Genomic DNA, 226504 nt, shown 5'->3' on the forward strand with positions numbered 1-226504 from the left:
GGTGGATCACGAGGGCCTCCTGCACTCGGCGGTAGATGTCGCAATCCACACCGAGCCAGAAGGCCCTCGCCTCTTTCAAGGACCACTCAAGGCATGTCGCCTGTCACCAACGTCCCGGGACAGCACACCTAGCCCGGAACAGCTCGGCGATTTCGGCCTCGTCATGCGCCGTGCGCGGCCGGTCGCCGTGACCGGGCGCGTCGATGACGGCGACGTGGAAGCCGCAGCCGGTCACGAGAAGGCGAGCGCGGCCGGACATCGCCGGGTGCTTCTTGTGGTTGCCGCCGCCGTGGGCCATGAGCACCGCTCCAGCTGGCGCATTGGCCACGAACCCGAACGTTCGCCGGGGGGCTGGGGGCAGGCGCCGGACCGCCGGTACGCTGGCGGCCGATGCCGGAAAGCCGCCAACCCTCCCCGCCCTCCGCAGCGCCCGTGACGCCACCGGCGGAGATGCCTCGTGCCGCGGCCTGGCTCCCGCACGGCTACCACCTCGACGCCCACTCCCACACCCACGGCCAGCTGGTGTACGCCGCCGCCGGAGCCTTCACCACCACGACCGAACGCGGGACCTGGATCGCCCCGGCGAACCGGGTGACGTGGACGCCGCCAGGATTCGACCACTCCCATCGCTTTCACGGCCGAACCGACGCGCGGCGCACATCGTCCCCCCGATGAGCGCGAAGGGGATCAACCTCGCCCTCCACGACACCCACGTGTTCGCCCGCGCCGTCATCCGTCGGATCCGGGAGAGCGATGCGACCCTGCTCGACGAGTACTCGCGGACCTGTCTGCGCCACATCTGGAACTACCAGGCATTCGCGGTCTGGATCACCGAGATGATGCACAACGCCGGAGACGCCTCCTACGAAGGGGAGTTCCGCAGGCGGATCGCCCGAGCGGAACTGGAGCGCGCGTTCACCTCGCCGACGGCGAAGCGCCTGTTCGGCGAGCTCACCGCGGGCGTGAACTAGGGTCCGTCATTGAACTAGGGTCCGTCTTCAAGCGGATCTCGCCCGGAGCAGGAGTGATACGAGCATGACCGCTGCTTCGTAGGAGGTGGCGGTCGTCTCGCATCGGGTGGCGATGCCGCGTCGCCGCACCCGGCGGTCTGCCACCCGAGGCCGTCCGGTGACGGCCAGCGGTATCAGCGGGGCGAGCAACTCTCCCTCGTGGTCAGTGAGTTCATGGCGATGAATCAACCGACCGCGATCCGCCCACTCGATGATCTTCGAAGGCGGAACCTGACGGAAATCTCGGGATACCTCCCACCATATGCGCCACTTCAGCGACTTGAGCGTGGAACCCTTTCGCGGTGCGATCCCTCCTATATGAGGCGCAGGTGTACGCATGTACGCATATCTGCATGCGGACTCACGCACACCATGAGTCATGCACGGCCTGAACCTGACGAACATCAACCTGTGCCGCCCAGGCGGCACTTGGGATACGAAAGGTCTGCTGGATGAAGATTCGCCGCGCCCTGACGGCCGCCGCAGCGGCTGCCGTGATAGGGCCCGCCACCGTACTGGCCGCGCCCGCCGCAGCGTTCGCATCGGAGCCGGTGTCCGAGGCCGGTCCCCGCACGCCCGCCTCTCCCGACTCCCCCCATGCCGCAACACCGGCGGACCGGCCAGCGGATTCCGCAACGAGCGGCGGCGGAACGAGTAAACCGGACGAGCCGCGGCGCCCGGGCGAAGCCACTGGCGGTGGCTCGGCATCCCAGGACCGTGACGGGGCCGCCCGACCCGCCCCAGGGAAACCGCGGAAAGCCACCGGGACCTCTCAGGGGACCACCGGCGCGGGTGGTGCCACCGGCGGAGGCAAGGACGCCGGTGATTCCGAAGGTGCGGATCAGTCCTGCGCGTTCGAGTCCGACCAGTTACACGCGGCCGTCCACGGGCTGCCGCCGAAGCTGACTGCCGGCGGCGCCTGGACCCCCTTCTCCATGACGCTCACCAACACCACCGGCAAGCCTTTGGAAAAGGTCCAGCCCTTCCTGCTCGTGTCCTCGGCCGAAGATGTCGACCGGCCGTACTGGGAGCTGGAGACCGAGTACCGCGACGCCAAGACGGGGCGGTGGAAGACCTTCCACGACGCGGAGCCCGACGACCTGTTCGGCTTCTTCGCCGTCGGTCCGCGCAGCACCATCACGCTCCAACTGCGCACCCGCGTGGTCAAGGACGCCAAGCCCGGCGCCGGGTACGCGCTCGCTGCCGGCGACTACCGCAACCGCGACGGCTCCTGTGGCTCGGCCAAGGAAGCCTGGTACGACTTCACCATCCTCCCCGCAAGCGCGAAGCCGACGCAGCCCTCGACCACCAAGCCGGGTGAGCCGGGCAAGCCGGGTGGCACGGCCGATCCCAGCCAGAGCGCCTCGCCCGGCGGCGGTACGGGCGGTTCCGACTCCACCGGTGGCCTCAGCCCGCAGGGCGGCGCCCACCTCGCCGCGACCGGCTCCTCCTCCGCGCTCCCGGCGATCGCGCTCGCCGGCGGAGCCGCGATGGTGGTCGGCGCGGGTGCGGTCATCGGCGTGCGCCGCCGGAAGGGCGCGGTCGGTCCGGGCGCCACGGACGTCACCGCGTAAGCCCCACCACTCCTCCAAGCACCTTTTAACCCAAGGATCCACGGCCGCAGAACCCAATGACACGGGAAACAAAGGCTCCAAGGGTCCGAAGAATCAGAAAAGAGATCTTCATGAAACTGCGCCGCGCCCTGTCGATCTCGGCCGCGACGGCCGCCCTGCTCCCCGTGGCGGTGGCCGCCGCGCCCGCCTCCCAGGCGGCCCCTGCCGCGGAACTCCCGAAGTGCTCCGACCTCGACACCGGGGTGTACCACAACACCTTAGTGGGCCGCTCGTTCGGCATACCCAAGTCGATCGCTCTCGGTACTCAGTGGACGACCTACACGGCCACGCTCACCAACGCCTCGACTAAGGAGCTGAAGTCGTTCGAACTCAGCGCCAAGCTGGGCAGTTATGTCTACAACGAGGGCGAGCGCGACCTGAGCCCGTACGGCGATCTGCAGTACTGGGACACCTCGCAGCGCGCCTGGAAGACGCTGCGCCAGGCAGATGGGAAAGCCCGCGGCACCATCCCCGCCCCGAAGACGCTGAAGCCCCGCGAGTCCGTCCACGCGCAGCTGCGGTTCAGGGTGGGTAAAGACCTGCCCCTGGACCACGCGTACGACGCGTTCACCGGCCTCACCGGCTCCTTCGTCGACCGTTACCGCGACACGGACTGCACGGCTGACGTCGACGAGGTCGGCGGTTTCTACCCCCGCAAGGGCTGAAACCTGTGAGGAGGGCTGCCGCCGTCGCGGCCCGACGGCGGCAGCCCCCGCCTCCACGAGCTCCGCGACCACGCGTTCGCGGACCAGCTCCGCGGCCGTCTGGACTTGCATCAGGGCCAGGGACTGGGCGAGGCCGCGACCCTGACCACGGCCCTGGACGTCATTGCGCGTGGATCGCCTCGCGCATCGAGTCGGCGTACTCCGGCGCGAACGCGTCGAGGAGGTGCGGGTCGATGTCCGGAGAGTAGATGACCACAAGCTTGTGTGAGTCGTTCCCTCCGGCTGCCATCGCCTGGTCCTCCACCACCCAGACGTCGGTGGAGTCCATGTCACTGTCCACCAGGTACGCGAGGTCCCGGGTCCCGGGCTGTGCCCCCTTGCTCGACATCGCCTCGTGGACGGCCTTCTTGCACGTCTCGGTTCTGAACAGCCCGCTCAGCCGTGCGTCCGACTGCGGCCCGACGGCGACGCGCAGCTCGGGGGGCTCCAGGGAGACCAGCATGTGAATGGCCTTGTTCTCCCGCATCGCCCCGTGGGTTCCGGTCGAGATGCCGTTCCAGGCACCCTTCACCGGCCACCGGACGCGGCCGTCCTCATCCACATGGCCCGCGCTGCAGTCGAGGGTCGCCTCATGCACCTCGGCCTCGGCGTTCTCCTCCGCTGTCTGGCAGTCCGGGCACAGATACCCGATCGCGTATCCCTCGTCGAAGACGGCGTTCCATCCGTCTCCCCCACCGCGCATGGGCCGCTTGCAGCGGTCACAGACGATGTCCGCTACCTCTTCCACTTCTTCCGGTTCCGGATGGCGCGTGCGCCGTTTGCGCTTGATCGCATCCCACATGGTGTCCTCACCGCCTGTGGACGTGTGCCGTTGTCGCTTCGGGCCACGTACAGCACGCCCGCTCGCACGCGCACAACGGCCGCAGGGCGTCACGCTCAGCCACGCGAGGCTACGCACGGCCGCATGAAGCCACGCACAACCGTATGGAGCGCATGCGGGCACGCCCTCCGCCGCTGCATTCGCGGCCGTTCCTTCGGCTTCGAGTGCCGCTCCCCCGCCACACGGTCCAGGATAGTTCCGCGCCCCGTCGCCCGATGCACCTGCGCTTCCCGGTCATCCTGCGTCCATGCAGGTCAGAGAGATGCCGATCTTGCCCTGTGCGTGCCGGTGAGCCCCAGGAATGCGGTCGGAGTGCGCAACACCACGGATCGGAGTCGTGATCTTCCCCGTTGGGGCCCGTCGGTGGGCGGCGTCAGCGCGCTGGTGCCGGCGCGGCTTGTTCCCGCGAAGTGAGGGATTCGACAAGCCAGCAATGCGTGATCCCCAGGTTGGGTCGCTGAGCGGCCGAGATCGTGGCGACGTGCTGCCAATACCGTCGAAAGAGGGGGATGATGCCGTGCAGCTGCGCAGCCATGAAGGTGCGGAATCCGGGGGTGTCGTCCTCGCCACGGAGGCGGGCGCAGGCTCGGGAGAAGTAGTCCAGCACCTCTCCGGGCTGCGGTGGCAGGCCGTCGGCGACCGCGTCGGCGGCGAGCTCGCAGGTATCGAGGAGTTTTGAGTACAGCGACGCCTTGTCGCGCACGCTGGGGCAGGCCCAGTAGACGGGGAAGTCCTGGTGCCTGATGAGTGTGTGCAGTTCGGCGTAGGCCAGGACCACTTCCGCGGTGGGGTTCTCCGGAAGTTCCGGAACGGCCTGCGCGGTGATGGCATCGACAAGGCGCGCCGGCACGGAGGCGGGAAGCGTCTGTCTCCATGCCCCTGCGAGCCGGTCTTGGGATTCCGGCAGACGCTGAACGCGGGACAGCACCTCCAGACGGCGGAGCCGCTCCTGTGCGGAGCAGTCGTCCAGTGCCTCCAGGGTGGCCTGGCGCCAGTGGAGTTCGGTCAATCGGCTCCGCACCAGGCCCATCTCGTCGGCGATGAGGTCGCCGAGGCTGCGTTCGCCGGAAGCCAGCTGGGTGATGGTGGAGATCGGGGTGTCCAGCGCGCGCAGCCGCTGGACCAGGTGCAGTTGTTCCAGCGCCTCCGGCCGGTAGCGGCGGTGGCCTCCAGCGCTTCGCTCAGCGACGGGCAACAGGCCCACGTCGGAGTAGTACCGGACCGTCTTCACCGGCAGCCCGGTGCGGGCCGCCAGTTGCCCAATGGTCCATGTGTCCTCGCTCACAGCTACTTGAACCTCCAGTGCACGGGAGCTCTTAGCGTACGAAGTGCCGGTCGGGCACGAGCCAACATAACCGGCCAAAAGATCACCCAACTCACGTGTCTCACCTGAGAACTGACCAGAGGGGAACATCTCATGCGTATACGTCACATCGTCGCCGCGGGTGCCGCCGCGACCGCACTCTCGCTCGGCGCCGTTCTGCCGGCCTTCGCCGACGGTCACGCCTCGGTCGCCGCCGACCAGGCGGCCGCCGCGAAGCGGAAGGTCCAGATCTTCCAGGACGCCAAGTACAAGAACAGGAACACGACCTTCACCGAGAACATGCGAAACCTGAAGAAGGACGGCTGGAACGACACCATCAGCTCCGCCAAGAACAAGGGCAACCGCACGGTCACCTTCTACCAGCACAAGAACTACGAGGGCGCCCGCTTCTCCCTGGCACCGGGCGAGAAGGAGCCGCACTTCGGTGACCACCCCCACATGAGCGACGCGACGAGCTCCATCAAGTTCAGCTGACAGCGGGTTCCGTCAGCAACGAACTGCTGACGGGTGGGGTGCGGCTACGGGGGCCGCACCCCTCCCCCCGACCTCCCACCACACCCCGCTCAACGCGCACCGCATGACGAGAGGCAACCATGTCGCCCTCCCGCGCCCGGGCCACCACCGCGCTCGCACTGCTGCTCCTGGCCACCACCGCATGCACCGCCACGGAGCACCAGTCCATGCCCGCCTCGCACCCACTGCCCGTGTCCCAGCAGGCCAGGCAGCTCCGGCTGCCACTGGACGCCTATGCATCGACCGTGGCCGAGACCCACGCCGTGGAAGACGCACAGGACTTACTCATGCGCCGGTGCATGAACGACCAGGGCATGGAGTGGAAGACCCTGCCCTCGGTGGACGCCCAGGACAGCGAGCCGCCGAACGTCCGACGATACGGAGCCGACGAGGCGGAAGCCGTCCGCTACGGATACCACCCGCACCCCGACCCACCGTCGGTGGTACGACGCAACCGGGCCTGGGACGAGCGCGAGGCTCTCCCCGCCGAGGTGCAGCGCGCCGCCTACGGGACCTCCGGCAAGGGCGGCTGCCTCAAGACAGCCCGGCATCAACTCGTCGGCGACACCCCTCCACCCGACTACCACGCCTTCAACCAACTGACCGGCACCGCCCTGGAAACCTCCCGGCGGACCTCCGAAGTACGCGACGCCCTGCGCGCCTGGCACGCATGCATGGCGAAGGCGGGCTTCGACTACCCGGACCCCTTTGCAGCCGCCGGCAGCGAGCGCTGGGAGACGACCGAGCCCACAGCGACCGAACGCGCCACCGCCCGCAGAGACGTGGCCTGCCAGAAGTCGGCGAAGCTGGTGACGGTGTGGGCAGCGGCCGAGACCCGCATCCAACACCGCCTGATCCAGCAGCACACCGACCGCCTGCACGAGGCGAAGGCCCGCAAGGACCGCTGGCTGGCAGCCGCCCGCCGCGTCCTGAAGCGTGAGGGCGGCTGAGGCAGGGAACCAAGTCCGGCCCGCGGCATCCCCGCCGCCCGCGGGCCCACACCATCACCCACCTGAAAAACCTCGCACGACAGACACCGGAAGAGGTACATCATGCGTATCAGCCACTTAGCCGCGGGCGCCGTCGCCGCTGCACTCGCGCTCGGCAGCTCCCTGCCGGCCTTCGCCGACAGCTCCCAGGAGGCCGGCGGCCCGCTCAAGCCCCGCGAGGCGAAGGTCAAGCTCTACGAGCAGCCCAACTTCAAGGGTAGGTACGGGGTCATCACCCGCAGCATGGCAAATCTGCGGGCCAACGGCTGGGACCACAGCGGCTCCGCCACGAACCCGGGCAAGCGCACGGTCACCTTCTACCAGCACACCGGATACAACGGCGCCCGCTTCTCCCTGGCACCGGGCGAGAAGGAGCCCCACTTCGGCAATCACCCCCACATGAGCGACGGACCAGGCTCCCTCCACTTCCGCTGACAGCGAGCGGCTGACGGGCGGGGCGGACTACGGTCTGTCCGATGGGTCAGGGTCGGAACGGCCACGGCGTCTGGTGCACCGCGTGCGCTGCGCGAACTCCGTCTCGACACCCTCATTCGTTGCTTGGCAGCCGAGCTGCATCACAAGGCGCCGGAGCGTCCCGATGGCGGAGCTGTCGGGACGCTCCGGCAACGCCCGAGGTGCCGTGACTGGGGGCACCTCCCAGCGTTGGCTGGGCGGGGCGTCGCGGGCCTGGCCATGGCCCATCGGACAGACCCTAGAGTCCGAAGGCGTCGGCCAGGGTGTCGATCTGCGCGGTGAGCAAGGTAGATGCCTGGTGCCCCATCCCGGCGTAGTGGCCGGACACCTCCAGGCCGACCGTGCCGTGCAGCTGCGACCAGGCCAGCACCGTACCGGCGAGGGCGATGCCCGTCGCCTTGCCGTGCGGCGGCAGACCGGTGTGCTGCGCCACCCAGTCGGCGACGCCGTCGTCCTTGCGTGCCCATGCGTCCATCTCGGCGACGGCCGGCCGTAGCGCCTCGGCGGGCGCACCGGCGGCGAACACCTTCAGGAACGGCCCCAGGACGGCCCGCGCGCGCTGGAGCGTGTCGGACGGAGCCGTGTAACCGGGGAGCGGCGTTCCCTGGATCAGGAGATAGCGGTGCGGCTGCGCGACGGCCCAGCTCCGGTAGGCGCCGGCGAGGGCGTGCAGGGTGGACCGCGCGTCCTCGGCGGGGCCACTGTCGGCCTGTGCGATGGCCTGCGCCACATCGTCGTAGGCGTCCCGGATCAGCTCGCCCAGTAGGTCGTCCCGGCCCGCGAAGTAGCGGTAGAGGGCCGGCCCGGACAGCCCCATGTCCTTGGCGATCCGGGTGAGCGCGACGGCCTGGACGCCGCCCTCGGCGAGCTGCTGCAGCGCGGCCGCCTTGATTTCCGCACGGTTCTGCTCGCGGTAGCGCGCCCGGGGGCTTCGTACCTCGCCGGCCATGGTCTCCTCCTGCGTTGCGGGGCAGCGGACGGCATGTGTGAGCGGTCCTCGCTCATCGTAACCATCACTTCAGTTGCGATGGCCGATCGCAAGAGTTATGGTCTCTAACATACGTGAGGACGTGAAGCAGTGTTCCGCTCCACCGCTCTCGCCCACCGCTGATCCGCTCCACCCGCCATCCCGGAAAGAAGGAATCGCCATGTCTGTTGCTGCACGCCGTCTCCACGCCGTTCTGGGTGCCGGCCCGGCCGGCACCACGCTCGCCGCCGAGCTCGCCCGCCAGGGCAAGGCCGTACGACTGGTGAGCCGCTCGATGCCGGACGGCGCCCCTGACGGCGTGCAGCGCCGTGCCGCCGATGTGAGCACGTACGACGGAGCGCGGGCCGCCGTCGAGGGCGCCGATGTCGTGTACCACTGCGTGAACGTCGCCTATCACCAGCAGACCGAGGTCATGCCCCGGGTCCAGCAGGCTGTGCTGAGTGCCGTCGAGGCCACCGGGGCCCGGCTGGTCGTCCTGGACACGCTGTACCCGTACGGCCCGACGCACGGGGAGGTGATGACGGAGGACACTCCCTGGCGGGCGACAAGCCGTAAGGGAGTGATGCGGGCGCAGCTGGACGAGGCATATCTCGCCGCTCACCGCGCGGGGCGGGTCCGTGTCGTCCTCGGCCGGTCGGCCGACTTCGTCGGTCCCGGCGTGCTCAACTCGACGCTCGGCGGCGCGGTGTTCCCGCCCGCACTGACCGGCGGCGAGGTGCTGGCGCTGGGCGACATCGACCTCCCGCACAGCTACACGGGCATCCAGGACGTGGCGAAGGGCCTGGCCGCCCTCGGCGAAGACCCGGAAGGCGACGGCCGGGTGTGGCATCTGCCCACCGCGCCCGCCCGTACCACCCGGGAGATCCACTCGATGATCGAGGAGCGGGTGGGCGGCCCGCTGCGACGGGTGGTGCTCACCGAACCCCGTCCCTTCGGGCCGTTCGACGCGACCTTCATGGACGAGTACGCGGAGATGTTCTACCAGCACACCGAGGCGCAGATCGTGGACTCCTCGGCGTTCGAGCGGTCCTTCGGCCTCCGTCCGACGCCGCTGGATGCGACGCTCGACGCCACACTCGGCTGGTTCCGCACGCTGATCGCCGGCGCGCGGAACTGACCTGCCGCACCGGCCGGTGACGCCCCGGACCGACCGTGCGGCACGGCGGGTTGAGCGCGGTAGTCGAAGCCGGTGGGCCGGCAGCGGTGCCGCCGGCCCACCGGGTCTTCCTTCCCGAGGTGATGCCGTGTGACTCCGAAGCGAACCACGCCTGCGGCGCCTTCGGCCGGGGTCGTGGCGTACCGCTCGAAGCCAGCCGGTGTCGTCGGGCAGGGGCGTTCACGGGCGGTCGGTGGCCGGCCGGGGCGGACCGGCGACGCCGACGCACGCCTCGTTGCTCTCAACCCCCTTCGACCACTGGGTACTTCGGAACTACTCGTCCGGTGTCGTGACCGGGAACGTTCACCGGTCACCGGGTTGGTCACCATCCCCTCGATCGCCGTGGAGATCTGGAGCTGGGGCAGCCCGGCCTGCTCGGCGCTTGGTCCTCCTGAGGTCCTCCCCCGGGGTGCCGCCCTCCCCCGAGCGACGGAGGAGGTCCGTCGTAGCGGAGGACGCACCGTTGCCATGTCCAGGACCAGCATGGACGGCATGACGACAGCGAATGCCCACCCCTCCTCCGTCGCACCCGCACCTGCCTGGGCTCGTCGCGCCGCCCACGCCATCGCGCTGTGCGCGCTCCCGTCCGGTCTGTGGCGCATCGCCATGGCATCCGGTGTCTACGTGGGCTACAGCGAGCAGGTGCTGCGCGACGTCTTCGCCATCCCGGGCTGGGGCATCGCCTACGTCGTCGGCCTCTCCGTCCTCGCCGAACTGGCCGCGCTATTCCCGCTGTTGCTCGTCAGCGACCGGCGGCAGCCACTGCGTCCCCGGACCCTCGCCACCCTGTCGTGGACCGCCTCGGGCCTCCTGGTCCTGGTGGCACTGTGGCAACTCGGGGTCGCTGTCACCGTCGAGAGCCGGACGTACATGACCAGCGATACCGCATACACCGTGTGGGCCTGCGCTTTTGCCCCGCTGATCGCCATCCCTGCCCTGATGACCGCGGTGACCTGGTCGTACGCGAAGCGGCTCCGGGCACGGGGACAGGCATAGCCTCTGGGCCCGGTCAGGTGGCGGGCAGCGGTCGGTTCCCATGCGGGTTCAGGCGGTCGGTGAGGAAGGCGAGGATCTCGTCGCGGGCGCGGACCGTGGGGTGGCCGGCCTCGTCGACAAGGTGAGCGGTGACGACACTGTGCGGCGTGCCGACCAGGTCGGCGAAGAAGGGCGGCGGGGCCGGGTTGGCGGCGCTGTCCGGGAGGACGCGCCCGTCGAAGGCGTCGCCGAGCAGCGCCCGGTAGGCGGCGAAACGCTGCCCCGTGCACCAGCGGTCGCCCTCGAAGCGGTAGGCGAGGACGGTGAGTCCGTCGCGGTCGAGCCGGTCCCGCACCGCGCGCGCGTCCGCCGCGTCGAGTTCGAGTCCCCCGGGGTCGTCGAGCGGCAGCGACGGATGGTTGACCACCGACGCGATCACCACTGGCTCCAGGGCCATGGTGAGGGCGAAGTTGCCGGTGAAGCACAGGCCGATCGCACCCACCCCCGGCCCACCGCACGCGGTGTGGGCCTGGCGCGCCAGGCCGCGCAGCCAGACCGTCACCGGGCTGGTGCCGCCCCCGGCGAAGGCGCGGAACTCCGCGCTGACACAAGCGCGGCGGACGACCTCCCGGCCGCCCTCGACCGTGGGGAAGGCGCCGTCCGTCCCGAACAGGGAGGGCACATGGACGGTGAAGCCCGCGTCCCGCACCCAGCGCGCGAGCCGCAGGACGTCGGGACTGATGCCCGGCATCTCGGGCAGCACCACGACCGCGGGCCCGGCCCCGGCCACGTACACCGTCTTCTCCACCCCCTCCACGGCCATGCTCCGGCGGGTGAAGTCGGTGATCGGATCGTCGTCGCTCATGGGGCCACCCTCGCCCCGGGGCCGGCCCCCGGGTGAGGGGCGGGATCGCCAAGGCCAGGGGTAATCTCGCCACACGTGAGGGAGGCGAGCGGTACGCCGTCGGCGACCGGGGGCCGGGGACACCAGGGGGTTCGGGAGCGATGGCAGAGGCGGCACGCCAGGCGGAGGACGGTGCGGGTCCGGACGCCGGACCGGGTGCGCTGCGGGTCGGGGTCCTGGCGTACCCGGACTGCTTCGCGTCCGAAGTGTTCGGCGTCCCCGACCTGTTGACGATGGCCGGGCATGTCGCCGGACCGGACGCGCCCCGCTACCGGGTGTCGGTCGTCTCGCCCCGCCGCCGGGTCATCGCCTCGGGCGGCGCGAGCCTGGAGGTGCGTCCCTTGCGCGAGGTCGACGTCCTCGTGGTCCCGGGCTTCGAACTGCACCCGGACACGGACCTCGACGCCCGGCTCGCCCGGCTCGCCCCCGAGATCGCGGCGATCCGCGCGCAGGCCGCCGCCGGCACCGCCGTCATCTCCCTCTGCGTCGGCGCGTTCCTGCTCGCCGAGGCCGGGCTCCTCGACCGGCGCCGGGCCACCACCTCCTGGCTGCACGCCGACGAACTGACCAGGCGCTGCCCGACCGCCGACGTGCGACCCGAGCACCTGGTCGTCACCGACACGGGGGTGACGACCACGGCCGCCTTCAGCGCCATGTACGACTTCGCGCTGGACCTGATCCGCCGACACAACGGAGCCCGGGTCGCCCGCACCACCGCACGGTTGGCGCTCGTCGACGACGCGCGGACCTCCCAGACCCCGTACGTCGACCCGCGGCTCCTCCCCCAGCCCGGCCGGGAGTTCTCCCAGCAGGTCATGCGGCGGCTCGACCAGAACCTCGCCGAGCGGTACGACCTCGCCGCGCTCGCGGACGCCTTCCGGGTCAGCACCCGCACACTGCTGCGCCGCTTCGCCGAAGAGACCGGACGCAGCCCGCTGGCCCACCTACAGGCCTCCCGCGTCCGCCGCGCCCGCCATCTTCTGGAGACCACCGACCGCACCGTCGCCGCCGTCGCCGCGGCCGTCGGCTACCAGGACCCCGGTACCTTCGCCGCCCTCTTCGCCCGCCACACCGGCCACCGCCCGAGCACCTACCGGGCCGCCTTCCGCCGCATGGCCCGGGCGGCAGGCCCGGACGGCGGCGGTGGGGAGGAACCACCCGCAGCACGAGATGCCGGTCAGTTGTGGAAGGCGGCCGTGCCGTTCGGTGATCCCAGTCCCGTCGGGCCGTCATAGCCCTCTTGTGCCGTGCAGAAGTAGGCCGGCGAGCAGGTGCCGTTGTTGCCTGCGGTCACGTCGTTGAGCGCGTCGGGGTGGGCGTACGGGTAGGACGCCGGGTTGGACCCGGCGGCCGGGGTACCCGAGTCCGCGTAGACACCGGCTATGACCGGGGTGGCCGCGCTGGTCCCGCCGTAGACGCCCCAGCCGCCTTTCTGGTAACTGTCGTAGACCGCGACGCCGTGCGCCGGGTCGGCCACGGCCGAGACGTCGGCGGTCATGCGCTTGGAACAGCCCGAGTCCGTCTGCCAGGACGGCTTGGACTCGTACGCCGAGCAGCCCGAGCCGGTGCCCTCGCCGGCCTTGCTGTTCCAGACGGTCTCGTTCCAGCCTCGTGCGTTGGACGCCCTGAGCAGCGAGGTGCCGCCAACCGACGTCACGTACGGGGAACTGGAGGGGTAGCCCACTCCCCAGGAGTAGTTCCAGTCGCCGCTGCCTGCGACCACCGCGACACCTGGATGGTTGTAGTACTGCTGGTCGTAGCTCGGGTCGGAGGAGGACTCCCTGAAGATGTAGCTGTTGGAAACGTACTTGGCTCCCATGGTGACGGCACGGTTGACCGCGGTGCCCATCGCCGCCATGGTCCCGCCGGACGCCTCGACGAAGAGGATCTTCGCTCTCGGGGCGACGGCGGAGACCAGGTCCAGGTCCAGTGAGTCCTCGGCGCCCTGATTGGCGCTGGCCCTGGAGGGCAGGGGCGAAGTGTTGCCGGAGGAGTTCACCTTCTTGAAGCAGCCGTTGGCCGTGGTGCAGGCGGGCAGCCCGTACTGCTTGCGGTAAGTCGCCAGATCGCTCTCGGCGTTCGGGTCGTCGTAGGCGTCGATCACCGCGATGGTCTGGCCCGCACCGCCGTCGGCGGGCAGCTTGTAAGCACTCTGGAGGTCCGTGGGGCCGTAGCCGGACGGCATTGCGCTGGAGGTGGTGCCGAATGCGGAGACGCGCTCGGCCGGGTGGTCGACCTGCAGGACGTCACAGGACGCTGCCGTCGTGCTGGGTGCGGCGCACAGCTGATGCCAGGTCAGCGCTGCGGAACCGGTGTGGATGGGAGCGGCACCGGCCCTTCCTGCCAGGGCGAGAGCCGTGATCGTCAGGGCGCCGGCCGTCACGGCGGACAGGATGATCCGGGGGCGTTTGAGGGTGTGCCGACGCATGGGCATGGGTTGTTCCTCTCGGTGAGCGAGCAGGGCTTGCCAGGTGCATGACAGTTGCTTGAACCACGGCCGCCGTCGCCGTCGTGACGCACCCCCGCGGAGGGGATTGCGTACCTCGTCAGACGCGGCCCCGGGCGAGACGGGCCGGCTCACCCGCCCACGAGCGGGAGCCTCTTGATCAGGTCAGACGCCGGCCGTCTTCTTGATCCACGAACGGTGCGCGGCGATCTGCGCATACGACTTCGTGGTGTCGTCACCGCGGCTGTCGAGTCCCCCCTCGACGCCGTTGTACAGCGCGGGACCGCCCGAATCCCCCTTGGCGGAGAGGTCCGGCCCCTTGACCAGGCACAGCGCCGGCCCGCCTTGCGCATCCGTGCAGTTGGTGCCGTTGACCTTCATGTGCCCCGACTTCAGACGGTCGGAGTGACTGCCGCCCTGTGTGGTGTCACCCCAGCCCCATATCTGCACGGTCGAACCGACGGGCGGGTTGCCGGTCCCCACGGCCAGGTACGTGGTGTGGATCGAGGTGGACAGATGCAGGCGAAGCAGGTCGCCCTTGGTGCTCGGGTCGGTGTACTTCTTGTCGACTTCGCCCTTGGTGCCGCTCTTCAGTTGGGGGTCGCGGACGTAGACGAACTCGTTGTCACCGGAGCAGTGACCGGCCGTCAGCACCCATTGCGGAGCGGTGATTGCTCCGGAGCAGATCCCTCCGTGGCCGTCCTTGGTGTAGTGGACGTCGGCCGACCACGGCGCACTGTCGAACTGACCGCCGATGATGGCGGGTCGTGCGGCCTGTGTGGACGCGGCGGGGCGGCCTGGTGCGCCGAGGCGACGTGCCCGCCGACCGTCAGACTCAACGTGAGAGCAGCCGCAGCGCCGAGGGGCACAGCGATTTTGCGCATGGGGAACCTTCCGGGGAGGTGAGGGGGGTGAAGCGGGACCGGGCACGGAGCGGACCAAGGCACAAGAGAGCTGGAGGACGGCGCACGTCAGCTCCTGAAGAGGCCACTCTTGAACCCCGGACCGTCCGGGACACACATGGTGTACTCCCGTACGGGCCCGTGTGGTGACGAGGCGCCGCCAATGGCAGCGAAGGGCGCGGGCTCCGCTCGGCCCGGTGCACCGCCGCGACAGGTGGACGGGTAAGGCCAATGGGGGCCGTTGACGTGCTGCAGCACGCCGGTGAAGCGCAGGCGGCACAGCGGCAGGCTCTCCCTGTTGGGCAACTCGGGCGCCAGCTCCGCAGGGCCTCCCGCCCGGCCGCGGTCAGGTGAACGACCCGGCGCCGGCGGCCGTGCTCCTCGGCGTCCTCGCGCGACAGGCCCAGATCCGTCAGCCGGGGCGGGTCGCGGTAGAGCTGGGCAGGCGGGATCGATCAGTGGTGACCGACGGAGGACTCGGCCCTGACCTTCGGCCCGTATGGCGTCATCGGCCCGTGCCTGGCGAGCAGACCGAGCACGATCAGCCGGGACGGCGCCAGGTCCTTGATCACACTGTCCGCCCGCTCCCCCGCCTCACCGGCACTCCATCATTCAATTGACACCGTATCAGTGTGACCATTAGCGTCAGACATGCCGAACCATATCAATGAGACCGTGGAGTGTCCGCGATGCATCTGCACCCCGAGATAGCCGAAGTCCTCGACCGCGTCCCGCCGTTCGACCCGCTCGCCGACCCGGCCGCCACCCGCGCCTACTTGCGCGAACTGCTCGCCGCCAAGCCCCCGGCGGACGACGCCCGCATCGCCGTCGACCACCTCGTCCTCCCGGGCCCGGCCGGCGACATCACCGTGCGGATCTACCGGCCGACCGGGGCGCCGGACGGCCCGCGCCCCGGCGTCCTGTACTTCCACGGCGGCGCCTTCATCTCCGGCGACCTCGACACCGGCGACGGAAACTGCCGCGATCTGTGCCTGGCCGCAGAAGCGGTCGTCGTCTCCGTCGGCTACCGCCTCGCCCCCGAACACCCCTACCCCGCGGCCTTCGACGACTGCTACGCGGCTCTCCTCTGGACCGCCGCCAACGCCGAGCACCTCGGCTTGGACCCCGCCCGCCTCGCCGTCGCAGGCCGCTCCGCCGGAGGCGCGCTCGCGGCCGCCGTCGCCCTGGCCGCCCGTGACCGCGGCGGCCCGCGCCTCGCCTTCCAACTCCTGCTCGTCCCGGCCCTCGACGACCGCTGTGCCCTGCCCTCGGTCGACGGGTGCGCCGACGACCGGATCGTCGACGGCCGCGTCGTCCGCGGCATGTGGCCGATGTACCTGGGCTCCGCCACCGCGGACCCGTACGCCGCCCCGGCGCGCGCCGAGGACCTCACCGGCCTGCCGTCGACCTACATCGAGATCTGCCAGGCCGACGCGCTGCGCGACGAGGCGATCGATTACGGACGCCGCCTCATGACCGCCGGCGTCCACACCGAACTCCACGTCGTCCCAGGCGCGTTCCATCTCTTCGAGGGCTACGCCCCCACCTCCCGCCTGGCCCACCGTGCCACCACCACCTGGACGTCAGCCATCGCCTCGGCTCTGGCCTGAGCCAGGCAGCTTCGGATGTGGTGACCGTCGGCGGGTCCCGGGCGGAACGGCGGGCTCTCGGCTACGCCGGAGGAGTGGCGAACGTCAGTCGTGGCTTCCGGGAGGAGGTGCCTGAGCGGCGCGGTGGTTCGGGGAGAGCGCCGGCCGGGCAGGACTGTCCGGGGCCTTCGGGTCGCCGGTCGAGACCGGCACATTGACGCCAATGGCCTGGTCATGACGAATCAAGCCGCCGCAACCCTCCACAACCATGTTCCCTCCCTGCTGAGTTGACACACGGTGCGCGGCTCGCCTCGAAGGTCAATCGGGCCCGAGCATCCCGGGCATGGTGCATGGAACGGCATCTCCTCACAATGGGCGGCGGTGCCCTCCTTCTTGCGCGGCGTGTCCGGGCTGTTGTGCCGGTTGCGCCGCGCCAGGGCAGGGCGGCCGGGGGTCAGCACTGGATGACGTGAAGGGCCAGACCTGCACGGGAGGTTTCCTTGTAGTCGGCGCTCATGTCGGCGCCGGTCTCGCGCATGGTGGTGATGGCCGTGTCCAGCGAGACGATGTGCTGCCCGTTGCCCTTGACGGCCATCCGGGCCGCGGTGACTGCCTTGACGGCCGCGACGGCGTTGCGTTCGATGCAGGGGATCTGCACCAGGCCGCCTACCGGGTCGCAGGTCATGCCGAGGTGGTGTTCCAGCGCGATCTCCGCGGCGTTCTCCACCTGCCCTGCCGTGCCTCCCAGTCTTTCTGCGAGTCCTGCGGCTGCCATGGCGCAGGCCGAGCCCACCTCGCCCTGGCAGCCGACCTCCGCGCCGGAGAGGGAGGCGTTCTCCTTGATGAGGCTGCCGATGGCGGCCGCGGTGAGCAGGAACCGGACGATGCCCTCGTCGTCGGCTCCGGGGACGCCCTCGCAGTAGTAGTGCAGGACGGCGGGTAGGACACCGGCGGCTCCGTTGGTGGGGGCCGTCACGACCCGGCCGCCGGCGGCGTTCTCCTCGTTGACGGCCAGGGCGTGGAGCGCGACGCGGTCCATGACGCGCAGCGGGTCCTCGCCGGAGACCCCGTGTTCCAGTGATCGGCGCAGTGCCGGGGCGCGGCGCCGGACGTTCAGGCCGCCGGGCAGGGTGCCTTCGGTCTCGCAGCCTCGGCGTACGCAGTCGCGCATGACGTCCCAGACGGCCAGCAGGCCGGATCGGACTTGTTCCGCAGGGCGCCAGGCCGTCTCGTTGGCGAGCATGACATCGCTGATCCGGTGGTCCCCGGCCTGTGCGAGGAGTTCCTCACCGGATCCGAAGGGGTGGGGCACGCTCCGGCCGCCGGCGGCGCTGACGGGTTGCTCGCCGTGGAGAAAGCCGCCCCCCACCGAGTAGTAGGTCTGCGTGTGGAGGATCAGCCCGGCGTTGTCGCAGGCGGTGAAGGTCAAGGCGTTGGGGTGCCGCGGCAGGGCGCGGGCGTGCAGCACGAGTTCGTAGTCCGCCGGACGGACGCCCAGCAGAGGGATTCGCCGGTCCTCGGTCAGGCGGCGGACTCGTTCGTCGGCGGTCCGAACGTCGACGGTCGCCGGTTCCTCGCCCAACAGTCCCAGGAGGACCGCCTTGTCGGTGCCGTGGCCCGATCCGGTCGCGCTGAGCGATCCGTACAGCTCGATACGCACGGACTCGACCCGGTTCAGAAGTGCCGCCCCGGCCAGGGCGGTGGCGAAGAGGCGGGCCGCGCGCATCGGTGCCACGGTGTGCGAGCTGGAAGGGCCTATACCGACGCTGAAAAGATCGAAAGCGCTGATCACTGGGCTTCCTGGGCGGTGGTGCCGAGAGCCGCGGGGGACTCCGCGTCGGGGATGAGGAGTCGGGGGGCTCCGGTGCCGTCGGCGAGGACCTGCCACACGTCGGAGTGGCTCTGTCCCCGGGGGATGGCATAGGCGACGGTGTGCGTGTCGATCCAGGCGGGTTGGTCGTCCGCGCTCCGGGTCTCGGCGAGTGGGGTGACCCGCCGGGTGGCCAGGTCCAGGACCGACAGGCGCCAGCCGCGGGCGGGGTCGCCGCCGCGGGCGGACTTGAAGGCGATGCGGGTGCCGTCGGGGGACAGCGAGGGGCACTCCACGTTGTCCCTGAGGGCCTTCAGGCGGTGGGTGGCCACGTCGCCGAGGACCAGGTAGCGGTGACCTCCGGTGGACATGGTCGCGTAGAAGTGGCGGTCGTCGGCGGTGAAGGTGACACCCCAGAAGTTGAGGTCCCGGGCCCGGTAGGGCTTGCCGTCCACGGTCACCGCCCAGTCCTCCAGGGTGGGGATCAGCTTCTGGGAGCGGGTGTCGAGGATGCCGGCGCGGGTGGAGAAGCGTCCGCCGTTGTACGAGTCGCCGGTGACGAAGACGGTCCAGGCCACCATCCGACCACTGGGTGAGACCCTGGCCCGGTTGGGCACCCCGACCAGGGGGAGCTCTTTGACCGGCTTCAGGTCTGAGTCGAGAACGGCGAGCTGGTAGGTCGTCAGCCCGGGATCCAGGCGCAGACACAGTCCCGTGCCGCCGGCCGCGTACACCCTGGCGCATGACAGGGACGAGACGGTGCGCTTCCCGGCGGGGTCGCCCGCCGACACGGAGACCAGGCGGCCCATGCTGTCCGGGGCGGTGCTGCGCGCCACCAGACGGGGTCCCGGGGCGAGCGAGATCCGGCCGGGCGCTGCTTGCGCGGACGATCCGGCCCCTCTGGCAATCACGAGGGACAGCACCGTTACGACGGCCAGCGCGGTGACGGCGGCGATCTGGACTGTGATGCGGATGGTGCGGCTGGTCACGCGGCGGCCTCCTGCGGGGTGCGGCCTGCCAGGACGGCGGCCGTGACGGTGACGGCCAGGACCGCGGCGATGGCTGCGGCCGCGGTTGCCGCGGTGGTGCCCCATGTCGTCCAGGCGAGCCCGAAGGCGGCGGAGGAGACGAAGTAGGCAAGGGCTTGGACGGTCTGGACGCAGGCCAGGCCGGTGGTGCGCAGGTCGGCCGGCAGCAGGGGGCCGGCCAGAGCCATCAGGACGCCGTCCGTGGCGGCGTAGAAGGCGCCGTAGCAGCAGAGCACGGCGATGATCACGGGGGTGCCTGGCAGCGCGCTGCCCAGCAGCAGATAGACCGCCACGAGCGCGCCGTAGCCGGTGAGCAGCACGGTGCGGCGGCCGTGCCGGTCCGCGAATGCCCCGAGCGGAGCGGCGAGGAGCAGGTAGACGAGATTGGTACCCACCGCCATGAGCGGGAACCAGCCGGTTGATACGGCCCCGCGGCGCAACAGCAGCAGGTAGACGAAGCCGTCACCGACGGTGGCCAGCCCCAGCAGTCCGGCAGCGTAGAGCAGGCGGCGGACGGGGGCGGCGCGCAGCAGCCGGGCGGCGGCCCGCAGGCTGACGGAAGTGGCAGCGGGCCGCTCGTCGCGACGGTCGCGGGCGAATACGGCCAGCGCCAGCAGTCCGACAGCGGCGACGCAGAAGCTGGTGACGAACAGCGCGTTGAAGGCCGCCGGGCTGGTCGTCCCGACGGCCGCCAGTACGCCGAGCGCGGCCGGCGGCCCCGCGAAGGCACCCATGCTGTCCATGGCCCGGTGGACACCGAACGCCCGACCCAGCACCGGTTCGGAAACCGACAGGGTGATGAGCGCGTCACGTGGTGCGCTGCGCAGCCCCTTACCGGCGCGGTCGGTGACGATGACCGCACCGAGCGCGGGGATCGAGGACCCGGCGACCACCAGGCCCAGCTTGGCCAGGGCGGAGATGCCGTAGCCGACCGCAGCGACCGTCTTGCGCCTGCGGAAGCGGTCGGCGACATACCCTCCGACCAGCCGCAGCAAGGCGGTCGCGCCGGTGTAGAGGCCGTCCATCAGGCCATAGGCGGCCGGGCTCAGCTGCAGCGTGAGGACGAAGTACAGCGGCAGGACGGCGGTGACCATTTCCGCGGAGACGTCGGTGAGCAGACTCACCGTCCCGAGCGCCAGGACATTGGTGCCGACTGCGGCGGCAGTTGCGCGCGGACCCCGGCGCGTGCCGTCCCTTCTGGATCGGTCGATGGTGGACAGGTACACGGCGCGTCGCCTCCTCGGCGGCGGTGGGAAAAAGACGGCGCTGGAGGCCGGACCGCAGGGAACCGGTTCCGGCCTCCAGCCGATCGGGGTGGTACCGGTCAGCCCTGGTTGATGGTGACCAGGCGTAGGGCCGCTACCTCCCGAGGCGGACAGTTGCAGCGGATCCGCCTGGGGTGTTGCTCCGGCCGCTGGGATCATCGACGGTCGGTGCGGCGGAGGAGGAGGTCCAGGCGTCGGTGATGGGCGACTTGCCCGACGCGTTGCCGAGGGCGGGCAGGCCGTACATGTCCTCGATGGTGCGCAGGACGTTGAAGTGGTTGATCTGGGTGCTCGACTGGTAGCCGGCCTTGACATGAGCGCCGGCGAAGACGGTGTAGATCTGATTGACGGACGTGAAGTTGTCCTCGTCGAAGGTGGCGATCAGCAGGCTGTTGTGGGTTTTGGCCCACTGGACGTACCCGTCGAGCTTGTTCTTGATCCAGGTGTCGCCGGTGCCCACCGAGCAGTCGTGCATGTCGTTGCACATGTCGGGGATGGCGAACGAGACCGTGGGCAGCTTGCTGTAGTCGCTGGGGAACGAGGAGAACGGCACGTTGTACGCGGAGCCGCTGACGGTGGGGAAGTCCACCCAGGGTGCGTGCTTGCGCCGGTAGTTGCCGCTGCTGCAGCCGGTGTATCCGGCGCTGGGCAGTCCCTCGGAGTAGCCCTTGAAGGTACGGCCGGCGTTCAGCAGCTGCTGTCCGAGGTTTCCGGCCGTGAACGATTTGGGGCAGTCGTCGTTGGTGACACCCTGCTGGGAGCCGGAGAACAGCGAGATGTAGTTCGGCTGACTGGGGTGGGTGACGCCGAAAGCGTTGGTGAACAGCGTCCCCTGGGAGGCGAGGGAGTTGAGGTAGGGGGCGCTCGAACCCCCCTTGATGGTCGAGTAGTTCTTGTTCTCGAACATCACGATGACCACGTGGTCGAACTGCGGGACGGCCGAGGCGACGGGATCCGCCGCGAGGTTCGTGCGGGCGGGTTGCGGGGACGGCGAGAGCATGCCGGCTCCGGTCAGGAGGGCGAGGGCCGAGGTCCCGGCCAGGGCTGCGGTTCGCAAGCGGCGCATGGGTGCTGACCTCCTCATGAAGGGTTGAAGGAGTAGGAGACGAGTGGTGCCGCACCGCCGCCGGTCCGCTCAGCGTCACAGCGGCGGAGTCCGATGGGCGCTAGCCCTGGGTGGTGGTGAGGTCGTCGAGCCGGGCTTCGAAGAGGCTGGCGCCGCCGGTGTAGAGCAGCCGGTTCGGGGTGTTGGCACCCGCGCTCGCTATGTTGCCGGTCGTGGCGCTGTTGATCAGTGCGGCCTGGACGCCGGCGGGGGCGGCGGTGGGGTGGGCGGCGAGCCACAGGGCGGCGGCGCCGGTGACGTGTGGCGCCGCCATGGAGGTGCCTGAGATGGTGTTGCTGGCCGTGTCGCTGGTGTTCCAGGCGGACGTGATGGACGTGCCGGGCGCGAACAGGTCCGTGCAGGCACCGTAGTTGGAGCTGGAGCGCCGGGTGTCGCTGGAGTCGGAGTTGTTCACCACGATCGCGTCGGCGATGTCCCCCGGAGAGTTCTTGCAGGCGTCTGTGCCGCCGTTGCCGGAGGAGACGACCCAGGTGATGCCGGAAGCGATGGACTTCTTGATCGCCGTGTCCTCGCTGCTGCTCACCGGACCGTTGATGCTCATGTTGACCACGGCAGGCTTGGCTGCGTGAGCGGTGATCCAGTCCGCGGCGGCGATGATCGCTGAAGTACTCGCTCTGTCATTGCAATCCGTCACGCGGACGGCAACGAGTTTGACGCCCTTGGCCACGCCGTAGTCCTTGCCGCCCACCGTCCCGGCCACATGCGTGCCGTGGCCCAGGCAGTCCTGCCCGTTGCGGCCGTCCCCCACCTCGTCCACACCGATGCCGGCCCGGCCCTGGAACTGCGTGTGTGTGGTGCGCAGGCCGCTGTCGACGAGGTAGGCGGTGACGTTGCTCGCCGTGGTCCCGTAGGTGTAGCCGTGGTCGAGGGGAAGGCTGTGCTGGTCGATGCGGTCGAGGCCCCAGGACGGCGGGTCGTTCTGGGTGGTGGAGCTGTGCTGCACCGCGTCCTGCTCCACGTAGGCCACGGCCGGGTCGGCGGCGGTCAGGCGCGCCTCCCCTGCGGTCATCTCGGCCGCATACCCGTGCAGCACTGTGCCGTAGGTGTGGCGGACTTTCCCACCGTGGGCTCGGGTGAGCCGGGTGGCCTCGGCCCGTGCCGAGGCCGCGGGCCCGGCGGTGTCCTTGAGGACCACGATGTACCGGTCGGCGAGAGCTCCAGCCACGGGCCGTACCCCGCCTCCGGGAGAGGGCGCCGGGGCGGCATGGGAGGGCTGCGCGGTGAGCGCGGTGAGGGCGGCTGCCGCAAGAGCGGCCAGGACGGGTCTGCGGGCACGTGGGCGCACGTCGGCTCCAGAGAAGGACGGAGGCTGGGTCCCGGCGGTGGTCCGGGTCCGCCCTGGTGTACTCCCCTGCGCGCCGCCGTGGTGGCGACCTGTTGCCAGCGGCCGAAAGGAGACAAGCGAGTCAGCAGAGTTCGGAATGCTTCACCGCGGGCAGCCGGTGCGGATCTCCTCGTCCAGGACCTGTTCGGAACCAGCCGGTCCGTGCCACCATCTCGACCGGAACCACAGCATCCGGACCGGCTGAATTCTGCCCCGCCTCCACGCAGCCGCGTCCGCCTCGGTGTGAAGGGATCCCCCATGAGCGACAACGACCTGACGGCGCATCTGCGCTGTCTCGGACTGGCGGACGGGGAGGCCGGACTCTACCTGGCCATGCTCCGCAGCGGCCGCACCGTCACAGCCGAGTTGGCCGAGCACCTCGGCTGGAAGCCCGATGAGGTCGAACAATCCCTCGCCCGCCTGGTCGAAGTCGGTCTGGTCGCAGCCTGCGCGCCGGACCGGTCGGAAGCCGTTCCGGTGGACCCCACCATCGCGCTCGACCACCTGTCCCACAGCAGGACGGCGGAATTACGCAAGGCCCAGACCTCCGCGGCCAACGCCTACCGCGACTACCGGCGCTCGGTGTCCCCACAGGCCACCGACGACCTCGTCGAGGTGATCACCGGCGCCCAGATCATCGACCGGATCCGGCATGCCGAGAAGACGGTGGAATCACAGGTCCTTCGCTTCGACTCCCCGCCGTACCACATCCCCGCCAGTGCCAACCCGACCGAGCTGGAAAACCTGCAACGCGGCGTCGAGTACCGGGTCGTCTACTCCAAGTCCGCCGTTCAGAACCACGCTTACTACCTCGCCAACATCCATCCCTGTATCGCCGCCGGCGAGCATGCCCGGGTGCTGCCCACCGTCCCGGTCAAGCTCACCGTCTTCGACCGGCGGCTGGCCATCGTCTCGATGTCCTTCGTCGAGGCCGAGGTCAACGACTCCCTGCTCCTGGTTCGCCCCTCAAGCCTGCTGTCTGCGCTCACCGGGCTCTTCGAGACCTCCTGGCGCTCGGCGTTCCCCATGCACTTCAGCAACCGCGTCCCGCCTGCGCTGCGCCCGATCCATGTCCGGGTCCTGGAACTGCTCGGCGCCGGCGTCACGGACGAAACCATCGCGGAGCTGCTCGGCATCAGCCGCCGCACGCTGTCCCGCAACCTCGAGCAGCTCAACCAGCGAGCCGGCACCGTCACCCGGTTCCAACTCGCCCTGTACGCGGTTCGCAACGGATGGATCTGAATACCCGATGCTCGCCCCGAGGCACTGAAAAAGCGTCCGCGCGCTGGTACGGGGATCCTCGCGCAGTAGCGGCGGATGCGGTCGATGACCTGGTCTGTGGTCGTGGCTCATAGGTAGAGGTCGCTTCCTACTGGCACCGCGTCTCCGCCTCCGGTCACCGGGACTGGTCGCCCCGAGCATGTTCGGCGCGAGTGACCGGACGCAGCCCGCGGACGGCCAGGACGATCAGCAGGCCGAAGGCTGCGAGCGCGGTGAGCGTGCGCATGGTGTTGAACAACTCCCAGCGCCCCAGGATCTCCGCGTGCTCGGCCGGGGCTGAGGTAACCGCCCATCGCTTGATCTGTCCGTTGATCGGCACATTGCCGAACCGGGTTATCAGGAAGGAAGCGAGGGTCAGCAGACTTGCCGCACCCGCGGTCAGACGGAAGCGGCCGCCGCCTGCCAGGACGGCGAGGGTCAGGGAACTGAGGAACGCCGTGCCCATCGCCGCCTGCATGGTGATGCCGTTCATCTTCATCAGTTCGGCATGGAACGACAGTCGCATGCCGAGCGGTACGGCATGGAAGGTGGGGACGAGATTGGCCGCGCCGTAGCCGAACGCGCCGGCGAGGAGGCCGGTGGAGAGCAGGGCAATTCCGTGGACGATTCTGATGCGCATGTTCGTCGACTCCAGTGCGTTGGCCCTTGGGGCGTCAGGGTGCCGGGGCTGCCACCAGCGAGGGGTTTGGCGGCATCTCGATGAATTCGAGGGTGGCGGGGTATCCGCCATAAGTCCAAGATCTTGATCTTCTGGCATCCAGAAGCGTTCGTTATGGCCCTCGGCACCTTCGATACGTCGGACTCGTCCGGTCAGCAACAGGCGCTGCGGGCGGTGGCGTGATCACCACCAAGCGCCCCGCCCTTGCCTTGAGTTCCTGCCGGGAGGCTGCGCTTCATGAGCAGGACAGGACGAGGAACCGCCCGCGGTGGGGGGCAGGTCGGGGTTCTCCGGGGCGCCGGCCGTAGTCGGCCAGGAGATACGCGACGACGGCGAGTTCGTCGAAGAAGCGGCGGGCTTCAGCTCCGTGGGCATGGCCGGCTTCGAGGAGGCAGAGGACCTCGTCGGAGCGGCGGTTGCCTATGTAGTGGCGCTGACGGCTGCAGTCTCGACGAAGGGCAACGATCGCCGCCCTTGGTCGAGGTGGCCCTTGGGCGGGACCTCAGGCTCGCAGCGTGACAGGGGCGGGCGGGCCGCGGTGCGGGCGGCTCGCAAGGCACCAAGTGTGAGGCCATGGCCATGAGTTCATGTCATGATCACGGACGGGCTCATTCCTCTCCGACAGGACTCATGGCATGCGAACCATCAGCGTCATCACCGCCGTACACGACGGCGGCCACCACTTCATCGGTGACACCTACGAGTCCCTGCGCGAACAAAAGCTTCCGGATGACTGGCAATGGGAGTGGTGCGTGCAAGAGGACGGCACCTCGGGTATCCCTGCGAACAGCCTGCCCAGTGACCCGAGGATCACCTACAGGACAGGGATGCGGGCGCGCATCGCGGTGACACGCACCCATGCCCTTGCGCGCTCCACGGGAGACCTGATCCGGACGTTGGACGCAGATGACGTACTACTGCCGGGTGCGCTGGAGCGGGACATCGAGACCCTGGAACGCGTGCCGTGGTGCGTGTCCGCATGCATCGACCTCCACAAGGACGGGAGCACGGCACCAGGTCCGTGCGACCCTCCGGGTGGCCCCGTGGAGCCCGCCCGCTTCTATCACGAGGTGCTGGAGCAGCGTCTGTCCGTTCAGGCGACCACATTCGCCGCACACCGTCCCCTTGTGATGGCGCTCGGCGGCTGGCAGGCACTGTCCGGAGCCGAGACAGTGGCTCTGCTCCTGGCCGCGGAGGCCGTGGCACCCGGTGAGTTCATAGCAGAGCCGAGCGTCCTTTACCGCAAGCATCCCCACCAGACGACCGCATCCCATCACTACTGGGAACCGACCGAAGCCGCCACCCGGATCGACGCACTCGTGCAACGCGCCAGCGCCCTGCGGGAGTCAGGTTGGACGTGGGGGTAGGTACGCCGACACCGTCCCGCCCCTCGGATGGGCGACCACAGGCGACGATCGATTTCACAGCCAAGCACATCTGCGCCAGCTTCGAGCGGTCGTAGGTTCCCTAGGTCGGCGTACGGCCGCGATGGGGGCGATGATGCTGGGCGGCGACGCCAAGGGCCGCCGGTACGTGGCCGAGGGGGCGTCATGTTCCGCCTTCGTCGACCAGTGATGACGTCAGCATCCGGCCCAGAACTCCTCGAATCGTCATGAGTCTTGAAGACACCTGCTGATGCGACCGAGTCGCGTCGACAGCTCACGACAGGGCCGTCACACGGCCCCAAGATCACTTGACCTTGCCCCAGGGGGAAGGACAACAGTGTCGCCACGGATCACCGAGCGGCCGGCGGTGTGCGCTCGCCGGCCAGGCAGGACGAAGAGGGGGAGTTTTCGTGACCGCGACCTGCGTCATTCTCGATATCGGCGGCGTGTTGGAGATCACGCCGGAAACAGGGCGGGTGCAACGGTGGGAAGAGCGGCTGGAGCTGCCGCCGGGCACAGTGCATGAGCGGATGCGCGACGTGTGGCAAGCCGGACGCGTCGGGAGCATCAGCGAACGAGAGGTGCACGAGCAGGTGGCAGCACGCCTGGGGCTCGACGCGCCCCAGGCCGGAGCCTTCATGGCTGATCTCTGGACGGAATACCTGGGGACGCCGAACGAGGAACTCATCGCTTATGTCCGAGGGCTACGGGGAAACTGCAGGCTGGGCATCCTGAGCAACAGCTTCGTCGGTGCCCGGGAGAGGGAGACGGCGCTGTACCACTTCGACGAACTGGTCGAGCAGATCGTCTACTCGCACGAGATCGGCATCGAGAAGCCGGACCCACGCGCCTTCGAGGCCGCATGCGCCAGCCTGGAGGCGCAGCCGGAAAGCTGTCTCTTCATCGACGACGTCGCAGCCAACGTCGAGGCCGCCCAAGCAGCGGGCATGCAGGCACATCTATTCGAGGACAATGCCCGAACGATCGCGCGCATCGCGGCTCATCTGGACTCAGGTCCCCGGGTTGCCGGGCATGTCCTGCTCGGATGACGTCGAACTGGAAGCAGTCGCCTGGGGTGGCTGGCAATCGGCTACTTCACAGGACATGCACTCCTCACTCCACCCCGAGGCCGCCTCCGTGGTCGGCCGCGAGGCCGCCCCGACCTCCTGATGTGCCGGGCGACGGCGGTAGTCGTCGATGGTCACGGAGTTGTGGAGACGTGCGCTCTTGGTGGTGAGGCGAACGAGGGCGCGGCTGGGGCCCGCGGGCAGGGCGGAGATCAGGCGGGCGCCCTGGGCCAGTCCCCACACGCCGAGGCGGGACGTGGGGATCAGGGTCTTCGCCGCGCTCAGCGCGACCGCGCGGCTGCCGCGTACGTGCTCCGCCATCACCCGCTCATAGGCGGGGAAGGCGCGCTCGTGGTCGCCGCCCGCCCGTGCCAGCTCTCCGGCGAGGACGTACGCGCCGACGACGGCCAGGCTGGTGCTGCCGCCGACGGCCGGACCGGGGCAGTAGCCCGCGTCGCCGACGAGCGTCACCCTCCCCCGCGACCAGGTGTCCATGCGGAGCTGGGTGATCGAGTCGAAGTAGAACGCCGGGGTGTGGTCGAGCTCGTCCAGCCAGCGGTCCACCTGGGCGTGCATGCCGGCGAAGGCACCGCGCAGCAGCTCCTTGTGCCGGGGCACGTCACGGTGGTGGTAGTCGATCTCGCGCTCGCTGCGGAACAGGAACAACGCCCGCGCCTCGCCGAGGTGCCGCGCGCCGTACATGCCGGCAGTGCGGCCGACGCCGACGTGCATGAGGAGCTCGCCGTCGAGGTCGGAGCTGTTGGGCAGGGTCAGCACCCCGAAGTAGGCCCCGATGAAGGCGTTGAGGCGGGAGTCCTCGCCGAAGACGAGGCGACGCACGTTGGAGTGCAGCCCGTCAGCCCCGACGACCAGGTCGAAGCGGCGCGGCGCGGCGTTTTCGAACCGCACCTCGCCGTCGGGCGAGATCGCGGTGATCGAGTCGCCGAAGACGTACTCGACGTCGTCGTGTGCGGCGTCGTGGTAGATCTCGCTCAGGTCGTCGCGCATGATCTCGACGTGCCGGTCGGAGGTGGCGCTGAAGATCTTGGAGAGGTCCGCCCGGACGGGACGCCGTGAGCCCTCCCGGTAGACGGTCATTCGGTGCGTGCCGGTGGCCCGCTCCTCGATACGCGGGAGCACGCCCATCTTCTCCGAGATGTTCATGGCCGGCCGAAACAGATCGACCGCGTGACCGCCAGTCCTGCGCAGAGCCGGCGCGCGCTCGACGACGGTGACGGAGAAGCCGTGCCTGGTGAGCCAGTAGGCCAGCACCGGACCGGCGACGCCGGCGCCGGAGACGAGAATCCGCATGGCACCCCTCCTTTTCTCGGCCGACCCGTACGGCGTGGAGCGCCTCGCGTATGGATCGCCGTCAGAAACAGTCATGGGCCCAGGATCTCCGCCGGTACGAGCCGGTGGATTGGACGAATGTTCCCCTGGGTCCCCGTGTGCAGCACGAACAAGGCCCCCGCAGACACGCACGATCGTTCAGCGGCAATGGCCGGGTTCCTGGTGCGTCGCTGCCGGACAGGCACCAACGGCCCGGCGGCGCTTCCGAATTGGCCGGCCCCCGTAGCTGGGGCGTCTGCCGGTGAGGTCGGGACAGGCGGCGGGAGATGAGAGTGGACGCGCATGGGATGTGCGCCTCGGCGTGCGAGCTTGAGCACGGGACCGAGGTGGCCGTGTGAGGCAGCTCACGTCCGGGGACTGCATAGCGGGACGTGGGTCAGTGCCTTTGTAGGGGTGTAGGCAAGTGATCGAGGCGAGGGACAGCGTTGATGAGGCAGTTGCGGGCCGATGCGTTCGACCGGTTCGTCACGGCTCGTTGGTCGGCACTGCTTCACCTGGCGCATCTGCTCACCGGTGGAGATCGGCATCGGGCCGAGGACCTGCTACAGGAGGCGCTGGTCAAGCTGTGGTTTGCGTGGCCGAGGGTGGCCGAGCAGGCGCCAGAGGCGTATGTGCGCCGGGTGCTGGCACGTGCGGCGGCTCGCTCGGCGCGACGTCGCTGGTGGGGCGAGCGTCCGGTGGAACGGTTGCCGGAGCTTCCCGAGGTCGGCGATGTGGCCGCTGCCGTGGAGGAACGGACACGGTTGGAGGCCGCGCTGGCAATGCTGCCGGTGCGGCAGCGCGCCGCGGTGGTGCTGCGCTACTACCAGGACCTGTCCGAGGTGCAGGTCGCCGAGGCGCTGGGGTGTCCGGTGGGCACCGCCAGGTCCCTCACGTCACGGGGCGTAACGCGGTTGCGGCAGTTCCTCGGTGACGCCATCGAGCCGGTGCAGTGAAAGGAGACATCATGGAAGACTTCGAACACGAACTCGCGCGGATGATGCGCGACACCCAGGCAAACACCCCCTTTGAGGACCAGCACCGGCAGCGGCTGCAAGCGGGCGTCCGTGCCCGTCGACGTGCTCGGACGGTCTGGATGGCCACCGGCTCGGCGCTGACGATCGCCGGGCTCGGCGTCGGTCTGGAAGTCCTGCCGAGCGCTTCCGCTCAAGGCGGGCCCACCGTTCCTCATCACCAACCCACCTCCACGACCGCGCCGGTTCCCCTCCCGACCCGCACCTGCACGACCGTGCCGGTCCCGATTCCGACCCACACCTCAACGACCGTGCCGGTCCCGATCCCCACCCGCACCTGCACGACAGCCCCAACCCCGATCCCGACCCACACCTCAACGACCAAGTAGCGCTGCCAGGGTTCGGGCCATGACGGTTGAGGAGCGGACGTTCATGGCAGGAAGATGACCAAGACCAAGGCGCCGGGGATCTTGGCGCGGCGGGCATCGACCCGCTGGCGGAGCAGCCTGACGCCAAACTGACAGCGCGCGCCCGGGATGGAGGAGAGGGAACGGGAGTGCCGTCAGTACGCGGAAGTGCCGTAAGTACTCTCCGCAGATCCACGAGCCGCATCGGTGATACCCGCGTACCCGTCGCTTCGGTTGCCCACGCCGTGACCAGGCCACCCGGGCTGAGCGGGCAGGTCACTCCCCGCACCAACTTGCCGTCGACATCCACATGCTGGGACCTACGGCAGCAACTATCTGACGGAACACGATCACCAGAATCTGCACATCAGCAACAGCGACGCTGCCACGGTGCCTGTTGGCTCCACCGCGATCGCGCGGAGCCGTTCAACTCACAGGCAGCCAGCCACTGAGATGGTCCCGCTGACGAAGGCGCGACCGACAGATCGCCATGCGACGGCGCTACCAAAGGCGCACCCAGCGCCGTGAGCTCCACGACTGCACGTCAGTCCTGACTGCACTGAGCAACCTGCTCCTGGCCAGTCACGATAGCTGTCTGCAACGGGGATATTGAGGCGCGTCCAGAGCGGCAGAAGTCATGGGTGATCAGCCCGCGAAGACAACCCTGCTCGACCCGAATTCTTTCCCATGCGCCTTACGTGACCGATCGCTTCCGGCACCGAATGACCGCACCCCGGCTAGCCGTCGTCAACGGGTGCTCCGACCACCGAGTGGCAGCGACGCGGCGGGCAAGGACGGCCGGGAATCAGTGCAATTGCCTATCAACTTGCGAGACTAAGGACGATTTGAAAAGTGCCTACCGTATTCGTCAGGGTCTTCAAAACGCCCGACCTTCGCAAAAAGATACTCTTCACGTTGGGAATCTTGCTTCTCTATCGGTTGGGGCAGAACGTTCCGGTCCCTGGGGTGGATTATCGAAGCGTTACACGGTGCATCGAGCACGGTGACGGAAACGGCGGCCTCTTCGGCCTGATCAACACGTTCAGCGGTGGTGCGCTACTGGAGCTCACCATCTTCGCCCTGGGGATCACGCCGTACATCACGGCCAGCATCATCCTTCAACTGCTGACGGTGGTCATTCCCCGTCTGGAGGCGCTGAAGAAGGAGGGCCAGGCGGGCACCGCGAAGATCACCCAGTACACCCGGTACCTGACGCTGGGCCTCGCGGTGCTGCAGGGCGCCGCCCTGGTGGCCAAAGCCCAAAGCGGTGGGCTCTTCCCCACCTGCCCGGTCCGCTCCCAGATCGTCCCGGACACCTCGATCTTCCAGACCTCCGTCATGGTCATCACCATGACCGCCGGCACCGCCGTGGTGATGTGGATCGGAGAGCTGATCACCGACCGCGGCATCGGCAACGGCATGTCAATCCTGATGTTCACCTCACTCGCCGCCAGCTTCCCGGCCAACCTGTGGGGGATCAAGACGTCGGGTAAAATCCTGGGCGGCTGGGGCGAGTTCGCCATCGTGATCGCGGTCGGCCTCTGCATGGTTTGCCTCGTGGTCTTCGTCGAGCAGGCGCAGCGCCGGATCCCGGTCCAGTACACAAAACGAATGATCGGCCGCCGTTCCTACGGCGGTACTTCGACCTACATCCCGCTGAAGGTGAACCAGGCGGGTGTCATTCCCGTCATCTTCGCCTCATCAGTGCTCTCCATCCCCAGTCTGATCGATTTCGGCGGTAACTCGGCATCGGAATGGTCCCAGTGGATCGCCACCAATGTCGCCAGAGGCGACCAACCGATCCATCTCATACTTTACTTCCTGCTGATCGTTTTCTTCGCGTTCTTCTACGTCGCCATCTCCTTCACCCCCAAAGAAATTGCCGACAACATGAAGAAGCATGGCGGGTTCATCCCCGGCATCCGGGCCGGCCGGCCCACGGCTGACTACCTGAGCTACGTGCTCAACCGCATCACCTGGCCAGGAGCGCTCTACCTGGGGCTGATCGCCCTTGTGCCCACAGCGGCGCTGGTGCTGTTCAACGGCAGCAATTTCCCGTTCGGCGGCACGAGCATCCTCATCATCGTGAGCGTCGGATTGGACACCGTGAAACAGATCGAGAGTCAGCTCCAGCAGCGCAACTACGAAGGGTTCCTGCGCTGACGCGCATCGTCCTGGCCACGATGACCGCGTAGCCAGGACGAACAGTCACGGAATGCCGACTTTTCCTCGCTCTTGCCGACCCGGTCATGTGCTCTGTCGCGAGGTCCCCTGCCGCGTCATGTCATGCCCCCTGACCCGGCGCGCTGGAACTCCGGGTGCTGGTGCGACGATGCTGGGATGCGCGAGATCAATGAGCTGATCAACGTCGGGGATCCCGCCTGGCCGCTCCTCCTTGAGGAGCTGTCCGGCAGCGACGTACCAGTTGAGGTGCTGCCCGGCGATGTCGAGACAGGCCGTTCCTCTCTGCTGCAACTACAGGTCTCTGCCCGGTCAAATCTGGGCGGCATCGTACTGAATTGCGGTGGCCTGCTCGTGGACGACGGATGGCTCCGGGTCTTCGGAAGCCCGAGTGGTGCCGACGCCGAAGGACTGCCCAGCCTGGCCGAGATCAACGCGATGCCTTCGACATTCGATCCGGCATGGCGGCCGGGTGCAGGTCTTGTGGTTGCGCACGATGTGCTGGGCGGGGTCTTCGCCCTCAACGGGAGCGATCCCGGTGAGGCCGGTCGACCCGGCGCGCCGGGAGAAATCCTCTACTTCGCCCCCGACGCCCTTGGCTGGGAGGCCCTGGGCGCCGGCCACTCGGCATGGCTGTCCTGGATTCTCTCCGGAGGGCATCAGGAGTTCTACAAGGGCCTGCGCTGGAACGACTGGCGCGACGAAGTCACCGTGCTGAACGGCCGGCAGGGACTGTCGTTCTTCCCGCCGTTGTGGTCGGCCGAGGCTCGCCGGGATCTGTCAGCGACCAGCCGTCGTGCGGTGCCCATGGCGGAACTCCTGGGCCTGAGTCGCGACGCGTGCCTTCAGTTCGACGGCGCCGACCCGGGGTTCCTCGGAGCCGCATGAACCGGCTTACCCACCCGGACACCGGTAGCAGTTGAGGGTTCCGGCTTTCTCCATGTCGATGCCCAGGCGGGCGGCGTGCTCGACGAGGTACTGGCGGCAGCCGCCGGCTACCCAGGCATTGCGGACCGAGGGATGATCGGTCGCCCACCATTCGGAAACCGAAACGCACCGCATGAAGAGGACAGCATGACGACGTTAACCACACCTCTGTGCCGGCAACTGGGCATCGAGGTGCCTGTAGTACAGGCACCCATCGGATCCGCGGTCACCACCGAGCTGGTGGCTGCGGTGGCCAACGCGGGAGGGCTCGGCACCCTTGCTCTGACCTGGGTCACCGCCGAGGAGGCGGTGCGCCGGATCCGGCAGGTTCGACGCATGACACCAAGGCCCTTCGCGGCGAACCTGGTTCTCGACTTCCCGGTCGACGAGCTTCTCGACGCCTGCCTGGCGGAAAGCGTGCCGGTCATCTCGACGTTCTGGGGAGATCCCTCGGCCGTCGCCGAACGCATTCACTCGGCCGGTGCCCTGCACCTCCACACGGTCGGTTCCGTCGCCGAGGCCGAACGCGCCGTCGCCGCGGGCGTCGACGTGATCGTGGCCCAAGGGTGTGAAGCGGGCGGCCACATCCGCGGGGAGGTCACCACGATGGCGCTCGTACCCGCGGTCGTGGACGCCGTGCACCCGGTGCCCGTCATCGCAGCCGGCGGCATCGCCGACGGACGAGGCCTCGCCGCCGCACTGGCCCTCGGGGCCCAGGCCGGATGGCTGGGCACCCGATTCCTGACGGCATCCGAGGCGGCCACGCACGAGGTCTACCGTCAAGCCGTGATCCAGGCGGCGCCGCAGGACGCGGTGCACACGCGGTGCTTCGACGGCGGCTGGCCCGACGCCCCGCATCGTGCGCTGCGCAACTCCACGCTCCGTGCCTGGGAGGCCGCGGACCGTCCGGCCGCGCCGAACCGCCCCGGCGAAGGCGCCGTGGTGGCCCGGAGCGCCGACGGACGGGCCTGGTCGCGTTACGACGACATGGTCCCCATGCCCGGCATGTCGGGTGACGTGGAGGCTCTCGCCCTCTACGCGGGCCAGAGCGCCGGGCTCGTCCATGACGTCGCCCCGGCGGGCCGCATCGTGGCGGACATCGCCGCGGATGCCGCGGCCCTCATGAGGCAGACGCGGACCCCCTGACACCGTCGGCACCCGCACACCACATCGCTACAGCGGTGAGCCACGCTGCGAGATCGCCGCGTGGCTCACCCGTCCTCTGAACGGACCGGCGACGAGCCCGAACGCCCGCCACCGGCGCGTACCACCGGACGGGACCTGCTAGTGCAGCGTCTTCAGCGCCGCCGCGTCGTAGGGCTTCAGCGCCTCGAACCGGTTGTCCAGCACCTTCGCCGCCCACTCCGGGTCCTGGAGGAGGGCGCGGCCGACGGCGACCATGTCGAACTCGTCGCGCTCCAGCCGGTCGAGGAGGTTGTCGATGCCCCGGACCGGGGCGCCCTGTCCCGCGAAGGAGCGGAGGAAGTCACCGTCGAGGCCGACCGAGCCGACGGTGATGGTGGGCCGTCCGGTGAGCTTCTTGCTCCAGCCCGCCAGGTTCAGGTCCGAGCCGTCGAACTCCGGGAGCCAGTAGCGACGGGTGGAGGCGTGGAAGGCGTCGACGCCGGCCGCGGCCAGCGGGGTCAGGATCGCTTCCAGCTCCTCGGGGGTCTCGGCGAGGCGGGCGGTGTAGTCCTGCTGCTTCCACTGCGAGTAGCGGAAGATGACCGGGAACTCGGCGGACACCCGCTCGCGGACCGCGGCGACGATCTCCGCGGCGAACTTGGTACGGGCCACCGGGTCGCCGCCGTACGCGTCCGTACGGCGATTCGTGCCCGCCCAGAGGAACTGGTCGACGAGGTAGCCGTGGGCGCCGTGGATCTCCACGCCGTCGAAGCCGATGCGCTCGGCGTCCGCGGCGGCCTGCGCAAACGCGGCGACGACGTCGTCCAGATCCTGCTGGGTCATCGCCCTGCCGGTGGGCTCGGCGCCCGCGGTGACCAGGCCGGACGGACCGACGGCCGGAGCGTCGGCGAAGGGCGGCTCGCCCTGATTCCGGACCATGCCGATGTGCCACAACTGCGGCACGATCGTGCCACCCGCCTCATGCACGGCTTCGACGACCTTCGTCCAGCCCGCCAGCTGCTGCTCCCCATGGAACCGCGGCACCCGATCGCTCTGTCCCGCCGACTCGTGGCCGACGTAGGTCCCCTCGGTGACGATCAGCCCCACACCCGCGGCGGCGCGGCGGGCGTAGTACGACCGCACATCGTCACCGGGGACGCCGTCCGGGGAGAACATGCGCGTCATCGGCGCCATCGCGATGCGGTTCGGGACGGTCAGGCCGTTCAGCGTGACGGGCCGGGACAGGATCTCGGCCGCGCGGGAGGCGGCGGACGCGGTGTCGGTCACGGGGACTCCTTCTGGGTACCAGGTGGTATGTGCACATGCACTCAATGCATCGCAGGCGTCAACCCTCACCCCCGGCGACGGCATTCCGCCCGCCCGGCCGCCCGCCCTGTGATTCCGGCCACGTGCCCGAGACAGACCTCCGGATGCGGTACCGCCGTGCGCGGGGTTCCGGCTCCACCACGACGGGGGTTCCAGGTGCCGCCACGCGAGAGCCCGCCCCTACCGCGAGTCGATGCGCGGCTGCCTCGATCAGCGCACCCGGTTTCCTCTCCGGCCGACTTCCACCGCCGAGGCCCGCACCAACGACGCATGCCCATGGCGTCCTTGTCGGTTTCGTGCTTCGGTCCACCGGAGCATCCCCGAGGACAAGAGGGAGCCCCCACGCATGCGACGTTCACGGCGCAGCCGCACCTTGCTCCTCCCGGCCCTGCTGGCCGGCGCGATGGCGGCCACGGCCGGCGCCCACGCCCCCGCCGCACCCCCTGCCGGTGCGCAGGCATCGACAGTCAGCGATACGTTGCCGACGCCCACGCGCCAGGCCGGGGCCGTCGACCTCGCCCACTGGATGGAGCAGCTACGCCCGCAGATCGGCACACGGCCGCTGAACCGCATCGCCATGCCCGGCAGCCACGACGCCGGCAGTTGGAGCATCCACGACGGCTCCGGGCTCTGCCGAAGTGGCGACACCTACGACGTCTCTCGTGTCTGGCCGGGCCTGGCCGCGAGCATGGCCCATACCCAGAGCCGCCCGATCGTCGACCAACTCGACGCGGGAGCACGCTACATAGACCTGCGACTGTGCTATCAGGACGGCCAGTGGTACACCTACCACGGCGGTCTGCTGGGCGGCGCGTTCTTCGACGGCCCGTCCGGCACGGGCGAGGCCGCATCCCTCGCCCGTTGGATCACCGGTCACCCCTCCGAGGTCGTCATCCTCGGCGTCCGTGTCACCGCGGACGCGGCAGAGCTGCCCGCCGCCCGCGAAGACGCCATGAGACGCCTCAAGGCACTCCTGCCGGGCCGCACGGCTCCGTACGGTGCGCCCGGCACGGGCGGCCGCACCCCCACGTCGCCCTACGAAGCGTTCCTGTCCGCGGGGACGAACACGGTGCTCGTCGACACCAGCGGCGCCGTGCACGACCCCCAGGTCTGGCCGGCCGGGACCGCGTCGGACCGTGGCAGCTACGGATATCCCAACCCGCAGTGGACGGACTACCTCGAAGCCCTCTTCCGTCCCGACGTGGCGAAGGAGAAGCTGCCCTGAGCCCCGGAGCCGGCGACCTCACGAGCACGCGGGAGCGGCCGGCGGGAACCGTCGGTGCTCCCGCGTCAGGCCGTACGGCCCGCATCCGGGTGCGCAAGGGCTTCCGTCAGCCGTTCCAGGCGGTCGGCGAAGGCGGCGGCCTCGCCCGGCGGCCAGGTCGCCAGCTCCTCGGCCAGGAAGGATTCCATCCCCGCGCGCAGCGCCGCGACCGTCCGCTCACCGTCGGCGGTGAGGACGAGCTGGGTGGCGCGGGCGTCGGAGGGGTCGGGGCGGCGGGCGATCAGCCCCGCCTCCTGCAGTCGGGTCGCGTAGCGGGTGGTGACGGTGCGATCCATGCCGATCGCCTCGGCGAGCCTGGTGGCGGTGACGGGCCCCACGCGGTCCAGCCCGGACAGCACCGGGTAGGTCGTGGCGTCCACGCCCGCCACTCCAGAGGTCAGCCGGCTGTAGAGCCCGGCACGGGTGGCTCGCATGGTCAGCGCACCGATGGCGGCGGCCACGCGTGCGGCGGAGGTGCTGTCACGGGTCGTTTTGCTCACCCCTCGATGATACGTGCAAAAAACACGGAGTCCTGCTACCGTCATAAGCGTGCAGAAAGCACGTGCTTCCCACACGTAAGGAGAACTGCCATGTCGCAGCAGCACCAGCCGGCCGTCCGCCCCGAGGACGTCCTGCCCGAGGGAATCGACTCGACCGCGATCAACGGCCGCACCGTCCGCAAGGGATCGGTGGCCGCCTTCGTCGCCAACGCCATCCGCCTCGACGAACTCGTCGAGGGCACCCCCGAGCACGAGGCCCTCGTCACACAGATGCGGGAACTCGCCCCCGCCCTCCGCACCATCGGCCTCCTCGACGTCTTCCACCCCCGCTCCCCCCTCGTGGAAGAGATCCTCGCCGACGCCGCATAGGTCAGCCCGACACACCGGCCAGGGCACGGCCGAGCACCGCGTCGAACCGGTCGCGGGACATGCGGTTGGGCGCCGCCTCGGCAGGCAGAGAGCGGGACGGCACCCGCGTCGAGGATCGAGGCGGCCCGTCGCCTGGCAAGGTGAACAGTTCCCTCCCTTCGCTTCACGCCCACCAGCTCGTCCTGGCTGAACCTGGTGGAGCGGTGGTTTCGCCGAGCTCACGCAGAAGAGACTCAGGCGCGGTGTTCACCGCCGCTCCGGCCAGGCACTCGAACGCGACGTCCGCGACCGGCTCACAGAAAATGTCTGAGGCGGCCACGGTTCGTGTGCGCCCGGCGGGCATGGGCACCGGTGTTGAGGCGCCGGGGAGGAAAGGAAAGTTGCGGATGACTGTGCGTATTCACTTCACTGTGGAGGACCTTGCCAGGACGCACGTTGCTGAGCGCCCTGATCCACTGTGGGAGGCGTTGCTCAGTCAATTTCTCCTGCGAAGTAACAGCCCCGTACCGGGCTTTGCTCGGTGGCGAAGGCAGACGCTGTCCCAGCTGAACCGTCCGGCTCGAGCTTTGCTCGCCCTGGCACCGCCCCATGGCTACAGCCCCGACTTCCTCACCCCTGCCGCCTCAGCCCTTGGCCTGGAGGAAGGCCTGCAGAGCCTGGCGACCACCCCGCGCGACCGCTTCGAGGCCGACCTCGGTCGCTTCACGCGGCTGTACCACGCCCCCTTATGGATACGGGAGCTGACGCCACGGCAGCTGCCCCGCATCGCAGACGCGGTGCGCGACTATTACACCGCGGCCATCCGCCCCTACGAATCCCAGATTCGCACCCACTTGGAGGTCGACCGCCGGCTACGGACCATAGCCGTACAGAGTGGCGGCACGCGAGGCCTGCTGGACGGCTTGCATCCGAACGTGCGCTGGAAGCATCCCGTGCTGGAAGTCCGCTCGCACTACGTGGATCGGGAGGTTCATCTGGGTGGGCGGGGGCTGCGGCTGATCCCCTCGTTCTTCTGCTCGCACGGCCCCATGATGCTCCGTGACCCGCAGCTTCCGCCGGTCCTGCTCTACCCCGTCCAGCGCAGCCTGACGTGGCAGGGCGCCGGCACCGGAAAGGACAACGATGTACGGGACGATGCGAAGGGTGCGTGTGCGGCTCTGCTGGGCACCACGCGCGCGGCGGCTCTTGAGGCAATCGCCGCTGGTGACTGCACCACAACGGAGCTTGCTCGCCGGCTGAAGATCTCTGCGGCCACTGCTACCCACCACACCGCGATACTGCGCGACGCGGGACTCATCTCTTCTCAACGCACCGGCGGTAGCGTTCACCACACCCTCAGGCCCTTGGGGGAAGCGCTACTGCAGAATCGATAGCCGCACCAACGTGAGGCAGTCTCACCGCATGCCGCCCACTGCTCGCCGGCTACCGCGACCGGGACCACCACCCCGCTGCGCGTCCACGGGACGCCGTAACCGTAGCCGTAGCCGTGGTTTACCCGACTGTTCCCGCTGCTCGTCGAAGGATCCGTCACCGCCCCCGCCGCACCGCCACGTCGATGAAACCACCGATTCTTGAACGGAGCGGAAGGTGACCGGCCTTGGTGCCGGATGGCAGGCGTAGGCGCGGCCGCCCGGGACGTACACCGGATTCAGTCGGAGCAGCAGCCGCTGTTCGTGTCCGTGGTGTCGAGGCGGCAGAAGCACGACGCCTCGACGGGGACGTCCGCGAGTGCGGTGGCCATGGTGAGTTGCTGGGCGACGATGCGGGCCTCTCCCGTCCTGCCGAGCCGCACCAGGCATTCGTGAAAGCCGTGCAGAGCCCAGACGTTTCCTGGATGCTGCGAGGACCGGGGCAGGGTGCTGTCGAGTCCGAGGTCCGCCCGGTAGACGGCCTCGGCCTCTTCGACCCGGCCCTGTTCCAACAGGAGCGCCCCATAGGCGTGGCGGGTCGGCTGCATCCAGCCCCACGGTTCGTCATAGGGCAGGTTGTCGTCGAGCTCGATGGAGCGCTCCAGGGAGGAAAACGCCAAGTCGTACGCGCCCCTGCGGTATTCGAGCTCGCCGTCGAGCATGGCGGCGGCGATCGCCAGGATGTCCCGGCAGGTGTTGTTGAACAGCATCCGCGTCTCGGGAACCCGTCCGGCCGCCTGGCGGAACAGCGCTCGTTCGGCCTCGGCCTCGGCGGTCGCCCCCCTGGCGGAGTACGCCACTGCGCGCGCGTAGTGCAGCATCGCCGTGGTGACGCAGTACAGCTTCGGGTCGGAGGGCATCGGCAGCGCGAGGATGTCTGCCCATCGTCCGAAGCGGATCAGCACATGGACCCGCATGGCGAGGAAGCCCTCCAGCCAGTCGGCCATGGGTGGGCTCTCCACGCGCAGCAGTTCCTCGGGGATGGCCGCCTCCAGTTGCGCGGCCGTCTCCAGTGCTGTCCTGGACTGGCCGAGGAACATCGCGCCGTAGATCTTGAAGTGGTAGTTGTGCGAGCGGTACAGCGTGTAGAAATTCATCGCGCCGGCTCGGCGCAGGTACTTCTCGTCGGCCCTGATCGCCTCGCTGTTGCCCGACACGACCCGTCGGTAGTCCCCGCACAGCACGTCCAGATGTGAGGGCATGTGGTGCAGGTGGCCCGCGTCCGGGACCAGTCCCCGCAGTCGGTCGGCGATCGACAGAGCCTTCTCCGGCGTCGGCGACATCTCCATCAGGTGGATGTACATGTGCAGTACGCCCGGATGGTCGATGCCGGTCTCGGTCAGCAACGCACGGTCGAGGACGGCCTTCGCCTCCAGCGTGCGCGCGCCGACTGCGGGCTCGCCCGTGCGCAGGTCCCACAGCTGCCACGGGGTGAGGTTCATCAACGCGTCCGCGTAGAGGGTGGCGACGTCCAGGTCGTCAGGAGCGAGTTCGTATACGGCGCGCATGGCCTCGGCATAGGGCTCGTTCCAGACGGAACAGTCCGTCGCGGGGTGCGAGTCCGGGTAGCGCTCGCGCAGTGCCTCAATGAGCGCGCGCTCGGTCGGGGTGGCCCCGTCGCACACTGTGTGGGCCTGTTCGACGGCGGTGTGCGCCTGTTCCACCGAGCGCTGCAGATCGGCGTCGTCGAAGAACTCCCAGGGCTTGTTGTAGTTGGGGCCCAGGGCGAACGCAATGCCCCAGTACGCCATGGCGCAGCCGGGATCCGCTGCCGCCGCCGCTTCGAAGCAGGTGACGGCTGCTTCGTGGTTGAAGGCGTAGCTCCATGCGAGGCCACGGTCGAACCAGCGCTGGGCTTCCGGCGAAGGTGTCGATACGGTCCGGGTGACGGTCCCGAGGTCGAAGTAGTCCATGGGATCTCCTGCAGAGGGATGTGACTCGACGACAGTCGGCGCCCCGGGCACAGGTGCCGATCGAGGCTTCGCGGCTGACCTCCGCGTTCGACGAACAGGGCAAGCCCACACCGGTCTCTTCCTGCTGACAGCCGGCGCAGACAGTCACCTCCAGCCTCATTTCCGTGATCCACGGCGGCCCCGGACGAGCCCGGGTGCCCCGGACGGGCGCAGGCCGCTGCGCTGTCTCGACGAGGTCCGCCGGCTCCTGGCGGGTCACTCCCGGGAAGCTCATTTCGACTGTAACCCGGGGGTGACCAGCGCCTCGATACTGTTCGCATGGCACGCCGAGGAACGACACCAGGGCGCAATCGGCCGTCGGCTCCGGTGGGAATCTTCGTAGGTCGACAGCCCGGTCGGCCAGGTCCGCCCATCGGCCAGTCGGCCAGTCGGCCAGGTCAAGCACCCCTTGCGGGCGACCAGCGGCAATACCCGCAACAGGGAACCTCCAAGGCTTCGCGTTGCGCGCCGCTGGGTCCTCACCCCCTCCCTTCCCATGAACTTCGACGGCGCACACTCAAGGATCGGTGACACGGGACAGATCGTTGTGACTGATCGTTGTGACTGATCATTGTGACTGATCGTTGTGACTGATGGTTGTGACTGATCCTTTTGCGACTGAGCACCTCAGCAATCCTGCGGTCGGCGGACCTCGCCCGTGCCCAGTGCGATCACGGCCCGAGGCCGCATGGGCCCCTCGCCGCGTCGGGAGAGCACAACCACCTCCTCGACCGCCGCCGACAGCACGCCGAGCCGGGCAGCACATTCGCCAGCCAAGCGCTTCGGGTCCTGGGTGCGACCGAGGGACAAATGCGGGGTGAAGCGGCCGGCGCGCCCGTGGCACAGTGGGAACCGCAACCCCAGCTCCCGGTGGAGACGGGCCCACGGCGCCGGATCCGCCGCAGCCGGATCGAGCCACAACGTCGCGTAGTGCCGGTGCCGGAAATACCGCACTCCGGCCAGACGCGCCGTGAACGCCGTGCTCTGCGCCGCCCCGGCGGAGAGCAGCGGCACGGCCCGCGCGAACGCTTCCTCCGGCACGAAGCCGAATAGCAGATTCACATGCGGCGGCCACCGCCGTACCTGCGGATCGTGCTCCCAGCGGATGTCCTGAATCACCGGCCACAGCTTCCGCGGCGGCAGCCACGCCACCGCCGTCCGGGCCGTCGGCGCCACCTCGAGCGCATCTACCGGCTCGGCCCCGCCGAAAACCGGATTCCCGTTCACATGGCCATGGTCCCAAATCGGGCTCGGAAAACCATCCAGAGCCTCTCCGACCCCCACCGCGTGCCAAGGCATGTCGCCTGTCACCAACGTGCCGGGACAGCGCACCTAAGCGGGCCGGGCGAAGCGTTCTTTGAGGGCATCCAGGCCGGTGGCGTAGATGGTGTCGCCGAAGTGTTTCTCGACCTCGGGGACGAGCTCGTCGGCGGCCTCGTACGTCGCGGCCCAGCGGATCTCGGCGCCCGTCTCGTGCGGGTGCACGGACAGCGTGGAGACGTAGTCGAAGACGGGGACGGCGGATTCATGGATGGTGTACCGGAGCATCCGGCGCGAGTCGTCCTTCTCCAGGAGCCGTTCCCGGATGACTACTTGGCCGTTGACGGAGAACGCCTGTACCGCCCCGGGCGTCTCGGGATCGGCATCGTCCTCGATCACCGACGGCGGCAGCAGAGGGTGCCAGTCGGCAAGGCCGCCGAACGTGCCGATGATCTGCCAGACGGCATCGGGGGCGGCGGTGACGACGGCGGTACGGGTGAGCGTGTGCACGGAGGGGCCTCCGGTGACTGCGATTTCCGATGACTGAGGACTGCGCGTTTCGTGGACTGAGTTTGCAAGGTCTGTGGTTGCGAGGACTGTGGTTGTGAGGACTGTGGGTTGCGAGGACTGTGAGTCGGCTCTGATCGGCCGTTTGCCTGGACGACTCACCATGTGCCGTCGCCGCGCAGTACGGCGTCGGCGCCGCCGTCGATGAAGATGACCTGGCCGGTGACCAGTTCGTTCTCCGGCGAGGTGAGCCAGGTCAGGAGGGGAGCGATCTGGTCCGGCTGGGCGTGGCCATGGAGCGGCATGGGGACGGTCTCGTCGACGATCTTGCGCACATCGGGGCTGGCCAGCATGGGTTCGGTCATGGGGGTGATGACCGTGCCGGGGGCGATGGCGTTGAGGGGGATCCCGGCGCCGGCCCAGTCTGCGGCCACGGCGGTGCGGCGTATCCACCGGGCGATGGCGGCCTTGGTCGAGCCGTAGATCGCATAGCCCTCTCCCCGGTCGACCGCTGCCTGGGCGGCGGCCAAGGCCGCATCCTCGTCACCGGCGAGCGCCGCGTCGGCGATGGCCGTGTCGTGAGGGTGGATGGAGGCGACCGAGGCGATGACGACCGCGCGCGGGTCCGTACCGGCGGCCAGCAAGGGGCGCAGCCCTTCCAAGGTGGCGACCGCGCCGAAGTAGTTGACGCTGACGGCGCGCGGTTCGAAACCGGCGAGGCCGGCGCCCGCGATGACGGCGTCGAGCCGTCCGCCGCTCAACTCGCTTGCCCGCTCGATCAGATGGGCCCTGCCATCCTGGGTGGCGAGGTCCGCGACGATGTCGGAGTCCTTGAGGTCAGCACCGATGACCGTGTTCCCCTGCTCCTTGAGTCGGATGGCGGTGGCCTTGCCGATGCCGGAGGCGGCTCCGGTGATGAGGTAAGTGCGGGGCATGGTGGGCTCCTTCGCTGACGCCGTACGTTCACCGGTCACTGATCACCGCGCGTCGGCCGGTGGCCGTACGCCGCCGGTCTGCCATCACCGATCGGCAATCGCCGTTCGCCGCGCGGCCCCACCCGCACGCAGGACGCAGGCACGCACGCACGCAGGCACGCAGGCACGCACGCACGCACGCACGCAGGGATAGCGCGACAGCGCAGGCATAGCGGACGAATCGATCATTGATCGATCGGCTGCTGATCGACTGCCGATCAGTTGCTGATCAGTCGCTGATCAACATACGCATTTTTGGCGCAGCGTGCCAATAATTCTCTGTGAGAATGAAGGCCGAGGTCCGGTGAAGCACGGCGAGGAGCACACAATGGCGGCAGCGCGCGGCCGTCCGTCCCTGACGGAACATCGGCGCCTTCAGACTCGGCTGGAGATCGCGGAGGCCGCCGCGGCCCTGTTCGCCGAGCGCGGCTATGACACGACGACGGTCGAGGACATCGCCTCGGCCGCGGGCATCTCCCTGCGCACCTTCTACCGCTACTGCTCGACGAAGGAGGACGCCCTCACCCCCCTCTTCGCCTCCAGCGTCGGCCAGCTCGTGGATGTCCTCGCGGAACATCCGGTCGATGAACCGCTCAGCGCCGCCATCGAGGCGTCCTTCGGGACGGCGATGGCCGAGCGGCGCCTGGAGGACGCCGCGCGGGCCCGTCGGCTGGTCCGGGTCTTGGGGAGTGTCCCCGTCCTGAAGATGCGCTGGCTCGCGGCGGGGCGGGAGATGCAGGAACGGCTCGCGCCCGCGCTGGCGTCCCGCGCGGACGCCCCGGTCGACAGTCTCGAAGTGCGTCTGCTGACCACCGCGGTGCTGGATGCGTTCACCGTCACCATGGAGTACTGGGCCTGGCAGGACGAGCCCGAAGAACTCGTGGATCTGATGCGCCGGGCGCTGGCGTTTCTGCGGCTCGACGAGCTCCAGGCGAAGCCCGAGCCATCCGCCGACGAGTAGTCCGCAGGCCCACCAGTGCCTGGCCGGTGACCAGGGTCGGGCCCGTGTCGCTTGGCACGGCACCTCTCCCCCACGCCTGAACGGCCCCGGGACCCCTTGCCGAGGACACCGGCCGGCCGGCGATGCGCGCGGCTCCCGGATCACCGCCAGCAGGTACGGCGGCGCTGCGTGCCCAAGGGCGGCTCGTCATGCACGAGCCGCCCTCCGCCGCCCCCTTGCCCTTGTTGTTCCAGAGGCTGGCACCACGGGCGCGTGCCGGACAAGGCAAGCGGTCACCGCGGCGTTCTACTTTCGTTCACTCACAGAAAGTTCACGTCACCCGTGCGGCGGTAAGCTCCGACGGATGAGCAATACGCGTAAGACCAGGAGTAGTTGCTCACGGCCTTCCCGAACACGTACTTGCCGTTGTCGCATTTGGCCCAGGCTTGGTACGGCCCTCCCCCACAGGCGACACCCTGCGTCCGGGAATCGTGCCAGAACACACAGTCCGCCTTCACGTGCTTGGTACTCGTTTCCCGCGTGCTGTGGCTCGTCGCCGGCGTCGCTTGCATAGCGGTGGCGCTCGGGGCGATGCCCAGCCCTCCTGCCACTGCCGCGCCGGCGGCCGCCAGGACGACGCTGCGTCGGATGTTCACGAGGATCTCCTCCTGTGTGGGTTGGCGAGGGCGGCCCGGGATGGGCCGCCCTGCCCGGCTTGCCTCACCGAGACTGGCGGCCAGTCACCCTCGGTGGCCACCAGCCGCGGGCGATTGGACCGTTCGTGAGCCGGGCCCCCCGCCGACCTGCTGGGACAGCGCCACGCATGAAGCGGTGGTGGGACACGGCGGAAGCAGTGGGTGAGCTGAGCGACAAGATCAACGCCCTCGTGCGCGCCCGCCGTGACCCGCCCGCTGAGGGTTCGAGCACCCGACGTCCCTTTGGCGTGTGCTGCGCCGCGTCCTGCGCACGGCACGGGGTATCGCGCACGTCAGACCAGCGCGGCTGCGATCACGTCCACGGCCCGGCTGCCGCTCGCCTCGATGTCAACCCAGCGGATCTCCGGCAGGGGCATGGGCGCCGCCTCCTTCACCCGCTGCAGGGCGCGGACGAAGCGCCGGTCCTCGGAGAGGAAGACGTCGCAGTCCGGCAGATAACAGGCCAACTGGTTGTCGCGGCCCGAGCTCTTGGTGACCTTGTGCTCGAGCAACGCGACGCCGGAGGCCCAGCGCAGCCAGTTGCGCGGCATCCGTGCTTCGTCGACGTCCGTGAGCCAGAAACGGGTGAAGTCCTCCGGGTCCCGCAGCACGCGGTCGAGGTGCAGATACGGCGCGAGCCAGTCCCCGTACGTGGTGTCGTGCCCTGCCCACGTCTTGAGGTCGTGCCGGTCGAGGGCGTGCCGGAACACGTCCCGCCCCTCGACGCGCCATCCGGCGGCGTGAGTTCCGCGCCGCCAGCCCGCAAGGTAGGAGTCCGGGGCCTCCTCGGTGGCCAGGTAGGTCACCTTGGCCAGGTCCTCCGCATGCCATTCGGCCTCGCGCATCGCGAGACTGTTGCTCTTCAGGACGCCGAAAACATGGTCCTCGACCGCGTCCGTGAGGAGCGGCTGGCGGGCCGCGAGCGGAGTGCTGTCCCGTGCCGCCTCCCGCCAGATCCTGCGCGTCCAGAACTCCCGCAGGGCGGCGGGCCGTCCGGGCTGGGGAAGCTGGCGCACCCACCGCGGGCGCGTGCGCCGCGCCTCCGCCACCAACTCCGCGCATTCGAGGTCGGCTTCGGTGTGCAGCCGCACCCAGTGTCGCGAAGTCATCGCATTGATGATGCGGTCCCGCTTCTCCCTATCCTTGGTGCGCAGGACCTCGAGCAGCGTGGCCGGTGGCGTCCGTACGGACCACCGGCTGCCTCGGGCCAGGGATTCGAGTCGCGACTGCTGAACTCCGCGCCGTTGCTGGAGGTTGGGACTCTCCAGTCGGCACGCCGCACGTGAGACCGGCACGCCGTCGAGGGCGTAGCGGCGGAAGCGGGTGTAGACGGTCTGCCATGCTCCCTCCGGGGGCCGCGGACTAGCCACCCGTCCGAGCCGCCGTGCTCGGACGAGCCGAGCGTCGGTGACGATGGTGCGGTGCGAGGGCGGATGCCACTTGTGCCCGGGATACAGGGATCGACTGTCGACTGGAGACCGATGACCTGGGCGGACTGGATCGGCCGAGACGAGTGGCCATCGCTCATGTTGCGCGCTCCAGCCCTGATTCGAAACACACGTGTTGCCCGGTCGTGGCCGCCCCGTACCAGTCCGCGAAGTGAACGCTCACCCCGCGACCAGCAAAACTGCCGCACCAGAGCGACGTCCCCGGACCGGTCCATCACATTCCAGACCGGAACGCAGTGGGTCCACCTGCCGGAGAGGTATGGCAACTGGCGAGGCGTCTACAACCGGCTGCGGATGTGGGCCCTGGACGACACCTGGGAGCGGGTCTTCACCGCGCTGGTGGCCCAGGCCGATGCCGACGAAGACCTGACCTGGGCGGCGTCGGCCGAAGAGCCGGCCGATCACGCCATCGGCCGGTCCCGCGGCGGGCTGCGCACGAAGATCCAACTGGCTGCGGACGCCGATGGCCGCCTCTTGCCTTCGTTCTCACTGCCGGGCAAGCCGGTGACGCACCCGCCTTCACCGAGGTGATAGCCCGTTTGCGTGTCCCCCGCCGCCGTGCGTCGGCCCACAGAGGTCGGGCGCCTTCGGACGCTGTCACTCCGTCGGCGGTTGCCGGACCGCTTCGCCCCGCGAAACGTTGCCTGTGCGAAGCGTAGGCGGTGGGGAGCACCGGGCAGGCGATCACGATGCCGTCCGGCTGCTTCCAGGCAACGGCCTTGTAGTAGCCGACCGCGCAATCAGTGAGCTGCCGTACGGCGAGGCTTCCGTACGGGCAGCCGATCGAGGGATGGAGACAGCGATGAGCATGCCCCTGACCGAGGCGGCAATCGAAGCGAGGTACCAGAGTTCGTTCGGCCGGGCTGCGGGCTATCTGCCGCGGGACCGCAAGGCGGTCGACGCGTGGCAGGTGGAGTTGGTGCAGAGGGCCAGGGCGCAGTTGGCGGGGCAGCACGTCAAGCCCGTCCAGGAACTGGCGGATCTGCTCGACCGGGAGACGGATCTCCGGGACCGCGTGACGCGGACGATCGAAGGGGCCCTGAAACTGCATCCTGGTGGAGTCAGGAACATCGACGAAATGCTGACCTGTCTTGACGAGATCACGCAGACCGCGCCCCACTACCGTCTGGATCCCAGGCAGCGCATCTACTTCCCGATGTCGGCCCTGTTCTGCTACATGATGGCCGTCAAGGACGACGGCTGGGAGCTCTTCCGTGATCAGAGGTTCAATGACGCCCTGCGGAAGATCCTCAAGGCATGGTGCGTCTTTCTGGACAGCGAGGAGAGCCGCTACGTCCTGTACGACGGCCCCGACGGCTGGCTGAGTCAGGCGGCGTATGAGGACTTCAAGCTCTACGAGTTCGAGGTCGATCCGGACGCCCCCTACGGCGGATTCGCGTCCTACAACGCCTTCTTCCACCGGCCCATCAAGCCTGAGTTCCGCCCCAACGGAGCACTGCACGATCTGCGGGCGGTCGTCTCTCCGAACGACGGCTCGGTGGTCATGGCGTATGCGAACGTCCAGAAGGACGCCGACATCCTCGACATCAAGCACCAGCGGTACTCGCTGCGGAAGTTGCTCAGCAAATACAGCGGCATCGACAGTTTCGTGGGCGGTACCGTCTTCCAGTCGTTCCTCTCGGGGGCGAACTATCACCGGTGGCACGCTCCCGTCGACGGCGTGATCGAGTACAAAGAGACGGTTGAGGGGTTGATGTTCAGCGAGCTGTATTCGAAGCAGGTCGACCCGACCGCCGGTACGCTCTCCCAGGGCTACCAGGCCAACGTCAACACGAGGGGGATCGTGGTCATCAAGAGCACGTCCCCCGACATCGGCAAGGTCTGTGTCATTCCCGTCGGGATCACCGAGATCTCCTCGGTCACCATCACAGCTGAGGTGGGCCAGCGGGTCACCCGGGGGGACGAGATCGGGTACTTCAGCTACGGCGGGTCGAGCATGTGCCTGGTTTTCGAGCCGAACAAGGTCGACTTCACCGTTCCCACTGGGGTTCCCGGCACCGTCACCGACGACGGCGCGCCCATCTTCGTCAATTCGACGATTGCGCGGGCAAAATGATCAGTTGAACGGCGGCAGTCCGGTGTCGCCCTGCTCGGCGACGGGCTTCGCGGGCGTCGACGTGAAGGACAACGATGGCACGTCCGCCCCTGTCCGCCGTGGCGGTGAGCAGCCCCGCATCACCGACCTCAAGCCCGGTGACACCGCCACCTTCAGCATCTCGTACAAGGTCGACTTCAGTGGCGACAGCCTCGCGTCCCCGACCAACATCATCGTGACGCCGCCGAACGAGACCCACAGCGTGTCCCTGAAGTGGCCCGCGGAGGCACTGAAGCTGGCCGGCCCGTACGACGACAAGATCCAGGTCGATCCCGTCGGCACAGCCCTGAGTACGCGACTCAGGGCTGTCCCATAATTGGTCTACGGGATGCCTGTTGGCCAGCCCGTTTCCCTGTCACCCGGCGAGGGTGAGGTTGTGGAGGCGGGCGATGCCGAGCATGGCGTGGCGGACGCCGTCACCCTTGAGTCGGCAGTCGGCTTCTCCGCCGGCGGCCAGTCGGTGGCGAGCTGTCTGGCCGCCTTGATGACGGTCGATGATCGTGCGGCTGAGGTTGTGCGATCACAAGGTACGCAGGAAGCCTTCGAGGGCCTTGTTGAAGATTTCCGGGCGTTCCATGTTGGGGTAGTGGGCGGTCCCATCGATCGAGATCGCGTGGCCGTCGGCGACGGTGCGGATGAGGCGTTCGGCCATGCCGAGGTGGTCGGGTGAGTCCAGGGCACCGTTGATGGCCAGCACGGGAACGTCGATCTTGGCGGCACGGTTCCAGGTGTCATGGACGGGGATGCGCAGGTCGGGTTCGTCGGGGGTGTGCTTGGACAGCGTGCTGCGGGTCATCTCACGAAGGCGGCCGACGACCTCGGGGTCGAGATCGTCGAGGGTGCGGTGCGGGCCCGGGGCGAAGCGGGTGAATGCCTCGACGGCGGTGTTCAGGTCACCGGCGGCCATCGCCGATTGCCAGGCGGTCCAGGTTCGGGTGGTCCAGGGGTCGGTGAAGTACGGCTCACTGGTCCCGACGCCGATGACGACCGCGGCACGGACCAGTTCCGGGTACTCCAGCGCGGTGTCGACCGCGATGCTCCCTCCCATGGAGACGCCCACCAGGATCGCGGGGCCGGTATCCAGATGCCGTAGCAGCGCGGCGAGGTCATCGGTGTGCCGGAACGGTTCGCTGGCGTTGGCGGACCGGCCGTGGCCGCGGGCATCGGGCGCGATGACGCGGTACCGCGCGGCGAGGGCCGGTATCTGGTCGTCCCACATGCGGTGGTCCAGGAAGCCGCCGTGCAGCAGGACGAGGGGTTGGCCGGCGCCGGCGTCGAGCCAGAACAGATCATCCATGACAACCAAGGTGTCATTCTTCAGATGGAATGGCAACTAAGGTGTCATCACGATGGCGTGAATGAGACAACGAGTGACCTGGCGTCAGAAGAGCTGACCGACCGGCTCACCGAGGTGTTCGAGCTGGTGGGCCCGCTGTACCGGCGCACCCAGCGCAAGGTGTGACAGGACGCGTCCGTCGAGGGGCTGTCGGCCTTTCCGGCCCCTCAGCTCGTGCCCGAGTGCTGACCAGGTGAGAGGAGCCGATGCCGTCTCGATGATGGTGCCGTTGAAGGTGAGCCGGTCGACGATGGCGCGCAAAGACGAGGGGCAGTGGAGGTCTCCGTCCATCCGCCGAACGACTCGGTGGAGGCGATGGCGACGCCGTTCTTTCCCTCCCGATTCTTTCCCTCCCGATCGATCACGCGCCTGGAACGGCACGTCGGGGCCGTGGCGGTCCGGATCCATGTGTGGGGTCATGTGTTGGGTCGGGACGAGACGCCGTGCACTTGGGGTTGGTCGCCACGGATGCTCGCAGGCTCGCGCAGACCGTGGAGCGCGCGCCGCTCAGGCATCTCGCAGTGTCACGGTGGCGATCTCCAGGAAGTCGCGCAGCAGCCTCTCGCGCCGGTCCACGGAAACGGCCAGGCAGGTCTCGATCGCTGGGGCGTCTGTGACGGGGAGGTGGATGAGGTCGGGGCGGGAGTAGGACCGCGCGACGCTCAGCGGGATGAGGGCGATGCCGTGCCCGGAGGCGATGAGCTCGAACTTTTCTTCAAGCGACGATGTCCGCCGGTTCGGTACGTCGAGCATCCGCTCGCCGTCGAGGTCTGCGGAGGTGAGCTCCGGGCGACTCGCCAGGGGGTGCGTCACGGGCATGCAGGCGACCCTGGGATCGTGGCCGATGGGAATGATGCGCAGGCCCGATTCGTCGAACTGCCGTCGCATGTAGCCGACTTGGGCTCGGCCGTCCCGGAGCGGCCGATCCTGCTCCCACCAGCGTGACGGGATGACGTCGATCTCGACGTCCGCGTGGCGCGAGGTGAACGCCCGGATCGCCTCCGATACGTGCAGCCCCGGCGAGAAGGCGATCGCGAGCCGTTGGATTCCTTGATCGACGTCGTGGACACGGCGGACCGCCGCGGCGACCGACGGGAGGATCTGCTGCGCCTCCTCGTAGAGCTGTTTGCCGGCGGCGGTCAGCTCCACGCTGCGGGTGGTCCGTAAGAGCAGCGTGCACCCCAACTCCTGCTCCAATGCCTTGATTTGGCGGCTGAGCACCGGCTGGGCGATGTAGAGCTGTTCCGCTGCACGGCCGAAGTGCCGGTGTTCGGCCAGCGCGGCGAAGTAGCGGAGCTTGCGCATATCGAGATCCATGCCCTGAAGGTATCAATCGTCGGTAAAGGGTATTGGACGCCGCGAACGGCCGACCCGAGACTCAAAGCATGATCGTCATCACCACTCCCACCGGCCAGATCGGCGGCCGGCTCCTGGAGATCCTCCTCAACGAGACCCGCACGCGCGGCGAAGAGCTGCGCGCCATCGTGCGTGACCCCGGGAAACTCCCCGACGCGGTCCGCGCCCGGGTCGACGTCGTCACCGGCTCGCACGACGACGCGGAGGTCGTCGACCGGGCCTTCACCGGTGCGGACGCCGTCTTTTGGCTGGTTCCCCCAAACCCACAGGCGCCGAGCCTGGCCGCCATGTACTCCGAATTCAGCCGCGCTGCCGCGAAGGCGTTCACGACCCATGGAGTCGGACACGTCGTCGGCGTCTCGGCCCTCGGCCGGGGCACCCCCGTCGCCGACCGCGCCGGGCACGTGACGGCGTCGCTGGCCATGGACGACCTCATCGCGGATTCAGGCGTGGCCTACCGGGCGCTCGCCAACCCGACCTTCATCGACAACCTGCTGTGGCAGGTGGCTTCGATCCGCGACGACGGCGTGTTCACCGGCACCGACGCCGCCGACCACAAGGGGCCGGTGGTCGCCACCCGGGACATCGCCGCGGCCGCCGCCGACCTGCTGCTCGACCGCTCGTGGACGGGGACCGGCGAGGTCCCGGTGCTGGGCCCCGAGGACCTTTCGCCGAACGACCTGGCGCGCATCATGTCCGACGTGCTCGGCCGGCCGATCCGCTACGAACGGCAGACGTTCGACGACTTCCGCACGGCACTCGCGGGACGAGGCATGGCGGACGCGCTCGTGCAGGGCTACCTCGACATGATGCGGGCCAAGGCCGACGGCCTCGACGACGGGGTGCGGCGCACCCCGCAGACCGCAAGCCCAACGCCCTTCCGCGAGTGGTGCGAGCAGGTCCTCAAGCCGGCGGTCCAGGCATGAGCGCCGGGACCGCCCTCATCGTCGGGGCTTCCCGGGCCCTCGGGCTCGCCCTGGCCACCGAGTACGCCCACCGCGGCTGGGACGTCATCGGGACGGTCCGGGGCGATCGGCGCACCGGCCTCCACGACCTGGCCGAGGCTTCCGAGGGTCGCGTCACCGTCGAGTCGCTGGACATGACGGAGCCGGAGCAGATCGCCGCCTTACGCGAACGCCTGGCGGACCGCACCCTGGACCTGCTGTTCGTCAACGCCGCCATCGCACGGGGCAACATTCCCGTCGGCGAGGTCCCGACGGAGATGTTCGTCGACGTCATGGTCACCAATGCACTCAGTCCGATGCGCGTGGTCGAGTCCCTCCGCTCCCTGGTGGCGCCGACCGGGACCATCGGCATCATGTCCTCGCGCCAAGGCAGCCTCAGCCTCAACACCAACGGCGGTCAGGACGTCTACCGCGCCAGCAAGTCCGCCCTCAACCAGCTGATGCGCAGCTACGCCGTCCGTTACGCCGATGCCGCGCACACGCTGCTGCTCATCTGCCCCGGCCACGTCCGCACCCAACTCGGTGGCCCCGACGCGCCGTTGACCATCGACCAGTCCATCCCTGGCGTCGTGGACACGATCGACCGCCACAGCGGCGAACCGGGTCTGCAGTTCCTCAACTACCAGGACCAGACCGTGCCCTGGTAACCGTCGTCGGACTGCCGCCCCCGCCGGAGAACGACCACAGCCCGGTGCTCCTTCCGGCTCGACAAGGGGGCGGTGGGCGACGTGGGTGAGGCGAAGCGAGTGCAGCATGGGCATGAGCAGGCATCCGCTCCCCGGACCGGCGTGGGAGCGGATGCCGTTGGGCCCGTCGAGACAGTGCAGCGCTGCGTGTCGGTTCGCACCAGCCGGCGGGCAGAGCCGAACGTGTGGCACCGGTGCGCCACACGAGTACCTTCGCCCAGTTGTGACGGGATGCGCCGTTCTGCCGCTGGTCCGGGCAGCCCGGTGTCGCCAGGCCGTCCGGGTGGCGGAACGAGTACCTGTCCGCGAAATCAACGGAGCCGGGGGCCGACGCCTGCCAACACGGCGACTGAATCCCGCCGGACCAACTGCCCCGCAGAGCAGCAGACTTCCCTTCATGCGCGAAACCGACAACGAACTCTTCACCCTCCTCACCACCGCCTACGCCGACTGCGCGGCACGGATCCGGCTCGTCCGATCCGACCAGTGGACGGACGGCACGCCGTGCGAGAAGTGGGACGTCCGGCAGCTCGTCGGCCACCTGGTCCAGGGCAACCTCATCTACACCGCGTTGATGCACGGCGGCTCGGCCGACGGGTTCCTCACACAGCTGGATCAGGATCCTCTTGGCGACCACCCGTTGGCCGACTACGAGCGCGCCTCGGCCGCGATGCTCACCGAGTTCCGGGTTCCGGGCGCACTCGACCGGACGGTCGACTACCCCTTCGCTCCCCTCACGGCCCGGCAACTGCTCGGGCTGATGATCACGGACACGCTGACCCACACCTGGGACCTGTCGCGCGCGATAGGCGCCGACGATCAGCTCGACGGCCATCTCGTCGACTGGGTCATGGGAAACGTCGACTGGATCTATGCGGGCGTGGAGGAGAGCCCGCTCGCACAGACAAGGAGCGATCTGTACTACGGGGAGCCCGTCCCCAGTCCGCCGTCCGGCCCCGACTCCCCGCAGGACCGCCTGCTCCGCCTGATGGGGCGCCGCCCGTGAACAGACTCCGAGCGCGGGGCCGGATCACGACCGCGGCCGCCCCGTGGTCGTTCACGTCGCACGGAGCGCGAAGCGCCGAACATGCTGGCCTGCCACAGGCCCCAGCGACACAGGACGGGTCCGTACCGCACCAGCTCGCCCAGGCTCGCCAGCCGGGTGCGGTAGCCGGCGGACGCCGATGCACTTGCTCACCACACAGGACACGGTCTCACCTGGCAACCCGGTCACCAACGCCCACCGCCTCACCGGGGCTGCTCGACTTCACGGGACGAGCTAGGAGGCGACCGATTCGCTGTGCTGCTGCCCGCCGCCTGCGACGTTCAGGTGGCACCGGCCGTTCTCGCAGGAGCGTTGCAGCCGGCCCCTCGAAAGGGTTTGCAGCAACCCGACCGTCCAGCACATCGGGCACCCGCGCAACGCGAGCAGACCTGCCGGCAGGAGCACCAGGCTGACCGGCCCGACGACCGGTAGGAGCGCCACTGAACCGGCCAACGTCCCGAATCCCACCGTGCCGCGCACCAGATGCCGTGCCAGGGAGGCGCTCGCGAAGTCAGGGCCGTCAGTCTTCGTTCCAGGCATGGGTTCCTCCGGGAGCTGATTCCGATGGGGCACGGAGCGCGTGTTGAACCGCTGCGCGGGCCCGGTGCAGACGCGATTTCATGGCCGCCGAACTGAGGCCCAGTGCATCGGCGACCGTCCGTCCGCTATGGCCTTGGATGTCTCGCATGACCAGCACCCGCCGCTGATCGGGTGGCAGTGCGGCGACCGCTGCCGCCACCCTCTCCGCTTCCAGGCGTCGCAGTGCCTCGTCCTCGGCCGAGTCCACGGCAGTGTCCGAAAGCGGTGACTGGTCGCGCACCATGGCCCGTGCACGCCGAAGACACTCGTTGCGGACGATGCGGAACATCCACGAGGCCAGCGCCCCGGAGGCCCGCAGCATGCCGATCTTGCGGTACAGGATGATCAAGGCTTCCTGCGCCGCGTCTTCGGCGTCCTCCGGGGTCGCACAGAGCGAGTGGGCGAAGCGCCGCACATGCGGATGCGAGCCCGACACCAATGCGGCGATCGAGGCAACATCACCACGCTGGGCGGCGATGACCAACTGTTCGCCGGGCCAGGCCGAGTCAGCCACGTTCACCCCGCTTACGCTTCATGACGAGCACGCAGGTGCAGAGCAGCACCACTCCAGCGGCGACACCGATACCGAGGATCACACCAACCTCCAGGTCCTGCCCGACGTTCGTCGGTACAGGCATAAGAGGCACGGTGTACGCGAAAGGATTCAGCCCTGGCCGGGGAAATCTGGACCTCCCGCCTTCTGCGCGAGGTCGCCGCACGCCGGGAAGCAGAGCAGTGGCTCCCGCTCCCCTTGTGTGGTGGGCGAGTGCGGTTCGGCCGCATCGGTCAGAGCCGGCATGGCCCCACTCTGGTCAACGTGTGACGTCCCGGGACCGAGAGGACGGCCCCCATCGCCCCAGCAACGCCGGCGGGGCGATTACGGCTTACGGGCCAGGGCACTGGAAATCAGCTGCTCCCACACCGTCAGATCGCGCTTGATTGCGCTGATGTCGGCGATGCCTTCGCCGGGCACAGGGTCCGGCCGCCACAGTGAGCAGTTCACCAGACCCGGTTCGAGCAAGTCCAGGTCGCCGAGCAGGCCGGTGATCTCCTCGTCGGTGCGCCAGCGGCCCCGGCCGAAACTTCCCTGCAGCTTCTGCTCCGCGAGCCGGGTTTCCTCGTTCTCGCCGGAGCGGAAATGAGAGACATAGACCTGGCTGTCCGATGGCACCCGGTCCGTCCACCAGCGCACGAGATCGGCGGGCCGCTCGGCATCGTTGAGATGATGCAGGATGGCGCTGAAGATGACACCCACCGGCTCGTCGAAGTTGATCAGGTTCGCCACGTCGGGGTTGTTGTAGATCTCTTCCGGCTCACGCAGGTCCGCCTGGATCACCGTGGTGCGGTCGTCGGTGGCCAACAGGGCACGGCCGTGGGCGAGCACGATCGGATCGTTGTCGACGTAGGCGACGCGCGCATCGGCATGGTGCCGCTGGGCGACCTGATGCACGTTGTCGGCGGTGGGCAGGCCGCTGCCCATGTCGACGAACTGGCGGATGCCGTCGCGCGCCATGGCGGCCACGGCGCGAATCAGGGCCTGGCGATTGCTGGATGCGATCGCCACCGAACCGGGCAGATCCTTGATGAAGAAGTCACCGATCTCACGGTCGACGGCGTAGTTGTCCTTGCCGCCGAGCAAGTAGTCGTAGACGCGGGCGATGCTCGGCTTCGACTGATCAACCCTCGTGGTGCTATCGGCCATCGGAACAACCCTTGTCGCTCGGTCTGTTGGTGCGTTAAGTGTAGGAGAACCCGCCCCGGCCGGGATGTCCCCCACCTTCCGAGTGGCCAGTCTGGCCTGGCGGCTCAGTTGATTCCCGCATCACTCCCACACCACAACCTTGATCCTGACGTACTGAGGATAAGCCGGATGCGGACCCACGGAATCGATGGAAAATACGCCGACCGCCCCTTCGGTTGAAGCAAAGCAAAATGTGCCGATAGGTTGATTTCCTCGCCAGGCATCAACCCATTCTTCCTCCCGAGCTGACGTCGGCAGCTGCGCAACGCAGGTGTCCCTGTCGACGGTATCCGCGGTCCCCGCGACTTCGACCACTCGACCGCTGTTGACAACGATCGCTTCGGAGGCGAACCAGCCCGTATTCAGATCGGCCCCAACGCTTACCAGCGAAGGATGAGGCTTATCGACATCCAGCCCGAGATCCGATACGCCGTCCCGCTCCAGTGGCAGATCGGCTTTGCCCTCCCACCGTTTCGCAACGGGCGAATTGGGCTTGGGGGATTTCGTTGGGGAGCCTGACGTTGGTGGCGAAGTGGTCGGCGTAGTCCGTCCTGAGCTGGAGGGTGATGGTGGAGACGTAGCAGGAACCGGAGGGCTTACCGGGCCCGGGCCAGGCGGCGTCTCCGTTTTGCCATCACTCGTTGCCAACCCAAAAATACCAGCGACAATCGCCACGATAACGGCCGCGCCGGCAGGAATGCAGGCAAGTATGAGCGCGCGCCGGTGTTTTTCACGCTCATCCGATGACGATGAGTCAGGAGTGGTTCCGGTCCCGGCATTGGTGGAGTTTTGGTCACCTTGTGCCATCAAAGCCCCCCGTGGCGCGACGCCGCTCACCACACAGCGTAGAGGGTCAGAGGCATTGAGTTATGGCACTTGATAGTGCTACCAGTCAGTAGTCGCGAGGGCCCGCCAACTCCCGCTGGAGACGGTGGGTTTGATCACCCAGCGACGTCGTCTTGCCGTAGGGCGGGGACCACTCGGCCGGCACACGTGGCGCGACCGGCACCAGGGGTATGGTCCCCGCCCTCCACCCTCAGTCGGGGCACTTCTCCTTGATCTTGTATGTCATGGCCTTCGGGTAGTCATGGCGGGCGAGCCTGATCTGGGCCAGGGTTGGTCCGGTGTTGATGGTGTCCTCCGGGTTGGCGATGCGGTCCAACAGGGCAGACAGCTGCCCGTGACTGTGGATCTGCTCGCCGGTCATCGGGGTCTTCTCGGATCCGAACACCTCGGCCAGGCGGTCGTAGTTCCAGGGGTGGAGGACGTTGTAGAAGTCTGCACCGTCGGACGTCCGGCCCTTGAAATAGCAGGGATTGACCAGCATCTGCTCGATGCCGTAGAAGCCCTCGTTGTCCAGCACGAAGATCACGGGGTTGAGCAACTGCCGGACATGGGTGGCGAGTTCCTGGCAGGTCTCCTGGAACGATCCGTCGCCGACGAACACCAGCGGGCGCTTGTTCCGCCGCTTCCTGGCGAGGGCGATCCCGGTGGTGGCACCGACCGAGTAGCCGATGGACAGCCAGCTGTTCTGCGCGATGTACGAGGCACGTTCGGGCATGCGCAGGTTCATCGAGCCGATCAGGGCGAACGCGGCGTCCGAGATCACGGTGTAGGGGGTGGTGGCGCCGGTGCCCGAGCCGGTGGTCTGCTCCTGGAGGAACGCGCTGATGTGCTCGAAGAAGCTGTCGTAGGTCACCGGCAGGTCCGCCGACTGGTCCGAGGAGCTGAGGCCGGACAGGTAGGCGTCCGTGCTCGCCGGTACGTCCAGGCCCTGGCCATGGGCGTATGTGAAGGCGTCGGCGGCCAGACCGCGGTCACCGTAGCGTTCCCTCAGGGCCCTGCCCAGCTCCTCGATGAAGTGCGGGAGCTGGACGCTGGGGAAGTACCTGGCGCCGACGCTGACGCCGTCGCGCACGGCGACCGCCCAGTCGTCGCCGAGCGCCTGCTCGCCGCCGAGGTTCTTCGACGTCGACCAGGTGCCCAGCCCGATCCGGCAGCCATGTGCCTTGAAGGTCTCACGCACCTTGGGATCGCTGGCCTTGCCGTTGTAGACGCCGGAGAAGCCCGGGGTGTTCTCGGAGACGACGGACTTGGCGCCGATGGTGGTGCAGAACGGGATCCCGGTGCTCTCCACCAGTGCGGTGAACTTTCCTTCCAGCCGCTGGCGTTCGATCTCCTCACCGGCCCACAGGATGGGATTGCGGTGCCGGTCGATCATTTCCACGGTGGCCTTGACCGCCACCTGGCACATCTCGTCGTTCCGGGCGGTGTACGGGCGCTCCCGGCGTTCGATCGTGCCCTTCGGTTCGGGACAGGGCGCCTTCCAGACATCGTCCATGATCTCCAGGTAGACCGGCCGGCTCTCGGACAGGCACGCGGTGAGCGCGGTGTCGATCTGGACGGGAGCCAGCGCGGCGTTGGAGATCACCTGGGCGTCGACGGTGACCTGGCGGTAGACGTCCAGGTTGCTCTCGCGGCGCTGGCTCATGTGGGAGGTGAGCAGGCCGATCGCCTGGTAGTTGAGCCACTGCTCGTAGGACGGGGCCGCGTTGATGGCGACCAGCGGAACGTTTTCGACGTAGGCGCCGCCGATGGGGTTGAGGAGGTTGAAGGAACCCACGCTGTAGGTGACGGCGACGGCGCCGATGGCCACCTCGCCCTTGTCCAGGTCGGCGTCGGCGGCCTTGGCCCGGGCGTAGGCGTCGGCGGCGTAGCCGGCTCCCACCTCGGTGGGGGTGCCGACCCACTGCACGTCGGTGGTCTCCTGCATGATCGACAGGAACGGGCCGAGGTGGTCGCCGGGCACCCCGAACAGGTGGGTGACGCCGAGCTGTTGGAGACGGGTGGCGAGGTAGCGGCCCACGTTCCACGCGCCGGTCTTGGTTCTCGTCATGACGTCACAACCTCCTGCGGACGGTCGGCTGCTGCGGGTTCCATGGCGGCGAGGTCGGCCGGCCGCGGCGTCTCGTGGACCGCGAGGGCGGCGGCCACGGCGGTCTCCACCGCGCCCTCGATCCAGGCGTGCTTGAGGGAGATGTGCTCGCCGGCGAAGTGGATCGGGCCCTCCGGCAGCATCGCGTCCAGATGGAAGCTGGTCATCTGGTGCGGGGTGTAGACGGCGGCCTCACCGAAGGCGTACGGATCGCGCAGCCAGCTCTGGGTCCGGCCGTGGAAGGTGTAGAACGCCTCGATGCGGCGGCCGTGGAGGGTCTGGAGGTTGCGCAGGGCGTAGATGTAGCGCTCGTCGTCGTCCATGGAGTCCCAGCGCGCCGCGTCGTCCGACCAGCTGTAACTGGCCAGGACCACGCCGCCCTCGCTGCCGGGGACGGGATGGGAGGGGTAGTACATGAAGCGGTTGGGGTTGTCGGTGGTGGAGCCGCCGCCGAAGACATGACTGGCTTCCCGGACCGGCGCCTGCTGCAGCGACCAGTTGCGGTAGTGCTTCAGCTGTGCCTCGTTGATCTCGGTGTCCGCCACCCCGCTGAGCAGGCCGAGCGGCCCGTGCGGGGCGTTGCGCAGGTGCTCCGGCATGGCCCGTGCGGCCTCGGCTTCGTCCTCGCCCTGCTGCTGGTACCACCGGTACAGGTCTTCGCCGAGCTCCCGTTTCCAGTCCTCCTCGATGAACTCCCACCAGCGGCGGGAGAATTCGAGCAGTACCTTGGTGGCCTGGTCGTAGTGGGTCTCGATGATGGCGCGGCGCTTCTTGTACGAGAAGGGCGGGTTCACCTGGGTGAACCGGAGGCTGGAGAAGGGGACGGTGACGATGGCCAGGTCGCCTTCCCAGGTCCGCGGCGGGGCCTGGGGGTCCTGCTCGCTCACCGTGTCGATCTCCACCCGGTGCCCGGACGACCGGGTGAGCCGGCTGGTGGCGCCGTCGCTCCAGGGGTCCAGGTATTCCAGGCGGGTCATCCGCTGGCCCATCTGGATGTTGCTCTTGAGGCCGTCCGCGAGCCGGTAGGGGAGCTTCCAGCTGCCGCCGTCGATCTCCCAGTAGGTGGCGTTGGGGTTGATGTCGCTGCGTCCCAGGAAGGTGTGGAAGAAGGCCAGGTGGAGGCGGGAGGTCATGTTCTCGATGGTGCCGATGGCCTCGATCGCCTCGTCGCTGAAGCCCGCGTACTCCCGCAGGAAGCGGCCCATCGAGTAGCCGTCGAAGTCCCGGATGACCCTGGCCCAGCCGTCCAGCCACTCCTCGAAGGGTTTGTTCTCGCGCTCGCCGTTGCTCTTGAGCACGGAGTAGTAGTCCCGGACCGGTTCCAGAGCCTGGTTGACCAGTTGGGACACCTGCGCGCAGGCCTCGCTGCCGGAGAGGTTGAAGCCCTCGTTGACGGGGCGTGGATTGAGGGCGTAGTCCCTCCTGCGGACCTGGACGCGGTTGGTGCGGATCCAGGTGCGGTTGGCCTTGTTCGGGGCCTTGAAGTCGGGGCTCTCGTTGCCGTACTGCCACTTCTCGTCGTTCTTGAAGGAGCGGTAGACAACCGGGGGGACGGGCACCTTCTCGTCGCCGGTGCCCGGTTCGATGTCGACGTTGTAGAACAGCCGTCGGGTCAGGCCGAGTTTGTCGATGAGGGCCAGGGTGAGCGGGTGGAAGTCCGGAACCCGCATCGCCCCGGCCTCGGCGTACTGCTTCTCGTCCCAGAAGGCGGGCTTCTTCGGGTCCTCCGTACGGAAGGTCTTCAGCCTGCCACCCACCCGGTTGGCGTTGGCCTCCAGGATGGTCACCTCGTGGCCGGCGTTTTTCAGCAGGTGACCGGCGACCAGACCGGCGATGCCGGCGCCGACGATCAGGACACGCTTGCGCTCGGCGGCGGTGGTCGGGGGCAGACCGTTGTCGATCAGCGTCTTGAGATAGCGCAGTTTGAGGTCTTCGTCGTTCGGGCCGATCAGCAGCAGGGCACGGGCGAGCTGCCGGTGGAGTTCCGAGGGAGGTTCGGGTTCGGGGCCGTGGCCGTTGCTGGACGGGGGGACCGTGAAGGTGCTGCTGTCCATGCGTCGCTTCCTATGTCAGAGGTGGGGGAATGCCGGATGAACCGGATGGAAGGGCCCGTCAGGTTCTGGGCGGTGGATCGCCCGCGGCGAGGTGACGGAGCGTGGTGCGGGAGGGGTGACGGCGTATGCCATGCCCTTGGTGGTGAGAGACTGCGCCATGTTGGTGACGTCGCCCTTCGGGCCGTGGTCGAGTTCCCTCGGTAGGGGATGCCGCGCAGGATGCGGTGGCTTTCCGCGCTCGGGCCGGCCGTCTCTCCCCTGCCGCGCGGGGATCCGTTCGGCGGATGTGCGCCGCGCAGGGGGCACGCCACCCCTGGTGTCGTTCGCGTGGTCGAAGTCGTTGGTGTCGCCGCCGCTGGTGAACGCCGCCAGGAGGTTTCCCTGGATCGCCCGCGACGTACGCGGCGGGGGGACGGGGAGTTCCACGACGGGCGGCGAGTCAGGGCACACCCGGGTTGTGGTCATGCGGGAACTCCTCCTGGACGGACACCGGGGGGATCACAGTGGTGGGGCATGGCGCTACAGAACGTAGCCACGGGAAGGCGTGCATACCCTCTACGAATATTCCGGACATAACGGAAACTCTCAAACGGCCGTGCGCCAGTCGAGGGGCCGCGGCGCTCGCCCGGAGCGCGCGACAACGGAGGGGCCTGACAGGTCCGCATCCCCTGGATCGGGGCAATGACTCAAAGATTCACTTGACCACGGAGCGGCCGGGGCTGGCACGTCCCGGTCATACGGGCTCGGCCTCCAGGCGGCTGGGAGCGCTGTTGCGTGAGCGCAGGATGCCGGCCGTGCAGGCGGCGATGACGCAGAACGTCACGGGCAGGAAGAACGTGAGGTTGAGCGGGACGAAGCGGGTCAGGGGTCCGATGACGGCAGGCCCGGCGAGCATGCCGAGGTAGCCGAGGCCGGCGACGCGGGAGACATTGGCCCCGGCGGCGTCCTGGTCGGCGTGGCCCGCGGCACTGAAGAGTTGGGGGATGCAGCCGGACAGCCCGGCCCCGAACAGGGTCCAACCGATCAGCGCCAGGGGAATCCACGAGGACAGTGCCGACACCATCAGGCCGAGTGCGGCGACGGATGCTCCATAGCGGAGGACGGCCGTGGGGCCGAACCGCTCGGCCACCCGGTCGGTGAGCAGGCGGCCGACGGTCATGGCGGTGGCGAAAGCTCCGTAGGCGAGGGCGGCGGTGGCGGCGGGCGCGTCCAGGACGTCCCGCAGCTGGAGCACGCTCCAGTCGTTGGCCACCCCTTCGCAGAGCATGAGCATCAGCGCGAGAGCGGCGAGTGCCCAGATGCGCCGGGGAGTTCGGCGAATGCGGGGCCGTCGCGGCCGCATCTCGGACGCGGGGGCCTCAGCGGCACGGGCACGCTCGGGTGGCAGCAGCGCGGGCGCGGCCAGCACGGATACGGCGAGGCCGAAGACGGCCACCGCGCCGAGGGTTGCCGGTGGCCCCACGCCCCAGCTGAGCGTGCGCGCACCGACCAGCGCGGACAGGACGCCACCGATGGAGAACATGGCATGGAAAGCCGACATGACCGGCCGTCGGTAGCCGCGTTCCACTTGGACGGCATGGGCGTTCATGCTGACGTCCAGGCAACCGTTGCCGAAGCCGAGCAGCAGCAGCGCCGCCCCTAGCGGCCAGACGCCGGTGGCCAGGCCAGGCAGGACCACGGCAGTGCTGCACAGTGCCGCGCTGACCGGTACGACGCGGCGGGCGCCGAACCGGTCGGTGAGCGGGCCGACGATCTGCATGCCGGCGAAGGCTCCGGCACCGAGCAGCAGCAGGAGCCAGCCGAGCACGGCGTGGGTGATGCCCGCGCGGTGCTCGACGGCGGGTATGTGGACGATCCACATCCCCATGAGGAAGCCGTTCAGGACGAAGTAGGCAGTGGTGGCCAGCCGGCCACGCCGCAGCGTTCTCTCCATGGATACGAACATAGCGAACATGATTCATGTTCGAAAGATTGATCTACCCACACGCGACGTGTTCAAATTGACACATGGGAAGTACAGACCGACTGAGGCAGATCACCGAAGCCGTGCGGGAAGCGGGCCGGATGGGCGTCGCGGAACTGGCCGGGCTCACCGGCGCCTCGGAGATGACCATCCGCCGCGACCTGGAGGTTCTGGCCGACCAGGGAGTTCTGGAGCGCTACCGGGGTGGGGCCAGAAGCCTGGTGCTGCGCGGCGAGGAACCGCCCTTCGCGCTGCGGGCGCAGGAGGGTATGGAGGTCAAGCGGCGGATCGCCGCCGAGGTCGCCGGGCTGATCGCCGATGGGGAGTCCGTCGTTCTCGACAGCGGTACCACCTGCCTGGAAGTCGCCCGCGCACTGGCACACCGCCGCCTGACCGTGATGCCGCTGTCCCTGCACGCGGTCAACACCCTGACGGGAACACCGCAGCTGACACTGCTGGTGCCCGGCGGCCGGCCCCGGCCGGGCGAGCTGGCACTGACCGGCCCCCTGACCGAGGCGTCCCTGGCGGCCCTGCGGTTCGACACCGCCGTCATCGGCTGCTGCGGCCTGACCGCGACGGACGGCCTGACCGCCTACGACCTGGAGGACGCCGCCGTCAAACGCGCCGCGATCGCCTCGGCCCGCCGCGTCCTCGCCGTCGCGGAGTCCGCCAAACTCACCCGCACCGCCCTCGCCTTCGTCGCCCCCGCATCCGCCCTGCACGCGGTCGTCACCGACGAGGCCGCCCCGGGCGACGAAGCCGACGCACTGGCCGCCGCGGGCGTGACCGTACGGAAGGTGTGACCGCATGACCGGCACCACGCCCACCCTGCTCTTCGACCTGTTCGGTGTCATCGCCCGCCACCAGTCCGCGGAAGGCAGGGACCGGCTGGCCCGAACGGCGGATGTCGACGCCCCGGCCTTCTGGGAGGCGTACTGGGCGCTGCGCCCGCCCTACGACCGCGGAGAGGTGACCGGCCCCGGCTACTGGCAACGGCTGGCCGACGCTCTCGACACCCGCTTCGACAGTCGCCGGATCACGGACCTCATCGAGGCCGATATCGCCAGCTGGAACGCGGTCGACGACGCCATGGTCGCCTTCGTGGAGGAACTCGCCGCATCCGGCCGCCGGATCGCGCTCCTGTCCAACATCCCCGAGGAGCTGGCCGCACACTACGAAACGCACCATCCCTGGCTCCGGCACTTCCCGGTCCGCGCCTTCTCGTGCCGTATCGGCCACGCCAAGCCTGAGCCGGATGCCTACCGGTGGTGCCTGAACGCCCTGCACGAGGAGCCGGATCGCATCCTCTTCGTCGACGACCGACAGGAAAACATCCAGGCCGCCGAGGCAACCGGCATACACGGTCACCTCTTCACCACAGCAGCCCGGCTCAGAGAGGCCCTCGCCTGGTGGGACGCCCGCCCCTCAGCGGGATGTTGACCGCATCGAGCGCGGGCCGTCGGGCTCCGACAGGGGCCGGCCACGGCTGGCGGGAAGACCGGCGTTGGGGGCTGGTGTTCCTGCCTCCACGGCGTTCAGAACACGTCAAGTACGGCCTTTCCTCGCACGCGTCGCGCGATGAGTGCCTCGGTCGCCTCTGCCGCCCGTGACCAGTCGCCGCGCCAGCCGACCTGCGGGTCGAGCTCCCCGCGTGCCACGAGGGAGGCGAGCCAGGACAGGTCGGTGCCGATCCCTGCCGCGTCGTCCAGCAGGAAGTAGGTGGCGAGGGTGCGGTTGTGCCGTCCCTCGTTTCCGAAGAGGGTGCCGAACTCGAAGTGCTCGCCCGCCCCGGAGGCGTGTCCCATCGCCACCAGCGTGCCGTGCGGCGCCAACGTGTCGTAGGCGGCGACCAGTTCGGACCCGCCGACGAGCTCGATCACCCCATGGACCGGCTCGATGGACGCCAGTCCCTCCGGACCGGTCACCACCTCGTCCGCCCCCAGAGCGCGCAGCACGTCTGCCTTGGATGGATCGCTGGTCGCCGCGATGACGTGCGCCCCACCGCGGGCCGCGAGTTGCACGGCGAACCTTCCCACACCACCCCCGGCGCCGGTCACCAGCACCCGGCGGCCAAGGATTGGCCCCAGGCGACGTAGTCCACGCAGCGCCGAGCCCGCCGCCACCGGCAGCGCGCTGACCGCGCCGAGGTCGGTGCCCTCTGGCACGGCGCCGATCCAGTCCGTGTCGACGGCCCGGAGCTCGGCCCAGGCTCCGTCGGCGCCGAGGGTGACTACGGGGGTTCCGGCCGCGGGTCCCGACCCGTCTGCCGCGGCCCGTAGGACCACACCTGCCGCGTCCCAGCCAGGCACCGTGCCCGCTTCGCCCCCGGGTATGGCGTGCGCGGCTTCTCCGTGGTTGAGGGAGAACGAGTGCACCCGTACCAGCGCCTGATGCGCCGCCGGCTGCGGTTCGGGCACCTCCCCGAGTGCGAGGTGTCCCGATGCCGAATGGTCAATGGTCAGTGCGCGCACGGCAGTTGCCTCCCAGGTCACGGCGAGCAAGATCGACGACGAGGGGATAGTGCCACTCAGTGGCATAAGCGTGCAAGTGGCAAAAGCGGTTGATAGGCTACGCGCATGGAGCAGGCATCCAAGCCAACGAACCCGCCGCAGTCACTGCGCGAGCGCAAGAAGCTGCGCACCCGTCAGGCCCTGGTCGACACCGCCCTGGAACTCTTCTCCCAAAGGGGATTCGCGGCGGTCACACTCGACGAGATCGTCGATGCCGTCGAAGTCTCCAAGCGCACCTTCTTCCGCGCCTTTGCCTCCAAGGAAGACCTCGCCCTCGCCCCTGAGAAGGAGCTGTGGGCCGCCTACCAAGAAGTGCTCGTCGACGCACAGTTGCCTGCCGACGACCTGCTCACCGCCTTCGAGAACGCCCTCTTCACCGCCGTCGAGACCATGGCCGACGGCTGGGAGCACCGCTTCCTGGTCAGCCGCGCCCTCGCCGACCGCACCCCCACCCTGGCTGCACACAGCCTCCGCCACTGCGCAGAGGTCTCCGCCGCCATCGTCAACACCGTCGGGGACCGCCTCGGCACCCCCGCGGCCGACCGCGCGCGGCTCCGGCTCCTCCTCGACCTCTTCGTGGCTGCCTGGCACCGCGCCCTGGAGAACTGGTCGGTGCCGCACGCCACCACCCAGGACCGCGAGGCACTCGCCACGCACATGCGCGCAGCGTTCGCCCTGATCCCAGGTGTCGCAGCCATGGTCCGCGATCACACCTGCTGAGGATCTCGGCGCGTGGCGACGTCACGGCGGGGCCGGGATGAGTCCTGTCTCGGCGACGAATCCGTCGAGTAGGCCCGGTCGGTACCGCCCGTGCAGCCACGGCCCGGGCTACCGGAACCCGGCGGCCCGGGCTCTGCCCCTCACCGTCCGATGAAGCTCACTGTTTCTGCCATGTCCGCCCGGCCGGTACGCAGCCGTGGCGCGCCTTCCTTCTCGAATCCCACGGAGACACCGCAGAACAGCACGAGCCCGTCATCAGCTCCGACGATGTCGCTGACGGTCTTGCGATACACCGTCCACATCACCTGGGGGCAGCTGTGCAACCCTTCCGCCCGCAGCAACAGCATGACCGTCTGCAGGTACATCCCCGCGTCCGCCCACTGCCCGGGTCCCATCGTCCGGTCGAGGTAGCAGAACAGTACGACCGGCGCCCCGAACGCCGCCGAGTTCAAGGCGGCGATCTTCATGGGCCTGTCAGGGTCGTCGCGCTCGATTCCCAGCGCCTTGTACCGCTGGGCGGCCGCAGCGGAGAAGCGGTCCCGATAGGGCGCGGTCAGTTCGGCCGGGTACATCGGATACTCCCGCTCATCCCCCGGGTCTCCGGCCAGTGCCCGGGCTGTCGCGCGCCTCTTCAGTTCAGCCAAGGGCCCGCCGGTCACGACATACACATGCCACGGCTGGAGGTTGCCACTCGACGGAGCCCGCGCCGCCGCAGCCAGCACTCCTTCGAGTATCTCCATGGACACCGGCTCATCGCTGAAGGCCCGCACGGCCCGGCGACTGGCCACGGCCTCATACACATCCACGTCTGCTCATCCCCTCACTCACCACACACCACCTCTACCGTGGTCACCCTGCACAGACTGCCTGGCCATACGGTCAAGGATGTCGCCGCCTACGTCGAACTCGCCCGTCGAATGGCGGGATCCAGCTGGTACGGGCCGGAGCTTGGCAATCGGTTGAGGAAGAGCGTTCGTGGGTGCGGCCGGCGACGAGCCGGGTGAACGAGACGGTCACGCATCCCGGGGGGAGATTTGCCCCGACTGGCCTCAGCCGACCGCCTTCTTGACGAGCGTGCTGATGCGCTGTTCGTCGGCCGCGGTCAGCTCCTTCAGGGCGTACGCGGCCGGCCACATGGTGCCGTCGTCGAGCGCCGCCTGGTCGCTGAATCCGAGCGTGGCGTACCTGGACTTGAACTTCTGCGCGCTCTGGAAGTGGCAGATGACCTTGCCGTCCCTGGCGTAGGCGGGCATCCCGTACCAGAGCTTGGGCGTGAGGTCCGGGGCGGCAGCCTTGACGATGGCGTGGATGCGTTCGGCGAGGACCCGGTCCGCCTCCGGCATCTCCGCGATCTTGGCGAGCACATCCCGCTCCGCTGCCGCCTCCTTCTCCGCCCGCGAACCGCGCCGCGCCGCCGTCTTCTTCTGCTCCTGCGCGTGCTCCTTCATCGCGGCCCGCTCCTCGGCGGTGAATCCGTTGTCCTGCTCGGCGGCCGTGCCGGAGTTCTCGGCAGGCGACTTGGTGTGCTGCATGGCAGATTTCCTCTCGTTTTGGGGATGATGAGGCAGGTTGGGCGGGAGTTCGGAGCCGGGAGTCAGGACGGTGCACACGCCGCGGACGGCGCGAGGGGCAGCGAGCCTGTGGCATCGGCACGGTCGGCCGTCGCTTCCACCGCGAGGCGCCGGAACGCCCCGGGCGCCATGCCGACCAACTCGGTGAAGCGGGTGCTGAACGTACCCGGCGACGCGGAGCCGACCGCGCAGCAGACCTCGGTGACGCTGAGGTCGCCGCGCCGCAGCAGCGCCGTGGCCCGCTCGATGCGACACGTCATCAGGTACGCGTACGGCGACTGGCCGTAGGCGGCCCGGAACTGCCGGCTGAGGTGCCCGGCCGACATGTTCACCTCGACGGCGAGCGCCTCCACATTCAGCGGCTGCGCGTACTCCCTGTCGATTCGGTCGCGGACGCGGCGCAGCCGCGCAAAATCGGTCAGACGCTGCGCCTCCACGCGTGCACGTCGCCACTCGGGCAGACACATGAAGCAATCCCCCTTCTTTCCTCTTCCATCGACGCTCACGAGCCCCTGGGGCCTGCCAAGACAGACACCCCAGTGTCGTGCGGCAGGGAGCTCGTGTGAATCGTGATGTCCATGACGAGCAGGCTAGAAGCGGCTTGTTGTCCCGCGCTTCTCGATTCCTGATCGACCGGCCACGCCGGGACGTTCATGTGGGGTGAGGTGGGGGTGCTGCTGAGCACGGCGCACCATTCGGCGGCGAAGGCCGAAAACGCTCAGGCTTGACGCCCCGAGCTCGACGGCCACGGGCCGCCATGGCCGTGGGTACTCAGGGAGTCTGGGGCCGGGCAAGTCGCCAGTCCCCGGAATGGCCAGGTGGGAGCGCCAGGTCACGGCGGACGGCGGCGTAGTACCCCTCACGGGCCGTGCGTTGGCGCTGAAGCATGGTGGACCAGGATTCCGGGCTATGAGTCCGGTCGCGCAGGAACCCTTCCATCTCCATCACCACGACGACCCATTCGCGGGCTTTCTGCACCACATCCGGGGTGCCGAGCATCAACAGTGCCTCCCCGGCGGGGTCCCGGGCATCAGTGGCATCGGCCAGGTGAGGCGCCGCTTCCTCGGGTGACAGGGGGTGCGGGTGAGGGTCGTTGCCCAGGTGTGCCGCGATCCGGTATGCCAGGGTGACACTTTTCTTCAGCGACCTGGCGTAGTCGGCGTAGGCCGTCAGTCGTCGCTCTTCCCAACGGGCCGCCTGCTCACGACGGAAGCGGGCTTGGTCGCCGCGCGTGCTGGCCAAGTACGATCCCAGGGCTCCAATTACCACACCGATCAGTGCGGGGAGCTGTTGTATGAACGCCGACATGGCCACACGGTATATCGCCGCGGCAGAGCCGTAATCAGCCGCCGTGGGCCGACTGCCGTCCTCGCAAACTGTCCAACGAGCAGTCCCGGACGGGGAATGGCAGCGAACGGCCCCACGCTGTTAGTCCCTCTCAGCCGCATGCTGCGCGCCGAGCAGCCCAAGGGTGGCGGTGACGGTGCTGAGCAGCGAGTCGGCGTCGGCCCCATTGCGGGAGCGGACGTTCACCCCATAAGCGAGGAGAACCAGGCCCTCGGCAGCGGCCTCGACTGAGACTCCTGGAGCCAACTGCCCCTGCTCGCGCGCATTTTGGAGGGCGTCGTGCATGGCGTCCCGCAGTTGCCGATGGTGCTCGTCGAGCAGGGTGCGAATCTCGGGATCGGTGTGATCGGCGTCAGTATGAGCGTTGACGAGCATGCAGCCCCAGCCCGCGTGCTCGCCCGAGCAGCGCGCCGTGATCAGTGCGCTGAAGAACTCCCGGATGGCCGGCAGCCCACGGCCGTCCTCCGTAAGCCACCTTTGCGCCGGCCGCGCGCGGTGGTGGACGTAGCGGCGCAGGGTGGCCAGGTAGAGCTCTCGTTTCCCGCCGAACGTGGCGTAGAGGCTTGAGCGGTTGAGGCCCGTCGCGACGGTGACCGCCTGGATCGATGCCTTGGCGGCGCCGTGCTGCCAGAAGAGTCGCTCGGCGCGTTCGAGTGCGTTGTCGGGGTCGAAGTGCTTGATGTCGGGCATGCGTTACTGCTCTCCGGTCCTGGAATGTTCGTTTCAGGATAGCCCTTGACGCGGACGCCACTACCCGATCATTGTGGTCAACGCCCCATCCTGGAACGAGCGTTCCGGGTTTTTCCGGAGAGAGGATCCTGGACATGAGCCTTCGTGATGAGCTTCAGGAGCTGTTCGAGACCAAGCACCACAAGCTTTCCGCGGACGCGCTGGAGATCATGGATCGTGGCGCGCGAGAACTCGCCGCAACCGGCATGGCGGGACGTGCAGTTGGCGTGGGCGCCCAGGCTCCGCGGTTCACGCTCCCCTCAGCCACAGGGAGGGAGGTCACGCTGGACAGCCTGCTTGCGGACGGGCCTGTGGTGCTGACCTTCTACCGCGGCGCGTGGTGCCCGTACTGCAACCTCGCCCTCCGCGCGCTGCAGCAGCACCACGATGCAATAGCTGCCTGTGGTGCACGACTGGTGGCCATCTCGCCCCAGATCCCCGACGAGTCGCTTTCCCTCATCGAGAAGGAGCAGCTCGCCTTCGAGGTCCTGAGCGATGACGGCTCCGAGGTGGCCAAGGCGTTCGGCATCGCCTTCGACCTCTCGGAGGAACTCGGCGACCTCTACGACCAACTCGGCTTCGACCTGCAGCGCGTCAACAGCAGCAATGCCCGCACGCTGCCGCTGCCCGCCACCTACGTCATCGACCGGACCGGCGTCATCCGGTGGGCATTCGTGTCGACCGACTACACCGTGCGAGCCGAACCGTCCGACATCGTGTCTGCGCTCAACTCGCTGACGTGACGTGACCGGCCGGCAGCCGGCCGGCCCGGCCTCCAGTAGAAGGCGCACACAGCCGGCAACAGTGCGGCCACAGCGGCGCTGCTTTCACTGGATGCACCCGCCCGTGTCGCTGCTGATCAGACGCCCCAGGGGTGGAGCGACCCGACTGCCCGTTCCGGGTCGCCCCATGGGCTGCTGGCTACTCCTCGTCGAGTGGCCTCACGAATTCCAGGGTCCACGTCTCTTGGAACTCGGGCGCGGGCTTGACGAGTTCGATCTGTGCGCCGCGGTGACCGGAGCGCAGGGCGAGACCGTTACCCGAAAGGATCTTGACCCCGCCGATCACCCTCTCGAACGTGAACTGTGCCCATTCGTCGCGCGGAACGCTGTTGACCCAGAGCCTGTCCTCGGGGGTCACGAGTCCAGCTCCCTCGTGATAGGCGAGGTGGATCACATACGGAGCCCCTGGCACGGGCTCAGTGGGTTCGATGGTCCATTCCTGCTCGATGGGCAGGGGGTTCAGCCGGTCGGTGATGACCGGGGCGCCGTTCTTCGTGGCGTACTCGGTGGCTGTTACCAGGGAGGTCGGGCCGATGATGTGGGCGTGGATCTTGTAGATGCCTGGCTTAACAGGGATCGGAGCCATGTGCAGGGCTTCCTGTCTCTTGCGGCCTCCACCGTTGGCATGTCGCCACCGGTGCAGGTCTCACCATCAGGGACGGCCCAGACATCGTAAAAGACAAGAAACTGCCAAATTGGTTACGGCTCAGACCAATCGGACACTATCGCGATGTCAGCGCTGACCTGCGAATCTCCATGCGCATCGCAGAATTCGCCTGAGCCAGGCCCGGCATCACCAAGAATGGTCATCTAACGGACTCGGCGGCCTGCGGCGAGCACGAGGAAACCTGTTCCCTCCCTCCAGCTGAACGAGCAGCTGCGCGAGGCCACCGCGGACGGCGACCCCCGCGCCCCGCTCACAGCCGTGGCCCGCGGCCATGGATGTCTCCTGCGTGCTCATGGAAGATGACCCACCCCGCCCCCTCAGCGCCGGGCCAGCGACAGCACGCTCAGGCCGAACATCAAGACGCCCAGGGGGAGATGGACCGACGGGACGTGCGCGATGCCGAGCACGACCTGGACCGAGGCGAGGGCGAGGAAACCGGAGGCATGCCAGACAGGCCGGGGCGAGCCGCCGCCCGGCTTCCACGCCAGGACCGCCGCGAGCACGTACAGCATCGACGCCCCGTACATCACACGGGCTCCGACACTGTGCAGCGTCTCGCCGTAGGACGAGGTCAGCAACAGGCCGGCGGAGACCGCCTGAACGAAGATGGTCAGGGTCTGCAGGGCGATCACGATCCGCAGGAACGAGGAGCCGCGCTGTGCGTTCGCCGCCGCCGTCGCCGTTACCTGAGTGGCCATGTCACGGTCCCCTTTTCCGCCCTCGGGCAGTAGATCGGTAAGGTCTCACCAACCCGACGACGCGGGCCTGCGAAAGGTAAGGCGAGGGGGCGGCCGGAAGCATGGGGACTGTCGGGACCAGCGCAGACGAGGTAATCGGCGAGCGACGCCAACTGATCAATGTCGCTTACCGGTTGCTCGGTTCGGTGACCGAGGCCGAGGACGCCGTACAGGATGCCTACACACGCTGGTACGGGTTGCCGCGCAGCCGGCAGGAGGAGATCTTGTCCCCCGGCGCCTGGCTGACGACGGTGACCAGCCGGATCTGCCTGGACCTGCTCGGCTCGGCGCGGGCCCGCCGTGAACGCTATGTCGGCGCGTGGCTGCCCGAGCCGCTGCCCGACCGCACCGAGTGGGACCCCGCGGGCGGCGCCAACCCCGCCGGCCCTCCGGACCCCGCCGACCAGATCGTCCGGGACGAGTCGGTGGCCATGGCCTTCCTCGTCGTCCTGGAGTCGATGACGCCCGCCGAGCGGGTGGCGTTCGTCCTGCACGACGTCTTCCGTTACCCGTTCGCCGAGATCGCCGACGTCCTCGACCGGACCCCTGCGGCCTGCAAACAGCTGGCGGCCTCTGCCCGGCGGCGGGTGGGCGCCGCGAGCGTTCCGGTGACGGCGACCGGCCAGGCAGACGTGGTGAGGCACGTCAAAGAGGCCTGGGAGAACAAGGACATCGCAGCCCTCGTCGGTCTCCTCAACCCGGCCGCCGTGATGACCGCCGACGGTGGCGGCATGGTCGGCACCGTCCTGCACCCGGTCGAGGGCGGCGCGCGCATCGCCCAGTACATGGTCGCCATTGCCGACAAGACTCCCGGGCTCGAACTCCTGGAGCGATCGGTCAACGGCGTGCCGGGCCTGGTGGCCCGGCGTGCCGGCGTCGTCGTGACCGTGGCCTCGTTCGACGTCTCCGCCGGGCGCGTCACCCGGATCTGGGCGGTCCGCAACCCGGAGAAGCTGCGGCCGTGGGCGCGGGAGGGATAGCTGGTGTCCTGAGTGGGAGATTCGTCGTTGGTTGGGTACAGCCGTCCTGGACCGAGGTTCCCGCCGGGGGCGGACGTGCCTGGCGCTTGAGTGCGTGGGCGCGTGAGTCGGCGTGGGAGCGTTCCGCCCCGACGGTGCGGGTAAGACGGTTGGCCTTGGCGTCGAGTGGCGGCTCTGGGGCACTGGTATGTCAGTGGCGCCGGTTGCGTTTCTGGGCATGACAAGTTGGATCAACTGCGGCGTCATAGCATGGGTTGGACGGGGCTGTCCTTGCCGACGAAATGGGTCCGAACTCCCCGAACACCCGGTACGCCTGAAGCAGTTGGCCCCAGAACAGTCGCACGGCATCGGGTCGTAGGAGGCGTGCCGGTAGTCGCCCGCGGACGGGATCGCCGAGTCCACCTCGTTGGGCTGCGGGTATATGCGCGTCCGAATGCCCAGCAATCCCAGTGCCCCCATGGTCTCGGCGTAGAACTGGGCTACCGGTTTGGGCTCCAGCGCCAGCTCGCGGCGGCTTCCGTCACCGACACGGTCGCACAGCCTTCGTCCGATGGCCTGGCGTTACCGTGACCGGCGATGCGTCGGCTGCCGAACCGGGTAGGGATTTCCTGCATTCACAGCGACGAAACCCGAGTGAGGGCTGACCACAGCTTCACGGGAAGTATGGACATGATCAGTAGGAGAACTCTCGGGAAGGCCGTCGGCCGGGGAGTGGCCGCGGTTTCGGCGGCTGTCCTTTCACCGGCCTGTTCCAGGGCCGTGTCCAGCGCCCACAACCAGGCTTCGCCGGCGGCCGACCGCAGAAGGAAGAACCCGGCGACGGAACCGTCTTTCGGCCCGTTGAAGCAGGTCAGGGCCGGCGTCCTGAATGTGGGATACGCGGAAGCGGGCCCGGCCCGCGGCCCCGCAGTCATTCTTCTGCACGGCTGGCCCTACGACATCCATAGCTACGTTAGGGTCGCGCCATTACTCGCGGCCAGGGGATACCGGGTCATCGTCCCGTACCTGCGTGGCTACGGCACGACGCGTTTCCTGTCGGGCAAGACGTTCCGGAACGCCCAGCAGTCGGTATTCGCGCTCGACATCATCGCATTGATGGATGCTTTGCGGATCGACAAGGCAATTCTTGCCGGTTACGACTGGGGATCGCGGACCGCGGACATCATTGCCGCCTTGTGGCCGGAACGGGTAAAGGGGCTGGTATCCGTGAGCGGATATCTGATCACGAACCGTGCGGCCAACAAGAAGCCGCTGCCGCCGAAGCTCGAATGGGCATGGTGGTATCAGTACTACTTCGCCACAGAAAGAGGACGGCTCGGCCTCGAGCAGAACCGGAGCGAATTGGCAAAGCTGGTGTGGAAATTCAATTCTCCGACCTGGAATTTCGATGAAGCCACGTTCGATCGCACCGCGGCATCATTCAGCAATCCGGATTATGTCAGCATCGTGATCCATAACTACCGCTGGCGGCTGAGCCTGGCCGAGGGGGATCCGCGCTATGACGATCTCGAACGACGCCTCGCCGAGAGCCCTGTGATCACCGTGCCCACGATCACCCTGGACGGCGGGACCGACCCCTTCACGCCCGCGGGTGGCGGCTCGTCCTATCGCGACAAGTTCAGTGGTCGATATGCGCACCGGACTTTGCGGGGCATCGGACACAATGTGCCTCAGGAAGCACCTGAGGCCTTCGCTCAGGCCGTCGTGGACGTCGATGGGTTTCGCGAGACCGAGCGGCAGCCATCGAAGTGAGGATGACCAGCTCGGTGAGGCGCCGGAGGTGTCCGCGGCTCATTCATCGGAGAGAAAGAGGTCCGACGACGTCTGCAGGGCCGGCTTCTTCTTGATGAAGCTGACCGGGACTCACTCTCGTGACATGGCCACCATCGCGGCCGAGTTCTCCACCGCTCTGGACCGTGCCGTGAGTCACCCACGCGGCCAGCCGTGGATTCCGGCCCGGCGGACCGTCAAGGCACCCTGTCTCTGGTCCGCACCACGGGACGTGATTACCGGAGGCTTACGGTGAACTCCACAGCGGCCCCCGACGCGGCCTGCCCTGGTTTCCTGGGCGCGTGATGGGGGTGGCCGCCGGGTCGCCCCGCACCGCACCTCAGGAGGCCCCTGTGCCGGACCGTTTTCGGCTGTCCCGTCGTACCCTCGCACCCACCCTCATCGTCCTGCTGCTCGCCGCCGGCTTCGGGCTCGCCCTCTTCCAACCGTGGAAGGCGTTCACCAACACCACCGTGAACGAGGCGCCACCGAGCGCCTCCGCAACCGCGATGAAGAAGCCGGACACCTCCACCGCCCAGCCGTCAGAACCCCAGTACCTCGCCCAGGGGCACTTCGTCGCGCATGAGCACGCCACGAGCGGTACCGCCCGCACCGTGCGGCTGACGGACGGCGGCCAGGTACTGCGGCTGGAGGACCTAAAGACCTCGGAAGGACCCGATGTACGTGTCTACCTCTCGACCCGGGACGCCGACGAGGTGAAGACGGGACTCGGCGACGGGGCGGTCGAGCTGGGGAAGCTCAAGGGCAACCTCGGCAACCAGAACTATGCCGTCCCGAACGGCACGGACCTGTCGAAGTTCCGCTCCGCCGTGATCTGGTGCGCGAGGTTCTCGGTCTCCTTCGGCGCCGCCAATCTCTCTTCGGCTGCGAACTGACGCCGTGGGCAACCCACCTCGGATGCCTGGTCCCTGACCGCACCCGGCCACCGTGTCCTCGTCGTCGCGGCCGTGGGCGCGGGAGGGAGAGCGTCAGAAGATCTCAGCCCGCAACAGGGCTAGTGGGGCAGCGCGTTCGCGAAGGCGAGCACCTCCTTGTTGTAGCGGTCCGGATCGCTCATGTAGAGGCCGTGGCCGGCGCCATCGATCACGACGAGCTCCGAGTCGGGAAGCAGCGCATGGGTCCTGCGCCCGGTCTGCTCGATCGGGGCCGAGCGGTCGGCATCCCCCTGGATGACCAGGGCGGGCACCGTGATCGCGGTGAGTTCCGTGCGCAGGTCCGCATTGATGCATGTCGTGTTCGTCGACAGCAGGACCTGAAGAGGGGTGTCGACGAACTGTCGGCTGGTCCAGTCGCTCAGCCCGGCCGATACCTGGTAGCCGGGTCCGAACCACTCGGTGCCGGAGGTGGCCGCGACGAAGGCCCCGATGTCGCGACGCATGAGCGTGCGGGCGGTCTCGGCCGCTGCCGCCGAGACGGGGCCTTCGGGATTGTCGTCCGTGCGGAGCAGGAACGGTGTGGTGGGCGCGCTCAGGACGACTCCCCTGACGCGCTCGTCTCCCCCACGTGTCAGGCAACGGACCGCCTCGGCCGCGCCCATGGAGTGTCCGACCAGTACGACGTCGCGCAGCTCCAGGTGGGCGAGCAGGTCGGCCAGGTCGTCGGCGAGGCGGTCGAGGTGGTAGCCCTGTCCGGGCACGTCGGAGCGCCCGTGGCCGCGCCGGTCGTAGACCACGCAGCGCATGCCGGCGGCGATGACGGCGGGGACCTGGTAGTTCCACATCCCGCTGTTGAACGCCCAGGCATGGGCGAACACGACAGTGCGGCCGTCGGCCGGACCCGCCTCCGCGTAGAAGAGCCGGGTTCCGTCGGTGGTGTCGAAGTAGGGCATGACTGAGGTCCTCTCACAGCTACAGGTCTGCTGGAACTCGGCCATCGTGTGGCCGCCGTGGACCGCAATGCGAATACCTGAGAGGTACTCGTTTCCCGCGCATGCGCCGGATACCGTCGTGGTTTGTGACCACTGTGACCGTCGGAGACCTGATTCGTCGGCGACGGGACCTGGCCCGCCGCAGCCAGATGGATCTGGCACACGAAATCGGGATCTCGCCTCGTCATCTGAGCTTTGTCGAGCTGGGCAAGTCGAAGCCCAGCCCCCAGGTGATCACGGCCATTGCCAGGCACCTCGACCTGCCACTGCGTGAGCGGAACGACTGGCTGCTGGCGGCCGGTTACGCTCCCCACTTCCCGGAGACGCCACTGACCGATCCGGCGCTGTCCGGGATCCGCGCCTCATTGCAGACGCTCCTGAACGCGCACGACCCGTTTCCCGGTGCCGCGATCGACGGGCAGTGGAATGTGCGGCTCACCAACGAGGCCGGGCGTCGGCTGATCTCCGGCATCCCGGAAGAGGTACGCGGCATGCCGACCAACCTCTTCCGCACCGCACTGCATCCCGACGGTCTGGCCCGCCGTACGCGCAACTTCTCCCCATGGTCAGCCCACTTGCTGCGCCGGCTCGACCGGGCCGTTGTGCGGACTCAGGACACCGTCCTCGCCGCGTTGGCCGATGAGATCGCCACCTGGCCGGACATCCCCGACCGTCGCGGCTGGAGCCGACTGTCCCCCGACGGCGCAGACGACCCGGTGCTGTCCTGGCAGGTGGAAATCGACGGTGCGGAGCTGTCATTGTTCACCATGATGGGCACATTCGGGACCCCCATGGACGTCACCCTGTCCGAGCTGTCCGTCGAGCTCTTCTTCCCTGCCGACGAGGCAACCGAGACGGCTCTGCGCCGGCGGGCCAAGCGCAGCTGAGACGTACGGGATTGAGGGCTCAGAGGCTGCCGCTCTGCGACGGCGAGTGCGGGGGCTTGGCGGGCACCACCACTTGGGCGGGCCTGCGCAGCCAGACACTCTCGCCGGACTTCGTGACCGTCAGCCCCATGTCACCGGCCGATGGACGGTCATGCCTGTCCCACTCGCTCCATGCCGCCTCAACGTCAGCCCACAAGCCGCGGTCCCCGAACTCGCTGACCGTACCGTCAGCGTCCGCGATGGCTCCCGATCCTCGACCGTCGGTCACCCACACGCGCAGGTTCCCGTCTTCCCGCCCTTCGACGAGGGTGACTCCTGGGAGTCGGGCGCCCGCGTACAACGCGAATCCGGGGTTGATCGTCTCCTGGGGCAGGACGGCCACGGACCGGGACCTGGGCGAGGAGGTGTCCGGGGTGGCGCCGGCGGCGCCGCGGTGTGAGCGCATCGGCATGTAGGTTGCCGTGCCCGCGAACGGTCCGGACGCGGTGCCGTCCTCGTCCACCGTGAGGCAGAACAAGGCACCGCACCAGAAGTCGCCAACCCTGGGCGCCACCAGAAGCCCACCAGGGAGTAGCTGCTCGACCAGTTCATACGGGACGTGCCGCAGTGCGCAGGTGGCGATGATCCGGTCGTACGGGGCGCCGGCTGGATGGCCGTGCTCCCCATCACCGACCACCAAGGTGGGGGCGTGGCCCCGGCGGTTCAGGTTCTCCGCGGCCGCGACCGAGAGAGCCCGATCGATCTCCACACTGGTGACGTTCCCATCGCCGCACCGGCCGCAGAGCAGGTCGGCCACCTGCCCCGTGGCCGTGCCGATCTCCAGCACCCTGGCGCCGTCATGCACGTTCAGCAGACCGAGCATCCGGGCAACCATGGACGGCATGCTGTTCGACGACGTGGCGATGCCTGGGCCACCCTCCCGTCCGTCATCCAGCTGTGTCACCACGGGCTCGTCGCTGTGGATGAGAGCCCATCGGTCCTGCTCTGAGGTGATCAACTCGCATCGCTCCGGCAATTGCCGCCAGATGCGCTCGGGAATGAACTCGTGCCGAGGCGTCCGCTCCCACACCTCTCGCCATGCGGGGCTCAACAGGCCGCGCTCGTGCAGCTGTTGGACAAGCTCGGCGTGCCCCCGTTGGGAGTCGGCCATCGGCTATGCCACCTTGGGGCGGTCGCCGTCCGGGGACGGCGGCGTGGGCGGCGGCGTCCACGGCTTGTCCGAGGGCTGGCCCGCGTGCTTCCCGTCCTCCGTGATCCGCAAGTGCACGTCTCCTCCTTCACGTCGGGAACTTGCTTTCTACCCGGCCGCACCGAGCTGTGCGGGCAAAATCTTGATGCGGCCGAATCGGGCTGCTCGGGTGCCGGCTGCTCCCCCGGGGCCGTGGGACCACGGAAGTACTCCCACGGGCCTGCGGCGGTGCGGAAGTGCGGAGGTGCGGGAGTGCGGAAATGCGGAGGTGCGGAAGTTCAAGCAAGGTCCGTGGGGTCGGTGTTTGCTCCGCACAGCACCACTGCGACCGTCTCACCGGGCTGCGGGGTGTAGGCACCGGAGGACAGGGCAGCCAACGCCGTTGCCGCGGCATGCTCCACCGCCAGGCGCCGGTGACCCCACAGCGCCCGCCGGGCGGCGACGATCTGGTCGTCGGTCACCAGGACGGAACGCACGTCACCGGCCCCGGCGGCATGGAGCGCCATACGGGAGGCACGGCGGGCGCCGAGAGAATCAGCGGCCACGGAGGACACCTCCACATCCACCACCTCACCGGCCGCGACAGCAGCGTTCAGGGCACGGCAGTTCTCCGGCTCCACAGCGACGACCCGAACGCCATGGTGCGCGGCAGCCGCGGCGACACCGGCGAAGAGGCCACCACCACCGACAGCGACCACGATCGTGTCCACGAAAGGGCCGCCGGGACGGCTGTAGATGTCCTCCAGAATGGTCCCCGCGCCGGCCGCGATGAGGGGGTTGTCGTACGCGTGGGACGGCAGCGCTCCCGTCGTGTCGGCGTGCTGGGCGGCCGCTTCGGCGGCGTGGTGGTACTCGGTCCCGGTGAGCTTGACCGTCGCGCCGTACGCCCGCAGTCGATCCACTTTCACCGCGGGCGCGGTCTCCGGCAGGAACACCGTCGCCTCGACGCCGCAGCGCGCAGCGGCCCATGCGCAGGCAAGGCCGGCGTTACCGCCGCTGGCGATGACCACCCCGGCCTCCGGCATCGTCCGCTCGTCGATATGAGCGGCGGTGAAGTTCGCGGCCCCACGTGCCTTGAACGAGCCGGTGTGCTGCATGAATTCCAGCGCGAGCCACACTTCCGCCTCGCCGAAGGCGCCCGGGTCGACAGGCGCCAGGGCCAGGGGCCTGACGGTGCCACGGATGCGTTCAGCGGCTTGGAGTACGTCTTTGTGGTCGAGGTGATCGGTCAAGGTCAGCTCCAGTGGACGAGACGGCCGGTCGACGTGAGGTGCGGGCGGCGGACCGCGGCCGCGCCGGGGAAGAACGCGAACACGATGCGCCGGCCGCCGGGGTGGGGTTCGACAGCGTGAAGGTTGGTCGGTTGAACGTAAGTGCCTCGCCCACCTTTGGGGCAAGCGGAGTCCAGGTACCCGTCGATCACAGCCGGGCGGTATCCGTACGCCTCGCGGTGAGCTTCGCCGGGAGTAGACGCTGGTGAGGCGAGGCCCGCCCCATCCTGGCCGGTCAGGGGGGAGCACGCCGGTGGCGCAGAACACCGCGGTCAGCGCGATCCTGGGCCAGCCCAGGGCGTCCCCAGGGCGTCCTGGGGGCCGGGGCGCTCCGCGGGGTCTGGTACGGCGGGGCGGCTCGGCCCACGCATTCACTCGTTGGATGGATCGCTCGATACGCGGGGTTCGCCGGGCGGCGGCATGGCGAGCCCGGGGCAGTGATCCATCGGTGCCGGGCCCGGGGCCGCGGATCTGATCACCGTGCGAGGCCGGGAACTGCTCCGGGCCGCCGACGTGGTGCCAGCGAGGGGGCGCAGGGATGGGTTCCGGCTGGCCGGGCGAGAGCAATGGCCAGCACTTCGGCCCACGTTTTCGAGCTTTCGTTCGATTTTACGGCGAGTCGACCCGCGTCAGCCGACTCCGACCCGCCAGAGCGCTATGCCCTCTTTGCGTAGATATTCTGTGAAATGTGATCGAGTCTGGACGGCCGCGGCTCCGTCGTCGCCAAGGCCGGGGGAGGCTTGTGCGGCTGTCGCCGGTGATCCTGACCGTCGTCATCGCCAGCCTGGCATATGCCACTCCCCCGGACGTGGCCTTCAGTCGCCTCCTGCCCGCCGCGCCGGCCCTCGCCGCCGCTATGTGGCCGGTCCTCCCCACCATCCTGCTGGGGACGGTCTGCCTTCTCCTGATGATCGGCCTCAGCCTCGTGTTCCCCGGGCTGGGGACGTGGTGGACGGCTGGGGGGATCATCGCGGTCACCGTGGCGGCCGCGTACGGAAGTCATGTCCGGCTCCAGCGGGAGCGGACCCTCTTTCAGGTGCGGCTCGTCGCCGACGCCGCGCAACAGGTGGTGCTGAGTCCGATGCCCCGCCGCTTCGGGAGCGTCGAGATCGAGTCGCTGTATCTCGCGGCCGCGGCGGAAGCCCGTATCGGCGGAGACTTCTACGAGGTGGTCGACACGCGATACGGGGTCAGGCTGCTCATCGGCGATGTGCGGGGCAAGGGCCTGCCGGCAGTGGGGGCGGCCGCGGCGATCGTCAACGCCTTCCGGGAGGCGGCCTACGGCGAGGCCGACATGGTCAGCGTCGCGCGCCGGCTGGACGCCAGCAGCACCCGTTACAACGCCGCCTTTCCCCCCGAGGGACCGATGGAGCGCTTCGCCACCGCCCTTCTGGTCGAGATCCCGCACGGGGGCGGGCGCATCGAGATCCTCAACTGCGGACACCCCCCACCGCTGCTCCTGCACCGCGGGGGACTCCGCACCCTGGAACCCACCTCCCCCTCGCCGCTGCTCAACCTCGCGGAGCTGATCGGCGATCACTACACCATCGATACCTTCGACTTCACCCCCGGCGACCTGCTGCTTCTCTATACCGACGGGGTCGCCGAGGCCCGCGCCCGCGACGGGGAGTTCTTCCCGCTGGCGGCCTGGATGCGCCGACAGCCCCCGATGCCGCCCCACGAACTGCTCACGGCTCTTCACCGCGACCTCCTCGACTACAGCCGAGGACGCCTGGACGACGACATCGCCGCCCTCGCAGTGCGCCTGCGCGAACCCTCGGAGTAAGCCCGGCCCATATCGCGACCCTATGCCGCCTCCACCGGTGTGTACGGCCGGTGGCCTCCCCCGGACGGGCTCGCCGCGTTCCGCAGAGAAGCCTTCAGCCGAGCTGCTCGGCCAGTCCGACGATGATGCCCTCGGGGCCGCGGACGTAACACAGCCGATAGACGTCCTCGTACCGCTCCAGCTCGCCGACGAGCTCGGCGCCGTGGGTGCGCAGGCGGGCAAGGACGTCCTCGATGTCGTCGACGGCGAACATGATGCGACGAATACCCAGCGTGTTCACCGGCGCGTCCTTCGGCTCGGCGGTGATGGCCTTCGGCCTGTGGAATTTCGCCAGCTCAACTCGGCCGTGACCATTCGGGACCCGCAGCATGGCGACGTCCTGCCGGACGTCGTCCAGCCCGATGATGCGCTCCGCCCAACGCCCCTCGAGCGGCCCCTTGCCCTCCAGCTCCATGCCGAGTTCGACGAAGAACGCAATAACAGCGTCCAGGTCATCGACGACGATGAGGACATTGTCCATCCGCTGAATCGCCATGCCAGGTCTCCTTGGTGTGGTACGGCCATGGTTGCCGCATCTGCCGCTGCGACGGAGCACGTAGTGCTGCGCCCACCGTCGGCAGACGCCGTGTCGGCACCGGGTCTCCGGCTCGGATCACTGGGTGGAGATCTTGTGGACCGTGGTGTCGTCGGGGTTCAGCCGTCGCCCGTCCTCGGACAGTACTTCCAGTGCGCGCAGGCGATGTCCCTTTTGACGGTCGACCAGCTGTGAGTGCGGTTCGCCGGGGGCGAAGAAGTTCTGTTCGCCCCACTGCCGCAGCGCCACGATGACGGGGAAGAGCGCCTTGCCCTTCGGGGTCAGTACGTACTCGCGGTAGGCGCTGCCGTCCGAGGCGGGGACGGATTCGAGGACACCGCCGGCGACCAGGGTCCGCAGACGCGCGGCGAGGATGTTCTTGGCCACGCCGAGGCTGCGCTGGAACTCCCCGAAGCGTCGGCTCCCGTCGAAGGCGTCCCGCACGATCAGCAGGGACCACCAGTCGCCGATCGCGTCCACCGACCGTGCGACGGGGCATTCACTGTCATCGAAGCGCGTCCTGGTCACCATGGCGTCCCTCACTCTCACGACGGTTGCAACATGCTACCAAGAAGGCTACCGTCACCGAGCACTGCTGGTAGCAAGTTGAAACCGGATATGCGGAGGAGTGCTCATGCCCGGCAACCGTGAGGCTGTGACACGACGGACCGAGGCCAGAAGGGCCAGAAGGGCCAGACGCGGGGAAGGTTCCGCGTTCGTCCTGTCCCGTGGCGTTGTCGTCCTGTTAGCCGTCGCCTGCGGGACCTCAGTGGCCAACGTCTACTTCTCCCAGCCGCTCCTGGTCACCATCGGCCACGAGCTCGCCATGAGCCCGGCACTCGTCGGCAGCGTGGTCACCCTCACGCATGTCGGATACGGGCTGGGACTCTTCTTCCTCGTGCCGCTGGGCGACGTGGCCGACCGCAGACGGCTCATCGTGGCCCAGTTGCTGCTCCTGGCGATGGCACTGACCGTGGTAGCCGCCGCCCACACGGCGGCGATCCTGCTCGCGGGCATGGCCGCGACGGGACTTCTCGCGGTCGTCACGCAGACGCTGGTGGCCTTCGCCGCATCGCTGGCCCCTGCCGCCGAGCGCGGACGGGTCGTCGGTCTGGTCACCAGCGGAGTGGTCATCGGAATCCTGCTCGCCCGCACCGCATCCGGCCTCATGGCCGATCTCGCGGGCTGGCGCTCCATCTACCTCGCCTCGGCCTCGCTCACCACCGCACTCGCCCTGGTCCTGTACCGAGTGCTGCCGCGCCACAGTGCCACTCCGCCGACACCCCTGCGCTACGCACAGCTCCTGCGCTCCACCATCACCCTGTTCGCGCGGGAACAACTGCTACGGCTCCGGGCCCTGTTCGGTCTGCTGATCTTCGCCGCCTTCAGCACCCTGTGGAGCAGCGTCGCGCTACCGCTCAGCGAGGCCCCGTACTTCCTGCCCCACAGTGCGATCGGGGCGCTGGGACTGATCGGTGTCGCCGGCGCCCTGGCCGCAACCGTGGCAGGCCGCCTGAACGACCGCGGACTCTCCCGGCGGACCACCGGCATCGCCCTGGCACTCCTCGCCGCCTCGTGGCTGCCCTTGGCCTTCACCCGCAGCTCACTCTGGGCCCTCGTCGTCGGGGTGATCCTCCTCGACCTCGCCGTGCAGGCGGTCCATGTCACCAACCAGACCCTGATCTACGCGCTGCACCCGGACGCGGGCAGCCGGCTGATCGGCGGATACATGGTCTTCTACTCGATCGGCAGCGCCACCGGCGCCATCGCCGCGACCTCCCTCTACACGGTGGCCGGCTGGGGCGCCGTATGCGCACTGGGCGCCACGTTCAGCTGCCTCGGGCTCGTGCTGTGGGCGTTCACACGACACAGCACCCCGGCCCCTGCCGCCAAGGTGACCCCTCACAGCGAAGCCTGAGCGTTCTCGCCGAACACCGAGTGACCAGTCGGGTCGACTCGATTTCTGGGACGTGAGTGACGCGGCCCTGGCCGGTGCGGACGCTGGCCGGCTCGACGACCATGTGGTGAAACCCGCAGTCCAGGCCCTGTTCGGTCGATCTTGCCCGGCAAGATCGACCGAACAGGGCCTGGGCTCAGCTCACTTGCACTGGCCGGTGTGCGGCCCGTTCACGGTGTTGCCCGACTGCCGCAGGGTGGGAGCGTTGCCCGCGCAGCGCAGCGGCGCCCCGACCTGGTTGTCCTCGAACTCGGGGACGAGGTCTTCAGGCAGCAGGCCGCTGCCACTGTTGTCGCTGATGCGTGTACCGTCCGGATCCCCTCTCTCGCACATTCTTCCGGTCGCCTATTTTCCGGACACTGGGGGCCTATCACGAAATCCCAAGGGGATTCCGGGAGTTCTGGTGGTGTCGGCGGGACGCCCGTGGATAAAATATCGCGCGCTGCTCGCGATGGCGGTCGGTGAGGTCGGCGGTGGGGGCGAGGGCACCGTGATTGAGTGGCGAGAACACACCACACAGGACCGTCCCACCCGAGGCCCTGAACGCGCGTTCGCTTTTCCTGGCCTGCGACGCTTACAACTCGCCCGTAATATCCCCGAACGAACATCACAAGGCGGCCCACGCAACAGCAGTGGGCCGTTTTCCTTTTCCGTGGTGTTCACGCCCGGCGTCCGAGCCTAGAGCCACGAAGTGGACGTGCAGCGAGAAGCGGGTGCTGCGTTTTCCCGACAAGAGAAGTGTGGAGTGTGATGCCATGAACCGAGTCGGCAGAGACCCTCGCCGGTCGGCCTGGAGGCTTGCGGAGCCGCTGGCGCGCGTGGGGTTATCCGTTCTCTTACTGGCAGGCGGCGCCGTGGGAGCGACGGCTGGACCGGCCGCCGCTTCGACCGCCGACGGCACGCTGACGGTTGAGGTACTGCGCGACTTCTTCGGTACCGGCGTGATCAACGCGACGATGGACGTGCCGCAGCGGGGCATGAAGGTGAAGGTCTCCGACCCCGCTGGGCACGAAATCACCGGCCTCACGGATACCACCGGAAAAGTCGTGGTGTCGCGGTCGACCGTGCTGAGCGGCGGCCAATACCGCGTCGACGTCAGCATCCCGGCACCGTACAGCGACTATCTGCGGGCGGCGCCTGCCTCGACGGCGGAGAACCACTTCGACAGCTTCACGTCGTTCGTGGATGTGTCGGACGGAAAGAACACCTCCGTGGTGACGGGGGTGTGGGATCCGGCCGACTACACGCTGCCGGACTCACGGTATTTCGTACCGGTCCAGAATGGCGCCAACGGAACCGACACCCGGGCATTGGTGGCGTTCGGGACCAAGACCCGAGGCACGTGTCCCACCGATGTGTCGTGTCCGGCCACGCTGGCCACGCAGGCCCAGGTGGGCACGACGTTCGGGTTGGCGTACGACAAGTACCGGAGCCGGCTGTTCCAGAGCGCGTTCGCCCGCCGGTACGCCCCGTACGGGCCGAAGGGCGCCGGCGCGATCTATACGGTGCCGGTCAGCGGCTCGGGTGCGCCGGAGCTGTTCGCGCAGGTGCCGGACGCCGCGGTGACGCGGCACGACACCGCCAACATGATCAAGGATCCCGGGTTCACCGACGCGCCGGGCAAGGAGAGCATCGGTGGCCTGGCCCTGTCGGCGGACGGCGCCACGCTGTACGCGGTGAACCTGCGGACCCGCAGCCTGGTGAGCTTCGACGCGACAGGAGCCACCGCCGCGGCGCCCAGGTCGACGGTCCCGATCCCGGACCCGGGGTGCGCGAGCCCCGACGACTGGCGGCCGTTCGGTCTCCAGGTCCACAACAACACGCTGTACGTCGGCGGCGTGTGCAGCGCGGAGAGCACGCACCAGCGCGCGGACCTGAAAGCCTTCGTCTCCTCCACCTACGACGGCAAGCGGTTCAGCACGGTGCTGAGCCACCCGCTCACGGACCAACGCGGCAGCGTCTTCGGTTCCGGCGACAAGGCCACCCACTGGAACCCGTGGAACACCGGCCTGGACACGTGGGACGACCGGAAGGCGGGCGGGGTCTTCATCGATCCGCAGCCGGAGCTGGCCTCCCTCGCCTTCGCCCGCGACGGCTCGATGATCCTGGGTTTCCGCGACCGGTTCATGGACGTGCTCAGTTGGGGAGGGCTGGACCCCCGCCCGGGGAACGACACCGCGGAAAGCGGCATGTCCGGTGGTGACATCACCATGGTCTGCGCCACTCCCACCGGTGAATTCCAGTGGGAAGGCACCGGGAGCTGCCCCAACCACGCCACCCCTGCCAACAGTGGCGGCCAGGCCGCCGATGTCGTCGAATACTTCCCGGGCGACTATTACGCCAACGCGCACCAGGAGACCGCGTTGGGGTCGGTTGCCTATATCCCGCAGCAGCAGTGGGTCGTCAGCACGGAGTTCGACCCGGTCGTCAACGTCGCGACCTCAGGCACCGGGTACCACGACATCACGACCGGTCAGGGCCCGGGCAACAACCCGACCGCCAACGGGTTCCAGTTCGTCAGCGGGGCACAAGGCGGGTTCGGCAAGGCCGGCGGGCTCGGTGACATCGCGTACGCGGCGGCGAACGCGCCGATCCAGATCGGCAACGTCGTGTGGTTCGACGGCGACCACAACGGAATCCAGGACCCGGGGCACGTGCTGCTGCCGGGGGCGACGATCAACCTGCTGGACGCGGACGGCAAACAGGTCGCCACGACCAAGACCAATGCCGCCGGCGAGTATTACTTCGGTGGTGTCGGCGCCGCGTACGAGCTCACGCCGGGCGCGAAGTACACGGTGCAGTTCGACGTGTGCACCGCGGACACCAGCAAGGTTCCCGATCAGCCCCCGGCAAGCGAGCTGCGGTTCACGCTCCCCCGAGCCGGTGCCAACCGTGCGCATGACTCCAATGTGACGCCGCCGACCACCGGGCGGTTGTGCAACGGCTACGCGCCTGTCACGGCGCCTGGCAAGCCGGGCGGCGTCGATCACACGATCGACGCCGGGGTGTACCTCCCGAAGGCAACACCGACCCCAACACCGACCCCAACCCCCACTCCGACCCCAACCCCGACCCCGACCCCAACCCCAACCCCGACGCCGAGCCCGACCTCGCCACCGGCCTCTACGCCGCCGTCACCCGCGCCACCTGCCAACCCGGCCCCGTCCGGTGGGGGCACGGGTTCACTGGCGCACACCGGTATGGCCGGGCTGCCGGAGATGATCGCCCTGGTCGGTCTGCTGGTGGGTGCGGGCCTCGTCATCGCGTTCATGAGCCGGAAGCATCGCGCCCGGAAACACTGAGAAACGCTGAACGAACCGAACAACAGGGATCTGCCTGCCCGCGGTCCGAATGACGCGGTCGGGCAGATCACGTCTCGGCCGGTCCACGAGGGCCGGCCTTGGCGTCGTCTGCCACTGGACTGCCGAGTACCGCCGCGACCACACGGCGGCCGAGCAGTGTGGTGATCGAGAGGATGAATCGGAAGAGTGGGTGAATCAGAAGAGTGTCAGCGTCGAGCCGCGTGCGGAGCGTGAGAACCCAGCAAGCTCTACCGGGCCGTGCGGCTGACCGGCGCCGATGGCTGCGGCCACGCTGGGCGGCAGCCGTCATCGGCACAGCGGCCGTCGCGGTGGCCACAGCGGCCGTGTTCCTTCTCGCCGGCGGCGGCACCGGCTCCAGCGGTCCGCGCGCGCTGAGTTCGGATGAGGCGAACCGGCTGGCGATCACACGGTTCCGCAACTACCAGGCGCACGGCCGCGCGGTGACGATCACTGTGCCTGGCACCGCCGGCGGGCTGACCGTCACCGGGTCCGTCGATTACCAAGGCAAGCTCGCTTACGGCGTGGTGCACGGCACCGGGCGCGACACATCCAGCGACGGGCTGATCGAGTGGACGGCCACCTCGGTGTCCGTCCGCCCGATGGCGAATGCCCCGGCGCACGCCCCCGCGTCGCCGCCCCGCTCGGGCTGGTACAGCCGTCCGTTGCTGTCGTCCGGCAGCGCGCTGGACAGTTCGCTGGCCATCGCCCTCAAGCTCGCCAACGACCGGCCGGACAACGCCCAACTGCTGCCGCAGAACGGTGCCGCCTGGTGGGGACGAGACAAGGTGGACGGGCATCCGGTGGACGTCATGACCGGGCCGTCCTCCCCTGTCCGCGCCGGCACGGCGGGCAACGTGCGCTACTGGGTCGGCTCGGACGGCACGATGTACCGGGTCCGCGTCAGCGTGGGTTCCGAGTCGCGGCCGGTGGTCATCGATTTCGACACCCAGAAGTACGTTCCGGTCAAGCCGGTCCCCGGAGTCACCCCGCCCCGGTAGCCGCTGTTCAGGACGTCTGCACCCGCGCGTTCGCGGCGAGCAGGGACGCTGACGGCAGCGGGATGCCTGCTGTCTTCGGCAGGACCGGAACGGCCGGGACAGCGGTGGCACCCGTAGTGGTGGCGTGGGGGAACTGCGGCTGTGGACGCGGCGCCGCGACCTCGGTGAACGGGATTCCACCGGGCGCCGTCGGCATCTTCCATCTGCCGGCCGGCGAGGGCGACCTGGCCGGAAGCGGGCAGGACGCGGTTGTCGCGAGCCGGGCGGGCACGGTGGTGCGCAGATCGTTGCCGCGCAGACAGTTGCCCCGTCCCCGCGTGGCGGTGGGGAACGCCCAGCCGACGTCGACGCCGTTGCCGGTGAACGTGTTGTCCACGATCTGGTTGCCGACCGGAGACATGTCGGCGGTTGCGGTGATCACCAGCCCGGCATTGCTGTTGCCGGCGATGCGGTTACGGACGAATTGGTTGTCGCTGCCACCGTCGATGCCGATGCCGGTCCCCCACCCGCCGTCCGCCTGCTCCGGGGTGGCCCTCTGCTGGTTGGCAGCGATCAGATTGCCCGCGATCACGGCGTCCTGCTGCGGGAGCAGCTTTTCCTGGTGGTCGGAGTCGGTGGTCAGTCCGACCCGGTTGCCGACCAGGCGGTTGCCGACGACGTACATGTCTCCGCCGGCGTTGGTGCCTTCGTAACCGATGGCGTTGAGTTCGGCGATGTTGTTCCGCACCACGATGTGACAGGGCTTGCACTGTCCGACGTAGATCCCCGAGTCGGCCCCGCCTGACGCGTACGAGTGCTCGATGACGCCGTTCTGCGCGGAGAACGCGTAGATGCCGTACAGGCCGTTGCGGGTCGCGGTCACATACGAGACCAGGAACGACTTGAGGAAGGTGACCGGCTCATCGCCGGTGTCGTAGCCCCCGGAACGCCCCGGTAGTCCGGCGACCGCTTTCGCCGAACCGGTGACCAGGACCCCGTTCTGCGTGTTGTTCCTTACGGTCAGGTTCTCCACGGCCACCCCGGGCGCGGTGACGACGATGCCGTTCGGTTGCTGCAACCGCCCGTCGATAACGACCTTGTCCCGGGACGCACCACGCAGAGTGACACGAGGCGTGGAGACCTTCACCGACTCGTGGTAGACGCCCGGCGCGACCAGCACCAGGTCACCGGGGTGAGCGAGAGACACCGCATCCGAGATCGTCGGGGCGTCAGCCGGCACTCTGATCGTCACGTGCGCGCCGGGTGGTCGCCGGCCGTGGCTCGACCCGTCGTCGCCGGGCCCGCAGCCCGCCACCACGCATGTCAGTGTGCTCAGTAACGCGGCCATCACGCGAAGACGGAGACGAGGCATGACCTCATCCTGGCACGAAGTCATCCCGGTACGGGGGCCGCTTGAGACCAACTCGCCTTCGCCAGAACGGATATGGCATTCTCCACACCGTGAGCCGAGCCGACTCCCATCCATCACGCCGCGCGTTCCTCGGTGCCACCGGGGCGGTGGCGGCCACCGGACTCACCGCCGGGTGCGAAGCGCCTGCACCTCAGCCAAGCCGGCCCCCCTCCCCCGCATCACCCACACGGGTGTCGCCGACCGGCCGCCATCAGGCAGGCATCACGCTCCCGCAACCGGCCCAGCCGAACCTCCTGGCGGTGGTGGCCGAACTCGGCGACGCCGTGGCGGTCGGCCCGCTGCTGGCCGAACTCGGCCAGACCATTCACGCGCTCACCGCGGGAACCGACCCACGACTGCTGGGCCTGCCGCCGGGCGATCTCACCGTGACGATCGGGGTGGGCCCACGGCTGGTGCGCATGGCCGATCCCTCTCTGCCCGGCGCGGCAGACCTCCCCCGGTTCTCCCGCGAGCAGATCGCCCCGCAGGCACGCGGCGGGGACCTGTTGGTACAGATCTGCGCCAGCGACCCCTTGCTGTTACCGGTCGTCGCCACCGCGCTTCTGCAGCAGGCCGGTCACCGGGTAGAGGAACGCTGGCGGCAGTCCGGGCGCCGCGGTCCGAACATCCCCGTGGACAAGGGCATCTCCGCGCCACGGAACCTGCTCGGTTTCATCGACGGCATCGTGGGCCCGCACACGACGGCCGAACACCAACGCCATCTGTGGCTGGCCGGGCCGGCTCCCGTCGGCGGCGGCACGATCGCCGTAGTACGGCGCATGGAACTCGACCTGCCGCGGTTCACCGCGCTCTCCGTCGCCGATCAAGAGGCGGTCTTCGGCCGGCGCAGGGCCACCGGCGTGCCCCTCTCCGGCGGGACCGCAGCCTGGGACCCGAACCTCGGCGCCAAAACACCGGACGGGCGCTACCTCGTCCCGGCCGACGCCCACGTCCGCCGGGCCAATCCCAACGTGGTCGGCGTCGGCCTCATGCTCCGCCGCTCCTACAGCACCGACGCACCCGCCCCCGGCCTGCTCTTCATCAGCTTCCAGAACGACCTACGCACATTCACCAACACTCTTGCGCACATGGACGATTCCGACGCACTGCTGCGATTCACCACCACCACCGCCAGCGCGACATTCCTCATCCTCCCCGGCTTCGACCAGCAGCACCCGCTCGGCGCCAAGATGTTCCACTGAACAGGTCACGGATCCACCCAGCTCACCGACCGCCGACCAGTACCCATCGTTCGCGTTCTGCACTGGCCGCGCTGGCGCCGCAGACACCCACACCGAGCCCGCATGGGGTGGCTTCCCAGCACAGCCACCGTCAGCACTTGGGTACCCGGTCGGGGGACACCGCGCCATCGTCGCTCATGATGGAAGTGCTTGCGTCGATATAGCCGGATCCGCCGTCGTAGGAGATCTTGTACGTCGCGCCGTAGCCGAATCCGGTCGCATCCGCCTTGCCTGGCGTGTAGCACTCGACTGTCACCGGCGTGAGCGTGGTCAGATCGGCGATCGGGTTCTGGCCCCGGGGATCAGCGTCCGGCCAGACGGAGACCTTGTCGTAGTTGCCGATCTTTCCGTCGACGCCGCACCCTGCCAGCACAGCCGTCGCCAACCCGGCTGCTACCACCGACACCACCACGCTCCGTTTGCGATTCACTCGTGCCCCCGTCCCTCCGCCCGCGCGGAATCCGTTGCGTAAACAGCTGCGAGTTCGATGCCCCAGGGGGAACAGCTAGTCGCCCCCTCCCCCGCCACAGGAGGAACCGCATGACGAGCCGCACGACGAGCCGCAGGACGGAGTGGAACAGCCGCCGCCTGGATGGGGCCGCCGCCTGCACCTCGCCCCCGTCGGCGCCAATGCGCTCGTCGGCACCGTCCACAGTTCCTTGTCCGCGCTGAACCCCGCCTCTTCGATCAGGGCCACGGTCCGCAGGTGCGCGCCCGGGTCGTGCTCGGGGGTGTCCGGCCCGTCGGGGTGGTGGTGCACGAACTGCCCGAGCCGGGCACACAGCTTGGCGTACACCGCCGTGTGCAGAATGAGGGCGTGCCACCCTTCGTCGACCGTGCGCGAAGGCCGGATGGACGTCGTCGGGAACTTCGCGGCGGCCACGACGAACTTGACGGCTTCTTCCACGACGCGCCTGGCCGTGGGCTCGTCCATGCCGGGATTGTTGTCCATGACCGTCGCGACGACACCCCTGAACGCGTCAGGAGCGAGCAAGTCACGCACTTCGTGCATGTCGTGTCTTCCTTCCTGTGTGTCTCCTCTGGCGCCCACCTCGGCTGTACGACCTGCCAGGATTGATCCGGCCAAGGCGGGAGCCGCCTTGCTGGGTCAGCCCACTGGCCGATCACTGCGCTGCGAGCCGTCCGCCACGCTGGGCAGGGCTGACTCCAGATGGTGTTTGAGGCGCTGCAGTGTGGTGCCGATGTTGGTGTTGTTGGCCAGCCAGCGGGCGCGGTGGGCCTCTTCGGCGAGCCGAATCATGACGGGCGGATCACTGACGACGCGATACGCATCAGCCGGTGTCGTCCTGATGGCCACCGTGCCCGTGGCCGCGGGATCCGGGAATCGCGGGATGCGCGACAGACGCAGCACAGGCATCGGAGCCTCCTAGACTGATGTAATCAGCGATTACATCAGTGCATGAAGGGGTGGTCAAGACCCTGCGTAATACGGTCAGTTGGCGATTCCGAGGCCGAAAGTGTCCAACACCTGCTCGGCCAGTTGCTCCGCCCGATCCGGCGGCAGATACCCGTCAACGATCATCTGCGACAGGCCGTAGACGATCGCCTGACCCGCGAGAGCCACAATCTCGGGATCGCCGGTGCGCAGCACACCGGCCTTCTGGTCGGCGACGATGATGTCGGCCAGAGACCGCTCGATGTCAGAGAGACGCTGGTGCAGTTCGGCGGGCCGACTGTCCCCGAACACCCTGGTCTTCATCAGCTCGAAGCGGCGCGGGTAGCGGATCGCGTAACGGACGAAGCCCAGGCCGAAAGCGCGCATCACGGAACCCTCGACGTCTGCGACCATGCCGAGCTGCCACTGCTCGAAGTCGACCAGGATACGGTCGGCGGCCGCGTTCAGCAGCGCCTGACGGTCGGCGAAATGCCGAAACGGCGCGCCCGGCGACACCCCTGCCCGGCGGGCGACTTCGCGTACGGTCACATGCTCCATCCCGCGCTCGTCCAGGAGCTCGATGGCTGCCGTGGTGAGAGCGGCGGGGAGGTCTCCATGGTGATAACCAACGCGTTCAGTGAGCTTTCCCTTCATGTACGCAGTGCTACCACATGCGGGAGCGCGACCGACCGGCGCCCGCGACTGGGGCTGGATGCCAGGGTGTTGGAGAGCGGGTTGCGCCATCGCTCCAGCAGCATCGACGACCGCACCCGCGCCCTGCGGCGCTCCCTGACCAACTCCACGCGGTCCCGGTCGGTACACAACCTCGACGAGCAACGCAACGGCTGCTACCTGTCGTGGTGTCCGGTGATGCCCACCTGACCCACGTGGTGTGAAAGTCGATCCGCAATGCGGTTCGCAGGGCAGGCCAGCTGTCCGGTGTCCGGAAGGGGCCTCAGCGCGGCCCGCGCAGGGCAGCGTCCAAGGTGGTCATCAGTTGCCCCACGCGGTTCTTGCTGGATGGCGCGAGGGGATACCGATGAAGGACATCGATCAAGACCGGTGTGGCGCGCTGCCGGGCCCGCTCGATCACCTTGATGCCGACTTCGGGATCGCCGCCGGCATTGATTTCAGCCACGCGCGCTGCGTTTGCAGCGGCACGCAGGATGTGGCCCACCTGGTGAGCCTTCGCGATCGGGTGGAGGTACGCGGCAGCCGCGGCATCGCCGGCAGCCCGCGCAGCGAGACGTGAGGCTTCGGTGGACGCCTCCTTCGCTGCTCGGTGTGCGTCCAACGAGGTGACACGCTGCACATTGGTCCTTCGCGCGCCGTTGACGAACTCCCATGCGGCATCAAGGGCTGCGCGAGGTCGAGGATCACTGGGGCTGACGTCCTCGAACACAGCAAGGACCTCCTGAGCGGCCTCTGCCGCGTAGCGTGCTACGACCCGCAACTCGTCCATGGTCAGCTCGAAATCACCGGACACGGTAGCCGTCATGACATCAAGCATCTCACGTGCCTCCCCTACGCCTCCTGCGCCAACCCAACACAGGCCCACTTCGGTCCGCTGCGGGAGTCCACCAAGCTTCGACAGATCGCCGTATTTACGCAGGAGCGGAGTCGAGCGGCTCCTCGGCCTCATGCTTCGCATCCGTGAAGGCTTGCGTGTAGAAGACGTCAAAGGAACGTTGAACGCCGCTCCCTAGCGTCGCTGGTACATCGATCACCGATCAACGGCAAGGTGGAGTACGCATCAGGACTGGACAGTGGGCGACCACGAGGCGGAGATCCATGACTGGAGCGATCGGTCCGAGGTCGTCGTGGACGCGCACGCCGCCGACCCGAGCGGCGGCAACCGCGCCGTGTGGGGGCAGCAGCGCCGGTACCGCTGGAACGGCGCCCACGTGATGCTGACCGCGCTGGACCTGGCCCGCCGGCTCTACCTGATCAAGCCGCCGCCGAAGCGCTGACGTACCGCCCCGGTCACCGGGGGCTGCCGCCACCGTGCTCCGCCTCGTGCTGTTGGAGGGCACTGCCGCCACTGCGCCGGTGCCTCTGTGGGGTCGCCCCCGGGGCCCTCGGCACCGGGGGCACCGGAGCCCTCGGCGACAACGGGCCGCTTCGGCAGCCGTCGCGGCCAGCCGCACCACGACAGGACAGCCGCCGGTGAGGGCCATCGTCCGGACACCCACCGGCCGCCTGCTCGCCCCCGGTGACGCCCGCCGTTGACCGCCTGCGCTCCGGCAGGGCTGGCCGTGCGGGCCAGGCCGTTCAGTGCGGAATCAGTGCGGAATCACCCAGTCCGGCCTCCAGGTCCCGGCGGCGTCATGGCCGGCCGCTGAGGCGGCGAGGTGGGCGCGGAGGGTGGCCAGCGCAGGGTGGGGGTTGTCGCGGTGCCAGAGGAGCGAGTGCGGGTAGACGGGTGTCGGGTCGGTGACCGGGATGCGGCGCAGGCCGTGGCCGGCGGGCCAGACGAGGCGGGTCTGCTCGCTCATGAAGGTGGCCAGGGCCGGGGTGTCGGCGACGGTGTCGAGGAGCGCGTCGGAGCCGAAGTTGGGGCCGGTCGCCTCGATGGTGAGGCCGAACTCGGCGACGAGGTCCTCGTAGTAGGCGGCCCACTCGGTTCCCGGGACGATGCCGGGCATCCAGATCCGGTGCCCGACGAGCTGGGCGAGGGTCACCGACCGGGCGTCCGCCAGTGCGTGAGCGGGGCCGGTAAGGAGCTGGAGCGGTTCGTCGAGCACCCGGACGGACTCGATGTCCTCGGGCAGGGGCCGGCCAGGCATGGCGACGGCACGGAAGGACGCGTCGATCGCACCGGACCGGATGGCGGCGACGGCCGCCTCGACGTCGAACAGCATCATCACGTCGAGCTCGATCTCGGGATGCGCACGGTGGAAGCCGCGCATCAGGCCCGAGGGCGCGACGCGCGAGGCGATCACGTCGACGCGCAGCGGACGGCGGCCGGGGAGCACGGACGCGACCGCGCGCTCGGAGACGCGCAGCAGCTCGCTCGCGTGGGGCAGGAACGCCTGCCCGTCGATGGTGAGCTCGGCGCCGCGGGGGGCGCGGGTGAACAGCCGCACGCCGAGGGTGCGCTCCAGCGCGGCGATGCGCTTGGAGACGGCCTGCTGGGTGATCGACAGGTCGGCGGCGGCCTTCTGGAACTGGCCCGCTTCCGCGACGGCGACGAAGGTACGTACTGCTTCGAGATCCACGCCGATCCACCTTAGTGAACAACGAATGGTTGTGAAGATCTGGCAAGGCAGTTGTTTGACCTGCTGCTGTGCTGCTCGCTTAGCTCTCACGGATCAACGTCGGTTTGTTCGGGTGGGAGCGCTGAGCATGGTGGGCAGGAGACCGTTGGGCCGGCAGTTCGGCTGGCTGTGGGCGGCGTATGCGGTGAGCGCGTATGGGTCCGGGTTGGGGTTCGGGGCATTGCCGCTGATCGCCGTGCTGGCGTTGCACGCCGGTCCCGCTGAGGTGTCCGCGCTGTCCGCGGTGGGGCCTGCGGTGGGCACGCTGATCGCGGTGCCACTCGCGCCGTGGGTGGAGTTTCGGCGCAAGCGCCCGGTCATGATCACGATGGACCTGGCCCGGTTCGCGGCTATGGCGACGATCCCGGTCGCCTACGCCTTCGGTCGGCTCGGTTTCGCCCAGCTGCTCGTGATCTCGGCCGTGGTCGCCGCAGCCAAGATCGCGTTCAACGCGGCCAGCGGCGCCTACCTCAAGGCCCTCGTCCCGCCGGATGACCTGCTCGTCGCCAACGCGCGGTTCGAGTCCACGAACTGGAGCTCCATCGCGGTCGGGCCACCCCTGGGCGGGGCGGCGATCGGCCTGTTCGGGCCGGTCACCACCGTGGTGGCCGACGCCGTCAGCTACCTGCTCTCCGCGCTGGGCATCACCGCGATCCGCGGCCGGGAAGAAGCGCCACGCCCCACCGGCAAAGGCCCGGTCCGGGCAGGCGCGTTGCTGGACGGCTGGCGACACATCATGGCCCACCCCGGCTTGCGGGCGCTCTACCTCAATCACATGCTCGTCGCCGGTCTGATCATGGCCACCGAGCCACTGCTGGCCGTCCTCCTCCTTCGCCAGCTCGGATTCCCACCCTGGCAGTACGGCCTCGCCTTCGCCGCCCCCTGTGCCGGCGGACTCATCGGCTCCCGGCTGGCCCGCCGTGTCGTGGCCCGCTACGGCCGGCACGCGGTCTTCCGGACCGTCGGCACCCTGCGCGCCATCTGGCTGATCGGCCTGGCCTTCGTCCGTCCCGGCATCGTCGGCCTCGTCACCGTAATGGCTGTCGAACTGGCCATCATCATCAACATGAGCCTGTACACCCCGGTGCTCGCCACCTACCGGCTCGAACACACCCCCCAGCATCTCGTCGCCCGCACCCTGTCGGCCTGGTCCGTCGGTCAGCAGGCGTCCATCGCCGTCCTCACCGCGCTCGCCGGGCTGCTCGCCGACGTCACCAGCCCACGCACCGCTCTCACGGTCGCGGGACTGCTCATCCTGACCACCCCGCTCCTGCTCCCCCGACACGACCACACCCCGCAGCACGCTCCGGAACTGGACCACAGCCACTCATGACACCCCACACCTCACCGCTGACGCCCGCAGGCCCGAAGCCCTTGACTGCACGGCCTCGGCCTGTAGGCGAGTGGCTCCGTGGCATCCGGCCACGGAGCCACCGCAAAAACCCGTTGGCGGACCGCGAGGACCACTGCTAGCTTTCCGGAGGCCGTGCGAGAGAACGAGGAGGTGGTACCCGTGAACGCAGTATCGACATGGGTGCTCCCCTCCGGGGTCACGGTCGGGCGATAGGTCGTCCGGGAGCGCCGTTCCGGTGCACTCCCGAAAGGCACGACCATGCAATTCACCTCTGAACAGCGCCTCGACGACGGCATCCTCGAGCGCGAATTCACCCTCGGCGAGATCCCCGGCACCCTGTGGACGCCCGAATCCGCCGCGCCGGTCCCGCTGATCCTGATCGGCCACAACGGCGGCTTGCACAGGCGGGAATCGCGGCTGGTGGCCCGGGCCCGGCAATCCGCGGCGTACGGCTACGCGGTGGCTGCCATCGACGCCCCCGGGCACGGCGACCGGCCCTGTTCCGCCGCCGACGAGCAGGCTCGCGCCGACCTCCGCCGGGCGATGCAGGCTGGCGAGCCGGTCGATGAGATCTTCGAGTCGTTCATCGGCCCGCTGGTCGACAAGACAGTCCCGGAATGGCAGACCACCCTGGACGCTCTCCTTGCGCTGCCCGAGATCGCCGGCCCGGTCGGGTACTCGGGATGGACCGCCGTGGGCATCCGGCTGGCGGTGGTCGAGCCGCGCATCGCGGCCGCCGGTTTCTTCGCCGGGGGTTACGTGCCCCGCGCCCAGCGAGAGGAGGCCCGGCAGGTCACCATTCCGCTGCTGTTCCTCCTGCAGTGGGACGACGAAGGGAACCCCCGGCAGCGGGCCCTGGACCTGTTCGACGCCTTCGGCACCAAGGAGAAGACGCTGCACGCCAATATGGGCGGGCACACCGGCACCCCGTGGTTCGAGGTGGACGACGGGGACCGGTTCTTCGCCCGGCACCTGAAGTGAGGCCGGGCCGTCGGGCCTGCAGCAGACGGTGAGCCGGCAGCAAACGGTAGGCGCTGTCGGCCAGGATGCCGCTCATCGAGGACAGGTCCCGGCCCTCCTCGATGGCGGCGGCCGACAGCTGCACAACCGCCCCGATCGCGGCGGCACCAGAATCGCCCGGTGACTGATGAAAGGCGTTGCCTCACCCTTCGCGTCGTCGTTCCCGACCCCACGCAGAGGGGTGCAAACGTGGAGGTCCGGGCGTTGGTTGAGGGTAGGGACATCCTGGCTGACGCATTTACCGAGGGTCCGGGCGAAGATCCCCGGTACCTCTTGGTGCCGGGCGGCCCTCTCACCGCTGCATCTGAACCGCACGAGGTGCGGCTGGCCGAGGCGTCGTGCACCGAAGGCTGCTGCGGCGCTCTCTACGTGACTGTCCGGCGCGACGGCGAGGACGTGCTCTGGGACGAGTGGCGCAATCCCAATGACGACGAGGTCGACCTGCCTGCCTTCCGCTTTGAGGCTCAGGAGTACCAAAGAGAACTGGAACGGGCGACCGCGGACCGCAGCTGGGAATGGCCGGCGCGAACCGTTGCCCGGCTGTTGGAGCAAGACCTCCGAGAGCGCGAGGACTGGCTCGCACGCTGGGAATGCGAACTCGGCGCCGTGTCCGCCTGGCCCTGGGAACCGGACCAGGTCAACGTCTTCCTCTTCCATCCCGGCCGCTCTGCGATCAGGGAAGACCGTCCATGGCTGCAGTTCCGGATGATCCTCGCCGTCTCCGGTGACGACCCGGCAGACCAAGCTGAACGGCTCGCTGAGCACCTCGTCGCAGGTGACCCGCGCCAGGCCGCCGAGGTCTGCGGTGGCTCACCAGAGTTCGCCAGGCAACTCGGTTACCCCTGGCCGCAGCGCCGCAGAGCCTTGAGCGCGGGGAATGCCGCACGTGAGGAATAACTGCATGTCGGAATGAGCAGCAGTTGTCGAGATAGGCGCTCCGCGCGCCATGCTCTGCTGCCTGGTCGTAGACGAGACTGAAGGTGTAGCCCCGGTTGTCATCGGAGATGACTTGGCCGTCCTCGTGATCGGGACCCTCCTGCAAGAGGTCGACGACTGTGGTCCGGGCGGGATCGAGCCCCTGATTCCTCAGGAGTTCCCACAACCGCACCCAGGTCGCACCGACCAATCGGGCCCCGCCGTGGTCGCGGCGGGGCCCGGTCGGCTCGTCTCACTGATCGAGCTTTCAGTTGGGGCCGAGTGTCAGCACGATCTTCCCCTGGGCGCGGCCGGACTCGATGAGTTGGTGGGCCTTGGCAGCGTCGGCCAGCGGCAGGGCGTCCGAGACGTACGGGCGCAGCTGCCCGGTATCGACCAGCTTGGCGATTTCCTGGAGTCCTGTGTGATCCGGCTCCACGGTGACGCCGGCGAATCGTCTCCCGGCCTCGGTGGCGGCCTGCTGGAGTGCGGTATCGGCACGGTCCACCACGGTGACCAGGAGGCCGCCGGGGCGTAGGGCGCGGAGCGATCGGGGGCCGTAGTCGCCGCCCACGGTGTCCAGGACGACGTCGGCGTCGGTGACGACATCGGTGAAATCGGTGGTGCGGTAGTCGATGACTTCGTCCGCGCCCAGACCGCGGACGAAGTCATGCTTGGCCGCGCTGGCTGTGGCGATGACGTGGGCGCCGCGGGCCTTGGCGATCTGGACGGCCAGGTGGCCGACGCCCCCACCGCCGGCGTGGATGAGGACTCGTTGCCCGGCTCGGACCTGCGCGGTGTCGACGATGCTTTGCCAGGCGGTGAGTCCGGCAAGTGGCAGGGCCGCCGCGTGGGCGTGGTCGAGGGCTGCGGGCTTGCGGGCCAGTTGGCGGGAGGGCACGGCGACGTACTCGGCGTAGGCGTTGCCGGCCCGTGGGAAGAAGGGCATGCCGTAGACCTCGTCACCGACCTGGAAGCGGGTGACGCCGGGGACGACCTCTTCGACGACGCCGGAGATGTCCCAGCCGAGGAGGAAAGGGGGCTTGCCGAGCAGGGGGAAGGCCCCGGAGCGGACCATCGCGTCGACCGGGTTGACGGCGGCCGCGTGGACCCGGACGAGCACCTCGGAGGGCAACGGCTCTGGCGGGTCCACGTCGGTGAGTTCGAGGACTTCGGGGCCGCCGAAGGTGTGCTGGGTGATCGCGTGCATGTCTGTACTCCTGGCAGTTGGGTTGGTGGGTACGGGCAGTTGAGGGGATCAGGCGTGCGGGGTGTGCTCGACGAGGAAGGCGGTGATGAGTTCCCGCCACTCCTCGGGCCGCTCGGCGAACGGCAGGTGACCGGTGGCGATTTCGGCCAGCCGCGCTCCGGGGATCCGGTCGGCGAGCTGCCGCTGCAAAGCGGGTGAGACCAACGGGTCGCCGGTCGTGGAGATCACCAGGGTGGGGACCGTGATTCGGGCAAGGTCGTCCCGGACGTCGATCCGGCGGACCAGGTCGGTGTGTTCCGGGGTGCCGGGCGGAATTGCCGCGGCCAGGAGGTCGGCGCCGTCCCGCAGTTGGTCGGGCGTGGCTGCGTTCAGCGCGGGGGTGCTGAGTGCCACCAGAGTCAGGTATTGGGCCAGCAGCGAAGGGTCACCGGATGCATACATCCGCTGCCACACCGCGGCGGCGAGATCCAGCTTGCTGTCCCGGTGAGCGAAGGTCGCGGTCAGTACCAGGGCGTTGACGCGCTCGGGGTGGCGCACGGCGGCGCGAATCGCGATGGGGCCGCCCAGCGAGAAGCCGGCGACCGCGAACGTATCCAGTCCCTCGGCGTCCGCGGCGGCCACCAGCTGGTCGGCCAACTCGTCCGCATCGAGGGGGCGCTCGGACCTAGGGGTCTTTCCGGTGCCCGGGTAGTCGGCACCAACGACCCTGTGGCGCGCGGCGAGCCCGTCGAGGATCGGTCCGAAGTTGCCCTCGACGCTGCCGCCGGCGCCATGAGCGAGGAGCAGTCCAGGGCCGGATCCGCGGACGGTACGGGCGAAGACGGGCCTGGGCAGGGCGGGTACGGCGGGCGCGACGGCGGGTGCGGCCGGGATGAGCACGGGCATGACGGATCTCCCCCTTGGGCTTGGCGAATCAGCTTTAGCGATCGCTACAGAAGGGAACGTAGCACATCTTTAGCGATCGCTATAGACTCGTTCCATGAATGCCGCACGCGCACCACGCCGCGCCTTCGACCGCGACGAGGCCCTGGAGGTCGCACTGAGGGAGTTCTGGCTGCACGGCTACGAGACAACCTCCGTCGCCTCGCTCACCCGGGCCATGGGCATCAACCCGCCGAGCCTGTACGCCGCCTTCGGTGACAAGCGGCAGCTGTTCAGCGAGGTCGTCCAGCGCTACGCGCAGACCCACGGCAGCTACGGGACCCGCGCCCTGGCCGAACCCACCGCACGCGGCGCCGTCGAAACGCTGCTGCGGCTGGCCGCGGCCGAATACACCGACCCCACCCACCCGCCGGGCTGCCTGGTCATCAACGGCGCGACCAACTGCACACCGGCAGCCGAGGACGTCAAGGCCGAACTACGCGCCTTCCGCGAGGGGACCAAGCACGCCCTCAAGGAAAAGATCCACGCCGACATCGACGCAGGCCGCCTGCCCGAAGGTACCGACGCCGGGGCGCTGGCCACGTTCTACGCGGCCGTCATCCAGGGCATGTCCACCCAGGCATGCGACGGGGTGGGCCGCGAAGACCTCGAGCGCGTGGTCAAAACCGCTCTCGATGCCTGGCCCACCCACACACCGCACGAAGCGTGATCCGACTCCGGCACCGCGTCCGGGACCGATCCCGACTGGCCGGACCAGGACGGAGTAGCGGCCCGGCAGGGCTGCCCGCAGCAGCAGGACGAATCGATCGGGCGGCGCGCCGAGGCAGGCGCCCCGCCCGCCGATGGATCACGGCCGGGTTTGCCAACCCACGCTTTAACACGATTATCTGAGCTATCCCGCGACCTTTAAATGCTTTCCCGCGGAGGGTACTCTCCGTTTGCGTGTGTATTCGCCGGCCGGATTCCTGGCCGGTTGACTGCTCGCTGTTTGCCCATGCGGCGGAGCAGACATTTCCATGTGCGGGACAAAGATCGTCCCGCCTGTTTCGGGGAGTGTCATGTTCGCCTTAGACTCACGATCTCCGCAGCCTGCCCGGGCACCCGCATCGACATTAAATTCCGCATTTGCTGCGGGTTCTGTCATTCCCGTGGGAAACACCCCGCAGGGAATTGCCCTCACCCCTGACGCGACCCGCGCCTATGTGGCCAACCGGGGCTCGAACACGGTGAGTGTCATCGACACCGCCACCGGCACCGTTACCGACACCATCGCCACGGGGGCCGGTCCCGCCGACGTGGCGATCAGTCCCGACGGCACCCGCGCCTATGTGACCGTCTTCGATGACGGTCTGGTCAGCGTGTTCGACCTCGCCTCGCACACCCTCGTCACGGACATCCCCGTAGGGACCGGAGCGACGATGGCGGCGGTCACCCCGGACGGGACGCGCGTCTATGTGACGCGCCAGACCACCGACACGGTGAGTGTCATCGACACCGCCACCAACGCCGTGACCGGCACCATCACGGTCGGGCCCGGGGCGACCGGTGTGGCGATCACCCCGGACGGGACCCGCGCCTACGTGGCGAGCTTCTCGGGTTCCGTCAGCGCGATCGACACCGCCACCAACGCCGTGATCGCCACGATCATCGCCGGCGACGTCCCCATCCTGCTGACAGTCAGCTCCGACGGCGCTCGCGTCTACGTCACGACCGTCGGCAAATCCTCGGTGAGTGTGATCGACACCGCCACGAACACCGTCACCGACACCATCGGTGTCAGCGCCCAGCCGCGCTTCCCGGCGCTGAGCCCCGACAACCGCCATCTGTACGTGGGGAATTCCGAACCGGACACGGTGAGTGTGATCGACACCGCCACGAACACCGTCGTCGAGAACATCAGCGCGGGGGACGGCCCCACCGGCATCGCCGTCTTCCCCGACGGGACACGCGCCTACGTGGGCAACGCCAATGGCGGCACCGTCGGAGTCATGCTGACGACCGTGATCCCCGACCAGGGATCCACGGCAGGCGGAACCACCGTGACCCTGACCGGTCACCACCTGGCCAACGCCACCGCCGTGCACTTCGGCACCGCGCAGGCCGTCATCACCGCCAACACGGCGACATCGGTGACCGTCACCGCCCCCGCCGGCTCCGGCGCCGTCCCCGTGACGGTCACCACCCCGGGCGGCACCGGCACCCTGGGATCCTTCTACTACATGCCGGTGCCCGCCCTCACCGGCATCAGCCCCGATGCCGGTCCCGTCGCGGGCAGCGACCAGGAGATCGTCCTCACCGGCCGCAACCTCGCCGGAGCGATCGACGTGTACTTCGGCACCACCCGAGCCGTCATCCAACGCGTCTCCGACACCCAAGTCACCGTCCGAGCCGCCGGCGCCCCGGCCCCGGGCGGCGTCCCCGTCACCGTGATCACCAGCGGCGGGACCGCCGACGGCCTGAGCTACACCTACCTCGACCAGGCCACCGTCACGGGCGTCAGCCCCAACGCGGGACCGACCACCGGCGGCACCGAGGTGACGATCACCGGCACCGGCCTGAGCCACACCGAACAGGTCACCTTCCACGGCATCCCGGCGCCCTTCGCGGTCACCTCCGACACCACCGTGACCGCCAGCTCCCCGCCCAGCGCCGCCGAGGGCACCTTCGACGTCACCGTCACCACCCCCAACGGTGCTCCGTCCGGCACGTTCACCTACTTTGCCGGCCCCGCCATCTGACCCACCCGCGCCCGCCGCCCCGGCGGGCACCGCAGCCGGACCGGAACGGCCAGATCGTCCTCGGCCGGGGGCAGCCCGACATCAGGCCTTGAGCCGCGGACTTGAGCCGCGGAGCCGTGCCGATCTCGCAATTCCGGTCCGGGCCAGAGAACACCTTCACGCACCTAGCCAAGTGCATTTCCCTTCCAGTCCCACAGGAGAAATCATGCGTCACTTCAGCTTCAAGCGCATCGTCCTGGGCGCGGCCACCGGATTCGCGGCCCTTCTCTTCTGCCCGCACCCGGCGTCGGCCGTGACCGCTACCAGCACCGACCACTACCCTCCGAGAGAGGAAGTGTTCCAGCTGACCGCGCAGCAAACGCAGGGCAGTTTCATCGACGTGGACGGGTCGTCCGGGCCCAGCCAGGGGGACGAATTCGTCATCAGCGGGAATCTCCTGCGCGGCAGCGTCACGGTCGGCACCTACAGCCAGATCTGCACCCTGACCCGCACCGCCCCCGCCGATGAGTTCGACCTGCAGTGCGCGGCCGATCTCGCCCTCCCCCTGGGACAACTCACCGTCCAGGGCCGGTTCACCGTCACGGGCGCCGGCCCCGGCAACATCGACCTCGCGATCACCGGAGGCACGGGGCGCTACCGCACAGCACACGGCACCGTCCACGGCGACAACGTCAGTGACACGGAAACGCAGCTCACCGTGCATCTGATCCGCTGACCGCGCGGAAGGCACCCCAGGGCGGCCCCGGGTGACTCCGGGGCCGGCCACGGGAGTGGGGAACCTTGCGGAGTGATGACTGGCGGCCACTCAACAGCGACCAGGTGCCTTCCAAAACACTCAGCGACATGTCCGTCGCAGGCAGCTTCCCGCGGGATGATTCACCGCTCGACGGCTTCGCCCCGCACTTCGGCCGGGGGTATGTGGTCGCGCTCGACGGCGACTCCCTTGGAAACACCGCGCCCCCAGGGCAGTGGCACGCCGGCGCCATTGCCCACCCAGGCGTGCCCACACCCTGGCCCGGGCCCGGGCCCGGGCCCGCGATCACCCCAGCGAGGCAATCCCGAGGCAATCCCACGGAGGGGTGAAACATACCGTTCGATTGCTCACCGCCGCCCGCATCAAAGCCTCGCTTGCCCTCGACCGCCAAATAGAACATTGATTCAGAATCTGCCACTTCGTCACCCGTTACAGGGATCGGAACGGGCCGTTCTTTAGGGCATCTGTACCCATCACCGTGCCCTGGAGAAGCCATGAACCCTGCGCTCGCCCTTGCACAACGCCCTGTTCGATTCGAACGACGGCAGCCCACCCGCCCCGCTGCGGGTCTACCCAGGCACGTAGTTGACGCCTCATCTCGCCGTGCGCTGCGCTCATCCCGTCCGGATACGTGGTGGTGGGCATGAGCGCGGACGAGGACACCACGGCCCCGTCACCGGATCAGCACGTGGATCTGCCCAACCCCCGCCAGGAGCTGCTGGGCCTCCCGCCGGCAGCTCTGCCCACGGCACCGGGGGACGGTGATGTGGCCGATGAGCTGGAAGAGGCGTACTGGTCGATCTACGACGGGGCCGCGGCCAATGCGACGGTCCGCGAAGTCCTGGGGCGACTGCCACGCATCGTGGGACAGATCGGCCGGCTGGCCTGGCAGGCCGACCGCTCAGCCACTGCGGCCGTCGTGGTGCTCCAGCTGGTCTCCGCGGCGATGACCGCCTTCGGGCTGGTGGCCTCGGTCGGCGTGCTGCGGGAGCTGTTCGGCCACGGGCCGACGCCGGACAAGGTCCACAGCGCGGTGCCGCAGATCCTGCTCGTGGTGGGCTTCCTGTCCGCACGGGCGCTTCTTGAGGCCGGAGTCGCCGTCGCGCAGGCACGGGTGACACCGAAGATCCGCACCGCGCTGGAGTGTGACTTCCTGCGGCTGACCGCGCATGTCCGGCTCGAGGTCGTCGATGACGCCGACTGGCACGACGACGCCTATCGCGCCTCCGACCGCGGCCTGTTCTACGCCCGGCAGATCGTCGGCCAGGTCGTCTCCCTGGCCTCCGCCCTTCTCGAACTGATCGGGACGGCAGGCGTCCTCACCTCACTGCACCCAGCCCTCCTCCCCCTGCTCCTGCTGTCCGTCCTGCCGGTGGGCGCCGCAGCGGTACGCACGGCACGGGCCCGCTTCCACAGCTTCAAGCGGTGGAATGCCCTCCAGCGCCGGGTGCGGGTCTTCTCCTGGCTGCTGTTGGAGCGCGATGCCGCCGCCGAACTGCGCTCCGACACCGCCCAGGACGCCATCCTGGACGAGCACCGCCGGCTGACCTCCCGGATCGCCGAGGAGGACACCCACCTCGGCGTGAGTTCCGCCGTACTGACGCTGGCCGGCCGGGCCGTGGGTGGGATCGGGACCGGGGTCACGTACGTTGCCCTGGGAACCATGCTGATCTCCGGGTGGCTGCCCCTCGCCGCCGGCGCCGGAGCGGTCCTGGCGATCCAGACGGGCCAGACCGCTCTGACGCGCTTCGTGGACGTGGCCCACTTGGTCTATGAGCACGCCATGTGGGTCGATGACCTCCTGACGTTCCAGGAACGCTGCCGCGGGCTGCAACCCCGACGGCGTGCGCTGACCGCCCCCGCCACCGTAGCCACCCTCACGCTCGAGGACATCAGCTTCACCTATCCCGGCAAGGAGACGCCCGCCTTGAGCGGTGTTTCGATGACGCTGCGCGCCGGGGAGACGGTCGCCTTCGTGGGCGTCAACGGCTCCGGGAAAAGCACCTGTTCACGCCTGATCGCCGGGCTGTACGAGGCGAACGAAGGCACCGTGCGCTGGGACGGAGTGGACGTGCGGGACATGGACTCCGAGTCGCTGCAGGCCCGCGTCGCCACCGTGCTCCAGGACCCGGTGCACTTTCCCTTCAGCGCACTGGCGAACCTCACGGTCTCCCGCGGCACGCTCACCGATGCCGACCCTCAACGGGCGTTGGACGCTGCGCGGGCCTCCGGGGCCGAGCAGGTCATCGCCGGTCTGCCGGGGACCTGGCAGGCGGTGCTGTCCAAGCGGTTCCGGGGCGGTCAGGAGCTGTCGGCCGGCCAGTGGGCCAAGATCGCCGTCGCACGAGGACTCTACAAGAACGCTCCGGTGCTACTGCTCGACGAACCGACCGCGAGCATGGATCCCAAGGCCGAACACGCCGTCTACCAGGCGGTATTGCGGAACAAGGCAAGGCCGGACCAAATCACGGTACTGATCTCGCACCGGCTGGCCAGCGTCGTCGAGTGCGACCGGATCTTCGTCTTCGACGGCGGCCGGATCACCGAAGCCGGCTCACACCAGCAGCTCATGGACCTCGGCGGCGACTACGCCCAGATGTTCACGCTCCAGGCAGCCGGCTATCGAACCGTGACTGCGACGTCCGACTCCGAACCGAGGACGGTACACCCATGACCGAGCGAACCTCACAGACCGACGCGACCCTGCCGCAACAGCTCCCACAGGCGAACGCGTCAGCGTTGATCTACAACGGTTCCGGCGAGTACCTGCTACACCTGCGGGACGACATTCCCGGCATCTGGGAGCCGGGATCGTGGTCCCTGCTCGGCGGCGGCCGTGAACCGGGTGACCGGTCCTTGGAGGAGACGGTCAGGCGGGAGCTGTGGGAAGAGGCCGGCCTCGACATCCCCGACCTCGTCCCCTTCGCCGTGGAGCAGGCTCTCGGCAACGACGGTACTACCGTCCCGATCCACATCTTCGCGGCTCACTGGGCCGGTGATCCCGCGACGTTGGACCTGACCGAAGGGGTCATGCTGCGCTGGTTCCGGCCAGAACTCGTGTCACGCCTGCGGATGACGCCCTCCACCCGCGAACTGGTTCGCCGCCACGCCGAGTTGCTCCAGGCCGACAGCCCGGGCATCGCTCCGCCGACGGCCGCGGGCGCTGCCGCCGAGGCCCGCCGCCCTCGTACCTCATCAGCACCGGCCAGAGGCGGAAGAACCGCCCTCAATGGCATCGGCGTCCACCTCTACGTGGAGAACGCCGACGGAAAGGTCCTGCTCGGTCTGCGCCATCCCAACTCCGCCTACGCCGCGTCCACGTGGCACTTCCTGGCCGGCCACTGCGAGCAGGAGTCCGCCCTCTCCTGCCTGGTCCGCGAGGCCGACGAAGAAGCGGGACTGCTGATCGAGCCCGGCGACGTCGAACTCGCCCACGTCGTCCACCTCGTGGACACACCCGGCGGCCAGCCTCGGATGCAGATGGTCTTCCGGGCCCGCCGCTGGTCGGGAACTCCGGAGATCCGGGAGCCCGACAAGTGCACGAGGTGGGGCTGGTGGCACCCGGACGACCTCCCGTCGCAGACCGTGCCCTACACCCGGACCGCGATCCAAGGCATCCGCGCAAGCCGCCGCTACACGGAGATGGGCTGGTCATGACCGCTGAGACGAGCCGAATCGGCACGCAGCGCGTGCTACCCCGGCACAGCCGAACCCTGCCAGCCGGGACCGACCACCCAGGCCATGCAGACCATGCGGCGGTGGCACGTGTGTCGAAGGTCGCCCGGCTGGAGGCGGCCGGAGCCCTCGGCCCCGGCCCGGTGCGCGAGGCCCTGCTCCCGCTGCCACGCGAGGTCCTGACGCCGCAGGCGTACGTGGGGCGCAACGCCGCTCGACGAACGTCCGCCGCGTTGGGACCTGTTGGACTGATCGGATCCATGTGATCGCGAGGAACTGCTCGCGGTGCTGTACGGCGGCGAGAGCGTGGAGTGAGTTCAGTCACCGTGCGCTGCGTCGTCCCTGGCACGACCCCGCACGGGTAGCGGGACGCACAAGGACGCCGGGCCGCCCTCACGGACGGCCCGGCGCCGGTGCGCTGTACGGGAGAAGGGATCGGAGGGTTACACGACGGTCTGGGTGTCGGTGTCGCTGGAGCCGGTGAAGTTGGTGTCACCGACGTAGGTCGCCGTGATGAGGTAGCTGCCGGTGGTCAGCGGGGTGCTGACCGCGGCGACACCGGCGCCGTCGAGCGTTCCGGTGAGGTTGATGGTGGTCACACCGTCGGTGACGGTGAAGTTGACCGTCCCGGTCGGGACGCCGCTGCCTGGAGCCACCGCCGACACGAACGCGAGGATCGCGACCGTGTCGCCAGAGTTGGACGGGTCGGGGAACGAGGTGGCCGTGGTGACCGTGGATGCCTGGTTGACGGTCTGGGTGTCAGTGCCGTTGGAGGTGGCGAAGTTGGCGTCGCCGCTGTAGGTCGCGGTGACGTTGTGGAGACCGGCGTCGAGTGTGCTGGTGGTGATCGTCGCGACGCCACCGGAGACGGTGGCGGTCTGCGAGCCGCCCCCACCGCCGTCGATGACGAAGGTGACCGTACCGGTCACCGTGCCGGCACCGGGCGCAACCGGCGCGACCGTGGCGGTGAAGGTCACCGTCTGCCCGAAGACCGACGGGTCGGGCGAGGAGGAGACAGTGGTGGTCGTGGACGCCTGGCTCACGGTCTGTGTGTCGGTGCCGCTGGATGCCGCGAAGTTGGCGTCACCGCTGTACGTCGCCGTGACGGGGAAGGTACCCGCGCCCAGCGCAGTGGTCGTGACGCTGGTCGTCCCCCCGGAGAGAGTGCCGGTCAGCGTCGGACCGCCGGTGATGACGAAGGTGACCGTACCCGTCGGAGTGCCTGCCCCCGGCGCAACCGGCGCGACCGTGGCCGTGAACGTCACCGACTGACCCACCACGGACGGGTCGGGCGAGGAGGACACGGTGGTGGTCGTCGCCGCCTGAGCGACCGTCTGCGTATCCGCACCGACCGAACTGGTGAAGTTGGCATTACCGCTGTAGGCCGCCGTGACCGCGTACGTTCCCGCAGTCACCAGCCCGCTGGTGGTCACGCTGGTCGTACCGCCACTCAGCGTCCCCGTCAGCGTCACCGTGGTGACCCCGTCAGTGGCGACAAAGGTCACCGTTCCCGTCGGCGTACCTGCCCCCGGCGCAACTGCCGCCACCGTGGCCGTGAACGTCACCGACTCACCGACCACGGACGGATCCGGAGACGTCGAGACCGCAGTCGTCGTCGCCGCCTGGGTGACCGTCTGGGTGGTGGTGCCGCTGGAGGCCGCGAAGTTGGCGTCACCGCTGTACGACGCGGTGACGGAGTACGTTCCCGCGGTCACCAGTCCGTTGGTGCTGACGCTGGTGGTGCCGCCGCTCAGCGTCCCCGTCAACGTCACCGTGGTGACCCCGTCAGTGGCCACGAACGTGACCGTGCCCGTGGGCGTACCCACACCCGGCGCAACCGCCGCAACAGTGGCCGTGAACGTCACCGACTGGCCCACCACGGAGGGGTCGGGCGAGGAGGAGACAGTGGTGGTCGTCGACGCCTGAGCGACCGTCTGGGTGTCCGTACCGACCGAGCCGGTGAAGTTGGCGTCACCGCTGTAGGTCGCCGTGACCGTGTACGCACCTGCGGTCACCAGCCCGCTAGTGGTCACGCTGGTGGTGCCGCCGCTCAGCGTCCCCGTCAACGTCACCGTGGTGTCCCCATCGGTGGCCACGAACGTCACTGTCCCCGTCGGCGTGCCCGTACCCGGCGCAACCGGCGCGACCGTGGCCGTGAAGGTCACCGGCTGACCGACCACGGACGGGTCGGGAGACGACGAGACCGTGGTCGTCGTCGCCGCCTGACCGACCGTCTGCGTGTCCGTACCGACCGAGCCGGTGAAGTTGGGATCACCGCTGTAGGTCGCCGTGACGGAGTACGTTCCCGCGGTCACCAGTCCGTTGGTGGTCACGCTTGTCGTGCCGCCGCTCAGCGTCCCCGTCAGTGTCACCGTGGTGACCCCGTCAGTGACCACGAACGTGACCGTTCCCGTGGGCGTACCTGCCCCCGGCGCAACCGCCGCCACCGTGGCCGTGAACGTCACCGACTGACCAACCACAGACGGATCGGGCGAGGAGGAGACGGTGGTGGTCGTCGCCGCCTGAGTGACCGTCTGAGTGTCCGTACCGACCGAGCCGGTGAAGTTGGCATTACCGCTGTAGGTCGCCGTGACCGTGTACGCGCCTGCAGTCACCAGCCCGTTGGTGCTGACGCTGGTGGTGCCGCCACTCAGCGTCCCCGTCAGCGTCACCGTGGTGACCCCGTCAGTGACCACGAACGTGACCGTGCCGGTCGGCGTGCCTGCCCCCGGCGCCACCGGTGCGACAGTGGCCGTGAACGTCACCGACTGACCAACCACAGACGGATCCGGAGACGACGAAACCGAAGTCGTCGTCGACGCCTGACCGACCGTCTGAGTATCCGTACCAACCGAGCCGGTGAAGTTGGCATTACCGCTGTAGGTCGCCGTGACGGAGTACGTTCCCGCGGTCACCAGCCCGCTGGTGGTCACGCTGGTGGTGCCGCCGCTCAGCGTCCCCGTCAGCGTCACCGTGGTGACCCCGTCAGTGACCACGAACGTCACCGTCCCGGTCGGCGTACCTGCCCCCGGCGCCACCGGTGCGACAGTGGCCGTGAACGTCACCGGCTGACCCACCACGGACGGGTCGGGCGAGGAGGAGACGGTGGTGGTCGTGGATGCCTGGTTCACAGTCTGCGTGTCCGTACCGACCGAGCCGGTGAAGTTGGCATTACCGCTGTAGGTCGCGGTGACGGAGTACGTTCCCGCGGTCACCAGCCCGCTGGTGGTCACGCTGGTGGTGCCGCCGCTCAGCGTCCCCGTCAGCGTCACCGTGGTGACCCCGTCGGTGGCCACGAACGTCACCGTTCCCGTCGGCGTACCCGCACCCGGCGCAACCGGAGCCACCGTAGCCGTGAACGTCACCGGCTGACCGACCACGGACGGATCCGGAGACGACGAAACCGCAGTCGTTGTCGCCGCCTGGGCAACCGTCTGGGTATCCGTACCAACCGAGCCGATGAAGTTGGCATTACCGCTGTAAGTCGCCGTAACGACGTACGCGCCCGCGGTCACCAGCCCGCTGGTGGTCACGCTGGTGGTGCCGCCGCTCAGCGTCCCGGTCAGCGTCACCGTGGTGACCCCATCGGTGGCCACGAACGTCACCGTTCCCGTCGGCGTACCCGCACCCGGCGCAACCGGCGACACAGTGGCCGTAAAGGTCACCGGCTGACCAACCACGGACGGATCCGGAGACGACGAAACCGCAGTCGTCGTCAATGCCTGAGCAACCGTCTGCGTGTCCGTACCGCTGGACGTGGTGAAGTTCGCGTCACCGCTGTATGTCGCCGTGACCGTATGGGAGCCCACGCTCAGCGCACTCGTGGTGACACTCGCGGTGCCCCCGGACAAGGTGCCGGTCAACGTCGGACCGCCACTGATGACGAACGTGACCGTGCCCGTCGGTGTACCCGCGCCCGGCGCGACCGGAGCGACGGTGGCGGTGAAGGTCACCGGCTGGCCGAAGACGGACGGGTCGGGAGACGACGTCACCGAGGTGGTCGTCGATGCCTGATTCACCGTCTGGGTGTCGGTGCCGCTGGAAGCCGTGAAGCTGGCGTCACCGCTGTACGACGCGGTGACGGTGTACGTCCCCGCGGTCACCAGCCCGCTGGTGGTCACGCTGGTCGTGCCGCCGCTCAGCGTCCCGGTCAGCGTCACCGTGGTGACTCCGTCGGTGGCGACAAACGTCACCGTGCCCGTCGGTGTACCCGCGCCCGGTGCAACTGGCGACACCGTTGCCGTGAACGTCACCGGCTGACCGACCACGGACGGGTCGGGAGACGACGAGACAGCAGTCGTCGTCGATGCCTGATTCACCGTCTGGGTGTCCGTACCGACCGAGCCGGCGAAGTTGCCGTCGCCGCTGTACGTCGCCGTGACCGTGTGCGACCCCACGCTCAGCGCACTCGTAGTGACACTCGCCGTACCCCCGGACAAGGTGCCGGTCAACGTCGGACCGCCACTGATGACAAACGTGACCGTGCCCGTCGGCGTACCCGCGCCCGGCGGCACCGGAGCCACCGTCGCCGTGAACGTCACCGGCTGGCCGACGACCGACGGTTCGGGAGACGACGTCACCGAAGTGGTCGTCGATGCCTGATTCACCGTCTGGGTGTCCGTACCGACCGAGCCGGCGAAGTTGCCGTCGCCGCTGTAGGTCGCGGTGACCGTATGGGTGCCGACGCCCAGGGCACTGGTAGTGACGCTCGCCGTGCCCCCGGAGAGGGTGCCGGTCAGCGTCGGGCCTCCACTGATCACAAAGGTGACCGTGCCCGTCGGCGTACCCGCGCCCGGCGGCACCGGAGCCACCGTCGCCGTAAAGGTCACCGGCTGGCCGACGACCGACGGATCCGGTGACGAGGTCACGCTGGTGGTGGTCGCCGCCTGGTTGACGGTCTGGGTGTCGGTGTCACTGGAGCCGGTGAAGTTCGCGTCGCCGCCGTAGGTCGCGGTGACGGTGTAAACGCCCGCCGTGACCAGTCCGTTGGTGCTGACGGTGGCGACGCCGGCGCCATCGAGGGTACCGCTGAGGGTCACGGTCGTGACCCCGTTGGTGATGACGAAGGTGACGGTTCCGGTCGGCACACCGCCGCCGGGGAACACCGGCCCCACAAAGGCGGTGAAGTTGACCGTCTGCCCTGTCACGGAGGGGTCGGGGAAGGACGTGACCGTGGTGGTCGTGGATGCCTGGTTCACGGTCTGGGTGTCCGTACCGACCGAGCCGGTGAAGTTCCCATCACCGCCATACGTCGCCGTCACCGTATGCGTACCAGCGGAAAGCGCACTGGTACTCACGCTCGCCGTACCCCCGGACAGCGTGCCGGTCAGTGTCGGGCCTCCACTGATGACGAAGGTGACGGTACCGGTCGGTGTACCCGCGCCCGGCGCAACCGGAGCTACCGTCGCCGTGAACGTCACCGACTGCCCGACAACCGACGGGTCCGGCGACGAGGTCACCGTGGTGGTCGTGGACGCCTTGTTGACGGTCTGGGTGTCTGTTCCGCTCGACGGCGCGAAAGTGCCACTGCCGCTGTAGGTCGCGGTGACGGTATGGGAGCCCACACTGAGACTGCTGGTGGTGACGCTCGCCGTGCCGCCCGAGAGCGGTGCCGTCAGCGTGGGGCCCCCGGAGATGACGAAGGTCACCGTGCCGGTTGGGGTACCCGAACCGGGCGGGACGGGGGCGACTGTCGCCGTGAAGGTCACGGCCTGCCCGAAGACCGAGGGGTCGGGGGACGAGGTGACCGTGGTGGTCGTCGGCAGCAGGGACGCCTGCACCGTTTGTGTGTCGGTACCGGAGGACGGATTGAATTGGGCATTGCCGTTGTAGGTCGCGGTGATGGCATGTGTGCCCACGCTGAGACTGCTGGTGGTGACGGTTGCGGTGCCGCCCGAGAGCGTCCCCGTCAGGGTCCCGCCTCCGCCACCGCCGATGACGAAGGTGACTGTTCCGGTCGGTGTGCCCGCTCCCGGTGCGACCGGCGCGACGGTGGCGGTGATGGACACCGTCTGCCCGAACGTCGACGGGTCCGGCGACGAGGTGACGGTCGTGGTCGTCGACGCCTTGTTCACCGTTACGGAGGCCAAGCCGCTGGACGGCGAGAACTGAGGGCTGCCGTTGTAGTTCGCGGTGATGGTGTGAAAGCCGACGCTGATACCGGTGACGGTGACGGTCGCGGTTCCACCCACGAGTGTGCCCGTCACTGTGGGCCCGCCGGCGACGACGAAGGTGACCGTGCCGGTGGGAGTCCCCAGCCCTAACGGAAGGACAGTGGCGGTCAGCGTGACCGGCTGTCCGAAGACTGCTGGATTTGGTGACGCGGACGCCAAGGTGAAGGTGGGTGCCATGGAATGGCCCTCCGGATGGTGTGATGGTGGCGGGCCGTTCAGCTCCCGTGGTGCATGACGTCCTGCGGGAAGGGGGCATCAGCCTGGGGAGCAGGCTCGGTGATAACTGCCGGCGGAGATTCACATCGGCGTACCGATGCCCTCCAGCAGATTGGCAACCCGCCGGTCGATAGCATCAGTAGGCGCGCGGATCACGGCGCCGCGCCATAGTCACCTTGCGTATTTCCCCTGAATGGCGCAGCGCGTAGCAACTCCACGACACCCCACGGCGCGCGCTGCGGGGGCCCGGTGGTGACGGGTGTCGGTACTGGTGACGCGCGGTCAGCACGCGACATTCCCGTGCACGCCTACCGCACCACCATCAACACCCTTGCACAACAGCGCAGTTGTGAGGACGCGCACAATACCGGCCGAGGCCAACGGCACCACCACCCGTATTCGACAACCACCCGGTGCAGTCAGTTGGATCTTCTCTGCCTGGAGCCATCACCGCCCTGCCCACCTTCCGCCGCACTTTCGTCCAGACCGGGGCCGAGCCTCTCCCCTCCCAGGCCACCGAGGGCGAACGGCAGGGATGAAGGAGAAGCGGAGGGGGTCCGGGTTCGATCCGTCAGCAGACCCAGGACGAGGATCCAGCCGATCGAGAGACCGTCCCGGTGAGCTGGATTCGTTCTCATGTTCGATATCTGGCAGGATGGAGGAATGACGAGGGAACGTGAGGTCTCTTCGGAACGCGGCGCCCGTGCTCCTGGTCCTTGGACACGCGGGCCGGGGCTCCCTGGTGACCTGCTGAGGGCGAAGACGCTGGTGTATGACCCGAGTGGGTTCACGTGCTCACAGCCGGTACCGGAACCGGAGAGTGCCGAGTACGGGGCATGCGAGTTCACATTGGACGGCCTCTCGGTCAGATTCCGCGTGGCCAAGACGACCCCGACGAAGGTCGGCCAGTTCGTCACGGTGTGGAAGAGGTCCGCGAGCGGGCCGATCCAGCCCTTCGATGCGGCAGATCCCGTGGATCTGTTCGTCATCAGTTGCCGCGACGGCGAACGATTCGGGCAGTTCGTGTTCCCGCGGGACGTGCTCCGTGAACGGGACATCGTGTCAACGAACGGCTCCGGCGGGAAACGGGCATTCCGCGTCTACCCACCGTGGGTGACCACCACCAACCGCCAAGCCCGCAGCACACAGACCTGGCAGGTAAAGCACTTCCTCCAACTGCCCGAAGACGAGCCCATCGACTTCCCCCGCGTCCAGGCGCTCTATCACCCCCGGGGCACCGCTGACGTTGCTTGACCGCAAAAAGGTGCCTGCTCCAGGTGTCACGGCCGAGCTGGCGCAGGTTCTCTTCGGTCCGGCGCGTAACTGGTCGGCCCGTGCGAGGGCGGTCCACGCGCCGGACGCATCGCGTGGCGAGCCGACCTCTGTGGCGATGACCCGGTCCTCCGGGTACGGCGCCTCCGACAGTGGCCTTATCCGATGTCGCCTCTCCCACCAGTTCCGCCCAACCGCCCTGCGCCGTAAGGGATTTACGAGCCGGAAGGCGTGGAGTACCTGAACCCCGCACGCCTGGATATGCGCAGTGGTACGGCACACACGGATCGCCTTGCGCTGCTATCTTCTCGGTTCCCCGCGGTGGCGGGGTTCGCCTGGCTCGGATCGCCATGGCGGGAGCACAGACGGAGGATTTGTCACGTGCCGCATATCGGTGCAATCCTGCGCCGCCTGGCCGTCCTGGTACGGCGCTTACGTCTTCGCCGTGGCGAATTGGCAGTCAAGTCGCTGGAGAAAAGCATGACCGCCCTCTGTCTCGGCCCGCGAGCGTCGCCCGCGGTCCGACTGGGGCTGCGGAGGTACGCGCAGGCGGAGGGCCCCCTGACGCTCACCAAGCAATTCCTTGCCGGCTATTGGCTGTGGGGGATCACCGTTATCCCGGCACGTCAACTCTTGGACGCCGCTACCGGACGCGATGAGCAAGTCGTGGCCTGGTGGGAGCGGGTACTGCGAGGCGTCACCCAATCGAGCCCAGAGGAAATGGCATCGGGAATCACCCCCGTTGCCATCTTCGGCGGCCTGCTGAGTATCTTCCTCATGTTTTACGGGCTCGTGTGGTCTCAGTAGTACCCCTTCGCCCCGTCGAGCAGTTCCCGCACGATGTCCGCGTGACCTGCGTGCCGTCCGGTCTCCTCGATGAGGTGGATGAGCATCCAGCGGAGATTGGCGTTGCCGGAGCGGTAGTCGGGGTGGCGGCCGAGGTCGTCCAGGGAGGCCGCGGCCACGATCTCGTTGCTGCGGGCGCACTGGGCCTCGTACTCCGCGAGTAGCTGCTTCAGCGGGGCGCCGTTGGTGCGCCAGTCGGCGTCCTCGTCCGCCTCGTCGAAGGAAGGGCTCTGCGTCTTGTCGCCGCCGAGGAACAGCACCTCCAGCCAGCAGTGCTCGGTCCACCGCATATGGCTGATGAGTCCGGCCATCGTCATCGCCGGCGAGGTCGGGATGACGGAGCGGTACGCGTCCGTCTCGCTCAGGCCCTCGCATTTCCATCGCAGGATCTGCCGTTGGAGGTCCAACCAGCCGAGGAGCGCGGTGCGTTCGTCAGCGTGCAAAGGGGGACGTTCAAGTGAAGGGGCCATGCCTGCGGACGCTAGCGCGCCCGGCCTCCTGCTGTCGCCTGGTTTTCGCCTCCGCGCGGAGACGGGCTTCCCGCCCCATGCCCGTGCGACGCCCCGGCCCGGATCAGTCACAAGATCCGCCGGACAGGACCCAGCGAAGTTCGGGCCTGACAAACGGCCTTCGCGTAATGAACGGTGTCGTCTTGCAACTGACAGCAGGGTCAAGATGCCCGGCCCGGTACTTCTCATCGCCCGCAGAGTTCCCACAGGCCACGCAGCAAGGTGGTCACCCCGCCGGCCAGTGACAGCACCATCACCGCATTCCGGAGCCACGCCTGCGGCACCCGCCGGGTGAGGCCTTCACCCGCCAGGGTCCCGGCTATCAGGCCCACCCCCGCCAGCGCCCAGGCGTGCGCCGTGAGCCCAGGAACGCCGTTGGCCGCCACGGAGAAGACGTTCAGCACCACGCCGTAGAACAACGCGTTCGGCACGAACTGCCGCAACGGCCAGTCGGCGTTCGCCGCGTACAGCGACAACGCCGGACCGCCCACGCCGGCCGCCGCATTCATGAACCCACTCGCCGCGCCCGCCACAATGGCGCCAGAAGTACCGCGCAGCGACGCCACACGGACCCCGGCCAACACCAGCACAACAGCGGCGCTCATCGCCGCCCCCAGAAAGGCAAGCAGCACCGGCCCAGGCAACAGGCCCACCACCAACGTCCCCACCGGAACCGAGCAGGCCGCCGCCGCGACCAGCACCACCATCGCCGAGAGGCGCACCTGTCGCCACGTACTGGCCAATCCAACGGCGCTGACCAGGCCCGCTGCACAGTTGACCAGCGCGACCCCGTCCGCCGGACCCAGCAGCAGTCCCAGCGCAGGCACCGACACCAGCGCGAACCCCATTCCCGTCATGCGCTGCACGAAGGCTCCGACCGCGATGACGCCACCCAGCGCAGCGGCGTCGACCGAGCCGTTCAATGCTTCTCGTCCTTTCCTGCCTCCGCGAGCGCGAACACGAAAGCGCCATGTGTGCCCCGTACTTGGTCAGCTGGCGGGGCCGGGATCCCCACCACTACCCCACCCAACTCCCCCGGTTCCGCACCCTCCGACATGCCTTCACTCGTCTCGATCCGGGACACATCCGGCTGCTGCGCTCCCTGATCGCCTCCCATCGGTGGCTCCCGGACTTCCTCACTCCGCGCCCCGTCTCCCCTGGCCCGACTTCCACGACGAACTCGCGGCCTTGCGGGCCACACCACCCGAGCACGTCCCGCGCGCCCTCCCGTTCGAGGCGGCGGCAGAGATGGACCGTACGGGGACGGGCGGCTCGGGCACGCCCTCCGGAAGCGGGCCCCGGAAGGGCCGCCGGACAGGCCCTGGTCAGCCCGCGAGCCGCTCCGCGGCCCGCTCGCCCCGCCGCCCGACCGGCTCGACTCCATAGGCTTCGCCGAGCCCGGTCGGTGGCATGCCGTGGTAGATCGTTTCGTACGAACCCGCCGGCACGATGTAGGTCTCGTGCCAGATGCCGACGCTCCCCGCGGCGCCGCGCGCACGGCGGTTGAACGCCGCCCAGGCGGGGCGGTGCTGCTGGCCCGGGGCCGAGGCGTAGGCGAGCAGCTTCTCGCGCGACTCCCAGTACTGGACGAGTGTGTAGGTGCGCAGCCCGGCCGAGTAGCCCCGGTATCCCAACAGCCCGCTGTCCTTCTCGCGGGCAAGCTCCTTGAGCATGCGCGGCATGGCCGTGAAGGTGGGCAGCCAGTGGCGTACCGCCCGCCACCGGTTGATCCGCATCCCGATGAGGAAGACCACCACGTCCCCGTCGGCCGCCGCCGTGACCCGCCCCGTTATCGGTGCCGTACCCATGTCCGTAACCCCCGCTCCAGTCGTTGGATAGCGGAACTATCCATGCTTGGATAGTGACAGAATCCAAAGGAGGCTGCAAGAGGATGCGACTGGCCGAACTGAGCGCGCGCAGCGGGGTGTCCACCGCGACGATCAAGTACTACCTGCGGGAAGGGCTGCTCCAGCCCGGCCACCGGGTCACCGCCACCCAGGCCGAGTACGGCGAGGAGCACCTGCGCCGGCTGAGGCTGGTGCGGGCACTGATCCAGATCGGCAAGATGCCGGTGGCCGTCGCACGGGAGGTGATCGCCGCCGCGGAGGACACGTCGCTGGACCACCACATGCGGCTCGGCGCGGCCACCCGGGCGCTGCCGCGTGTCCCGGGCCCCGCCGAGGACGACGAGGCGACGGGGATCGCGCGCCGCTCGGTGGACGCGTTGCTGGAGCAGTTGGGCTGGCACGGCATGCACGATGAGCCCTCGCCCGCCCTCGGCACGCTCATCACCTCCGTCGCCGCGCTCGTCCGCCTCGGCTACCCCTGCGACGCCGCACACCTGCTGCCCTACGGCCGCCTCGCCGCCGAACTCGCCGTCGCCGACCTGGACGCGGTGGAGGAACAGCCCACGGCGGCCGGGCAGATCGAGGCGGCCGTCGCGCTGACCGTGCTGTACGAACCGGTGCTGCTCAGCCTGCGCAGGCTGGCGCACGTCCAGGAATCGGCCCGGAGGTTCGGGGGCCGGTGAGTTCTGTCCGGCGGATCATGTCCCGAGCCGGGACCGGATCGCCTCGACGGTGACGGTGCCCACCCTCATCCTCAGCCCCAGCAGCGACTCGCGGACAGGGCCGCTCCCCCTGCACAGTGCCAGCGGGTTGCGCCGGTTCTTGGGGACGGCCCCGTGACGTGGGGGTCAACTCACGCGGCGCCTCCGGTGCGAGCTCTCCGTCCGGGCTATTGCAAGCCGGCGAGGAGGCCGTCGAGGGCCTTCACCAAGGCTTCGGAGTTGGCCGGGTCGAACCAAGTAGCGCGGATGCGTTCGTTGTTACCGTTCGGCCAGGGGGATGGCCCGGACCAGCGGGGCCCCGGTGGCGAGTGTGTGACGCAGGGCGTCGTTGCTGACGCCGGCCATCACATTGACCACGATCTTGTCGCTTCCCACCCTCAGCCCGGTCAACGCCTCGTGCCGGTCCTGGCGGCGTACCGCGATGATCACCAGCTCGGAGCGGTCCACCACCTCCTGGTTGTCGGCGCAGACCTTCACTCCCTTGTAGCGCTCGGACAGCTCCGCGGCAGTCCGCGCTCCCCGGGGGAGAGAAAAACCTCCAGCGACGTCCCGTCCCCGTCACACAGGCCCATCACGATGGCCCGGCCGATCTCGCCCACTCCGATGATGCCGATGCGCTTCACTGTGTCTGCCTCCCTGGTACATGACGGTCGTGACCCGTAACGATCCGGGTCTGTGACGTTGAGTCCGCGTCAGCGGAACACGCGCCGCGGGCAGCGCGATGCCCGCGACCCCGCCCCGAACCCTTCCGCGTAGGTCGGGGTGAACTGTGGCTCGGGGCGCTGTTGTCGGGATGGTTGCCCTCCGCTCCTCAGGTGCGGAGCCCAAGGGAGCCGATGCCATGCCAGTCCAGTCCAGTCAGTCCTCGGCCTGCGGCGCCACGACCGGCAGGCCGTGGAACGCGTGCCCTGCTCCGGGTCTCATCGGTCGATCAGGCCGATGCCGTGGTCGCCGTACCGGGCTCCATGGGCGCCGGTGGTGGGGACGGCGCCGTCGATGTCGCTGAGGTCGGCCGCTGTCAGATGCAAGTCGAGGGCGGCCAGGTTGTCGCGCAGGTGGGGGCGGCGGGAGCTGCCGGGGATGGGGATGACGTCGCTGCCACGGGTGAGGAGCCAGGCAAGGGCGATCTGGGCGGGGGTGGCGTGCTTGGTTGCGGCGATTTCGGTGAGGGCGTCGACGATGGCGAGGTTGGCCTGGAGGTCGTCGCCGTTGTAACGGGGGGCGGTGGCACGGAAGTCGCCGTGGCCGTAGCGGGTGGTGGCGCGTACGGCTCCGGTGAGCAGGCCGCGGCCGAGAGGGCTGTAGGCGACCAGGACGGCGCCGAGGCCGCGAAGCGTGGGCATGACGTCTTCTTCGACATGCCGTTCCCACAGGGAGTACTCGGTCTGGACGGCGCTGATCGGGTGGATGGCGTGGGCGCGGCGGAGGGTGGCGGCCGAGACCTCGGACAGACCGATGCGGCCCACCTTTCCCTGGGCGACCAGTTCGGCCAGCGCGCCGACCGACTCCTCGAGGGGCACGGCGGGGTCGATGCGGGCGAGGTAGTACACGTCGATGTGGTCGGTGCGCAGGCGGCGCAGGGACGCTTCGCAGGCACGGCGCAGATACTCGGGTGAACCGGCGGGGACCAGGCCTTCGGCGGTGCGCCGAACGCCCGTCTTGGTGGCCAGTACGACGTGGTCGCGGTGTGGTGCGAGGGTCCGGCCGAGGAGTTCCTCGTTCGCTCCGTCACCGTAGAAGTCGCCGGTGTCGAACATGGTGACGCCCGAGTCGAGGGCCTCCAGCAGGGTGGCCGCGGCCTCGTGCGGGTCGGCGGGGCCGTAGGTGCCGGTCATGCTCATACAGCCGAGGCCGAGCCGGGAGACCGCGGGGCCGTCGGGTCCAAGGGTGGGGTGCATCGTTCGTCCGTCACTTCGAGAGGGTCGCGTGGAGGAACGCGAGGATCTCCGCCTGGGCGGCCTCGGCCTGAGGTTCCACGCCGGGCAGGGTGAGGAACGCGTGCCGCGCTCCCGGGTATTCGGTGAGCCGCACGGAGGACCCGGCCGCCTGCAGGCGCTCGGCGTAGCGGCGGCCGTGGTCGGCGACCGCATCCTGGGTGGGCACCACCACGAGCGCCGGTGCCAGCCCGCTCAGGTCGTCGGCGTACAGCGGCGACAGCGTGCGGGCGTCGGTTCCCTGTGGGACGGAGAGCCGCTGGACGAGCCGCAGTTGTGGCAGGGCCCGGGTCGGGTGGTACGCGTACTCGGCGATCGAGGGGTGGTCGAACATCGTCTCGGTCACGTCGACCGCGGGGTTGACCAGTACCTGTGCCTTGAGCTTCAGGCCGGCCTCCCTGGCCCGGATGGCCGTCAGCGCGCTGATCAACGCGCCGCAGCTCTCGCCGAAGACGGCCGTGCGCGCCGGGTCGACGCCCCACTGCGCTGCGTGCCGCACCACGTGCTGGAGCACGTCCCAGCCGTCGTCGGCGGCGTTCGCGAGCGAGCTGTCCGGGGCGAGGAGGCGGTGTTCGACCGAGACGACGACGGCGGGCAGGTGGGCGGCGAGGTGACTGTTGGTCCAGTCGCACTGCACCGCGGTGCCCACGAAGCCGCCTCCGTGGACATGGACCACGAGGGGCAGGTCGGTTCGGGCTGCGGCTTCGTCGTCTCCCGTCGGGGCCGGCCGGTAGACGCGGACCGGTAGGTCGCGGCCGGGCAGCGCGATTTCCTGCCAGGCGATCGCGGCGCCGGCGTCCGGCTCTCCGAGGATCGTCCGCGCCGCGCCGGACGCGCGGAAGCGGTTCTCCGCGTCGCGGTAGGCGCGCAGTTCCTCGGCTGTCACCGCCGACCAGTCCGGCTCCGGCGGCCGCGTCGTCGCAGTGGCCTCGCTCATGTCTCCCTCTTCCCCCGGCTGGAATCCGGTGTGTGGTGGTGATCGTGCGTCTCGGGCATCGCGCGGGTCGTGCAGTTCTGCTGAGGGCGGGGCCCTTGGAGTCGGTCCCTCGCAAGCATGCGTCCTCATTATGCACGCGGTGCGTGCAACAGCAAGTGCATAGGTTAGACTGACCCTGGATGAAAGGGGCGAGATGGCTGGCCGAAGGCGTTGGTCCACCGAGGAAATCCTGAACACGGCGGCGGAGTTGCTGCGCACGAGCGACGCCGAGTCGTTCAGCGTGCGCAAGCTCGCCGCGGCGCTCGGGACCGACTCCTCCAGCCTCTACCGGCACTTCCGCAACAAGACCGAACTGCTGCGCGCGGTCGCCGACCGGATCCTCGTGGCCGCCATGGACGGCTACCACGCCGAGGGCGACTGGAAGCAGCGCATCACCGCCCTGGCCCTGTGCCTGAGAGCGGCCTTCGGCGAGCAACCCCAGCTCGCCACGATCTGGGGACGCTATGGGTCCGGCGGCACCGGTTCCCGGCTGGTCATGGAGGAGCTACTGCAGGCCCTGCGAGCATCGGGCCTGCCCGACGAGGAGATCCCGGCGCGCTACCACCGCATCGTGATCCTCCTCGCCGCACTGATCGCCTCCGAGGCCGGGGTCAGCACGATCGCCCCCGAAGAGTACGAACAGGGCATGGAGCAGTTCCGCGTCGCGGTGCTCGGCGCCGACCCCGAACGCTTCCCCGCCCTGGCTCACTTCGCCCGCGACGTCCGCCCCCTCGGGGCAGACCGCCGCGCCGCATTCGAAGAGATCCTCGCCGCCCAACTCGCCCACATCGAGGCCGGAATCCACTGACGTGGCTTCTCGGGCCACTGACGACGCCACTCCCACGTTCAGACATCTTTGAGCTCGCCTCGCGCCCCCTTCCCACAACCACCACCACGCCGACCCGCCGGAAACCAGGTGCGGGCGGTCCGTGCGGTCGTGTGTGATCGGAGGTATGGCGATTGTGTTGCGAAAGCCGGGAGTCGACGGGCTGAGCGAGGCTGTGGACGTGCTCCGGGAGTGGCAGTACGACGGGGCGCCGATGCAGCTTCATCCGGGGGATCTGGGGTGGTTCTGGCGGTTCGGCGCAGCGGCGACGGCCGCGGCGGTCCGGACCTGGAGCCGGGACGGACGGATTCTCGCCGTCGGACTGCTGGACGGTCCTGAGCTGTTGCGGCTGACGATCTCGCCGGACGCCCAGCGGGACGAGGAGCTGGCGCAGCAGCTGGTCGAGGACGTGACCGAGCCGGAGCGCGGCGTCCTGATGGAGGGGAAGGTGTCCATCGAGGCGCCCATGGACGCACTGGTCCAAGACCTGCTGTCCGAGGCCGGCTGGGACGCCGACGAACCGTGGACGCCGCTCCGCCGCGACCTCACGGAGCCGGTGCGGGACCCGGGCGTGCGGATCAAGGTGATCGGGCCGGAGCAGGCACCCGTGCGGGCCGCCGTACAGCGGGCAGCGTTCGACGGGTCGACGTTCACGGACGAGCGCTGGCACGCGATGGCAGCCGGTGTGCCGTATGCCGACGCCCGGTGCCTGGTCGCGTACGACGACCAGGACAACGCGGTGGCGGCGGTGACGGTGTGGTCGGCCGGTCCGGGCAAGCCCGGGTTGCTCGAGCCGATGGGCGTGCACCGGGAGCATCGCGGTCACGGCTACGGCAAGGCGATCACCGTCGCCGCGGCGGCCGCACTCCAGGAACTGGGCTCGTCGAGCGCGATCGTCTGCACCCCGAGCTCCAACGCCGGCGCCGTCGCCACCTACCGGTCAGCCGGCTTCCGGCAACTCCCCGAGATCCGGGACCGATACCGGGACGCCTAGGTTCTGTTGCCGTTCAGGCGTCGCGACGGCACAGCGTCAGGTAGCCGCCGAGGAGCGATGCGGCCGTCCATGCCAGCAGGATCATCAGCGCGCCCCAGGGGCCGTAGCCGTGGCCGAAGCGAGGGTCGTCCTGCGGGCCGGTGAGATGCATGAGCACCAGGCCGGCCTGGTCGGGGAGGTACTGCAGGACGCTCTTGAGTGCCGGCACGTTTCCGAGCCCTTGAGACCCCAGGAAGAGCAGGGGGAGGAGGATGCCCAGTGAGACCGCGGAGCTGCGCAGCATCGTGGCCACTCCCATGGAGAACACACAGATGAGCGTCAAGTAGACGCAGGCGCCGCCGAGTCTGGCGGGTATCCCGTCCGCGCCCATCGTGGTGCGGTACGGCCCCAGTGCCGTCTGCGCGACGACAAAGGTGACGATCACCGTGGCCGCCGCGACGACGAGGGCCACCAGAGCGCCCGCCAGCACCTTGCCGGAGAAGAACACTCCGCGTCGTGGCACCGCCGCAAGCGAGGTCCGGATCGTTCCCGAGGAGTACTCGGAGCCGACGAGCAGCACCCCGAACACCACGAGGCCGAGCTGTCCGAGCGTCAGGCTGTACAGCCCCGCGAAAGCCGGGTCGAAGTTCACGGCGCGGTCGATGTTGGCGCGCAGGCTCAGTGCGACCAGCGTGCCGAGACCGGCGCTGAGGACGAAGGTCAGCGCCAGGGTCCAGGTGGTCGACCGCATGGTTCGGATCTTGGTCCATTCGGACGCCAGGACCGCTCGTGAGAAGGCCGTGTTCATCGCTGCTGCTCCCCGCTCCGGTAGGCGACGGACTCTCCGGTCAGTCGCATGAACGCCTCTTCGAGGGAGGCCGGCTGCCGTGTCACCTCGTGCGCCGTCACCCCGTGCGCCGCGATCAGTTCGCCGATCCGTTCCACTCCGGCCCCGGTGGCCACCAGGCTGCCGTCGGCGCCGTCGTCGACCCTGATCCCGGCGTCGGTGAGCACAGCGCGCAGCCGTGCGGGCTCAGGACTGCGGACGCGTACGCAGGGCCGGGTATGGCGGTCGAGGAAATCGGTGAGGCCGGTGTCCGCGAGCAGCCGTCCGCGGCCGATGACGATGAGGTGGTCCACGGTCAGTGCCGTCTCGCTCATCAGGTGACTGGACACCAGGATCGTCCGGCCTTCGGCCGCCAAGTCCTTCTTGAGGCGGCGGATCCAGACGATGCCCTCCGGGTCCAGCCCGTTGACCGGCTCGTCGAGCAGCAGCACCGCCGGGTCGCCCAGCAACGCAGCTGCGATGCCGAGCCGTTGGCTCATACCCAGGGAAAAGGTCCCCGCCCGTTTGTCGGCTGCGCTCCCCAGGCCGGTCAGGTCGATGACCTCACGGACCCGGCGCTGTGGGATCCGGTTGCTGCGGGCCAGCCAGCCCAGATGGGCACGGGCCGTCCGGTTGCCGTGCACGGACCTGGCATCCAGCAAAGCGCCCACGGTGTGCAGTGGTTCGCGCAGCCGTCGGTAGGGCAGCCCGTCGATGCGGACATCGCCGCTGGTCGGCCGGTCCAGACCCAGCATCATGCGCATCGTGGTGGACTTGCCCGCGCCGTTCGGCCCGAGGAAGCCGGTCACGCGGCCCGGGCGCACCTGGAAGGACAGCGTGTCGACGGCGGTGTGCCGCCCGTAGCGTTTGGTCAGTTCGCAGACTTCGATCATGCCGGTGACTGTTCCGCAGGGCGGGCCGCGGCGCATCGGGCCCGGGTGGGAGCGGGCCGGGTCCGCCTGCGGGTGGAGCACTCCTGCGGGCGCGGCCCGTGGATCCTCCCAGAGGATGAGACGCAGGCACGGCCCGGAGACGGAGGTGGCGGTGCGCCCGCTGCGGATACCGTCGTGCCGTGGACATACGTCGAACGGCGGGCACGGAGCAGCAACCGCCCTTCTTGGCCCGGAGGTTGAGCCGACGCCAGCTGATCGTGCTGGACGGTGCGGCCGTGCTCGCCTATACGGCCGTGCTGCTGCTGACGGGCTCCGCGGGATCCGCGCCTGCACCGGACCCGCCGTCCGATGGGCCCTCGCCATGGGAACCGTTGGTGTTGATGGCCGCGATTGCCGTGCCGATCGCCGTACGGCGGGTCTGGCCACTGCCGGTGTTCGGCGTCGTGACGTTCGTGACCGCGGTGGCGGTGGCCCGGGACGCGGTGTGGGATCCGCTTCTCCCGGCAGCCTCCGCGCTCTACACCGTCGCGCTCACCAGCCCGCTGCGGCGCTGGTGGGAGCGGTGGCTGCCCTACCTCACGATCACGCTGCTGTGCCTGACGGGCGCCCTGGGGGCGGTCCGCGCCGAGCAGCCGTACTGGCAGACCGGCGGTCCCGGCCTGCTCCTGCTCGGCTTCGCGGTACTGCTGGGGGCATGGGAGTTGGGGGGCGCCGTCCGCCAGCGCCGCGCCTACGCGGCCCGGGTGGCCGAGTACCTCGCGCAGCGGGCCGTCGCCGAGGAGCGACTGCGCATCGCGCGCGAGCTGCACGACGTGGTCACCCACAGCATGGGCCTGATCGCGGTCAAGGCAGGCGTCGCCAACCACGTGGTACGGACCCGCCCCGAGGAAGCCCACGACGCGCTGCGCGTCATCGAGAGCACCAGCCGTGACGCGCTCACCGCCATGCGGCGGATGCTCGGTGTGCTGCGGTCCGACGCGGATGGCGCACGCCTGCCACCGGCCGCGCGAGGACCCGTTCCGGGCCCCGGCGACCTGGCCCGACTCGCCGAGCGGGCAGGGGCCGAGCTGTCGGTGCGGGACGTGGAAGGACTGCCGGACGGGGTGGGGCTCACCGTCTACCGAATCGTGCAGGAGGCACTGACCAACGTGATCAGACACGCTCCCGCGGGAGCTCCTTGCCGCGTCGTGGTCGAAGCGAACCGGCAGGAGGTCCGCATCGACGTCACGAACGACGGGGGCCATCGCGCCGAGCCGGCCCCTCCCGGGTCCGGCGGCCACGGCATCGTCGGCATGCGGGAACGGGTCGCCATGTACGGCGGGACCTTCGCAGCAGGACCGCGCCCGCAAGGCGGTTTCGCCGTGACCGCCACAGTGCCGTACGGGAACGCCCGGTGACCGGCATGGACACGCCTGCCCGCCCGACCACGGGCCCCCTCCGCGTCCTGCTCGCCGACGACCAGGCACTGCTGCGCGGCAGCCTGCGTGTGCTGGTGGACGCCGAGCCCGGAATGGTGGTCACGGGAGAGGCGGCGACCGGTGCGGAAGCGGTGCGGCTGGCGCGCCAGGACCCGCCGGACGTGGTCCTGATGGACATCCGGATGCCCGACATGGACGGCATCGAGGCGACCCGGCAGATCTGTGGCTCACCCCGGACGGCCGAAGTGCGGGTCCTCGTCCTGACCATGTTCGACCTGGACGACTACGTCTACGCGGCACTGCGGGCCGGCGCCAGCGGCTTCCTCCTCAAGGACACTCCGCCCGGTGAGCTGCTGGCCGGCCTCCGCGTCATCGCCGCGGGCCAGGCACTGCTGGCCCCGGCCGTGACCCGGCGCCTGATCGCGGAGTTCGCCAGCCGACCCGAGCCTTCCCAGCGACTCGTCCGCAACCTGGACGGAGTGACCGAGCGGGAGCGGGAGGTGCTGACGCTCATCGCCCGAGGGCTGTCCAACACCGAGATCGCCGAGCGGCTCCACCTGGGCGTGACCACCGTGAAGACGCATGTGAGCCACCTGCTCACCAAGCTCGGTGCCCGCGATCGCGCACAGTTGGTGATCGTCGCCTACGAAAGCGGCCTCATCGAGGCGACGCGGACGGCGCCCCGGGCTGGAGGTGCGCGGCCACGATCAGGGGATGATGGCCCCGCCACATGAACCTCCGCTGCGCACATCGCACCGCGTGCCCGTCACGCAGCCGGTGCCGGTCCACCGGGCCGGGCGCCCGGCCCCCTGTGCATCAACCAGTCCCTGGAGGGCGCAACGCCCGGCTCCGCCCTCCAGGAAGCCATCTCCAGCCACGCTCTTGAAGCGCGAGCCGGTGTCGAGCCAATTGGCCATGCATCAGCACGAGTTCACAACGCGGCGGCCTGCCCACGCACCAGGAAGTTCTGCGTGCCCAGCCCGATGGCCAGGTACGCGTACAACGACACGGTCCCCAGCACCCCGGCCCCGGCCGCATGGTCGATCCACAGGCCCAGGCCGATGTGCGCGCACACCGAAGCCAGCCACAGCCCGGTGGTGGCCGCCGTTCCCTTGCGCAGCACCACGCCCTCGGGGTCACGCCACACCCGGACGGTCCGCGCCCTGGCCGCGCCGAACCCGGCCGCGACGGCCAGGCTCACCGCCAGGAGGATGATCGGCAAGGCTGTCAGCGGATGCTCCTTGACGACTGTGAAGACTCCGAAGGCTATCCCCGCGACGCCCAGGCACCCAAGGAGCGCCGGGGCAACCAGCGAGCCAATATGCCGCACCGGACGGGTGCGCAGCTGCTGTCGCACCACCAGACCCACGATCACCACGACCAAGACGAGGCCGGCCTCGCCATTCATACTCTGCATGTCAACTCCCCCTTGATGCGCTGCACTCGGGCCGGCAGCGCCACACCGCCTTATTGTGCGCGGGCGTTGAGGGGGCCGATGACGCGGGGACGCCCCACAACGCAATTCCCACCCCCGCAAGGAGATGCTCTGCCCCTCATGGAAGCCTGCGCTGGCCTCCCACACAGAAAGCCCTCGTTCCGGGCCAGTGTCACGGCAGCGGCGTTCTCCTGCGGGTGGCACCGGCGCTTGGTTCCGTGGCAGGGCGCGATGTCAGGGGTTGGAGTGAGCGCCACCCTTCCGTCTCCAGCCGCTGCCGCGGCGCCCGAGATGCACCCTTGAAATGCATCTGCGCAGGAGGGGCAATTACAATGGACGCATCCCCTCATCAGGGAATTGCACAAGGGCGGAGGCTCCGTCGGCCGCCCCGCAAACCGAGCGCAGCGCGGCGCTCTTCAGCGCCCCGCGCTCGTCCCCATGCGCTTCTCGTTTTTCCCAGGGAGCATTCCCATGGCTGGTCACACCGCCACAATCGTCCTCGAGCCCGAGGCGCAGGAGCTCGCCGACGCAACCTCGCAACATCCGTTCCTGTACGAGCTGGATCCGACCGCAGCGCGCAAGGTGCTCGACGACCTCCAGGCCGCGCCGGTCGACAAGCTGCCGGTCGACGAGGAGTGGGTCACGGTTCCGGCAGCCGTGGGCGATGTACGGGTACGCATCGTCAGGCCGCAGGGCGTCACCGGAACGCTACCCGTCGTGTTGTACATGCACGGCGGTGGCTGGGTGCTGGGCAATGCTGGTACGCACGACCGCCTGGTGCGCGAGTTGGCGGTCGGCACCCGTGCGGCAGTGGCCTTCGTGGAGTACACGCCGTCGCCCGAGGCGCACTACCCTGTGGCCATCGAGCAGGGCTACGCCACCGCGCAGTGGATCGTCCGCGAGGGAGCGTCCAAGGGACTGGATGCACAGCGCATGGCAGTGGCCGGGGAATCGGTCGGCGGGAACATGACCGCCGCGCTCGCCCTCATGTCCAAGGAGCGCGGTGACGTCACGTTCGTACAGCAGTCGATGTACTACCCGGTCACGGACGCGGCCATGGACACCGGTTCCTACGACCAATTCGCCACCGGCTACTACCTGAGCCGCAAGCTGATGGAATGGTTCTGGGACGCCTACACGACCGACCCGAACCAACGCGCGGAGATCACCGCGTCACCCAACCACGCCACCATCGAGCAGCTCTCCGGCCTGCCGCCCGCCCTGCTGATCGTCGACGAGGCCGATGTGCTGCGCGATGAGGGCGAGGAGTACGCCGCCAAGCTCCGCGCGGCCGACGTTCCGGTGACCACGGTGCGCTACGACGGCACGGTCCACGACTTCATGATGCTCAACTCGCTGAGTCAGTCCAAAGCCGCCCGTGGAGCCATCGACCAGGCAACGGCGTTCCTGCGCAACGCCCTCGGAACCGACCGGCCCTAGCCTGGAACGGCCGCTCACGCCCCGCCGGGCTCGCGGGGAGGCGAGCCCGGGCGGTCACTGCGGTGACTATGCGTCGCTGCCCCTCCGCAGGGCCTGGATGAGCCAGGGGTACGCCGGGATCAGGCTCGGCACCGCCTGCCAGCCGTTGACGATCCACACCAGCTGCCAGTACCGGTCCACGCGGGGATGATGGGCTACTTCGAACTGCTGGGCCATCCAGTCCCGGAATTCCGCGTCAGGGGTGCGCGCGAGCACCTCGGCGAATCGCTGCACGAGGTCGTCGACGATGGGTACGGCCTCGTCACTGAGGGGGTCAATGCCTGACTCCCGGGCCTCGGCGACCTTCTGGCGGGTGAACCCCATCAGTTCGTTGCCCACCTGGGTCTCTATGCCGAGCGTGCGCCGGGCGGCCTGGTAGGGCGCCGTCCGGCGCAGACAGGCACGGAAGTCCTCGTCGCCGACCAGCTCGGACAGCTCCACCCACGCAGCGACCTGCTCGCTGGACGGATCATCGGGGAGATCAGGAGTGGCAGCGCGAACCATGGCCACCACAACCGGGTCGGCATCCACCGCGCCGAAGGTGCCCTCCATGAAATCGTCGATCAGACGTCGGCGTTCTTCGCCGGACAACTGCGTAAGCCTGTGCATGAGCTTGGTCTCCTCGGGACTGGACCCGCGTCTGGCCACGACTCGCAGAACGCTCCGACGCAGTTGCAGCATCCGAATATGGACGTCCAGGGCATCGGCATGCGCCGCGGCCACTTCCGCCACCGAGAGCTCGCGGTCGAGCACCCGTTGAACCGTGGCGAGGTCCATACCCAACTCCCGCAGTGTGCGGACGAGTTCCAGACGAAGCAGTGCGTCGAGGTCGTAGAGCCGATAACCGGCGGGACTTCGACTGGTGGGCGCCACCACCCCCGAGTCGGAGTAGAACCGGATTGTCCTCACTGGCAAACCGGTCCGCCGGGAAAGCTCCCCGATCGAGAAGAGGGTCGTACCGTCCATGTCCCCCACCCTGCAGTCTCCAGTCACTGGAGACTCAAGGCTAATTCCCCACAGCTCGCTCATGTGACCCAACCTGCCTGCGCCGGCGACAGCTGGAGCAGGTCGCCTACGAGAACCCCGACACCCATTCGGGTCGGCCGACGGGCATCCCGTTACCACGACCCCACACCGCTGGCCTTCACCTTCTTACGCCCGCAATGGGTGCGGCAGGGACCGACCGTCCAGCGACCGGCGGGGCTGCGTGCGCGAACCGGCAGGCACACCCGGTCCGCGCACGCGCGTCAGGCCACCGCGCCGGCGACTCCGGTGCGGCCGTCGGGGACGCCGACGAGGGTGACGATGACCTGTTTGCGGACGGCCTCGCCGAGCGCGGCGACCAGTGCGTCGGTGGCGTTGGCGACCAGGCGTGCGGGAGCGTCCGGGACCTCGGGCAGGTGATAGGCGGCCTCGCGCATGCTGAGGGTGACATGAGGCGCATCGAGGTCGGTCGGGTTGCCGCCGATGCCCCGGCGGTGCTGCGGGATTCCGATCAGGTCCACCCCGACGAGGCGGCGGAACTCCTCGCCGTAGACGGCACCGACCGCGTCGGCCAGGGCGCTGATCAGTTTCGGTTCGACCGTCCCGTCAAGAGATTCTTCGCGGATGTGCACGCTGAAGTGCGGCATGGCGGCAACTCCGTTCACGTCGGTACGTAGGATGGAGAGCAGGTTGCTTTGCAAGCAAAGCAAAATAGCTTTGAGGGCAAAGGTAAATGTGGAGAGGTGTGCGATGTCAAGACCCAAGGCGCACGACGCCGCCGAGGGCAGCGAGAACGGGGTCGATGACGCCGTCAGGGACCTGTTGCTGCTCATGCCCCGAATGGTGGGCCGGGTCAAGAAGATCCCTGTGCCCGAGGCCCTGCAGTCCTTCGCGCTGGCGCCGCGCCACCTCTCGCTGCTGTCCTACCTGCTCTTCGACGGGCCGATGACCGTGAACGAACTGGCGGCTCGACTGCAGGTCGCGCCGACGACGGTGAGCCTGCTGGTCGGCGACCTGAGCCGGCAGGGGATCCTGGAACGGCGCGAGGACCAGGCGGACCGGCGCCGTCGCATCATCGGCATTGCGGCCGACCAGCAACCCGCGATCGCCGCCTGGCTCGCCCCGGGTGCGGCTGCGTGGCGCAAGGCGCTGGCTCCCCTGACGCCGGATCAGCGGCAGCTGTTCGTCGACACTTTGCTCGCGTACGAAGCCGCGGTGAGCGGCCAGGAACCAGGCTAGAGCCGCCGGGGCTGCCGGCGTCACCCTAGAGGGCGTTGCCAGCAGAACTGTCGGATGCCGCGGCGCCGGCGGATGCCGAGGTCGCCGATCGGCGCTGCCGGTAGGCCCGTTGCTGGCAGGCACGGGAGCAGTAGTCCCGCGGCCGCCCGCGACGCGGCCCAGCGAACTCGGCACCGCAGACCGAGCACCGCCCCGGGTGAGGCTGCAGCGCAGTTACATCACGGATTTCATCACGGTTTTCCGCGCGATGACGCCGGGCGACGAGGAGTTCGACGCCGTCGAGAGTCCGGGCCAGACCGAAATCGAAGGGGTCCTCAGGTTCGTCGAAGGCACCGGCCTGCCACAGGCGGCCGAGGGCGGGGTACGGGCCCATGCGCTCGACCAGTTCCTCCTGGCCGCGCCACCACTGCGCGTTCGAGACGCCGGACTCCCGCTCTTCATGGCGGACTTCGTGGACCTGCTGTGCGGCGGTCTTGACGAAGCCGGCGACCAGAGAGACCACCGCGACCACCTCGGAAGCCCGCAACCCCGTACCCTCGGCGATCTGCAACGCGCGCTCGTAGTCGGCCATGATGTTCGGGCCGGGCAGCCGACGACTGCCGGCGGTGTGCACAAGCCACGGATGCCGCAGGTGGAGGGTCCAGTGCGCGCGGGCCCACGCCTCCATTCCGGTGCGCCAGTCGACGTCGCCGGAATCGGAGTGGTCGGGCGCGGACAGGTCGAGTTCGCCGACCACGGCGTCCCGCATCAGCTCGATCAGCTCCGCCTTGCCGGGCACATGCCGGTAGAGCGACATCGTGGTGAAGCCCAGCCGCTCGGCAACCCGTCGCATGGACAGCGCGGGCAGCCCTTCGGCGTCGGCGACCTCGATCGCCGCCGCGACGATCCCGGCCAGGTTCAGCCCCGTCCGCCCGGGGCTCTCCTTGGCGCCCCACAGCAGTTCGACGGTGCGTCCAGGTTCCGCCGTCGCGCTCTCCTCGGTCATGCGCACTCACCTTCCGTTCTTGACCTCCACCCTAGCCTGGCGTTTATGGTGTACGCAGCCGTGTACGGCATAAACCTATTCGGGGGAAGGTGCATTCATGCTCGACGACCAGCCCGACCAGCTCTACGTCGCACCCTGGGGTCGCGATTCCTGGCCCGGCACGCTCGACCGGCCGTTCGCCACCCTGTCCGCCGCACAGCGGGCCGTCCGCGCCCGTACCGCGTCGTTGCGATCCGACCTCGTGGTCAACCTCCGCGCCGGAACGTACTTCCTGGACACCCCCTTCACCCTGGACTCAGGCGCAGGAGACTCGGGCCGGAACGGCCACCGGGTCGTCTACCAGGCCTACGGCTTTGGAACTCCCGGCCAGGAGAACGCCGTTGTCAGCGGCGGCCGCGTGATCTCCGGGTGGCATCCCGGCGAGGTGGACGGCACCTGGCGGGCCGAGGTGGGCTCGCTGGAGACCCGGCAGCTGTATGTGAACGGCCGCCGAGCCCCCAGGGCCTCGCTCAGTCCCGGACTCCCGGGTGATGTGACGAAAGCGGAGACCGGTTACGTCACGGATAGCACCGAACCACAAGGCTGGCAGGACCCGACGAGCATCGAGTTCGTCTTCCCGTGGGTGTACCCGTGGTCGGAGGCCCGCTGCCGGGTCGCCGAGATCACCGGCGACGCGCGATCCACGACCATCACCCTTGCCCAGCCCGCCTTCACATGGGCCCGCGAGCTCTACTCCGCCGCCTGGGTCGGCGACAAGCCGACCGACCCCGAAACCCGCCGGGAGACACGGTGGGACGGCCTGGCCCGGCCGGTTTCGGCGGAGAACAGCGTGAGCTTCCTGACCGAGCCCGGCACCTTCGCCCTCGACCGACGCACCCCCGGGCACCACGTCCTGCACTACCTGCCACTGCCCGGGGAGAACCCGGCCGAAGCCGAGATCATCACCCCGGTCCTGGAGAAGCTCGTCGTCGGCCGGGGAACCGAGCAGAACCCACTGCACGATGTGACGCTGCGCGGCCTGACCTTCTCCCACGCCGGCTGGACCGCACCGGACGGACCCCATGGGTTCCTGCACTTCTTCGCCAACACCTACTACGACGGCGGCCAGCTGCAGAAGGTCGAACTCGCCGACGGAAATGCCCATGTGACGATTCCGGTGGAACCCCGGCTCGTACCGGCCAACGTCGAGTTCACCGCCGCCGTTCGGGTCGCACTCCACGACAACAGCTTCGCCCGGCTCGGCGCCGGGGCGATCGGCTTCACCGGGCGGGGTCGCGACAACGTCGTCGTCGGCAACCAGATCGAGGACGTCTCCGGCAGCGCCGTGACCGTCACCTCAGACACCGGTACCCGGATCGAGCAGAACCTCATCCACCACATCGGCCGCGAGTACCACGGCTCACCCGCCGTCTGGGTAATGAACGCCCGCGAGGTGACGGTGGCTCACAACGAGATCCACGACGTCCCCTACAGCGGGATCGTCGTCACCGGCGGCGGGGAGGCTGCCCGGGTCCAGGTCCTCGAAAACCTCATCCACCGCACCATGACAGTGCTGGCCGACGGCGGCGGCATCTACCTCAACGGCCGACAGGGAGCTTCCTACGCCGACGGCACCCTGGTGCGAGGCAATGTCATCCGCGACACCATCACGCCCTACAACTTCGGCCTCTACACCGACTACGGTGCCGCCTGGGTGACCGTGCAGGGCAACGTCGTCCACCGCAGTGACGCTCCGATCGTGCTACGGGTGACGCCCCCACTGGAGAACGTGGCCTTCCTCGACAACTTCTGGGACGACCACCCCTCCCAGGACGACACCCCACCGAGCGGAGTGACCCTCGCCAGGAACAGGGTGCTGCCGAAGGACAGCTTCGAGGAGGCCCTGGCCGCCGACCCCGCCGGCGCCGCCATACTGGCTTCCGCAGGCCGGGGCACTCCGCCCATGGGCGCGAACCCCAGCCAGGCCGTGTGACCTCCCCGACGTGCGCGCACGGATCCGGCTGAAGCCGCGGCGGGCCCTGGCGACCACGGGCAGGGCCCGAGCCGGTGGTCGCCGACAAGGGCTACTCGGCCAGCAGCTTCCGTGCCCACTTTCGGCGCCGCGGCATCAAGGCGTCCCGCCCCGGAAGCGTTGACCAACAGTGGTTGCGTGCGGTTATGCAGGGAGGAAACTCGGCCACCAGGGCGGGACATTCCCCGGGCATCGAGGGTCAGGGTAGGAGTCCACGATGCCAAGCCATGTCACCAGGAACCACGTGACGCACACGGGGAAGATGAGCCCTGCGGTCAGTGCTGCGCTTCGGTGACGTCGTCCCAGGGTGGCGTACAGGACGACCCAGGAAACGGCTACGGCGATCCATATGAGAGGGCCGAGAAACAGCAGAGTCATGTTGCTGGCCGCTGCGTTGACGCCGATGTCACACGCAGCCCATACCCTCCCGATAGTGGCGATGGAGACCACCGAGGCCAGACTCCCGAAAAGGACGCCGCACAGAATCCCTCTGGACCAGGGTCTCGGAGGTCTCGCCGGCCCAGCTTCCACCATCGTCCATCTCCCCTCGTCGGAAGGGCGGAGACTACCGAAGCGCTGGAAGCGGCCCTCCTGCGCCCTGCCTCCGGGCGTACTGCGGCGACCGCCGTACCGGAAGCCGTACCGGAAGCCGTACGGGCGCGTGGCGTGCTCGTCGTGCCGCTGGAGGGCGGACTCACCCGGTTCGTCCTCAACGACACGCCGGGCCAACGACCGGCCGTTCCCAACGAACTGCCCTGTCGGGTCAGGTGTCCTCGGATTCCAACTCGAAGGTGAAGTAGATGGTCAGGCAGTAGGGCTCGTCTTCGTCGTGGAAGAAATCCCACGACACATCCGTCAGGCGGATCCGGTGTTCCCGCACCCACTCATGAGCTTTCTTGAACGCTTCCGCGGCAGTTGTGGCCGGGAACAGCTTCCTGGCCATGGGATGCACGCCGGTCTCAGCGTCCGAATCGTCGAAACCCTCAGGCACGTCCAGGCAGAAGTTGGGATCAAGTACCACGGGGTACGCCCTTCCAGTCGGTTACCCGTACGAATCGACAGAGGCTGTCGTCTGAGCACGACACCGGGTAGGACCCGCGACGCCCCCGGAAGGGTTGCTTCTGCCGACCATGCGTGAAGTGGCACAGCAGATGAAACGACCTGCGACGGCCCAAACGACATGGCCCGCCAGCCGCAAGCGCCGCCCCCCTCATCACGGGCGGATACCGCCCCGGTCCCCGCGTTGGGGGCCTGCGAGTGGGTTCTTCGCGGCCGCAGGGCAGCGAGTCCTCAACCCGTCAGGCGTCGAAGCGATGGCGGGAGGGCTCGATGTGTCCGTCGTCGGGCTCGATGTGTCCGTCGGCTTCGTCCCGTCCGTCGCCGAAGACGAAGAGCGGCTTTGCGCCGTGGGCGGGTGTTTCGGCGAACGAGATGGCTTCCGTGAAGCGTTCGAGCGGGAACGGCCGGCCTTGGGGGATGCTCAGCACTTCATCGGCGACGAGGCTGCGAACCTCGGACAGCGCGCGCAGCGCATCCGTAGGTGAGGCGGTGCCGAACCAGCGGTTCAGCCAGAAGCCACGGACCACTTTGGTCTCGTAGATGATTGAGCGCGCCAGCAGCGGAATCGTCAGCGCCGCCGGGTCAGTCTGCCGATGGGTGGAGAGTGCGCCGTAGACCACGGCTTCTCCTCCCGGAGCCAATGCCTGGGACACCTGGGCACCTACATGGCCCGCGACACAGTCGATGGCCTTGCGCACGCCGGCCGGGCCTGCAATCTCCGTCACACGCCGCAACAGGTCCTCGTCCTCGGTGCAAACGGCCTCGTCGCCACCAAGCGCCTTGATCTCCTCCACGGCATCGCGCCGCCGCACCACATTGATCGTCCGCACACCCAGATGCCTGGCCAGCTGAATGACGAGCCGGCCGACGGTGGAGCCCGCCGCCGTCTGCAACAACCATTCGCCCGGCCGTACGTCGAGTTCGCGAGTCACCAGGAGCAGCGCGGTCAACGGGTTGACGGCGAGTTGACAGGCACTGGAGTCGCTCAGACGGTCGGGGACCGGCAGAAGCCTATGGGTATCGGCAACAAGGTATTCCTGCCAGGTGCCGGCCACACGCGGCCCGGGTACGGCCGGGACAGCAACGGCCACCACACGCTCGCCGATCTTCAGTCCCTCGGTATCCGGGCCCAGGGCCGCAATACGGCCCACACATTCCATGTGCCCCCCGACAGTGGGAAATTCGGGGGTGAAACCGTAGCGACCACGCAACACGTGCAGATCGCTGGCGTGAATCGGAGTCGCCTTCACACGGATCAACGCCTGGCCGGCTTCTGCCGTGGGAACGGGCCGGGATTCCAGCCGCAGGACATCGTTCGGCTCGCCGACCTCCCCGGCTACGAGCGCGCGCATGGATTGCGGCATGAGTGACCTTCGTATCTCGGCACCCGACGAACTCGGCGGGCGTTCCGGACAGGAACAATGGCCTCTACCGACTGGCCCAACATGATCATGTGAGCGAGCTGGGTTCGTGCGGCCTACTGAGGTCCGTGATCAGGACCGCTCGCCGCAGCGAACTGATCTGAGGTCAGGCTGCAGGATCGCGAACGGATCGGGTGCCTGAAGGTGTCGGCGAGATTCTTGACGAGCGTCTGTGTGCTGTCAGTCATCGGTGATCACCTCGATGGACTGGACCCCGGGGGCATGCCCTGCTGAGTCCGCCGCACGCACCGCACCAGAGGGCCGTTGGAGTCCCCGACATCACGCTAAGCGCCACGGTCAGGCTCTGCAATCCAGCCTCCGACGGCTCCACCTGGTCGCCGGTCCGTATTGCCGCAGGGAAAGGAGTGCAAGACCACCTGCGTCCCGCTCGCCCGCGAGAACGGCATGCACGCGCTGCGGCACTTCTACGCCTCCGTCCTACTGGAGGAGCCTGGCCGACAACCCATTGGGCCGAGGTGTGTCGAGCTCGGCGAGCCCGCGACGACGCGGGACGCTCAGCCACAAGCCCAGCGTGTAGGAACCCGAAGAGCGCACGACCGTGACGAGGAAGTGAGCGAGTCACCGGGAGGCCGGTGACTACGAGCTGTACGTGCAACCTTGCTGACCGTAATACCACTCGTACTGGCCCATCACCCACGGGTCCGCCGTGATCTTGAAGGTGCCGCGCGGGGCAGGGCAGTGGAACGTCGTGGTGACGGTGCCCTGGCCGGGTGGCGCCTCCGGCGCTGCGGTGGCCGCGGAGGCGATGCCGGCGCCTCCGGCGCCGAACAGTGCGGTGGCGAACGCTATCGCGATGATCTTCTTCATCATGTCTCCCCGTCCCATCGCGTGCGGGAACTGCCTCTGAGGACGATACACGCAACCACCCAATTCCGGACAAGAGGAAAATTCCCCCGATCTCCGCGAAAGAGGGTGCAGGCCGGACCACTGCCGGACCCGGACCGTGGACGACTCCATGCCGGCCGCCCTTCAGGCACCCCTGCGCCCCCACGGCCGGTCCCGCTTCCCGAGAGCGACGCCTATCGGGCTCAGGAGTCGCGATGGCCGCTGCCCCCTTCCATGGGGCGGCCTTACACCGACGGGACACCGGTGCCTCATCTCAGCTCGTCGGCGTTGTTCGATGGTGAACACTCCGAGGCCCACGATCTGCCCCCGTCATTCCGTGTCGATGTCTTCGTGACAGAACGACACTCGGTGGTCGATGTGTTCGCGACAGGACGACACTCGGTGGCCGAACTCTCCGTGACCATCGGGCTGTTGGCGCAACTTCGCCGCGACCCCTATACCCTCGGGCCGGGATCGGGCAGGCTGCAGATATGAACCTGGCCGAACACGCGAACGCACGCCTCGCCGACTGGCCGGCGCTCTCACAGGGGCGTGCGTGCTGCGGGGCGCGGTATTGCCTCTGCTCCGGCGCCCAGGAGATCGTCCACTTCCATGGCGACAACAAGGTAGACGTCCACCTGACACGCGACATGATCGACAGGCTCCGTCCGGCCCTGCGGAACTCCAGCGCTCTCGAACTGCCCGCGGCATCAGGATGGGTCACGGTTCGGCTCGAAGCAGGCTCCGACATCGATCTGCTCGCCACGCTCGTCAGCGCCGCACTGCTGGCGACCGGAAGGCAGCCGGGGCCGGCCGCATCGGCTCCCGGGGATCCTTGCACCCGGGGATCCTCGCAGGCATCTCGTCGCGATCCCATCCGACAGCCACGACGGACGTCGGGCCGACATGGGAAGCGGCGAGGAATGCCGTCCCGGGTTCACCTGCCCGGCGAGCAGGTACCGTGAAGGCGTAAGCCCGCTTTTCGCATCTGGTAAGCCCGCTTTCACATCACCTCTGGTCGCCACGGCCCGGATCGTCGAAGGGCGATACCTGCTGGGTGTTGGCCGTTCGCGGATCTCATCGTGCCCGTTCGCGGATCTCATCGCGCTCAGGGTGCTTGCAAGCTTTGGCTCCCCGGCCTCAACACCGGCCGCGGCGGCCGATCGTCGTGATCACCGTTGCACCGGCTGCCGCGCCATTCTGATCTCGCGGCTGAGGGCCTTCAGCGCGGCGGCGTGGATCTCCGAGAAGCTGGGGAACGGCTGAATCGTGTCGCGCAGCACCCCGAGTGGCACGCGGGCGCGAATCGCCAGCGTGGCCTGCTGCATCCACTCCCCCGCTTCCGGGCCGAGCGCATAGGCGCCGGTCAGCACCTCGCCGTCGCTGAGAAGCGTCAGGAAACCGTTCGACTCGGCGTAGTCGTGTGTGTAGGTCGCGGTCTTGGCGACCTCCGACAGCAAGGCGGTCGCACTGAACCGTGCCTCGGTCGCGCCCACCGCCGCCGCCTGTGGATCGGTGTAGGTGACGCGCGGCACCGCCTCGTAATGGGCCTCACGGGGCTCGCCGAGGATGTTCGAGGCGACGATCTCACCTTGGTATTCGCCGACGTGGGTCAGCTGCAAGATGCCTGTGACATCGCCGATCGCCCACAGCCGTTCGCCGGCCCGCATGCGCGCGTCGACCGGTATTCCCCGGCGATCCGCGGTCACGCCGACGGTCTCCAGCCCGATTCCCTCGACGCGCGGGCGCCGGCCGGTCGCGACGAGCAGACGATCGCCGCGCAGCGCCCGTCCGTCCTCCAGTCCCAGTACGAAGCCCTCGCCGTCACGGCGCGCCGCGGTCGCCTGCACGCCGACAACGAGCTCGATTCCCTCGCGGCTCAGGGCCTTGCCGAGCGCCTCGCCCAGCGGCGCGGGCTCGCGTGCGAGCACATGCTCGGCGGCCTCGACCAGGACCACCTCGCCACCGAAGCGGCGCACCACCTGCGCCATCTCCAGCCCCGCCGGGCCCCCGCCGAGCACGAGCAACCGTTCAGGCACCGTCTTCATGCCGGTCGCCTCGCGCGTGCCCCAGACACCGTCGAGCTCGCGCAAGCCGGGGACCGGTGGGACGGTGGGGTCGGCGCCGTTCGCCAGCACGACGTGCTCGGCGGTGTACCGCTCCCCGTCGACCTCTACCACCCCTGTGCCCGCCAGTCGGCCGCGACCGCGCAGCAGAGCGATGCCCTGTTCCGCCAGCCACCGCGCTGCTCCGGCGTCGGAGTAGTGGGAAACCATGTAGTCACGCCATGCCAAGGCTGCCCGGACGTCGATCTCGGCGGTGCCCGCCGCCGCACGCGCGCCCTGCACCGCCTCGCCTGGACGCAGCAGCGACTTCGAGGGAATGCACGCCCAGTAGGAGCACTCACCGCCGGCCAGGTCGCGTTCCACGACGGCGACGCGCAGGCCTCCCTCGGCGAGCGCACCGGCAGCGTGCTCGCCCGGGGCACCGCCGCCGAGGACGATCACGTCGTAGTCTTTGGTCGCACCGGTGCTCCTCATCACGCCTCCGTTCGCAATTCGCGTGATGGCACTACCCCACTACCGTCACCCTTTTGGCGGCTCGCCGCACGTGGGCGCGCGGTACCTACGGTTCAGGTGGTCTTGATCTGACCACCGTCGATGACGAATTCGGCACCGGTGACGTTTCCTGCGCGGGGAGAGGACAGGAAGACGACGAGATCGGCAACCTCCTCAGGTTCGCTGATGCGGCCCGTCGAGATGCCCATCTGCTGAGGGACCAGCTCGTCCAACGCCTGCTGGGCGGTGGTACCGGCCTCGGCAGCGACGGACTCGGCGAAGCCCCCTGGCGCGGTCCAGAACGGGGTGCGGACCGGCCCCGGGGCAACGGCGTTCACACGGACCCCACGCGGCGCGAACTCCTCCGACAGCGCCTTGGTCAGGTTGCTCAACGCGGCTTTGGCCGCCGAGTAGTCGACCACCATCGGGAAGGGCAGGCGTGCGTTGACGGAGCTGATGTTGACGATCGCTCCGCCGCCGTCCGCGAGCAGATGGGGCAGGGCGGCACGACTGGCGCGGACCGCACTGAAGAAGGTCAGGTCGAAGACCCGCCGCCACTCGCTGTCATCGATGGCCAGGAAGTCATTGCGGGGCGTGGTCACGCCGAGGTTGTTGATGAGGACATCGATCCGGCCGTGTCGTTCCGTCGCGGCCCGGACCAGGTCGTCCGCGCCGCGCGGATCAGCCAGATCGACGCTCAGGAAGTCAACGCTTCCCCTGTCACGCAGCGCGGCAAGCTGAGCGGATTCCGTACGGCTGCCGACGACAACGCGGGCCCCTTCGCAACGGGGCCGCCGGACACGCTTCTCCGATGCCAGGCACGCGGCTAACTGCGGAGGTCACAACCAAGAACGTTTGTCGACACGTTCCGAGAACGACGACAGGTCAGACGTCGTGGAAATGTTCGCGAGAAGTGAGAGCAGTCGGGTGCTTCGCGTCGGCTCCGCGATGGGTCTGCGCGGCCGGTAGTCATGGCAGTCCGATGGGTGCTGCCCTCAGCGGGTGACCGTTGGGCTCCTTGCAGCCGTCCTCGTCCCACCAGATCCCACCTTGTGTGGTGAGGTAGGGATGCAGCCCGCGAACGTCACCGCCTTCGCCAAGCGCATGGGCGACTGCGTGGAGAACTTCATCGATGGCATGAAGAAGTCCGACGTCGGAGTGGTCGAGCGCGCCGACGGCAACCTGCAAGTCACGATCGGTGGTTGGCCCGTCCACCGGTTCAACAAGTTGCCCAGGGCCTGGCCGGCAAAGGCCATCGGCTGCGACAACGCCATCCCGTCGGTCTTCTTCAGCCGACCCCGGAGTGAATTCCGCCCCTGGCACGCGACGGACCACCGAGGCCGCCTCGCGCCTGCCCCGTCACGTACGGGCGAGGCAGGCGCGAGATGTGTCATTGCTTGGATTCGACCCGTCCGAGCGGGTTGGGGCCGGTCGTCAGCGCGTCGCGGGCCGCCTGCCAAGCGGGGTCCCCGGGGAAGAGCTCGGTGCGGAGGTAGGCCCAGGTGAGCCGCTGGACCGCGGACACTCGCTCGGGGCTGTCGTCCGTGGTCTCGGCTACGTCATATCCGGAGATCCCGCCGAGCCCGTGCTCGGCGTCGAACAGGGTGAGCAGGGACTTGGGGCCCGGGGAAAGAGCGTAGGGATCGGCATGCCATTCCGGGCCCCGAACCGTCAGGTGGTCCGAGGCGTCCTTGTCGCCGGCGACCACGAGTGCGGGCGTCGTCATCTTGGAGAAGTCGGTGGTCAGGAGGAAGGAGAAGTTCTCGGCCACGGACTTGGTGAGGGCATCGCCGCCCCTGCCCGGCGCGGCGAGCAGGACTCCCGCCTTGATCCTGGGCTCGGCGAGGTTCACCTCCGTTCCGTCTTCAGGATCGGTGAGCCGGGCACCCAGCAGCAGACTCGCGGTGTGTCCGCCCATCGAGTGCCCGGCCACGGCGACCCTGCTTCGGTCCAGGCGCCCGAGAAGCTGCGGAACGGCGGCCTCGATCTCGTCGAGCCGGTCGAGGATGCGCTGCATGTCCTCGGCTCGCGAGCGCCAGTACAGAGGCGCCCCGGGTGTGTCGGGGGCCAGGCTCAGCGTGCGCGAGCTCAGGTGGGTGGGCTGGATCACGGCGAAGCCGTGCGCCGCCCAGTAGTTGGCGAGCGGGGCGTAGCCGTTGAGCGAGGAGAGGTGGTGGGAGTAGCCCTGACCGTGCGAGAGGAGGATGATCGGCAGCTCGTTCCCGGTCACGGGCGCGGAGACCCGCACCTGAAGGTCCACTGCTCGGCCCGGAGCCGGCAGCACCACCGGACTCACCGAGAGGACGGGGGCGGGCGAGCCGACGATGCCGGCCGGGTAAGTCGACGCACTCATGATGCGCATTTCCCTTCAATGGCCGCTGCTGCCGATGACGTGCGACCGGCGGCGGGATGAGGAAGTGAGGCAGCGTCCGGCTTCAGCTACCCTGAAAGCGGAACGCTGTTCCGATTAATATACGGAACAGTGTTCCGCTTCGTCAACGGTCTTGAAAGGAGAGCGCGTTGCCCACTACAGGCCCCGCCGGGGAGGTACCGGCCCGAAGCAAGCGGGCCGACGCGCAGCGCAATCAGCAGACGCTGCTTTCCGCCGCCGCTGCGGTGTTCGTCGACTCCGGCGTCGGCGCACCGATCCGTGAGATCGCGGCCCGAGCGGGCGTCGGCTTGGGGACGATCTACCGCCACTTCCCGACCCGGGCGGATCTCGTCGTCGCCGTCTACCGCCACCAGGTCGAGGCATGCGCAGAGGCCGGCCCGAGCCTGCTGGCCAGCGCCGATTCACCGCTCGCAGCACTCCGTCAGTGGACCGACCTCTTCGTCGACTTCTTGGTCACGAAGCACGGACTCGCCAACGCACTGCAATCGGACAGCAGCGGCTTCGACGCGCTGCACACCTACTTCCTCGACCGATTGGTGCCCGTCTGCGGGCAGTTGCTCGACGCCGCGGTCAACGCCGGTGACATCCAGCCCGGCACCCAGGCCTACGAATTGATGCGCGGCATCGGCAACCTCTGTATCGGACGTGACAGCGACCCCCGTTACGACCCGCGCCGACTGGTCAGACTGCTCCTTCAGGGACTGCAACAGCAACCGCAGTCATCCTGATGTCGGCGGTGCTCCCGTATGCAGCGACGGTTGGATGGTTGGTTCCGCCCGCGACCTGTCGGACAGGCCCCGGCAAACAGCAGCCCGGCCCGAGCCCATTCATCGCTCCGTAAGCCACCCCGTTACGCGATTTGACTGGGGCTACTGACCAAGCATGGTGAGGAGTTCCAGGCATGACAGAGGACGTCCGGCCCTGGACCCGGCGTCAGGGAAGATGTCCCCGACCCGGTGGGACCGGACCGCGGTGGACCAAGTAGCAGCGTCGACCAGGAAACCGCCAGGACAATCCATTGGTTCGGGCTCCGTGCCCCTGATGGCCCACCAGGGGGCACGTGGTGCTCCGGCGATATTGAGGAGCGGAGCCCCGACCGGTACGACGGTCGGGGCTCCGCTCGTTGGGTTCGACGTCCGCACAACCTCTCTGCGATGGCGGTTCACCGCAGGTCGGCGCGGCGGGGGTGGTGCGCCGCCCATCGCACGGGAGGGTCCAGGAACAGGGCTGTGCCGACACTACCGACGTCCCGTCAGTACTGCTCCCGGGCAGTGGAGACGAGCCTGATCTCCCCATGGCCACGCAGGTCGAGGGGAACCGGGGCGTGGGCGGGCAGCAGTTGAACAGTGGTCGGATCGGGCGTCGAACTTCAGGACCCTTTGCCTCGGGGTCACCTCTGCTCAGGGTTGGACCATTCGACGAACTGGATGATCAGGCCATTGGGATCGGTGATCTGGAACAGGCGCTCACCCCAGGGCTCCTCGCGCAGCGGCATGGTGATGTCGATTCCGGCGTCGCGCAGTCGCTTCTCCTGTTCTTCCAGGCCGCCGTCGAGGGTGAAGGCCAGGATCAGGCCGTCGGCGTGCCGGTCACGCTGCTCGGGCGGCAGCACCTGGATGCCGCGGACGAGCAGAACGACATCGACGGCGTCGGGACGTGACAGGGAGGCGAATCCGTCGGCGGCCTGCTGGACGGTGTAGTCCAGGTGGGTGGTGAAGAACGCCTGGGAGGCGGCGACGTCATCAACGGTCAGCGAGACGGTGGAGGCGGTGAACTGCACGGGGGTCTCCCTGGGTGCGCTGGGGCGGTGGTCGGTAGCGACGGCGAGGCAGGGCGCGGACGCCTCGCACTTGCTGCCGCACGCGGATGCTGTGGTCGGAAGTCGGGCGCCGCTGCTCGGCGCCGCGAGGGAACTGCGCGGGCTGCTGAGCCGAGGCGGAGGGAGGACTCGTCCGTGGGGTCGGCGAGGTTATGGGTGCGCTTGCGCGCCGACGGCGTCCCCCCCTCATGCCCGCGTTCCCTCAGTGTAAATTTACGACGGAGGTAAAGTTAGCCCAGGACCTCCAAGGGCGTCAACATAAAGATGCCATGGGGGTAAGATTGCGTCATGGCTACTCAGGCGCCCGCCCCGGCTACCGGGCTGCGCGAGGCGAAGAAGCAGGAGACCCGGCAGCTCATCTCCGACCACGCAACCCGGCTGTTCATCACCCAGGGTTTCGAGCAGACGACCATCGCCGAAATCGCCGCCGCCGCCCGCGTCGCCAAGAAGACCGTCACCAACTACTTCGCCCGCAAAGAAGACCTGGCCTTGGACCACCAGGAGGAGTTCGCCACCTCCCTGGCCCACACCGTTGCCGCCCGGCACCCGGGCGAATCAGCGCTGGCCGCACTGCGCCGCGCGTTCGCCGACGCCGTGGCCGCCCAGGACTCGGTCGCCGGGTTCTCCGGCCAGGAGTTCGCTCGCATGGTCGCGGACAGCTCCACCCTGACCAACTGCCTGCACGGCCTGCACGAGCAGCGCGAACAGCACCTGACCCAGGCACTCGCCGAGGCCACTGACGCCGACCCCGACGACATCACCGTCCAGACCGCCGCCGGTCTGCTGGGGACCGTCCACCGCGTGCTGTTCCACCGCATCCAGGCGCTCACCCTCGCCGGCCACCCCGACGACGAGATCGCTCGCATCATCGCTGCCGAATCCAACCAAGCCTTCAACCTGCTGGAGCCCGCCCTGTCCGACTACGCCACCGCCTGACGCGTCACTGCCCGTTGGCCCCACCACAACCGCCGTCAGGTCAGCCAGAGTCTGAGGCAGGCGGGGGTGACCAGGGATCCGTAGCGCCGGGCGCCTTTGTCGTACCGAGTTGCCAGGGCCTTGTTGTGCCTGGGCCGGTTGAAGCAGCATCGACGACATTGCGATGCCGGTACGGCCGCCCGGTCGAGCCGACACCGGTTTTCGCCTCACCCGGCCAGGACTTCCCCGTTTTCAAGCCCCGGCCGCAGACTGGCTTCCGCAGAATGCGGTTGACCACCTGCCGGCGGTCGCGGACCGGCCGGCCCTTCCGCGGCGGAGTCGGCGACGGCTCGCTTACCGCCCGCGCCTGATCGGTCAGCTCGTGACGACGCACCACGAACAGACCAACGCGCCAACCACTTTGCGGACAGGCCCTGGTACTCCAGTCAGATCGTTGCCTGAGACTCCCGGGCCGTCGCGACCCGGCACGACAAGCGGGGCCACGTACCCGCTGCGAGAGAGGCACCCCCTGTCGGCCGCTCGCCGCCCGGTCCGGCGCTCACAAGGCCCGGTCCCTTGAGGGGAGATGGCCGGACTTCGTGCTCTCTGCCTACTGATGGTGGGTCAGGCGTGGTTGGCAGTCTTTGTCATGGATTCGTAACGGCGACGAAAGGGGCACAACGGGCGGGGTGGCCGGCTCATCTGGGTAATCAGCAAGGCGCACTGGGCGCCTTCGCGAAGAGGTGGGTCTCCCCATGTGAGGGAGACCCACGGGAGGAAATTCCATGACCAGGACGAAGAAGACCGGGTTGAAGGCGCGGGGCGGCCGGGTGGCCGTGGTCGGGGCGCTGGGTCTGGCCTCAGTGACTCTGGCCGCCGTGCCGGCGTTCGCCAAGGGCAGTGTGGACATCACGGCGCCGCACACGGCGAATGTCGGCAAGACCTTCACGGTCACGGCGCACGGGGACGACGATGCGGCCAGCTATCTGCAGATATGCCTGGAGGGCCGCAGCGCCGGGAAGGCCTGGCACCGGGTGACCTGCGGCGCCGTGGTCGACACGGGCACCGAGGCGAAAGCCACCGCCCATGTCAAGGCCACGCAGCGCGGCATCCTCGAATACCGTGCGATCGTGTACGGCCTGACCAGCCCGAACGACCACCACCCCGTACGCGAGAGGACCTCTGGCCCGGTGAAGGTGAACGTCCGCTGAGTCCCACTGCACGGCCGCGGGCAACCAGCACCACCACTGCCTGCGGCCGGGCGGTTCCCTACCTTTCCAGGAGGTCCCGGCCCGCTTGCCGCTGATCTTCTCCGCGAAGACCTTCAGGCAAATCGGGCCCTGCGCCTGCTCTCGGCCCGGCGTCCGCGCATGTGGACCAGCCACGCCGAGCTCAGAGAGCTTGGCGTGGCCCGGTTCGCGCTGCTCGCTCCGTCTACTGAGCCGACTCGGCCGCCTCGTGAGCCGACTCGACTGCCTCGCAAGCCGGCTTGACCTGCCCGCCGCAGAACACCTCCTTGACGAGCCTCTGCTGCGCCTTCTGGAAAGCCGCCGCCATGGCGGCGAAGTCGAGTTCGGCGTCCCCGCTGGTCAACGAGGCGGTCAGGGTCCTACTGCCGTCGGGCGTGCCGTACATCAGCGCCGCCCAACCAAAGAAGCCGCCGTTGTGGTTGTAGATGGTGCCGCCGCCGTCCGTCTCCTCCACGAACAGCCCCAGGCCGTAGCGGTGTTCGCCGCTCTTGGGGTGTGGTGTGCGCATCTCGGCCAGCAGCGAGTCCGGCAGGAGCTTGCCGCTCATCAGCGCGGAGAAGAACGTGTGGAGATCCTCGGTGGTCGAGATCATGTCGCCGGCGGCGGAGATCCAGGAGACGTTGAAGCGGGTGACGTCGACCAGCTTCCACTGGCCGGCATGCTCGTACCGGTAGTAGCCGTGAGCGTGCGGCTCGGGTATCTCCGGCGAGGCGCCTGGCACCACGGTGCCCGACAGTCCCAGCGGCTGCAGGATCAGCCGCTGCATCTCCTCAGCCAACGAGCGGCCGGTGACCTCCTCGATCAGCAACTTGGCCAGCACGTAGTTGGTGTTGGAGTAGCTCCAGTCCGTCCCCGGCTCGAACCGCGCCGGCTTGGACAACGCCAGCCGTACCAACTCCTCCGCCTGGTAGGTGTGGAACTGGTTGTCCACGTACTCCTGGCCCTGCCAGGGGATCCCCGGCGCGACCGTCCCGTCCTCGTAGTACTCGCCGGTGAAGTTGAACAGCCCACTGGTGTGTTGCAGCAGCATCCGCACCGTGATCCGCCGGTCCAGCCCGAACCGGGGCAGGTAGTCATCCACCGGGCTGTCCAGCCCGATCTTGCCCTCGGCCACCAGTTGCAGCACCACGGTCGCGGTGAACGTCTTGGTGGAACTGCCGATCCGGAACCGCCCGTTGGTCGCCGGCCTGGCGCTCTCGCCCAGCTTGCGCACCCCGGCGCTGCCGACCCACTCGCCCCGCTCATCATTCACGCGCAGCTGCACCCCGGCGAAACCGGATTCGACGATCTCCTCAATGGCCTTCTGCAGCTCCGGGCGATCCTGCCTGGTGGAGGTGAGGGACATGACTGTGCTCCTTATGGGTTGCCTGGGTGGTTGTTGCGATGAGGGTGTGGCTGCCCAGGGTGGCGATGAGGTGGTGCCGGCCGCCGAGGGCGTGGGGCACGGGCGTGAGCGTGCGCGCATCGAGGGCGGTGGCTGTGCTGCGTTCGCATCCCGCACAGCCTGCGCAGCCCGTTCGCCCCGAGAGGTGGGTTGGTACGGAGGGGTGTTCGTTGGGGGTGGGTCAGAGGCTGTGGGCGGTGATGTCGCCGTGGGAGGTGGTGGCGCGGATGTCGAGGTCGGCGGTGCCGTCGTTCTTGAGGGCGTTGCTGATGCGGCCGTGGCTGGTGCCGGCGTCCAGGGTGGCGGAGACTCCGGCGGCGGCGCCGACGGTGATGTCGCCGGACTGGGTGCCCAGCACGACCGTGCCGCCCGTGGCCTGGGTGATGCGGATGTCGCCTCGTGTGGTGGTGATCTTCGCGGTTCCGCCCAGTCGGCCGACTTCGACGTCGCCGTCGACCGCGGTGAGGTGCAGGCTTGCGGTCTCGTCCAGCTTGATCTGGCGGTATGCGCCGTCGAAGGTGACGTCGCCGAGGCGGCCCAGGGTGCGGAGTTCGGCGGCGGCTGTCTTGGCCTGGATGCGGGAGCCGGTGGGCAGCTTGACCGTTACCTCGATGGATCCGGAGGGGCCGAGGTACTGGTTCTTCGCCGCGTTCTCGATCCGCAGGACGCCGTCGTCGAAGGCGATGGTGGTCTGCTGCGCCGCCTTCACATCGCGGCTTTTCGAGGCGTTGGCCGGCAGGACCTCCACGGTGGTGTCGGTCCGGTCCGCGGCGATCAACTGCACGCGTCCGGCGGGGATTTCCAGGACGGCGGCGATCGGGGTGGGGGTGGTGAACTTCTGCATCATGCTCTCCCTTGAGACGTGCGGCTCGCTGTTTCCGAACGTTGGAAACACTACGTTGCTTTCCAGTACACGGCAACGAGATTTCTGCTTCGATGCAGCATTCATGCAGGTCAAGGGTCAATAATCATTGCAACGTTCTCTCGTTTAACGCAACGACCGAAGAGGTATCCGTTGCAATGCGTTGAAGATGAACGCTATGGTGAAGGCCTCAGGGATCGCCCGGCGTCTGGAGCGTCCGACCTCCACGATCACGCGTGAGGTGATGCGCAACGGCGGCCCCAGCGGCTACCGCGCCGACCTGGCCCAGCGCGCCACCCAACAACGCACCCAGCGCCGCAAACAGACCCCAGCCCAGGGATCGCAGGCGCTACCGCAACCCCATGGACGCGACGCCGAAGCCGTACGCGACTACCAGGAGACCCTCACCACCGGCAGCCTGACCGCCGCCGAACTCGCCCAACGCCTCAACGTCAGCCCGGCATCGATCTCCAAAGCCCTCACCTTCCTCGAAGGCCTGGCCCTCGTCCGCCGAGAACGCGACCAACGCCGCCGCGAACGCTACGTCGTCGACGACGACCTCTGGTACCAATCCATGCTCCGCAGCGCCCGCGCCAACGACGAGTTCATCGACACCGCACGACAAGGCATCACCATCCTCGGCCAGGGCACCCCGGCCGCCACCCGCCTCGAAAACGCCGCCCGCTTCCTCGACTTCGTCAGCGAAGCACTCATCCGCGCCGCAGAACAAGGCCGCGAAGTCCTCTACACCAGAACCCAAACCACCACCCCGCAGCACGACACCACCACACCACGCAGCTGACCTGGCGTCAGCATCCCCCGGATACGGCGTGATCAGTGCCGTCGAGGGTGCAGTTGCGCCGGGCGGTGAACTGGGCCTCGATGCGGTTCAGCCACGAGCACTTCGTCGCGGAGCCGGACCCGCAGGCCCTCATGGGCGAAAACGGCTGCGAATGATCCTTAGGAGGCGCCGGGTGATCCGTAGCAGGCGCCGCTGCCCCTCATCGCTGTCGCCCTCGGGGACCGGTACTGGCTCCGCCACCCGCGCAGTCTCCCGGGAAGAGGAGACGTCCGGGTTCAGAACGGACCAGGTGCGTGCCTGCCGGTGCGGCGTCAGGCCAACACTTCTCGGAGCCAGGACCGTTCCGCACGGCTGGTGGCGCGGGCGATGGTGAGCATGCCGCGCCGGTAGGGGTCGTCGGTGTCGTCGACGCCCAGTGGACGGTCACCGTCGTGGAAGAAGCTCGCGGGCTGTTCCAGGAATTGCAGCCGCCTACGCAGTACCGCGTGCTGGTCAGCGGTCTCGGGCAGGTGGGAGAGGAAGGCCAGGACCGTGAAGTACCGGGTGCTGTCGCTGATGTCCAGGCCGTCGGCCTCCCGCAGCCGGTGCAGCAGCTCGCAGCGGCCGGCCTCGGTCAGACTCAGGGTGTGCCGCTGAGCGGCCGAGGCGCCCGGTTCGGTCCGCCGGTCCAACAGCCCGGCGCTGACCAGCCGATTGATCGCCGGGTAGAGGCTGCCATCGCTGACCGGGCGGGCATGGCCGGACAAGTACGCTATCCGGTGCCGCAGTTGATAGCCGTGCAGTGGCCCCTCGGCCAGGAATCCCAGGATCGCGAGCTCAAGCATGCTGCTACTCTCGCACATCGAAACGAGGTATCTCGAAACGAGGTACCACGAGTCGCGATAGGGGGCGGGGATGACATACACGGAGGAATGGGTGACCACGCGGGCGCGCAACGCCTACGAGCAGGGCCGGGCCTCGTTCGACATACGACCCGAACGGGCGGCGCTGCTGGTCATCGACATGCAGGACGAATTCGTGCGGCCCGGCTGGAGTCCCTATTGGGTGCCCGCGGCGACCCGGATGGCGCCCCGGCTTCGGCGGTTGATCGAAGAATGCCGCGCCGCCTCCGTCCCGGTGCTCTGGACCATCTTCGACGACACGCACCTCGGACTGGACCGACCGCACGCCTTGCAGTTCCTCCCACATGCCGACACCGACTGGCGCCGGCCGGGCCCTGCCGAGGTATGGGCCCCGATGGGCCACCACCCCGACGAGGCCGTGATCCGAAAGCCCTCCTACGGGGCGTTCTACGACACGCCGCTCGATACGATGCTGCGCAACCTCGGCCGCGACACGGTCATCGTCACGGGAACCCTCACCAACTACTGCTGTGGCACCACGGCCCGGCAGGCATACGAACGCGGCTACAAGGTCGTCTTCGGATCCGACGTCACAGCCACCGACGACGAGTCCCGGCAAGAACCCGAACTCGCTGTCTTGCGCAAGGGCTTCGCGCTCGTTCTGACCGCCGAGCAGATCACCGACCGGCTGACCGACCGACTGACCACAGCCACCTCAGCGACCGAGGACGAGGACCAGGCGAACGTTGCCTGACGCAGCACCGGCGTGCCTGAAGCCTGTGCAGACCACTGACCAGCGCGAAGCCTCGACAGCATTGGACAAGGCGCGCTGCCCGCGTCCGCGGCAAGGACGGCGGATGCGCAACGGCACGGAGGAGGCCACCGCAGCCTGATCACACATCAACCGGTCCACAACTCTTGACAATAGGTCATGCCCCCTGACAGCAGTGGCACTGCACCACCACTCCCACGAACCGCACCACACCCCGGAGGGGGCGATCAGCGCATGACCAAGCCTGAGAGCGCGGGATACGACTACGACGTCGTCATCAGCGGAGCCAGTCTCGCCGGCAGCGCCGCGGCGATCTTGCTCGCTCGACGCGGCGTCCGCGTCGCACTGCTGGAACGCCGCTCGGACCCCGAAGCGTACAAGGTGCTCTGCACCCACTTCCTCCAGCCCAGCGCCTACCCGGTGCTGGACGAACTCGGTCTCATCCCCGCTCTCGAGAAGGCCGGAGCCGTCCGCAACGAGGCCCGCTGGTACACCCGTTGGGGATGGATCGAGCCGAGACCCGCGCCGGCAGGCCCCGAGCTCCCGTACGCGTACAACATTCGGCGCAGCACCCTCGACCCGTTGATCAGGTCCCATGCGGCGGAGACGCCTGGCGTCGATCTGCTCCTCGGTCACCAGGTGACCGGGCTGGTCCAGGAAGCCGGGCGAACCTTGGGGGTGCGCGCGTCGACATCACAGGGCGAGCGCGAGATCCGGGCCCGACTGGTGGTCGGCGCCGACGGCAAGGACTCGGCCGTGGCAAAGTTCGCCGGGGTGCCTGCTCGGCGGTACGAGAACGCGCGGTTCGGCTATTTCGCGCACTTCCGCGATCTTCCGCTGCACGGTGGGGTCAGTCACGCCTGGTTCCTCGAGCCCGACATGGCCTACGCGTTTCCCAACGACGACGGGGTAGCGGTCATCGCGGTGCTCCCGGACAAGAAGCGGCTGCCGGCCTTCCGGGAAGACCTGGAGGGTAGTTTCTTCGCATTCATCCGCGCCCTACCCGAGGCACCGCCCATCGACTCCGCCGAGCGCATCACGAAGATCACCGGAACTGTCGACTACCCACTTCACAGCCGCAAGCCGACCGCACCGGGCGTTGCGTTCATCGGTGACGCCGCCCTGACCGGCGACCCCGTGTGGGGAGTGGGATGTGGGTGGGCTCTGGAGTCCGCGCAATGGTTGGCAGAGGCGGTCGCCTCGGCCGCAACCGGTCGGGGCGACCTCAATAGATCGCTCGTGGCGTACGCACGCAGACACCGGCGCCGGCTGCGTGGTCACCAGTATCTGGCCACCGACTTCGCCAAGGCCCGTCCGTTCAACCCCTTGGAGCGGCTGATGTATTCGGCGGCAGCGCGCGATGAGTCGGTGGCGCGGCACATGCATCTCTTCGCATCCCGCCTGATCGGTCCGCTGCGTTTCTTGAACCCCATGGCAGTGGCGAAGGCTGCGGCCGTCAACATCAAGCATCGCGGGACGGCTGTGCCACCCGCGCACCTGTCACACACGGAGTCGTGAATCGGCCCCCTCCGACTCCACTCTTCCGCGGCCTCTTCTTTCGCCTTGCCGGTGCAGGGCCGGTGGGCCCCCACCGGCAAGGCTTCGGCGCTCAGGGTTCCCGCTCTCAACCTCTGGGCAACGGACTGCCCGCAGCGAGGTGGCGCAGCGTGGTGATCGAGGGGGTGAAGGCGTACAAGGATCCCTTGGTGGTGACGCACTGCGCCATGCTGATCGTGGCCTTCGGTCCGCGCGGCGGGTCGAGCGCGATCTCACCACCGCCGTCGGGCCCGGTGACCTTATCGATGCAGTTGGGCGCCCCCGTTTCCCCAGGAGTGAACCTCGGGTTGTTGGACCAGATCGCCTGGACGAATTCGAACTGCTCCTCGAATGACGTGCCGTAGCAGACGAACATCAGGCCGCGGTCCGCCTTGGGGTCATCCTCCAGGACAGGGCCGTAGGGGATGCCCCTGCGCATGATGCGGTTGCTGTCCACGGGGATGTTGGGGCTGGCCTTGCGGGGATTGGTTCGGCGGATGTGCGCAGCGCAGGGGGTCTGGCCGCCGTCCGCGTCGTCCGCGTAGTCGAAATCGTTGGCGTCGCCGCCGAGGCCCTTCAGGCGATCGGTGGGGGTCGCCAAGGGCGTGCCGTCCAGGTGCCTGCCCACCAGGCACGCTCCCAGTTGGGTGGCATCGAGCTCCGGTACGAACTTCGCGGCCTGCTTCGCCACGGCGTCGCGCCAGCCCTGGACGTCCTGGCTCATGCGGCGCACGACCTGGAGCGAACCGTTCTTCATCCAGGCGGGTCCGGTGCGGTTCTTGCTGTTCGGCTCGGTCTTGTAGCCGAAGACGAACTCACCCGGTTCGATGAGCTTGGCGCCGGGGCGGTTCTCGCGGAAGCCTGGCTTGGTGGGCTCCTCGCGGTGGAATTCCTTGACACCGGGCTGGGAGATGCCGTCCTTGTAGCCGAAGTGCTCATGGCCCTTCAGCTTGCCGGGCAGCGTCTGACCGTCGTCCTGATGGACCAACGTCATGTCGTGCGCCTCGTCCGCGGCCTTGATGTTCTGCAGCTTCGCCTCGAGCGCCTCCGGGCTGTCCGAGGCCACCAGGAGGACCGCGTGCACCATGGTGCTGGGCGAGCCGAACAGCCAGTTCTTCGGGTCGCTTGCTCCGGTGTCGCTGAGTTTCGCGGCACTCGCGGCCGCACCGTTGAGCAGTTGCGGGAAGTTCTTGAGGTCTTCCCTGAGCACCTGCTCGCTGTCCGCGGCGACACTGAGCAGGCCCGGGAAGGTGAGGGAAACCCCGACCCAGGTCGCCTGCTTCGCCGGGTCGTGGCCGTATGCCCGGCGGGCCAGCGAGAACTCCTCGTTGAAGTCCTCCACGTCGGCGGTCACCGACACGCTGTTGAGGATCACGGACAGCCATCCGCGCCCCTTCGCCTTGTCCTCCGGGAACCGCATGTAGCGGAACGCCATGTAGTCCTTGTTGAACGCGGCCAGGACATTGCCCTGGATCTCCCGCGACGTACGGAGCGTGGGTGTGGGCAGCTGCTCCATTGCGGGCGCAGCGGTGGGGCGCATGCGGGTGGTGGTCATGCGACACTCCCGATCACATAGAGTGCGTTTATGATTACAAATATGTAACTATGAAAATTTCCCTCGTTTTAAACAGTTGCTGCGCCAGTCGAGTCCCCAGCCATCCGACGAGCACGGAACCGTGCGGGAGCCCGACATTGCGGTGCGGCCGGCACACGTCAGCGAGCGCCGGAACGCCATACCCGGCGCACTACGAGTGGCCCCGGTTCTTGCGCTGCGCCACCCTGAAGATCAGGCCCAGGTAACTGACCCTGAGGTTGCCGTGCCGCTCCCCTGCGCCTCGGCCACAAGGACGCCGCGAGGTAACTCTCATGGGGGAGGTTGATCGTCTCTTCGGATGAGGCCTCATCATCGTGGTACGGCCACGATGGCGCCATGATGATCAAGCGTTCTGTGGACGACGCAGCGCGTCCGGCCCTCCACGAGACACCCCGTCTGGGGCTGGGCCGATGGCCAGGACTCGGTGCCGCGGCGTGGGGGCTGCTGTTCGCTGTGCCCAGTTTCGCCTGGGCGATGGGCAGCGACTTCGGCGCCCAGTCGACCATTTCCCCGTCGCTGGTGAAGCTCGCTCACGACCGGGTGACGTGGTTCGTGGCCGTCTTGTGGGTGACCGGTTTCCTGAAGCTCTTCGGTGCGCTGGTGGGAATCGGTCTGACGCGCCGGCGCGGCAGAGGGGTCAGCCCCCTCATGGTGTTCTGTGGCGGCGGTGCGGCGGTGCTGCTTGTCTGGCACGGTTGTCTCTTCGTGGCGCACGGAGTGCTGGTGGAGAGTGCCGTTCTCTCCGCTGTGCCTGACCTGGTCGGGCTGACGCGCTGGTACCTGTATCTGTGGGGACCGTGGTTCATCGTCGGCGGTCTGGCCTTCGCCGCCGCTACCACGAGGTATGTCCGCCGACAGGACGTCCGGCGCGAGGTGCGGCTCTTCGGCGCTACGGGAGCACTGGGTGCGTTGCTCCTGTCGATGGTCTCGACCGTCACCGGGATCGGCTGATGACCGGCGTCAAGCAGGACGGGTACGACGACCGAGCAGTGACCATCGTGCCTCGGTCCGCCTGACGTTCCCGCCTGGCATCACCAACGGCGCACGCGCACGGTCTTCCGCGGCCCGGATACCCGGTCAGGCACCGGAGTACATCAGGCACGTATCCGCCGCCCCAGACTCCCTGGATACGCACTGCCGGGACGGCCCCGCGCTGTCCCGCTCAGGCGCCCTCCCTTGAGCACGTTCGGCCTTCGGCGGCCTTGCCGCCCAACAGGGGGCACTGATCGCGCAGGCGCCGGTGAGAAGATCTCCTCATGGATGCGAGTGCAGAGCCCGAGATGGTCGCAGTGCCCGCGGGTCAGGTGACGCTGTCGGACCGGCGGACCCAACGCAGTTGGACGGTTGAGCTCGCGCCCTGTCAGCTCGCGAGGTACCCGGTCACCCAAGACGTGTACGCGCAGGTCACCGGCCAACACCCGAGCAGCGCCCAGGGTGATCAGCTGCCCGTCGAGAGCGTCTCCTGGTGGGATGCGATCCGGTTCTGCAACGCCTTGTCCCAGCGAGACGGATTCACTCCCGCCTACCGCTTCCGGGCCGAGAGCGATGACGTCGCATGGGACGCATCGGCCGACGGATACCGGCTGCCGACCGAGGCGGAATGGGAGTATGCCTGTCGGGCAGGTACGGCCGGACCGCGTTTCGGTCCTCTTGACGAGGTTGCCTGGCATCGAGGCAACTCCGACGAGCGGATCCACGCGGTGGGAGGCAAGCGGCCCAACCCGTGGGGCGTGCACGACATGCTCGGCAACGTGTGGGAGTGGTGCTGGGACATCTACGACGCGGAGGTCTACGGCTGCTATCGGGTGCTGCGCGGGGGCGGCTGGTTCGATGAACACTGGAGCTGCCGGGCCTCTGTGCGGCGTCGCAGCCACCCCACATTTCGCGTCGACGACGTCGGATTCCGCCTTGCACGTTCAGGGTGGGCTGATGCGCAGCACTCACTGAAGGCGGGTCTTCCGGGAGGGTGAAGAGGTCGATCGTGGCTGCTGAACGGCTTGCGGCCGGGTGGGTCCGAAGCTGGTGCGAGCGGGCGGAAGTGGCCCTCGCGAAGCTGGTGGAGTCGTTCGAGGAGCGGCACGGATTCCCGCCGGGCCAGAACGTGGTCGCGTGGGCCACGGACGAGAGTCACCAGGCGACGGACGAGTTGGTGGAGCTGACGCCGATACCCTCGGATCTCACGACGATGTACTGGGTGATCGGCGAGGTCTCCCTGCCCGATGTGGACAGCGGCTACTTCGTCCACTCAGCTTCAGTGGTCGCACGCCACTTCCGCGAGAACGGGGCCCTCCAGATCAACGGGGAAGAGCCGGCCCTGGTGTTCGCCAGCGATGGCGGCGGCCATCTGTTCGCGCTGGCAGGCTCCGGGCGGGTCTGGAGGTCCACCACCGCCTCGTGGTTCGCCCAGTTCGATCTCAACGCGGCAAGCCTCCAGGAGTTCTTCGAAGGGCTGGCTCGTCGGATCAACAGTCAGCTCTGACCGGCGGCGGCGAGCGCCAGGGCGTCAGGCAGCTCGGAGCCCAGCTGCTTCGGCGCTCACCGCCGGCGTGTGCTGCGGGGAACTTCAGGCCCAGTGGCCTGCGGCGGCAGCCTCGGTGACGAAGTCCTCGAAAGGCCGCGGCGGCCGATTGAGGGCTCGTTCCACTCCGTCGCAGAGCGCGGCGCCCGAGCCGCGGCCGATGGTCATGAGGATTTCGGCGAAGAGTCGCGCCACGGCGGGTGAGGCGCCTGCAGCGACCTGGCGCTGGACAAAGACCTCCGGATCAACATCGACGTGCCGAACCGTGCGCCCGGTTGCCTTGGCGATGAGGTCCGCCGCTTCACCGAAGCTGATCGCCCGCGGGCCGGTCAACTCGTAGGTCTGGCCGTGGTGACGGTCTTCGGTCAGCGCCGATGCGGCGACCGCGGCGATGTCCTCGGCGTCGATGAAGGGAGTACGCCCGTCGCCGGTGGGCAGAGCCAGGGTTCCGGCAAGGATGCCAGGCAGCCAAGGGCCCTCGCTGAAGTTTTGCGAGAACCAGTTCGGGCGCAGGATGGCCCAGTCAACGCCTGAGCCACGCACGGCCTGCTCGGCGGCATGCAGGGGGTGATCCTCTTCATCGGCGCGCGGGGCGGACAACAGCACCAGCCGCCGCACGCCCGCGGTCACCGCCTTGGTCACGAACCGGGGGACGCGCGCTTGGTGGTCCGTGCTCGCCCGCAGGTTGGGCTCCACGAGGTAGGCGGCGGTGACCCCGTCGAGCGCGGGCTTCCATGTCGTCGGGTCGTCGAGGTCGAAGCGGATGTCGCCGCCGGTGCGGGACGCGGTTCGGACGGGCCGTCCGGCGGCCGTCAGGTGCCGGGCGATGCGGCTGCCGGTCTTTCCGGTGCCACCGAGAATGAGGATGGTGTTCTGCATGCCGTCCAGACAACTCCAAGAGCCTGTAGACCTTCCATGGGAGAACGTCGAATCCACCTTTGTGATCGTCCAACGTGCGGAGGGGACGTCCTCTAACGTGGGAATGTGGACGTCCTCAGTGATCTGCTCCATCGGGCCCGTGCCAGGAACGCGTTGGTCAGGCAGCTGATCCAACGTCCGCCGTGGTCGCTGACGTTCGCCGACGCTCCACCGCTCACGGTCGTGACCACACTCGCCGGCCACGCCTCCATCCGGTTCGACGAGGCGGGCACTGCGCCCGTACGTCTCAGCGCGGGTGACATCGCCCTGATCACCGGACCCGGCCGCTACACCATCGCCGACGCCCCCTCCACCCCGCCTCAGGTCGTGATCCACGGGCGGAACAAACACCTCGTCGGCGGTCGCCAAGAAACTCTGGGCCTGGCCCGGAGCCTGGGCCCGCGTACCTACGGCGACGGTGCGCCCGGGGCCACGGTCATGCTCCGGGGCGCCTACGAGCTCCGCGGCGACGTCGGCGACCGCCTGCTGGGCATGCTCCCACCAGTGGCGACCGTGCCCTCCGGGCCCGCGACTCGCGCGGCGCTCGATCTCCTCGCCACCGAGGTCACCCGCGACGAACCAGGTCAGGACACTGTCCTCGACCGGGCGCTGGACCTCGTGCTCGTGCTGGCATTGCGTGCATGGTGCGCCAGACCGGGCAGAGCGCCCGCCTGGTACCAGGCGCTGGCCGATCCCGCGATCGGCGACGCGCTGCGCCTGCTGCATGAGGAGCCCGGCCGTCGCTGGACGGTCGCCGAGTTGGCCACCCAGGCCGGTATGTCCCGCGCCGCTTTCGCCGCTCGCTTCACCGCGCTGGTCGGTGAACCCCCGATTGCCTACCTCACCGGCTGGCGGATGGCCTTGGGGGCGGACCTGCTCCGTAACACCGAGGCGACCGTCGCTGCCGTGGCCCACGAGGTGGGGTACGACGATCCCTTCGCTTTCAGCGTGGCGTTCAAGCGCGCCCGGGGCGTCACCCCCTCGACCTGGCGCCGCCAGGCCCATTGATTGCCGCACCTGAGGGTCTTGTCTGTGCGGTTCGCAGATGAGCGGATCTTTGTCTGTTGCACGGCTGCCTGCTCGCACTGACTGCGAATGCGCTGGGAACGGCGAGCGGACACGATCGACGCTTTCCCAACTCGCCTACTGTGCCTGGTCGCAGGCCGCTCGCTGACGTCGTCGCGGTCAGGAAGTGACCAGGGCGGTCAGGCCGTAGTCCAGCTCTGCACCGTCGACGAGCATCGCCTCGATCGTGCGCGTACTGGGGTCGATGTCGGCCACGATCCCGTGCCCGGCGTAGCGGGGGTAGCCCGAGGCGCCCATCTCGCCCGTCGCCTCGACGACCGCGGAGCGCACGGCTGAGTCCTCGACGGAGGCACCGCCTCTGTCCTCGACATGTTCAGGGACCAACAAGATCGTGAAGCGCCGCGGCTGTGTAGTCACGCTCCGATATTTAAGTGCCTGTGGCACGAGCCGTGGGTCAGGCGCGCGGCATCGGAGGGCCGCATGTGAGCGTTCCCCACCGAGGCTGCCGGGGCCGCCGACGCCGCGCGGCTTCGGCGGGCTGTGATCGGCCCTGGTGGTGTGGTGCCCGACAACGTCTCGCGGCGGGAGCGGGCCCGGCAGCAATCGGCAGGGACCCGCTCTCCTGATCTTTCGCGGCGAAGGATGACAAACACCCATAGGATGGATACTGCCGATGCATCGGCGTGCCACACAGGCACGTCAAGGCGGTGCGGTAGGGCGATCGACCCGGGGACGGGATGCCTATGGATCAGGCCGCCGGTCCGGCGCGGACCGTCATCCTGACTGTGGACGACGACCCGGGCGTGTCCCGTGCCGTCGCCCGCGATCTGCGGCGACGCTACGGTGCCTCGTACCGGATCGTACGCGCGGAGTCCGGTGAGTCCGCTCTTGCCGCCCTGCGCGAGCTGAAGCTGCGCGGTGGCCCCGTCGCGGTGATCGTGGCCGACTACCGGATGCCGAACATGAACGGCATCGAGTTCCTCGAGCAGGCACTCGACATCTACCCCGACACCCGGCGGGTCCTGCTGACCGCGTACGCGGACACCGATGCGGCCATCGACGCGATCAACGTCGTCGACCTCGATCACTACCTCCTCAAGCCCTGGGAGCCGCCCGAGGAGAAGCTCTACCCCGTCATCGACGATCTCCTGTCGGCCTGGCGGGCCACCGACCACCGGCCGGTGCCCCTCACCAAGGTCGTCGGACACCGCTGGTCGGCGCGTTCGTCGGCCGTACGGGAGTTCCTGGCCCGCAACCAGGTGCCGTACCGGTGGTACTCGTCCGACGACCCGGAAGGCCGGCGGCTGCTGTGCGCCGCGGGCCAGGAGGGCCTGCGGCTCCCGCTGGTGATCACTCCGGACGGCACGGCCCTCATCGAACCCGAGGACCGGGAGCTCGCCACGCGGGTCGGCCTGGCGACGACCCCGGCAACCGACGTCTACGACCTCGTCATCATCGGCGGCGGACCAGCCGGCTTGGGTGCGGCGGTGTACGGGGCCTCCGAGGGCCTGCGGACCGTCCTCGTGGAACGCTCCGCGACCGGAGGCCAGGCAGGCCAGAGCTCGCGCATCGAGAACTATCTCGGATTCCCGGACGGAGTGTCCGGGGCACAGCTCACCGACCGGGCGCGGCGCCAGGCAGCGAAGTTCGGTGCCGAGATACTGACCGCGTGCGAGGTCACCGGGCTGGAGATCAATGGCGCGTCACGCGTCGTCCGGTTCTCGGACGGCTCCGCTGTCGCCGCGCACTCCGTGATTCTCGCGACCGGCGTGTCGTACCGGCAACTGGATGCACCCCACGTGGCCGAATTGACCGGCTGCGGAGTGTTCTACGGCTCGGCTCTGACCGAAGCAGCCGCGTGCCAGGGCCACGACGTGTACATCGTGGGCGGCGCGAACTCCGCAGGCCAGGCCGCGATATACCTGGCCCGGAGCGCCAAGTCGGTCACCGTACTGGTACGTAAGCCGTCCTTGTCCACGTCGATGTCGCACTACCTCATCCAGCAGGTGGACGAGACACCCACGATCTCCGTGCGGACCAACACGGTGGTCGACGCCGCCCACGGCTCGCGCCAACTGGAACGGCTCACCCTGCGCGACATCGCGACCGGCCACACCGAACTCGTCGACGCCCAGTGGCTGTTCGTCTTCATCGGCGCAGCGCCGCTGACCGACTGGCTGGAGGGTACGGTGCTCCGGGACTCCCGCGGGTTCATCCTGACCGGCCCCGATCTGACCGCCGACGGACGCCCGCCGGCCGGCTGGGAGTTGGACCGGCCGCCCTACCACTTGGAGACCAACGTCCCGGGCGTGTTCGTGGCCGGGGACGCCCGCGCCGAGTCCGCCAAGCGTGTCGCTTCCGCGGTAGGAGAGGGAGCCATGGCCGTCATGCTCGCCCACCGATATCTGGAGCAGTCATGAACGGCCGGCCGCTGCCGTGCAGCCAGGAAGAACTCGGCTCGCTGTTCCTGTTCGAGAAGCTGGCCCCCGACCAGATCGCCCGGCTCTGCCGCGAAGGCCGCGTGGAGGAGTTCGAGCCCGGTCCCGTGTACGCCGAGGGCGACGATGCCACGTGCTTCTACGTGCTGCTCGAAGGGACCATCGTGCTCTCGCGCCGGATCGGGGACTACGACGTGGAGATCACCCGCAGCTCCAGCCGCGGGGTGTACGCGGGAGCCTTCCAGGCCTATCTGGGCGACCGCCTGCGGCAGGTGTACAACAGCTCCCTGCGGGTCATCGAACCCACACGCTTTTTCGTGCTGCCCGCGGAGACCTTCGCCGCGATCATGCGTGAGTGGTTTCCCATGGCCGTGCACCTCCTCGAAGGCCTCTTCTTCGGCGCCAAAAGCGTCCAGGAGGCCGTCGGCCAGCGCGAACGGCTGCTGGCTCTCGGGTCGCTGTCCGCCGGGCTGACCCATGAGCTGAACAACCCCGCCGCCGCTGCCGTGCGAGCAACGTCCGCGCTCCGTGAGCGTGTTGCCGGGATGCGCCACAAGCTCGGTGTCATCGCGGCACGCCCGTACCGGCGCGACAGCCTGGAGACGCTCATCGAGGTCCAAGAACGCACCGCCGAACGCGTCGCCAAGGCCACCACCCTGAGTCCGTTGGAAGCCTCGGACCGGGAGGACGCCCTCTCCGACTGGCTGGACGACCACGGCATCGCGGACGGATGGCAGCTCGCGCCGACCTTCGTACAGGCCGGCCTCGACATCGACTGGCTGGACCAGGTCGCCGCGGCGGTGGACGCGGACACCCTCGAAGGTGCCGTGCGGTGGCTCAACTGCACTGTCGAAATAGAGGTGTTGATGAACGAGATCGAGGAGTCGACCACCCGCGTCTCGGCCCTCGTGACCGCGGCGAAACAGTACTCGCAACTCGATCGAGCGCCCCACCAGGTCGCAGATGTGCATGAGCTGCTCGACAGCACCCTGCTGATGGTCTCCGCGAAGATCGGGCCCCACATCACCGTCGTCAAGGACTACGACCGCAGCCTGCCGAAGATCCCCGGCTACCCCAGCGAGCTCAACCAGGTATGGACGAATCTGATCGACAACGCCGTCTCGGCGATGGACAGCACGGGCGCCGACGGAACGTTGACCGTACGAACCGCGCGTGATGGAGACCATCTACTCGTCGAATTCCGCGACACCGGTCCAGGAATCCCCGCAGAGTTCCGCGATCGCATCTTCGACCCCTTCTTCACCACCAAACCGGTGGGCCAAGGCACCGGTCTCGGCTTGGACATCTCATGGCGCATCGTCGTCAACAAGCACAAGGGGGATTTGCGGTTCCAGTCCGTCCCCGGCGACACGCGGTTCCAGGTACGCCTCCCGCTGGCCTCCACCGACCCCCATCTTCCACAGGAGGAGTCCTCATGAGCTCTCCCGACGGAATCGACCCCTCGGTCCCACCCAGCGGAACCGGATGCGCCGAGTGTGACGCGGCCGGCGGCTGGTGGTTCCACCTGCGACGCTGCGCACAGTGCGGCCACATCGGCTGCTGCGACGACTCGCCGGCCAAGCACGGGACGGCTCACGCACGGGCCACCGGGCACCCGCTGATCCGCAGCTTCGAACCGGGCGAAACGTGGTTCTACAACTACGAGACCTCGGAGATGTACGCCTCGGGCCCGCCCCTGGCTCCTCCCGAGAGCCACCCGGCCGATCAGCCCACCCCCGGCCCGGCGGGACGGGTCCCGGAGGACTGGGCCGACCGTCTGGGGTAGGCAGGCGGGACCGCTACACCCCACCCAGGCCCATCACCGTCGGGCCAGCGGAGGCCTCTCGCGTCTACTCGCCGACGCTGCCGTCAGCGAGCTCGCGGGCGATGTCGAGGTGTCCGGTGTGCCGCGCGTACTCCTGGAGCAGGTGGAACAGGATCCAGCCCAACGCGGGCCGTTCCCCCTCCGGCAGCACTTTCCCACCGAGGGTCGCGGCGCGGTCCTCCCATCGTGCTCCGGCAACGATCGCTCGGGAGCGGTCGCACTGTTCCTCGAAGAATGCCCTGATCTCTTCGAACGTCTCCTCCGGGCCGACCCGCCACCTACCACCGCGGCATTCCAGGTCACCCCACGGCTCGCTTACGGTCACCCCGGCAAATCCCCACTGGAGCCACCGCATCTCGACATGGGCCAGATGCTTGAGCAATTCCAGCGGCGCCCACCCCGAGGGCACTCTGCTGCGGCGCAACTCCTCGTCGGACAGACCGTCGAGCTTGCGCAGCACCGTGTTGCGGTAGAAGTCGAGGTACCCCGCCATAAGTTCATCCGGGACCGAAAGGGTCATGGGCGGTTCTTCCATGAATTCCATAAGACTCTCCCCTGGTATCTGGAGCCGGTGTGACCCCGTGAGTCCGTTCACCCAGCCCTCGATATGCTGACACAACCGTCGTCGAGTGGGCCCTGGGCGCCGTCCACATCTGAACGGGCAGGCCGAAGTCGGCCGGCTGATCGCCTCACTTCGCAGGAGTGACTACTCTCCGGTGGCACCGTCGATCTGTTCGCGGAGCATGTCGGCGTGACCGTTGTGCCGCGCGTATTCCTCGATCATGTGGGTGAGGACATAGCGGAGAGTGAAGACGTCTTCACCCCATTGCACAGTGCTGTCGAGGGATTCGGTGGCGTCCACAATTGCACGGGACCGCGCGCACGCTGTCTGCCAGGTCGTGAAAGCCTCGTCAGGGTCAACCGAGTCGACATCGAATTCGGCGAATGTGTCGTGCACGGCTCCCGGCCAATAGGCCCGGATGTCCTCGCCGTTCCACACGACCTGGAACCAGCTCCGCTCGACCTCCGCCAGATGCCGGACCAGCCCGAGCAGAGACAGGCCGGATGGTGGAACAGCCCTCTCCTTCAGGTGCTCAGCGGTCAGCCCGGCGCACTTCATGGCGAGAGTCTCGCGCTGATACTGCAGGAAGCCGCTCAACGAGGCACGCTCGTCCGCTGTCCGCGGGGGCTCCGTCCGCTGCTGATCACTCATCCGGGCATCGTGCCAAGGTTCCGGCACCTCATCCTCCCGTTTTCCCCGTTCCCCCGTGCCTGAGCGGTGTCAGGAGTCACCGGCGGCCACCTGCCTCCCGGCCGGCTCCACAGGCTCGGAAAGTCCACGGCGAGACTAGTGACCTAGCTTGCTAGGATGCTAGCATCGGCTCGTGAGCGATGAGGAAGTCAAGCAGTTCAACGTCTACCTGCCGATCGGGCTGATCAAGCAGGTCAAGTTCCGCGCCATCGAGTCGGGCATGTCGTTGTCGGCGTTGGTGGCTGACGCACTGCGCGCCTACCTCGACGACACCCACGGGCACAGACAGCAATCGACCGACAAGGAGACCTGACATGGCGACCGAAGGCATCGAGGCCGTGTTCCTGACGACCCACAACTGGGGTAAGGCGGCGAAGTTCTTCCAGGCGCTGGGCTACGAGTTGGAGTTCTCGACCGACCACAACTCCGGCCGGCTCCGCAACGGCGACGGGCCATACGTCTTCATCGCCGAGGTCCCCGCGGACCAGGAGCCCCAGACGCAGATGGTGTTGAAGGTACCGAACGCAGACACGTTCCGTCCCGATCCTGCCGTCGAGGTGGTCACACCGTTCGAGGACACCCATTACGGGACCAAGGAGATGACCGTCCGCGACCCCGACGGGCGTCTGTGGAGCCTCCAAGCTCCCACCAAGAACTGACTGTGCAGCGAAGGGGAAGAAGGGGGAACACCATGGCAGACGCACAGATCGAGGCACCGGACAACACTGCGGTGCGGACCGCCCTGTGGCGGGCAATGCACGTCCAGGTCGACCCGCCACCGCACGTGCTCAAGGACGAGATCGGTCTGCGGCTGGCGGCCCCGGACGCCGACTGGCGCCACCGCCCCGACATGGACCCGCACACCACCAGAGGATTCCGGGCAGCCATGGTGGCCCGCGCCCGTTTCATCGAGGACCTGATCACTGAGCAGGCCGACCGAGGTGTCACCCAGTACGTCATCCTGGGAGCCGGCCTGGACACCTTCGCCCAGCGCAGGCCGGAGATCGCCTCCCGCCTACGGGTCTTCGAGGTCGACCAGCCCGGAACCCAGGCATGGAAGCGCCACCGCCTGGTCGAACTCGGCTACGGCATCCCCGACTGGCTGCACCTGGTGCCGGTCGACTTCGAGGCGAGCGAAGACTGGCTGAAGAAGCTGGCCGCTGCCGGCTTCGATTCCACCCGGCCGGCGGTCATCGTCTCCACCGGCGTCACCATGTACCTCACCAAAGAGGCCACCGCGGCCACCCTGCGCCAGATCACGGGGCTCGCACCCGGATCGACGCTCGCCATGTCCTTCCTGCTGCCGGCCGAACTGCTCGACGACGCCGATCGCTCCGGCCTCCGGACGAGCAAGGCAGGCGCGCAAGCATCCGGAACGCCGTTCATCAGCTTCTACACCCCGTCCGAGATGCTGGCACTGGCCCGTGAAGCCGGCTTCGAAGACACCCGACACGTGTCGGGGCGTTCCCTCGCCGAGCGCTACTTCGCCGGTCGCACCGACGGCCTCCGCCCGACAAGCGGAGAAGACCTGCTGCTGGCCACCACCTGACGCCCCCCTCCTCGGCATCCGTTCCAGGAAGCCTGCGCGCCTTCCGCCGAGGGCACCCGCCCGTGCCTCAGGCCATCTCATGTGGCGGCGGATAACAACGGGTGCTGCGGGAGAGCTCGCGGATCGTTGCGGGCGACGGATCAGTCGAGGAGGTCCTCGGCCGAGGGATACTTCACTCCTCGGCGGCGGGAGATCCAATAGGTGCGCTCCCGGGCAACCGGCTCCACGGTGAGGATCTTCCACTGAGGCCGTCTGAGGGAACGACGCCCGCGTGTGGAGCGTGTGGTATTCGTTGCGAAAGGCCGTTGAGATGCTGCCGAATCTCAGGGAGGGTCTGGAGCATGGAGTACTTCTGCTACCACCGCGACCGGCCCGGATCCCTCACGTTGCGCAACGAGCTGGTGGAAGAGCACTGGTCCTACATGGACCGGTACGAGAAGGAGATCATCGCTCGCGGCCCGACGTTCGCCAGTGACGGCGAAACGCCCAGCGGCAGCCTCCACATCGTCGACCTGCCGGACCCCGCCGCCGCCCGCGCGTTCGCCTTCGACGAGCCCAACTACCAGGCCGGTGTGTACCGGGATGTGCTGCTGCGTCGGTGGCGCAACCTGCTGGGGCGCACCATGTGGGATTTCCCTGGAGGCCGGACCGGTGGCAATCGGTACCTGGTGCTCGGCCTCGGCTCGGGGCAGCCCGCCGACGTCGATGTGCCACCTCACCAGGACGATGTGATCGCGTACGGGCCACTGTTGTCCGACGACGGCGCCACCTGGCTGGGCACGGCAGCGCTGGTCCGGGCCCTGGCCCCGGACTCTGCACGCGCCATCCTGACTGCGGACCGGTATGCCGACATCGAGGTCCACGACTGGGAGTTCGGCGGGCGGCGGTGACCCAAGGACACTCCACAGGAGGTCCAGGACGGCGGCTTCCGCGGCGACGAGAATCGTGCTTCGCACGGAGCTCACGGGCTGGTCGAGTTGCGCGAACGCGCTGCGTCAACGGCAGCGTCGACCCTCTCGACCAGCTGTGGCTCCCTCTGCACGAGACAGCCGACTCCATGGACCAACTGCACGGCCACGGTGCCCCTGCTATGCCTGTCCGCTGAAATGACGGTGAAGCCGTTCCTGGACTTCCTGAAGCGCCTGGGTGTGCTGTTTGAGCCTGGACAGGCGTGCCCGTGCCGTGGCCGCGTAGCCGTCCTCCCCCTCCGCCTCCGCGTCGCCCAACGCCGCCGCAAAGAGATACCCGCCCAGAGCGTCCACGGCCGATGCCGGATCGGCGTCCTGACCGCTGCGCAGCAGGCAGCGGTCCAAAGGTACGGCGTTGTCGGGCACCACGTTGGAGACCACGGAAGGCTGCCAGTCCTCTGCGTTGTTGAGGGTGGGATGGGTGTCGAACCGAACGGTGACTGATTCACCGGAGGGAATCTCCACGTCGTAACGCCCCTGATCGTCCGTATAGACGTGCTTGATGCGCGACAGATCGCGACGGTAGACGCTGACCTGGATCAGCCGAATCGGTTCATTTCCATCGATGGTTCGCACATGGCCATGCATGAAGGTCTCCTCCCAGCGAGACGCGCCGCATATGGCGCGCACGGCCGACGCAACCTTGGTCGCACGAGGCATCAGCGGTCGGGGTGGTCAGCTCCATGCCTCGGTCGTGACGTGCTCACCTCGCCAGACGTAGGCTCCCGCTCATTCGCTATCGGATACAGGGTGACCGGCGCTACCTGAAAAGCCGGGCAGGTAGCCACCATGTGTGTTCCTGAGGAACCCATAGGAATGCCTCGCACCGAATGACGTGCAAGCGCCTTCGATCCCTCCCTTTCACCCAGTCTGTCCGAGCTCGAAACCCGCCACCACTTGAGGCGGCAGGTCCCCGGACGAAGGCTTGGGACGACCCGACAACACCCGATGGCACAAGGAAAACCGTCGAGAGAAGTCGAGAGAAACCGTCAAGTGGCGGCGCCCCGGATCCGGCGTCATCCTTTTGCTGAGAGATCTCTGGAGTCGTCGCCCCCGGCATCGCCACCTCTGGAGCCGTCATGGCCGTGCACTTCGACATCAACCTGATCGTCGTCTCGGAGGACATCTTCACTCCGGCCGAGTTGAAGCAGGTCAACGACTCCGTGGACATCATGAAGACGATCTTCGCCACCCATGGTCCGGTGATCGGTACGGTAAACCGCTTCAAGATCCAGCACAGGGTCGCCGGGGTGGACGCGATCATCTTCAACTCGGCCGACGCCGCAGCCCTGGCCGACCGGTTTGCCGTGCGCAGCAACGACGCTCTCGATGTGTTCGTCGTGAAGCGCATGTTCCATCCCACGGACGTCGGATACGCCCCCACGCCCGGCGCGTGCGGGAAGAACAAGGCCAGGGGTGGGCTGAGAGCACCGGTGGTGTCCCTGAACGGCAGCACGGCGGACAGCGGCAACACCTTCGCCCACGAGGTCGGTCACTTCCTGGGCCTGCCGCACTGCGAGAAGGACGAATCGCTGTGCGGCCCCGCGAACTTCATGCGGGCGCAGTCGGGTACCAACACGGGGGTCACGCCCGCCCAGGCGGTCAAGATGATCACACATTGCCAGGTCACCCTGTAGGTCAGATCACCCTGTAGGTCAGACCCCCTGTCACACCCCAGAGGGTTGCGAGAGAGGCGCGGAGACCATGACCGACCGCATCGACCAACTGCTCGCGTCCAAGGACGAGGCGGACCCCTCGCTCCTGGCCGCGCTCGACGCCGACGACCTCGCCGACGCCCTCGGCCGTGCGCTCGCCGCGGACGACGAAAACCGGGTCCGCGCACTGGGCATCCTCTCCCTGATCGACCCGAGCCCGCTGGGGGCGCTGGCCCAGGCGGTCGGCCAGGTCCTGGCGGAGCCTGCGCCCGACCCCTTCACGGTCGCCGCAGCGCTCGACCGTGCCGCGGTGATGGGCCAGGACGCCGTTCCGTTGGCCCAGGCCGCGGCCGTCTCCGACGAACCGGTCATCGCGCTGGCCGCCTGGCGCACCCTGCAGCAGGTGGCCCGCTCCGATTCGCTGGACGCCCTCGCCCAGATGGCGCCCCCGGCCGGGGATCCGGTCGGCGACCAGGCCGCCTTCGCGCTGTCGGTGATCGCCTACCGGGCGGGGCGGTCGGGCTTTGAACTCACGCCCGCGGACGATTCACGCATCGTTGCGATCCCGGCCAACGAGGACAAGGTGTTCTTCATCAACACCTCTGCGCCGACGGAGGAGGACTTCGCGCTGCTGAGCCGGATGCCGGCCGGTGAGCTGTACCTGGTACGGCCGGAACGGGAGGGGATGCTCGCCATTGAGTGCGGGGACGAACGGATGCTGCTCTGCATCGACTCCGACATCCAGATGGGCATGCCGGACACGTTCCTGCAGGGGCCGTCGCTCGCCGGGGTGGTCACCACACTCGCGCCGCTCGGCACGGACTACTCCGTGCGCTACCTGGTCCTCACCTGGCCCGATGGCACCGGCGGATTCCATGTGATGCTCTGCCAGCCCAACGGGGCTGAGGCCTATTTCGGCCACGCCAACAGCGATGAGATCGCCAATGGGACTGCCACCTTCGGTCTCTTCGCCATCGACCGTCCCGGTGCCTGCCCCATCTCCCTCACGCCGAGCGTGACCGCGGGCGGAGTCACCCTCGGCGGCGACTGCCTGTCGATGACCGAGATCGTCACCGATCGGCTGGAGCCGGAAGCGGCGGACTGAACCTCTCGACGGCCGAGGCGCAACCGACCCGAGGCATGCCCTCGAACGCGCCGGCTGCGGTGCATGAGTGGCCTCCAAGGTCCGGACTCGCAGGCGAGGACGTGCCCCGAGTGGAATGCCTGCCCCACTAGCACAAGGTGCACGGAGCTGACCGCCCGCCGGCCGCCTCTCCCGGTCACCTCTTGCGGGCGGTCACCAGGGCAAAGGAGAGAAACTCCCCACCGTCTTCGGTGAGCATGTCGATGACGGGCTGGTTGGCCGTCAAGCCGCCGGGCTGCTGCTCGGCGCAGGCCCGTGCCCAGAGCAGCCAGTCCCGCCAGGCGTCTTCCTGGAGCCGGGCGGACGTGACGTCCACCAGCTCGGTGATCTCCCACTGGAAGCGCCACCACTCGGCCGTGTGCCAGGCGATCGCCTCCCAGCCGACGACCCGCTTGATGTGGGCCGGGATCGTCCCGAGTTCGCGGACCTCCCGGCTCATGCCCGGCGTGGCCACGCCCAACTGGCCGCCGGGGCGCAGGAACCGCATCAGGTAGGGCAGGTAGCTGTCCGCCGTGCCGAAGTACTCGAAGGCATCGATGCTCACGATCGCGTCGAAGCTTTCCGGCTCGAACGGCAGGACGTGCGCCTCTGCCTGGACGGCCTCGACCCGGTCGGCGACCCCCGCCTCGGCGAACACCGCAACCGCGTCCTCCGCGGGGACCCACCAGTCGGCGGCGACGACGTCCACGCCGTACTCGCGGGCCAGGAACACCGACGTGGCCCCCTTGCCCGAACCGAGGTCGAGCACCCTCATCCCAGGGCGCAGATCGAGATCGCGGGCGAGGTCCTCAAGGAGCCACAGCGGATTGGGCCCCATGTCCAGGCCGACGAGCCACGCCGGGTCATAGCGGGACGAGCGCGGGTAGCGGTCCGGTCGTACGAGATCGTTCAAGGCAGTCACGGGCACGAACTCAAGCCGACCTCTCCGGCGGGCACAAACCCTTTTGTGACGCGCAGCGCATGCTGACTTTGCGCGCGCCTGGTCGTGGCGTGCCTAGGCAGCGCCGAGCACTGCCCGCCCTCGCGTGGAGCGCCGAGAGTGGAATCCGCCGGAACGGATCCGGCATTCCGATTCACGGGAGCGCATCACTCATGACTGTCATGCTTGGCCGTACGGGCATGGAGATTTCTCGGTTGGGCTTCGGTTCGTGGGCCGTCTCGGGCTCGGGCTGGACCTTCAGCTGGGGTGCCACGGACGACGCCGAGTCCATCGCCGCGATCCGCCACGCACTGGACGCGGGCGTCAACTGGATCGACACCGCCGCGGTGTACGGCCTGGGCCATTCGGAGGAACTGGTCGGCAAGGCCGTCGCCGGCCTGCCACAGGCCGATCGCCCGTACCTCTTCACCAAGGTCGGCCTGGTCTGGGACCCGGACAATCCGTCGGCCGCGCCTCGGCGGATCATGAAGCCGGCCAGTGTCCGCCGCGAGCTCGAAGACTCGCTGCGGCGGCTGGGCGTCGACCACATCGACCTGTACCAGGTGCACTATCCCGACACCGGCGAATCGCTGGAGTACGCCGGTGGCGGCTTCGGAGCGGTATCGCCCAACGCCACGCCGCTGGAGGAGTACTGGCAGGTCATGGCGGACCTGAAGGCCGAAGGCAAGGTGCGGGCGATCGGGCTGTCCAATCACACGCCCGACCTGCTCCAGGCGGCCGAGCAGATCGCCCATGTCGACGTCATCCAGCCGCCGTTCTCGGCGATCAACCGGTCCTCCGCCGCTGAGATCGCCTGGGCACGCGCGCACGAGACCGGCGTGATCGTCTACTCGCCGCTGCAGTCCGGCCTACTGACCGGGGCCTTCTCCGCCGAGCGCGTGGCCGGGCTGCCCGCCGAGGATTGGCGGACCGCCCACCACGACTTCACGACCGGCCTGACCGCCAACCTCCAGCTCGCCGAGGCGCTGCGGCCGATCGCTGTACGCCATGGGCGCACCGTCGCCGAGGTGACCATCGCCTGGGTGCTCGCCTGGCCCGGCATCACCGGGGCGATCGTGGGCGCGCGCAAGGCCGCCCAGGTGGACGGCTGGATCGGAACGGGCTCGTTGGAACTGACCCCTGCCGACATAGCGGAGATCGCCCACGCGATCACGGTCTCGGGCGCGGGCAGCGGTCCCGCCCGCCACGCGTGAAGGCGACAGGTGGTCGTCGAACGGTGGGAGGACCGGCAGGCTCTCGAATTCAGATACGGCCTTGGGTGAGGCGGGTGAGGGGCCCGTGCGAATGACGCTCGGCACGGCGGCCTATCCCGTAGGACGCCGCGGTCAGCGCGATGGCGCCCGCGCCCATGCCGGTGGCTACCCACTTGCGGTGGGCAAGCACCACCCAGGCCGTCTTGGCCGTGGCCGCGACCCGGCCCGAGGCCGTGATCAGCGCCTGCCGCCCCGATTCGACGCGCCGGGCCGCCGTGCGGGCGGCCGCGCTCGTGGCCTCGGCCGCTCGCTCGGTGCCGGCCTCCGCGGCTGACACCGCGTCGTCGGTGGTGGCAACGGCCTTCTTCGCCCCGCGGCCGGCCGGTGCCGTTGCCCGCTCCGCCGTCCGCCGGGCCTGTGCGGCGGCCTTCCGCTTCTGTTCGGACTTCTGACTCGTCTCGTTGCTGGATTCCTTCATGGACCTCGCGTTGCCCTCCCCCGCCCGGACAAACATGTCGGTCCTCGTGCCCGGCCCGGGATACGTTCCAGGATGCCGCCCGCCAACACGGCGTACGGCGGGAGCGTTTCGAGGTGGGCGTGCCCTTTGCGTGGTCGCATATCGCCAGTAGGCACGGGCCGCGCCGGAGTGCCGAACGCCGAGGCCAAGACCGAGGTCTTCGCCGCGCTCGACAAGATCGTGGAGGATCCTCAGGCCGTGCTCGCCACGCACACCTCCTCCCTCCCCGTCATGCGCCTGGGCATGGCGACCCGGCGCGCCGACCGGGTCGTCGGCCTGCACTTCTTCAACCCCGTCCCGGTCCTTCCTCTGGTGGAGGTCGTCACCTCCCTCCACACCAACTCGCGGACCTGATCGGGCTGGACACCGTCGCCTCGATCGCGGAGTCCCTGTACGACGCATTCAAAGAACCCCTCTACGCGCCGCCACCGCTGCTCCAGCGGATGGTGGAGGCGGGCCTGCTGGGCCGCAAGACGGGGCGGGGGTTCCACACCTACCACCGGGGCTGAGGGGCCCCGGCTCCGCCGCCGGGTTGAGGGACCCGCGCGGCTCCTGTGGAACGGGGCGCGAAGCAGTGACTGAGTTGCTTCGCGCCCCGCCGCATAATCCATTTGGCAATGACAGTCGTTTTCATATAGCGTTTCATCCCGCCTCACCCGACAACGCAGGAGGTCGTCATGGCCGTACCGAAGCGGAAGATGTCCCGCAGCAACACCCGCCACCGCCGGGCCCAGTGGAAGGCCACGACTCCCCAGCTCGTGCCCGTCACCGTCGACGGCACCCCGTACCTGGTCCCGCAGCGGCTGGCCAAGGCGTACGAGCGCGGGCTGCTGCGCCCGGAGAGCTGAGCCGACGGAATGACGCACAACCGACTGCCCGTCACCGTCCTGTCGGGCTTCCTCGGCGCTGGCAAGACGACCCTGCTCCGTCACGTCCTGAGCAACCGGGAGGGCCTGCGCGTCGCGGTCATCGTGAACGACATGAGCGAGATCAACATCGACGCGACCCTGGTGCGCGGGGGTGAAGCCGCCCTCTCCCGCACCGAGGACCGCCTGGTCGAGATGACCAACGGCTGCATCTGCTGCACCCTGCGCGACGATCTGCTCGAAGAGGTCGACAGGCTGGCCCACGAAGGCCGCTTCGACTACCTCCTCATCGAGTCCAGCGGCATCTCGGAACCGATGCCCGTCGCAGCCACCTTCGCCTTCCCCCGCGACGACGGAGCGACCCTGGGTGACCTCGCCAGGCTCGACACCATGGTCACCGTTGTCGACGCCGCCAACTTCCTGCCGGAGCTGACCGGAGGCGACGGGCTGGTCGAGCGGGGACTGGACCAGTACGAAGACGATGAGCGCACCGTCAGCGACCTGCTGATGGACCAGATCGAATTCGCCGACGTCATCGTCCTCAACAAGACCGACCTCGTCGATGCAGACAGCGCCGATCACCTTCAGGCCGCACTCGCCCGTCTCAATCCAGCCGCCCGGATCGTGCCCGCCCGGCACGGACAGGTGAACCCCTGCGACATCCTCGGCACCGGGCTCTTCGACCTCGAACGGGCCCAGCAGGCCCCCGGCTGGGTACGGGAACTCAACGGCGACCACGTCCCGGAGACCGAGGAATACGGCATCTCCAGCACGGTCTTCCGCGCCGATACGCCGTTCCATCCCGGCCGCCTGTGGACCTTCGTCACCGAGGGCCTCGACAGCGGCGCCTACGGCAACGTCCTGCGCTCGAAAGGCTTCTTCTGGCTCGCCAGCCGCCCGAACGTCACCGGGTTGTGGTCACAGGCGGGCGCCGTCGCCCGCTTCGAGCCGTCCGGTGCCCGTGCCGTCTGCGACAGCCAGGGACAGGAACTGGTCTTCATCGGGACGGAGTTGCGCGCTGAGGCACTGCACACCGCTCTTGCCGACTGCCTCCTGGCCGACGGGGAGCAGCCCTGCGACGACCCGTTCCCCGCATGGGACACGTACGGAATCGACGACGCCTGCGAGCACGAGCACCTCGGCCCCGACCTGGTGCCGCAGGCTTGAAAGCTCCGGGTTGGGAGGTGGTCGCAGCCACGGCACCGCCCAACCCGGTATGCACGACGGTGCGTACACCGGTGCCCCCGCGCTCGCAGTGAGCACGGGGGCACCGGTGTGCCTTGTGACGGTGAAACACCAGGTAGCCGCCTGCCTTGACGAGTGCTACGACCGCCGCAGACCGGGGCCGGACAGCCACAGGTGTCCTCGGCGGCGTACCACGTCGGCCATGACAGTGGGAGGATGACACCCCCGCCGGCGGGGGAATCATTGTCCCGAGGGCTGGATCAGGCCCCGGTCTTCGCCTCAAGACGTGCCGTCGTCTCCATGAGCGAGACCGTGAACGGGTGCCGCGGCTCGGTCAGTATGCGGTGGGCCGGGCCCTGTTCGACCAGCTCGCCCGCCTCCAGCACGGCGATGCGGTGGGCCAGGCGCGCGGACTCCAGGTCGTGGGTGATCAGCATGAGGGACACGTCCGCACGGTCGCGCAGCAGATCCGTGAGGGCGTCCAGGATGCCGCGGCGCGTGACGGTGTCGAGGCCAGAGGTGATCTCGTCGCAGATCAGGACCCGGGGCCGGGCCAACAGCGCGCGGGCCAGAGCCGCGCGCTGCAGTTCGCCGCCGGACAGCTCCGAGGGAAGGCGGTGGGTCGCCTCAGGCGGGAGGCCAAGGCCGGTCAGTGTGGCCAGGGCCTCTTGAACGGCCGACTCGTGGTCGAGTCCACGCAGGCGTACCGCCGTGCGGGCGACCTGGTCGAGGACGGGGCGGTGCTCGTCGAAGGCGGCCCGTGCGTCCTGGAAGACGTACTGCACAGCCGCCAACTGCGCGCGACTGCGCTGCCGTACGCTGCGCGGCAGTGGGGTGCCGTCGAGGTGGACCTGGCCGTCGTGGTCGCGGTGGAGGCCGGCCAGGCAGCGGGCGAGGGTGGTCTTTCCGCTGCCCGAGCGGCCGACGACAGCGAGCGACTCACCAGGGTGCAGGGCGAGTTCTGGGGTGCGTAGCACCACGGTGGGGCCGTGGGCACCATCCCGGTGGCGGGCGGTGAGGTGGCGTACGCGCAGGACGGGCCGTCCGGTGTCGGACGGGGGCTCGTGCCCGGTGGACGACGGTCGGGTATCGAGCAGTTGGCGGGTCCACTCGTGACGCGGTGCGAGCCACAACCGCTGGACCGGGCCCGACTCCACGACCCGGCCCGCCCGCATGACGAGGACCTCGTCGGCGAGTGCATGCACCACATCGAGGTCGTGGCTGAGCAGTACGACCGCGATGCCGCGGGCCGCCAGCGCTGCCAGCTGGTCGACGATGCGGCTCTTGGTCAACGCGTCCTGGCCGGTGGTGGGTTCGTCGGCGACGATGACGCGGGCCCCCAGCAGCAGCGCCTGGGCGAGGACGACGCGCTGCTGCTGGCCCCCGGACAGTTGGTGTGGATAGCGCCGCAACAGGGCTTCGGCGTGCGGGAGCTGGGCGTCGGACAGCGCTTGCAGGATGCGTTTGCGGGCGGCCGCCCGGCGCTCGTGGCGAGGTAGGTCGCGCACCTGGGTGCGGGCGATGTCGTTCAGCAGCGCCGAGACCCGGCGGGCGGGGTTGAGGACCGACGCCGGATGCTGGGGCACGTAGCCGGCCGGGCCGTCCGCCGCCACGCGGACGTCGCCGGTGACCCGGGCACCCGACGGGTACGCGCCGAGCAGGGCGAGGCCCGTGGTGGTCTTGCCGCTGCCGGAGGCTCCGACGAGCGCCGTCACCTTGCCGGGCAGAGCCCGCAGGTGCACGCCGTCCACGATCGCCCGACCATCGATCTCCACCCGCAGGTCACGGATCTCCGCGACCGGGGCCGGCTCGGCATCGGTGCACGCGCCCGTCGGTGCGGTCGTGTCGTTCCGTTCGGTCACAGCCGTGGTTTCCTCTCTCCCCGGCGCCGACCGGGCTTGTGGAGTGCCGCGTCGAAGAGCAGGTTGCTGCCCGTGGTCAGCGCGACGATCAGCAGCGCGGGCACCACCACGGCCCAGGGCTGCACGAACAGTCCGGTGCGGTTGCGGTCCACCATCACCGCCCAGTCGGCGGCATCCGGCGCGACGCCGACACCGAGGAACGCGGCCGTGGCCACGAGGTACAGCACGCCGGTGAGCCGGGTGCCGGCGTCCGCGGCCAGGGTGCGCAGTATCGAGCGGCCGACGTATCCGACAGCCGTGCGCCACCACGTCTCGCCCTGCATGCGCAACGCCTCGACTGCGGGACGCGCCGCGGCGTCGGCGGCGGCCGCGCGCACGATCCGCGCCGCATCCGGGACGTTGACCAGCGCGACGAGCAGGGCCAGCCCGACCGCGTCCGGTGTGAGCACGGAGGCCACCAGCAGGATCAGCAGCAGGGACGGCACCGCCAGCAGCACGTCCAGCGGTCGCAGTAGCGTCTCCTCCAGCCAGCGGCGGTGGGTGAGCGCTCCGATGAGTCCGACGGGCAGCGCCACGAGGTAGGCCAGAGCCGTCGCGGCGAGCGCAGTCAGCGCCACCGGCCGGCCGCCGAGCAGGACCTGACGCCACACGTCACGGCCCACGAAGTCGGTGCCGAACCAGTGTCCGTCGCCGGGGGTGAAGGAGGCGGCCCGCGCTCCCGGGGCGGCCGCGAACACCGGTCCCAGGACGGCAAGGACGAGGGGTACGGAGATGACGGCGAGGCCGAGGGCGTAGCGGCCGGCGCGGCGTGGCTGGACGACGGCGTAGGTGTCGGATAGGAGCGTGGAGGGCTTGTGGGTCACGCGGCCACCCCCGCCCGTGGTGCGAGTCGGTGGGCGACGAGGTCGGCACCGAGGTTGAGCACGACGGTCAGGACGCCGAACACCACGGCGAGGCCCTGCACCACCGGTACGTCGCGTTCGGCGACGGCGTTGAGCAGGACGGTCCCGAGTCCGGGGATCACGAAGAGGGCCTCCACGACGATGACGCCGCACAGCAGCCAGTCGATGGTGCGGGCGAGCTGCTGGACGGCCGGTGCGAGGGCGTTGGGCAGGGCATGGGCGTAGCGGACGCGGGCGCCGCCGATGCCGTAGCGGCGGGCGTGCACCGCGTAGGGCGCGGCCAGGGCGTCGACCATGCCTGCACGAACCAGGCGGGCCAGTGAGCACACCGGTCGGGAGAGCAGGACGAGGACGGGCAGGAGCAGCGCTGCGGGATGGGCGAGCAGGTCCGTGCCGTAGCCGACGGCGGTGGGTGGCAGCCAGCCCAGGTGGAGGGCGAAGACGGTCACCAGCAAGATTCCGAGGGCGAATTCGGGGACCGCGTAGACCGCGAGCGTCACGGAGCTGATCAGTCGGTCGGCGAGTCGCCCTTCGTGGCGGGCGGCCAGTACGCCCAGGCCGAAGCCGGCCGGGACGAGCAGTGCCACGGTGAGGGCGGCCAGCAGCAGGGTGGGGCCGAAGCCTTCGGCGAGGTACTGGCTGACGGGACGTCCGGAGGTCACGGAGGTGCCGAAGTCGCCGTGCACCAGGCCCGCCGCCCACTCGGCCAACCGCTCGTATGCCGGCCGGTCCAGGTGCATGGCCTCGCGGATCGCGGCGATACGGGCGGGGTCGGGCTGGTCGCCGGCGAGGGCGACGGCGGCGTCGCCCGGCAGCGCCTCGGTGAGCGCGAAGACCAGCAGCACCACGGCCACGGTCTGTGCGACGCCGAGGAGCAGCCGCCGGGCGACGAAGGAGCGCAGTCCCGTCACGCCAGCCACACCTTGTCGAACCGGGCCCAGTCGAGCGTGTTGGCGGGCGCCTTCCGGTCAACCCCCTTCACCTTGCGTGCGGTTCCCAGGATCCAGTCGGCGAAGCCCCAGATCAGGAAGCCGCCGTCGGTGTACAGGCGGCGCTGCATGCGCGCGTAGACGGCCGCCCGGTCCTTGGTGTCGGGGGTGGACTGCGCCTGCTGGTAGAGGGCGTCGAAGTCCTTGTGGTGCCACTTGGTGGCGTTGGTGGTGGAGCCGGTGAGCAGCCGTTGGGAGATATGGGCCTCGATGGGCATGGCTCCGGAGCGGTAGCAGCACAGGGTGCCGGAGTCGAGGATGTCGCTCCAGTACGTGTCCTTGCTGCCTGTCTTGACGTCGATGGTGACGCCTGCTTTGGCGGCCTGGTCGCGGAAGATGGTGGCGGCCTCGGTGAATCCGGCGGCGACGGCCGAGGTGTCGAGGGTGACCTTGAGCCTTTCGGCGCCGGCCTGCTTCAGCAGGGCGCGGGCGCGTCCCAGGTCCTGTTCGCGTTGGGGGAGGCCGTCGGCGTAGTACTCGTAGCCCTTGCCGAACAGGTCGTTGCCGATCTCGCCGGCGCCGGACAGGGCGCCGTCGACGAACTCCTTGCGGTCGGCGATGAGGAAGAACGCCTGGCGTACCCGCTTGTCGTCGAACGGGGCGCGGTCGGTCTTCATCGCGAAGCCCTGCATGGCGCTGTTGCGCAGCCGAACGATCTCGATCTGCCCGTTGTCCTCGTGCGCGCGGGCGGTGGTGGGGTCGAGTTCGTGGGCGTACTCGACCTGGCCGCCGAGGAGTGCGTTGACGCGTGCGGACTCCTCGTTGGCGACGACGAATTCGATCTCGTCGAGGTGTGGGGCGCCCTCCCAGTAGTCGTCGTAGCGGCGGAAGACGGCCGAGCGGCCGGGGGCGAAGGAGACACAGCGGAAGGGGCCGGAGCCGATCGGCTTCTCGTCGAAGGCGGTCGCGTTCTCGGGAACGATGTACGCGCCGAACGCGGCCAGGATGTTGGGGAATTCGGCGGTGGGCCGCTTGAGGACGAACTCGATACTCCGCTTGCCGGTGGCGTGGCTCGCGTCGAGGTCGATGGGTTCCAGGGACGCCTTGGCGCGGAACCCCTTCGTCGGGTCGGCGATGCGGCGGTAGCTGTACAGGACGTCCTGGGCGGTGACCGGCTTGCCGTTGTGGAAGGTGGCCTTGCGCAGGGTGACCTGCCAGCGGTCCAGGGTCTTGTTCGCCTGCCACTTCTCGGCGAGGCGGGGTTGCGCGGACAGGTCGGCGCCGTAGTCGGCGAGTTTGTCGAAGAGCGCCTTGGCGCGGGCGACGTCGGCGAAGAGGTTGGCCAGGTGGGGGTCGAGGGTCTCGCTCGCACCGCCCCCGGCGAAGGCGGCGCGCAGCCGCCCGCCCCGCCGGGGCCGGCCGTCGCCCGTGCCCTTGCCGTCGTCGGAGCCGGGTCCGCCGCAACCGCTGAGCGCGAGGGCGCCGAGCGAGGCGGCGCCCGTGGCGGCGAGGAAGCCGCGGCGGCGCAGGCCCGGGAAGGGGAGGTGGGTGTCGGATTCTTCGGTCATGCGGGTTCCTCGTGGTGTGGATGGGTCACAGTGCCGGCTCGGCGAGCCGGGCGACGACGTGCAGCCGGTCGGCGTCCGTCGCGTCGCCCGGGGGCATGCCTTCTCGCCAAGGCGGCTCGGTGCGCGGGCCCGGACCGTCGTGCAGGTCGAGAACCTCGAAACCGTGTGCCGCCAGGAGACGACGGAGTTCCTGCGGGAACAGCAACCGCCATGCGGAGCGCTGCTCGACGGGCGGTGATCCGTCGTCCGCGGTCCATACACGGCTTCGGCGCAGGAGTTGGGCGGTGCGGTCCACCGTGAGCGTGGTGGTGGACCGATGGACCGATCCCTGCCAGGCGAATTCGTGGACGGTGGGGGTGTCGAGCAGGTCGGTACGGCCCAGGAAGTAGGCACCGTTACGCATCTCCGCGACGAGCAGGCCGCCCGGGGACAGCGCGCGCCGGCAGGAGGCCAGAAAGCCGTCGAGCTGGGCATTGGTGTGGCAGTACAGCAGGGAGCTGTCCAGGCAGACGACCGCGTCGAACGCGCCGTGGCCCAGGTCGAACCCGTGCAGGTCGGCGCGGACGTACGCGGGCCCGGGGTGGTGGGCGCGGGCGTGGGTGAGCATCGCCTCGGAGAGGTCGGCGCCGGTCACCTTGCGGCCGACGGCGTGCAGGTGGGCGGCGTCACGGCCGGTGCCGCAGCCCATGTCCAGCACCCGCGGGCCCGCGCCGTACCGCCGCAGGCAGTCCTCCGTCCAGCGTCCGGCCAGCCGGTGGGTGTCGGGAAAACGGGCCTCATACAGCTCGGGGTTGTCGGTGAGCAGGTTGCGCAAGTCGTCAGTGGCGGTGTGAGTCATGTCGTCTCCTTCCTCAGGCCGCCACCGTCACGGCGGGCTTCGGCGTCGTCGGAAGCGCGTTGCGCCGGTGCAGCCAGGCCACGCCGCCTGCGGAGACGAGACCGAACAGGACGCAGCAGGCCCAGGGCAGCCAGGCGGCGCCGCGTGCCCCGGTGTCCATGGCCCAGCCGACGGCGGTGTTGCCGGCCGCGGCGGCGACGCCGGAGACCACGTAGAAGATCCCGTAGTAGGTGCCGGTCAGTTCCGCGCGGCCGAATCCGGGAATGAGCTCCAGCACGAACGGCTGGGCGATCATGACGCCCAGGTAGAGCAGCAGGGCACCGAGCAGGACGGGGAGCGTGCGCAGCACCGCGTCGGCGGCGCCGTCCGGGGCGCCGGCTCCGCCCGCCACCAGGGCCGGCGGCAGGAAGGCCAGCGCCATCAAGGCGAGCCCGGCGACGATCCAACGCGCCCTGCTCCCACGTCCTTTGAGAGCCCGAGTGATGCGCAGTTGCAGGGTGAGGTTGGTGACGGTGCCGACGAGGAAGACCAGGCCCGCCGCGCCGTCCCAGCCGGTCGTCCGCCGGGCTCCATCGGGCAGCAGCAGGTAGAGCTGGTTCTGCAGGGTGAACATGCCGACCATGGCGAGTGCGAAGGCCAGGAAGGCACGGTTGCCGAGGACCTCGCGCCAGTCGGCGAGGACACTGCCCTCGCTCGGCTCCACCTCGCGCGCCGGCAGGACCAGGGCCTGCGCGACGGTCAGGACGGCGAAGATCCCGGCGGCGGTGAGCGCGGACGCACGGAAGTCCACGAGCAGCAGCGCACTTCCCAGCAGCGGACCGATCAACGCGCCGGTGGTGGCGAAGACGTTGAACAAGGCGAACGCCTCGGCCTTGCGCTCCCCCGCCTCCTGTGCGAGGTAGGCGCGCACGGCAGGGTTGAACAAGGCGCCGGCCAGCCCGCTGAGCACGGAAGCGGCAAGTAGCACCGCCAGCCCGTCACCCAGCGCGAACAGTGCGAACCCGACGGTGCGCAGGGCGCAGCCGGCGATGATGACGCCGCGCGCGCCGAGCCGGTCGGAGGCGGAGCCGCCGATGAGGAACAAGCCCTGCTGGCTGAGGTTGCGGACGCCGAGGACGATCCCTACGACGGCCGCCGACATGCCCAGGTTCTGACTGAGGTGAGTGGCGAGATAGGGGATGAGGAGGTAGAAGCCGGTGTTGACACCGAGCTGGTTGGCCAGCAGGAGGCGGACGGCCAGGGGGAAACGGCGCATCTCGTGCCAGATCTTCATGCCGTCTCCTCACCCGTGTTGCGCCGGACTCCCAGGCCGGGTAGGTAACTTGCCCGTACGAAGCCGTCGGTGCCGCCGATCCCGGTCCACGGGTCGCGTGCGAGCAGCAGGTGTCCGTCGAGGTCGGCCCAGCGGGCGCGGTCGGCCAGATGGACAGCCGGGGCGAGGCCGAGGCTGCTGGCCGTCAGGCAGCCGAGCATCAGCGCGGTGCCGCTGCCCTCGATCGCCTCGGCGATGCGCAGGGCCGCGTGAACGCCACCGCACTTGGCGAGCTTGACGTTGACTCCGTGCACGCGTCCGGCCAGACGGCGGGCGTCCTCCAGGCTCACGGCGTCCTCGTCGGCGATGACCGGGAGCGGTGAGCGGGCGGCGAGCGCGCCGAGCGCCTCCGGATCGCCCGGTGCGAGGGGCTGTTCGACGGCCTCGACCCCGAGGTCGGCGAACCGGGGCAGCAGGGCCTCGGCCTGGGCCGTGGTCCAGGCGCCGTTGGGATCGAGGAGCAGCCGGGCCCGGGGCGCGGCATCCCGGATGACGCGCACCCGCTCCACGTCGTCCTCGGGGTCGCGCGCTCCCGCCTTGACCTTGATGACCTCGAATCCGCTCGCCGTGAGGCACCGCGCCTCGGCCGCGGCGCGCACCGGCGAGGTGATGCCGATGGTGCGGGCCGTTGCCGCCACCGGAGCGGCGGTGGCCCCGAGGAGCCGGTGGACCGGGCTGCCGGCGCGCTTGCCGACGAGATCGAGGAGCGCGGCCTCGACGGCGGCGGTCACGGCCGGCGGGGTGCCCTCCCCGGCCGGCTCGCCCGACCGCAGGGCATCAAGAGCGCTTTCGGGGTCGCGGAAGCGGCGGAGGTCCGTGGCGACGGCCGCGAGGAGCCGTTCGAGGGTGCCGACATCCAGCCCGTAGTAGACGCTGGTGACGGCCTCGCCGTGACCGCGCAACCCGGCGTGTTCGATGGTCAGCCACACCGCGTCACGCGCGGCCATGGTGGAGCGGGAGATGCGCAGCGGCTCGGCGAGGTCGAGTCGTACGGTGCGCTGGGTGACCTTCACAGGTTCTCTTCCGAAGGGTGCGGGGATATGGGAGCCCGGAGCGGGTCGGTGACGCGGCTGCAGCGGACCCACCCGGCCGCCTCGGCCGCACGGGGGTGCGGTATCTCGACGGGTCGGGTGGCCGCGGCGGACGGGTCGAGGCCGTGCGCGGCGGTGAAGTCGTCGTCGTAGACCGTGCCGAGGTAGCGGTGCGGACCGTCGGGGAAGACGGTGGCGACCACCGCCCCCGGGTGGACGCGGGCGGCCCAGGCCGAGACGAGGGCGACCGCGCCGGTACTCCAGCCGCCGCTGACGAAGCTGCCCCGGGCAAGCCGCCGGCAGCTGTCCACGGCCTCGGCCGGGCCGACCCAGTGGACCTCGTCGAAGGCGCCGTAGGCGACGTTGCGTGGGTGGATGCTGCTGCCGAGGCCGCGCATGAGCCGGGGCCGGGCGGGCTGGCCGAAGATCGTGGAGCCGGTGGCGTCGACCCCGATGAGCCGCAGGGCGGGCCAGCGCCGCCGCAGGGGACCGATGATGCCCGCGCTGTGGCCGCCGGTGCCGACGCTGCACACCAGGACGTCGAGGTGGTCGAGCTGGTCCGTGAGTTCGGCGGCCAGTGCGGCGTAACCCACGGTGTTGTCGGGGTTGTTGTACTGGTCGGGCCAGTAGGCGTCGGGCAGTACGGCGAGCAGTTCGCGCAGCCGGGCGAGGCGGGCGGCCTGCCAGCCGCCCTCGGGGGCCGGGCGGTCGACAAGTTCCAGGCGGACGCCGTGCGCACACAGCAACTGCCGCATGGACGGCTCCAGTTCCCGGTCGCCGACGAGCACGACCGGGTGACCGAGCGCCTGCCCGGCGAAGGCCAGGCCGAGGCCGAGGGTGCCGGAGGTGGACTCCACCACCGGCGCACCGGGTCGTAGTTCGCCGCGCCGGCGGGCACCGAGCAGCATCGACACGGCAGCCCGCGCCTTCATGCCGCCGGCGGCGAGCCCTTCGAGCTTGGCCCAGAATCCGGGGTGGGGGCCCGGCAGGTCAGCGGTGATGCGCACCAGTGGTGTACGGCCGAGCAGGGCGAGCAGCTCCGGTCGGGCGGTGAGACGGACAGCGGTCGCGGTCAACGGTCGTCGCCTCCCGGGCACAAGCTGCCGGACGGACCCCGGTAGCGGTGGACGGCTCCGGGCCCGCCGTCGAGCCAGAAGAAGGGGTACGGCTCCGCGCACACCGCGCTCACGCCGTGGCCGAGGAAACGGGGCAGCACGGCGCTGCCGGTCTGGGCGAACATCACCAGCTGCTTGCCGTGCCGCAGCGCGTGCCGCCGCAGTGGTTCGAAGGTCCCGTTGCCCAGGGTCATGCCGGAGACGAGCAGCGCATCACAGCGGCCGGCCTCGGCAAGCGCATCGGTGACGACCTGCTCGCCCCACTCCGTGACGCCGCCCTTGAGGTCGCACGGGACGTACCGCAGGCCGCGCGCACGCAGCGTCTCAAGAAGGGAGTTGACGACTCCGATCACCAGAACCGTGGCCCCCGGCGGCAGGTCGATCAGCTCGGCGACCGCCTCCGCCCGTGCCCGGGACTTCTCCAGCGACGACCCGGCGGGCAGCGGGAAGGGACGCGCCCCGCTCTCCGGGGTGTGCGGGGTGACGTGCATCAGATAGGCATCCAGGGCGGCCACCCGCACCGGCAGCAGCGGATGCTCCAGAAGCCGGGCCACCTCCGCACCCACACAGTCATCGAGCGCTCTGTCGGGCAGTGTGCCTGGCTCGACCGCGCAGGAGCCGACGGCCTCGGCCAGGCGCAGGCTGAGCACTTCGTTGCGATAGCCGGTGCCGCGCCCGTCATGCCGTACGGCCTGCCGAGTGGTGAAGGCCACGGCTATCCGCTGCGTGGCCGGGTCGGGGCCCAGTCCGCCCGCGCGAACGCGGTCCACCAGCTCGCCGTACGTCGGGCACGTCTCGTACGCCACTGTGCCGACCGCGCCGGTGACGGCGGTCATCGGATCACCAGTCCCGCGCGCAGCCCGGCCAGCAGGGCCTCGACGTGGTCGCGGGCACCTGGCCCGTCGGCGTCACCGGCCATGACGTGCCCGAGGTACTCGTTGTTACTGCCCGCCGCCTTCACCACCCTGCCGGGGTCGGCGAGCTGCACCTCCAGCACGTCCGGTGCGTCTCGCAGTGCGCCGCCGTCCAGCGCTTCGAGCGTGCCGGTGGTCTGTGGCACCAGGAATCCGATGGCGGCGCTGCGCAGTCCGGTGTCCGTACGCCTCAACCGGGGTTGGCGGCCCAGCGCGACGTCCACGGAGGCCGCCGCGAGGTCGATGCCGGTGACGTGGCGGATCAGTTCGGTGATGCGGTTCCCGGCGGGACGCGGGTTGACCTCGACCACGCGGGGGCCGGCGGCGGTCAGCTTGATCTCGGTGTGCGCCACGACACCGTCGACCAGCCCGAGCGCCTTCAGGGCGCGCAGCGCGGTCTGCTCGGCGGCCTCGGCATCGGCGGGCGTCAGAGCTGCGGGGAACATATGGCCGGTCTCGATGAAGGCGGGCGCCCCGCCGACGCTCTTGTCGGTCACGCCGACCACGTGGACCGTCCCTGCACACGAGACGGTCTCGACGCTCACCTCGGGGCCGTCCAGCAACTCTTCGAGCAGGACGACGGGAGCGCGCCGCTGTCCGCGCGCATTCACCGGGAATTCCGCCAACGTACGGCACACATCGGCGAGTTGGGCTTCGTCATCCACGCGCCGTACGTACATCCCGGCGCACAGGTCGACGGGCTTGACCACCAGCGGATAGCCGATCTCCCGGGCAGCACCCGCGATGTCGACCCACTCCTCGTGTACGGCGAAGCGCGGGCCGGGCACTCCGGCATCGGCGAGGACGCGGCGGGTGGCGTCCTTGCGGCAGGCGTTCTCCATCGCTTCCGGCCCGGGGCCCGGCAGACCGAGCCGCTCGGCGATCCGCGCCACGGTCGGCAGGTAGTAGTCGCAGGACGTGACCACCCCGTCGAACCCCCACATCGCGTGCAGTCGCTCGGCTTCGGACAGCAGGGCCTCGGTGTCGTTGGTCTCGGCGGTGATGATGTCGCGGGCACCGAGTAGCGGGTGCGCCGTCCCCTCGGGCGCGGAGCGCAGGTAGTGGTGCAGGTCACGGGTGAGGAAGGTGAAGGTGTGCCCGCCCTCCCGTATCGCCCGCGGCAGCAGTCGGCTCATCGCTCCGACCCAGCTCTCGACCACCAACAGATGAGCCACAACTCCCCTTCCAGGCTTGGATTTCAGACAAGGGGCAGCCCAGCGCCCTTCCGTGGAAGGGGTCCGGGTTGCCTGGCGAGAACATTAACGATAATCATTTTCATTGTCATCTCGTGGGCAGCCCTTTGCCGCCCCCTTGTCCGTCCAACCCCTTTGAAGGCCCTGTGACCCGTCCCCTCCGCCGCACCGCCGCGCTGTGCGCATTGCTGACCGCCGCCACCCTCACCCCCGCCGGCCCGACCCAGGCCGCCACACCGACGTTGCCCCTGCGCTTCGGCGCATGCCCCGGCTCCCTCCCGAACCCACCGGCCCCCGAACACGTCGAGTGCGGACGGCTCCGGGTTCCGCTCGACTGGGGCCACCCGCGAGGACCGCACATCGACGTGACCGTCTCGCGGGTGCGCGCGTCGGGCGCCCCCGCCGAGCGGCGCGGCATCCTGCTGGTGAATCCGGGCGGACCGGGCGGCTCAGGGCTCTCCTACGCGGTCACGAAGCGGGCCAAGCTCCCGGAGAGCGTGCGACGCGCCTACGACGTCATCGGCTTCGACCCTCGTGGCGTCGGGCAGAGCGCTCCCGTGAACTGCGGCCCGATGGGCGGCCTCTTCACCAGCCCGGGCGCGAATCCCGTACCCATAGGCGCGCCGGCGGAGAAGAACTACCTCACCTCGCTGCGCAGCCTGGCCGACGACTGCGCCACGGCGGCGGGCGAAACGCTGCCCCACCTGTCCACGGAACAGACGGCACGGGACATGGACGCCCTCCGCGCCGCCCTCGGCGAACGCCGGACGAGCTTCCTCGGCGTCTCCTACGGCAGCTACCTCGGCGCCGCGTACGCCGCTCGGTTCCCGCACCGTGTGGGCCGCATGGTGCTCGACAGCGTGGTCGGTCCCTGGGACTGGTACGACTTCGACGTCATCCAGAGCCACGCACTGCTGCGACAGCGCGACACCTTCTTCACCTGGACCGCCGCCCACGCCGAACGCTTCGGCCTCGGCGGCAGTACGAACGCCGTACGCCGGGCCTATCTGCGCGCACGACACCACCTCACCGCGCACCCCGTGGACGGCTTCGGGCCCGCCGAGTTCGACCGCACCGTCTACCGTGCACTGGGCCGCACCGAACGCTGGGCCGGCCTCGCCGAGGGCCTGCGCGACTACCTGCACGACGGACGTCCCGACGGACTCCGCCCCGCCACCGCCTTCGACAGCCCGGATTCGCGCAACTACGAAGCGGCGAACCGGCTCGTCAAGTGCGCCGACTCCCCCGCCCCCGCACCCCACCGGATCCTGGCGGACATCCACCGCACCCGCCGGCTCGATCCGCAGCCGATCCTGACCGGCATGGAGGCATCTACCTGCGCCTACTGGCACCACAAGCCAACCCACCGCACCCCGCTCGGCAGCCCCGACGCCCCACCCGTACTGCTGGTGGCCTCCGCGCACGACCCCGTCACCCCCATCGAGGGCGCACACCGTCTGCGCCGACTGCTGCCCGGCTCGCGCCTGGTCACGCTCGACAACGACTACTCGCACGGCGTGTTCGCCAGCCGAGGCAACGCATGCGTGGACGACACCGCCGCTGTCTACCTCGTCAACGGCACGACTCCGAAGGCGGACGTGAACTGCACCGGCCCCGGACTGCCGGCAGTTCCGTAGATCCGGGGTGGCACTCCCGCGGCAACAGCGCCACCGCCCACACACCGCACACGCACACGCACACCGCACACCGCACACCGCACAGCAGCATGCGCACCGCACCAACGCATGCCGGACAGGAGAAACTTGTGACCGAGACCGCGCACCCCGGATACACCGTGCGCCCCGCGACACCTGCCGACGTGGACGCCGCCCGCCGCGTCATCCTCGACACCCTCTACCACGAGTTCGGATACGGGTACGTGCCCCACTGGCACCACGATGTGGTGGACATCGAAGGCACCTACCTCGACGACCCACGGCACCTGCTCCTCGTGGCCGTCCACGACGGCGAAGTGGTCGCCACGACCGGAGTACGGTCCGCGGGCCCGGCCCACCCACCGCACCCGCGCTGGCTGGCCGAACGCTACCCCTCCGGAACCACCGCCCAACTGGTCCGCGTCTACGTACGCCCCGAGCACCGGCGGCGAGGGCTCGCCCGCACCCTGGTCCGCACAGCTTGCGACATCATCGCGGACACACCCGGATACGAGCGCGTCTACCTCCACACCAACGTCGACGTCGAGGGTACGGAAGCCTTCTGGCGGAGCATCGCGGAGGAAGTGTTCGACGCCCGCACCACGGGCGTTCGGGGCGACCAGGCCCGTCGGGCCGTCGTAGTCCTTGCCTGCCTGGCAGAGGTAGTTGCCGCAGGTGCTGTTGGCGCCTTCGGTGACGTCGTTCAGCTTGTCCGTGTGCGCGTACGGCTACGAGGCAGGCACGTCATCCGCGCCCGGGGTGCCCGCGAGGGCGTAGACGCCGGCGATGAACGGCGCGGAGGCGCTGGTGCCGCCGTACACGTTCCAGCCGCTGGCCTGGTAGGTGTCGTAGACCGCGAGACCGGTGGCCGGGTCGGCGACCGCCGCGACATCGGCGACGGCGCCCTGCAGGTTCCGGACAGGGGGTGGCCGACTGCCGCTCATGGCGCACGAAAAGCCTCGCCACCGGCCACCGGCCACCGACGCCACGCAAGGCCCTCCCCCATCGCAGAACCCTCGGGAGCAAGAACGGCGAAGGGCTCCGGCCGTGAACCGGCCGGAGCGCTCGTCATCGTCCGGACTCAGGCCCGGGCCTTCTCCACGGCAATGCCTGGTGCGGTCGTCTCCAACCGTGAGTTCCGGCGGCTGTAGAGCAGGTAGACGACCAGGGCCAGGGCCAGCCATCCGCCGAACAACAGGTAGGTGTCGAGGGGGAGTTCGTACACCAGGTAGCTGCAGGCGAGGATGGAGAGGAGGGGGACGACGGGGTGTCCTGGGACGCGGAAGCCGCGTTCGAGGTCCGGGGCCGTGCGGCGGAGGATCAGCACGCCGAGCGAGACCACGGAGAAGGCCACCAAGGTGCCCATGCTGGTGAGGTCGGCGAGCAGGTCCAGTGGGAAGACCGCCGCGAGAAGGGCGACGAAACCGCCGGTCAGCAGGGTGGTGAACACCGGAGTACCGGTGCTGGGGTTCACCCGGCGGAAGGCGGCGGGCAGCATGCCGTCGCGGCCCATGCTGTAGAGGATCCGGCTCTGTCCGTACAGAACGACCAGCGTGACGCTGATGATGGACAGCACCGCGCCGGCGGAGAGCAGTACGGCGGGCCAGCTGGTGCCGGTGAGTCGGCCGAGGATGGCGGAGAGCCCGGCTTCCTGTCCCTCGAAGCGCGTCCATGGCTGGGCACCCACGCCGACCAGCGCCACCAGGGCGTACACGAGGGTAACGCCGACCAGCGCCAGGATGATGGCCAGGGGCAGCGTACGGCGGGGAGGTTGACGATTCCGCCCGCGCCCGGGGGCGCCGAGATCGCCTCGGGCATCCGGCAGCCGAAGAGCCGTTCGGTGAAGTCGTTGAGGTACTGTCCCCAGCTCACCGCGATCGCGGCGCCGGAGACCGCGTACTCCAGCAGCAGGCACCAGCCCACCGCCCAGGCCGCGAACTCGCCCAGTGTGGCGTACGCGTAGGAGTACGAGGAGCCGGAGACCGGTACCGCCGACGCCAGCTCCGCGTAACAGAGGGCGGTGAGGGCGGCGACCATGGCCGCGATGACGAAGGACACGATCACGGCGGGGCCCGCCTCCGGCACCGCGGAGTCCAGCGCGAAGAAGATGCCGGTGCCGATGGTGGCGCCGATCCCGATCATCGTGAGCTGGAAGAGTCCGACGGTGCGGCGCAGCCCGCCCGCTCCGTGCGAATCCGTGGTGAAGGTGTGCAACGGCTTGCGTCTGAGCATCTGCTGACGCAGCGTCGGCCGATGGGACATGGGGAACTCTCCAGGATGACGGTGACGGGCAACGGGATGCGGGGTGAGGGTTGAGGGTGGGGAGGGCAGGACGGCGTCAGCGGCTCAGGGACGGTCGCGCCGCAGCAGGTCGCCGTAGGTCTCGCGGCGCACCACGGCCCGCGCCTCGCCGTCGCGGCAGAAGACGACGGGCGGCCGCAGCGCGCCGTTGTAGTTGTTGCTCAGCGAGAAGCAGTACGCACCGGTGACCGGCACGGCGATCAGGTCGCCGGGACGGGGGTCACGCAGAGGTACACCGGCGCTGAGCAGGTCGCCGGACTCGCAGTGCCGGCCCACCAGGTGATACGGCTCGCCGCCGCCCACGCGGGTGGCGACCGTGGCCTCGAAGCGCTGTCCGTACAGCGCGACTTCGAGGTTGTCGCCCATACCACCGTCGACGGCGACGAAGGTCGGCTCGCCACGTTTGACGGTGGCCACCCGGTAGAGCGTCACTCCGGCCTTGGCCACCATCGACCGGCCGGGCTCGATGATGATCTGCGCGTCGGCGGGCAGCGTCCGGTGGGCCGCGGCCACCAGGGTGTCCAGATACTCCCCGACGGCGGGCGGGTGGTCCTCGTAGGTGTAGCGGGTGCCGAGGCCACCGCCGAGGTCGTAGACGGCGAAGGTGCCGAGGCCCGCCACGGCCTCCACTGCGCGCGCGAACGGCTCGGTGTCGAGGATCTGGGATCCGATGTGGACGTGCACCCCATCCAGGCGCAGCCGGCTGCTGGCGCGCAGCCGGGCGATCGCCTCCCGGGCCTGCGGCAGGGTCAGGCCGAACTTGGCGCCCTCCTGCCCGGTGGACACCGCGGCGTGGGTGTCCGGGCGGATACCGGGCGTCACACGGACGAGGACGGGCTGCTCGTCGGTGACGATCCGTTCCAGCCGGTCGACGTCGTCGAAGTTGTCGATGACGATCAGCCCGGCTCCGGCCTCCACGGCCATCCGCAGCTCGTCCTCGGTCTTGGCGTTGCCGTGGACCACCAGCGAGGCCGGGTCGACTCCCCCGGCCAGGGCCAGGGTCAGTTCGCCACCGCCCGCGACGTCGATGCTCAGCCCCTCCTCGGCCAGCAGCCGGTACACCGCCGTGCAGGGGAATGCCTTGGAGGCGAACGCGACCCGCGAATTCGGCCACCGGGCGGCGAGTCCGTCGGCGTAGGAGCGGGCGCGGGACCGCAGCGCGGCCTCGTCGACGACCAGTGCCGGTGTGCCGAAGCCTTCCGCGAGGTCGGTCACCGGGCAGCCGCCGATCACCAGCTCTCCGTCCTGGCCGAGCGCAGTGCCCGGCGGGAACAGCCCGAGCAGTGCCTCCTGGGACGTAGTGGCGTCGGTCTGGGGGGACCTCCCAGCGGTGGCTGGGCGAGCGACCGGAACGGCCATGGGTTTTCCTCCGTGCTTGCCGTGTGACCGGTCCCGCTCTCCGGGCCGGCCGCATCATGTTCCGGTCCGCCCTCCGGGCCGCGCGTTGTCGCGATCGCCTAGGGTCAGGGCATGGTTCCGTCGGAAATGACAAGCACGCACGCCGGAGGCGGCGACGGGGCCGGTGAGGAACTCTTCGCCCTCGCCGACGCCATCGCCGCCGTCATCGGTGGATCGGTGGCCATCGAAGACCTGGAAACCCGGGTGGTCGCCTACTCGACGCGGCCGGGACAGGCCATCGACGAGCTCCGCCGCCAGGGCATCCTCGGCCGACGGGTCCCCGAACAGCCCGGTCCCCAGGCCGAGCGGCAGCTCCGCCAGTACCGGCAGGTGCTCACCGCCCCCGGCGTCATACGGATGCCGGGGCTGGCCGAGGACGAACTGCCGCGCGCCGCGGTCGCCGTCCGCGCCGGAGACCTCCCCCTCGGCACCATCTGGGCAATCGAGGACCGGAGCCCACTCGACGAGGCCGGTGAGCGGGTGCTGCTGGACGGCGCCCGGACCGCCGCCCTGCACATGCTGCGCCGCCGCAGCGCCACCGCCCTGGAGCTGCACGCCCGGGAGCAGGCACTCCGTGCCGGCCTGGACGGCACCGCCCCCGCGACGGACACGGCCTACCGGCTCGGCGTCCCGGCGAACACGCCCCTGACCCTCCTCGGCTTCGCCCCCGTCGGCGCCTCCCCCGACGCCGGCACGCTGCTGACCCGTCTGGGAGCCGAGCTCGGTCGGCACTGGGCCGCGGTACGGCCCTCCGCCGCCGTCTGCACCGGCCCTCGCGCCGTGTACACCCTGCTGCCGGACGCCGACCCCGACTCGTCCCGCCGGCTGGCAGCACAGGCCCTCGCCGCGGCCTCCCGCCCCGGCACGCGGCCGCTGCGCGCCGCCCTCAGCCGGCCCGCCGCACTCCTGAGCGAGCTGCCCGAGCTGCGCTCGGACGTGGATGATGTGCTACGGGTGACCACGACCGACCCCGAAGCGCCGGATGTCGCCGCACTGACCGATGTCCACGCCCGAGTGCTCCTCGCTCACCTGGCGGACGAGCTCGCCCAGCGGCCCCGGCTGCGCCACCCTGGTGTCGAGGCGATGCTCACCCACGACCGAACCCGCGGCACGTACTACGCCGCCTCGGTCACCGCCTGGCTTGACGCGGTCGGCAACGTAGGCGAAGCGGCCCGCCGGCTGACGGTGCACCAGAACACCCTCAAGTACCGGCTGCGCCGCGCCCGCGAGCTGTTCGGCCTCGACCTGGACCAGCCGGACGACCGCCTGTCCTGCTGGCTGCAGCTGCGCATCGACGCCGCCCGACGCTGAGCGCACGGGCACCGGGGCCAGACACGAAGGTCAGGACGCGAAGGTCGGGATGCGAAGGTCAGGACGCGCTGCCCGCCTGCCACTGATCCGACGACAGATTCCATCCCTGTACTTGGTGCCGCGCTCCAACTGGTCCTGATGGGTGTGCCGGCAAGCTCACAAGCCGAAGGCGCCGCCTTCGATGAGGATGAGCAGCCCGACGGCGATCAGGACCAGTGGCAGCAGGATGTGACCCCATCGGGCGAGGGCCTTGGCGATGACCGGGCGGGTGGCGAAGAACCGACCGGCGAAGCACCACACCGCCACCAAGGCGAGGAACACCACGGCGTACACGCTCATCCCACCGACGCCGGCGGTGGCGAACACGGGCACGTAGACGCCGATGTTGTCGCCACCGTTGGCGAAGGTGACCGCGGCGACCTCCAGCGGGCGGGGTCCGCTCGCCTCGGCCTGCGCCTCGTCCTCGTCAGAACCGCCGTCGCGATGGTCCTTCCATGCCTGCCAGGCAGCCTTGAGGCCGAGCGCGAGGGGCAGCAGACCGAGGTAGGGAATCGCGGACTCGGGCAGGAACGTGGCGCCGAACGCTGCGGCCACCGCCACGGCGAGGATCGCGGCGAAGCCCAGGTACTGGCCGAGCACGATGCGGCGTGTGGAGCCGCGGTGCCCGGAGCCCTGGGCGAAGAACAGCGCCAGGATCAGGATGTCGTCGATGTTGGTGACGGCGAACAGTCCGGCTGCCTGTCCGATGATGCCCAGGTCCACGAGTGGGGACTCTCCTGTCGGTGGTGTGGTGACCCTGAGACGCTGCCGAGAGCCCTCACTACTCCCTCTTGCGGGGACGGGGTTGAGCGCCGAGGCCAGCACTGTCCCTCGTCACGACCATCGAACACGACGCCGTTGAGGTGCCTCTCAAAGTGCTGAACAACTGCTGTCGAGCCTGGTGACCCCGCTCGGAAGAGCAGCCACCTTCCCTGCGGAGATCACCTCACTGTCCAGGCCTGTGTTCTCTCAACGACGCTGCGTGACCCGGCGGACGGCGCTACCGTTCCGGTGAGGTCCACTATCAAGGGGTGGAGATGCTGGAAGAGGCGTTGGTGGCGCTGGCGGCGACCGGCGGTAGCGCGGTGGTGCAGGCCGCGGGTACGGAGGCCTGGGCCGGCTTGCGGCAGGCGGTGGCACGCTGGTTCGGTCGGGGTGACGGCCGGCGCCAGCAGGGAGAACTGGAGCGCCTGGACCGAACGGCGACCGCGCTGCAGACCACGGATGGGGCCGAGGCGGAGCGGGGGCGCCTGCGCCTGGAGGCGACGTGGCAGGCGCGCATCGAGGCCGTTCTGGAAAGCCTGGACGAGGCCGAGCGCGACCGAGCCGCCGACGAGCTGCGGAGCCTGCTGGCACAGCACGCCCCCGGGAGCGGCGTAAGCGCTGGGCCGGGCAGTCTCGCCGTGGGCGGCACCGCGAACATCCGCGCCGAGGGCGGGTCGATCGCCGCCGGGGTGATCCACGGGGGTGCGCACATCGGCAACCCTCAGCTGCCGGATCCGTCGCAGGGCTGAACGGACCGGCCGCCCCAAGCCCAACCTCCTCCACCGGATCGACATCCGCTGCCGGGCGAGGCCCCGGAGGCGTTACGGCGCACGCCCGCCGTGGCAGCCTGGCCGTCGGCTACGTCGCCGAAGGCGGCCAGGTCTCCTACTACGCCGCACCCCGGCCCCCGGTGAACTGGCCACACCAGATCGGGGTACTGCCCCGGCAGGCCGACTGCTTCCAGTACCGCGCGGCCGTCGCCCAGCTCGAAGAGGCGGTGTCCGGCGGGGGCACGGCGGTGCTGTGCCAGGTCCTGGCCGGCATGGGCGGAGTCGGCAAGACTCAGCTCGCTGCCCACCACGCCCGCCAAGTGTGGGCCACGGGTGGTGTGGACCTGCTGGTGTGGACGAACGCCACCACCCGCGAGACCGTCATCTCCGCCTATGCCCAGGCGGCCGCCGAGATCCTCGGGAGCGACCCCACCGACCCGGAACACGCTGCGCGCTCCTTCCTTGCCTGGCTGGAGCCCAAACCCGGTACCACACAGCGCCGTTGGCTGGTGGTGCTGGACGACCTCGCCGACCCGGCTCACCTGCGCGGGCTGTGGCCACCCGCCAGCCCACACGGCCGTACCCTGGTCACCTCCCGCCGCCGGGACGCCACCCTGACCGGCAGCGGTCGAAAGCTGGTACCGGTAGGCCTGTTCACACCGGACGAAGCAGCCACATACCTCACCGCCGCACTGGCCTCCCACGGTCGCCTGGAACCTCCGGCCGAGCTCGCCGCTCTCGCCACCGACCTCGGTCACCTCCCGCTTGCCCTGTCCCAGGCTGTCGCCTATCTCATCGACGCCGACATGGACTGCGCTGCCTACCGCACCCTGCTGACCGACCGCGCCGCGAGTCTCACCGATGCGCTCCCCGACCCTTCGGGACTGCCCGATGACCAAGCCACCACCACGGCCGCCGCCTGGGCACTGTCCATCGACCGCGCCGACCGGATCCCACCGATTGGCCTGGCGCGCCCCCTGCTGCAACTCACCGCGATCCTCGCCCCCAACGGCATCCCCGCTCCCGTCCTGGTCAGCCCGCCCGCTCTCGGCTATCTCACTGAGCACCGCACCGGCGCCACAGGACCAGCCGATACCGGCGTCACAGGACCAGCCGACGCCGGCGTCACAGGACCAGCCGATGCGGAAGAGGCCACGGCCCACGACGCCGAACGGGCGCTGCGCACGCTGCACCGCCTGAGTCTGCTGGACCACACCCCCAGGAACCCCCACCAGGCAGTACGCGTCCACCAACTCGTCCAACGCGCTACCCTCGACGCCCTCACCACACGGCAACGCGACCGACTCGCCCACGCCGCCGCAGACGCGCTCAGAGAAGTCTGGCCCGAGATCGAGCGCGACACGGCCCTCGCCCAGGCCCTGCGTGCCAACACCGAAGCCCTTACCCATCATGCGGAAGATGCCCTGTACCAGGTCGACGGCGCCCACCCATTACTCTTCCGCATGGGCCACAGCCTTCTGGAGGCCGACCAGCTCACCGCCGCCATCACCTACTGGCAGCATCTGAGGCGGGCAAGCCACGAGCATCTCGGCCCGGACCACCCCGACACCCTCACCGCTCAGGTCAACATCGCCTCCTGTCTGGGAAACGCAGGGGACACGACCGGCGCCGTATCCAGCTGTGAGGAGGTACTCCAGCAGATGCTGCGGGTGTTGGGACCCGAACACCCGAAGACCCTCCGTGCCAAGCACAATCTTGCCTACTGGCGGGGCGAGGCAGGCGACGCGACCGGCGCTGAAACCGCCTTTCACCAACTGTTGTCCGATCTTCTGCGAGTACACGGCCCCCACCACAGCGATACGTTGGCAGCCAAGCACAATCTTGCCTACTGGCGAGGTGAGGCGGGCGACGCGGTCGGCGCCGTTGCCGCGCTTGACGAGTTGTTGGAGGACTGCTTGAGGGTGTTCGGCCCGGACCACACCCGAACCCTCGCGGCACGAGCCAACCTTGCGGACTGGCAAGGCGAGACAGGAGGCGCGGCCGGCGCTGCGGATGCCTATACGCATCTCCTCAGAGACTGTCGGCGCGTGCTCGGTCCGGACCACCCTCGAACCCTTGCCACCCAAACCAATCTCGCGTCCTGGAGATTGACCTCCGGGGACCTTCCCGGTGCTGAAGCCGCCCTCGATCAACTACTCGAACGCTGTCTGCGAGTGCTCGGCCCCGACCACCCTGACACGTTGCAGACCCGACACACCCTGGCACGGTGCCAAGGCGAGGCAGGGTCACCGGAACAAGCCGTAACCAGCTTCCAAGAGGTGCTGGCCGATCGGGTGAGGGTACTGGGAGCGGACCATCCCACCACCCTCAGAACCCGGAGCGACCTTGCGCACTGGCGCGGTAAGGCCGGGGATGCGGTCGGCGCCGCGGCAGACTTCGACCGGCTGCTGACCGACCGCAGGCGGGTCCTGGGCACCGATCACCCTGCCACCCTCACCGCTGAGGCAAGCCTCGCCCATTGGCGGGAAAGGGCACAGGGCGAGGACGTTCCTCCGTCGACCGATCCATGAGCAAGATCGGTCAGCACGGCGTCGAAGGGGCCGGATCGACGGGCCGCGCGCCACCCATAGCCGTGGAACATGCTGTCGCCCAGGTAGATCACGCGCTTACCTCCGGCATCGATCGCCCAGGACGCCTGGGCGTCTCCGATGCCGTCGAGGGCGGGCACGGCGGCGATGCTGAAGGGCCCGATCGTGGCGGTCGCCCATGCCTGTTCGGATCACGAGCACCGCCCCGGTCCCCACAGAGAGGGAAAGGGGTGAAGGCTCCGACGGCTGCGAAGATCAACGGGCTCAGCGGCCGGAGCCGGTGGCCATGACCTTCCGCAAGCCGTAAACGGCAGCACCGAGGGCGAGGACGCCGGCACCGGAGATCACCGTGGCCACGGGCAGGGCGAAGGCGAGCGCCGTGCAGCCCGCCAGGCCGATGACGGGCACGAGGCGGGGCGGCCGCCCTTCGCCCTGTCTGAGGGTCCACGCCGCTGCGTTGGCGATGGCGTAGTAGGCCAGGACCCCGAAGGAGGAGAAGCCGATCACGCCCCGCACATCGACAGACGCGGCGAGCACGGCGACCACGGCGCCAACAACCAGTTCGGCACGATGGGGAACCTGGAAGCGCGGGTGGACCACGGCCAAAGCATGCGGCAGGTGACGGTCGCGGGCCATGGCGAAGGTGGTGCGCGAGACGCCGAGGATCAGTGCGAGAAGCGATCCGAGCGCCCCGATGGCCGCGCCAACACGCACGACCGGAACCAGGCCCGGGACACCGGCGGCACGTACAGCCTCAGCGAGCGGCGCGGCGCTCTGGGCGAGACGGTCCGGCCCCAGTACCGCGAGCACGCCCACGGCAACAGCCGCATACACGACGAGGGTGATACCGAGCGCGAGAGGGATCGCGCGGGGAATGGTGCGGGCGGGATCTCGAACCTCTTCGCCGAGCGTGGCGATCCGGGCGTAACCGGCGAAGGCGAAGAACAGCAGGCCGGCCGCCTGGAGCGTCCCCCCGACGGTCATGTCCGCGCCGACATCCAGGCGTGCGATATCGCCGGCATCACTGATCAGACAGGTGGTCACCACGGCAGCCAGGACCGCGAGAACCACAGCGACGATGGCACGGGTCAGCAACGCGGACTTCTGCACGCCGGTGTAGTTGAGCACGGTCAGCGCCACCACAGCGGCGACCGCAACAGCATGGGCCTGGCCCGGCCACGCATAGAACCCGACGGTCAAGGCCATCGCAGCGCAGGACGCGGTCTTGCCGACCACGAACGCCCAGCCGGCCAGATACCCCCAGAAGTCGCCCAGACGCTCACGGCCGTAGACGTACGTCCCCCCTGACTCGGGATAGCGGGCTGCCAGCCGGGCCGATGACGTCGCGTTGCAGTACGCCACGACCGCAGCCAGCGCCAGGGCGACCATGAGCCCGGAACCGGCAGCACCGGCCGCTGGGCCGAACGCAGCGAAGATCCCGGCCCCGATCATCGACCCCAGTCCGATCACCACCGCGTCGGAGACTCCCAAGCGGCGCTTCAGCTCACCCGAGCCCGACGAGGACCCCACCGTGTTCATCCCCTACTCCTCCACCGCACCAGCCGTTGATCTCGGCGCACGGTAGCCGACGACGGTGTCCAGCAGGAGCGCCCGCGACGTCGAACTCCCACCTGCGGACGTGGCTGTCCCTCACCTCTTCGGGCCGGAAGGCACTGGCAGGACACCTGGCCGAACTACGCCGCCTTGCAGATCTCGCAGACTCTGCCCGCCCGCAGACGATGTGAGTGCTCCACACGAAGTGTTCCAGCAGACCCCGGGCACCGCCGCCGATCCGTCCGCACCTCGCTCAACGCGCGACGGACGGGCTCAGAGCAGCAGTGGCGAACTGCCCTCCAGCAGGGCGTGGCCGAGACTGCGATAGCGGTCCCGGCCCACGAGCTCGGCGAGCGGGAGCAGCACCAGGGAAGCTGGGGAGAGCCAGGCGGGCCCCGGCCGACAGTGACAGCGCACCAGTAAGTGCGACGGCCGCCACGGCCGCGGTCCGGGCTCTAGTGAGCCGGCGACGCCTGGCCCCCTCGCCGTGACGGGTCAGCAGACAGTCCATCGGTGCCGCATGCCCGTACACGGCCGCACCGACCTCGCGGGCACGGGCGAGCGGCGCCGGGGGCAGCAACAACGAGCCGGCGTGCTCCGCCCCCCGTCCGCTGCGCATGCCGCTGGTGATGGCCGTGCAGCGAGCGCCGCGGACGAGCCGCAGCGGCCCGACGGGCTCACCGTGGCCGCGACGTCCCCTCACGTGCTGCGCACCGAGCGCGGCGCCGATGATTCGAATTGCTTCCGTGGCGCCGCGCTCGCCGCTCGCCGAGCTACTCGGTGATACCGTATAGTGGTACTTGGTACTACGCAGTACCGGAAAGGCTCAGAGGAGACCCGCGTTGGACGACCTGACGGAGATGCTGAAGGGCACGCTTGAGGGTTGCGTGCTTGAAATCATCGACAGCGAGGAGACCTACGGGTACGCCATCACGCGTCGACTGAATGAACTCGGCTTCGCCGACGTCGTCGAGGGGACGGTCTACACCATCTTGCTGCGACTGGAGAAGAACGGGCTCGTGCAGGTGACGAAACGACCCTCCGGTGTGGGTCCGCCGCGCAAGTTCTATGCACTCAACGACGCGGGGCGCGAAGAACTCAGGAGGTTCTGGGCGAAATGGGAGTACCTCTCATCACGAATCGACATGCTCAAGGGAGGCGGGAGATGAATTTCTGGGAGACCATCACCGGAAGCGACCTCACCAGGGAATGGAAGGCGTTCGAAGCCCGGGCCGAGGCATTGCCGGCCGACTACCGGGCGGCGTGGGAACAGATCAAGGTTCACCTCTCCCCCTACTCGGGCTTCACGGGGCGGAACCTGATGCCGATCCTCGACGGAGCCCTGGGGCTGCTCGAAGAAACGGCGGCGGATGGGCAGAGCATTCAAGAGGTGCTGGGCGACGACGTCGAGGGCTTCTGCGCGGCGCTGGCCGGCGGAGAAGGGGCTCGGAACCATCGCGACCGGTGGCGCCAGCAGTTGAACCGGAATGTCGCAAGGAAATTGGGCCAGCTAGGAGGCTGACATGGGCATCCAAGACATCATCGAGGGCAAGAAGCAGTGGCGAGCGCACATGGCGCGGATCAAGGCGCTCCCACCGGATTACCAGATCGTCTACAGGGAGATTCAGAAGTACTTCTTCAAGGTCGGACCCGTCGATTTGCCTGACGGGACCCTGCTCTCAGGGATTGTCGATTTCTTCGAGGAGGGCGTCGCGGCCGACAAGGGAGTCCTGGAACTCATCGGCAACGACGTCGCTGCCTTCTGCGACGACCTGGTCAAGGACTCGCGCACCTACGCGGACATCTACAAGGAGTCCATCATCAGCGGGAAACCCGGTACGGCCGAGAAGTAAGACCACTACTCCGCGTGGCTCGTCAGCGGGTATGCGTCGCCCCTGTCACCAACCATGTCACGCCAGTGCTTTTCAGCGGAGCGGATGAGGTCGGCGCCGAGGCGTTCGAGGAATCGGCCTGCCAGGGCGAGCCGGGATCCGGCAGCGGTCTCGGCTCCGAAGAGCTCGGCGCCGCGCAGCGCGGTGGCGGCGAGCCGCTGGTTGGCGGCGACGCTGGCCGCGACGGTCCGCAAGCCCGCCTTGTCGTCGAGGAAATACCGGTGGCGGCGGCCACGGTCATCGCGACCGCGGCGGATCAGGTCCTGCCGTTCCAGCAGGCGGACCGCGTGCGAGATGGTCGCCGCGCTGACTTGCAGGTGCTGCGCCATCTCGATGGCGGTGCGACTGCCGGTCTCGGAGGCGAACAGGCAGGCCATCACGCGGGCGGCGGTGCGCGGGAGGCCGGTTTCGACAAGTGCTGAGGTGAGGTCGGTGACGAACGCGGTCATTGCGTCGGGGTCGGGGCCGAGATGCTCGATGGTCCGCTGCGCCGGAGCGGGGGGCTGCGGCCGGCGCTGGGCTCGGTGGGTGGTCGCGAGCTGTGCCAGTTCCGCGCGGTACCGGGCAGGCCCGCCGTTGCGCGCGACCTCGCGGCTCACCGTCGAGGCGGGACGGTTCAGGCGTCGGGCGATGTCGGCGTAACTCAGGTGCTGCGCCAACCCCGCGGCGATCTGTTGCCGGTCGGCTCTGGTCAGCCTGCGTCCTGGCATCGGGTCGGTTCCTCTGATTCGGTTGTCTTGCACACAGTGTGTGCACCGGTCGCCGATCGTTGCAACACCCCCTCTTTCGCCGTGCGTTGACCATCACTGTCATTGCATCGACAGTTGCGTAGCTGACCAGCGCAAAGAGCACGGTCCCGAGGAGATCGCCGTTGACTGGCATTTCGACTCGTACCTAACGTTCGGCTCCGATCGCCGAACACGGGTGTCAGGTGGTCTCCCAGGGAGCAGCGAGGTGGCAGCGCGGCCAAGGTCGCCGTCGAGCTGATCTCCAGACACACCCCGAGTCGTCATGCGGTCCGTCCGCCGAACCGATTCCCATCGACGCCCGGCGAGACGCAGCAACAGATATCGATCGGTTGTCAGGAGCATCCCATGCGAGCCAAAGGCATCACCTACGACACTGGCTTCACTCCGGGCGGAAAGAGTTCGCGGCCCGTCTTCGACGCCGACGCGGTGCGACGCGAGATCCGCGTCATCGCAGACGACTTGCACTGCGATGCCGTGCGGATCACCGGCGGCGACCCTGGGCGACTGGCCCTTGCGGCCCGGCACGCCGCCGATGCCGGGCTTGAGGTCTGGTTCTCCCCATTCCCTTGCGAACTGTCCGCCGAAGAGCTGCTGCCCTACTTCGGCACCTGTGCCGACCGCGCCCAGGAGGTGGGAGCGGACGTCTTCGTCACCGGCTGCGAGCTGAGCCTGTTTGCCGCCGACATTCTCCCCGGAGACCACAGCCTCGCCAGAATCGAAGCCCTGACCAGCGGCGTCCCCGAGGCATTGGCCGGGCTCGCCGAGGTTCCTGCCCGGCTGAACTCCTTGCTGGCCAACATCGTTGAGACGGTGCGTTCACGGTTCCGCGGAAAGATCACCTACGCTTCCGGAACGTGGGAACGGGTCGATTGGGCGCCCTTCGACATCGTGAGTGCGGACGCCTACGGGGATGCCAGTGACGCCTTCCGTCAGGGTCTGCGCGAGTACTTCCGGCACGGCAAGCCGCTCGCGGCGACCGAGTTCGGCTGCTGCACCTACCGAGGTGCAGCCGAGCGCGGCGGCATGGGCTGGGTGGATGTCGTCGATCACGACGCCGATCCGCCCCGCATCAACGGCGATTACGTCCGCGACGAGGAAGAACAGGCCCACTGCCTGCGCGAGATGCTCGCCGTCTTCGACGAGGAAGGCGTGGACACCGCATTCTGGTTCACCTTCGCCGGCTACGAGTACCCGCACCACGCCGACCCGCGCTTCGACCTCGACCTGGCCTCCTACGGGGTATGCAAGCTGATGCCCGACGGCAGGCTCGCCCCCAAGCGCTCCTTCCACGCCATGGCCAAGGCATACCAATCAGCAACGTCAGCGTTGCCTGTCCAGGGTGAGGACGGCCCTACTGATGTTTCGGAATGCCGTGCGTAATCGTCTCAAGCAGATGATGCTGCAGGCGAGTTCGAGGATTCCTTGGTGGAGGTCGGCGCGTATCCCGTAGCGGATCCGCAGGCGTGTGACTTGGTGAAGCCAGGCGAAGGTGCCGTAGACGATGCCGGTCAAGGCAACACGGTCGTCCGCCGGAAGCCTGCCGGGGAGACGGCGCCGCCGGGGCGAACGGGCCCGGAGCAGCGGGACTATCCGCTCCCACAGATGCTGCTGGCATGATCAGTGGGTGACCAGCGAACCTGCGCGGCCCGGCCGCACGAAATACGTCCTGTTCGATGTCGACGGCACGTTGATCGACGCGGTGAGCAACCAGCGCCGGGTCTGGGGAACGTGGGCGCAGCGGTACGGGCTGGATGCGGACGAGGTCTACCAGGTGGCGCTGCGAACGCGGCCGATGGAGACGTTCGCCCAGGTCGCCGCGGACCAGGACCCGCGCGAGTGCCTGGCCGCACTGCACGAGTTGGAGGACGAGGACGTCCGGTCCGGCGTATATGCGGCATTCGACGGCGCGTTGGACCTGCTGCAGGGCCTGCCGCGAGGTTCCTGGGCGCTGGTGACCTCGAACTACGAGCACCGGGTGCGCGGCCGTTTTCTGCGGACGGGATTGCCGGTGCCGAGCGTGATCGTGGACGCGGCCGCTGTGGAGGAAGGCAAGCCGTCTCCGGTCCCGTATCTGCAGGCCGCTGCCCGGCTGGGTGCTTCGCCGGAATCCTGCCTGGTCATCGAGGACGCCCCGTCCGGAGTGCGGTCCGGGCTGCGCGCGGGGATGACGGTGTGGGGTGTGAATGGAGCTGTCGCGGTGGAAGGCGTGCATCGCCACTTCGACAGTCTGCGCCAGGCAGTCCCACACATACTGGCCTTCGCATCCGGCCCTCACAGGAATGCCGCAGCCTGAACCCGTCCGCAGACACCGGGCAGTACTGGCACGATCCCCGGGCCACTCCCCCGGGCGCACTGTGCGGGTGCTCCGCGCGGCGGGGGCTCTCCCGTTGCCGAGTGGCAACAGCTGAGGGCTGACCAGGATGGCGCTCGAAGGGTCGGCGGTCGTCAGGGTGGTGGGGATACGACCCCATCGCCTTGATCACGAGACTGCCTGGGGACAGACTGCACCCCATGAAGCTCACAGGCGTGGCCGACGACGACGTACAGAACCCCCATGGTGAAGTCGGTATGTCCCTTCTCGGGCAGCAGCGGTGAGCACCGGCCTGCCCATCTTCCGCTACCACCCTGACCCCCTGGCCAGCGGATCCATCCGGGCGAGCGCCGAAGAGTGCGTCTGTTGCCACCGCAGCTCGGGGTGGATCTACACCGCGACCTTCTACACCGCCCAAGAGGTCAACGGGCGCTTCTGCCCCTGGTGCATCGCCGACGGCAGCGCCGCTGAACGATTCGCCGGTGAGTTCTCCGACGCCTACGGGCTCGACGGCGTCAGCGAGGAGACCCTGCACGAGGTCACCCGCCGCACCCCTGGTTTCCACGCCTGGCAGGATCCGCACTGGCTGGTCCACTGCCAGGACGCGGCCGCCTTCCTCGGCGAGGTCGGGTACTCCGAGCTGGCGGCGCACCCCGACGCCCTGGACCAGCTCAGAGCCGACCTGCGGATGGGCGGCTGGCACGACGCATCCCAGCTGGAGCACTTCCTCACCCACCTCGGTGAAGGGGCAAGCGCCATGCTCTTCCGCTGCACCGTCTGCGGCACCCATCTCGCCTATGCCGATGCCTCCTAGCCCACCGCCCGGCTCGGCAACCGCGAAACCATGAGGTGAGGCAACGCACCGCCTCCACGCTCCCCGTCACTCAGCTGGCGGTTCGTCGGCGTCTGTGGCGTGCACGTCGGCTCGGTGCGCCGTACGGTCGGCAGACAGCCCGCTGGTGACAGGACGGCGTGGCCGGCGGTCCCGCATTCCCCGCACGTTGTGCGGGACCGCCATCCCTTACCGCGCTCGGGGCGGCGTTGCGGGCGCGGGCCTGGCACCCGCCTGCATCAGCCGAGGTGGCGGGAGCAGCAGAACCGCAACAGGTACCACATCAGGTACGACTCACCTTGCCCGCGCTCGCGGCGCCGACTGGCCAGCGACCAATCCTTCACGGGTGGGCAGCGCGATAGACGTTCGCTGCGCGTTGCGCCGAGGGTCGGCGCTGCGCGAAGACTTGCTGGACGCGGGCATCGGAGCGGGGCAGCTTCGTTCCTCCCTGGAGGATGGATCCGGGGACTTCGAAGTCGTACAGGACCTCGTCACAGGCATCGTTGACTGTCACCGTCGTCCTCATCAGGACGGCCCGGACTCCGCTGAAGTGATTGCGGAGCTCGGTGTCCAGGTAGTCGATCTGGGCATCCATGTTGAACACCGCGCGCGCCCCGAGCCCGTCCCCGCCGAACGGATGAGTGAACAGGCCGGCGCGCCGGGCCCCTGACGTCCACTGGGCCAGGCCGATACCGGGAAGCGCAGGGCCCACGTGCAGGGCCGCGCTACGGTTCATGATGTCATCCGCTTCGTGGTCCACGACGACACCAGCGAAGTTCTTCGATCGCATCGGGGTGTCGGCGGCGCTTCCCTCCACACGCGGCGGGATCACACCGGACTCGGCAACGAGGTTGCCCAGCAGCCCGGCCGCCCCGTTCACCGGGTACCCGTAGTGGTCGACGAGTCGTTCCATCACGTAGAGAAGCCGCCGGTCCAGGGGGAATTTCTCCCAGGACCAGACCTCGCTCCAGTTGACGATGGCGTCGAGGTCGCTTTGGAACTCTGCCGGGAGCGCAGGCCAGAAACGGGAGACTTCGGTGGGACCGACGTCTACCGCATCACTGCCGATGTTGTACCGCAGATAACGGTCGTCCTTGAAGAAGTAGGCATGACCGTCACCCCAGTTGATGATTGTGTCAAGCTTGCTCTGGAACTCTGCCGGGAGGGCGGGCCAGAAACGGGAGACTTCGGTGGGTCCGACGTCGACGGAATCGCTCTTGATGTTGTACCGCAGATAGCGGTCGCCTTTGAAGAAGTAGGCGTGCCCGTCTCCCCAGTTGATCGTGGCGTCGAGATCGCTCTGGAACTCTGCCGGGAGCGCAGGCCAGAAACGCGAGATCTCCGTAGGTCCGACGTCTACCGAATCGCTGCCGATGTCGTACCGCAGATAACGGTCGTCCTTGAAGAAATAGGCATGACCGTCACCCCAGTTGATCGTGGCGTCGAGGTCGCTTTGGAACTCTTCCGGGAGGGCGGGCCAGAAACGTGAGATCTCGGTGGGCCCGACATCGACCGAGTCGCTGTCGATGTTGTACCGCAGATAGCGGTCTGCCCTGAAGAAATAGGCCAGTCTGTCACTCATGATTCTCCGATCAGGCCGATCAGGGCCGCCGGCTGGACGACCGATGGGCCCGCGGCCCGGCCGAACCGGCCCCGTGCGAACGCGCCAGTCAGCGCTTGTGTGATGCACGTGGTCCACCCGTGCTTCTGCGATGCGCGTGGTCCACTCCCGCCAGTACCACCCAGTACCACCGCGGATGGCTCGGGCCCGCCCTGATGCGGCCTCGCACGTCCACGGCAGAACATGCCGTCGCGGGCCGGAGTGCCACGGTCAGGTGCCCCCAGGAGTGCCCCGCCATGGGCCCCATTCGAGTGTGCGCGCGTTGCCGTCATCGTGCACCCTGGCAGTGAGAAGGTCCCCACCAGGGCCTTCACGCCGGTTGAGGGCGGCTCAGCGCCGGCTCCGCGGATCGGTCATCAGCCCGGCACCGGGGCGTCCGCACATAGGGCACACGAGAGCGTGCGTCGGAAGCTCGCTCTGGCCTGCGCTCCCCGAGGGAAACCTCGGCCTTCTGCCCAGCGATGAACCCGGCCGGTGGACGCGCTCCGCATCCCGCGCAGTGGCAAACACTCACAGAGGACATCCCGCGCGGTGGCAAACACTCACACAGGAGGTGTCAGAGCGATGGTCACAGCACCAGTTCTGTGGAACAACGGCAAGGCCTACATGTTCGACGGCGGAAACTATTACCGCTACGACGTGGCCAGCGACAAGGTTGACCCGGGCTATCCGAAGCCGATTTCCAGCGGCTGGCCCGGGCTGTTCACGTCCCGGGTCGACGCCGGTGTGGTGTGGAACAACGGCAAGGCCTACTTCTTCCGCGGATCGGAGTACGTCCGCTACGACATCGCCGCAGACAAAGTCGACCCCGGCTACCCGAAGCCGATCTCCAGCGGCTGGCCCGGGCTCTTCACGGACCGGATTGACACCAGCGTGGTGTGGAACAACGGCAAGGCCTACTTCTTCCGCGGATCGGAGTACATGCGCTACGACATCGCCGGGGACAAAGTCGACCCGGGCTACCCCAAGCCGATCTCCGGTGCTTGGCCCGGCCTTTGGACGTCTGATCTCGACGGTGGCGTGGTGTGGAACAACGGCAAGGCCTACTTCTTCCGCGGATCGGAGTACATGCGCTACGACATGGCCGGGGACAAGGTCGACCCCGGCTACCCGAGCCCGATCTCCAGCGGCTGGCCGGGCCTTCCGTAGGCGCGCTCGTCACCTCTTCGGGCGGTCAGGCCCGAAGAGGTGACATGTCTGACCCGTCGGCCACGGCCGTTGTGGAGTCGGCGACTTCGCGGAGCAGGTCGCGTCGTTCGGACAGGCAGGGACAGAGACAGGGACAGGGACTCCGGGCCCGGGTGCGTTCCCCCGGCGGCGAGTTGCGCGATCGCACGAGGAGTGCGTCGATGTCGGGGCCACGGCGAGATCGTCGGTGGTGGGGCTGGTCTTCGCGTTCGCAGCCTCGCTCGCAGGTCGGGTGCGGGTGTCAGGAGAGCTCGGGGAGGACCTCGCCCGCGACGCGGTGGCCGGATTCAGCGGCTCCGTCGATGTAGCCCGCCCAGTTCGTGGCGGTCTCGGTGCCCGCCCAGTGCAGGGGACCGACCGGGCTGCGCAGGGCCGGCCCGAAGCGGGTGAGGGTGCCGGGCACGGCGAACGCTCCGTAGCATCCGCGGCTGTACTCCTCTTCCGCCCAGTCACGCTCGATGTAGGCGAGGGGGTTGCCGGCCCGGGGCCCGAAGTAGCCGACGAGGTCATCGATCACCTGGGCGCGCCGCGCGTCGAGGTCCATGCGCGCGCCGGCATCGGCGTGCCGGCCTTCGAGGAAGCCGACGAGGACTCCGGGAGAGCCGCCGAAGGGCGTGTTGTCGAACACGGTGCCCAGGGGGCGGTCGGTGCTGTTCGCCTGGCCGCTCAGGCCCGCGTGGCGCCAAAATGGCTCGTCGTAGGCGACGTTGACCTTGATGACCCGGCCCATCGGCATCCGCTGGACGAGCTGGTCACGGTCGCCAGGAAGGCCCGGTGTGAAGCGGATGCGCGCGGCGAGCGGGGGCGGCACCGCGACCACGGCCCGGCGGGCGCGCACGGTCAGGCCGTTGCGGGTGACGACGCGGACACCGGAGGTCTGCCAGTCGATGTCGGTCACCGGCGCGTCGAGGACGACCCGGTCACCGAGTTGCTCCGCCAGTCCCAGCGCGATGCGTTGCGTTCCGCCGACCACGCGGTCCTGCTGCGCCCCGCCGGCGGTGTTGATCAGCGCGTCGAGGCCGCCGGCTCCGCCGACGTAGAAGGCGGCCCACAGCGCGGACATGTCCTCCGGCTCGGCGGAGAACACGCCCTCGGTGACCAGCCGGAAGAAGGCGCGGCCGCCCGCGGTGTGCGCGGTCTTGCGAAGCCAGGTGTCGAAAGTCTGGGTGTCCAACTCCTCGGCGCGGGGTGCCCGCCACGGATCGGTCGCGGCGACCTGGCGCGCGAGCCGGTCCAGGCGGTACTGGGCTTGTCCGATGTCGGCCAGCACCAGCGGGTTCAGCCTGGGTATCCGGCCCGTGTACTGGGAACGGAAGGAGCCCATCTCGGCGATGTGCTCGCCGTCGACGTAGGTGGGGTAGGTGCGCAAACCCAGTGCGTTGATCAGTGCCAGCGCGCGGTCCTGCCCCGGGCCGACCCATTGCCCGCCCACCTCGATGGGGGCGCCGCCGGGTAACTCATCGTTGAGAAGCCGGCCACCGACCCGGTCGCGCGCCTCCAGCACCAGCACTTCCGCCCCGCCCTGAACCAGGTCGCGAGCTGCCACCAGACCCGCCACTCCGGCCCCGACGACCACGGCGTCCCAAACGTCCACCGACTTGTCCATCGTCACCTCACATACAGAGTGAATCTGACATGCGCAGCGTATGTGATATCCATGCCGTGTGGAAACGCTGCGCGAGAAATACGCGGAGAACACCCGCCGCACCCTGCTCGACACCGCTCTGCGGCTCTTCACCGAGCGCGAATATTCGAGCGTGCCGGCCGAAGAGCTGGTGCGCACCGCCGGCCTCACCCGCGGCGCGCTCTACCACCACTTCGACGGCAAACTCGGACTCTTCGAGGCTGTCTTCGAAGACCTGGAGCGGCAGGCCACGCAGCGCATCAGGGCGGCGATCGACTCCGTCTCGGACCCGCGTGAGCGAGCCGACCGGGCCGTCGACGAGTTCCTCGACGTCTGTATGGAACACGCCTATCGCCACATCGTGCTCCAGCAAGGCCCGATCGCCCTGGGCTGGCAGCGATGGCGTGAACTGGACCAGCGCCATCTCGGCGGCCTGGTCCTCGACATCGTCAACGCCGCGCTCGACGCCGGGCGCATCCGGCCCCACCCGGCCGAACTGATCGCCAGGGCCTTCTACGGCACCCTCACCGAACTGTCCCTCGCGATCGCCGAGGCCGACAGCCCTGACCAGGCCCGAACTCAGGCAGCCGATCTCGTACGCGATCTCGTGGACGGTCTGGCGATCGACGCACCTTCGTCCTCGACCTGACCACTGCCCCGCGGCCACGCCCGGCAACGGCACGCAGCCCTACCGTCGCTGACCGTGTCCCCTGGGCTCCATGGCACGGTGCGGCCACCGCATCAGTCGGTCTCGGTGTCCCGGACATCCGGGTCACCGCCACGCCGGTCGACGCCTTCGCGACTCAAGAGCTCTGCGTGTGGTGGTCCAGCAAGCGGATGAGCAACCGCACGAGTTGATCGCGTTCGGCCGGACTCAGCGGCGCGAGCAGTTCGTCGTGGAGGTCGTCCAGGACCTTGTCGAGGCGGCGGAGACGGCGGCGGCCTTGGGCGGAGATCGTGATGATGTTGCGGCGCCGGTCATCGGGATCCGGTGCCCGCTCGACGAGGTCGCGCTCGGTCAGTTCGTTGAGCACGCCGACCATGTCGCTGCGGTAGATGCCGGAGCGCCTGCTCAGCTCCGCCTGGCTGCCCGGCCCGAACTCCTGCAGTGAGGCGAGCACGGCGTAGTGCCACTTGCGGGCGTCGGCCCGGGCCAGCCCCTCGGTGATCAGCCGGTCCGACCGCACGGTGAGCTGCGACAAGAGTCGGCTCGCCCGTCGTCGCAGCCTGTCCGGCGTCTTGGGTGCGCCGCCGTCGGGCAGGTCCGCGGCTTCGTCTCTGATCATGGCGCCCACCCTACCTATTGCGTTAGTGCCACTAACGATATACGTTCACTCGCGCCGAGAACGTTAGTGACACTAACGGTACCGGTGCGAGTGAAGTGAAGAAAGGAAGCTCTTGCCCACCAAGACACTGCAGATTCCCACCACGGACGGCCAGGCCGACGCCTTCGCCGCCTACCCCGACGGTGGCGGGCGGCACCCTGGGGTGCTGATGTACGCGGACGGCTTCGGCATCCGGCCCGTGCTGCGGGAGATGGCCCGCGAACTGGCCGGGCACGGGTACTACGTGCTCGTCCCCAACTTCTTCTACCGGCACGGGCCGGCACCGGTGATCGAACTTCCCGAGTACATCGGAGAAGAGGTCCGGCCCGCGATCTTCGCCCAACTGATGCCCTTGATCGAGGCGCACACCGCCGAACGTGCCCTGCGCGACGCCGATGCCTACCTCGGGTTCCTCACCGCTCAGCCCGAGGTCAGCGCCGGACCGGTCGCGGTGACCGGCTACTGCATCGGCGGCCTCCTGGCGATGCGCACCGCCGCGGCCCACCCCGGCCAGGTGGCGGCCGTCGCCGGATTCCACGGCCCCGTGGGCGCCGACGGGCCCGACAGCCTCTCCACGATCACCGCGGAGGTCCACCTCGGCCACGCCGAAACCGACTTGACGCCCGAGGCCCTCGGCGAACTCAACCAGGCACTCGACGCCGCAGGTGTCGACCACACCTCCGAGATCTACCCCGGCACCGTCCACGGCTTCACCATGTCCGACACCGACGCCTTCAACCCCGCCGCACTGCAGCTTCACTGGGACCGCCTGCTGCCGCTCCTCGGCCGCACCCTGGCCAACGGCTGAGGCTCCGGCCCGGAAACCCGACCCGAAGCGCACGGCTCCGCAGCCCGTAGCTCACGCGCCGGCCGCAACGCGGACGCAGGGGCCGGGACCTGGTGATCGTGGTCATGCGCCGCCATCGCGAGTACCAGGTGACAGCTTCCGCAGAGGTCGTTGCGTCTGGCGAGCGAGCCGGTCTCAGCCGTCCGGTAGATGAATGCCGATTCTCAGCTGTCCGGTAGGTGAGTGCCGACGATCACGCTGAGGTCTGCTGCGAGGCGGAGTTCAGCGGCTCGCAGTCCGGGGTGCTGGAGCCAGCGCAGTCGGGAGTGGTCGGGTGCGCCGTTGAACTGGGGTGGCCATGTCGTGGCCGGGGTGAAGTCGTCGATCACGACCGTGCCGCCGGCGGTGAGCAGGCGAGCGGGGTCTGCGGTGCCGTCGCCCTTGGCCTGGCCTCCGCCGTCGAGCACGAGCAGGTCGTACGGTCCGTACTCTTCGATGCGCTGCCAGTCGCCCTGGAGGACCTCGACACGGTCGCAGTCATGGAAGACGTCCGCAGCGATGCGGGCTCGTTCCGGATCCCGTTCGATGCTGATCAGCCGGGTGGCCGGAGACGCGCCCGAGGCCAGCCAGGCCAGCCCGACGCCGCAGCCTGTTCCGGTCTCGGCGATGCGGTGGGGTGCTCCTGCGGCCAACACCTGCAGCAGACGCCCCTGTTCGGGCCGGCAGGAGTAGGCGAAACCGTGCGTGCGCGCCGCCTCGACGGCCCGCCGGACCAGCACAGGCAGGGCGTCGTTGTTCCGGTAGGCGTCGGTCCCCTGAAGCGACATGCCCTGCATTATGGCTGCGCAGCCGCCCCGTTGAGTCGGCGGTGGCGAAGATGAGGCGGCGGATGCCGCTCAGCCGGGCTCATGGTGCGTGCCGGCTTCACCGCGGTGACTGCGCGGACCGCAAGGTGGCGGCCAGTTCGGCGGCCGGGGTGGTGGGTGTGCGGGGGTGCAGGAGCTCGGTGCGGTGCACGATGCGGGGCTCGCTGATCGGCACGGCCACGACACCGGGGAGGTCTCCGGCTGCGGACAGGGCGGCAGTGGTGAGGCCGGCTCCGGCGGCCACCAGGACGGACAGTCCGCGGACGTCGGTTCCGGTGTACGTGAGTTGGTGGCCGAAGCCGTCGGACTGGGCGGCGGCCCGGAGCTCGGCCAGGGGCACGGCGGCGTCGGCTGCGTCGATCCAGCGGGCGGCGGCGAGGTCGGCCAGCCGCAGCGCCGGACGGCCGACGAGCGGGTGGGCGGCGGGCAGGAGTACCGCGAGAGGTTCCTCGCTGATGGGAAAGGCGGTCAGGGGGCCGGCGTCGGGCAGCGGCAGCGGATCGGTGGCTGCCACCGCCCCGTCGACCAGTGCCAGGTCCGCCCCGCCGGTCAGCACGGACTGGACCGCCTCGGTCCGGCCGCACACCCGCACCGAGACCGCGAGTTGCGGGGCCGCGCTACGGGCGCGTACCAGCGCGAGTGCGGTGGCGGGCGTCAGCGTGCCCGGTGTGCAGGCCACTGCGAGCCGCCCCGGGCGCACCTGTCGCAGGCGCGCGACGTCCGCCCGCGCCGCGTCCAGGCGCAGCAGCAGCGGCCGGGCGTGCTCCAGCAGCCGCTCCCCCACCTCGGTCGGCGCCACCGGTCGGCGGGTCAGCAGCGGCGCCTCCAGATCGCTCTCAAGGCTCGCGATGTGCTGCGAGACCGCGGACTGGGTGTAGCCGAGGGCCTGGGCGGCGGCGGAGAAGGAGCGGTGGTCGACCACGGCGACGAAAGTACGCAGCTGCTGCGGATCCATGAGTATCAGTATTGCTGATGCTGGATGCAGTAATCATCGTTGGACGTGATGCAGGTGGGCGGCTCAGGATGGCCGCATGACACACACCGCCCGCGTCGCCCTGGTCGGCGACCGCTCGCCCCACGTCCGTTCCCACACCCGTATCCCGGGCCTGCTCGACGCGCTGCGCGAGCGAGACGGCCTGCATCTGGACGCGTACTGGATCCCCACGCAGGACGTTGCCGACCACACGACCCTGACCGGGTTCGATGCGATCTGGGTGCTGCCCGGCAGCCCTTACCGCAGCGAGGCCGGCGCGCTCGCGGCCATCCGCACCGCCCGCGAGAACCGCATCCCGCTGCTCGGCACCTGCGCCGGCTTCCAGCACGTCCTGCTCGAGTACGCCCGCAACGTGGCCGGGTTGGCAACGGCCGGTCATGCGGAGAACGCACCCGACACGTCGGCGGCCGACGCCGTGGTGGTGCCGCTTGCCTGCTCCCTGGTCGGCCACGAGGGCACGATCGAACTGACCTCGGGCTCCCGTGCCGAACTGCTCATCGGCGCCGAGCGATCCCTTGAGCGCTACCACTGCAACTTCGGTGCCAGCCCCCGCCACGTGGAGCTGCTGCGCACCGCCGGCCTGCAATTCACCGGCACCGACACCGACGGCGAGGTGCGGATCGCCGAGCTGCCGGAGCACCCGTTCTTCCTCGCCACCCTCTTCCAGCCGGAACTCGCCGGCGACGGCACCCGCCCGCACCCCCTCATCCGCGGCCTCGCGGCAGCGGCCGTCACCAGGGTGAAGGCGACGACATGACTGTCCTGAGACGCCTATTGCGCGTCTACCTGCGCCTGTGCACGGTCCCCGACGCCCACGGCACCAGCCCGCTGACCTCCACCCGCGACACCGGGTTCCCCAGACTGCTGACCGGCAGGCCCCAGGCACCCCTCAACCACGGCGCTCAATCCCCTCCCGCTGAGCAACCTGAGCCCACGTGTCTGTCCGTGGAGAACAGAGGGCGGGCGGTTCACACCGTCGCGGTGAATTGATAGGCGCCGCGTAGCGTGGTGCGCAGTTTGCGCTGGGTTGCGCGGCTGTCGAGGCGGACGTCGAGGGCGCCGGGAAGTGTGCTGTCGGCCCGCAGACCCGTGGGCAAGCGGGAGGCGTCCAGGCCGTCACGCCTGGCGATGAGGACGCCGAGTTCGTGGCGGCTCACCGCGTCGGCTCCGCCGAGATGGTGGATACCGCTGGTGTCGTGCGAGGCGAGCTCCAGGAGAGCCGCGGCGAGATCGGCGACGTGTACCGGGCAGCGGATGTCGTCGGTGAACAGGGCGCCGTCGCGTGTACCGGCCGCGAGTTCGTGGACGGCACGTTCGTGGAGGGAGTGGACGGACCGGTCGCCGATGATCAGCGAGATGCGGGCCGACCTCGGCCATGACCGCGTCGATGCGCCCAGGGTCCCGCAGGTCGAGGGCGTACCACGCAACCTCGCGAGTAGAGCCGGGGCGGGTCGCGTAGGTCGCGGTCGTCGAGTGCCTCGCCGCAATCGCCTGCCGAACCAGCTCAGAGCCCAGGAACCCGCTACCACCAAGGATCAAAACCCTCACGATGCCGAACGGTACCCCGTCCCTGGCCGCCTCCCACCCCCTCGATCCGGATTGGGGGCATGCCACATTGTCGGGCCGTGAGGTCATTGTCCGCCACGTACAAGGGTTGCGGCCCGGGCGGCCCGACCTGGGCCTTCCGGTGTCCCGCTGGCCAACGTGTCCCGCTGGCCAACTCGTCGTCGAGTGGCGTCCCGTTGGAGCATTCCGTCCACCGAGGACCGCGCGGCCGAGGGGAGGCGACGGCCACTCCCGGGCGAGGCGTAACGCTGCTGGATCTCCTCGCCGGCTCCGGTGGCCCTCTGCCCCCTGAGCCTACGGTCCGGCAAAATCGGAGGGTGGTCGAGGGCGACGAGTCGGTGCTGTCAACGGTCGGGAATCAGCGGAGTGTCCGGTCCCGGTCCGCCAACCGCAACGAACACTGGCTGGCGAAGTGGTCGCCGGACACCGAAGAGGGAACGTCCCGCACACGGGGTGCCCGATGAAAGCAGGGGTGCTCGTCGCCGCGGGGTCAACCGTCATGCTGTTGTCGTCGCTGGGCATCGTTTACGGATTCGACGGCCACGCCTGGATGACGTATCCCTGCACGGCACTCGTGGGTGTGGGATTCCGTGTCCGTCAACGAGGACGGCAACTGGCCAGTGCCGGGAACGTCACGGAACTGGCCGACTCCGCCGACCTGGTCGTCCCGCAGGAGCCGTTCATCCTCTACTTGCGCGGGTTCGAGGTGGACCCTCGAACCCGCGACACGGTGCCGCACGGCCCGTTGACCGTTCTGGGAATGCCGAAGCTCAGTGAGGAAGAGCTGCTGGTCCGGGCCCTGTCCGAGGTCGCACCCGTCATCGCCATCGGGGATCCCACGGACCGGCTTCCCCAGCTCGGAGCGCAGCGCGTCTACTACCGCCGGCGCGGCAGCGGTTGGAAGAGGATCGCCGGCGAACTCATCCACACCGCATCGCTCGTGGTCATCACCACCGGCGACTCCGGCGGACTGGACTGGGAGTACGCACACGTCCAGGCGGACCTGCCCCTGGAGCGGCTGCTGATCGTCGTCTGCGGGGACGGTCACCACTACGAGAGCTTCCGGCTCCGGGCACGGATGCGCGGCCAATTCCCCCGCAGCGAGCTGCCGGAATGGCCCACGGTGCTGTCGCTGTACGACCGCAGGACGATCCGGGCGGCGGTCCGCTTCGATACGGCCGGAACACCGAGCCTCGAACCCCTCGTCTTCCAGAAGGGCTGGTCACACAGGTCCGCTCTGGAGACGTCCCTGCGCAGGCGAATCATCGACCGTTGGCGCTCAGAACTCGCAGAGGGCCTGACCCGGCCGTCCGGCAGCACCTGGCCGTGCCATTTCGATGACGTGGCCGATGACTCCCCGTCGCCCCTCTCGGTCCAGCCGACGGACCCGCGCAGCGATGCCGTCACTCGCGTGCCCGCCGCCGTCCGTGGATTCGACGGAAAGGTCACGGCCTACGAGGACCGCGTGGAGATCGCCTATTCCGATAAGGAAAAGGGACCTCTGCGAGCGGCGCTGGGAAGCCGCAGCTACCCGTATGCGTCCCTGGCAGGAGTCGAGCTGGACCTCGCCTCGCCCATCGGCCAACAATCACTGCACCTCGTGGTGCGCGAGGGGGCTGACCTTCTCAAACCGTCGGTGGCTCCCGCTACCGAGTGGGAGAACCTGAACACCCTGCTCATCAAGCCCGGTACGCAAGGGCAGGCTGAGGCTGTAGCCGAGCAGATCAGCGAGCACATCAAGGCGGCGATCACCCACCCCCAGACACAAACCCACGCAGGTCCCCCCGCATTGGTTCGCTCCGGCACACCGCCCTATGTCGCCGAAGGCACCCATGGTTGGGCGTCCTTCGACGGGGAGGCGGTAAAGCTCTCCTTCGGTAGCACCGCCCCGCCCGCAAAGCGAAGCAGGACACACACGATTCCCGTCGCCGATATCGCCGAGGTCACGTACCAGTACGGCTTGGTCAAGAGCGCTTTCAGGGTCCTTCGCCGCGGCCGTTCCGGCTCTTCGCTACCGGACCTCAAGGAAGACATCGACGGTATGGCTTGCCTGCCTGCTCGCGAACAGTGGCTCGCGCTGGTGGCAGCCATCAGAACCGCCCTCGCCGAGGCGGATTTCCAGGACCGGTAGCACCAAGGACTCTTGAAACCAGCCCTCCGGCTCCGCTGCCCGATGGTCGGTTCGTCGCTCCCGTTGCGCTCGCTTCACTTGTTCGGTGGACGAGGAGAACGTGATGGGCACGGGCCCACCTCTATCGACCGCACAGTTAAACTCCATCACCTGCACCTACCGCATCGACCGGGTCGTCGAGCGCACTGTGTCCAAGCTGGCATTCCGCGGCCGGCTCCACCGTCGCTACGGACGCACGGCCTGCTCACAACCACCTGAAAGCTGCCGCGATGAGCCAGTACTTTGATCTGGGCGACACAACCCTGTGGAACCCCTCCAACGGACCTTCGCGTATGTTCCAGCGTCACATAGCGGTCTTCGAGGCGGAGCTCCAACTCCCGTCGGGTATCGGACCGATGGAGAACGACGAGTGCAAGATCGACCCAGCAACCTTCGAGACGTTCGTCAACGCCCTATTGGCGCAGCAGCGAAAAACGAGCCATGCCATCCTGCTCGCACTCTCTGAAGGCTTCACCGCCACCGTGCTGGTTCTTGCGGAGCGTGCCGGGATCAGCGTGGACTGGGCGCAGCTCGGGTCCGCCCCGCAGGACGCACTCAAAGATGGGCAGGCTTCCGTCGTTACGGCAATGTCCGCTCCGGCCGAAGGGCGAGCCTGGGGGGCGGGACTGCGCGAGAAGGCACGGGAACTCGGGCAGCACATGCCCCGCTGACCGAAGCGATGGCGCAGGACCAACCGACCCCTGGCCCCACCGGCGCGGTCCACCAATGAATTGGCGATTGCAGGGAGCGCTGTGCCTCCGCACGCCTGACACTGATCACGCGGGCGTCTGCCTCGTTTCGGCGTAGGCGCCTGCGGAGGGAAGCGATCGCTGAAGCCTTCGCCCCCCTCTGACATCACGACCCCGGCTGCCGTCATCCTGCGGTCGCAGTCGCCATCGGCCGTACGGCGGAGCCGAGTTCTCCCACAGGGCGATTCAGCACTCGTCCCTGACTGGCATCTTCATCTTCATCTCCATCATGGAACGTTCAGGACCGGCCCAGTCATCGAGGACAGACATGCAGCAGCTCCGGCACGCAGAAGAACCCACTGCCGCCCGCCCCGGACGACTTCGCGCCGCATGGCGGGCCGCCCACGGTCCCGTTGCCGGAGTATCCCGACGGACACAACTCCTCGCCTACGCCGTGCCGTGCACCGTCCTGCCCGCCGGTATCTGGCGGCTGCCGGCCGCCTTCGACCAGGGAATCGCACTCGGCGAGCGGGCATACATCATCTTCCTGTCGGTCCTGTCCGAGGTTCTCGCCTTCACCGCGATCGGCCTGATCGCCCGCTGGGGCGAGGTGTTCCCGAACTGGGTCCCGTTCCTTCGTGGTCGCCAGGTCCCGACGATGGCGGCGGTGATCCCAGCCGCTATCGGTTCCGCGATCCTCACGCTCGTCTTCACCCTCCTGTTCCTCGTCTCCGAGTTCAGGGGCACCACGATCCAAGGCAACGACCTGCCTGTCGGCTCCCCGAGCCTGGCCACCGGCTGGGAAGCCGCCTGGTACTACTTCTGCTACGCCCCGCTGAGCCTGTGGGGACCGTTGCTGGCCGTACTGACCATCGCGTATCGCAAACGCCGCGGCACAACCGGCACCACATCCGGCAACACATCCGGAGCTGCCTGAACTCAGGACCGCTCCGGCCGAGGAACCTGAGCTGAGCCGCAACCGCATCCGCGCGTAGTCGGTTCCTCCGGGGCCGGGCCGCCGCCCGCCGTCCGCACGCCAGCCGTGCTTGACGTAGAACTTCCGGGCCCGGGTGTTGGCCTCCCATGCCTCCAAAACCCCGCCGGCGAAGCCGCCCGCAACAACCGGTCGGTGAACGCTCTGTGCAAGGCGCCGCCTGTTCCGCGTCCCCAAGCGTCCGGATGGACGTGGATCTGGAACAACTGCCGGTAGTCGGGACCGCAACGGCGGTCGCCCCGCTCTCCTCGTCTCAGACGGCGCTCAGCCCGCCGTCCACCACCAGGCTCTGTCCCGTGATGTAGGAGGCTCGGTCGGAGAGCAGGAAGGTGACGGCCTCGGCCACCTCCCAGGCTGTGCCCTGGCGGCCGAGCGGGATGCGTTCGAACGAGGCGGTTCTCGCGGGCCGCCGTGCGGAGGCGCCTCGGCCCATCGGGGTGTCGATCAGGCCGGGGACGACGAGATTGGCACGGATGGCGCGTGGGGCGCCTTCTTTGGCGACATGACGGACGAGACCGAACAGCGCCGCCTTGGAGCTGTCGTACGCGGGGGAGTTGGTGGCCGCACGAAGGCCGGCGACCGAGCCGATCAGGACGATCGCGCCGCCGTCGGCGAGTTCGGGCAGGCCGTGCTTGGCTGCCAGGAAGGGAGCATCCAGGTTGAGCGAGAGCACGCGTTCCCAGTCCTGGGGCGAGGTGTTCGCCAGTCCGGAACCCAGGCCGACGCCGACGTTGACCACGAGGGCGTCCAGACCGCCGAGGCGGCGGCGGGCCTCGGCGATCATCGCGGAGGCCTGTTCCGGATCCGTGGCATCACCCACGATCGTGAGGGCGTCGGCGCCCTCCGCACCGACGAGCCCGGCGGTGGCCCCGGCGGCCTCGGCGGATATGTCGGCGCAGGCGACGGCCGCGCCCTCGCGTGCGGCGAGGACGGCAATGGCCCGGCCATTGCCCACCGGAGCCTCCGGGTCGTCGCTGGGCCGGGTGCCCGCGCCGATGACCAGCACCCTGCGGCCGGCCAAGCGGTGAGCGGCAGTGGTGGGTGCTTGCTGCACGTCGCTCATGCCCTCACTTTCCTTCGGCGGAGCGAGCCGGGTTGGAGGTCCCCGTGGTGCCCTCGGCGGATGCGGGGAACGCCGCCGCGCCGAAACCGGGATCGAGTTCGGTACCGGCCGAGTTCAAGAGGAACGCCACCATGTGGTACTGGCCCACGAGCATGGTGATTTCCACCAGGTCGGCATCGTCGTGGTGGGCGGAGAGAGCCTCCCAGGTGGCGTCCGAGAGCCGGGCGTCGCGGTGGAGTTCATCGGCGGCGCGCAGCAGGTGGCTTTCGAGCTCCGCCCATCCGTCGGCGTCCGGCCCGTAGAGAACGCGTTCGATCTCGGCATCGGTGACGCCGGCCTCTTTCGCCAGCGGGACGTGCCGCCCCCATTCGTACGAGGCCCGGGTGTTCAACGCGGTACGCAGGATCAGCAGTTCACGAACCCGGCCCGACAGGCGGCCGCTGCGCAGCAGGTAGCCGCCGAAGGGCATGAACCGCTCGTAGAGATCGGGATGGCGTACCAGGGTGGTGAAGACGTTGGGGACCCGGCCTCCGGCATCCCGGGCGACCAGGGAGAGCAGCTGGCGGGTCCGGGAGTCCCACTCATCCTCGGCCAGCGGGGCGAGACGGGGTCCGGCTCCGGCGGCACCACCGCGCAACGAGTCGTCCTTCGTGGTCATGGCAACCTCCATACTGTTCGTTTCGGAAGAACTGGGAAATCGTCCGTATGTCACTGGCTTGCGCGCCACGTCGTCCGTGGCGCGTCCCAGGCGGCGCCTTCGGTGCCTTCGGTGCCTTCGGTGCCTTCGGTGCCTTCGGTGCCGAGCAACGACCGCTCGCGGCGGATCTCGTGCACCTCGTCCGTCACTGCCCTGTGGCGGCCATCGGACCAGCGCGACCCGCGCGCCGCCGCGGGCCAGCAGCACTGCCGCGGCACGGCCGTTCCCGATGCCGTCGCCCCGTGAGTCGGCTCCCGTCACGACGGCGACCTGATCTTCCACGCCCGTTGCCTCGTCCACGGCATCTCCTTTGCCTGCGGCACCGCGTTGGCCTGCCGACCGGATGTCCCGCTGGTCAGTCACTGTGCGGGTCCCGCGGGCTCACTGTCGATGGCACTTCGGCAAAGGTTGACGGCAGGCATATTGTTCGCCCCTACAACCGAGGTGCGAAGTCAGAGGTGAGGTGCATGGCCGGACAGCAGGTCGCCGCAGCGGCCCTGGAGGCGGTGATCGATGCCATGCGCGCCCAGGCGGACGAGGTCGGCGATCGGCTGCACACGAGCCTGGCCGACCGCATCCCGTCCTACCGCGCCGTACCTCGCGAGCTGATCGAGGAGGTGTGGGACCGGCACTTCAGGCGCGCGCTCGCGGTGCTGCGCGACGGCTGGGTGCCCGCGCCCGAGGACATCGACGAGGCGGATGTCGCCCGCGACCGGGCGGCTCGCGGGGTGCCGCTCGACGACGGCCTGCGCGCCTTCAGAGGGGCGTTGGGGGCGATACGCGATCTGTTCCTGTCGGAAGCGGCCCGCCACGGACTCGACCCCCTCCTGGTTGTCGAGCGCACCACGGCGCTGTGGGAACTCGCCGACACCGAAAGCCTGCAGATCGCCTCGGTGCATCGCCAGGCAGAAGTCACCGCGGCCCTGTTCGATGCCCGTCGCCGCGCGGACTTTCTGCGCGGCCTGCTCTACGGCACGCTCAGCACGGTGGAGATCCACAGCGGTGCCGCGATCTACGGACTGGACCCGTCGCAGCGCTACCAGGCCGTCAGGGCCCTGCCGAGCGGCGGCCTCGGCCTTGACCGGCTGGAACAGGCATTGGAAGCGCTGTGCCGTCCGCACGGCCGCACCGCGATGCTCGCCGTACTGGACGAGACGGTCGCGGGAGTCGTGGCGGCAAGGCCCGTCATCGGCGAACTGGAGGTGACCGCGGGGCTCGGCCCGCCGACGGAACTGGGTGAGGTCCACCGGTCGTTCCGCACCGCCGGCCGCTTGCTCGATGCGGCCGGTGCCTACGGCCTGCGCGGCGTGTACGACCTGGGCGATCTGTCCTGGCGAGCGGCGGTCGTCGCCGAGCCGGAACTCTCCCGAATGCTCCTTGCCCGCTATCTGCGACCGCTTGAGGCGGAAGGGGAGTTCGGCACGCTCATCGAGGAGTCGGTGCGGCTGTATCTGGCGACGGGGCGGCATTTCGGCGAGGTCGCGCGGATCCTGCACGTCCACGTCAACACGGTCCGCTACCGCCTCCGGCGCTTCGAGGAACTGACCGGCGTCCATCTCGACTCGCCGGACACGACAGTGGAGATCAGCTGGGCGCTGGCGGCACGCGAGCTGCGGCCGGGGCCGTGGTCACCGAACCCGTCGTTGGACTGACGCACAACGAGTGCGCCCTCGACGTGGGCACGGCGGCCATCGGCGACCCATCCGCGGGACGGCAGGCACCGAAAGCTCGCCACGGGCGGCGGCCCCGGCAAGGGAGTAAGGGAGCTGGAGGCCGCCCGCTCGCGTGGATCGCCGCGGGCGGCACCGTCAGCGGTCAGCCGTCAGTCGACGGTTCACCGCTTACAGATGTAGTAGCCGCCGTGCCAGAACTTCACCCAGTGGCCGGGCTTCCAGTACTTGTTCCAGTGCCCGTTGTGCCACCGGTACTCCCAGTGCCCCTTCTGCCAGTGCTTGATCCAGTAGCCCTTGTGCCAGACACACTGGGCGTGCTGGTTCGCCACGGTCGTGGTGGCCGCGGCCGGAGCGGCCGTTGCGGTGCCGGCCGTTCCCATGGCAGCGCCGCCGGCCAGCACGGCGCCGGCGGCAGCGGCCGCCAACGAGCGCTTGATGTGCTGTGCGCGCATGGTGCGCACCTCCTTGCTCGCCTTCCCGCCCGCTGACGAGCGGGACAGGCTGGATACAGGCGATTCAACAAAAAACTACCGCAGAAGGCTCCGGTGCGCCGGTCGACACAAAAGCGCTGGTCAGCGGCCCGGCGGACGACGCCCTGGCGCGTCCGGGTGGGGATCCGGGCCGGCACTCCCAGCTTTCTGCTGGGCACCCCGTGTCCCGGTCAGTCGGCTCGTCGAGCGCAGTCGTAGAGGGTGAAGCTTCCGTCCGAGGTGCGGCCGTAGGTGCGTGGGGAGAGGGGGGTGCAGTTCCTCTTCACCCAGGCCGTCGCCGGTGTGGACGAGCGGCGCGTGGTCAGCAGGGCGTAACGCAGTTGACGGGTCGAGACCAGGTCACTGAGCTGTCGTGCGGCCGGATAGGGGGTCAGGCCGGTGAAGCCGCCCATGACCAGTATGGGGTGCGAGGTGGCGCGCAGCAGGGGCTCGGCACCGTAGGCGGCTTGGGTGGCGAGCAGGTACTTCTCCCCGGAACGGTGCGCGGAAAGGTACTGCAACAATGCGGCGTCCCGCCGGGACGGCGTGCTCAAGGGATATCGCCGGAAGGTGGGGCGATGGTGGGGCCGGTCGCGGTAGTCGGGTCCCACCGGTCCGGCCAGCGGCGACAGCGGTGAGCCGGCGTACTGCGGGTCCAGGCAGGAGGCGGCCCAGACAGCCGGGGCGAGCAGTACGGACGCCAGGGAGGCTGCCAGGGCACTGTGCACCGCCCGTCGCGTGGTGCGTGGTCCGCGGGCGCACAGGCCGACGGTCCCGCACAGTCCCAGCATCAGCACCATCGGCAGCAGCCAGGGCGCAAAGTCGCTGTGCGGGCCTTCCATCGCCACGGCCCACAGTGCCGTGAGCCCGATGGCGAGGGGCAGCGCCGCTCGACGGCGGCCACCGGCGCGGTACTCGGCCCAGAAGAGGGCGACTCCGCCGCCGGTCAGCGCGGCGAGGGCCGGGGCCAGTACGGCGGTGTAGTAGCCGTGGTTGCCGTTGGAGTTGCTGAACACCACGATGTGCATCGCCAGCCAGCCGCCCCAGAGCAGGAACCCGGTCCGTGGCCCGTCGGTGCGCGGCTGTCCGGTGCGCCACCACACGCCCAGCGCCAGGGCCAGCACGGCGAGCGGCAGGAGCCAGGCGATCTGCGGGCCCACGGTCTCGTTGACCAGCATGGTCCAACCGGTGTTGTCGGTGGTGCGACTGGCTGCGGTGCCGGCGACGGCGCCCAGGGCGTTCGGGTCGTGGCCGAAGCGACTCAGCCCGTTGTAGCCGAAGACCAGGGTGAAGGGGTTGTTGTTGGTGGTGCCGTCGATGTAGGGACGGTTCGGTGCGGGGGTCGCCCACACCAGCAGCAGCCAGGAACAGGAGACGAGGAGTGCGGTGGCCCCGGCGAGCAGCAGCCGCCGGGCCCGGTTCCACCGGGAGCCGGGCGCCGCCATCTGGTACACCGCGGCGAACACCGGCAGGACGAGCCATGCCTGGAGCATCTTGGCCTGGAACGCCAGTCCCACCCACACCCCGCAGACGAGCAGCGGCAGCAGCTTCCCGGTGGCGACGGCCTTCTGCAGCGCTCCCGCGGCGAGGAGCAGCAGCAGGACCAGCAGGGTGTCGGGGATGGTGTGCCGGTCGAGTACGACGGTGACCGGGGTGAGCGTGAGTACCAGCGCGGCGAGCAGCGCTGCCCATGGACCGGCCCAGGCACGGACGATCCTGTGCAGCGTCCAGACGGCCAGTACGCCCTCCAGTACCTGCGGCATCACCACGGCCCAGTTGTGCGGTCCGAAGAGCTTGACGGACAGGGCCTGCGGCCACAGCGCACCGGGGATCTTGTCCACGGTGATCGAGCCGCTCGGGTCGAGCCCGCCGAAGAAGAAGGCGTGCCAGTTCGCCGCCATCGACCGCGCGGCCGCGCTGTAGTACGGGTGTACCCCGGCATGGTCGATGCCCCAGGCGTAGAGCACCGCGGCGGTGGCCAGGATGAGCAGGAGGGCGGACAACTCCCAGCTCGCCAAGGCACGTTGGCGGACTCCGGTGGTGCGCCGGCGACGGCGGGCGGGGTCCCGGGCGAGGGTGGTGGTGGCCATGGCAGGTTCTCTCACGGGAGGTGGGGCTGGGGTG

The 226504-nt window shown here is 69.0% G+C and carries 216 protein-coding genes and 12 pseudogenes; 108 read left to right on the forward strand and 120 right to left on the reverse strand.

Features of this window, described 5'->3' with window-relative positions; genetic code table 11:
- Positions 1-121: 121 nt before the first annotated feature.
- Positions 122-361: pseudogene (locus V2J85_RS00005) on the reverse strand (alpha/beta hydrolase); the annotation flags it as partial.
- A gap of 310 nt (positions 362-671) precedes the next feature.
- On the opposite strand from V2J85_RS00005, the gene V2J85_RS00010 reads away from it, so the two are divergent.
- From V2J85_RS00010 to V2J85_RS00020, 3 genes are all read left to right on the forward strand, one after another.
- On the forward strand, positions 672-971 hold the full coding sequence (locus V2J85_RS00010; RefSeq protein WP_261953761.1) for a Rossmann-fold NAD(P)-binding domain-containing protein: 300 nt from the start codon (positions 672-674) through the stop codon (positions 969-971).
- Between the two features lie 974 nt (positions 972-1945).
- Positions 1946-2584, forward strand: coding sequence for an LPXTG cell wall anchor domain-containing protein (locus V2J85_RS00015; RefSeq protein WP_261953760.1), 639 nt, complete (start codon positions 1946-1948; stop codon positions 2582-2584).
- Positions 2585-2694: 110 nt separating this feature from the next.
- The gene (locus tag V2J85_RS00020) at positions 2695-3288 is read left to right on the forward strand and encodes a hypothetical protein (RefSeq protein WP_261953759.1); all 594 of its coding nucleotides are present in this window, start codon (positions 2695-2697) and stop codon (positions 3286-3288) included.
- Positions 3289-3448: 160 nt separating this feature from the next.
- Here the strand turns inward: V2J85_RS00020 and V2J85_RS00025 are convergent, their stop codons facing one another.
- Positions 3449-4129: a hypothetical protein gene (locus V2J85_RS00025; RefSeq protein WP_261953758.1), complete on the reverse strand. Its 681-nt coding sequence runs from the start codon at positions 4127-4129 to the stop codon at positions 3449-3451.
- Between the two features lie 412 nt (positions 4130-4541).
- Positions 4542-5453, reverse strand: a complete 912-nt coding sequence (locus V2J85_RS00030; protein WP_261953757.1) for a MerR family transcriptional regulator — start codon at positions 5451-5453, stop codon at positions 4542-4544.
- A 132-nt stretch (positions 5454-5585) separates the two neighbouring features.
- Here V2J85_RS00030 and V2J85_RS00035 point away from each other — a divergent pair, with 132 nt between their 5' ends.
- The 3 genes from V2J85_RS00035 to V2J85_RS00045 all read left to right on the forward strand — a co-directional run bounded on the left by V2J85_RS00035 (position 5586) and on the right by V2J85_RS00045 (position 7429).
- Positions 5586-5966: a peptidase inhibitor family I36 protein gene (locus V2J85_RS00035; protein WP_261953756.1), complete on the forward strand. Its 381-nt coding sequence runs from the start codon at positions 5586-5588 to the stop codon at positions 5964-5966.
- 119 nt (positions 5967-6085) lie between these two features.
- Positions 6086-6955 carry a hypothetical protein gene (locus V2J85_RS00040; RefSeq protein WP_330820209.1) on the forward strand — a complete coding sequence of 290 codons (870 nt, stop codon included), beginning with the start codon at positions 6086-6088 and terminating at the stop codon, positions 6953-6955.
- A 102-nt stretch (positions 6956-7057) separates the two neighbouring features.
- Entirely contained in the window at positions 7058-7429 is a 372-nt protein-coding gene (locus V2J85_RS00045) for a beta/gamma crystallin-related protein (RefSeq protein WP_330820210.1), read from the forward strand.
- A gap of 277 nt (positions 7430-7706) precedes the next feature.
- Here V2J85_RS00045 and V2J85_RS00050 read toward each other — a convergent pair whose 3' ends face one another.
- Entirely contained in the window at positions 7707-8417 is a 711-nt protein-coding gene (locus V2J85_RS00050; RefSeq protein WP_330820211.1) for a TetR/AcrR family transcriptional regulator, read from the reverse strand.
- A gap of 199 nt (positions 8418-8616) precedes the next feature.
- On the opposite strand from V2J85_RS00050, the gene V2J85_RS00055 reads away from it, so the two are divergent.
- Positions 8617-9573, forward strand: coding sequence for an NAD-dependent epimerase/dehydratase family protein (locus tag V2J85_RS00055; RefSeq protein WP_330820212.1), 957 nt, complete (start codon positions 8617-8619; stop codon positions 9571-9573).
- Positions 9574-10104: 531 nt separating this feature from the next.
- Positions 10105-10608: a hypothetical protein gene (locus V2J85_RS00060; protein WP_419836717.1), complete on the forward strand. Its 504-nt coding sequence runs from the start codon at positions 10105-10107 to the stop codon at positions 10606-10608.
- Positions 10609-10621: 13 nt separating this feature from the next.
- Here V2J85_RS00060 and V2J85_RS00065 read toward each other — a convergent pair whose 3' ends face one another.
- Positions 10622-11452, reverse strand: coding sequence for a dienelactone hydrolase family protein (locus tag V2J85_RS00065; protein WP_330820213.1), 831 nt, complete (start codon positions 11450-11452; stop codon positions 10622-10624).
- A 140-nt stretch (positions 11453-11592) separates the two neighbouring features.
- On the opposite strand from V2J85_RS00065, the gene V2J85_RS00070 reads away from it, so the two are divergent.
- On the forward strand, positions 11593-12726 hold the full coding sequence (locus tag V2J85_RS00070; RefSeq protein ID WP_330820214.1) for a GlxA family transcriptional regulator: 1134 nt from the start codon (positions 11593-11595) through the stop codon (positions 12724-12726).
- Here V2J85_RS00070 and V2J85_RS00075 read toward each other — a convergent pair.
- Together V2J85_RS00075 and V2J85_RS00080 are read right to left on the reverse strand one after the other, a co-directional pair.
- Positions 12669-13919, reverse strand: a complete 1251-nt coding sequence (locus tag V2J85_RS00075; protein WP_330820729.1) for a S53 family peptidase — start codon at positions 13917-13919, stop codon at positions 12669-12671. The genes V2J85_RS00070 and V2J85_RS00075 overlap by 58 nt on opposite strands.
- 183 nt (positions 13920-14102) lie before the next feature.
- Entirely contained in the window at positions 14103-15119 is a 1017-nt protein-coding gene (locus V2J85_RS00080; RefSeq protein ID WP_330820215.1) for a S1 family peptidase, read from the reverse strand.
- 409 nt (positions 15120-15528) lie between these two features.
- On the opposite strand from V2J85_RS00080, the gene V2J85_RS00085 reads away from it, so the two are divergent.
- Complete coding sequence (locus V2J85_RS00085) at positions 15529-16449, forward strand: alpha/beta hydrolase (RefSeq protein WP_330820730.1); 921 nt, start codon at positions 15529-15531, stop codon at positions 16447-16449.
- 433 nt (positions 16450-16882) lie between these two features.
- Here V2J85_RS00085 and V2J85_RS00090 read toward each other — a convergent pair whose 3' ends face one another.
- From V2J85_RS00090 to V2J85_RS00110, 5 genes are all read right to left on the reverse strand, one after another.
- Complete coding sequence (locus V2J85_RS00090) at positions 16883-18220, reverse strand: L-serine ammonia-lyase (protein WP_330820216.1); 1338 nt, start codon at positions 18218-18220, stop codon at positions 16883-16885.
- Positions 18217-19227 (reverse strand): hypothetical protein, encoded by a 1011-nt coding sequence (locus tag V2J85_RS00095; RefSeq protein ID WP_330820217.1) that lies wholly within the window; start codon positions 19225-19227, stop codon positions 18217-18219. Before V2J85_RS00095 ends, V2J85_RS00090 begins: the two co-directional genes overlap by 4 nt.
- On the reverse strand, positions 19224-20390 hold the full coding sequence (locus V2J85_RS00100; RefSeq protein ID WP_330820218.1) for an MFS transporter: 1167 nt from the start codon (positions 20388-20390) through the stop codon (positions 19224-19226). The genes V2J85_RS00095 and V2J85_RS00100 overlap by 4 nt, the downstream gene beginning before the upstream one ends.
- A gap of 235 nt (positions 20391-20625) precedes the next feature.
- Positions 20626-21597, reverse strand: coding sequence for an alkaline phosphatase family protein (locus V2J85_RS00105; RefSeq protein WP_330820219.1), 972 nt, complete (start codon positions 21595-21597; stop codon positions 20626-20628).
- Between the two features lie 100 nt (positions 21598-21697).
- Positions 21698-22822: a S8 family peptidase gene (locus V2J85_RS00110; protein WP_330820220.1), complete on the reverse strand. Its 1125-nt coding sequence runs from the start codon at positions 22820-22822 to the stop codon at positions 21698-21700.
- A 417-nt stretch (positions 22823-23239) separates the two neighbouring features.
- On the opposite strand from V2J85_RS00110, the gene V2J85_RS00115 reads away from it, so the two are divergent.
- Positions 23240-24223: a helix-turn-helix domain-containing protein gene (locus V2J85_RS00115; protein ID WP_330820221.1), complete on the forward strand. Its 984-nt coding sequence runs from the start codon at positions 23240-23242 to the stop codon at positions 24221-24223.
- Between the two features lie 154 nt (positions 24224-24377).
- On the opposite strand, the gene V2J85_RS00120 is transcribed toward V2J85_RS00115, so the two are convergent.
- Positions 24378-24881, reverse strand: a complete 504-nt coding sequence (locus V2J85_RS00120; RefSeq protein WP_330820222.1) for a DUF1772 domain-containing protein — start codon at positions 24879-24881, stop codon at positions 24378-24380.
- 674 nt (positions 24882-25555) lie between these two features.
- On the opposite strand from V2J85_RS00120, the gene V2J85_RS00125 reads away from it, so the two are divergent.
- On the forward strand, positions 25556-26287 hold the full coding sequence (locus V2J85_RS00125) for a glycosyltransferase family 2 protein (protein ID WP_261953748.1): 732 nt from the start codon (positions 25556-25558) through the stop codon (positions 26285-26287).
- Between the two features lie 428 nt (positions 26288-26715).
- A complete protein-coding gene (locus V2J85_RS00130; protein ID WP_330820223.1) occupies positions 26716-27354 on the forward strand; it encodes an HAD-IA family hydrolase in 639 nt (212 codons plus the stop codon).
- Here V2J85_RS00130 and V2J85_RS00135 read toward each other — a convergent pair.
- Positions 27316-28683, reverse strand: a complete 1368-nt coding sequence (locus V2J85_RS00135; RefSeq protein WP_330820224.1) for an FAD-dependent monooxygenase — start codon at positions 28681-28683, stop codon at positions 27316-27318. The genes V2J85_RS00130 and V2J85_RS00135 overlap by 39 nt on opposite strands.
- A 467-nt stretch (positions 28684-29150) precedes the next feature.
- Here V2J85_RS00135 and V2J85_RS00140 point away from each other — a divergent pair, with 467 nt between their 5' ends.
- From V2J85_RS00140 to V2J85_RS00155, 4 genes are all read left to right on the forward strand, one after another.
- The gene (locus V2J85_RS00140; RefSeq protein ID WP_261953744.1) at positions 29151-29657 is read left to right on the forward strand and encodes a SigE family RNA polymerase sigma factor; all 507 of its coding nucleotides are present in this window, start codon (positions 29151-29153) and stop codon (positions 29655-29657) included.
- A gap of 11 nt (positions 29658-29668) precedes the next feature.
- Complete coding sequence (locus tag V2J85_RS00145) at positions 29669-30064, forward strand: cellulase (RefSeq protein WP_330820225.1); 396 nt, start codon at positions 29669-29671, stop codon at positions 30062-30064.
- Between the two features lie 870 nt (positions 30065-30934).
- Entirely contained in the window at positions 30935-32245 is a 1311-nt protein-coding gene (secY, locus tag V2J85_RS00150) for a preprotein translocase subunit SecY (RefSeq protein WP_330820226.1), read from the forward strand.
- Positions 32246-32422: 177 nt separating this feature from the next.
- Complete coding sequence (locus tag V2J85_RS00155; RefSeq protein WP_261953741.1) at positions 32423-33151, forward strand: DUF2625 domain-containing protein; 729 nt, start codon at positions 32423-32425, stop codon at positions 33149-33151.
- A 51-nt stretch (positions 33152-33202) separates the two neighbouring features.
- Here V2J85_RS00155 and V2J85_RS41170 read toward each other — a convergent pair.
- Positions 33203-33295, reverse strand: a pseudogene (locus V2J85_RS41170) (IS5 family transposase); the annotation flags it as partial.
- A gap of 42 nt (positions 33296-33337) precedes the next feature.
- Here V2J85_RS41170 and V2J85_RS00160 point away from each other — a divergent pair.
- Positions 33338-34336: an NAD(P)H-dependent flavin oxidoreductase gene (locus V2J85_RS00160; RefSeq protein ID WP_261953740.1), complete on the forward strand. Its 999-nt coding sequence runs from the start codon at positions 33338-33340 to the stop codon at positions 34334-34336.
- Positions 34337-34474: 138 nt separating this feature from the next.
- Here V2J85_RS00160 and V2J85_RS00165 read toward each other — a convergent pair whose 3' ends face one another.
- Positions 34475-35602, reverse strand: a complete 1128-nt coding sequence (locus tag V2J85_RS00165; RefSeq protein ID WP_330820228.1) for an NADH:flavin oxidoreductase — start codon at positions 35600-35602, stop codon at positions 34475-34477.
- Positions 35603-35987: 385 nt separating this feature from the next.
- Between V2J85_RS00165 and V2J85_RS00170 the strand changes: the two genes are divergently transcribed.
- On the forward strand, positions 35988-36866 hold the full coding sequence (locus tag V2J85_RS00170) for a PI-PLC domain-containing protein (RefSeq protein WP_330820229.1): 879 nt from the start codon (positions 35988-35990) through the stop codon (positions 36864-36866).
- Between the two features lie 65 nt (positions 36867-36931).
- On the opposite strand, the gene V2J85_RS00175 is transcribed toward V2J85_RS00170, so the two are convergent.
- Positions 36932-37405 carry a MarR family winged helix-turn-helix transcriptional regulator gene (locus V2J85_RS00175; protein ID WP_261953737.1) on the reverse strand — a complete coding sequence of 158 codons (474 nt, stop codon included), beginning with the start codon at positions 37403-37405 and terminating at the stop codon, positions 36932-36934.
- A 90-nt stretch (positions 37406-37495) separates the two neighbouring features.
- Here V2J85_RS00175 and V2J85_RS00180 point away from each other — a divergent pair, with 90 nt between their 5' ends.
- Together V2J85_RS00180 and V2J85_RS00185 are read left to right on the forward strand one after the other, a co-directional pair.
- On the forward strand, positions 37496-37774 hold the full coding sequence (locus V2J85_RS00180) for a hypothetical protein (RefSeq protein WP_330820230.1): 279 nt from the start codon (positions 37496-37498) through the stop codon (positions 37772-37774).
- A 386-nt stretch (positions 37775-38160) separates the two neighbouring features.
- Positions 38161-39147, forward strand: a complete 987-nt coding sequence (locus tag V2J85_RS00185) for a helix-turn-helix domain-containing protein (RefSeq protein ID WP_330820231.1) — start codon at positions 38161-38163, stop codon at positions 39145-39147.
- Between the two features lie 275 nt (positions 39148-39422).
- On the opposite strand, the gene V2J85_RS00190 is transcribed toward V2J85_RS00185, so the two are convergent.
- From V2J85_RS00190 to V2J85_RS00205, 4 genes are all read right to left on the reverse strand, one after another.
- A complete protein-coding gene (locus V2J85_RS00190; protein WP_330820232.1) occupies positions 39423-41096 on the reverse strand; it encodes a hypothetical protein in 1674 nt (557 codons plus the stop codon).
- Positions 41097-41762: 666 nt separating this feature from the next.
- Positions 41763-42362 carry a 2'-5' RNA ligase family protein gene (locus V2J85_RS00195; RefSeq protein ID WP_261953733.1) on the reverse strand — a complete coding sequence of 200 codons (600 nt, stop codon included), beginning with the start codon at positions 42360-42362 and terminating at the stop codon, positions 41763-41765.
- Between the two features lie 105 nt (positions 42363-42467).
- Positions 42468-42905 carry an SRPBCC family protein gene (locus V2J85_RS00200; protein ID WP_261953732.1) on the reverse strand — a complete coding sequence of 146 codons (438 nt, stop codon included), beginning with the start codon at positions 42903-42905 and terminating at the stop codon, positions 42468-42470.
- Positions 42906-43060: 155 nt separating this feature from the next.
- On the reverse strand, positions 43061-43837 hold the full coding sequence (locus V2J85_RS00205; RefSeq protein ID WP_261953731.1) for an SDR family oxidoreductase: 777 nt from the start codon (positions 43835-43837) through the stop codon (positions 43061-43063).
- 367 nt (positions 43838-44204) lie between these two features.
- Between V2J85_RS00205 and V2J85_RS00210 the strand changes: the two genes are divergently transcribed.
- On the forward strand, positions 44205-44837 hold the full coding sequence (locus tag V2J85_RS00210; RefSeq protein ID WP_261953730.1) for a TetR/AcrR family transcriptional regulator: 633 nt from the start codon (positions 44205-44207) through the stop codon (positions 44835-44837).
- Between the two features lie 299 nt (positions 44838-45136).
- Here V2J85_RS00210 and V2J85_RS00215 read toward each other — a convergent pair whose 3' ends face one another.
- Positions 45137-45472 carry a hypothetical protein gene (locus V2J85_RS00215; RefSeq protein WP_261953729.1) on the reverse strand — a complete coding sequence of 112 codons (336 nt, stop codon included), beginning with the start codon at positions 45470-45472 and terminating at the stop codon, positions 45137-45139.
- A 332-nt stretch (positions 45473-45804) separates the two neighbouring features.
- Entirely contained in the window at positions 45805-46620 is an 816-nt protein-coding gene (locus V2J85_RS00220; RefSeq protein WP_330820233.1) for a hypothetical protein, read from the reverse strand.
- Between the two features lie 417 nt (positions 46621-47037).
- Here V2J85_RS00220 and V2J85_RS41175 point away from each other — a divergent pair, with 417 nt between their 5' ends.
- The 3 genes from V2J85_RS41175 to V2J85_RS00240 all read left to right on the forward strand — a co-directional run bounded on the left by V2J85_RS41175 (position 47038) and on the right by V2J85_RS00240 (position 49391).
- Positions 47038-47490 carry a transposase gene (locus V2J85_RS41175; protein WP_419836737.1) on the forward strand — a complete coding sequence of 151 codons (453 nt, stop codon included), beginning with the start codon at positions 47038-47040 and terminating at the stop codon, positions 47488-47490.
- A 271-nt stretch (positions 47491-47761) separates the two neighbouring features.
- Positions 47762-49036 (forward strand): phophatidylserine decarboxylase associated domain-containing protein, encoded by a 1275-nt coding sequence (locus tag V2J85_RS00235; RefSeq protein ID WP_330820234.1) that lies wholly within the window; start codon positions 47762-47764, stop codon positions 49034-49036.
- Between the two features lie 4 nt (positions 49037-49040).
- Positions 49041-49391 (forward strand): DUF4232 domain-containing protein, encoded by a 351-nt coding sequence (locus V2J85_RS00240; RefSeq protein WP_330820235.1) that lies wholly within the window; start codon positions 49041-49043, stop codon positions 49389-49391.
- A gap of 39 nt (positions 49392-49430) precedes the next feature.
- Here V2J85_RS00240 and V2J85_RS00245 read toward each other — a convergent pair.
- The 4 genes and pseudogenes from V2J85_RS00245 to V2J85_RS00260 form a co-directional block, all read right to left on the reverse strand.
- Positions 49431-49511, reverse strand: a pseudogene (locus V2J85_RS00245) (IS5/IS1182 family transposase); the annotation flags it as partial.
- Positions 49512-49595: 84 nt separating this feature from the next.
- Complete coding sequence (locus V2J85_RS00250; RefSeq protein ID WP_330820236.1) at positions 49596-50372, reverse strand: alpha/beta fold hydrolase; 777 nt, start codon at positions 50370-50372, stop codon at positions 49596-49598.
- Positions 50373-50577: 205 nt separating this feature from the next.
- A pseudogene (locus tag V2J85_RS00255) lies at positions 50578-50752 on the reverse strand (IS21-like element helper ATPase IstB); the annotation flags it as partial.
- 166 nt (positions 50753-50918) lie between these two features.
- The gene (locus V2J85_RS00260) at positions 50919-51728 is read right to left on the reverse strand and encodes a LysR family transcriptional regulator (RefSeq protein ID WP_261953726.1); all 810 of its coding nucleotides are present in this window, start codon (positions 51726-51728) and stop codon (positions 50919-50921) included.
- 68 nt (positions 51729-51796) lie between these two features.
- Between V2J85_RS00260 and V2J85_RS00265 the strand changes: the two genes are divergently transcribed.
- From V2J85_RS00265 to V2J85_RS00275, 3 genes are all read left to right on the forward strand, one after another.
- On the forward strand, positions 51797-52693 hold the full coding sequence (locus V2J85_RS00265; protein ID WP_330820237.1) for an NAD(P)H-binding protein: 897 nt from the start codon (positions 51797-51799) through the stop codon (positions 52691-52693).
- Positions 52690-53379 carry an SDR family oxidoreductase gene (locus V2J85_RS00270; protein ID WP_330820238.1) on the forward strand — a complete coding sequence of 230 codons (690 nt, stop codon included), beginning with the start codon at positions 52690-52692 and terminating at the stop codon, positions 53377-53379. The genes V2J85_RS00265 and V2J85_RS00270 overlap by 4 nt, the downstream gene beginning before the upstream one ends.
- A gap of 436 nt (positions 53380-53815) precedes the next feature.
- Entirely contained in the window at positions 53816-54424 is a 609-nt protein-coding gene (locus tag V2J85_RS00275; protein ID WP_261953723.1) for a TIGR03086 family metal-binding protein, read from the forward strand.
- 559 nt (positions 54425-54983) lie between these two features.
- On the opposite strand, the gene V2J85_RS00280 is transcribed toward V2J85_RS00275, so the two are convergent.
- The 7 genes from V2J85_RS00280 to V2J85_RS00310 all read right to left on the reverse strand — a co-directional run bounded on the left by V2J85_RS00280 (position 54984) and on the right by V2J85_RS00310 (position 63705).
- Positions 54984-55556, reverse strand: a complete 573-nt coding sequence (locus V2J85_RS00280; RefSeq protein WP_330820731.1) for an RNA polymerase sigma factor — start codon at positions 55554-55556, stop codon at positions 54984-54986.
- Entirely contained in the window at positions 55549-55680 is a 132-nt protein-coding gene (locus tag V2J85_RS00285; RefSeq protein ID WP_261953721.1) for a hypothetical protein, read from the reverse strand. Before V2J85_RS00285 ends, V2J85_RS00280 begins: the two co-directional genes overlap by 8 nt.
- Before the next feature lie 239 nt (positions 55681-55919).
- Positions 55920-56744 carry an SAM-dependent methyltransferase gene (locus V2J85_RS00290; RefSeq protein ID WP_330820239.1) on the reverse strand — a complete coding sequence of 275 codons (825 nt, stop codon included), beginning with the start codon at positions 56742-56744 and terminating at the stop codon, positions 55920-55922.
- A 120-nt stretch (positions 56745-56864) separates the two neighbouring features.
- The gene (locus V2J85_RS00295) at positions 56865-57590 is read right to left on the reverse strand and encodes a hypothetical protein (protein WP_330820240.1); all 726 of its coding nucleotides are present in this window, start codon (positions 57588-57590) and stop codon (positions 56865-56867) included.
- Between the two features lie 229 nt (positions 57591-57819).
- Positions 57820-59679 (reverse strand): thiamine pyrophosphate-binding protein, encoded by a 1860-nt coding sequence (locus V2J85_RS00300; RefSeq protein ID WP_330820241.1) that lies wholly within the window; start codon positions 59677-59679, stop codon positions 57820-57822.
- Complete coding sequence (locus V2J85_RS00305; protein WP_330820242.1) at positions 59676-61772, reverse strand: flavin monoamine oxidase family protein; 2097 nt, start codon at positions 61770-61772, stop codon at positions 59676-59678. Before V2J85_RS00305 ends, V2J85_RS00300 begins: the two co-directional genes overlap by 4 nt.
- Before the next feature lie 733 nt (positions 61773-62505).
- Complete coding sequence (locus V2J85_RS00310; protein WP_330820243.1) at positions 62506-63705, reverse strand: MFS transporter; 1200 nt, start codon at positions 63703-63705, stop codon at positions 62506-62508.
- 74 nt (positions 63706-63779) lie between these two features.
- On the opposite strand from V2J85_RS00310, the gene V2J85_RS00315 reads away from it, so the two are divergent.
- Together V2J85_RS00315 and V2J85_RS00320 are read left to right on the forward strand one after the other, a co-directional pair.
- Positions 63780-64538 (forward strand): DeoR/GlpR family DNA-binding transcription regulator, encoded by a 759-nt coding sequence (locus V2J85_RS00315; protein WP_330820244.1) that lies wholly within the window; start codon positions 63780-63782, stop codon positions 64536-64538.
- Between the two features lie 4 nt (positions 64539-64542).
- Positions 64543-65175 carry an HAD family hydrolase gene (locus V2J85_RS00320; RefSeq protein ID WP_330820245.1) on the forward strand — a complete coding sequence of 211 codons (633 nt, stop codon included), beginning with the start codon at positions 64543-64545 and terminating at the stop codon, positions 65173-65175.
- Between the two features lie 95 nt (positions 65176-65270).
- Here V2J85_RS00320 and V2J85_RS00325 read toward each other — a convergent pair whose 3' ends face one another.
- Complete coding sequence (locus tag V2J85_RS00325; protein WP_330820246.1) at positions 65271-66206, reverse strand: zinc-binding dehydrogenase; 936 nt, start codon at positions 66204-66206, stop codon at positions 65271-65273.
- Between the two features lie 105 nt (positions 66207-66311).
- Between V2J85_RS00325 and V2J85_RS00330 the strand changes: the two genes are divergently transcribed.
- Entirely contained in the window at positions 66312-66965 is a 654-nt protein-coding gene (locus V2J85_RS00330; protein WP_261953711.1) for a TetR/AcrR family transcriptional regulator, read from the forward strand.
- Positions 66966-67105: 140 nt separating this feature from the next.
- Here the strand turns inward: V2J85_RS00330 and V2J85_RS00335 are convergent, their stop codons facing one another.
- The 5 genes from V2J85_RS00335 to V2J85_RS00355 form a co-directional block, all read right to left on the reverse strand.
- Positions 67106-67771: a nitroreductase gene (locus V2J85_RS00335; RefSeq protein ID WP_261953710.1), complete on the reverse strand. Its 666-nt coding sequence runs from the start codon at positions 67769-67771 to the stop codon at positions 67106-67108.
- Positions 67772-68014: 243 nt separating this feature from the next.
- Positions 68015-68497, reverse strand: coding sequence for an iron chaperone (locus V2J85_RS00340; protein WP_330820247.1), 483 nt, complete (start codon positions 68495-68497; stop codon positions 68015-68017).
- 62 nt (positions 68498-68559) lie between these two features.
- Positions 68560-69003 (reverse strand): helix-turn-helix transcriptional regulator, encoded by a 444-nt coding sequence (locus V2J85_RS00345; RefSeq protein ID WP_261953708.1) that lies wholly within the window; start codon positions 69001-69003, stop codon positions 68560-68562.
- Between the two features lie 304 nt (positions 69004-69307).
- A complete protein-coding gene (locus V2J85_RS00350; protein WP_330820248.1) occupies positions 69308-69844 on the reverse strand; it encodes a hypothetical protein in 537 nt (178 codons plus the stop codon).
- A gap of 120 nt (positions 69845-69964) precedes the next feature.
- On the reverse strand, positions 69965-70573 hold the full coding sequence (locus V2J85_RS00355) for a TetR/AcrR family transcriptional regulator (RefSeq protein WP_330820249.1): 609 nt from the start codon (positions 70571-70573) through the stop codon (positions 69965-69967).
- A gap of 134 nt (positions 70574-70707) precedes the next feature.
- Between V2J85_RS00355 and V2J85_RS00360 the strand changes: the two genes are divergently transcribed.
- Complete coding sequence (locus V2J85_RS00360) at positions 70708-71355, forward strand: peroxiredoxin-like family protein (protein ID WP_330820250.1); 648 nt, start codon at positions 70708-70710, stop codon at positions 71353-71355.
- A gap of 178 nt (positions 71356-71533) precedes the next feature.
- On the opposite strand, the gene V2J85_RS00365 is transcribed toward V2J85_RS00360, so the two are convergent.
- Both V2J85_RS00365 and V2J85_RS00370 read right to left on the reverse strand, forming a co-directional pair.
- Positions 71534-71980 (reverse strand): hypothetical protein, encoded by a 447-nt coding sequence (locus V2J85_RS00365; RefSeq protein ID WP_261953704.1) that lies wholly within the window; start codon positions 71978-71980, stop codon positions 71534-71536.
- 398 nt (positions 71981-72378) lie between these two features.
- Positions 72379-72759 (reverse strand): hypothetical protein, encoded by a 381-nt coding sequence (locus V2J85_RS00370; RefSeq protein ID WP_330820251.1) that lies wholly within the window; start codon positions 72757-72759, stop codon positions 72379-72381.
- A gap of 101 nt (positions 72760-72860) precedes the next feature.
- Here V2J85_RS00370 and sigJ point away from each other — a divergent pair, with 101 nt between their 5' ends.
- Positions 72861-73778 (forward strand): RNA polymerase sigma factor SigJ, encoded by a 918-nt coding sequence (gene sigJ, locus V2J85_RS00375; protein WP_330820252.1) that lies wholly within the window; start codon positions 72861-72863, stop codon positions 73776-73778.
- A gap of 408 nt (positions 73779-74186) precedes the next feature.
- Here sigJ and V2J85_RS00380 read toward each other — a convergent pair.
- Positions 74187-74330, reverse strand: a pseudogene (locus V2J85_RS00380) (DUF5996 family protein); the annotation flags it as partial.
- A 117-nt stretch (positions 74331-74447) separates the two neighbouring features.
- Between V2J85_RS00380 and V2J85_RS00385 the strand changes: the two are divergent.
- Positions 74448-75530: an alpha/beta fold hydrolase gene (locus V2J85_RS00385; protein ID WP_330820732.1), complete on the forward strand. Its 1083-nt coding sequence runs from the start codon at positions 74448-74450 to the stop codon at positions 75528-75530.
- A 371-nt stretch (positions 75531-75901) separates the two neighbouring features.
- Positions 75902-76444: a DM13 domain-containing protein gene (locus V2J85_RS00390; protein WP_330820253.1), complete on the forward strand. Its 543-nt coding sequence runs from the start codon at positions 75902-75904 to the stop codon at positions 76442-76444.
- 119 nt (positions 76445-76563) lie between these two features.
- Here V2J85_RS00390 and V2J85_RS00395 read toward each other — a convergent pair whose 3' ends face one another.
- A complete protein-coding gene (locus V2J85_RS00395) occupies positions 76564-77397 on the reverse strand; it encodes an alpha/beta fold hydrolase (RefSeq protein WP_330820254.1) in 834 nt (277 codons plus the stop codon).
- Positions 77398-77498: 101 nt separating this feature from the next.
- Between V2J85_RS00395 and V2J85_RS00400 the strand changes: the two genes are divergently transcribed.
- A complete protein-coding gene (locus tag V2J85_RS00400) occupies positions 77499-78323 on the forward strand; it encodes an MmyB family transcriptional regulator (RefSeq protein WP_330820255.1) in 825 nt (274 codons plus the stop codon).
- Between the two features lie 19 nt (positions 78324-78342).
- Here the strand turns inward: V2J85_RS00400 and V2J85_RS00405 are convergent, their stop codons facing one another.
- Both V2J85_RS00405 and V2J85_RS00410 read right to left on the reverse strand, forming a co-directional pair.
- A complete protein-coding gene (locus V2J85_RS00405; protein ID WP_330820256.1) occupies positions 78343-79392 on the reverse strand; it encodes a methyltransferase domain-containing protein in 1050 nt (349 codons plus the stop codon).
- Between the two features lie 398 nt (positions 79393-79790).
- A complete protein-coding gene (locus tag V2J85_RS00410; protein WP_261953697.1) occupies positions 79791-80744 on the reverse strand; it encodes a serine/threonine dehydratase in 954 nt (317 codons plus the stop codon).
- A gap of 781 nt (positions 80745-81525) precedes the next feature.
- On the opposite strand from V2J85_RS00410, the gene V2J85_RS00415 reads away from it, so the two are divergent.
- Positions 81526-82569, forward strand: coding sequence for a PP2C family protein-serine/threonine phosphatase (locus tag V2J85_RS00415; protein WP_261953696.1), 1044 nt, complete (start codon positions 81526-81528; stop codon positions 82567-82569).
- Positions 82570-82663: 94 nt separating this feature from the next.
- On the opposite strand, the gene V2J85_RS00420 is transcribed toward V2J85_RS00415, so the two are convergent.
- Both V2J85_RS00420 and V2J85_RS00425 read right to left on the reverse strand, forming a co-directional pair.
- Positions 82664-83104, reverse strand: coding sequence for a VOC family protein (locus V2J85_RS00420; RefSeq protein WP_330820257.1), 441 nt, complete (start codon positions 83102-83104; stop codon positions 82664-82666).
- A 117-nt stretch (positions 83105-83221) separates the two neighbouring features.
- Positions 83222-83674 carry a winged helix-turn-helix transcriptional regulator gene (locus tag V2J85_RS00425; RefSeq protein WP_261953694.1) on the reverse strand — a complete coding sequence of 151 codons (453 nt, stop codon included), beginning with the start codon at positions 83672-83674 and terminating at the stop codon, positions 83222-83224.
- A gap of 103 nt (positions 83675-83777) precedes the next feature.
- Here V2J85_RS00425 and V2J85_RS00430 point away from each other — a divergent pair, with 103 nt between their 5' ends.
- The gene (locus V2J85_RS00430) at positions 83778-85061 is read left to right on the forward strand and encodes an MFS transporter (protein WP_419836718.1); all 1284 of its coding nucleotides are present in this window, start codon (positions 83778-83780) and stop codon (positions 85059-85061) included.
- Positions 85062-85241: 180 nt separating this feature from the next.
- On the opposite strand, the gene V2J85_RS00435 is transcribed toward V2J85_RS00430, so the two are convergent.
- A complete protein-coding gene (locus tag V2J85_RS00435; RefSeq protein WP_261953692.1) occupies positions 85242-85433 on the reverse strand; it encodes a hypothetical protein in 192 nt (63 codons plus the stop codon).
- 422 nt (positions 85434-85855) lie between these two features.
- On the opposite strand from V2J85_RS00435, the gene V2J85_RS00440 reads away from it, so the two are divergent.
- Together V2J85_RS00440 and V2J85_RS00445 are read left to right on the forward strand one after the other, a co-directional pair.
- Positions 85856-88402, forward strand: a complete 2547-nt coding sequence (locus V2J85_RS00440) for an SdrD B-like domain-containing protein (protein WP_330820260.1) — start codon at positions 85856-85858, stop codon at positions 88400-88402.
- 329 nt (positions 88403-88731) lie between these two features.
- Positions 88732-89421 carry a hypothetical protein gene (locus tag V2J85_RS00445; protein ID WP_330820261.1) on the forward strand — a complete coding sequence of 230 codons (690 nt, stop codon included), beginning with the start codon at positions 88732-88734 and terminating at the stop codon, positions 89419-89421.
- 7 nt (positions 89422-89428) lie between these two features.
- On the opposite strand, the gene V2J85_RS00450 is transcribed toward V2J85_RS00445, so the two are convergent.
- Positions 89429-90772: a right-handed parallel beta-helix repeat-containing protein gene (locus tag V2J85_RS00450; RefSeq protein WP_410011202.1), complete on the reverse strand. Its 1344-nt coding sequence runs from the start codon at positions 90770-90772 to the stop codon at positions 89429-89431.
- An 89-nt stretch (positions 90773-90861) separates the two neighbouring features.
- Between V2J85_RS00450 and V2J85_RS00455 the strand changes: the two genes are divergently transcribed.
- Positions 90862-92013, forward strand: a complete 1152-nt coding sequence (locus tag V2J85_RS00455; protein WP_330820262.1) for a Dyp-type peroxidase — start codon at positions 90862-90864, stop codon at positions 92011-92013.
- A gap of 130 nt (positions 92014-92143) precedes the next feature.
- Here the strand turns inward: V2J85_RS00455 and V2J85_RS00460 are convergent, their stop codons facing one another.
- The 4 genes from V2J85_RS00460 to V2J85_RS00475 all read right to left on the reverse strand — a co-directional run bounded on the left by V2J85_RS00460 (position 92144) and on the right by V2J85_RS00475 (position 94102).
- A complete protein-coding gene (locus V2J85_RS00460; RefSeq protein ID WP_261953688.1) occupies positions 92144-92458 on the reverse strand; it encodes a hypothetical protein in 315 nt (104 codons plus the stop codon).
- A 99-nt stretch (positions 92459-92557) separates the two neighbouring features.
- Positions 92558-93064 carry a glycine-rich domain-containing protein gene (locus tag V2J85_RS00465; RefSeq protein WP_261953687.1) on the reverse strand — a complete coding sequence of 169 codons (507 nt, stop codon included), beginning with the start codon at positions 93062-93064 and terminating at the stop codon, positions 92558-92560.
- Positions 93065-93160: 96 nt separating this feature from the next.
- The gene (locus V2J85_RS00470; protein ID WP_330820263.1) at positions 93161-93430 is read right to left on the reverse strand and encodes a hypothetical protein; all 270 of its coding nucleotides are present in this window, start codon (positions 93428-93430) and stop codon (positions 93161-93163) included.
- Positions 93431-93505: 75 nt separating this feature from the next.
- Positions 93506-94102: a TetR/AcrR family transcriptional regulator gene (locus V2J85_RS00475; protein WP_261953685.1), complete on the reverse strand. Its 597-nt coding sequence runs from the start codon at positions 94100-94102 to the stop codon at positions 93506-93508.
- A gap of 81 nt (positions 94103-94183) precedes the next feature.
- On the opposite strand from V2J85_RS00475, the gene V2J85_RS00480 reads away from it, so the two are divergent.
- The gene (locus V2J85_RS00480; protein WP_330820264.1) at positions 94184-94330 is read left to right on the forward strand and encodes a hypothetical protein; all 147 of its coding nucleotides are present in this window, start codon (positions 94184-94186) and stop codon (positions 94328-94330) included.
- Positions 94331-94403: 73 nt separating this feature from the next.
- Here the strand turns inward: V2J85_RS00480 and V2J85_RS00485 are convergent, their stop codons facing one another.
- A complete protein-coding gene (locus V2J85_RS00485) occupies positions 94404-94958 on the reverse strand; it encodes a putative immunity protein (protein WP_261953683.1) in 555 nt (184 codons plus the stop codon).
- Between the two features lie 256 nt (positions 94959-95214).
- Between V2J85_RS00485 and V2J85_RS00490 the strand changes: the two genes are divergently transcribed.
- On the forward strand, positions 95215-95418 hold the full coding sequence (locus V2J85_RS00490; protein WP_330820265.1) for a hypothetical protein: 204 nt from the start codon (positions 95215-95217) through the stop codon (positions 95416-95418).
- Between the two features lie 312 nt (positions 95419-95730).
- On the opposite strand, the gene V2J85_RS00495 is transcribed toward V2J85_RS00490, so the two are convergent.
- Positions 95731-96666: a LysR family transcriptional regulator gene (locus V2J85_RS00495; protein ID WP_261953681.1), complete on the reverse strand. Its 936-nt coding sequence runs from the start codon at positions 96664-96666 to the stop codon at positions 95731-95733.
- Between the two features lie 127 nt (positions 96667-96793).
- On the opposite strand from V2J85_RS00495, the gene V2J85_RS00500 reads away from it, so the two are divergent.
- The 3 genes from V2J85_RS00500 to V2J85_RS00510 all read left to right on the forward strand — a co-directional run bounded on the left by V2J85_RS00500 (position 96794) and on the right by V2J85_RS00510 (position 99976).
- Complete coding sequence (locus tag V2J85_RS00500) at positions 96794-98038, forward strand: MFS transporter (RefSeq protein WP_330820266.1); 1245 nt, start codon at positions 96794-96796, stop codon at positions 98036-98038.
- A 279-nt stretch (positions 98039-98317) separates the two neighbouring features.
- A complete protein-coding gene (locus V2J85_RS00505) occupies positions 98318-99040 on the forward strand; it encodes a dienelactone hydrolase family protein (protein WP_330820267.1) in 723 nt (240 codons plus the stop codon).
- A 228-nt stretch (positions 99041-99268) separates the two neighbouring features.
- Positions 99269-99976: a hypothetical protein gene (locus V2J85_RS00510; RefSeq protein WP_330820268.1), complete on the forward strand. Its 708-nt coding sequence runs from the start codon at positions 99269-99271 to the stop codon at positions 99974-99976.
- 286 nt (positions 99977-100262) lie between these two features.
- Here V2J85_RS00510 and V2J85_RS00515 read toward each other — a convergent pair whose 3' ends face one another.
- Both V2J85_RS00515 and V2J85_RS00520 read right to left on the reverse strand, forming a co-directional pair.
- Entirely contained in the window at positions 100263-101204 is a 942-nt protein-coding gene (locus V2J85_RS00515; protein ID WP_330820269.1) for an NADP-dependent oxidoreductase, read from the reverse strand.
- 48 nt (positions 101205-101252) lie between these two features.
- The gene (locus V2J85_RS00520) at positions 101253-102089 is read right to left on the reverse strand and encodes an alpha/beta fold hydrolase (protein WP_330820270.1); all 837 of its coding nucleotides are present in this window, start codon (positions 102087-102089) and stop codon (positions 101253-101255) included.
- Positions 102090-102183: 94 nt separating this feature from the next.
- Here V2J85_RS00520 and V2J85_RS00525 point away from each other — a divergent pair, with 94 nt between their 5' ends.
- The 6 genes from V2J85_RS00525 to V2J85_RS00550 all read left to right on the forward strand — a co-directional run bounded on the left by V2J85_RS00525 (position 102184) and on the right by V2J85_RS00550 (position 109519).
- Positions 102184-102795, forward strand: coding sequence for a TetR/AcrR family transcriptional regulator (locus V2J85_RS00525; protein ID WP_330820271.1), 612 nt, complete (start codon positions 102184-102186; stop codon positions 102793-102795).
- Positions 102796-103234: 439 nt separating this feature from the next.
- Positions 103235-104824 (forward strand): IPT/TIG domain-containing protein, encoded by a 1590-nt coding sequence (locus V2J85_RS00530; RefSeq protein WP_261953674.1) that lies wholly within the window; start codon positions 103235-103237, stop codon positions 104822-104824.
- 205 nt (positions 104825-105029) lie between these two features.
- On the forward strand, positions 105030-105539 hold the full coding sequence (locus tag V2J85_RS00535; protein WP_261953673.1) for an allene oxide cyclase barrel-like domain-containing protein: 510 nt from the start codon (positions 105030-105032) through the stop codon (positions 105537-105539).
- A 682-nt stretch (positions 105540-106221) separates the two neighbouring features.
- On the forward strand, positions 106222-108252 hold the full coding sequence (locus tag V2J85_RS00540) for an ABC transporter ATP-binding protein (RefSeq protein ID WP_261953672.1): 2031 nt from the start codon (positions 106222-106224) through the stop codon (positions 108250-108252).
- Positions 108249-109235, forward strand: a complete 987-nt coding sequence (locus V2J85_RS00545; protein ID WP_330820272.1) for an NUDIX domain-containing protein — start codon at positions 108249-108251, stop codon at positions 109233-109235. The genes V2J85_RS00540 and V2J85_RS00545 overlap by 4 nt, the downstream gene beginning before the upstream one ends.
- Positions 109236-109336: 101 nt before the next feature.
- Positions 109337-109519: a hypothetical protein gene (locus V2J85_RS00550; RefSeq protein ID WP_261953670.1), complete on the forward strand. Its 183-nt coding sequence runs from the start codon at positions 109337-109339 to the stop codon at positions 109517-109519.
- 177 nt (positions 109520-109696) lie between these two features.
- Here the strand turns inward: V2J85_RS00550 and V2J85_RS00555 are convergent, their stop codons facing one another.
- The gene (locus V2J85_RS00555) at positions 109697-114451 is read right to left on the reverse strand and encodes a beta strand repeat-containing protein (protein ID WP_330820733.1); all 4755 of its coding nucleotides are present in this window, start codon (positions 114449-114451) and stop codon (positions 109697-109699) included.
- A 54-nt stretch (positions 114452-114505) separates the two neighbouring features.
- Positions 114506-115261, reverse strand: a pseudogene (locus V2J85_RS00560) (Ig-like domain-containing protein); the annotation flags it as partial.
- Here V2J85_RS00560 and V2J85_RS00565 point away from each other — a divergent pair.
- Positions 115188-115364: a hypothetical protein gene (locus V2J85_RS00565; protein ID WP_261957578.1), complete on the forward strand. Its 177-nt coding sequence runs from the start codon at positions 115188-115190 to the stop codon at positions 115362-115364. The pseudogene V2J85_RS00560 and the gene V2J85_RS00565 sit on opposite strands and share 74 nt — an antisense overlap.
- A 17-nt stretch (positions 115365-115381) precedes the next feature.
- On the opposite strand, the pseudogene V2J85_RS41180 reads toward V2J85_RS00565, so the two are convergent.
- Positions 115382-115603 (reverse strand): annotated as a pseudogene (locus V2J85_RS41180) (Ig-like domain-containing protein); the annotation flags it as partial.
- 702 nt (positions 115604-116305) lie between these two features.
- Here V2J85_RS41180 and V2J85_RS00570 point away from each other — a divergent pair.
- Together V2J85_RS00570 and V2J85_RS00580 are read left to right on the forward strand one after the other, a co-directional pair.
- Positions 116306-116896: a MepB family protein gene (locus tag V2J85_RS00570; protein ID WP_261957282.1), complete on the forward strand. Its 591-nt coding sequence runs from the start codon at positions 116306-116308 to the stop codon at positions 116894-116896.
- Between the two features lie 399 nt (positions 116897-117295).
- Positions 117296-117721 carry a hypothetical protein gene (locus tag V2J85_RS00580; protein WP_330820273.1) on the forward strand — a complete coding sequence of 142 codons (426 nt, stop codon included), beginning with the start codon at positions 117296-117298 and terminating at the stop codon, positions 117719-117721.
- Here the strand turns inward: V2J85_RS00580 and V2J85_RS00585 are convergent.
- The 3 genes from V2J85_RS00585 to V2J85_RS00595 form a co-directional block, all read right to left on the reverse strand.
- A complete protein-coding gene (locus V2J85_RS00585) occupies positions 117715-118230 on the reverse strand; it encodes a DinB family protein (RefSeq protein ID WP_261953668.1) in 516 nt (171 codons plus the stop codon). The genes V2J85_RS00580 and V2J85_RS00585 overlap by 7 nt on opposite strands.
- Positions 118231-118454: 224 nt before the next feature.
- Entirely contained in the window at positions 118455-119192 is a 738-nt protein-coding gene (locus V2J85_RS00590; protein ID WP_330820274.1) for a sulfite exporter TauE/SafE family protein, read from the reverse strand.
- A gap of 402 nt (positions 119193-119594) precedes the next feature.
- Positions 119595-120077 (reverse strand): DUF4188 domain-containing protein, encoded by a 483-nt coding sequence (locus V2J85_RS00595; protein WP_261953667.1) that lies wholly within the window; start codon positions 120075-120077, stop codon positions 119595-119597.
- Positions 120078-120160: 83 nt separating this feature from the next.
- On the opposite strand from V2J85_RS00595, the gene V2J85_RS00600 reads away from it, so the two are divergent.
- Positions 120161-120799: a MerR family transcriptional regulator gene (locus V2J85_RS00600; RefSeq protein WP_330820275.1), complete on the forward strand. Its 639-nt coding sequence runs from the start codon at positions 120161-120163 to the stop codon at positions 120797-120799.
- A 297-nt stretch (positions 120800-121096) separates the two neighbouring features.
- On the opposite strand, the gene V2J85_RS00605 is transcribed toward V2J85_RS00600, so the two are convergent.
- The 3 genes from V2J85_RS00605 to V2J85_RS00615 form a co-directional block, all read right to left on the reverse strand.
- On the reverse strand, positions 121097-121315 hold the full coding sequence (locus V2J85_RS00605) for an NAD(P)-binding domain-containing protein (protein ID WP_330820276.1): 219 nt from the start codon (positions 121313-121315) through the stop codon (positions 121097-121099).
- A 443-nt stretch (positions 121316-121758) separates the two neighbouring features.
- Complete coding sequence (locus tag V2J85_RS00610) at positions 121759-122736, reverse strand: aldo/keto reductase (RefSeq protein ID WP_330820277.1); 978 nt, start codon at positions 122734-122736, stop codon at positions 121759-121761.
- Between the two features lie 10 nt (positions 122737-122746).
- A complete protein-coding gene (locus tag V2J85_RS00615) occupies positions 122747-123709 on the reverse strand; it encodes an alpha/beta hydrolase (protein ID WP_330820278.1) in 963 nt (320 codons plus the stop codon).
- 193 nt (positions 123710-123902) lie between these two features.
- Between V2J85_RS00615 and V2J85_RS00620 the strand changes: the two genes are divergently transcribed.
- Both V2J85_RS00620 and V2J85_RS00625 read left to right on the forward strand, forming a co-directional pair.
- Complete coding sequence (locus tag V2J85_RS00620; RefSeq protein ID WP_330820279.1) at positions 123903-124556, forward strand: TetR/AcrR family transcriptional regulator; 654 nt, start codon at positions 123903-123905, stop codon at positions 124554-124556.
- A 145-nt stretch (positions 124557-124701) separates the two neighbouring features.
- A complete protein-coding gene (locus V2J85_RS00625) occupies positions 124702-125568 on the forward strand; it encodes a GNAT family N-acetyltransferase (RefSeq protein WP_330820280.1) in 867 nt (288 codons plus the stop codon).
- Between the two features lie 13 nt (positions 125569-125581).
- On the opposite strand, the gene V2J85_RS00630 is transcribed toward V2J85_RS00625, so the two are convergent.
- Complete coding sequence (locus tag V2J85_RS00630) at positions 125582-126298, reverse strand: ABC transporter permease subunit (RefSeq protein WP_419836719.1); 717 nt, start codon at positions 126296-126298, stop codon at positions 125582-125584.
- A gap of 53 nt (positions 126299-126351) precedes the next feature.
- Positions 126352-127266, reverse strand: a complete 915-nt coding sequence (locus V2J85_RS00635) for an ATP-binding cassette domain-containing protein (protein ID WP_330820282.1) — start codon at positions 127264-127266, stop codon at positions 126352-126354.
- A 179-nt stretch (positions 127267-127445) separates the two neighbouring features.
- Between V2J85_RS00635 and V2J85_RS00640 the strand changes: the two genes are divergently transcribed.
- Both V2J85_RS00640 and V2J85_RS00645 read left to right on the forward strand, forming a co-directional pair.
- Positions 127446-128663, forward strand: coding sequence for a sensor histidine kinase (locus tag V2J85_RS00640; RefSeq protein WP_330820283.1), 1218 nt, complete (start codon positions 127446-127448; stop codon positions 128661-128663).
- Between the two features lie 5 nt (positions 128664-128668).
- On the forward strand, positions 128669-129418 hold the full coding sequence (locus tag V2J85_RS00645; RefSeq protein ID WP_330820284.1) for a response regulator transcription factor: 750 nt from the start codon (positions 128669-128671) through the stop codon (positions 129416-129418).
- 197 nt (positions 129419-129615) lie between these two features.
- Here V2J85_RS00645 and V2J85_RS00650 read toward each other — a convergent pair whose 3' ends face one another.
- Complete coding sequence (locus tag V2J85_RS00650) at positions 129616-130101, reverse strand: hypothetical protein (protein ID WP_330820285.1); 486 nt, start codon at positions 130099-130101, stop codon at positions 129616-129618.
- 489 nt (positions 130102-130590) lie between these two features.
- On the opposite strand from V2J85_RS00650, the gene V2J85_RS00655 reads away from it, so the two are divergent.
- The gene (locus V2J85_RS00655; RefSeq protein WP_330820286.1) at positions 130591-131559 is read left to right on the forward strand and encodes an alpha/beta hydrolase; all 969 of its coding nucleotides are present in this window, start codon (positions 130591-130593) and stop codon (positions 131557-131559) included.
- A gap of 66 nt (positions 131560-131625) precedes the next feature.
- Here V2J85_RS00655 and V2J85_RS00660 read toward each other — a convergent pair whose 3' ends face one another.
- On the reverse strand, positions 131626-132564 hold the full coding sequence (locus V2J85_RS00660; protein WP_261953656.1) for a MerR family transcriptional regulator: 939 nt from the start codon (positions 132562-132564) through the stop codon (positions 131626-131628).
- A gap of 281 nt (positions 132565-132845) precedes the next feature.
- Complete coding sequence (locus tag V2J85_RS00665; RefSeq protein ID WP_330820287.1) at positions 132846-133229, reverse strand: hypothetical protein; 384 nt, start codon at positions 133227-133229, stop codon at positions 132846-132848.
- Between the two features lie 103 nt (positions 133230-133332).
- Here V2J85_RS00665 and V2J85_RS00670 point away from each other — a divergent pair, with 103 nt between their 5' ends.
- On the forward strand, positions 133333-133821 hold the full coding sequence (locus tag V2J85_RS00670; protein WP_261953654.1) for a MarR family winged helix-turn-helix transcriptional regulator: 489 nt from the start codon (positions 133333-133335) through the stop codon (positions 133819-133821).
- 25 nt (positions 133822-133846) lie between these two features.
- Here the strand turns inward: V2J85_RS00670 and V2J85_RS00675 are convergent, their stop codons facing one another.
- Complete coding sequence (locus tag V2J85_RS00675) at positions 133847-134806, reverse strand: TetR/AcrR family transcriptional regulator (protein WP_330820288.1); 960 nt, start codon at positions 134804-134806, stop codon at positions 133847-133849.
- 97 nt (positions 134807-134903) lie between these two features.
- On the opposite strand from V2J85_RS00675, the gene V2J85_RS00680 reads away from it, so the two are divergent.
- On the forward strand, positions 134904-136778 hold the full coding sequence (locus V2J85_RS00680) for a right-handed parallel beta-helix repeat-containing protein (RefSeq protein WP_330820289.1): 1875 nt from the start codon (positions 134904-134906) through the stop codon (positions 136776-136778).
- 802 nt (positions 136779-137580) lie between these two features.
- Here the strand turns inward: V2J85_RS00680 and V2J85_RS00685 are convergent.
- The 3 genes from V2J85_RS00685 to V2J85_RS00695 all read right to left on the reverse strand — a co-directional run bounded on the left by V2J85_RS00685 (position 137581) and on the right by V2J85_RS00695 (position 140128).
- On the reverse strand, positions 137581-137838 hold the full coding sequence (locus V2J85_RS00685; RefSeq protein ID WP_330820290.1) for a hypothetical protein: 258 nt from the start codon (positions 137836-137838) through the stop codon (positions 137581-137583).
- A 277-nt stretch (positions 137839-138115) separates the two neighbouring features.
- Positions 138116-139240, reverse strand: a complete 1125-nt coding sequence (locus V2J85_RS00690; RefSeq protein WP_330820291.1) for a zinc-dependent alcohol dehydrogenase family protein — start codon at positions 139238-139240, stop codon at positions 138116-138118.
- A gap of 654 nt (positions 139241-139894) precedes the next feature.
- The gene (locus V2J85_RS00695) at positions 139895-140128 is read right to left on the reverse strand and encodes a hypothetical protein (RefSeq protein WP_261953649.1); all 234 of its coding nucleotides are present in this window, start codon (positions 140126-140128) and stop codon (positions 139895-139897) included.
- Between the two features lie 506 nt (positions 140129-140634).
- Between V2J85_RS00695 and V2J85_RS00700 the strand changes: the two genes are divergently transcribed.
- Positions 140635-141108: a luciferase domain-containing protein gene (locus V2J85_RS00700; RefSeq protein ID WP_261953648.1), complete on the forward strand. Its 474-nt coding sequence runs from the start codon at positions 140635-140637 to the stop codon at positions 141106-141108.
- Between the two features lie 207 nt (positions 141109-141315).
- Here the strand turns inward: V2J85_RS00700 and V2J85_RS00705 are convergent, their stop codons facing one another.
- From V2J85_RS00705 to V2J85_RS00715, 3 genes are all read right to left on the reverse strand, one after another.
- Positions 141316-142683 (reverse strand): dihydrolipoyl dehydrogenase family protein, encoded by a 1368-nt coding sequence (locus V2J85_RS00705; protein WP_330820292.1) that lies wholly within the window; start codon positions 142681-142683, stop codon positions 141316-141318.
- A gap of 92 nt (positions 142684-142775) precedes the next feature.
- Complete coding sequence (locus V2J85_RS00710; RefSeq protein ID WP_330820734.1) at positions 142776-143519, reverse strand: SDR family oxidoreductase; 744 nt, start codon at positions 143517-143519, stop codon at positions 142776-142778.
- A gap of 572 nt (positions 143520-144091) precedes the next feature.
- Positions 144092-145054 carry an alpha/beta hydrolase family protein gene (locus V2J85_RS00715; protein WP_261953645.1) on the reverse strand — a complete coding sequence of 321 codons (963 nt, stop codon included), beginning with the start codon at positions 145052-145054 and terminating at the stop codon, positions 144092-144094.
- Positions 145055-145221: 167 nt separating this feature from the next.
- Between V2J85_RS00715 and V2J85_RS00720 the strand changes: the two genes are divergently transcribed.
- Complete coding sequence (locus V2J85_RS00720) at positions 145222-145821, forward strand: TetR/AcrR family transcriptional regulator (protein WP_330820293.1); 600 nt, start codon at positions 145222-145224, stop codon at positions 145819-145821.
- A 662-nt stretch (positions 145822-146483) separates the two neighbouring features.
- Here the strand turns inward: V2J85_RS00720 and V2J85_RS00725 are convergent.
- Positions 146484-146873 (reverse strand): VOC family protein, encoded by a 390-nt coding sequence (locus V2J85_RS00725; RefSeq protein ID WP_330820294.1) that lies wholly within the window; start codon positions 146871-146873, stop codon positions 146484-146486.
- A 327-nt stretch (positions 146874-147200) separates the two neighbouring features.
- Between V2J85_RS00725 and V2J85_RS00730 the strand changes: the two genes are divergently transcribed.
- Together V2J85_RS00730 and V2J85_RS00740 are read left to right on the forward strand one after the other, a co-directional pair.
- Positions 147201-147848: a TetR/AcrR family transcriptional regulator gene (locus tag V2J85_RS00730; protein ID WP_261953642.1), complete on the forward strand. Its 648-nt coding sequence runs from the start codon at positions 147201-147203 to the stop codon at positions 147846-147848.
- 764 nt (positions 147849-148612) lie between these two features.
- Entirely contained in the window at positions 148613-149038 is a 426-nt protein-coding gene (locus tag V2J85_RS00740) for a hypothetical protein (RefSeq protein WP_261953641.1), read from the forward strand.
- Between the two features lie 223 nt (positions 149039-149261).
- Here the strand turns inward: V2J85_RS00740 and V2J85_RS00745 are convergent, their stop codons facing one another.
- Both V2J85_RS00745 and V2J85_RS00750 read right to left on the reverse strand, forming a co-directional pair.
- Entirely contained in the window at positions 149262-150422 is a 1161-nt protein-coding gene (locus V2J85_RS00745; protein WP_261953640.1) for a serine hydrolase domain-containing protein, read from the reverse strand.
- A gap of 220 nt (positions 150423-150642) precedes the next feature.
- Positions 150643-151305 carry a DUF4097 family beta strand repeat-containing protein gene (locus V2J85_RS00750; protein ID WP_330820735.1) on the reverse strand — a complete coding sequence of 221 codons (663 nt, stop codon included), beginning with the start codon at positions 151303-151305 and terminating at the stop codon, positions 150643-150645.
- A gap of 187 nt (positions 151306-151492) precedes the next feature.
- On the opposite strand from V2J85_RS00750, the gene V2J85_RS00755 reads away from it, so the two are divergent.
- Positions 151493-152125 carry a MarR family transcriptional regulator gene (locus tag V2J85_RS00755; protein WP_419836720.1) on the forward strand — a complete coding sequence of 211 codons (633 nt, stop codon included), beginning with the start codon at positions 151493-151495 and terminating at the stop codon, positions 152123-152125.
- A gap of 25 nt (positions 152126-152150) precedes the next feature.
- On the opposite strand, the pseudogene V2J85_RS00760 reads toward V2J85_RS00755, so the two are convergent.
- Together V2J85_RS00760 and V2J85_RS00765 are read right to left on the reverse strand one after the other, a co-directional pair.
- Positions 152151-152231 (reverse strand): annotated as a pseudogene (locus V2J85_RS00760) (transposase); the annotation flags it as partial.
- Between the two features lie 205 nt (positions 152232-152436).
- On the reverse strand, positions 152437-152949 hold the full coding sequence (locus V2J85_RS00765; RefSeq protein WP_330820297.1) for a PadR family transcriptional regulator: 513 nt from the start codon (positions 152947-152949) through the stop codon (positions 152437-152439).
- Positions 152950-153019: 70 nt separating this feature from the next.
- Between V2J85_RS00765 and V2J85_RS00770 the strand changes: the two genes are divergently transcribed.
- Positions 153020-153721, forward strand: a complete 702-nt coding sequence (locus tag V2J85_RS00770; RefSeq protein WP_330820298.1) for a cysteine hydrolase family protein — start codon at positions 153020-153022, stop codon at positions 153719-153721.
- 252 nt (positions 153722-153973) lie between these two features.
- The gene (locus tag V2J85_RS00775) at positions 153974-155257 is read left to right on the forward strand and encodes an NAD(P)/FAD-dependent oxidoreductase (protein WP_330820299.1); all 1284 of its coding nucleotides are present in this window, start codon (positions 153974-153976) and stop codon (positions 155255-155257) included.
- Between the two features lie 106 nt (positions 155258-155363).
- Here the strand turns inward: V2J85_RS00775 and V2J85_RS00780 are convergent, their stop codons facing one another.
- Positions 155364-156830: a Dyp-type peroxidase gene (locus V2J85_RS00780; protein ID WP_261953635.1), complete on the reverse strand. Its 1467-nt coding sequence runs from the start codon at positions 156828-156830 to the stop codon at positions 155364-155366.
- 375 nt (positions 156831-157205) lie between these two features.
- Here V2J85_RS00780 and V2J85_RS00785 point away from each other — a divergent pair, with 375 nt between their 5' ends.
- The 3 genes from V2J85_RS00785 (at position 157206) to V2J85_RS00795 (ending at position 159348) form a co-directional block, all read left to right on the forward strand.
- Positions 157206-157820 (forward strand): DUF3995 domain-containing protein, encoded by a 615-nt coding sequence (locus V2J85_RS00785; protein ID WP_330820300.1) that lies wholly within the window; start codon positions 157206-157208, stop codon positions 157818-157820.
- 305 nt (positions 157821-158125) lie between these two features.
- Positions 158126-158839, forward strand: coding sequence for a formylglycine-generating enzyme family protein (locus V2J85_RS00790; protein ID WP_261953633.1), 714 nt, complete (start codon positions 158126-158128; stop codon positions 158837-158839).
- Between the two features lie 11 nt (positions 158840-158850).
- Positions 158851-159348, forward strand: coding sequence for a hypothetical protein (locus V2J85_RS00795; RefSeq protein ID WP_330820301.1), 498 nt, complete (start codon positions 158851-158853; stop codon positions 159346-159348).
- An 84-nt stretch (positions 159349-159432) separates the two neighbouring features.
- Here the strand turns inward: V2J85_RS00795 and V2J85_RS00800 are convergent, their stop codons facing one another.
- A complete protein-coding gene (locus V2J85_RS00800; RefSeq protein ID WP_330820302.1) occupies positions 159433-160266 on the reverse strand; it encodes an NmrA family NAD(P)-binding protein in 834 nt (277 codons plus the stop codon).
- Between the two features lie 105 nt (positions 160267-160371).
- Here V2J85_RS00800 and V2J85_RS00805 point away from each other — a divergent pair, with 105 nt between their 5' ends.
- Positions 160372-161313: an AraC family transcriptional regulator gene (locus V2J85_RS00805; RefSeq protein ID WP_261953630.1), complete on the forward strand. Its 942-nt coding sequence runs from the start codon at positions 160372-160374 to the stop codon at positions 161311-161313.
- Positions 161314-161490: 177 nt separating this feature from the next.
- Here V2J85_RS00805 and V2J85_RS00810 read toward each other — a convergent pair whose 3' ends face one another.
- On the reverse strand, positions 161491-161748 hold the full coding sequence (locus V2J85_RS00810) for a hypothetical protein (RefSeq protein ID WP_261953629.1): 258 nt from the start codon (positions 161746-161748) through the stop codon (positions 161491-161493).
- Positions 161749-162074: 326 nt separating this feature from the next.
- On the opposite strand from V2J85_RS00810, the gene V2J85_RS00815 reads away from it, so the two are divergent.
- From V2J85_RS00815 to V2J85_RS00825, 3 genes are read left to right on the forward strand one after another with little or no spacing between them, the layout of a single operon-like run.
- Positions 162075-163751 (forward strand): NAD(P)/FAD-dependent oxidoreductase, encoded by a 1677-nt coding sequence (locus V2J85_RS00815; protein WP_330820736.1) that lies wholly within the window; start codon positions 162075-162077, stop codon positions 163749-163751.
- Positions 163748-165208 carry an ATP-binding protein gene (locus V2J85_RS00820; RefSeq protein WP_261953628.1) on the forward strand — a complete coding sequence of 487 codons (1461 nt, stop codon included), beginning with the start codon at positions 163748-163750 and terminating at the stop codon, positions 165206-165208. Before V2J85_RS00815 ends, V2J85_RS00820 begins: the two co-directional genes overlap by 4 nt.
- Complete coding sequence (locus V2J85_RS00825) at positions 165205-165555, forward strand: UBP-type zinc finger domain-containing protein (RefSeq protein WP_053924787.1); 351 nt, start codon at positions 165205-165207, stop codon at positions 165553-165555. Before V2J85_RS00820 ends, V2J85_RS00825 begins: the two co-directional genes overlap by 4 nt.
- 64 nt (positions 165556-165619) lie before the next feature.
- Here V2J85_RS00825 and V2J85_RS00830 read toward each other — a convergent pair whose 3' ends face one another.
- Together V2J85_RS00830 and V2J85_RS00835 are read right to left on the reverse strand one after the other, a co-directional pair.
- Entirely contained in the window at positions 165620-166114 is a 495-nt protein-coding gene (locus V2J85_RS00830; RefSeq protein WP_330820303.1) for a DinB family protein, read from the reverse strand.
- Positions 166115-166300: 186 nt separating this feature from the next.
- A complete protein-coding gene (locus V2J85_RS00835) occupies positions 166301-166807 on the reverse strand; it encodes a DinB family protein (protein ID WP_330820304.1) in 507 nt (168 codons plus the stop codon).
- 172 nt (positions 166808-166979) lie between these two features.
- On the opposite strand from V2J85_RS00835, the gene V2J85_RS00840 reads away from it, so the two are divergent.
- The 4 genes from V2J85_RS00840 (at position 166980) to V2J85_RS00855 (ending at position 169285) form a co-directional block, all read left to right on the forward strand.
- The gene (locus V2J85_RS00840) at positions 166980-167159 is read left to right on the forward strand and encodes a ribbon-helix-helix domain-containing protein (protein WP_261953625.1); all 180 of its coding nucleotides are present in this window, start codon (positions 166980-166982) and stop codon (positions 167157-167159) included.
- 1 nt (position 167160) lies between these two features.
- A complete protein-coding gene (locus tag V2J85_RS00845) occupies positions 167161-167505 on the forward strand; it encodes a VOC family protein (RefSeq protein ID WP_261953624.1) in 345 nt (114 codons plus the stop codon).
- A gap of 32 nt (positions 167506-167537) precedes the next feature.
- The gene (locus V2J85_RS00850; RefSeq protein ID WP_261953623.1) at positions 167538-168395 is read left to right on the forward strand and encodes a class I SAM-dependent methyltransferase; all 858 of its coding nucleotides are present in this window, start codon (positions 167538-167540) and stop codon (positions 168393-168395) included.
- Between the two features lie 341 nt (positions 168396-168736).
- A complete protein-coding gene (locus V2J85_RS00855; protein WP_261953622.1) occupies positions 168737-169285 on the forward strand; it encodes a YciI family protein in 549 nt (182 codons plus the stop codon).
- Positions 169286-169483: 198 nt separating this feature from the next.
- Here V2J85_RS00855 and V2J85_RS00860 read toward each other — a convergent pair whose 3' ends face one another.
- Positions 169484-169951, reverse strand: coding sequence for a carboxypeptidase regulatory-like domain-containing protein (locus tag V2J85_RS00860; RefSeq protein WP_261953621.1), 468 nt, complete (start codon positions 169949-169951; stop codon positions 169484-169486).
- 491 nt (positions 169952-170442) lie between these two features.
- Here V2J85_RS00860 and V2J85_RS00865 point away from each other — a divergent pair, with 491 nt between their 5' ends.
- Positions 170443-171000, forward strand: coding sequence for a zinc-dependent metalloprotease family protein (locus V2J85_RS00865; protein WP_261953620.1), 558 nt, complete (start codon positions 170443-170445; stop codon positions 170998-171000).
- 67 nt (positions 171001-171067) lie between these two features.
- The gene (locus tag V2J85_RS00870; protein ID WP_261953619.1) at positions 171068-172123 is read left to right on the forward strand and encodes a hypothetical protein; all 1056 of its coding nucleotides are present in this window, start codon (positions 171068-171070) and stop codon (positions 172121-172123) included.
- Between the two features lie 175 nt (positions 172124-172298).
- On the opposite strand, the gene V2J85_RS00875 is transcribed toward V2J85_RS00870, so the two are convergent.
- Positions 172299-173063, reverse strand: coding sequence for an SAM-dependent methyltransferase (locus V2J85_RS00875; protein ID WP_261953618.1), 765 nt, complete (start codon positions 173061-173063; stop codon positions 172299-172301).
- Positions 173064-173254: 191 nt separating this feature from the next.
- Here V2J85_RS00875 and V2J85_RS00880 point away from each other — a divergent pair, with 191 nt between their 5' ends.
- Positions 173255-174295: an aldo/keto reductase gene (locus V2J85_RS00880; RefSeq protein ID WP_330820305.1), complete on the forward strand. Its 1041-nt coding sequence runs from the start codon at positions 173255-173257 to the stop codon at positions 174293-174295.
- 49 nt (positions 174296-174344) lie between these two features.
- Here V2J85_RS00880 and V2J85_RS00885 read toward each other — a convergent pair whose 3' ends face one another.
- Positions 174345-174773, reverse strand: a complete 429-nt coding sequence (locus tag V2J85_RS00885) for a hypothetical protein (RefSeq protein WP_330820306.1) — start codon at positions 174771-174773, stop codon at positions 174345-174347.
- Positions 174774-174935: 162 nt separating this feature from the next.
- Here V2J85_RS00885 and V2J85_RS00890 point away from each other — a divergent pair.
- The 3 genes and pseudogenes from V2J85_RS00890 to V2J85_RS00900 form a co-directional block, all read left to right on the forward strand.
- A pseudogene (locus tag V2J85_RS00890) lies at positions 174936-175321 on the forward strand (3-hydroxyacyl-CoA dehydrogenase NAD-binding domain-containing protein); the annotation flags it as partial.
- A 168-nt stretch (positions 175322-175489) separates the two neighbouring features.
- The gene (gene rpmF / locus V2J85_RS00895) at positions 175490-175660 is read left to right on the forward strand and encodes a 50S ribosomal protein L32 (protein WP_006601600.1); all 171 of its coding nucleotides are present in this window, start codon (positions 175490-175492) and stop codon (positions 175658-175660) included.
- A 9-nt stretch (positions 175661-175669) separates the two neighbouring features.
- A complete protein-coding gene (locus tag V2J85_RS00900) occupies positions 175670-176845 on the forward strand; it encodes a GTP-binding protein (protein ID WP_330820307.1) in 1176 nt (391 codons plus the stop codon).
- Between the two features lie 278 nt (positions 176846-177123).
- On the opposite strand, the gene V2J85_RS00905 is transcribed toward V2J85_RS00900, so the two are convergent.
- Genes V2J85_RS00905 through V2J85_RS00950 form a run of 10 tightly spaced genes read right to left on the reverse strand, consistent with a single transcriptional unit; the run spans position 177124 to position 188509 of the window.
- Positions 177124-178725, reverse strand: coding sequence for an ABC transporter ATP-binding protein (locus tag V2J85_RS00905; protein ID WP_419836721.1), 1602 nt, complete (start codon positions 178723-178725; stop codon positions 177124-177126).
- Complete coding sequence (locus V2J85_RS00910) at positions 178722-179588, reverse strand: ABC transporter permease (protein ID WP_419836722.1); 867 nt, start codon at positions 179586-179588, stop codon at positions 178722-178724. Before V2J85_RS00910 ends, V2J85_RS00905 begins: the two co-directional genes overlap by 4 nt.
- Positions 179585-180538 (reverse strand): ABC transporter permease, encoded by a 954-nt coding sequence (locus V2J85_RS00915; RefSeq protein WP_330820309.1) that lies wholly within the window; start codon positions 180536-180538, stop codon positions 179585-179587. The genes V2J85_RS00910 and V2J85_RS00915 overlap by 4 nt, the downstream gene beginning before the upstream one ends.
- Complete coding sequence (locus V2J85_RS00920; RefSeq protein ID WP_330820310.1) at positions 180535-182124, reverse strand: ABC transporter substrate-binding protein; 1590 nt, start codon at positions 182122-182124, stop codon at positions 180535-180537. The genes V2J85_RS00915 and V2J85_RS00920 overlap by 4 nt, the downstream gene beginning before the upstream one ends.
- A gap of 25 nt (positions 182125-182149) precedes the next feature.
- Positions 182150-182962, reverse strand: a complete 813-nt coding sequence (locus V2J85_RS00925) for a class I SAM-dependent DNA methyltransferase (protein WP_330820311.1) — start codon at positions 182960-182962, stop codon at positions 182150-182152.
- A gap of 13 nt (positions 182963-182975) precedes the next feature.
- Complete coding sequence (locus tag V2J85_RS00930) at positions 182976-184235, reverse strand: MFS transporter (protein WP_261953611.1); 1260 nt, start codon at positions 184233-184235, stop codon at positions 182976-182978.
- Positions 184232-185287, reverse strand: coding sequence for a dipeptide epimerase (locus V2J85_RS00935; protein WP_330820312.1), 1056 nt, complete (start codon positions 185285-185287; stop codon positions 184232-184234). The genes V2J85_RS00930 and V2J85_RS00935 overlap by 4 nt, the downstream gene beginning before the upstream one ends.
- Complete coding sequence (locus tag V2J85_RS00940; RefSeq protein WP_261953609.1) at positions 185284-186381, reverse strand: PLP-dependent cysteine synthase family protein; 1098 nt, start codon at positions 186379-186381, stop codon at positions 185284-185286. Before V2J85_RS00940 ends, V2J85_RS00935 begins: the two co-directional genes overlap by 4 nt.
- On the reverse strand, positions 186378-187256 hold the full coding sequence (locus tag V2J85_RS00945; RefSeq protein WP_330820313.1) for a Rossmann-like domain-containing protein: 879 nt from the start codon (positions 187254-187256) through the stop codon (positions 186378-186380). Before V2J85_RS00945 ends, V2J85_RS00940 begins: the two co-directional genes overlap by 4 nt.
- Positions 187253-188509: an ATP-grasp domain-containing protein gene (locus V2J85_RS00950; RefSeq protein ID WP_330820314.1), complete on the reverse strand. Its 1257-nt coding sequence runs from the start codon at positions 188507-188509 to the stop codon at positions 187253-187255. The genes V2J85_RS00945 and V2J85_RS00950 overlap by 4 nt, the downstream gene beginning before the upstream one ends.
- A 164-nt stretch (positions 188510-188673) precedes the next feature.
- Here V2J85_RS00950 and V2J85_RS00955 point away from each other — a divergent pair, with 164 nt between their 5' ends.
- A complete protein-coding gene (locus tag V2J85_RS00955; RefSeq protein ID WP_330820315.1) occupies positions 188674-190164 on the forward strand; it encodes an alpha/beta hydrolase in 1491 nt (496 codons plus the stop codon).
- Positions 190165-190253: 89 nt separating this feature from the next.
- Positions 190254-190799 (forward strand): annotated as a pseudogene (locus tag V2J85_RS00960) (GNAT family N-acetyltransferase); the annotation flags it as partial.
- Between the two features lie 111 nt (positions 190800-190910).
- On the opposite strand, the gene V2J85_RS41185 reads toward V2J85_RS00960, so the two are convergent.
- Positions 190911-191126, reverse strand: a complete 216-nt coding sequence (locus V2J85_RS41185) for a hypothetical protein (protein WP_410011379.1) — start codon at positions 191124-191126, stop codon at positions 190911-190913.
- 137 nt (positions 191127-191263) lie between these two features.
- Positions 191264-191896, reverse strand: a complete 633-nt coding sequence (locus tag V2J85_RS00970; protein WP_261953605.1) for an APC family permease — start codon at positions 191894-191896, stop codon at positions 191264-191266.
- A gap of 57 nt (positions 191897-191953) precedes the next feature.
- Between V2J85_RS00970 and V2J85_RS00975 the strand changes: the two genes are divergently transcribed.
- Positions 191954-192145, forward strand: a complete 192-nt coding sequence (locus V2J85_RS00975) for a hypothetical protein (protein ID WP_261957577.1) — start codon at positions 191954-191956, stop codon at positions 192143-192145.
- Here the strand turns inward: V2J85_RS00975 and V2J85_RS00980 are convergent.
- A pseudogene (locus V2J85_RS00980) lies at positions 192085-192315 on the reverse strand (amino acid permease); the annotation flags it as partial. The gene V2J85_RS00975 and the pseudogene V2J85_RS00980 overlap by 61 nt on opposite strands.
- Between V2J85_RS00980 and V2J85_RS00985 the strand changes: the two are divergent.
- Positions 192218-192421, forward strand: coding sequence for a hypothetical protein (locus tag V2J85_RS00985; RefSeq protein ID WP_261957576.1), 204 nt, complete (start codon positions 192218-192220; stop codon positions 192419-192421). The pseudogene V2J85_RS00980 and the gene V2J85_RS00985 sit on opposite strands and share 98 nt — an antisense overlap.
- Before the next feature lie 107 nt (positions 192422-192528).
- Here the strand turns inward: V2J85_RS00985 and lysA are convergent, their stop codons facing one another.
- The gene (gene lysA, locus V2J85_RS00990) at positions 192529-193842 is read right to left on the reverse strand and encodes a diaminopimelate decarboxylase (RefSeq protein ID WP_330820316.1); all 1314 of its coding nucleotides are present in this window, start codon (positions 193840-193842) and stop codon (positions 192529-192531) included.
- A gap of 126 nt (positions 193843-193968) precedes the next feature.
- Here lysA and V2J85_RS00995 point away from each other — a divergent pair, with 126 nt between their 5' ends.
- Positions 193969-195192, forward strand: coding sequence for a PucR family transcriptional regulator (locus tag V2J85_RS00995; RefSeq protein ID WP_330820317.1), 1224 nt, complete (start codon positions 193969-193971; stop codon positions 195190-195192).
- A 156-nt stretch (positions 195193-195348) separates the two neighbouring features.
- On the opposite strand, the gene V2J85_RS01000 is transcribed toward V2J85_RS00995, so the two are convergent.
- Positions 195349-195954 carry a cadmium resistance transporter gene (locus V2J85_RS01000; RefSeq protein WP_330820318.1) on the reverse strand — a complete coding sequence of 202 codons (606 nt, stop codon included), beginning with the start codon at positions 195952-195954 and terminating at the stop codon, positions 195349-195351.
- Positions 195955-196268: 314 nt separating this feature from the next.
- Here V2J85_RS01000 and V2J85_RS01005 point away from each other — a divergent pair, with 314 nt between their 5' ends.
- Both V2J85_RS01005 and fxsT read left to right on the forward strand, forming a co-directional pair.
- Complete coding sequence (locus tag V2J85_RS01005; RefSeq protein ID WP_261957277.1) at positions 196269-196745, forward strand: hypothetical protein; 477 nt, start codon at positions 196269-196271, stop codon at positions 196743-196745.
- Positions 196746-196906: 161 nt separating this feature from the next.
- Positions 196907-199297 carry an FxSxx-COOH system tetratricopeptide repeat protein gene (fxsT, locus tag V2J85_RS01010; RefSeq protein ID WP_330820319.1) on the forward strand — a complete coding sequence of 797 codons (2391 nt, stop codon included), beginning with the start codon at positions 196907-196909 and terminating at the stop codon, positions 199295-199297.
- Positions 199298-199579: 282 nt separating this feature from the next.
- Here fxsT and V2J85_RS01015 read toward each other — a convergent pair whose 3' ends face one another.
- Positions 199580-200854 carry an APC family permease gene (locus tag V2J85_RS01015; RefSeq protein WP_330820320.1) on the reverse strand — a complete coding sequence of 425 codons (1275 nt, stop codon included), beginning with the start codon at positions 200852-200854 and terminating at the stop codon, positions 199580-199582.
- An 857-nt stretch (positions 200855-201711) separates the two neighbouring features.
- Here V2J85_RS01015 and V2J85_RS01020 point away from each other — a divergent pair.
- From V2J85_RS01020 to V2J85_RS01030, 3 genes are read left to right on the forward strand one after another with little or no spacing between them, the layout of a single operon-like run.
- Complete coding sequence (locus V2J85_RS01020) at positions 201712-202038, forward strand: PadR family transcriptional regulator (protein WP_261953599.1); 327 nt, start codon at positions 201712-201714, stop codon at positions 202036-202038.
- The gene (locus V2J85_RS01025; protein WP_330820321.1) at positions 202035-202391 is read left to right on the forward strand and encodes a DUF1048 domain-containing protein; all 357 of its coding nucleotides are present in this window, start codon (positions 202035-202037) and stop codon (positions 202389-202391) included. The genes V2J85_RS01020 and V2J85_RS01025 overlap by 4 nt, the downstream gene beginning before the upstream one ends.
- A 1-nt stretch (position 202392) precedes the next feature.
- Positions 202393-202722 carry a DUF1048 domain-containing protein gene (locus tag V2J85_RS01030; protein ID WP_330820322.1) on the forward strand — a complete coding sequence of 110 codons (330 nt, stop codon included), beginning with the start codon at positions 202393-202395 and terminating at the stop codon, positions 202720-202722.
- Positions 202723-202727: 5 nt separating this feature from the next.
- On the opposite strand, the gene V2J85_RS01035 is transcribed toward V2J85_RS01030, so the two are convergent.
- The gene (locus V2J85_RS01035) at positions 202728-203471 is read right to left on the reverse strand and encodes a helix-turn-helix domain-containing protein (protein ID WP_330820323.1); all 744 of its coding nucleotides are present in this window, start codon (positions 203469-203471) and stop codon (positions 202728-202730) included.
- Between the two features lie 384 nt (positions 203472-203855).
- Here V2J85_RS01035 and V2J85_RS01040 point away from each other — a divergent pair, with 384 nt between their 5' ends.
- The 3 genes from V2J85_RS01040 to V2J85_RS01050 all read left to right on the forward strand — a co-directional run bounded on the left by V2J85_RS01040 (position 203856) and on the right by V2J85_RS01050 (position 206635).
- Positions 203856-204890 carry a hypothetical protein gene (locus tag V2J85_RS01040; RefSeq protein WP_330820324.1) on the forward strand — a complete coding sequence of 345 codons (1035 nt, stop codon included), beginning with the start codon at positions 203856-203858 and terminating at the stop codon, positions 204888-204890.
- Positions 204891-205134: 244 nt separating this feature from the next.
- The gene (locus V2J85_RS01045; protein WP_330820325.1) at positions 205135-205803 is read left to right on the forward strand and encodes an HAD family hydrolase; all 669 of its coding nucleotides are present in this window, start codon (positions 205135-205137) and stop codon (positions 205801-205803) included.
- Between the two features lie 298 nt (positions 205804-206101).
- The gene (locus tag V2J85_RS01050) at positions 206102-206635 is read left to right on the forward strand and encodes a CbrC family protein (protein ID WP_261953593.1); all 534 of its coding nucleotides are present in this window, start codon (positions 206102-206104) and stop codon (positions 206633-206635) included.
- A gap of 358 nt (positions 206636-206993) precedes the next feature.
- On the opposite strand, the gene V2J85_RS01055 is transcribed toward V2J85_RS01050, so the two are convergent.
- Positions 206994-208235, reverse strand: a complete 1242-nt coding sequence (locus V2J85_RS01055) for a phage tail tip lysozyme (RefSeq protein ID WP_261953592.1) — start codon at positions 208233-208235, stop codon at positions 206994-206996.
- A gap of 603 nt (positions 208236-208838) precedes the next feature.
- Here V2J85_RS01055 and V2J85_RS01060 point away from each other — a divergent pair.
- On the forward strand, positions 208839-209423 hold the full coding sequence (locus V2J85_RS01060) for a hemopexin repeat-containing protein (protein ID WP_330820326.1): 585 nt from the start codon (positions 208839-208841) through the stop codon (positions 209421-209423).
- 280 nt (positions 209424-209703) lie between these two features.
- Here the strand turns inward: V2J85_RS01060 and V2J85_RS01065 are convergent, their stop codons facing one another.
- On the reverse strand, positions 209704-211056 hold the full coding sequence (locus V2J85_RS01065) for a flavin monoamine oxidase family protein (RefSeq protein ID WP_330820327.1): 1353 nt from the start codon (positions 211054-211056) through the stop codon (positions 209704-209706).
- A gap of 70 nt (positions 211057-211126) precedes the next feature.
- On the opposite strand from V2J85_RS01065, the gene V2J85_RS01070 reads away from it, so the two are divergent.
- Positions 211127-211735, forward strand: a complete 609-nt coding sequence (locus tag V2J85_RS01070; protein WP_261953589.1) for a TetR/AcrR family transcriptional regulator — start codon at positions 211127-211129, stop codon at positions 211733-211735.
- 154 nt (positions 211736-211889) lie between these two features.
- Here the strand turns inward: V2J85_RS01070 and V2J85_RS01075 are convergent, their stop codons facing one another.
- Entirely contained in the window at positions 211890-212372 is a 483-nt protein-coding gene (locus V2J85_RS01075; RefSeq protein ID WP_261953588.1) for a MarR family winged helix-turn-helix transcriptional regulator, read from the reverse strand.
- A 112-nt stretch (positions 212373-212484) separates the two neighbouring features.
- Here V2J85_RS01075 and V2J85_RS01080 point away from each other — a divergent pair, with 112 nt between their 5' ends.
- On the forward strand, positions 212485-213219 hold the full coding sequence (locus V2J85_RS01080) for a dienelactone hydrolase family protein (RefSeq protein WP_330820328.1): 735 nt from the start codon (positions 212485-212487) through the stop codon (positions 213217-213219).
- Positions 213220-213422: 203 nt separating this feature from the next.
- On the opposite strand, the gene V2J85_RS01085 is transcribed toward V2J85_RS01080, so the two are convergent.
- Positions 213423-214025 carry an O-methyltransferase gene (locus tag V2J85_RS01085; protein ID WP_330820329.1) on the reverse strand — a complete coding sequence of 201 codons (603 nt, stop codon included), beginning with the start codon at positions 214023-214025 and terminating at the stop codon, positions 213423-213425.
- A 97-nt stretch (positions 214026-214122) separates the two neighbouring features.
- The gene (locus tag V2J85_RS01090) at positions 214123-215019 is read right to left on the reverse strand and encodes a LysR family transcriptional regulator (RefSeq protein WP_330820330.1); all 897 of its coding nucleotides are present in this window, start codon (positions 215017-215019) and stop codon (positions 214123-214125) included.
- Between the two features lie 76 nt (positions 215020-215095).
- Here V2J85_RS01090 and V2J85_RS01095 point away from each other — a divergent pair, with 76 nt between their 5' ends.
- Entirely contained in the window at positions 215096-215815 is a 720-nt protein-coding gene (locus V2J85_RS01095; RefSeq protein ID WP_330820331.1) for a CTP synthase C-terminal region-related (seleno)protein, read from the forward strand.
- A 211-nt stretch (positions 215816-216026) separates the two neighbouring features.
- On the opposite strand, the pseudogene V2J85_RS01100 reads toward V2J85_RS01095, so the two are convergent.
- Positions 216027-216606: pseudogene (locus tag V2J85_RS01100) on the reverse strand (NAD-dependent epimerase/dehydratase family protein).
- A gap of 478 nt (positions 216607-217084) precedes the next feature.
- On the opposite strand from V2J85_RS01100, the gene V2J85_RS01105 reads away from it, so the two are divergent.
- The 3 genes from V2J85_RS01105 to V2J85_RS01115 all read left to right on the forward strand — a co-directional run bounded on the left by V2J85_RS01105 (position 217085) and on the right by V2J85_RS01115 (position 220420).
- On the forward strand, positions 217085-218755 hold the full coding sequence (locus V2J85_RS01105) for a DUF4429 domain-containing protein (RefSeq protein WP_330820332.1): 1671 nt from the start codon (positions 217085-217087) through the stop codon (positions 218753-218755).
- A 269-nt stretch (positions 218756-219024) separates the two neighbouring features.
- The gene (locus tag V2J85_RS01110; protein WP_261953582.1) at positions 219025-219465 is read left to right on the forward strand and encodes a DUF6086 family protein; all 441 of its coding nucleotides are present in this window, start codon (positions 219025-219027) and stop codon (positions 219463-219465) included.
- Positions 219466-219811: 346 nt separating this feature from the next.
- Positions 219812-220420, forward strand: a complete 609-nt coding sequence (locus V2J85_RS01115; protein ID WP_330820333.1) for a hypothetical protein — start codon at positions 219812-219814, stop codon at positions 220418-220420.
- Positions 220421-220730: 310 nt separating this feature from the next.
- Here V2J85_RS01115 and V2J85_RS01120 read toward each other — a convergent pair whose 3' ends face one another.
- The 3 genes from V2J85_RS01120 to V2J85_RS01130 are packed head-to-tail and all read right to left on the reverse strand — an operon-like array spanning position 220731 to position 222386.
- Complete coding sequence (locus V2J85_RS01120) at positions 220731-221540, reverse strand: SDR family NAD(P)-dependent oxidoreductase (RefSeq protein WP_261953580.1); 810 nt, start codon at positions 221538-221540, stop codon at positions 220731-220733.
- A gap of 4 nt (positions 221541-221544) precedes the next feature.
- Positions 221545-222198, reverse strand: coding sequence for a carboxymuconolactone decarboxylase family protein (locus V2J85_RS01125; RefSeq protein WP_261953579.1), 654 nt, complete (start codon positions 222196-222198; stop codon positions 221545-221547).
- A gap of 50 nt (positions 222199-222248) precedes the next feature.
- Entirely contained in the window at positions 222249-222386 is a 138-nt protein-coding gene (locus tag V2J85_RS01130; RefSeq protein WP_261953578.1) for a hypothetical protein, read from the reverse strand.
- 318 nt (positions 222387-222704) lie between these two features.
- Between V2J85_RS01130 and V2J85_RS01135 the strand changes: the two genes are divergently transcribed.
- The gene (locus V2J85_RS01135) at positions 222705-223889 is read left to right on the forward strand and encodes a PucR family transcriptional regulator (RefSeq protein WP_330820334.1); all 1185 of its coding nucleotides are present in this window, start codon (positions 222705-222707) and stop codon (positions 223887-223889) included.
- A 182-nt stretch (positions 223890-224071) separates the two neighbouring features.
- Here V2J85_RS01135 and V2J85_RS01140 read toward each other — a convergent pair whose 3' ends face one another.
- The gene (locus tag V2J85_RS01140) at positions 224072-224362 is read right to left on the reverse strand and encodes a hypothetical protein (protein ID WP_261953576.1); all 291 of its coding nucleotides are present in this window, start codon (positions 224360-224362) and stop codon (positions 224072-224074) included.
- A gap of 209 nt (positions 224363-224571) precedes the next feature.
- Positions 224572-226470: an ArnT family glycosyltransferase gene (locus tag V2J85_RS01145; protein WP_330820335.1), complete on the reverse strand. Its 1899-nt coding sequence runs from the start codon at positions 226468-226470 to the stop codon at positions 224572-224574.
- Positions 226471-226504 lie beyond the last annotated feature (34 nt).

Source organism: Streptomyces bugieae, assembly GCF_036352915.1.
Taxonomy (GTDB): Bacteria; Actinomycetota; Actinomycetes; order Streptomycetales; family Streptomycetaceae; genus Streptomyces; species Streptomyces endophytica.

Coding starts and splice junctions, on each gene's coding strand:
- V2J85_RS00190 (WP_330820232.1), bottom strand. CDS start 41,096: ATGGACTACTTCGACCTCGGGACCGTCACCCGGACCGTATCGACACCT.
- V2J85_RS00315 (WP_330820244.1), top strand. CDS start 63,780: ATGGGAAGTACAGACCGACTGAGGCAGATCACCGAAGCCGTGCGGGAA.
- V2J85_RS00815 (WP_330820736.1), top strand. CDS start 162,075: ATGGATCAGGCCGCCGGTCCGGCGCGGACCGTCATCCTGACTGTGGAC.
- V2J85_RS00355 (WP_330820249.1), bottom strand. CDS start 70,573: ATGCCCGACATCAAGCACTTCGACCCCGACAACGCACTCGAACGCGCC.
- V2J85_RS00775 (WP_330820299.1), top strand. CDS start 153,974: ATGACCAAGCCTGAGAGCGCGGGATACGACTACGACGTCGTCATCAGC.
- V2J85_RS00105 (WP_330820219.1), bottom strand. CDS start 21,597: ATGCGCCGCTTGCGAACCGCAGCCCTGGCCGGGACCTCGGCCCTCGCC.
- V2J85_RS01035 (WP_330820323.1), bottom strand. CDS start 203,471: ATGCCAGGACGCAGGCTGACCAGAGCCGACCGGCAACAGATCGCCGCG.
- V2J85_RS00115 (WP_330820221.1), top strand. CDS start 23,240: ATGAGCGACAACGACCTGACGGCGCATCTGCGCTGTCTCGGACTGGCG.
- V2J85_RS00655 (WP_330820286.1), top strand. CDS start 130,591: ATGGCTGGTCACACCGCCACAATCGTCCTCGAGCCCGAGGCGCAGGAG.
- V2J85_RS00485 (WP_261953683.1), bottom strand. CDS start 94,958: ATGCTTGATGTCATGACGGCTACCGTGTCCGGTGATTTCGAGCTGACC.
- V2J85_RS00160 (WP_261953740.1), top strand. CDS start 33,338: ATGACGACGTTAACCACACCTCTGTGCCGGCAACTGGGCATCGAGGTG.
- V2J85_RS01085 (WP_330820329.1), bottom strand. CDS start 214,025: ATGTCGCTTCAGGGGACCGACGCCTACCGGAACAACGACGCCCTGCCT.
- V2J85_RS00015 (WP_261953760.1), top strand. CDS start 1,946: ATGACGCTCACCAACACCACCGGCAAGCCTTTGGAAAAGGTCCAGCCC.
- V2J85_RS00635 (WP_330820282.1), bottom strand. CDS start 127,266: ATGATCGAAGTCTGCGAACTGACCAAACGCTACGGGCGGCACACCGCC.
- V2J85_RS00450 (WP_410011202.1), bottom strand. CDS start 90,772: ATGCCTCGTCTCCGTCTTCGCGTGATGGCCGCGTTACTGAGCACACTG.
- V2J85_RS00330 (WP_261953711.1), top strand. CDS start 66,312: ATGGAGCAGGCATCCAAGCCAACGAACCCGCCGCAGTCACTGCGCGAG.
- V2J85_RS00275 (WP_261953723.1), top strand. CDS start 53,816: ATGCGCGAAACCGACAACGAACTCTTCACCCTCCTCACCACCGCCTAC.
- V2J85_RS00320 (WP_330820245.1), top strand. CDS start 64,543: ATGACCGGCACCACGCCCACCCTGCTCTTCGACCTGTTCGGTGTCATC.
- V2J85_RS00140 (WP_261953744.1), top strand. CDS start 29,151: ATGAGGCAGTTGCGGGCCGATGCGTTCGACCGGTTCGTCACGGCTCGT.
- V2J85_RS00420 (WP_330820257.1), bottom strand. CDS start 83,104: ATGGCGATTCAGCGGATGGACAATGTCCTCATCGTCGTCGATGACCTG.
- V2J85_RS00310 (WP_330820243.1), bottom strand. CDS start 63,705: ATGGAGAGAACGCTGCGGCGTGGCCGGCTGGCCACCACTGCCTACTTC.
- V2J85_RS00830 (WP_330820303.1), bottom strand. CDS start 166,114: ATGACCCTTTCGGTCCCGGATGAACTTATGGCGGGGTACCTCGACTTC.
- V2J85_RS00365 (WP_261953704.1), bottom strand. CDS start 71,980: ATGGCTCCGATCCCTGTTAAGCCAGGCATCTACAAGATCCACGCCCAC.
- V2J85_RS00435 (WP_261953692.1), bottom strand. CDS start 85,433: ATGTGCGAGAGAGGGGATCCGGACGGTACACGCATCAGCGACAACAGT.
- V2J85_RS00395 (WP_330820254.1), bottom strand. CDS start 77,397: ATGCCCTACTTCGACACCACCGACGGAACCCGGCTCTTCTACGCGGAG.
- V2J85_RS00925 (WP_330820311.1), bottom strand. CDS start 182,962: ATGACTCACACCGCCACTGACGACTTGCGCAACCTGCTCACCGACAAC.
- V2J85_RS00900 (WP_330820307.1), top strand. CDS start 175,670: ATGACGCACAACCGACTGCCCGTCACCGTCCTGTCGGGCTTCCTCGGC.
- V2J85_RS00270 (WP_330820238.1), top strand. CDS start 52,690: ATGAGCGCCGGGACCGCCCTCATCGTCGGGGCTTCCCGGGCCCTCGGG.
- V2J85_RS00545 (WP_330820272.1), top strand. CDS start 108,249: ATGACCGAGCGAACCTCACAGACCGACGCGACCCTGCCGCAACAGCTC.
- V2J85_RS00600 (WP_330820275.1), top strand. CDS start 120,161: ATGCGACTGGCCGAACTGAGCGCGCGCAGCGGGGTGTCCACCGCGACG.
- V2J85_RS00065 (WP_330820213.1), bottom strand. CDS start 11,452: ATGAGCGACGACGATCCGATCACCGACTTCACCCGCCGGAGCATGGCC.
- V2J85_RS00665 (WP_330820287.1), bottom strand. CDS start 133,229: ATGCCGCACTTCAGCGTGCACATCCGCGAAGAATCTCTTGACGGGACG.
- V2J85_RS00570 (WP_261957282.1), top strand. CDS start 116,306: ATGACGAGGGAACGTGAGGTCTCTTCGGAACGCGGCGCCCGTGCTCCT.
- V2J85_RS01005 (WP_261957277.1), top strand. CDS start 196,269: ATGCTGGAAGAGGCGTTGGTGGCGCTGGCGGCGACCGGCGGTAGCGCG.
- V2J85_RS00860 (WP_261953621.1), bottom strand. CDS start 169,951: ATGCATGGCCATGTGCGAACCATCGATGGAAATGAACCGATTCGGCTG.
- V2J85_RS00765 (WP_330820297.1), bottom strand. CDS start 152,949: ATGCTTGAGCTCGCGATCCTGGGATTCCTGGCCGAGGGGCCACTGCAC.
- V2J85_RS00535 (WP_261953673.1), top strand. CDS start 105,030: ATGCGTCACTTCAGCTTCAAGCGCATCGTCCTGGGCGCGGCCACCGGA.
- V2J85_RS00525 (WP_330820271.1), top strand. CDS start 102,184: ATGAATGCCGCACGCGCACCACGCCGCGCCTTCGACCGCGACGAGGCC.
- V2J85_RS00440 (WP_330820260.1), top strand. CDS start 85,856: ATGAACCGAGTCGGCAGAGACCCTCGCCGGTCGGCCTGGAGGCTTGCG.
- V2J85_RS00850 (WP_261953623.1), top strand. CDS start 167,538: ATGGCAGACGCACAGATCGAGGCACCGGACAACACTGCGGTGCGGACC.
- V2J85_RS00645 (WP_330820284.1), top strand. CDS start 128,669: ATGGACACGCCTGCCCGCCCGACCACGGGCCCCCTCCGCGTCCTGCTC.
- V2J85_RS01135 (WP_330820334.1), top strand. CDS start 222,705: ATGGCCGGACAGCAGGTCGCCGCAGCGGCCCTGGAGGCGGTGATCGAT.
- V2J85_RS00470 (WP_330820263.1), bottom strand. CDS start 93,430: ATGCCTGTGCTGCGTCTGTCGCGCATCCCGCGATTCCCGGATCCCGCG.
- V2J85_RS00475 (WP_261953685.1), bottom strand. CDS start 94,102: ATGAAGGGAAAGCTCACTGAACGCGTTGGTTATCACCATGGAGACCTC.
- V2J85_RS00385 (WP_330820732.1), top strand. CDS start 74,448: ATGATCAGTAGGAGAACTCTCGGGAAGGCCGTCGGCCGGGGAGTGGCC.
- V2J85_RS00930 (WP_261953611.1), bottom strand. CDS start 184,235: ATGAAGATCTGGCACGAGATGCGCCGTTTCCCCCTGGCCGTCCGCCTC.
- V2J85_RS00755 (WP_419836720.1), top strand. CDS start 151,493: ATGAACGCTATGGTGAAGGCCTCAGGGATCGCCCGGCGTCTGGAGCGT.
- V2J85_RS00825 (WP_053924787.1), top strand. CDS start 165,205: ATGAGCTCTCCCGACGGAATCGACCCCTCGGTCCCACCCAGCGGAACC.
- V2J85_RS00520 (WP_330820270.1), bottom strand. CDS start 102,089: ATGCCCGTGCTCATCCCGGCCGCACCCGCCGTCGCGCCCGCCGTACCC.
- V2J85_RS00515 (WP_330820269.1), bottom strand. CDS start 101,204: ATGCACGCGATCACCCAGCACACCTTCGGCGGCCCCGAAGTCCTCGAA.
- V2J85_RS00740 (WP_261953641.1), top strand. CDS start 148,613: ATGACCAGGACGAAGAAGACCGGGTTGAAGGCGCGGGGCGGCCGGGTG.
- V2J85_RS01030 (WP_330820322.1), top strand. CDS start 202,393: ATGGGCATCCAAGACATCATCGAGGGCAAGAAGCAGTGGCGAGCGCAC.
- V2J85_RS00780 (WP_261953635.1), bottom strand. CDS start 156,830: ATGACCACCACCCGCATGCGCCCCACCGCTGCGCCCGCAATGGAGCAG.
- V2J85_RS00430 (WP_419836718.1), top strand. CDS start 83,778: ATGCCCGGCAACCGTGAGGCTGTGACACGACGGACCGAGGCCAGAAGG.
- V2J85_RS00885 (WP_330820306.1), bottom strand. CDS start 174,773: ATGAAGGAATCCAGCAACGAGACGAGTCAGAAGTCCGAACAGAAGCGG.
- V2J85_RS01115 (WP_330820333.1), top strand. CDS start 219,812: ATGCAGCAGCTCCGGCACGCAGAAGAACCCACTGCCGCCCGCCCCGGA.
- V2J85_RS01040 (WP_330820324.1), top strand. CDS start 203,856: ATGCGAGCCAAAGGCATCACCTACGACACTGGCTTCACTCCGGGCGGA.
- V2J85_RS00610 (WP_330820277.1), bottom strand. CDS start 122,736: ATGCACCCCACCCTTGGACCCGACGGCCCCGCGGTCTCCCGGCTCGGC.
- V2J85_RS00920 (WP_330820310.1), bottom strand. CDS start 182,124: ATGACCGAAGAATCCGACACCCACCTCCCCTTCCCGGGCCTGCGCCGC.
- V2J85_RS00125 (WP_261953748.1), top strand. CDS start 25,556: ATGCGAACCATCAGCGTCATCACCGCCGTACACGACGGCGGCCACCAC.
- V2J85_RS00040 (WP_330820209.1), top strand. CDS start 6,086: ATGTCGCCCTCCCGCGCCCGGGCCACCACCGCGCTCGCACTGCTGCTC.
- V2J85_RS00620 (WP_330820279.1), top strand. CDS start 123,903: ATGGCTGGCCGAAGGCGTTGGTCCACCGAGGAAATCCTGAACACGGCG.
- V2J85_RS00565 (WP_261957578.1), top strand. CDS start 115,188: ATGACGAAGGTGACTGTTCCGGTCGGTGTGCCCGCTCCCGGTGCGACC.
- V2J85_RS00045 (WP_330820210.1), top strand. CDS start 7,058: ATGCGTATCAGCCACTTAGCCGCGGGCGCCGTCGCCGCTGCACTCGCG.
- V2J85_RS00350 (WP_330820248.1), bottom strand. CDS start 69,844: ATGTCGGCGTTCATACAACAGCTCCCCGCACTGATCGGTGTGGTAATT.
- V2J85_RS00185 (WP_330820231.1), top strand. CDS start 38,161: ATGACTGTGCGTATTCACTTCACTGTGGAGGACCTTGCCAGGACGCAC.
- V2J85_RS00865 (WP_261953620.1), top strand. CDS start 170,443: ATGGCCGTGCACTTCGACATCAACCTGATCGTCGTCTCGGAGGACATC.
- V2J85_RS00585 (WP_261953668.1), bottom strand. CDS start 118,230: ATGGCCCCTTCACTTGAACGTCCCCCTTTGCACGCTGACGAACGCACC.
- V2J85_RS00260 (WP_261953726.1), bottom strand. CDS start 51,728: ATGGATCTCGATATGCGCAAGCTCCGCTACTTCGCCGCGCTGGCCGAA.
- V2J85_RS00010 (WP_261953761.1), top strand. CDS start 672: ATGAGCGCGAAGGGGATCAACCTCGCCCTCCACGACACCCACGTGTTC.
- V2J85_RS00675 (WP_330820288.1), bottom strand. CDS start 134,806: ATGACCGAGGAGAGCGCGACGGCGGAACCTGGACGCACCGTCGAACTG.
- V2J85_RS00060 (WP_419836717.1), top strand. CDS start 10,105: ATGACGACAGCGAATGCCCACCCCTCCTCCGTCGCACCCGCACCTGCC.
- V2J85_RS00945 (WP_330820313.1), bottom strand. CDS start 187,256: ATGACCGCCGTCACCGGCGCGGTCGGCACAGTGGCGTACGAGACGTGC.
- V2J85_RS00205 (WP_261953731.1), bottom strand. CDS start 43,837: ATGCCCCGCACTTACCTCATCACCGGAGCCGCCTCCGGCATCGGCAAG.
- V2J85_RS00145 (WP_330820225.1), top strand. CDS start 29,669: ATGGAAGACTTCGAACACGAACTCGCGCGGATGATGCGCGACACCCAG.
- V2J85_RS00770 (WP_330820298.1), top strand. CDS start 153,020: ATGACATACACGGAGGAATGGGTGACCACGCGGGCGCGCAACGCCTAC.
- V2J85_RS00085 (WP_330820730.1), top strand. CDS start 15,529: ATGCATCTGCACCCCGAGATAGCCGAAGTCCTCGACCGCGTCCCGCCG.
- V2J85_RS00180 (WP_330820230.1), top strand. CDS start 37,496: ATGTCGCAGCAGCACCAGCCGGCCGTCCGCCCCGAGGACGTCCTGCCC.
- V2J85_RS00700 (WP_261953648.1), top strand. CDS start 140,635: ATGAACCTGGCCGAACACGCGAACGCACGCCTCGCCGACTGGCCGGCG.
- V2J85_RS00845 (WP_261953624.1), top strand. CDS start 167,161: ATGGCGACCGAAGGCATCGAGGCCGTGTTCCTGACGACCCACAACTGG.
- V2J85_RS00835 (WP_330820304.1), bottom strand. CDS start 166,807: ATGAGTGATCAGCAGCGGACGGAGCCCCCGCGGACAGCGGACGAGCGT.
- V2J85_RS00170 (WP_330820229.1), top strand. CDS start 35,988: ATGCGACGTTCACGGCGCAGCCGCACCTTGCTCCTCCCGGCCCTGCTG.
- V2J85_RS01015 (WP_330820320.1), bottom strand. CDS start 200,854: ATGAACACGGTGGGGTCCTCGTCGGGCTCGGGTGAGCTGAAGCGCCGC.
- V2J85_RS00345 (WP_261953708.1), bottom strand. CDS start 69,003: ATGTGTCTGCCCGAGTGGCGACGTGCACGCGTGGAGGCGCAGCGTCTG.
- V2J85_RS00625 (WP_330820280.1), top strand. CDS start 124,702: ATGGCGATTGTGTTGCGAAAGCCGGGAGTCGACGGGCTGAGCGAGGCT.
- V2J85_RS00880 (WP_330820305.1), top strand. CDS start 173,255: ATGACTGTCATGCTTGGCCGTACGGGCATGGAGATTTCTCGGTTGGGC.
- V2J85_RS00020 (WP_261953759.1), top strand. CDS start 2,695: ATGAAACTGCGCCGCGCCCTGTCGATCTCGGCCGCGACGGCCGCCCTG.
- V2J85_RS01145 (WP_330820335.1), bottom strand. CDS start 226,470: ATGGCCACCACCACCCTCGCCCGGGACCCCGCCCGCCGTCGCCGGCGC.
- V2J85_RS00715 (WP_261953645.1), bottom strand. CDS start 145,054: ATGAGTGCGTCGACTTACCCGGCCGGCATCGTCGGCTCGCCCGCCCCC.
- V2J85_RS00155 (WP_261953741.1), top strand. CDS start 32,423: ATGCGCGAGATCAATGAGCTGATCAACGTCGGGGATCCCGCCTGGCCG.
- V2J85_RS41185 (WP_410011379.1), bottom strand. CDS start 191,126: ATGAGCGGCAGTCGGCCACCCCCTGTCCGGAACCTGCAGGGCGCCGTC.
- V2J85_RS01090 (WP_330820330.1), bottom strand. CDS start 215,019: ATGGATCCGCAGCAGCTGCGTACTTTCGTCGCCGTGGTCGACCACCGC.
- V2J85_RS01025 (WP_330820321.1), top strand. CDS start 202,035: ATGAATTTCTGGGAGACCATCACCGGAAGCGACCTCACCAGGGAATGG.
- V2J85_RS00250 (WP_330820236.1), bottom strand. CDS start 50,372: ATGGATGATCTGTTCTGGCTCGACGCCGGCGCCGGCCAACCCCTCGTC.
- V2J85_RS01105 (WP_330820332.1), top strand. CDS start 217,085: ATGAAAGCAGGGGTGCTCGTCGCCGCGGGGTCAACCGTCATGCTGTTG.
- V2J85_RS01140 (WP_261953576.1), bottom strand. CDS start 224,362: ATGCGCGCACAGCACATCAAGCGCTCGTTGGCGGCCGCTGCCGCCGGC.
- V2J85_RS00025 (WP_261953758.1), bottom strand. CDS start 4,129: ATGTGGGATGCGATCAAGCGCAAACGGCGCACGCGCCATCCGGAACCG.
- V2J85_RS00615 (WP_330820278.1), bottom strand. CDS start 123,709: ATGAGCGAGGCCACTGCGACGACGCGGCCGCCGGAGCCGGACTGGTCG.
- V2J85_RS00285 (WP_261953721.1), bottom strand. CDS start 55,680: ATGCCTGTACCGACGAACGTCGGGCAGGACCTGGAGGTTGGTGTGATC.
- V2J85_RS00785 (WP_330820300.1), top strand. CDS start 157,206: ATGATGATCAAGCGTTCTGTGGACGACGCAGCGCGTCCGGCCCTCCAC.
- V2J85_RS00265 (WP_330820237.1), top strand. CDS start 51,797: ATGATCGTCATCACCACTCCCACCGGCCAGATCGGCGGCCGGCTCCTG.
- V2J85_RS00995 (WP_330820317.1), top strand. CDS start 193,969: ATGACAAGCACGCACGCCGGAGGCGGCGACGGGGCCGGTGAGGAACTC.
- V2J85_RS00820 (WP_261953628.1), top strand. CDS start 163,748: ATGAACGGCCGGCCGCTGCCGTGCAGCCAGGAAGAACTCGGCTCGCTG.
- V2J85_RS01075 (WP_261953588.1), bottom strand. CDS start 212,372: ATGATCAGAGACGAAGCCGCGGACCTGCCCGACGGCGGCGCACCCAAG.
- V2J85_RS00035 (WP_261953756.1), top strand. CDS start 5,586: ATGCGTATACGTCACATCGTCGCCGCGGGTGCCGCCGCGACCGCACTC.
- V2J85_RS01055 (WP_261953592.1), bottom strand. CDS start 208,235: ATGAGTGACAGACTGGCCTATTTCTTCAGGGCAGACCGCTATCTGCGG.
- V2J85_RS01125 (WP_261953579.1), bottom strand. CDS start 222,198: ATGACCACGAAGGACGACTCGTTGCGCGGTGGTGCCGCCGGAGCCGGA.
- V2J85_RS00500 (WP_330820266.1), top strand. CDS start 96,794: ATGGTGGGCAGGAGACCGTTGGGCCGGCAGTTCGGCTGGCTGTGGGCG.
- V2J85_RS00305 (WP_330820242.1), bottom strand. CDS start 61,772: ATGGACAGCAGCACCTTCACGGTCCCCCCGTCCAGCAACGGCCACGGC.
- V2J85_RS00730 (WP_261953642.1), top strand. CDS start 147,201: ATGGCTACTCAGGCGCCCGCCCCGGCTACCGGGCTGCGCGAGGCGAAG.
- V2J85_RS00075 (WP_330820729.1), bottom strand. CDS start 13,919: ATGCGTCGGCACACCCTCAAACGCCCCCGGATCATCCTGTCCGCCGTG.
- V2J85_RS00870 (WP_261953619.1), top strand. CDS start 171,068: ATGACCGACCGCATCGACCAACTGCTCGCGTCCAAGGACGAGGCGGAC.
- V2J85_RS00660 (WP_261953656.1), bottom strand. CDS start 132,564: ATGGACGGTACGACCCTCTTCTCGATCGGGGAGCTTTCCCGGCGGACC.
- V2J85_RS00360 (WP_330820250.1), top strand. CDS start 70,708: ATGAGCCTTCGTGATGAGCTTCAGGAGCTGTTCGAGACCAAGCACCAC.
- V2J85_RS00790 (WP_261953633.1), top strand. CDS start 158,126: ATGGATGCGAGTGCAGAGCCCGAGATGGTCGCAGTGCCCGCGGGTCAG.
- V2J85_RS00695 (WP_261953649.1), bottom strand. CDS start 140,128: ATGATGAAGAAGATCATCGCGATAGCGTTCGCCACCGCACTGTTCGGC.
- V2J85_RS00340 (WP_330820247.1), bottom strand. CDS start 68,497: ATGCAGCACACCAAGTCGCCTGCCGAGAACTCCGGCACGGCCGCCGAG.
- V2J85_RS00705 (WP_330820292.1), bottom strand. CDS start 142,683: ATGAGGAGCACCGGTGCGACCAAAGACTACGACGTGATCGTCCTCGGC.
- V2J85_RS00595 (WP_261953667.1), bottom strand. CDS start 120,077: ATGGGTACGGCACCGATAACGGGGCGGGTCACGGCGGCGGCCGACGGG.
- V2J85_RS00135 (WP_330820224.1), bottom strand. CDS start 28,683: ATGCGGATTCTCGTCTCCGGCGCCGGCGTCGCCGGTCCGGTGCTGGCC.
- V2J85_RS00650 (WP_330820285.1), bottom strand. CDS start 130,101: ATGCAGAGTATGAATGGCGAGGCCGGCCTCGTCTTGGTCGTGGTGATC.
- rpmF (WP_006601600.1), top strand. CDS start 175,490: ATGGCCGTACCGAAGCGGAAGATGTCCCGCAGCAACACCCGCCACCGC.
- V2J85_RS00630 (WP_419836719.1), bottom strand. CDS start 126,298: ATGCGGTCGACCACCTGGACCCTGGCGCTGACCTTCGTCCTCAGCGCC.
- V2J85_RS00670 (WP_261953654.1), top strand. CDS start 133,333: ATGTCAAGACCCAAGGCGCACGACGCCGCCGAGGGCAGCGAGAACGGG.
- V2J85_RS00295 (WP_330820240.1), bottom strand. CDS start 57,590: ATGGCACAAGGTGACCAAAACTCCACCAATGCCGGGACCGGAACCACT.
- V2J85_RS00220 (WP_330820233.1), bottom strand. CDS start 46,620: ATGACTTCGCGACACTGGGTGCGGCTGCACACCGAAGCCGACCTCGAA.
- V2J85_RS01060 (WP_330820326.1), top strand. CDS start 208,839: ATGGTCACAGCACCAGTTCTGTGGAACAACGGCAAGGCCTACATGTTC.
- V2J85_RS41175 (WP_419836737.1), top strand. CDS start 47,038: ATGTTGCGCGCTCCAGCCCTGATTCGAAACACACGTGTTGCCCGGTCG.
- V2J85_RS00985 (WP_261957576.1), top strand. CDS start 192,218: ATGGCCGCGATGACGAAGGACACGATCACGGCGGGGCCCGCCTCCGGC.
- V2J85_RS00800 (WP_330820302.1), bottom strand. CDS start 160,266: ATGCAGAACACCATCCTCATTCTCGGTGGCACCGGAAAGACCGGCAGC.
- V2J85_RS00745 (WP_261953640.1), bottom strand. CDS start 150,422: ATGTCCCTCACCTCCACCAGGCAGGATCGCCCGGAGCTGCAGAAGGCC.
- V2J85_RS00465 (WP_261953687.1), bottom strand. CDS start 93,064: ATGCACGAAGTGCGTGACTTGCTCGCTCCTGACGCGTTCAGGGGTGTC.
- V2J85_RS00370 (WP_330820251.1), bottom strand. CDS start 72,759: ATGGCCACTCAGGTAACGGCGACGGCGGCGGCGAACGCACAGCGCGGC.
- V2J85_RS00050 (WP_330820211.1), bottom strand. CDS start 8,417: ATGGCCGGCGAGGTACGAAGCCCCCGGGCGCGCTACCGCGAGCAGAAC.
- V2J85_RS01120 (WP_261953580.1), bottom strand. CDS start 221,540: ATGAGCGACGTGCAGCAAGCACCCACCACTGCCGCTCACCGCTTGGCC.
- V2J85_RS00070 (WP_330820214.1), top strand. CDS start 11,593: ATGGCAGAGGCGGCACGCCAGGCGGAGGACGGTGCGGGTCCGGACGCC.
- V2J85_RS00750 (WP_330820735.1), bottom strand. CDS start 151,305: ATGCAGAAGTTCACCACCCCCACCCCGATCGCCGCCGTCCTGGAAATC.
- V2J85_RS00505 (WP_330820267.1), top strand. CDS start 98,318: ATGCAATTCACCTCTGAACAGCGCCTCGACGACGGCATCCTCGAGCGC.
- V2J85_RS00855 (WP_261953622.1), top strand. CDS start 168,737: ATGGAGTACTTCTGCTACCACCGCGACCGGCCCGGATCCCTCACGTTG.
- sigJ (WP_330820252.1), top strand. CDS start 72,861: ATGGGGACTGTCGGGACCAGCGCAGACGAGGTAATCGGCGAGCGACGC.
- V2J85_RS01110 (WP_261953582.1), top strand. CDS start 219,025: ATGAGCCAGTACTTTGATCTGGGCGACACAACCCTGTGGAACCCCTCC.
- V2J85_RS00235 (WP_330820234.1), top strand. CDS start 47,762: ATGAGCATGCCCCTGACCGAGGCGGCAATCGAAGCGAGGTACCAGAGT.
- lysA (WP_330820316.1), bottom strand. CDS start 193,842: ATGGCCGTTCCGGTCGCTCGCCCAGCCACCGCTGGGAGGTCCCCCCAG.
- V2J85_RS01095 (WP_330820331.1), top strand. CDS start 215,096: ATGACACACACCGCCCGCGTCGCCCTGGTCGGCGACCGCTCGCCCCAC.
- V2J85_RS00055 (WP_330820212.1), top strand. CDS start 8,617: ATGTCTGTTGCTGCACGCCGTCTCCACGCCGTTCTGGGTGCCGGCCCG.
- V2J85_RS00680 (WP_330820289.1), top strand. CDS start 134,904: ATGCTCGACGACCAGCCCGACCAGCTCTACGTCGCACCCTGGGGTCGC.
- V2J85_RS00425 (WP_261953694.1), bottom strand. CDS start 83,674: ATGGTGACCAGGACGCGCTTCGATGACAGTGAATGCCCCGTCGCACGG.
- V2J85_RS00120 (WP_330820222.1), bottom strand. CDS start 24,881: ATGCGCATCAGAATCGTCCACGGAATTGCCCTGCTCTCCACCGGCCTC.
- V2J85_RS00300 (WP_330820241.1), bottom strand. CDS start 59,679: ATGACGAGAACCAAGACCGGCGCGTGGAACGTGGGCCGCTACCTCGCC.
- V2J85_RS00690 (WP_330820291.1), bottom strand. CDS start 139,240: ATGCCGCAATCCATGCGCGCGCTCGTAGCCGGGGAGGTCGGCGAGCCG.
- V2J85_RS00400 (WP_330820255.1), top strand. CDS start 77,499: ATGCGCCGGATACCGTCGTGGTTTGTGACCACTGTGACCGTCGGAGAC.
- V2J85_RS00290 (WP_330820239.1), bottom strand. CDS start 56,744: ATGGCCGATAGCACCACGAGGGTTGATCAGTCGAAGCCGAGCATCGCC.
- V2J85_RS00210 (WP_261953730.1), top strand. CDS start 44,205: ATGGCGGCAGCGCGCGGCCGTCCGTCCCTGACGGAACATCGGCGCCTT.
- V2J85_RS00540 (WP_261953672.1), top strand. CDS start 106,222: ATGAGCGCGGACGAGGACACCACGGCCCCGTCACCGGATCAGCACGTG.